The organism is Bradyrhizobium sp. USDA 3256, assembly GCF_054058275.1.
Map to the genome: position 1 here is coordinate 1,928,502 of NZ_JBSSAE010000002.1, position 228,379 is coordinate 2,156,880.

A 228,379-nucleotide genomic window follows, 5' to 3' on the forward strand; every position below is an offset into this window, starting at 1 on the left:
GAGATCCAGGTCGACTTCAACAAGCTGGTCGCCAACGGCCTGACGCTGCCGCAGGTGCTGCAGGCGGTTTCCAACGCCAACATCAATGTCGGCGGCAACACCGTGAACATCGGCTCGCAATCGGCGGTGGTGCGCGGCGTCGGCCTGATCCGCTCGATCGACGACCTCGCCAACACCATGGTCTCGCAGTCCGGCGGCAATCCGGTGCTGGTGCGCGACATCGCCCATGTCACGATCGGCGAGAAGCCGCGGCTCGGCATCGCCGGCCTCGACAATGACGACGACATCGTGCAGGGCATCGTCCTGATGCGCCGCGGCGAGCAGAGCTCGCCGACGATTTCCCGCGTCGAGCAGCTGGTCCACGACATCAACCATTCCTCGATCCTGCCGCCCGGCGTGAAGATCGAGCGGATCTACGACCGCAAGGACCTGATCGAGCTCACCACCCACACCGTGCTGCACAACATGGTGGTCGGCATCCTCCTGATCGTGTTGTTGCAGTGGATCTTCCTCGGCGACCTCCGCAGCGCGCTGATCGTCGGCGCGACGATCCCGTTCGCGCTGTTCTTTGCCGTGATCATTCTGGTGCTGCGCGGCGAATCCGCCAATCTGCTGTCGGTCGGTGCGATCGATTTCGGCCTGATCGTCGATGCCACCGTGATCATGGTGGAGGCGATCTTCCGCCGGCTGTCGCAAACCACCGCGCTGTCGGAAGACGAGCGAAGCCACATCTCCGAGGACACGGTGATGGGGATGAAGAGCCACGCGATCCTGTCGGCAGCCGCCGACGTGTCGCGCTCGATCTTCTTTGCCGCGGCGATCATCATCGCGGCGTTCCTGCCGCTGTTCACGCTGTCCGGCGTCGAGGGCAACATCTTCGGTCCGATGGCGCGCACCTATGCTTACGCGCTGGCCGGCGGGCTGCTGGCGACGTTCACGGTCACTCCGGCGTTCAGCGCGATCATCCTGCCGGCGCATATCCACGAGACCGAGACCTGGATCGTCAAGAAGCTCGACGCGATCTATCTGCCGGTGCTGAACTGGGCGATCGCCAACCGCAAGCTGGTGATGGCCGGCGCGGCCGGCCTCGTGGTCATGACCATCATCTTCGCGCGCTTCCTCGGCCTCGAATTCCTGCCCAAGCTGGAAGAGGGCAATCTGTGGATCCGCGCCACGCTGCCGCCGACGATCTCGCTGCAGGAGGGCAATGCCTATGTCAACGAGATGCGGAAGCTGATCCGCAGCCGCCCCGAGGTGGTGTCGGTGGTGTCGCAGCACGGCCGTCCCGACGACGGCACCGATGCGGCCGGCCTGTTCAACGCCGAATTCTTCGCGCCGCTGAAGCCGGCCAGCGAATGGCCAAATACTCACGACAAGGACGTGCTGACCGCGCAATTGCTGGCGCAGTTGCAGGAGAAATTCCCGGGCGTCGAATTCAATTTCTCGCAATATCTGCAGGACAACGTGTCGGAAGCGGTGTCCGGCGTGAAGGGCGAGAACTCGATCAAGCTCTACGGCAATGATCTGCAGGCGCTGACCGACACCGCCAACAAGATCAAGTCGGTGCTGTCGACGGTGCAGGGCGTCACCGACCTTGCGGTGTTCACCTCGCTCGGCCAGCCGACCATCCAGATCGACGTCGATCGCGCGCGTGCCGCGCGCTATGGCCTGTCACCGGGCGATATCAACGCCACGATCCGCGTTGCCGTCGGCGGCGACAGCGCCGGCGACCTCTATGAGCCGGGCAGCGACCGGCACTTCCCGATTATCGTCCGCCTTGCGCCGGAATATCGCAAGAGCGCGGAAGCGATCCAGAACTTGCGGATCGGGGTGGCGAACGCCAACGGCGGTATCACGCAGATCCCGCTCTCCGAAGTGGCCTCGATCAACCTGATCTCCGGCGCGGCCTATATCTACCGCGAGCAGCAGGAGCGCTATTTGCCGATCAAGTTCTCGGTGCGCGAGCGCGACCTCGGCAGCGCGATCCGGGAGGCGCAGCAGAAGATCGACGAGCAGGTGCAGCTACCGCCTGGATCGCGTGTCGAGTGGGTCGGCGAGTTCGGCAATCTGCAGGATGCGATCAGGCGGCTCTCGATCGTGGTGCCGATCAGCCTCGCGCTGATCGCGGTGCTGCTGTTCTTCAATTTCGGCTCGATGGTCGACACCATGCTCGCGATGAGTGTGATCCCGATGGCGATCTTCGGCGGCGTGCTCGGGCTTCTGATCTCGGGGATTCCGTTCAGCGTGTCGGCGGCTATCGGTTTCATCGCGCTGTTCGGCATCGCGGTGATGGACGGCATCATCATCCTGTCGCAGTTCAACCAGCTGATCGATGAAGGCTACGACCGGATGCGCGCGGTGATCCGCACCGGCGAGTTGCAGCTGCGTCCGGTGCTGATGACCTGCGTGGTGGCGGGCGTCGGCCTGTTGCCGGCGGCGGTGTCGGAGGGCATCGGCTCGCAGGTGCAGAAGCCGCTCGCCATCGTCGTCGTCACCGGCATGATGCTGGCGCCGCTGGTGATCCTGATCACGCTGCCGGTCTTGATCTCCTACTTCTCGCGCCGGCCGAAGGACAGCCTCAGGTGAAGCCGTAGAGCCGCGCCGGGTTGTCGACCAGGATCGCCTTGCGGACCGCGGCGTCCGGCGCCCAGACCGGAAGCTGGTTGAGGAGGCGGCCGTCGTCGATCTGAAACAGCGGCGTCACGTCGGTGACCTTCCTGCCTTGCGGCGTCACCGAATCCGGATGCGGCCAGTCGGTGCCCCAGACAATGCGCTCGGCATTGGCCGCGATCAGCGCCTGCGCCAGCGGCGTGGCGTCGGCATAATCGGGCGCGAGCTTGGAGGCGCGGTAGGCGCCGGAAATCTTGACATAGGCCTTGCCGGACTTGACCAATGCGAGCAGGTCGGCAAATCCCGGCTGGCCGGTGCCGAGCGCGGCTTCGGCGCCGCCGAAATGGTCGAACACGACCGGCACCGGCGCTGTGGCGACGAGGTCCTTGATCGCGGAGATCATCGCGAGGCTGGTGAACAGCTGCACATGCCAGCCGCGCGCCTTCATCCGCTCGATCGCAGCCGAGAAGCGCTGCCGGCCGACATTGGGATCGTTGACACCGCCGGTCGCGAGGTTGAGGCGGATACCGCGGAAGCCGGCCTTGTTCATGGCATCGAGATCGCTCTCGCTGGTCTTGTCGTCGATCACGGCGACGCCGCGTGCGGTCGGCCCGCGGGCCGTGATGCCGAACAGGGTCGACGAATTGTCGGGGCCATAGACGCTCGGCGTCACGATCACCACGCGCTCGACATGGAGCGCCTTGTGCAGCGCGCTCATCTGCTCCGGCGAGGCCGGTTCCGGCGTGTAGACGCGGCCGGCGAAGAACGGGAATTTCTCGGGGTCGCCATGGATGTGGGTGTGGCAGTCGCACGCCCCGGCAGGCACGTCGAAATTCACCGCGGTCGATGGTTGCGCTGCCTTGGAAAATGCGTTGCCGCTGGTCATGGTCACTCCCGCTGCGATGGAAGCCAGCATCATATCGCGTCGCGTCAGCATTGGACGTCTCCCTGTGTGCTCGGCTGTTATGCGCGTCATACGCGCGCCGGCATTATGGGTTGCCGGCGGGGGCGGAGGTTATCGGCGGAGAGAGCGGGCGGGAAGGGCCGTTCGCGGTGCGAACGGTTCCGCAATGCCTATTGTCCCGACGGCGTGCGCAGGCCGTGCCAGGCGTCGCGCACCTGATGGTAGTGCACCTCGGGCAGGTAGTCCGGCGTCTTCAGGTTCAGCGTCTTGACGTCGAGGCGCCCGGTCGCGCTGAGCAGCGTGTAGGAGGCGATCACGCGGTCGCGCTGCGCACCGATCAGCCGTGCTCGCGCGGTGATCAGATCCTGCTGCGCGTTGAGCACGTCGACCGTGGTGCGCTGGCCGCCCGCGGCTTCTTTCTGCACGCCAGCCAGCGCAACCTCCGCGGCCTTCATCTCGGACTCGGAGGCCGACACCGCGATCTTGGCGCCCTCATTGGCGACCCACGCGCTGACCACGGCGGTCTTGGCCTGATTGCGGACCTGATCCAGCACCAGCCGGCTCTGCGCCGCGACCTCCTTGGCCTGCCGGGTCTGCGATGCGGCGGTGCCGCCGTCATAGATCGGCTGCGTCACCTGACCGATCACCGAGGCTTGATCGGTGCCGAAGCTGCCGAGCGTGGTGTCGGTGTCGCGGCTGCGGCTGACGCTGCCCTGCACAGAGACGTTCGGCATCAGGCTGCTCTCGGCGACGCGAATCGAGGTCGAGGCGACGTCGACGTCGAAGCCTGCCGCGGTGACGGCGGGATGCTCGCGGAGCGAGAGCGCGATCGCATCCTCGCGGCTGCGCGGCAACAGCCGGTCGATGGTCTCGGCCGGGCGCAACTGGGATGGCGCGTTGCCGACCACCTGCGCATAGGTGGCCTGGCTGATCGCATAATTGACCTCGGCGGCGTTGAGATCGGCAAGGCCGCGGTTCAGTCGCGCCTCGGCCTGGGCGGTATCGGTCGGCGTCACGTCGCCGGCATTGAGGCGCCGTTCGGTGATTGCCCGGGTCTCCTTCAGGAAGGCGACGTTGGCGCGCTGCGCCTCGACCAGGGTCTGGTTGGCCAGCACATTGGTGTAGGCGGTGACGGCGTCGAGCAGCACACCCTGGCCGACATTGCGCAACGCCTCGCGGCCGGACTGCACCTGCAACTCGGCGACGCGGACGCTGTTGGCGGTCTTGAAGCCGTTGAACAGGGTCTGCGTCACCGTGACGCCGATCTGCCACGGCTTCAGCGTTGCGGTCTGGATCACATTGCCGGGCAGCTGATCGCGCACCGCCTGCAGGCCGACCGACAGGCCGGCAATGATCTGGGGACGGTAGCCGGCCAGCGCCTGCGGCACGTTCTCGTCGGTCGCACGCTGGCGCGCCCGCTCGGCGTTGAGTTGCGGATTGGTCTGATACGCCTTGACCAAGGCTTCCGGCAGGCTCTCGGCGCGGGCCGCGGTCTCCGTCAGCAGCGCACATGCCAGCACGCCAAGGCCGATGCCCGACAAAAGCACGCGCCTCGCTACGTCGCCGACCCTCGCGGCACGCTCAACCATGTGATCCCGCAAACCAAAACTCCGGCAGTGCGCCCCCGCCGACGCCGCCGACACATCTACCTGTTTACGGGGCGGTGCCGCCACAGACAAACCGCCGCGCGACATCTGCACATCATTTCAGTTCTTGTCTGTTGCCGGTTCGTCACAGGCGCACGTATCGGTCATATGAAGTATAAGTTTGAACCGCCGGCCGTCGATTCAACGATGCCGGTTATCCACCGTCTCGTCCGGGTCCATTGCTGATGCCGATATTCTTCTCCGACCCCGAGGCGATCGCGGAGCACATCATTCGTGACGTCGGAACCGAACTGGTGGTCGGGCTGCCGCTCGGCCTCGGCAAGGCCAACCACATCGTCAACGCGCTGTATGCGCGGGCGGTGGCCGACCGCTCCATCAACCTGACGCTGTTCTCCGCGTTGACGCTGGAAAAGCCGAAGCCGAAGAGCCTGCTCGAACGGCGTTTCATCGGACCTGTGATCGACCGCCTGTTCGGCGGCTATCCGGATCTAGCCTACGCGGATGCGCTGCATCATGGCGCACTTCCGCCCAACATCAAGGTGATCGAGTTCTTCTTCCTCGCGGGGCAGTGGTTGCACCAGCCATTCGCGCAACAGCACTACATTTCCGCCAACTACACCCATGCGGCGTCATATTTGTTGGCGCGCGGACTGAATGTCGTGCCTCAGCTCGTTGCCAAGCGCATGGTTGACGGCGTGCCGCGCTACAGCCTGAGCTGCAACACCGACACCACGCTCGACGTGCTGCGCGCCCGTGCGCAGGGGCGGGCGTCGTTCAAGCTGATCGGCCAGGTCAATTCCGAGCTGCCGTTCATGCCTGGCGCCGGCGACCTGCCGGCGGATCAATTCGCCGCGGTGCTCGACAGTCCCGAGACCGATTTCTCGCTGTTCGCGCCGCCGTCCGAGCCGATCAGCGACACCAAATATGCGATCGGCTTGCACGCCGCTGGTCTGGTCCGCGACGGCGGCACGTTGCAGATCGGCATCGGGCAGGTCGGCGACGCGCTGGCGCAGGGGCTCGTGGTCCGCCATCGCGACAACGCCCAATTCCACGGCATCATGCGGCGCCTTGCGCCCGGTACCGGGCAACTCGCCGCGGCCGAGACCGGGTCGTTCGAAAAGGGTCTCTACGGCGTCAGCGAGATGCTGTTCGAGGCGTTCCTCGGGTTGATCGACGCCGGCATCCTCAAGCGCGAGGTCGGCGGCGTGATCCTGCACGGCGCATTCTTCCTGGGCCCGCCATCATTCTACCGGGCGCTGCGTGAGATGGCACCGGAGCGGCTGGTGCGAATCCAGATGATGCCGGTTTCCTTCACCAACGAGATCTTCGGCGACGAGGACGGCAAGCGTCGCGCCCGGGTCGATGCGCGCTTCGTCAACAATGCGATGATGGCGACGCTGCTCGGCGCTGCGATCTCGGACGGTCTCGAGAACGGCCAGGTCGTGAGCGGGGTCGGCGGCCAGTATAATTTTGTGGCGCAGGCATTCGCGCTCGAGGGCGCACGTTCTGTGCTGGCGCTGGAGGCGACCCGTCAGTCCGGCAAGCAAGCGCAGTCGAACATCCGCTGGTCCTATGGACATGAGACCATCCCGCGGCATCTGCGCGATGTCTTTGTCACTGAATATGGCGTCGCCGACGTCAGGGGGAAATCCGATGCCGACGTGATCGCCGCGATGCTGCAGGTCTCGGACTCCCGCTTCCAGGGTGAATTGATGCGGCAGGCCAAGGATGCCGGCAAGCTGCCGCGCAGCTACGAGATTCCTGCGGCGCATCGCGAAAATTATCCCGAGCGCATCAGTGCTGCGCTGAGGCCCGCGCGCGACGCCGGGCTGCTGCCGTCATTCCCGTTCGGCAGCGACTTCACCGATGTCGAGCAGCGGCTGATTCCGGCTTTGCAGATCTTGCGGCAGGCGCAGCACACGCCGCTGCAACTCGCCGGCCTGCTGTGGCAGGGCATGCGGCATCCGCCCGATGCCGCCGACCGCGAATGCCTGGCGCGGCTCGGTCTCGACAAGCCGGCGCATTTCGCCGAGCGCGCCTATCGCGCGCTCGTCACCGCGGCCTTGCAACGGAGCCGAAAGGGTTAGCGATTCTTGTTGACCGGCTTGCGCTTCTCGATGAACGCCGCCATGCCCTCGGAGCGATCCTCGAGCGCGAAGGTCGAGTGGAACAGGTTGCGCTCGACATTCATGCCTTCCGCGAGCGGCGTCTCGAATGCGCGGTTGATGGCTTCCTTGGCCATCGCGGCGGCCGGGCGCGACATCGAGGCGATCTTCTCGGCTGCCGCGAGCGCCTCCTCGAGCAGCTTGTCGGCCGGCACGATCCGCGACACGAGGCCCGAGCGCTCGGCTTCCGCCGCATCCATCATCCGCCCGGTCAGGCAGAGGTCCATCGCCTTCGACTTGCCGATCGCGCGGGTCAGGCGCTGCGTGCCACCGATGCCGGGAATGGTGCCGAGGGTGATTTCCGGCTGGCCGAACTTGGCGGTGTCGGCGGCGATGATGATGTCGCACATCATCGCGAGCTCGCAGCCGCCGCCGAGCGCATAGCCCGCGACCGCGGCAATGGTCGGCTTGCGGCAACGGGCGACGCGGTCGCCGCCGATGGCGGTGAAGTCGCTGTTGAACATGTCGATGAAGCCCTTCGGCTGCATCTCCTTGATGTCGGCGCCGGCCGCGAACGCCTTCTCGCTGCCGGTGATCAGGATACAGCCGATCTTGTCGTCGGCCTCGAGATCGTCGACCGCCGCTGCGATCTCGCGGAATACGCCGAACGAGAGCGCATTCAGCATTTTCGGCCGGTTCAGCGTGATGACGCCGACCGGTCCCTTGCTTTCAACAATGATGAATTCGAACATAGCCATGGACGCAAACCCCGTGCCTGATTTGCCGGGCAATGTGCCCGCTGACGGGATGCGCTTCAAGTGGCTGAAGCGAGGCTTTGGGCTGCGGTGCGGCGCCCCCCGCGCCGCACCGCAGGCGCCTCCGCTAGGCCATGAACATGCGCGCGGCGGAGGCCACCGTGAGCAGGGCACCGAAGCCGATGAAGATCTTCCCGATCAGCGAGGTCTGGTCCCAGCTCGCGCTGTCGCTGCTCGCCAGAACCGGGGCCGGCTTGGGTGCAGCCACGGCAACCGTCGGCGGCGGCCCGGGCGGTGTCTCCTGTTGAGCGGTCTGCGGCTGGGCCGGCTGCGGCTGTTCCGCCGGCTGCTCCTGCTGCAGGGCGCGGTCGACCTCGTTGAGCTGGTCGGATGCGACCACATTACCGTCGGACTGGTCTGCCGGCTTGTCGGCCGCGGCAATCAACACATTGGCTTTCACCGGCGTCGCCGCCGCATTGTCGTCGCCGGAGGTCAGCTCCGCATTGGCGTTGGCGACGGTGGCGGGAATGCCTGCCGAGGTGACCCTGCCGGCGTCGTTATTGGTGGCCTTCTTGCTCTCGGACTTGTCGGCCGTCTTGGAGGACTGGCGACGCGCATGGCGCCGGCCATGCCGGGAGCTCTGTTGCGCGGACTTCTCGGTCGTTGCGCTGTCGGATTTCGATGCCGATGCGTCCGAACCGGCCGCATGCGCCGCCAGCGGACCGGCGAGACCTACGAAAAGGCCTGTCAGTCCTGTCGCAACCATCAATGCCAAGCGCCCGCCGGCTTTGATCTTCATTTTGATGATCTCCCCATGTCGCCCGCCCAAGGGCGAAAAGAGACCCCGCTGCGTGTCCACACCGGGGCAGAAAAAGGGAATCTTCGGGCATCCGGGGGCAAAAGCTGGGCAATTTCTTCCCAGCGGCCCATCGACGGCAGCAGCACCGATGCTTGTCGGACCGATCGGTGTTATGAGCCGTGACGTCTGGAAACCCGCCGGAGCGATTCTTTGAGGCCGATCCTCGGCGCGGTCTTGCCGGAGGATAGAGATCACGAATTCGTGATCGTTTGGCGTGCCGCGTAACGAACTGAAAGATCGGCCGAATTGCAATTCAGGAGCCTGCGTGCGCGAACGTGAGGATGAATGGACCGGCCTGATGCGGTCGGCCATTTCAGGCGATGATGCTGCGTATCATCGCCTGCTCAAGGCCATCACGCCGGTACTCCGTGCCGCAGCGCGCCGCGGCCTGGCGCGCGCGGGACAACCGGTCGATCAGTCCGAGGACATCGTGCAGGACATCTTGTTGGCGGTACATTTGAAGCGACAGACCTGGGACACCAGCGCGGCGTTCGCGCCCTGGCTGTTCGCGATCGCGCGCAACAAGCTGATCGACGCGCTGCGCCGCCGCGGCAAGCGGATCTTCGTCAACATCGATGATTTCGCCGAGACGCTGCCCGGGGAAACGCCGGAACCGACGGCCTCGCCGAGCGAGGTGAGCGCCCAATTGCAGGCTTTGCCCGCGCGGCAGCGCGAGGTGCTGCAATCGATCGCGGTCGACAGCGCCTCGATCAAGGACACCGCGGCGAAATTCTCGATGACCGAGGGCGCGGTGCGGGTCGCGCTGCATCGCGGGCTTGCGAGCCTCACTGCGAAATTACGGGATCGATGAGCATGGATACCGATCAACTCATTCGAACCCTTGCCGCCGACAATGCCTATCGCGCGCGTCCGATCGGTCTTGCGCTGATGCTGGCACTGCTGGCGGCGGCGCCGGTCTCGCTCCTGATCTTCTTCGCCGAACTCGGCGTGCGGCCCGACGTGATGAGCGCGATGCACAATCCGTTCTTCGACCTGAAATTCGCCGTGACGCTGGCGCTCGCCGCCTCGGCGATCGCGGTCAGCCTGCATCTGTCGCGCCCGGAGGCCTCGCTGCGCGGCTTCGGCTGGTGGCTGCTGATTCCTGCCGGCATCCTCGTCGCCGCCATCAGCGGCGAGATGATGATGCCGCAGCGTACGCCGATGATGACGCGGCTGATCGGCAAAAATTCGATGGCCTGCATGACCGCGATCCCCGCGATGTCGCTGCCGCTGCTGGTCGGCGCGCTGTACGGGCTGCGGCAGGGCGCGCCGGCGCGGCCGGCTGTCGCCGGCGCGATAGCCGGCCTGCTCTCGGCGGGGCTGGCGGCGACCGTCTACGCGTCGCACTGCACGGATGACTCGCCGCTGTTCGTTGCCACCTGGTACACGCTGGCGACCGCGATCGTCGCGAGCGTCGGCGCGCTGATGGGAAACCGGGCGCTACGATATTGAGCAATCGTAGTCGGGCTGGAGCCAACGGGTCGCGCGAACGCGCGCCCGATAACAGCTCCGCGAAATCCGGCTGCGACCCAACCTCCCCTTGAAAAGGGGCGGTTGCTTTGCTCATCAGAGCAAAGCGGGGTGGGGATCGGCTCTCTCCAAGAGCAGCGTCGCCTGCGGCTGACCCCCATCCCGACCTTCCCCCTTTCAGGGGGAAGGGGAAGAGAGCTTCGTAGCCCGGATGCTGCGGAGCGAAATCCGGACAGCTCCATCCGCGGATACAGGTCCCCGGATTGCGCTTCGCTGCATCCGGGCTGCGGGAAATCAGGCCGCGGGCGCGGACTGCTGCATGCGATGGAAGCGCAGCACCTGCTGCGCGGTGGACGGCCGCAGCCGCTCATAGGTGTCCTTGCAGGCCTGCAAATCGGTCGGCTCGCCGCCCGAGATGTCGTCGCGCAGGTTGATAATCGCCCGCACTGTCGACCATGACAGTCCCGAGACCTTGGCCAGGATCATGACGCCTTCGGCGCGGGTTTCGATCATCATGTTCTCGGCGACGCTGACCGAGACGTTGGCGAGCGCGGCGAGCGAGGCGTTGGTCTCGTCGAACTTGCCGGCCTCGGCGAAGGCTGCGAGCTGGAATTCGTCGAGCCGGCCGTCCTGGTAGAGCGACTTGACCAAGGCATGTGCGATCGTGGTGTCCGGCGTCACGGCGGCTGGCGCCGAGCGCGCGCGTCGCGTCGCTTCCTTCACCGCGATCGGAATCTCCTTGGCCTGCTGCGGATTGGCAGCCTCGAGCCGCTGCCTGACCGCGTCCGAGGCCTTGGCGACCAGCTTGAGATAGAGATGCCGCGGAATGTTCGGGCGCAGGCCGACGCAGGTCGACAGGTTGTCATCGCCCTCGGCGCGGCTGACCAGGCGGGTGAAGCCGCGCTCGGTGAACTCCGCGCCGGGATTGTTGACCGCGCTCTGGATCACCTCGTCATTGCCGCGCAGCACCAGCACGTCGGTGACGGCGCCGCTCAGCGTCTTGCGGTTCGAGATCGCGAGCAGATGCGCCTGGCTCTTGCTGCGCGCCGTTTCGATCAGGGTGTCGTCGTCGAGCCGCGGCGACAGAGTCAGCACGGGGCCCGCGACCTCGATCAGGTCGTCGAAGGCAAGGGTGCGGATGGTCTGCGGCGGTGCAGTGTCGATCGGAGCGAGGCGGTCGGCGAGCAACGCCTTGGCCGAGTTTTCGATGTGCTCGAGCAGGCATTGGAAAACGTCGTCGAACAGCACGATCTGCTCGTTGGAATAGTTCACCGAGCCGTTGATGAAGAGGTCGGTCACGCGGCGCAGCGTCTCGACGCGGCGTGCGACGGTGCCGTGCGCGAGCGTCGTCTGCAGCTCGTCGAGCAGACTTTCGGGGGCGGTCTCGGGCTTCAAGCTCATGACTCTGTCCTGGAGCAGTGGCGACGGCTTCTCCGGCGCCGAAGAGGAAATGGAGGATCTCAGGCGCTGGCGATGCGGTTGCGTCCCCTGGCCTTGGCTGCGTAAAGCGCGCCATCGGCGCGGGCGAGCAACGTATCGGAGTTTTCGCGCGGCTTGAGCGTCGTGACGCCTGCGGAGATCGTCACCCGCATGCCGGGCGAGAATGCGCTCCAGTCGAGATCGGCGATGATCGCGCGCAACCGCTCGAGCGCGCGCATCGCCTGATCCTGCGACAGGTCGGGCAGCACCAGCAAGAATTCCTCGCCGCCGTAGCGGCCGAAGCGATCGACGCTGCGGAGGTTGGCGAACATGCCGATGGCGAAGGTGCGCAGCGCCTCGTCGCCGATCGGATGGCCGTAGACGTCGTTGATGCGCTTGAAATGGTCGAGGTCGATCAGCGCAACCGCGCAGGAGCTGCCGTTGCGCGCGCAGCGCGCGATCTCCTCTTCGAGCGTGCGCATGATGCTGCGGCGATTGGAGGTGCCGGTCAGTTCATCGAGCTCCGCGAGCTCCTCGATGCGCCGATAGGCCTCCTTCAGCTTCAGTCCGCTCTGATACAGCGATTGCTGCATCGAACTGGAGAAGATGCCGAGGCACATGCAGCGCCCGATCGTCAGCGCGAACACCAGCATGGTGGCGAGGCGATCGATCCGGGTCGCGGTCGGCATCCCGATCGCCTTGTCGGTGCCGAGGAACAGCGCGGCGAGGCCCAGCACCATGACGGTCCAGACGATCGCGGTCTGCCGCGCCGAGGTGCGCAGCGCGCCGAAGCCGAACACCACGAACAGGTTGCAGAGGAACAGCACGCCGACTTCCGGCGCGATGTAGGTGAACACCAGCAGGTTCACCATGTTGATCGCCGATTGCGGCGCGACCAGATAGTGGTCGCGGAAGCGCTCGTGAAAGCCGCGCTCGGAGAGCACCACATAGACGGCGACCAAAGACAGGCCCGTCAGCGCGTAGCCCGCCGCCACCCAAACGGACGTGGTGCCGCCATGCGCGTAGATCAGCAGCACGACGGCGTCGAGCACGAAGCAGGCCGCAATCATCGACTGGATCTGGCGGCGCTGCTTGGCCCGGCGCGCCAGGCGCTCGGCCGTCAGCCTGGGACGGCCGCTTTCCGATGCGCCCGCGATCGGGCTGGGAAGTGACGACGCAGCGCTGCCCATGGTCCCGCCATTGGTGAAATCCGGCGAAAATCTACGTGGGAAAGCCTTTAGGTTTGGTATCTTTTGGAACCGAATCTACCCCGGTGTAACCCGGTCATCGCCCTTGTTTCGTAAGGGGAATCCGTTCGCGGAGGCGAGGCGGGAGCGATGTGCGGCAAGCGTGCGCTGTGGCGGACTTCGTGACGGTGCTGGCTTGCCGATAAAGCCTTGGTATGGTCGCGCCGGATGGTACCTGTCCGCGAGAGTTCTCACTATTATGATACCGTTTATCGAGTCTCGGTTGATTTTTCCTCATTGGAAGCGCCGACTGTGGCATAGATCACACATGCAGTACGGACATTGCCGTAATGTGAAGAATCTTGGCTCTCGCGTCGAACCACGCACCGCCCCCTTCAGACCAACTTTGCGAGACGGCCATTGAGCGCGACACAGGCGGCTTCAGACGACGTTCTGATCGCTCGGATCGCTCAAGGCGACCGGATTGCCATGCAGGTGCTGTACGGGCGGCACCATGTCAGGGTGTACCGCTTCGGGCTTCGGCTCGTGCGGGACGAACAGGTGGCGGAAGACCTCATCAGCGAGGTCTTCCTGGACGTGTGGCGTCAGGCGGGCAAGTTTGAGGGACGATCCGCCGTTTCGACCTGGCTTCTGGCAATTACCCGGTTCAAGGCGTTGTCTTCGCTGCGGCGAAGGAAGGACGCCGAACTGGACGATGAGGCCGCGAACGCGATCGAGGACACGTCCGACGATCCGGAAACGGTAGTGCAGAAGAAGGACACCGGTGACACGCTGCGTAGGTGCTTGACGGGACTATCGGCGGAACATCGGGAAATTGTCGATCTTGTCTACTATCACGAGAAATCCGTGGAAGATGTCGCTGAGATCGTGGGGATTCCGGAGAATACCGTGAAGACGCGCCTGTTCTATGCGCGCAAGAAACTTGCCGAGTTGCTGAAGGCAGCCGGTGTCGAGCGAGGTTGGCCATGATGGCTGCGAGAACAAAGGTGCAAGAGCCTGACGATATCGAGATGCTGCTGCCCTGGCACGCGGCCGGCACGCTGAACGCGCGTGACACGCGCCGCGTCGAGGACGCGCTCGCGAGCGATCCGGAGCTCGCCCGGCAATATGCCGTCATTCGCGAGGAATATACCGAGACCATCGGCCTCAACGAGAGCCTCGGTGCGCCCTCGGCGCGCGCGATGCAGAAGCTGTTCGCCGCGATCGATGCCGAGCCGGAGCACAAGCCGTCGATGGGCTCGCGCATGTCGGCCTCCGTCTCGGAGTTCTTTTCGAAATTGTCGCCGCGGACGCTGGCGTGGTCGTCCGGCCTCGGTGCGGTCGTGGTGTTGTTGCAGGCGGGCGTGATCGGCGCGGTGCTGATGCGCAGCCAGCCGGCCTTGTTCCAGACGGCGTCGCTCGATGTCGCCGAGCGCAGTGCGCCGGTCGCGCCCAGTGCGCCGATCACCCGCGACCTCGGCGCCAGCGTGGCGGCGACGCCGACCCGGCTGCTGGTGCGCTTCACACCCGATGCCAGGGTCGCCGACATCACGTCGCTGCTCGAGAATTACCAGGCCTCGATCCTCGACGGGAAGGGCGGGATGTTCCGGCTGCAGTTCCGCGCAATGGACAAGAGCAGCGTCGCTGCGCTGATTGCGCGTTTGCAGAAGGAGAAGATCGTCAGCCTCGCGGTGGAAACGCCGTAATCGGTGGCTGACGATTCTACGCCGAGTTGAGGTCACCATGGCCGCCAATGGCCGGACCAGATCGACGAACCACGCGATCGCCGCAGCCGCAGCATTGTTGCTGGTCTGTGTTGCCGGCTCCGCCTCCGCCCAGAATTTCATGCGATCGCCGACCGGTGGCGCGCCACAGGTCTCGCCCGGGTTGCGGGCCAATCCCGGCATCGGAAGGCTTGGTGGCAATCCCGCCGGCGGGTTCGGCAACCCAGTTGGCCGCATGCCGCCGCTATCGGTGGACCGCGGCCCGGCCACGTCGTGGACCGACGATGGGCCGCGACCGCGCATGCCGCCCCCAGTGCGCCCCGCGCCCCGTCTCTCCGCCAATTGCGATGACGGCGATCGCGGCCAATGTACCGACCGGCCGGTTGCCGGCAACGGCGGCGGGAAGGCCGCAGCGCGGAAGGGCAGGGCCGGCGGCGGCGGCAGTTTGCGTGCGCAGGACGCGTCGAGCTTGCGAACCGTGCCGAATGAGCTCGTGGCCGAAATCGACGGTGCATTGACGGCGGCGGAGGCAGATGCACTCGCGCGCCGTCATGGGTTGAGGCGGATCGCCTCGCAGAATGTCGCGCTGCTGGGTGCGACGATCGGCCGGTTCCGCATCCCGGGCAATCGTTCGGCCGAAATGGCGAGCCGCGAACTCGCAAGCGATGCCGGCGTCCGCTCCGTACAGCCCAACTACCGTTACGCGTTGCAGGACCAGGAGGCGGCGTCGGGCGGCAGCGATCCGGCGCAATATGCCCCGACACAGCTGCATCTGCCCGCGGCCCACAAGCTGGCGCGCGGGATGAATGTCACCATTGCCGTGATCGATTCCGGCGTCGATGTCGCTCATCCGGAGCTGGCGAACACGGTCGCCGATGCCTTCGATGCGCTCGGCAGCAAGGATGCTCCAAACGCCCACGGCACCGCCATTGCCGGCGCGATTGCGGCGCGTGTCAGGCTCACGGGGAGCGCGCCGGAAGTGCGGATCCTGGCGATCCGCGCCTTCGGTGCGGTCGCGGGCGGCGCCGGGAGCACGTCCTATGTGATCCTCAGGAGTCTCGACTACGCGGTGGCGCATGGCGCGCAGATCGTGAACATGAGCTTCGCCGGACCGAAGGACGCACTTGTCGAGCGTGCGGTGGCCGCCGCTGTGGCACGGGACGTCGTGCTGGTCGCCGCGGCCGGTAATGCCGGCGCGACATCGCCGCCGTTGTATCCGGCCGCCCATCCCGACGTGATCGCGGTCAGTGGCACCGATGCCGGCGAACGGCTGATGGCGGCCTCGAACCGCGGCAGCCATATCGCGTTGGCGGCCCCGGGCGCCGACCTTCTCGTGCCGGTGCCTGGCGGCAAGTACCAGCTGATGTCGGGCACCTCGTTTTCGGCTGCGTTCGTCAGCGGCATCGCGGCCTTGGTGCTGGAACGCAATCCGGCATTGAAGCCCGCCGAGGTGCGACGAGTCCTGACCAGCACGGCGCGCGATCTCGGGACACCTGGACGTGACGATCTGTTCGGTGCAGGGGAAGCGGATGCGCTTGCCGCGGTGATGGCGGCGACCAGTGCTCCCGTTGGCTCTGCCGCGGACAAACCGTCGCAGCCTGCACGGCAGGCCGACGGCAATAACACTTCCGTGAGCCGCACGTCGACTGAACCCGCGCCATCGATCGCATCGGAGGATTCCACTGCAAATCGCCGTGCTGCGCAGTGATTTTCGACGCCGAACGCCTGCAACGGTGCGATGGAACCGCGACGCGAGAAGGTTAAAAAAATCGCCGGCGATTTGAACGTCCGCCTTCCTCTCACGACTTATGTGTGTGGGAGCGGTTTAACCCTCCCCGGCTATATCAGGCGCGAGCGCCCATCCACCCCAAGCGCCCATATGGCTTTGACCCGTCCGGTTGTCCCCCCGGACGGGTCTTTCATTTTGGGGGCACCCTTGCATGACGGACTCGACGGTGCGCGGCACGATGGCGCCGACCGATCGCGGAGGGATGGGATGGGCATGCGCGCAACGGCGGCGGCGGTTTGCTGTGGATCATTCCGCCCCAGGAGCGGTGCGCATCGCCACCACGGCAAGTCGATGACTTGAGGCAGTTCGAGCGAGAAACTCCGTAGTAGAGCGGACTTCTTCGATCGCCCGTTCGCGATTAAGAATTTAGTTAGACTTTATTTACCTTTTCCACAGAATATCGGCGTCACGTCCAGTTGATTCGGTTCGGTTCGGTTCGGTTCGGTTGCGTCTGCGTCCGTTTCTTTTCCTGCGGGCAACTTGAATGACACATCGGACCGACGTGGCCAGAGGCCAGGAGATCGTTGCACGCTGGTGCAACCTCGCCGAGCAAAGGCTGGAGCACCTTACCGAACTGTTCGATACCGGGCGCTGGCGGCGCTATCACAGCGAGCAGGCCTTTCTCGAGAACATCAGGGAAGCCCGCGCCGCGGTCGACATCTGGCGCGAATTGCTGACCCGCGAAGCCTCGCTCGACAATTCGCCGATCGACCTGTCCTGGCTCGGCCGCGGCAGTTCGAAACTGCCGCCGCCTGACATCTCGCCGATGTCGGAGCGCCGGTCTGAGGCGGCAGTCCTGGCGGAGGCTGCGATGACCGCGGTCGCTGCCGCGCTGGAGACCGTCGCCGAGGTCCTCGAGGAGCCGCCCACCGTTGCCGACGCGCCGCCGCTGGAGATGCCCCCTCCGGCGATGCCCCCGCCGGTGCTCGATCTCGACACCATCCAGCGACGCTACCCGCTGCTGCGCAACGCGCTGTAGGCGGTCGCTTTAGCGCTTTTTTTGAGCATGATCTCCGCGCTTGTCGCGAGGAAAAGCCGCTTCGCATTTTCCGGATCTAGCGCCGCACCGCGTTCGCGCCGACCACGAGCTGCGCATATTGCTGGGCGCCGCCTGCCGACAGATCCGGCGTGATCGGGCGGGCATGGTCGAGCCCAACCACCGCGCCGCGCGGGGTTTCGGAGATCATGTTGTTGTTGATCAACGCGGTGCCGGCGCCCGGCACCAGCGAGACGCCGATGCCGACGAAGGCGTTGCGGACCACGTTGCCAGATATCGCGACGTCGCGCAGGTACTTGCCCCATCCGGCGACGATGCCGAAGGTCGGCGCATTCTCAATCACATTGCCGGTCACGGAGCTGTCGGCCTCGACATAGATGCCGATGCCGGCGCCGTCGTTCGGGTCGGTGCCTGCAGGGCGCTTCGGCAGCAGGTTGCGGATGATGTTGCCCTGGACCACCGCGATGCGGCCGCCCTCGTTGAAATTGCACACGGAGACGCCGATCGCGGCGCCGTCGACGGTGTTGTTGGCGATGACCGCGGCCTCGAAGGAGAACTCCGAATATAGCGCGACCTCGCGGACATTGCTGACGCTGTTGTCGGTGATGTGGATGTTGGAAGCCGAATTGCCGCGCACCGCCGAGAAGTCGCAGTTCTTGATGCGGTTGCCGCGCACGATCACGTTGCCGGCGCGGAAGGCGTTGATGGCGTTGCCGTACTGCCCGGAGCCGCCGGGGCCGGCCTTGATGTCCTCGATGCGGTTGTCGGCGACGATCGAGCCGTCGTCGCCGATCGCGGTGCGCAGGATCTCGATGCCGTTGTCGTTGGTGCCCTGGATGGTGTTGCGCGACACCATCAGGCCGAGCGCGTCGAACGACACCAGCGCCGTGGTCGCGATCTCGGTGAAGACGTTGTTGCTGACGTCGCCCGACATCTGCTCGAACCAGATGCCGTTGCCGCCGCTGCCGGTGAACCGGCAATCGGTGATGCGGATGTCTCTGCCGGACAGGCAGTGCACGAGGCCGCGCCGGTTCGGCAGCGGCACGTTGCCGCCGTCGAAGGTCAGGCCCATCAGGACGATGCCGCCGGCGCCTTCGCCCTCCAGCAGCGAGGCGCCGCCGTTGAGCACCAGTCGGCTGGCGCCGCGCACGCCGATCAGCTGGCTGCCGGGCGCAAGCCGCAACAGGCCGGTGCGGTAGACGCCGGGCGGGAACGCCAGCGGCACCTGCGCCCGTGCGGCATCATCGATCGCGCGCTGCAGATTGCGGGTCTGGTCGTCGGGGCCGCCGGGGCGCACGCCATATTGCGTGACGTCGCGGCCGAGCGAGCCGGTCGATGGCGCGGCGGCGCGCGCAGCGTCAGGCGACATCGCAAGCGCGCCGGCCGCGCCGGCGGCGGTTGCTCCGATCAGATGGCGGCGGTTGACGTCCATGGGCAAGGCCCTCGCAACATTCGCGAGCGGTGACGTTCGCGGGTCGAGTGGTAGCGCGAAAGGCGGCGCGGCATGGTGAACACGCCCTCGCAGCGGGCCGATTGTTGGCGGTAGGGTTAATCGCGGGTGCAACCGCTTCACGTTGTCAAAGAGGCGTTCCCCGGTGTCATCACGCGCGCATGCGCGTGATCCAGCATTCCAGAGACGCTTGTGTTTGAGCCGAGAAGCCGCGGCGTACTGGATGCCCCGCATTCGCTGGCCTGAAACCGGGGAGAATGCGGGCCCACGGTTCCTTCCCAGGCGTCGTCCGGGCGATGGCCGGGACGACACTGAATGGCCGCTGCAGACCTCGTCATTCGATCCAATTTTAGTATTTGCTGGGGGTCTACGGTTGACGCGTCTGGACTATTGCTCGCCCGCTGGCTTGAGAGGAGAGACCGGTGTTTGACGTGGGAGACCTGGTTGTCTGCATCGACAATGGCCCGAAGAAAGGAGCCATTGGGCCGGTAGTGGCGATCCATCATTTGCTGCACAAGGGGCGCATCTACCGCGTCAATTTCATCGGGACGACCTGGACGGGGAGTCTGACTGTCGGGCTGGCAGGCGTCGCGCTACCTCCTCCGATGATTGGGTTCGAACCTTACAGATTCCGCAAGATCGATCCTGCGGAGCCTGAATTCATTGAAATGATGCGCAGCTTGCGTACGCGTGAGTTGGAGGATGCCAACTAGGGGCGTGCACTTGCACCGCCCGATCCGCACGCTCACGCGCGCGAGGCCTGCCGGGTCAGTTTCACCAGCTCCATCAGCATGGCCTCGCCGGCATCGACGAGCGCTTCCAGCGTGATCGATGATTTGCCGGGTGCAGCCGTGCCGTCATGGGCGAGCGGCGGAACGTGGACGAATTGCGCGAGGCACAAGTCATTGTCGCCGTTCACGGCCTCGATCGCGCGCCAGCTCAGATAGTTGCAGAGATAGCTGCCGGCATCGCGCGAGGCTCGCGCGTCGATCCCGGTCGCCAGCGCGGCGCGCAGTAATTTGTCAGTATGCGGCCCGAACATGCGTGCATCGGCGTCGCCCTCGATCGATCCCTTGCGTGCATGCTGGCGGCCGGCGTCGGGGAAGCGCGTGGTCACCGCGTTGCGGGCGCGGCTTTCGATCCGCAGATAGCCGGTGCGGCCGGCGAGCCCGAACATCAAGAGCGCCTGCGGGCGGTGTTTTGCGATCAGCTCCGGCAATTCGCGGTCGACGGCCGCGTAGGTGACGTCGAAGATGTGGCTCGACAGCGCGACGTCGTCGAAGGCCGGGCGGCGCAGGGCGGTCAGCCGCTTCACCAACGGCATGGTCGGGTTGAACGGCGCACCCGGAAACGGCCCGAAGCCGGTGACGAGGATGCGCAGCCTGCCGCTCAACGCAGCATCTCCGCGATCTGTTCGGCCGCGACCGCGGGCGAGATGCGGCCGCCGGCGACCTCGGCCTCCATCTTCTTCACCTTGGCGCGGATCGCGGCATCAGAGCGCAGTCGCGCCATCATCCGGCTCTCCAGCATCGACCACATCCACTTCACCTGCTGCTCCCGGCGGCGGCCGGCGAACTCGCCCGAGGCGTTCATCGCGGTACGGTGGTCGAGGATCTTCTGCCAGAGCCGGTCGAGTCCGGCGCCGGTCAGGGCGGAATAGGTCTCCACCGGCGGATGCCAGTGCTCGGAGCGCGGCGCGAGGATGTGCAGCGCGCTGCGATAGTCGGCGGCGGCGAGGTTGGCGCGCTTGAGGTTGTCGCCGTCGGCCTTGTTGATCGCGATCATGTCGGCGAGTTCGACAAGGCCTTTCTTGATGCCCTGCAGCTCGTCACCGGCGCCCGGCAGCATCAAGGCCAGGAAGAAGTCGGTCATGTCGCAGACCGCGGTCTCGGACTGGCCGATGCCGACGGTCTCGACCAGCACGACGTCGAAGCCGGCGGCCTCGCACAGCAGCATCGCCTCGCGGGTCTTCGCCGCGACGCCGCCGAGCGTGCCCGATGAGGGCGAGGGGCGGATGAAGGCCTGGTCCGAGACGGCGAGCCGCGCCATCCGCGTCTTGTCGCCGAGGATCGAGCCGCCGGTGCGCGCCGAGGACGGATCGACCGCCAGCACCGCGACCTTGTGGCCGCGCTCGATCAGGAACATGCCGAGCGCATCGATGGTTGTCGACTTGCCGACGCCGGGCGAACCGGTGATGCCGACCCGTACCGCCTTCCCGGTGTCGGGCAAGAGCGCCTGCACCAACTCGCGCGCCGCCGCCTGGTGATCGCTGCGCCGGCTCTCGACCAGCGTGATCGCCCGTGCCAGCGCGGCGCGGTGGCCGTCACGGAGGTCCTTGGCGAGGGCGCTGATGTCGGGAGCGGCAGGCTTCGGTGAGGTCATGGTGTTGGTTTACAACGGCTGGCCATGGCAGGCGAGGGGAACGCGGATCGGCACCGGCGCGGCTTGTTGATGACGCCTCGGACATGAGGTGATGAGGTTGAATGGCCGCAAAGGCGGTGGTGCACTCTCTCTCGCGCTTGCGGGTCACTCGCGGGAGGGGGGAGGCGCGTTGCCAAAATATCGAAAACAACCCCATGCAAAGTAGCCTGCGGTGGCCGGCGTTCGACCCGGCTACTTGACACGTCGGGCAACTCACGGATATTTTTCCAATATTCCGAAATCGCGCAGACGCACGCTCGCCCTGGGGCATATGGCAGGTGCCGCGCCTTGCCTCGAGACCGGTTCAACCTGACTTCGTCATGTTCTAGTCTCGATCGTCTGCGTCGCCCTTCGGCCGCGCGCCGGCGAAGATTTTCGTGCCTTCCGCCGTCAGATACGGCTTCAGCGTCTCCCACGGCACGAAGATGACGTATTGGCCTTCGGCATAGGGGCCGACGGTGTAGGGCGGGTAGTGGAAGGTGAGGCCGGAGCTCTTGCCTGATACGGTCGACGGCGCCAGCGTCACGGCGCCGATCTTGAGCAGGGTGGGCTTCAGCTCCTTGTACCACCCGGCGGTCGCGGTCTCGCCGGCGCCGCGCCGCTTCTTCTCGGCGTTCAGCGCGCTGACGACGGCCTTGCGCATCGCCGTCAGGGTCGGGCTGTTGTCTGCGGTCTCGGTGAAGAAGGGGCGGATGCTGATGCGCTTCTTCGCCGTCGTATTCCACAGGATGGTGTTGACGTCGGAGTTCGGATGCGCGCCGTGGGTGTCCATGTAGTCATCGCGCAGCACGCTCACATAGCGGCCGTCGACGACGGAGCGTTCGGAGTATTTGCGTTCGAACGAGTAGCCGCCGCGATCCTTGAAGAGCTTGGGCTCATCCTTCCGCGCGGAAGCCGCCTCCGCCGCATTCTTCTCGATCCACTTCCGGCCTTCGGCGAGGCAATCGGCCGCCAGCGCACTATCTCCCTTGATCTTGTCGTCGAGATAGACGCTGGCCTCGATGCTTGCGTTCTTGATCGCGGCGTCGGGCTTCGGATCGGCCTTGGGATCGGCGGCGCGCGCGGGAAGGCAGAGGCAAGCGAGCACGCCGGCAAGACCCACGATGCGGACAGGCGTCATCGAGCGAGCGGCGCGCATGGAAAGCTCCTGAAAGGAGAGGGGATACGGCAGCGCTACTCCGCTGCAGCGCTATGGCCGAGCCGGGCGTTGAGCTTGTGGATCAGCTCCTCGGCGGCATCCGAGATCACAGTGCCCGGCGGGAAGATCGCCTCGGCGCCGGCCGCATACAGCGCGTCGTAATCCTGCGGCGGCACCACGCCGCCGATGATGATCATGATGTCGTCGCGGCCGTGCTTCTTCAGCGCGGCCTTCAATTCCGGCACCGCGGTGAGATGCGCCGCGGCAAGCGAGGAGACGCCGAGAATGTGGACGTCGTTCTCGACTGCCTGACGGGCGGCTTCGTCGGCGGTCGCGAACAACGGCCCGATATCGACGTCGAAGCCGACATCGGCGAACGCCGATGCGATCACCTTCTGGCCGCGGTCATGGCCGTCCTGGCCGATTTTCGCCACCAGGATGCGCGGGCGGCGGCCTTCGGCCTCCTCGAACGCATCGATCAGGGCCTGCACTTTTTCGACCTTGTTGGACATCGCCGCTGCCTCTCGCTTGTAGACGCCGGTGATGGACTTGATCTCGGCGCGGTGGCGGCCGAACACCTTTTCCATGGCGTCCGAAATCTCGCCGACGGTGGCTTTGGCGCGAGCGGCGTCGATCGCCAGCGCCAGCAAATTGCCGTTGCCTTCGCCCGCCGAGCGGGTGAGCGCGGCGAGCGCCGCATCGACGTCCTTCTGGTTGCGCTCCTTCTTGAGCCGCGCCAGCTTGTCGATCTGCAGCCGCCGCACGGTGGAGTTCTCCACCTTGAGCACGTCGATCGGCTTCTCGCTCTCGGGCTTGAACTTGTTGACGCCGATCACCGCCTGCCGGCCGGCATCGATCCGCGCCTGCGTCTTGGCGGAAGCTTCCTCGATCCTGAGCTTCGGCACGCCGGCCTCGATCGCCTTGGCCATGCCGCCGAGCGCCTCGACCTCCTGGATGTGCCCCCAGGCCTTCTGCGCGAGATCGCGGGTCAGCCGCTCGACATAATAGGAGCCGCCCCAGGGATCGATGATGCGGTTGGTGCCGCTCTCCTGCTGCAGGAACAGCTGGGTGTTGCGGGCGATGCGCGCGGAGAAGTCGGTCGGCAGCGCCAGGGCCTCGTCGAGCGCGTTGGTGTGCAGCGACTGGGTGTGGCCTTGGGTTGCCGCCATCGCCTCGATCGTGGTGCGCATCACGTTGTTGAAGACGTCCTGCGCGGTCAGCGACCAGCCCGAGGTCTGGCAATGGGTGCGCAGCGACAGCGAGCGCGGATCCTTCGGATTGAACTGCTTGAGCAGCTTGGCCCACAACAGCCGCGCGGCGCGCATCTTGGCGACTTCCATGAAGAAGTTCATGCCGATCGCCCAGAAGAACGACAGCCGCGGCGCAAAGCGGTCGACGTCGAGGCCCGCGGCCAGCCCGGCGCGCAGATATTCGACGCCGTCGGCCAAGGTATAGGCGAGCTCGAGGTCCTGCGTCGCGCCGGCTTCCTGCATGTGGTAGCCGGAAATGGAAATGGAATTGTATTTCGGCATCCGCTGCGAGGTGTAGGCGAAGATGTCCGAGATGATCCGCATCGAGGGGCCAGGTGGATAGATGTAGGTGTTGCGCACCATGAACTCTTTCAGAATGTCGTTCTGAATGGTGCCCGACAGTTTCTCCGGCGGCACGCCCTGTTCCTCGGCAGCCGCGACGAATAGCGCGAGGATCGGCAGCACCGCGCCGTTCATGGTCATCGACACGCTCATCTGGTCGAGCGGGATGCCGGCGAACAGCGTGCGCATGTCGTAGATGGAATCGATCGCGACGCCGGCCATGCCGACGTCGCCGGAGACGCGCGGATGATCCGAGTCATAGCCGCGGTGGGTGGCGAGGTCGAAGGCGACCGACAGGCCCTTCTGTCCGGACGCGAGGTTGCGGCGATAAAAGGCGTTGGAGTCCTCCGCCGTGGAGAAGCCGGCATATTGCCGGATGGTCCAGGGCTGGTTGACATACATGGTCGGGTAGGGGCCGCGCAGATAGGGCGCGATCCCCGGCCAGGTCTCGAGGAAGTCGATGCCTTCGAGATCGGCTTCACCGTAGACGGATTTCACCGGGATGCCCTCGGGCGTCAGCCAGGGCTCGGCGCTCGCAACCGGAGCCGTACTGGCCACGGGCTGGAAGGCGACATCGGCGAAATTGGGAATGCGGGTCATTCCTGGGCTTCCTCAAACTGGCGATTGCGTTCGATCAATCGCTGTAGCTTCTAACTCAATCATGGTCCGGATGCTGATGGCTGACGATCGTCGCCATCTTGTCCGGTCCGTAATTCTGCATCGTGGTCTGGCTCGGCAGGTTGGCAATGCCGACCACCCAGCCGTGGCGGGACTCGGTTCCGAATTGTTGCGTCGGTATCACCCGGTCGGGCCGGTCGAAGGCGCCGGTCATGATCTCGATCCGCGGCCCGTCGATGCGGCGGAAGCTCAGGGGCGTTCCGCAGGCGGCGCAGAAGTCGCGCTCGGCGATCGAGGAGGACCTGAACGCGGCGGGCTTGCCGCGGGTCCATTTGAAGTCGTTGCGATCGATGTCGGCGAAAGAGGCAAATGGCGCCCCGGACGCTTTCTGGCACATCCGGCAGTGGCAGATGCTGATCCGGGTCGGTGCCGCCGAGACGGCAAATCGGACGGCGCCGCACTGGCAGCCGCCGGTCAGAACGGGTGTCGATGGTGCCTCTGCGCTCATGTCTGCTCCATCTGCCGATAGGCGTCGCGCAATGTCGCCAGCGCATCACCGCCGGCGAAGACGAACTCGCCGATGCCGGCCGCCCGCAGCGCCGCTTCCTGGTCGGCGGGCCGCCCTGCCAGATAGATATGCCTTGCACCGGCGCCTTGAAGGGCCCTGGCGGCCTCAACGGCGCTGGCGGCATAGACCTTATCCGAGGAACAAATGCATGCCATCGTTGCGCCCGAGGCCTTGTAGGCCGCGGCCAGCGCCGCCGCGTCGGCAAAACCCTCGCTGTCGATAGCCTCGATCCCGCCGGTTTCGAAGAAACTCTTGGCGAAGGTCGCGCGGGCCGTGAAGTCCGCGGGGGTGCCGAGATTGGCCAGGAATATCTTCGGCCGTGCGCCATGCGCCTTCAGCGCGGCATCCGACTTGTCGCGCAGCGCCTCGAACGGTTCGGCGAGCCGCATCGGCGCGAGGGCGTCGAACTTCACCTTGGTGCCGGCGAGGGACGCCGACGCTGATGGTTTCACATCCAGCACCGCGGGGGCGGCCTCGCGCAGATCCGGAAATTCGCTGGCGCCGGTCAGCACGTCGCGGCGCTTCGCCACATTGGTCTCGCGCAGCAATCGCGTCGCGGCGACCTTGTTTTGCAGCAGCCCCTGCTCGAGCGCGGCGAAGATGCCGCCGGCCTTCTCGATCTCCTGGAACAGCGTCCACGCCGCCTCGCAGAGTTGCGAGGTCAGCGTCTCGATGCCGCCGGCGCCGGCCGCGGGATCGGACACCTTTGCCAGGTTGGATTCATCGAGCAGCACGAGTTGCGTGTTGCGCGCCACGCGCCGGGCGAAGTCGTCGGGCAGGCCGAGCGCCAGCGTGTGCGGCAGCACCGTGATCGCATTGGCGCCGCCGAGCCCGGCCGCAAAGGTCGCGATCGTCGCGCGCAGCATGTTCACATTGGGATCGCGCTGGGTCAGCATCCGCCAGGCGGTTTGCGCGTTGACGAAGATCGGCTTCGGCGCAAGCCCACAGGCCTGCTCGACCCGTGCCCAGAGCAGCCGCAGCGCGCGGAATTTCGCCATGGTCAGGAACTGGTCGGCATCGGCGCTGAGGCGGAACGAGATGCCCGCGCGCGCCGCATCGAGATCGATGCCGGCGCCTTCCAGCATGCGCAGATAGGCGAGGCCCAGCGCGAGCGTGAACGCGAGTTCCTGCACCTCGGAACCGCCGGCGTCATGGACCGGCCGGCCGTCGGCCAGCACGAACGGCCCCTTGAAGCCGCGCCTGATCAGGCCATTGACGACCTGGCCGAACGACTTTTCGTAGTTGGGCCAGGCGATGGCCGCGGCGCCGCGCACGGCCATGGTGCTGAGCGCCTGGTAATTGAAATGCAGATCGAGCTTGGCCGGGTCGAGCTTGCGGGCCTCGACCATGTCGGCAAAGGTCTCGCCGGCGTTCTCGCGGCCGATCACCGGATTGAGCGCGATCATGATGCCGGCATCGAGATGGATGCCGCCGCAGGCGCGCGCCAGCGTCTTCTTGCTGGCGTCGGCAAGACCGAAGCCGCGCGCACCGGGACCGCCGGCGAACTCGAATTCGAGGCCGGTCGCGCCGTTCTCGAGATCCTGCAGCGCTTGCGCATTAGCCTGTGCGGCATCGGGATGATCGACCCGCTGCAGGATCTGCCAGGGCGCAGCGGCGGCGCGGCCGGCAAGCGGGTTTGTGTTGGTGGCGCGGCGGTAGATCGGATCGATCTTCAGGCCGTCATAGGTCTTGCCGACCAGCTTCTCGAACGGGGCGCCCTTCAGCACGCCGTCGACCAGCTTGCGCCAGTCGTCATAGGTCGCAGGTCGAAAATCCGAAGCCAGAGCCAAATCGTCAGTCGAGGTCGTCATCCGCCCAAATCGTCCTTCACCGGCCCGCGCGGGGCCCCTTGATTTGGCCGGAAATTGCCACGGGCGGGCGGCCAAGCCAAACGGTTGTTTGCGATGGTTTGGCTTTAATCGAGGTCCGCTAGACGGAAAATACCGTCGGTAGAGACCTTGGCGAGCGCATCGGCGACGCGGCGCCCGGCGATGACGCGGTCGGGAACGATCTCGGCGAGCGGCACCAGCACGAAAGCGCGTTCGAACAGGCGCGGATGCGGCAGCGTCAGTTCCGGCTTGTTCAGTGTGACGTCGTCATAGGCGATCAGGTCGAGATCGAGGGTGCGCGGCCCCCAGCGCTGCTCATTGGCGCGGTCGCGGCCGAATTTGGCTTCGATCTTGTGCAGCGTGAACAGCAGCGCGTGCGGATCGAGACTGGTCTCGATCTCGATGCAGGCGTTGATGAAGCTGTCCTGCTGCTGCTCGCCCCAGGGCGGCGTCGAATAATCCGACGAGCGCGCGATAAGCGCGGCCTGGGTCATGCCGCAGATATTGGCGATCGCCTTGCGAAACGTCGTGCGGACGTCGCCGACATTGCCGCCGAGGGCGATCAGGACGTCAGCCATCTGCGTTCAACCCTGGGGCGGTTGATGGCGCGAGCGGGTCAGCACCACGCCGACATCGTCGAAGATCGCGGCGATCGGCGCGTGCGGCTTGTGCACCGTGACCTTGACCGCCCGGATCCGCGGGAAGCTCGCCAGGATGTCCTCGGCCACCGCGCCGGCGGCGCGCTCCAGCAGCTTGTAGTTGGTGTTCTTGAATGCCGATGTGGCGGTCGCCACCACGTTGGAATAGGAGACCGTATCGGAGAGGCGGTCGGTGCGCGAGGATTCCGAGAGGTCGGTATAGAGCTCGAGATCGATGACGAAACGCTGCCCGACTTCGGTCTCATGTTCCATCACGCCATGACGGGCATGGATGACGATCCCGGTGATGAAGATCGTATCGGTCATTGCTGTCCCTCGATTGTTGCGGCCACGCGCAGCGCCTGAACGGTTTCGGCGACGTCATGCGCGCGGATGATGCGGGCGCCATTCTGCGCGGCGATCAGATGCGCCGCGATCGAGCCGCCGATCCGCTGTTGCGGCTCCGACGGCACGACCGTGCTGATGAAGCGCTTGCGCGAGGCGCCGACCAGCAGCGGCAGTCGGAACGCGTCGAGCTCGGAGAGCCGCGCCAGCGCGGTCATGCTCTGCTCCGGGGTCTTGCCGAAGCCGATGCCGGGATCGAGCACGATCCGGTCGGGCGAAATGCCGACGCTCGCGGCGATCGCGAGCGAGCGGGTGAAGAACGCGGCGATGTCCTGCATGATGTCGATCGCCGGATCGGCCTGCTCGCGATTGTGCATGATGATCACGGGCACGCCGCGTGCGGCGACGAGCGGCGCCATGCCGGCATCGCGCTGCAGGCCCCAGACGTCATTGGCGATCGCCGCGCCGTGGTCGAGCGCCCAGGCCACGACCTCCGATTTCATGCTGTCGATCGAGACCGGCACGCCAAGCGCGATCACGTCGGCCAGCACCGGCTTCAGCCGCGCCATCTCGGCCTCGGCGGTGACCGGCTGCGAGCCGTAGGGACGGGTGGATTCCGCGCCGATGTCGATGATATCGGCGCCTTCGGCGACCAGCTTGCGGGCCTGCGCCAGCGCCTCTTCGGGTGCGGCGAACTGGCCGCCGTCGGAGAACGAGTCCGGCGTCACGTTCAGGATGCCCATCACGGCCGGATAAGGCCGCGACAACAGCGCCGGCAGCACCGCCGATACGGCCGGGCCGGTCACCGTCGATGCTATCGGCTTGCTCGCCATCATGCGGTGGCTTTGCGCTGACCGCAGCGGCAAGTCAAGGTGTGGCGATGACGTGTGACGCGGCCGGCGGCCGAATGCCGTTAAGACAGGCTAATAGGTGATCTTGGGAGGCAGCTTGCGTGCCTCTTCGATCAGCAGCTCGACCGACTTCTCCGACGGCATCACGCGGACGAGCTTACGACGCACATTGGCGTCCTTCATGCTCTGCGCGAGCCGCGACGGGTTGCGGTGCGCGAGCTCGCGCACGGTGGTGACGCCGGCGGCGCGGACCAGGCCGACCTTCGCCTTGCCCATGCCGGGAATCCGCATGTAGTCGGAGATGTTGGCCCATTCGAGCAATTGTTGTTCGCTGATCCCGGTCTTGGTGGCGAGCGCCTTGCGTCCCTTGACGGTGCGGGCGGCTTCAAGCAGTGCGTCGGTCGTGCGGATACCCTGCGATTTCAGTTTGGTGGCGCAATAGGCGGACAGGCCTTCGATCTCGGAGAGGGGGTATGTCATGATACTCGTATGCAGGTAGAAGGGAGCGCACGTGCAATGGCGTTTGGGAGAATGCTTCAGGCAAACTGGCTGAGGCCCGGCGTCCCCGAGATGATCTCGCCCATTTGATCCGCTCCGATTTTGTCGCGGCCGAACCTGAAAAGTTCACGCGCGACGTTCTGAATCTCACTCATGCTCAATCCAAGCGCCATCAGCCGGGTGCCGACAGCCATCAGACCGCCACCCATCAACCGCGATAGACCACCGCTGTTGTTGGAGGCGGCGATTGCCGCTTCGGCGCCGGGGATTTGGTCGATCAGAGCCTGAACTTTGTCGGAAGGTCCCTCGTTACGGAGGAAACCCAGAACGATGCCGATGGTTTTTTCAGCGACAGCACCGTCGATGCCGGCCTTCGCGGCCAGCTGCCCAACCAATTCGTCCATATTGCCCCGCCTCAACCGGTTTTTGCCGGATCATTCTTGAAGATTTATCTTGAGCGCCTGTGTCACGAAATACAAGCGATCCGCGCATTTCAGTTCGTTTTCTTTTTCAATCGCGTCGGGAGTGTTGCACCTCTGCAAGAGTGAGCGGCGGATTCACACCATCTTGTCGCAATGCGCAATGCCTTTCGTCACTTGGCCGGGAATAAAGTATGAGGAACTGGTGCAGCGACAATATACATCAGTGCGCGCCGATGGTTTCAATCGACCTGCAAGATGCAATATGATGTCATCGGTTCGAATGGATCGAGCCGATTTAAAATCGCGTTAAGAGGCGAAGCGATGGCGACGTCCGACAACAAGTTGGCCGACACCGATGAGAAAATCTTTATCGGCAAGGGCGAGGAAACGGCCTGGCTGACGCTTGCGCTGGCCAACCGCCACGGCCTTGTGACCGGTGCGACCGGAACCGGCAAGACCGTCACGCTACAGGTCATGGCTGAAGGATTTGCGCGCGCCGGCGTTCCGGTTTTCGCAGCCGACATCAAGGGCGATCTTTCCGGTATCTCCGAAGTCGGCGAGGCCAAGGACTTTATCCTGAAGCGTGCCAAGGAGATGGGTCTGACCTTTCAGCCGGATCAGTTCTCGACCGTATTCTGGGACGTGTTCGGCGAGCAGGGCCAGCCGGTGCGCGCCACCGTCACCGAGATGGGACCGCTGCTGCTCTCGCGGATGCTCGATCTGAACGACGTGCAGGAAGGCGTGCTCAATGTTGCCTTCCGCGTCGCCGACGAGAACGGTCTCACGCTGATCGACATGAAGGACCTGCGGGCGCTGCTGGATGCGATCGCCCCGGACGGCAGCAAGAAGGCCGCCGACGACGAGGAGGATCCGCTGGCGCCGATCCGTAAGGCCGCGCAAGGCTACGGCAATGTGTCCAAGGCGACCGTCGGAACGATCCAGCGTCAGCTCCTGGTGCTCGAGAATCAGGGCGGCGCCAAGTTCTTCGGCGAGCCGGCGCTGACGCTGAAGGATTTCATGCGCACCGACCGCGACGGCCGCGGCATGGTCAATATCCTGGTCGCCGACAAGCTGATGCAGAGCCCGCGGCTTTACGCCACCTTCCTGCTCTGGATGCTTTCGGAATTGTTCGAGGAATTGCCGGAGGCCGGCGACCTGCCGAAGCCGAAGCTGGTGTTCTTCTTCGACGAGGCGCATCTCTTGTTCACCGACGCGCCGAAGGCGCTGATGGACAAGATCGAGCAGGTGGTGCGGCTGATCCGCTCCAAGGGCGTCGGCGTCTATTTCGTCACGCAGAATCCGATCGACGTGCCGGACAAGGTGCTGGCGCAGCTCGGCAACCGCGTGCAGCACGCGCTGCGCGCCTTCACGCCGCGCGACCAGAAGGCGGTTGCCGCGGCCGCACAGACCTTCCGGCCCAATCCGAAGCTCGACACCGCGCGGGTGATCATGGAGCTCGGCAAGGGCGAGGCGCTGGTGTCGTTCCTCGAGGGCGGCGGCACGCCGTCGATGGTCGAGCGCGTCATGGTGCGCCCGCCGTCGGCGCGGATCGGGCCGATCACGCCGGAGGAGCGCAAGGCGATCATGGATGCGAGCCCGGTGAAGGGCAAATACGACACCGCGGTCGATGCCGAATCCGCCTACGAGATCATCCAGAAGCGGCTCGCCGGAACGGCGGCGCCGGCCGGCGGCAGCGCTGGCGGCGAGGGGGGCGGCATCTTCGGCCAGATCGGTTCGATCGCGTCCACGATCTTCGGCACCAACGTCAAGCGCGGCCGCATGTCGACCGGGCAGGTGATCGCGCGCAGTGTCACGCGCTCGGTGACCGACAAGGTGATCGGCGGCGTGGCCGCCGATCTCGGCAAATCGCTCGGTGGTTCGGTTGGCGGTTCGATCGGCCGGGCGCTGGTGCGCGGCGCACTCGGTGGATTGCTGCGCCGATAGCATCGCGCCGGTCGACCGAAACCGGAGACCGGCTTTGCCTCCCGCGGCCGGCGCGCTACAACCTGGCGCAACGTCCAACAAAAAGGATATCCGCGATGTCCAACGCCAAGCTGCAGCCCGTCCTCGATCGCATCGACGCCGATTTCGACAACAGCCTCGAGCGGCTGTTCACGCTGCTGCGGATCAAATCGATCTCGGCCGATCCGGCCTTCGCTGATGACTGCAAGGCGGCTGCCGATCATATCGCCAAGGACATCGCAACCCTCGGCTTCAAGACCGAAGTGCGGCCGACTGCCGGCCATCCGGCCGTGGTCGGCAAGCTGAACGGCTCGAGCGACGGACGCCCGCACGTGCTGTTCTACGGCCACTACGACGTGCAGCCGGTCGATCCCTTGAATCTCTGGCACCGTCCGCCGTTCGAACCTGTCGTGACCGACCATGCCGACGGGCGCAAGATCATCGTCGCGCGCGGCGCCGAGGACGACAAGGGACAGTTGATGACCTTCGTCGAGGCGTGCCGTGCCTGGAAGACGGTGACGGGATCGCTGCCGGTCGACATCACCATCGTCATCGAGGGTGAAGAGGAGATCGGTTCGAAGAATTTCGTGCCGTTCCTCGAGGCGAACAAGGACGATCTCAAGGCCGACTTCGCGCTGGTCTGCGACACCGGCATGTGGGACCCGAATACGCCGGCGATCACCACCTCCTTGCGCGGCCTGGTCTATGACGAGGTCAAGATCAAGGCCGCCAATCGCGACCTGCATTCCGGCGTGTTCGGCGGCGGCGCGCAGAACCCGATCCGTGTGCTGACGCGGATTCTCGGCGGCCTGCATGACGAGAACGGTCACATCACCATCCCGGGTTTCTATGACGGCGTGATGGATTTGCCGCCGGACATTCTGGCCCAGTGGAAGCAGCTCAATCTGACGCCGGAGAGCTTCCTCAAGCCGATCGGCCTCTCGGTGCCCGCCGGCGAAAAGGACCGGCTCCTGATCGAGCAGGTCTCCTCGCGCCCGACCTGCGACATCAACGGCATCGTCGGCGGCTATACCGGCGAGGGCTCCAAGACGGTGATCGCGGCCGAGGCGTCGGCGAAGGTCTCGTTCCGCCTGGTCGAGGGACAGGATCCCGAGAAGATCCGAAAGGCGTTCCGCGACTATGTGAAGGCGCGCCTGCCGGCCGACTGCAAGGCCGAGTTCACCGACCATTCCAGCGCCCCGGCGATCGCGCTCGACTGGAACATGAAGCCGCTGGCAGCCGCGCGCCGCGCGCTGACCGACGAATGGGGCAAGGAGGCGCTGCTGATCGGCTCCGGCGCCTCGATCCCGATCGTCGCCGATTTCAAGCACACGCTCGGCCTCGACAGCGTGCTGATCGGCTTCGGGCTCGACGACGACAACATCCATTCGCCGAACGAGAAGTACGACCTCAAGAGTTACCACAAGGGCATCCGCTCCTGGGCACGGATCCTGGCGGCGTTCGCCGACGCCAAATAGCGCAAGGGCAATTCACGTAAAAACGCCGCCCGGAATTGGGCGGCGTTTTGATTCCGATCGTGCAGAGGGTGTTGGCCGTTAGCCTACCCGAAGATTATGAAATTTCAATCACGGTAGCCGGGATTGACCCGGTCGAGCTTGCGCAGCAGCGGCGGCCAGACCAGCTGGGTCGAGCGCAGCTCGGCGCGATCCGGGTTGGAGAGCAGCTCGGTGTTCTTGTCGATCGCATGCTGGTCGACCGGATAGGCGATCGGTCCGAGCGCGCGGGTTGCCACCTGCATCGAGCAGGCGCGCTCCAGATGGTACATCCGCTCGAACGCGGAGGCGACCGAGCGGCCGACCGTCAGGGTGCCGTGATTGCGCAGCAGCATGTGGTTCTTGCTGCCGAGATCGCGCTGCAGGCGCGGGCGCTCGTCATGATCGAGCGCGATGCCTTCATAGTCGTGGTAGGCGAGGTCGTGGGTGACGAGCTGTGCGGTCTGGTTCAGCGGCAGCAGCCCGTCGGGGCCGCTCGACACCGCGGTGCCGTCGACGGTGTGCAGATGGAGCACGCAGCCGGCGTCCTCGCGCACCTCGTGGATCGCCGAATGGATGGTGAAGCCGGCCGGGTTGATGCTGTAGTCGCTCTTCGAGAGCTGGTTGCCGTCGAGGTCGACCTTGACGAGGCTCGACGCGGTGATCTCGTCGAACATCAGCCCGTAGGGGTTGATCAGGAAGTGATGCTCGGGCCCGGGCACGCGGGCGGAGATGTGGGTATCGACCAGATCGTCCCAGCCATAGAGCGCGACCAGCCGGTAGCAGGCAGCAAGATTGATCCGCTGCTCCCATTCCGCCGCACTCATATCCGACGGCACTTCCTTCAGGCGCGCTTCCGCTGGCGACATGGCCGATTGCTCCATTGATGGCGTTATTGCTTGGTCCAAGCGTAGCGCCGCCGCCGGACCGCAGCAAGACAGGGTAACGGCGTGACAGTCATGTCGGCATGCGGCCCACGATCGGAACGGCAATCGTCAGTGGGCAGCGTGATGCGTTACGGCGCCGGGATCGCCAGCAGGCTCGAGATGCTGCGGCCGCGGATGTCGTAGACGCGGGCGAACACGACGTCGTCGCGCTTGATCTCGACCATGACCGGCGCGGCCAGGCCCTTGCAGTAGAATTCGCCGAGCGTCATCGCGAAGTCGGCGGCATTGCTGTCCCAGCCGATCGTGAAATCGGGGCCGAGCGCGACCTGCGCGGGGCGCTGCGGTCCGCACACCGCGACCTTCCACTTGCGGTTCTGCGGCGGCACTTCCTGCCGCTCCGCCAGTTGCTCGCGCAGCCCGTCGGATGCCTGCTTCAGCGCCAGGCCCCAATAGTCCAGCATGAAGAAGTTGTCCGCGGTGCGCACCGTGCCGGCGATGTGGTTGAAGTGCGTGTACTGATACGGGTGCAGGCGGATCATTTCGCTGAGCGGCAGCAAGAGGCCGAACGCGAACATGGCGAGCGCCGCGGGCTGCCAGGCGCGGCGGTTCTCGCCGAGCCAGTCCATGCCGCGCGCGAATGCGACGCCGGCCAGCACCGTCATCGGCGGAATCACGAAGATGAAGTGACGGATGCCGTTATAGAGCGCCGGCCGCTTCACCATCGCGATCACCAGCGGCAGCGTCGCCGCCAGCGTCAGCATCAGCATGATCGACTTGCGCTTTGCGGTGACGTCGTAGCGCGACAGCGACATCAAGGTGATGACGACGGCGGCGGCCAGCAGCACCAGCAGCACTTCGGGAAGCTGCAGCGCGAACAAGGTGGGCAGATAGGACCACGGCATGTCGGGCACCGACACCAGCGCGCCGTCGAACATCTCCTTCCACGGTTTCTCGAAGAAGTGCGAGAAATAGGTCACCGCTTCGAGCGGGTGTCCGGGCTCCATGATCGACCACGGCCAGATCAGGCCCATCACGAGATAGCCCAGCACAAGTCCCGGCAGCAGCACATAGACGACATGGGCAAAGCGGTGGGTCGCCTCGCGCGGGCCCTGCTTGCGGAATTCCTCGATCAGGAGCGGGACGAAGCCGACCACGGCGTAGATCAATGCGAGCCCGCCAAGCACGCGGCAGCCGATCGACAGGCCGGCCCCCAGGCCGACGATCAGGATGGTGCGCGGCGAGGGCGCCGGATATTCCTCGATCAGGCGGACCAGGCCCATGATCAGGACCACCATCGCCACGGCGAACGGCGCATCCTTCGGATTCATGAACATGTGGCCGTAGAAAGTCGGGCACAGCGCCAGCAGCAGCAGCGCCGCCAGTCCCGCCAGCGGGCCGCCGACCCGGCGCGCCAGGCGCCAGGTTACGGCAAGGCCGATAACGCCGACGATCGCGCCGAGCAGGCGGCGCGTCTCGAACAGTTCGAGCGGAATGATCTTGTGCAGCAGGGCCGCAGCCATGTCGAAGCCGCCGCCGTACATATACAGATTGGCAAACGACAGCGCGCCGGTGTCCTTGAACCCGGACTCGTACATGCGCAGCAGGAGGTCGGCATATTCAGCGTGGGTGTAATCGTCCCAGCCCAGACCGTAATCGCGGAACGTCAAGCCGGCGACCACGGCGACCACGCCGAGGACGAGGACAGCGAGATCGTCGCAGGTCTTCTCCACCGAGCGCCGCGCAGGCGCCTCGAGGGCAGACGTCGTAATCGATGACATAGCTAGTGATACCGGCGTGCCTGTGGCCCAGATTGGCGCTTTAGGGCCTCATTCCCCGGCATCCATAGCGCAGTTCCGTTTCCGAGTAATTGGTAATTGTGGCGTAATTTCCCAGATGCGTTGCAATAAATTGGCAGCAATTCGTAGCCAGTAAATCTACGGGAGCTGGCTGGCTGACGGCCGCTGCGACCGCGGTGAAGCAACGCATCGCGGCTTGGTTAAGCCGGATTTTAGGGAACTCTGTCTACAATTGGCGGTTGGCGGTGTGGGCAATATGACGGTATCGTGGCGTTGGTGGCCCGCGCCGATTTTCGGTCGGGTCTCCCGGGGGTTAGTTCGATGAAGGTTGGTCTGTTGGTCGTCGGCGCGGGCCTGGTCGTGGCGGGCTTGGCGGCGGTCGGCCTCGGAATTCCCTACAAGGAATTCAGCGTCGGCGGCACGTTGATCGCAACAGGCGTGACCGGCGCATGTACCGGCGTGATTGTTCTGGCCCTTGCCGCCATCCTTCGCGAACTCCAGGCCATGGGCGACCGGCTTGATGCCGTCGTTGCCGTGGGTCTGCGGTCCGGCTCGCCATCTGCAACTTCCCCGCGCGGCACTCCCGACGATCCGGTGTTCCCGCCGCCTGAGCCGAAGGTCTCGGCGCCTCCGCCGCTGGCTCCAGCGTTCCCGCCATCCGCTCCCGCGGCGCCGCCGCCCTGGCACGACGAGATCGCCTCGCGCGGCGCATCAGGCGAGGTGCCGCCGCCTGCACCGGCCGCCGCGCCCGCAGATAGTGCTGCGCCGCCCAAGCGGCGCAATCTGCTGTTCTCCTCCTCGCGCAAGGAGCGTGAGCGGAACCAGGGGCGTGCCGCCGAGCCGCTCACGCCGGATCTGTTGTCGCCGGAACTACGCCCGAATCCGGGCGGTTCGGGCGAACCGGCGCCGGCAACCTTCGACGATGCCTGGCCGAAGGCCGACCGGCCGCGGTCGGTCGACGTCGCTCCGCGGCGCGGCCCCCGGACGCCATCGACTGTCGGCGAGGCTCAGTCGGCCGCCGCCGCCTCGCCGTCATCGGGCCATCCGCCGCCGCCCCAGGAGCAGCCGCCGGTAACCGTGCTCAAATCCGGCGTCGTCGACGGCATGGCCTATTCGCTCTATTCGGATGGATCGATCGAGGCGCAGATGCCCGAGGGCATGATGCGATTTGCCTCGATCGACGAGCTCAGGTCGCATCTGGAGCAACGGCCGTAAGATCCGCGCCAATACTTGCGACCGGCCGGCCCGAAGCCGGAAACGCGGCCGCTGTTGTCAGATTTGCTGCAATTCGTGCATATTCGCAAAGTAGTACGCGATTCCATTAATGTATTGCTGCGCATGGATACTGTCCGGTGGGCACCGGGCTGTCGATAGCACGGGGAAGATTGAGCCATGTCCGATACGTCAGGCAAAACGCCGGTCGAGCTGACCGCCAACATCGTTTCGGCCTATCTCAGCAACAATCCGACGCCGGCCTCGGACATTCCGAACCTGATCAGCCAGGTCCACTCCGCCTTGCTGCGGGTGTCGAGCGGACGCAGCGACACGCCGAGCGAGCCGGCCAAGCCCGCGGTGTCGATGAAGAAGTCGATCACGCCCGAATATCTGGTGTGCCTCGAGGACGGCAAGCGCTTCAAGTCGCTGAAGCGCCATCTGCGCACCCAGTACAACATGACCCCGGAGCAGTATCGCGACAAATGGGGCCTGCCGGCCGACTATCCGATGGTGGCGCCGAACTATGCGGTGGCGCGCTCGCAGCTCGCCAAGAAGATGGGCCTCGGTCAGCAGGCGCGGAAGCGGAAGTAAAGATCTACACGGCGGACGCCAGCGCCTCGCGCGCATCGTTGCGGATGCGATCGACCATCGAGCGCAGGCCGTTGGAGCGCTGCGGCGTCAGATGGTCGCGGAAGCCGAATTCGTCGAACAGCGCGAGCGCGTCGGTGCCGAGGATTTCCTTGGGCGTTTGCCCTGAAAACAGCGTCAGCACGATCGCGACCAGGCCGCGCACGATGTGGGCGTCGCTATCGCCGATGTAGATCAGGCGCGGTTCGCCGTTAGCATCGCGCTCGATCCGCTTCGACAGCCAGACCTGGCTGACGCAGCCCTGCACCTTGTTCTCGGCCGAGTGCTCCGCCTCCGACAATGGCTCGAGCGTGCGGCCGAGCTCGATGACATAGCGGTAACGGTCGTCCCACTCGTCCAGCAGCGAAAAATTGTCCCTGATTTCGTCGATCGTCGTCATCGTGGCCCGCGTCCTGTCCTTGACGGCTTATATAGGAAGGCGGGCCGCGAAAGCGATGAAAATGGAACCGGTTCCCGGCTGTTTTGACGCGTTTTCTTCACGCGAACCGGTGCCTGCCTCGCTCGACAGCGCTTTGGTTTCCGCTCACGGCGTCGGCGGCAGGCGGAATTCGATCGACTGATCCTCTGCGGTCAGCGTGTCGCGGGTCGCGGTGGCTGAATCGGTATCGTCCTTGCCGATCGAGCCGGTGTGGTCGGGTGGCTTCTTGTCGGTGATGATCTGGTAGAGCTTGCGCGCCCCGTCGGTCGCGCGCTGGCCGATCGCGGTCGCGGCCTGGCCGCCGACCTCGCAGGCGGACGGCTGGCGCTTGCAGAACTGACCCATGTCGTTGATCGTCGCGGTCGCGGCCGACACCGCATCCGACGCGCTGATCTGCGGCGTCTTGTCCGCCTCGGGTGTTTTGTCTCTCGGCAGCAGCACGAGCACAAGCCCGAGCCAGAATGCCAAACGCAGCAGGAAGAACATGGCGCGATCCCGGTCGTCTGTCTTGTCTTGCTTCTTGCGCGGTCGATGCCGCTATTGGCCTTGAGGGTTAGCATCGGTCGATAAATCGGAAGTATCTGCATTGAAGTAAATTCGCCGGAAAATCGCGGAAAATTCGCCTGAATTGATTCGCCGTAAATTTTCGATTGATGGCGGCCGACGCGCGCCGGATGCGCGAGATCCGCCGCGTCCACCATTTCGAAACCATAGATCGCCGCATCCGGAAACCAGCCGTTCACCATCCCCGACAAATGGCCGGTGAATAGCGGGTCAAACCCACTCCAATGCACGGTGTTTGGCGGCAGGCCGCCCAGCCTTAGCGTTCGCTTAAGTTCGCTCTGACACGTTGACCTGCAATCACGAAGGAGGCGTTCCGGCGCGTCTGTGTTGACGATTGAGCCGAAGCGCGAGTGCTGTGAGTAGTTTGAGTCTGATCCGCGATTGCCTGGATGCGCTGCTGCATCCGTCGGCGCAATATGATGCGCTTACGCGTGCGCGCCATCGTGCCTTCATGGCGCCGCGGCTGCTCGGCAGCCTGGCGGCGCTTGCCTCGTTCCCTGCCTTTCTTGCGATGCGCGGTGCGCCGACGGCGATCGAGGTCGCGGCATTCGCCTGGCTGATCGCGCCGATCCTGCTGTCGTGGTTCCTGTCGCGCACCGGCCGCTATGAAGGCGCGCACGTGCTGTCGTCGCTGGCGCTCGCCGGTCTCGTGATGATGATCGCGGCGACGACCGGCGGCATCGCCTCGTTCGCCGCCGTGTGGCTCGTCGTCGTTCCGATCGAGGCGGCGCTGTCGGCCTCGCGGCGCGTGGTGGCGTTTGCGTTCGCGCTGGCGATGATCTGCGCGGCGCTGCTGAGCGCGCTCGGCCATTATCATGTGCTGCCGGTCGTCGATCCCGCGGTTGCCTCGAACAGCACGCTGGTCGGTTTCGGCGTCGTGTCGGCGATCTTCTACGCGGCCGGGCTCGCCTTCGGCGCGGAGTCGCTGGCGCGCACCAGCGTGGCGCTGCTTTATGTCGAGGAGGAGCGCTACCGCCTGCTCGCGCATAACATGAGCGACGTGCTGTCGCGGCACAGCCGCAACGGCGCCGTGCGCTTCATTTCGCCCGCGGCCGAGAACATGCTCGGCGTGCCGGCATCGCGGCTGCTTGGCCACGGCCTGTTCGATCGCGTTCATGTCGCCGATCGCCCGGCCTATCTCACGGCGCTGTCGGACGCCGCGCGCGGTGACTCGCGCAGCGTCGAGTTCCGCGTGCGCCGTGACGGTGCGCGGGGCGATGTCGTGGCCGAATTCATCTGGGCCGAGATGCGCTGCCGCCCGCTCGATCAAGCCGCCGCCGATGCCGAGGTCGTCGCCGTGATCCGCGACGTGACCGATCGCAAGGTGCAGGAGCACGCGCTCGAACAGGCGCGCAACGTGGCCGAGCAGGCCGATGCGTCGAAGACGCGCTTCCTGGCCACCATGAGCCACGAACTGCGCACCCCGCTCAACGCCATCATCGGCTTTTCCGAGATGATCGCGCAGGAAGACGTGCTCGGCCTCGACGTGGCCCGCCGCAAGGAATACGCGCAGCTGATCAACGATTCCGGCCAGCATCTGTTGTCGGTCGTCAACGGCATCCTCGACATGTCGAAGATGGAGTCGGGTAATTTCGAGATTTCGCCGGAGCCGTTTGCGCCGCGGCCGGCGCTGCTCAATTGCTGCAATCTGGTGGCGTTGAAGGCGCGCGAGAGCGGCGTCGACCTCGTCACCCGCGTGCCGGACGATCTGCCGATCGTGAACGGCGATCCGCGTGCGTTCAAGCAGATCGTGCTCAATCTGGTCTCCAACGCCATCAAGTTCACCGAGCGCGGCGGCAAGGTCACCGTGTCGGCCGGCGTCGAGGGATCGCGGCTGGTGCTGCGTGTCTCGGACACCGGCGTCGGCATCGCCGCCGATGATCTCAAGCGGATCGGCGATCCGTTCTTCCAGGCCGGCAAGACCTATCAGCGCCGCCACGAAGGCACCGGCCTTGGTCTGTCCATCGTGAAGGGGCTGGTTGGCCTGCACCACGGCGAGATGAATGTGGAGAGCAAGGTGGGCGAGGGCACCACGGTGTCGGTGGCGCTGCCGCTGGCGTTCACCCCGCCCGCCGCCGTCGAGCCGTCCAGCAATGTCTCGACCCTGAAGCCCGCGCTGCGTTCCGGACTACAAGAGCAAACCCATCAGGTGAAGAAGAGTGCCTAGACAGACTTTGGATGACGATGAAACGCCGCGCCGTCGCCGCGGCGCCAAGGCAGTGGCCATCGCGGCCGAGGAGGAACGTGGCCTCGTCCTGCGCCTGCTGCTGCACAGTCCGAAGGATCTGGTTGCCGGCGTGCTGGCGACGTCTGCCATCGTTGCGATCCTGATCAATGCGCTGTTCCTGCAGGCCGGCCGTCATCCGTCGCCGATGTTCGGCGGTTCGGTGGTGACGCTGCCGCCGCCGGCCCCGGTTGCCGCGGCCACCAGCCCGATGCCGCGCCCGCGTCCGGCCGAGGCCGCTGCCCGATCGGCCGAGCCGGCCGCCATGGAGCCGAGCAAGCCCGTCGACGTGAAGCCGGTGGAGACCAAGCCGGTCGAGACGAGGTCCGTCGAAGCCAAGCCGGCAGAACCCAAGGCCGAGGCCAAGCCGGTCGATCCGATGGCCAATCTGGTGCTGAAATCGACCGCCGCGCCGTCGGCCGCCGCACCGTCCCCGGCCGCCGCACCGTCCAGCGTCGTTCGTCCGCCGGCACCGATCCCGACCGCGCATTTGAGCCCGGCCGGCAAACGTATCGCCGCGGTCCAGCGTACGCTGACCGAGTATGGCTACGGCCAGCTCAAGCCGACCGGCACGATCGGCGCCGACACCCAGCACGCGATCGCGAAGTTCGAGCGCGCCCGCAAGCTGCCGGTGACCGGACAGATGTCCGATCGCCTGGTGCGCGAGCTCAGCACGATGATCGGCCATTCGATCGAGTAGCCTCTCTGCGAAGGCATTGAATGCGTAGTCGTCATGCCCGGGCTTGTCCCGGGCATCCACGTCTTCGAGGCTTGTTGAAGCCAGGATGGCCGGGACAAGCTCGGCCCTGACGGGTCAGGACGCGTCGCCCAGCAGAACGTCCCTGACCTCGTCGGAGAACAGCTTCCTGCGGCCGGCCACCAGCACCCATTCCGGATCGTCGCGATCCGGAATGGCGCGCGGCATGCCGTGATCGAGCAGGGCCTGCGCGCAGCCCATCCAGTCGCCGTCGCTGACCGGCTCGTCGCAGGAGGCCCACGACAGGCTTCCGGCCGCGTTATCGCCGAAGCCGTGCTGCTCGGTCCATTCTGCGCCGTGCTCGAGCAGGAAGCGGGTCAGCGAGGCGTTGCCGCGGAACACCGCATGATTGAGCGCCGACGCATCCCAATCGCCGCCGCGCACCGTGATCGGCCAGCCGAGCTCGACCATCAGCCGCACCGCATCATCGCCGCCTGCCGCGGCGAGCTCCGGGAGCAACCGCAATTGCTGCGGTGAAAGTGAACCTGGAAGATCGGGCCGACCGGCCTGGATTCGCCGCGCCTCCCTCTCGTCCCCGCTGCTGCATGCCGCGACGAACCGCTCATCATCGGCAAGCGTCTCATCGCCGGTCCGCTCGCGCAGCAGCTCGGCGACCTCGGTCAGTCCGAATTGCAGTGCGTATCTGTAAGCGCTGAGCCCGCCTGGTGTCGCGATGTGCGGGTCTGCGCCGGCGTCGAGCAGTGTCGCGACGCACGTCCGCGACCGCCGGCGGCGGATCGCCCACATCAGCGGCGAGCCGCAATCGGTCAGCGGCGCGTTGCGGGCGGGTTCGTTCGGATCGCCGCCGTGCCGCAGCAGCAGTTCGAGCGCCGCCACGTTCTCGTCATCGAGCACCTTGTACATGGCGTTGGTGCCGGCGATCCGCGCGCCATGCTCGAGCAGCAGCCCTGTCGTTACCGAGCCTTCGAGCGAGTGGTAGAGCGATTCATTGTCGTTCGGATTGGCGCCCGCCTCGAGCAACAGTCTTGTCAGCTCGAGATCGTGGTTGCGGCCGGCGGCGCCATACAATGCCGACAGCGGATTGCTGTCATCGGGCGCGTCGAGCGTTCCGGGCGGCCAGCGGCTGCTGATGCGCTGGTCGGGATCGGCGCCGGCCTGCAGCAGCAGGCGCGTGCAACGATGCAGCCGCGCCTGAAATTCCGCGATCTGCAACAGGCTGGAATGCGTCACGGCGACCAGCGGCGGCAGTTTGAGGGGACCGCCGGGACGGTTGACCCATGTGGGATCACTCATTGCGGTACGCCGAACGATTTCTGCGTCGCCGATGGCACAGGCGAGATAGGGATCGTCGGCGACAAGGCCGGGATCCTCGGTGAGCATCCGCGCCGCAACGCGCGGGTTGGCGCGGTCGGTGGTGCCGGCGACGTCCGCGGCATAGACCAGCTGCAGCCATCGCCGCATGCGATCGGCCTTGCTTTTACCGGGCGGCAATTGTGCGTCGACATAGCGCCGCAGGTCCGGCCAGGAGGCGAAGCCGAGATCGCGCGCCACGCAGGACTGCGCATCGTGCAGCCGCAGATCAAGCGCGGCGATTTGAGCGTCGCTGCGTCCGGCCGCAGCCGGAAGCGCATGCCGGAAACGCGCGTAGGCCTCCGGCGCCTGCCGCCGATAAAGGCGAATGAGCTCCTTGGCCTGCTTCTTCAGATGTTCGAGATTCAATCGCGCGGGCGATCGGTCCATGGAAACCTCCGTGCATCATCGCCGATGGTCCACAAAACCGGCTGCACAAAGGCTTGGTTGGCCGCTCAATTGATGCAAGTGGGTTCAACCCTTCCCGTGGACCCGGGCGCGGCTTGCACCGCGGATGCAAGGATATGGGTGACGATTGGTTCGGTCAACCCGCCGCGGCGTGACGACATCTGTGACAATTGGACGTGATCGCGCCGCTGGCCTATAGGTCGGCGCATGCGATTGAAAACCAGCATTTGGGTCGCGGCGTATCTGCGCCGCTGCCAGACCGAGGGCGTGTTCGGCGCAGTCCGCAAGAAGGGCGCCGAGGAAGCCGGTGCCGTATTCGTCAAGGTGGCGCTGATGGACGGCAACGCGATGCTCTATGCGCCCGCGCCGCAGACGGTCTATGACGACAGCCGTCCGGTCGAGCGGCTGTTCGTGCCGACCGCACCACAGGCGGTATCCGAGCCGTCTGTCGAGGAGCGCTTGACCAAGGAGCTCCGCTTCGATCCCGACGCCTGGATCGTCGAAACGGAAGACCGCGCCGGGCGGCACTTCCTCGATCTGGCGAAAAACTAGCTTCCGGACTTCTGATTGCGAATGGCGGGCGCGCTGCCGGGCTGCAACGCGGGGCGCGTCTGCGAGGATGCCGCGCGCACGCGATGGCGCTCATCGTCATAGAGCGACGAGCGATACTTGGCGCGGGCCACCGCCATGGTCGAGCCGCGCCACGCCGCCAGCATCACCAGCGCCGAGCGCTCGCTCAGGCGATCGTAGAGCCGCGACAGCCGATAGACATAGTTGACCGAGGAGCCGGCTTCCGGATTGAGGAACATCAGGATCCGCTGGAACGCGGCGCTCGACACGTCGAGCGCCCGCATCGCGCAGGCGAGCGGCTCGCCGCCGGGATCGTTGACGACGTCCGCGGCGATCCGCGACGGCAGGATCAGCGCCTCGCCGAGTTCGAGCGTGAAGTTATCGAGGTCCTCGGCAAACGCTGCCATCTCCAGGATATGGATCGCGCGCGCGGCGCGCGCCGCCGGAATTCGCGCCGCGGCCTTCAGCGGCGTCTCCTGCAGATTGTGCAGGATCTGCGCGCGCTCCTTCGTGCTCGCGGCAAAGAACATGTCGGAGATTTCGGCGGCATCGTTCGGCCGCATGGCAAGGCTCGCTGCCATCCGCAGCTCGGCTTCGGTCGGGATCTTGGCCGGCAGCGCGGACGGTGCCGGCGCGGGAATTGCCGCGGCCGCCGGCATCGGCTGGTCGGGACCGACGCGGCGCAGCCCGAGCTTGTCCATGATCCGTGCGGGCGTGGCCGGATAGATCGCAAGCCGCGCGCGGACGGCGGCACGCGTCGCGTCGTCGACTTCGTCGATCAGGCGCGTCGTCAGCTCGACGAACTGGCGCTCTTCATCGGCGGAGTGGGCGCTCGCCTGCACATAGAGGTCGGTCAGGACGCGCAGCAGCGTCGGGCGGATGTCGACGCCCTCGCGACGGGAGAGCGTCATCAGCCCATCGAAACCAGGAAATAGCGGAGCTGCGCTCATCTCGGGCGTACGCGACTTGCCAGTGAACTTCGGTTTGAAAACCTTGTGGCAGCGAGCCTACGCAGGCTGTTTTAAGAGGCAGTTAAGGAAAACAAGCCGTGAAGGTGAATGCTCGAATTTGCGCGTGTCTATTAAGGCACAGCGCCATATCCGTAACCGTCCGTGCCGGCGGCTTAAGATGTCATTAACCATGCGCGTTCTTAACTCGGCGTGCGCGGGGCAAATCATGTCCGTGCGGGGCCAGAGAGAACGGAACATGGGCACCATCGTTGAGTTTCCGGCGGATGCGGCTGCACGGCGGCCGAGCATGGCCGGTGCTGCCGGCGAAGGCACGGGGACCGTACTGATCCTTCCCGTCGTCCGGATCGAGCGAACGACGGAGGAGACCGGCGGTGGTCGCGGACCGGAGCAGGGCACTGCGCAGGGCCGCCGTCGCCGACGCCGCTCCTGATCGCGGACATCGGGCAATGCCGGAGCTTGTGCAGCGGACCGTCGCGCGGCGGTCACTCCCGGCGCTGATCCTGCTGCTGGCGGGCTCGGCGCTCGCCGGCTGCAGCGGCGGCGATTTCGGCCGCACCCGCGCCGATTTCCGCAATGACGACATGCATCGCTGGATCGGTGCCGAGGCGACCGGCAGCATCGGCAAGAACGCCTCGCAATTCCAGCTCACCGAACACGAACGTCAGCTGCGCGACCTCGCCTATCAGTTCATCGAGCCGCCGCTGTCGCGTCCGGCGTGGAAAAGCGTATTCGGCGACTACCAGCCGCTGCCTTCGCCGTGGCGGCAGAGGGTCGTGTTCGATCGCACCGCCTATGGCCGCAATCTGATCGACGAGCCGCATCGCTCGTTCGCCTCGCGCTATTCGCTGCTGATCGACGAGGTGCGCGACGACATCACCCGCTTCGAGCCGTTCTTCGCCACCGCGATCCAGGTGATCGAGCTCGATCGCAAGCGCAATGCCAGCCTCCACATGATCGCCGACGTGTCGCCGCGCGAGCGGGCTGACGCGGTGGCGCGGATGGAAGAGAACACGCTGATCGTGCAATGGGTCCAGCAGGCGCTGGAGCGACGAATCTCGTCCTATCGCTGGGCGCTGGAGCGGCTGGTGATCCAGGCACCCGACGGCATGGCTGCCGATGCCGAACGCCAGATCAATGAACTCGCCCGGCTGACGGCCAATGTGCCGCTCATCTCCGCGCCGGTCACGGGCCAGGCCGTGGTGACGAAGGGCTAGTGTGCTGAATGCGAAGTTCGTGCGATTTCGCGGCAGCCACTTTCACGAACTTCGCATTCATAAAGCACACTAGAATCATAAGTTTGCTAAAGCATGATCCGGAAAAGTGCGAAGCGGTTTTCCGAAAAGATCATGCTCAAACAAAGAGCTAAGGCGCGATGACGATTCAACCTAATCTCATCGCGCTTTAGTGTCCTTATCGAATCCGAAGTTCGCTCCGAAGGTGCGGCAAATGATGCGAACTTCGGATTCGGGACACTAGCCGCGCTTCGCCTTCTTCGCTGTCGATTTGGCCCGGCGACTGTTGGCTTGCCGCGGCAGGCTCGCAATGAATTCCTTCAGCGCATCGGAGGGCGGGTGGGCCGACGGGTAGGCGAGGCCGACCTGGCGCGTCACGTCGATATCGATCGCGCGCATCGCGACATCAGGATTGCCGCGCGCCACACCCTCGGGGACGATCGCGACGCCAACCCCGGCTGCGACCAGCGCCATCGCCCACTCCTCGGATTCCGCGATCGCCACCGGCTTGCGCGGCGGAGAGGCTCGCTTGAAGAATTCCTGCTGCTCGCAATGGCAGCGATCGATCATCGGGACGCCGGCGAAGTCGGTGGTGCGTAGCGTCTCCTTCAGCGTCAGGGGATGCGAGGGCGGCAGTGCCGCGACATAGCGCTCGCTCCACAGCGGGATGAAGTGCTCGCCGGCGCCGACCATGGTCTTGGCGACGATCCGCGCGTCGGCCTTCTCGCTGGCGCCGACCAGCCGGAGCGCAAGCTCGGCGTTGCCGGTCAGCGGCTTCAGCAGCGCGATGGTCCGGGCCTGATCGAGCGTTCGCAACAGGCCGAGCGTCAGCGCCTGCCGCGTCGCCGGCTTGCGGAAGAGATTTCGCGCCGCGTCCGCCTCGTCGATGATCCTGCGGGCGATGCCGTGAAACTGCGCGGCTGAGGCGGTCGGGGCCATGCCTTTCTTGTGCCGGATGAACAGCGTGGTGCCGAGCTCGGCCTCGAGATTGGTGATCGCCGCCGAAATCGACGGCTGCGAGATGAAGCAGCGCTTTGCTGCGGCGGTCAGATTGCGCTCGCGGTAGACCGCGGCGAAGTAGCGGAGTTCGCGGATATCCATAGGTGTATCCTATCACATGGATAGAAAGACAATATTTTACCTATGGAACCGCGAGTGGCAAGTCTGCGCCCGTTACAGCGGAGGACCTGTCATGCGCATCCACCATCTCAACACCGGCACGATGTGCCCGATCGGAAAGCGGCTCGTGAACGGCAGCGGCAGCATCTTCCAGCGCGCGCGGATGGTCTGTCACTGCCTGCTGGTCGAGAGCAATGATGGCCTCGTGCTGGTCGACACCGGCATCGGGCTCGACGACATCGGCGACCCGCCGCGGCTCGGACGCAAATGGGTGCGGCAGACGACGCCGCGGCTCGATCCGGCCGAAACGGCGGTGCGGCAGGTCAAGGCGCTCGGCTTCTCGCCGGACGATGTGCGCCATGTGCTGCTGACGCATCTCGATCGCGATCACGCCGGCGGCGTACCGGACTTTCCGAAGGCCAGGGTGCACGTCCATCGCAAGGAGTACGACATGGCGGTGACGCATCAGGTCGCGCCGCCGCAGGGGCGCTACATCACGGCGCAGTGGCAGCACGGGCCGGACTGGACGTTCTATGGTGCCGGCGGCGAGGACTGGTTCGGCTTCAAGGGCGTGCGCGCGCTCGGCGACCGCGAGCCGGACATCCTGATGATCCCGTTGCCGGGCCACACGCTCGGCCATTGCGGGATCGCGGTGCGCGACAAGGACAGGTGGCTGCTGCACGCCGGCGACGCCTATTTCCACCACGCGCAGCTCGACGCCAGGCCGCGGATCCCGCTGGTGCTCGGCATGTTCCAGCGCCGGGCGGACATGGATCGCGCGCGGCGCATCCAGAACCAGGAGCGGCTGCGGCAATTGAAGGCGGCGCATGGCGCCGATGTGACGATCGTCAACAGCCACGATCCCGTCGACTACGAGACCTGCCGCTGCGGCCGGCACGCGCTTGCAGCCAACTAAAGCGCGATGAGATTAGGTTGAATCGTCATCGCGCCTTAGCTCTTTGTTTGAGCATGATCTTTTCGGAAAACCGCTTCGCTCTTTTCCGGATCATGCTTTAGCGCTTGCGGGCGGTGGGCGGCGGGGCCGGCATAGGCAGCGGCGGCGGCGCCTCCTGCTTGGCCGCGACCGGCTCGGTCTGCACCTTGCAGGAGGAGGCGGCGAGCGAGGCTTGCGCCTGCGGCATCAGGCCGGGCTCCGGCGCCAGCGCCTTCAGCAGGATCAGGCCGGTTGAGGTCGGCGAGTCGATGATCAGCCGGTCGGCGGCGGTGATCTCCTCGTCTTCCGGCAGCTCGTTGTGCTGCGCCTCCGTCATCAGGTCGAGCTCGATCACCTTCTTGCCGGCGGAGCGGTCGTTGATTGCGTAATAGGCGACCTCGTTGCGGGTATAGAACGACACCGACGTATAGGCCTGGCTGACCGGCACGGTGAGCTTGAGTGGACCGGTCGAGAGATCGTAGCGGCAGATCGCCACCGCGAAGGCCGGATCCATCAGCGGCATCGGCGAATGGCTCGGGTCGGCCAGCGGCAGCTGCGTCACCTCGTTGAGCTTGGTCATCGGCGTCAGCCGCGAATAGGCGTCCTGCGAGGCGATGCGCGGCAGCGCCAGCACGCTGACGAGATGCACCACGCCGCCGAGCAGCACGCCTGCGAGGATGGTGAGCAGCAGGCGGATCATGGGCAGCCCGTCGTCGTGATCGAGGGCATCGGCGCGTCGCGCTGGGTGCGGGTCGCGACCCCGACCGGTGTGTCGTAGAGGCGCAGCATCAGCGCGTAGCGCTCGATGCCGCCGGTCGGCAGCCAGTTGCCGGCGCGCGAGCGCGAGGCGATGTGGATCTCGAACGTGCCGTCGGAGGCGCGCATGATCTCCTGGCTGGTGAAGCCGTAGCGCTGCAGCGTATTGGCGACCAGGTGCCCCTTGCGGTCGAACAGCGTCAGCGTCCAGAACCGCGCCGCCGGCGTCACGCCGCTGACCACGATGTCGCAGCGGCCGTCGAGCGGCTTGTTCTTGTCGTCTGATGTCGCCGAGAACGCGATGCCGTCGCCGGTGCCGATCGGCAGCTCGCCGCTGCGCGCGATGGTGGCGCGCGAATAGGGATCGACATCGGAGGTGCCGCTCTTCGGCCGCGCGGTCCAGGCGCCGATCTTCAGCGTGCCGAGATCGGTGCCGCGGGTCGCCGTCGCGTAGGTCAGGCCGAGGCCAACGGCCGTGGCGATGACGAGTGCCAGCAAGGTGGTGAGGAGGAGCCGCACGTCAGTTCTTGCGTGGCGCTGCCGGTGTCGCGCCGTCCGGCCCGGCCGCGGCAACGTAGTTTTCGGGGAACGCCAGCGCGCTCGAGGACTCGGCCTTGCCGGTCTTCGAGGGCTCGTTCAGCGTGGTCTTGCCGGCGGTCCTGGCGGCGTCATCGAGCAGCTTCTCGACCCGCACCAGGATATCCGCGCCGCGCTTGGTCAAGACCGGCGGCGGGCCCGGCTTGGTTTCCAATACGCGCGGCGCCGCGTTGGTCTGGGCATTGGCCTGCGCCGGCTGCGGCGGCAGCTTCTGGCCCATGCCGACGCCGACGAGCTCCTTGACCTCCACGCCCTGATGCGCCGCGACCATGATGTCGTGCCAGGTTTGCGCCGGCAGCGAGCCGCCGGTCATGCGGTTGGTCGGCGAATAGTCGTCATTGCCGTACCAGACCGCGCAGGTGAAGTTGCCGGTGTAGCCGACGAACCAGGCGTCGCGATAGGCGTTGGTGGTGCCGGTCTTGCCCGCGGTCGGAATGCCGTCGAGCGCGGCGCGGCGCGCGGTGCCTTCGCTGACCACGTGGCTCATCATGCCGGCCATGTCGGCGGCGATGTTCGGCGGAATCGCCTGCCGCGGTTTCGGGCCGTCGCGATCCCAGCGCCAGACCAGGTCGCCGGCGCCGGTGCGCACCTCGAGCACGGAATGCGGCGTCACCGCCTTGCCGCGGTTCGGGAAGGTCGCATAGGCGACGGCGTGCTCCAGCACCGTGACTTCGTCGGAGCCGATCGGCAGCGACGGGGTATCGGGCAGCGGCGCCTTGAGGCCGAAGCGGCGCGCGACCTCGACGATCTTGGCGCGGCCCGCCTTCGGCCCTTCCTTGCCGCCCATCATGATCGAGAGCTTGACCGGCACCACGTTGATCGAGCGGGTGATCGCCTGCGTCAGCGTGACCTGACCCGAATAGGAATGGCCATAGTTCTGCGGGCACCAGTTGCCGATGCAGACCGGGCCGTCCACGATCTTCGAGTTCGGCGTGAAGCCGTTCAGCAGCGCCGTGGTGTAGACATAGGGTTTGAACGACGAGCCCGGCTGGCGATAGGCATCGGTGGCGCGGTTGAACTGGCTTGCACCATAGTCGCGTCCGCCGACCATGGCGCGGATGCCGCCGTCGAGATCGGACACCACGGTCGCGGCCTGCGTCGCGTGATAGTCGCGCCCGAACTGGCGCAGCTGGTTCTCGATCGCTTCCTCGGCTGCCTTCTGCACGTTCATGTCGATCGCGGTGCGGACCACGAAGACGCGCTCGGTGTAGGATTTCGGGAAGGTGTCGACCAGCTTGCGCATCTCGTCGAAGGCGTAGTCGAGATAGTAGTTCGGCGAGTTCTCGTCGCGCCGGTCGACCGCGACCGCGGGATTGCGACGGGCGCCGAACACCTGGCCCTCGGTCATGAAGCCGGCATCGACGAGGTTGTCGAGCACGACATTGGCGCGGGCGCGGGCCGCGGGCAGGTTGATGTGCGGGGCGTATTTGGTCGGCGCCTTGAACAGGCCGGCGAGCATCGCGGCCTCCGCGAGGTTCACGTCGCGCACCGACTTGTTGAAGTAGAAGTGCGCCGCGCCGTCGACGCCGAAGGTGCCGCCGCCCATATAGGCGCGGTCGAGATAGAGCTTCAGGATCTCGTTCTTGGTGAGCCGCGTCTCCAGCCAGATCGCGAGGAAGGCTTCCTTCACCTTGCGCTCGATGGTGCGCTCGTTGTTCAGGAACAGGTTCTTGGCGAGCTGCTGGGTGATCGACGAACCGCCCTGGCGGACGCCGCCGGCCTGCGCGTTGGTGACCAGCGCGCGGGCGAGGCCCGGCACGTCGATGCCGAAATGGTCGTAGAAGCGGCGGTCCTCGGTCGCGAGCGTCGCCTTGATCAGATTGTCCGGAAAATCTTCCAGCGGGATCGAGTCATTATGCTTGATGCCGCGGCTGCCGATCGGGTTGCCGTAACGGTCGAGGAAGGTCACGGCGAGGTCGGACTTCTTCAACCAATCCTCGTCGGCGGTCTCGCGGAAGGCGGGGATCGCGAGCGTCAGCATCAGGATCATGCCGCCGAGCCCGAGGGTCGCGGCCTCCGACAGCGGCTCGATGAACACCCAGCGCTTCCAGCGGCCAACATAGAAGCGGTCCATGAAGGTGGAATAGCGCTCATAGAGCTCGCGCAGGCCCTTGCCCGACGAGAACAGCGTCGAGTCGATACGCGCATCGAGGTCCAGGAAGAAGTTCCGGACCCTCTGTTTCCAATGCGACGGCATGATCTGAAAGGACCGGACCCTTGATCAGTTCGACAGCGCTGCGGGCGCCCAAACCGGGCACAGGGCAGCGTCTTGCTTCGATGTTGCGGCAATCCCAAGGCGCTTTTGCGTCGATGGGGACTCGTTCGTTGTTCTATCCGAGCGGCTGCCATAAACCAATGGCGCGGCTTGTGAATTTAATGGGAGCCCTAACGCTGCCCACCGGCTTTTTCGACTCCGCAATACCACCCCCTTGCGCAAGCGTTGCCGGCATCCCAAGAAGAGTTGCACCGCCATTCCAGGGATATCATGACCGCACCGCCCAAGCGCCCGTCGGACCAGGAGGGATTCTTCTGGAAAACCAAGACGTTGGAAGAGATGTCCAACGCCGAATGGGAGAGCCTGTGTGACGGCTGCGCACGGTGCTGCCTGGAGAAGCTCGAGGACGAGGACACCGGCAAGATCTATTTCACCCATATCTCCTGCAAGCTGCTCGATGCCGGCCTTTGCACCTGCAAGGACTACCCGAACCGTTCCGACCAGGTTCCGGATTGCGTCCGCCTGACGCCCGAAAACGTCCGGACGTTGAACTGGCTGCCGCCGAGCTGCGGCTACCGGCTGGTGGCCGAGGGGCGGGACCTTTATTGGTGGCACCCGCTGATCTCGGGCGATCCCAACACCGTCCATGAAGCCGGGGTCTCGGTGCGCGGGCGGGTGGAAGGCACCGAGCTCGACGTCAACGACGCCGATCTCGAGGATCATATCGTGCGATGGCCGGCGTTGCTGCCGAAACGGGCACAATTGAAGAAGCGGCCAAAAATGCTGGGCAAGACGACCAAAGCGTGACGTCGTCGCCGCGTCGGCGATCACGTCACCGCGAGAACATCGCGGCGGGATGCACCCATGCGCTGGGGTGCCTGCCTCAGCATTCAATTGCTGCATAAATTGCAAAGCAGAGAATGATTCCATCGCGGGACGCCCCCGCGCAGCAGCATTACGCCTCAAATGAACAAGTATGAACGGCAGAGCCGGATTCCTGCCGACCAAGCGACATTGCCTGACGACATTGCCGAAGAGCTGTCCCGCCTTCCGAGCGAGGTGATCGAACTCAGCGAAGCGCCGCCGCTGGCGCCGCCGGCACCGCTCAATCCGGACGAAGTCCGCACCATCGTCATCAGCCTGATGCTGACGATGTTCCTGGCCGCGCTCGACCAGACCATCGTCGCGACCGCGCTGCCGACGATCGGGCGCCAGTTTCACGACGTCACCAACCTGTCCTGGGTGATCACGGCCTATCTCTTGGCCTCCACCGCGGTGGCGCCGGTGTTCGGCACGCTGAGCGACATCTATGGCCGCCGGGTCATGATCATCACCTCGCTCAGCCTGTTCGTGGTCGGCTCGGTGCTGTGCGCGATCGCGCCCAGCATGACCATGCTGATCGTTGCCCGCGGCCTGCAGGGGCTCGGCGGCGGCGGCATCATGCCGGTGGTCCAGACCGTGATCTCCGACGTGGTGAGCCCGCGCGAGCGCGGCCGCTATCAGGCCTATTTCTCCAGCGTCTGGATGGCCGGCGGCATCCTCGGCCCGGTGGTCGGCGGCGTGTTCGCCGAGCATCTGCACTGGTCGATGATCTTCTGGATCAACCTGCCGCTCGCGGCGGCGGCGCTGGCGCTGCTGCTGCCGAAGATGGGCAAGATCCCGGTGTTCCACCGCAAGCGCAAGGTCGACTGGCTCGGCGGCATCCTGCTGATGGCCTCGGCCGTCGTGCTGATGCTGGTGCTGACCTGGGGCGGCACCCGTCTGTCCTGGCTGTCGCCGACCATCACCGCGATGGTGGGTGCCTCGATCGCGCTCGCCGGCGCCTTCGTCTGGCATGCGCGCCGCGCCGACGAGCCGTTCCTGCCGCTGTCGCTACTCGGCGGCTCGGTGGTGCCGTTCGCGATGGGGGCGGGCGGCTGCGCGCTCGGCGCCATGGTCGGCCTCACCGTCCACCTGCCGCTCTATTACGAGGTGGTCTATCACCTCACCGCCAGCGAGGCCGGCCTCGCGCTGATCCCGCTCGCGGCGATCTCGACCTTCGGTGCGGCGATCGCCGGCCGGACCATGGCGAAGGCCAAGCACTACAAGCGCGTCGCCATCGTCGGCACCTCGGTGGCCGCGATCTGTGCCGTCGGCATGTCGGTGACGACGCTGCCGCTGTGGGGATTGTTGCTGTTGATGAGCGTGTTCGCGCTCGGCCTCGGCACCACATTCCCGATCAGCGTGGTGTCGTTGCAGAACGCGGTGGCGCGGCCGCAGGTCGGCACCGTGACCGGCGCGATGAATTTCTTCCGCGCCATGATGGCCTCCTTCACGGTCGCCGCCTTCACCACCATCCTGCTGATGACGCTCGGGACCGACATCTCGCTCGCCGGCGAGCATCATGCCGGCTCCGCCAGCACCGTCAGCGCGATCCCGATGGCCGACATGATCCATGCGTTCCGCTACGTGTTCGGCGCCGCCGCCGTGCTGCTGACCACCGCCTCGATCTGCATGATCACGATGGAAGAGCGCCCGCTCGCCGGTCCCGCCGCCCACCCGCCGGCGGAGATGGCGGAGTAGGGGCGGCTTTATTTCCGGCGTCGTCCTGGCGAAAGCCAGGACCCATTACCCCAAATGCGAATTGTTGCGCGACGCTGAGGCAACGATCCTTCCGACAACCAAAGCCGGTGGTTATGGGTCCTGGCTTTCGCCAGGACGACAATGAGGATGGTTCTCGATTCAAGTTGCACACAACGCGGTGTCATCACCCGCGCATGCGGGTGATCCAGTATTCCAGAGACGCCGGTGCATGACCCGAGAGGCCGCGGTGCTGCGTGCGCCCTCAGGTGCGCAATTGCGCATCGGGGAATGACCTAGCGATCGGCGCACCACCACTTTATTCCCCCGCTGCCTCATGTTTGTTCATTTGGTGAGCGCCGACCCACTACTTTAGTCGCCGTCCATGCATGGCGATCTGCACGCAGTTTCACTTGCTGCGCATTTTGTCGCGGCTATAGTCGCGCCCCAAGAGCTCGAAGCAGCCGAAGAACAAGAGGAGAGAAACAGGGTGACAAGAACATCGCGACTCCCCGTGCATGCGATGCAGAAACTTGCAGGAGCGGCCGTGTTGGGCCTGTTGGCTGCGGCGCCCAGCGGAGCGCTGGCTGCCGACACCCTCAAGATCGGCGTGATCGCCGAAGCGCAGGCGATTGCCGGTGCATCGATCCCGCAGGCGGCGCAGCTGGCCGCCGACGAGATCAACGCCAAGGGCGGCATCGACGGCCGCAAGATCGAGATCGTCAGCTATGACAACCACTCGTCCTCGGCGGATTCGGTGCGTGCGTTCCAGCGCGCCGTCAACGAGGACAAGGTCAATGTCGTCATTTCGAGCTACATCAGCGAAGTGGTGCTGGCGCTCGAGCCCTGGGCTTCGCGCCTGAAGACACCGTTCGTCACGCCCGGCGCCGCCTCCAACGAGATCAGCAAGAGCGTCCACGCCGATTACGAGAAGAACAAGTACACCTTCCACGGCTACCTGACCTCGGCCGCGCTGGCGCTGTCGGTCTGCGACGCCGCCAAGGAGCTCTTGGTCGATCAGAAGCACATGAAGACCGCGGTCATCATGAGCGAGGATGCCGCGTGGACCAAGCCGCTCGATGTCGGCTACGAGGAGTGCCTGCCGAAAATCGGGCTCAAGGTCGTCGACCATATCCGTTTCTCGCCCGACACCACCGACTTCACTCCGATCTTCAACAAGGTCGAAGGCTCCAAGCCCGACGTGATCATCACCGGCATCTCGCATGTCGGCGTGCAGCCGACGGTGCAGTGGAAGAACCAGCAGGTGCCGATCCCGATGTTCGGCATTTCCTCGCAGGCGACCAACGAGACCTTCGGCAAGGACACCAACGACGCGGCGGAAGGCGTGCTGTATCAGGGCGTGTCCGGCCCGAACGTCGCGGTGACGCCGAAGTCGGTGCCGTTCGCGGAGGGCTTCAAGAAGCGCTACGGCAACTATCCGTCCTACGCGGGCTACACCGCCTATGACGAGGTCTACTACATCGCGGATGCGGTGAAGCGCGCCGGCTCGGTCGAGGCCGACAAGATGGTCGATGCGCTGGAGAAGACCGACTGGGAAGGCACCATCGGACGCGTCCAGTTCTACGGCAAGGACGATCCGTTCACCCATTCGATCAAGTACGGCAAGGGCCTGATCACCGGACTGATGCTGCAGTGGCAGGGCGGCAAGCAGGTCGCGGTCTGGCCGAAGGAGGTCGCCAAGAGCGACCTCAAGTTCCCGAGCTTCATCAAGCTCACCACCAACTAACTGATGGCAATGCTCCCGGGCTGTTCCCGGGAGCATCCCTATTCAGTTCCGCGTCCTCCACAACAGGCAGCCTTGCTGCCGCGGCCAATCTGAGATGCTTGCCCTACAAATCCTGATCGATGGCTTTGCCATCAGCGCGCTCTATGCGCTCGGCGCCACCGGTTTCACCCTGATCTTCGGTGTCTCCGGCGTCCTCAACCTCTCCCACGGTGCCATCATGGTGGCCGCAGCGGTCGCGGCCTGGGCCGCGGCCAGCGTGCTGCACCTCGACATCTACACCGGCGCGCTGTTCGGTGTCGGCGTCGCGCTGATCGTGTCGTTCGCGACCTATTTCGCGGTCGTCAAGCCGATCCAGAATTCGAGGCGGATCCCCAACGAGGAGAAGGAAATCTTCGTCCTCACCGGCACGTTGCTGTGGGGCATCATGATCCAGGAGCTGATCGCCTATTTCTTCACCAACAACGCCAAGACGGTGTTGCCGATCGTCGAGGGCGTCGTCGATATTTTCGGCAACCGCACGCCGCGCAACAATATCTTCACCGCGCTGGTCTGCTGCCTCGTGATCGGCCTGCTGTGGCTGCTGGTGAACCGCACCAGGACCGGCAAGGCGGTGCTGGCGGCCTCGATGAACCCGCGCGGCGTCACGCTGCTCGGGCTCGAGCTCACCCAGATCTACATCGTGGTGTGGGGCATCTACGGGATTCTCGCCGGCATCGCCGGCGTGCTGCTCGGCATGTTCCTCGGCGTCAGCTCCTACAGCGTCGGGCCGCTGACCGCGAGCGCGTTCTCGATCGTCGTGCTCGGCGGCCTCGGCAGCGTGTCGGGCTCGCTGATCGCAGCCTTCGTCGTCGGCTATCTCGAGACCATCACGGCCTACATGATCTCGCCGGCCTATCGCACCATTCCGGCGCTGCTGCTTCTGGTGTTCGTGATGTATATCCGGCCTCAAGGCCTGCTCGGGAGGCGCTGAGATGGCCAGCTTCTTTTCCTCGCGCCTGTTCTTCATTTCGCTGGTCTGCGTGGTGATCGCCGCGACGCTGCCGTTCTACGTCTCGGGCTACATCCTCGGGCTGCTGACCGTCGCGTTCTATTTCGGCGTGTTCGCGATGGCCTGGGACCTCTTGTTCGGCTTCGCCGGCGAGGTCAATTTCGGCCCGACCTTCCTGATCGGCACCGGCGCCTACACCGCCGGGATCCTCAACAATCAGTTCGGCTGGTCGGTCTATCTCTGCATCCTGCTCGGCGCGCTGGCCTCGGTCGTCGCAGGCTTCGTGCTGGCGCTGCCGGCGCTGCGGGTGAGGGGGCCGTATTTCGGCCTGACCACGCTGGTGGCGGTCTTGATGCTGCAGAACTTCGTCGTGGTGTTCGCCGATCTCACCGGCGGCGAGATCGGGCTCACCATCCCCGACGTCATCACCATCAATGCCGGTGCCAATTACTGGATCGCGCTCGGCTTCATGACCGTGAGCGCGGCCATCCTCTATGGCCTGTCGCAATCGCCTGTCGGTCTCGTGCTGCAGGCCAGCGGGCAGGACCCAGTGCAGGCCGGCGCGCTCGGCTTTAACATCGTCAAGCACAAGCTCGCAGCCTTCATCGTCAGCGCCTTCTTCTCGGGATTGTCGGGCGCGCTGCTCGTGTTCTACTTCGGCACCGCCTCGGTCGGCACAGTGGTCGACGTCGCGGTCGGCGTGAACGTGATCGTTTCCGCCGTGCTCGGCGGCCGGCGCACGGTGCTGGGGGCCGCGCTGGGCGCGATCTTCCTGATCGTCGCCGGCGAATTCCTGCGCCCGACCGGCGAGCTTGCGACCTTCATCGTCTCGGCGGTGGCGCTGCTCGTCGTCCTGTTCTTCCCCGGCGGTTTCCTCGGAGCGGCCCTGTCACGCGAGGCGCGCTCTTAAATGGATCAGACTGTGACCACAGCAACGCTCACCGTCCGCGGGCTCACCAAGCGATTCGGCGGGTTGACCGCGGTGAAGAACCTGTCGTTCGATCTGCATCCCGGCGAGATCCTCGGCCTGATCGGGCCGAACGGCTCGGGCAAGTCGACCGCGATGAAGAGCGTGATGGGCATCGAGCGCCCGACCGCGGGCGAGGTGCTGTTCGAAGGCGAGAACGTCGCCGGGCTGCCTGCGCACAAGATCGCGCGCAAGGGTTTTGGCATGGTGTTCCAGCACTCGCGGCCGCTGAATCGGCAGACCGTGCTGGAGAACATCATGGTCGCGCTGTTGCCCGACAGCCTGTTCATGCTGTTTCCCGACAAGGCGCTGACCGAGCGCGCCAAGTGGATCGCCGAGCGCGTCGGGTTGGGGGCAGTGATGGACCGCCGTCCGCCGACGCTGCCGTTCGCCGACCTGCGCCGGCTGGAGTTGGCGAAGGCGATCGCGCGCGACCCCAAGGTCGTGCTGGTCGACGAGCCCTTCGCCGGTCTCACCAGCGCCGAGGTCGGCACCTTCTCCGCATTGATCCGCAGCTTCCGCGACGAGGGCCGCGCGGTGATGCTGGTCGACCACAACGTCAAGAGCGTCGCGGCGCTGGTCGACCGCGTGCTCGCGATGTATCTCGGCGAGGAGATCACGACCGGCCGCGCCGAGGACGTGATGAAGAACGAGACCGTGCGGCGGGTCTATCTCGGCGGCGCGATCGAGACCCATGCGCGGCCCGAGACCTCGTTCAAGGACAAGGTGCCGCTGCTGCAGGTCGAGAATGTCAGCGTGCATTACGGCAAGGCGCAGGCGCTGGAGAACGTCTCGATCCACGTCCATGAGGGCGAGTTCGTCTCCGTCGTCGGCCTCAACGGTGCCGGCAAGACCACACTGTTCAACACCATCTCGGGTTTCCTGCCGTATACCGGCGAGATCCTGCGCGGCGGGCAGCCACTGCGCGGCACGGGACCGGCGAAGATCGCCCGCTCCGGCCTCGTGCAATGTCCGGAATCGCGCGAATTGTTCGGCGAGATGACGGTGCGGGAGAATCTCGACCTCGGCGGCCAGCATCTCGACGACGCGGCGAGGGCCAAGCAGCTCGCCTGGCTGTTCGAGCTGTTCCCGATCCTGAAGGAGCGCCAGGGCCAGATGGCGCAGACGCTGTCCGGCGGCGAGCAGCAGATGCTGGCGATCGGCCGCGCGCTGATGATGCAGCCGCAGATCCTGATCCTGGACGAGCCGACGCTGGGGCTTGCGCCCGTTATCCTCGAGCTGCTGTCGAAGGCGCTGGAGAAGCTGCGCCAGACCACCAAGATCACGGTGCTGCTCGGCGAGCAGAACGTGACGTTTGCGCTCCCGCATGCCGACCGCGTCTATGTGCTGGAGCACGCGCGGATCGTCTGGGAAGGCGATCCGGGCCGGTTCGCCGCGGAGGCCGGCAAGGACTTTCTGTGACGTTCGATCATTAACAACAAGAAAGCAAAGCAAGGGAGATCATGATGACAGCATATTCAACCGCGACCCGCGTCAGCCTGTTGGCCTCGGCGCTCGCGCTCTGCCTCGCGGCGCCGGCCTATGCGCAGTCCAAGGACCCGATCAAGATCGGCATCATTGCCGAAGTGCAGTCGATCGCGGGTGCGGCGACGCCGGGCGGCGCGCAGATTGCAGCCGACGAGATCAACGCCAAGGGCGGCGTAATGGGCCGCAAGATCGAGATCGTCACCTACGACAACAAGAGCTCGTCGGCCGATTCAGTGCGCGCCTTCCAGCGCGCGGTGAGCGAGGACAAGGTTTCGGCCGTGATCGCGAGCTATATCAGCGAGGTCGTGCTGGCGCTCGAGCCGTGGGCTGCGCGGCTGAAGATGCCGCTGATCACGCCCGGCGCCGCTTCGAACGAGATCACCAAGGCGATCCACAACGACTATGAGAAGAACAAGTACACCTTCCACGGCTACCTGACCTCGGCCGCGCAGGCGCAGCTGGTCTGCGACGCGGCCAAGGAGCTGTTGGTCGACCAGCTCAAGTTCAAGTCGGTCGCGATCATGAGCGAGGACGCGGCCTGGACCAAGCCGCTCGATGTCGGCTACGAGGCCTGCCTGCCGAAAGCAGGCCTGAAGGTGGTCGAGCACATTCGCTTCTCGCCCGACACCACCGACTTCACGCCGATCTTCAACAAGATGGAAGCCGCCAAGCCCGACGTGATCGTCACCGGCATCTCCCATGTCGGCGTGCAGCCGACCGTGCAGTGGAAGAACCAGCAGGTACCGATCCCGATGTTCGGCATCAGCGCGCAGGCGCTGAGCCCGACCTTCTGGGGCGACACCAATGGCGCGGCCGAGGGCGTGCCCTCGCTCGCGGTGGCAACGCCCGATGTTGCCGTCACGCCGAAGACCAAGCCGTTCGCGGCGGCGTTCAAGGCCAAGTTCGGCACGCCGCCGGCCTATACCGGCTACACCGCCTATGACGAGGTCTACATCATCGCCGAGGCGATCCAGCGCGCCGGCTCGACCGATCCGGACAAGATGGTGACCGAGCTCGAGAAGACCGACTTCGAGGGCACGATCGGCAAGATCCAGTTCTACGGCAAGAACGACGAGTTCACCCACGGCATCAAGTCCGGTCCGGGCGCGGTGACCGGCCTCGTGTTCCAGTGGCAGGGCGGCAAGCAGATCACGGTCTGGCCGAAGGCGATCGCCGAGGGCCAGATGAAGTTTCCGAACTTCGTGAAGCTGTCGCAGTAGCAGACGTACTCGCCGTCATTGCGAGCCACCCGGTAGGCGCGAAGCGCCGCCGGATGACAGGCTCCGCGAAGCAATCCATCATACCACTCGGGATGGATGGATTGCTTCGTCGCTTCAGCGCAAAATTGCTTTGCAATTTTGTCGCGAGCTCCTCGCAATGACGGCGTGGCTTCTCTTATGACTTCGTCGGCGGCGCCGTCTGGATCGTCGGTGCGGCCGCCGCGAGCAGCGCGGCGCGGTCGCCGTTGCGCGGCGGATAGATGCGCTGCTGGTTGATGGTCTGCTTCGTGAGCTTTGCGGCGGCACCTGTGGTGTGCACCTCGCGATCCCAGCCGGTGGTGTAGAGCGCGCCCCAGGCGCCGAGATCGAGCACCGTCACATACCAGTCGATATTGAGCGGCAGCAGCTTCTCGCCAAACAGGTCCGCGACCACATTGTGGCCGGCGAAGCGGCCCATCGGCCGCGCGAACTGACACGACATCACGGTCGGGTGCTCGCCGTCGATCAGGCAGGCGGCGACGTCGCCGGCGGCGAAGACGTCCGCAAGGCCTTCGACGTGCATGGTGTGGTCGACTTTGATCCGGCCGAGCGCGTCGCGCCTCGCCGGCAGCGAGGCGGCGAGGGGGCTGGCGCGCATGCCGGCGCACCAGACCACGGTTTTGGTCGGAATGATCTCGCCGCTATCGAGCGTGATGCTGTCGGCGCCGACGGCACGGACCCGGACATTCAGCCGCATCTCGACGCCGAGCGTGGCCAGCGCCTCGTTGATGACCGGGCGGCCATGCGCGCCGAAGGTCGCGCCGACCACGGGATTGGGATCGATCAGGATGACCCGATGATCGCCGGTGATGCCGGCGTGCGCCAGCTTGGCCGGCATCTCGGCCGCGACCTCGATCCCGGTGAACCCTGCACCGATGACCGCGACGCTCGCGCGCGCCTCTGACGGCGGTTGTTTGCCGAGCGCCGCCAGATGCGCGTCGAGCCGCATCGCTGCTTCATACGTGTCGACATCGAAGCCGTGGGCGGCAAGGCCCGAGATGGCGGGGCGGACCAACTCGCTGCCGGTGGTCAGCACCAGCCGGTCGTAGCTTAGAACCTCCGCGCCCGCGCCGGTCTTGATCGTGACCGCGCGCGTCGCCGGATCGATCGCCGCGACTTCGGCCACCCTATGCCTGACGTCGACCGGATCGAGCAGGTCCTTGAGCGGCAGCGCGACATCGCCGAGATCGACCTCGTAGTTGCGCACCCGGATGTTGTGATAGGCGTTGCGATCGACGACCAGGATTTCGGTGTCCACTGCCCGCGCACCGATTTCGTCGCGCTTGCGGGCTGCGCCGAGCGCGGCCCATAGCCCGGCAAAGCCGGCCCCCAGCACCAGGATGCGCGCCATCTCTCCCTCCGAAGTTGCACCGGAGGGAGCTTGCCTGCGCTGGCGCGGTCAAATCAAGTGGCAGAGCGGGCGTGTGAGGTGCCGTCACGTCCCCGGCCGCGACACCTCGGTCTCCTTGCTTGTGATAAATTCCAGCAGCACCGGCACGCCTTCCTTGGTCTTCTGGATGCCGCGCTTGATTGCGGGGATGATGTCCTCGGGCTTGGTTACCCGTTCGCCGTAGCCGCCGAAGGCGCGGGCCATCGCGGCGTAGTCGCCGGAGATGTCGGTCGAGCGGTATTTCTCGGTCGAGATCGGCATCACCTTCAGTTCGATCGCCATCGAGAAATTGTTGAGCAGGATCGACATGATCGGAATCCGCTCGCGCACCGCGGTCTCGAAGTCCATCCCCGTAAAGCCGATCGCGGCGTCGCCCCAGACATTGATGCAGAGCTTGTCCGGCTTGGCGAGCTTGGCACCCATCGCAAGGCCGAGGCCGTAGCCGAGCTGCGTGGTCTTGCCCCAGCCGATATAGGACAGCGGCTCGACCGACTTCCAGAACGGCGAGAGCTGGTCGCGCGGGCTGCCGGCGTCGTGGGTGATGATGGTGTTGTGGATGTCGACGGTGTGCTGCAGGTCCCACAGCACGCGGTAGGGATTGAGCGGCGCGTCGTTGTGCGTCAGCTTCGGCATCCACTTGGCGAGCCACTCCTTGTGGGAAGCGGCGATCTCCTCGGCGACCGCGCCTGCGTTGCGGTCCGACGTTACGGTCTTGCCGATCTCCTCCAGCAGCGCGTCGAGCACCAGGCCGGCGTCGCCGACCAGGCCGACCTTGGCCTCGACATCCTTGTTGATGTGGTTCGGATCGAGCGTCGAATGGATGATGGTCTTGCCGTTCGGCATCGCGATGCCGAACGACGTCTCGGTGAAGGAGCAGCCGATGCCGAAGATCACGTCGGCTTCGGAAAGAAATTTCGGCACCGCGCGCGGCACGGCGAGGCCGCCGGAGCCGAGCGAGAGCGGATGCGTCTCGGGGAAGGACGACTTGCCGCCAAGGCTGGTGGTGACCGGGATCGCGAGCCGTTCGGCGAGGCGCTTCAGCTGCGGCCAGGCCTTTGCATAGTGCACGCCCTGGCCGGCATAGATCACCGGACGCTTGGCGCCAACGAGCAGGGCGGCCGCTTCCTTCACATGGACGGGGTCGGCGCCGGAGCGGGTGCGCAGCACCGGCGTGTAGTTCAAGGGCTCCGGCACCTCCTCGTTCCACATGTCGGCGGGGATTTCGACGATGACCGGCCCGCCGCGGCCGTTCTTCAATTTTGTAAACGCCCGCCGAAAGATGTTGCAGACCTCGGCTGCGATGTTGATCGGCTCCGACGATTTTGAAAATGCCTTCATCGCCTGGCTGGAATTGAAGTTCGGGTCGATATTCGCCAGCCGGCGCGCATAGCCCATCGGCAGCACCAGGACGGGCACGGATTCGCCGTAGCACTGCGCCACGCCGCCCATCGCGTTCTCGGCGCCCGGGCCATGCTGCATGCAGAAGGCGCCGATCTTCTCGCCCGAGGTGACGCGGGAAATCGCGTCCGCCATGTGCACGCCGATGCGCTCCTGGCGCACCATCACCGGGCGGATGTCGGCATTGGCGGCGTATTCGATCAGGTGGTTGACCGGGTAGCCCGTGAGGATCTCGATGCCCTCACGCTTCATGATTTCCGCGATCGCGGTGCCGAGCTTCATGACGGTCACTCCCTTTGCATGCGGCCGGTTCGTTCCGGCCTCGTTGTCGCCTGTCCGATAAAGGAACAGGATTCCGCGGCACCGGTAAAGCGCGGCCGGGGCCGTATCAGGTAGTTCTGATATGCGTTTACGACTGGAGCTGTTCCCGGTCAGACAGGATCAGAACGGAGCTCTAGATTCTTGTTTTGACGCGTTTTCTTCGCGCGAGCCGGTGTCCACTTCGCCGGAAAGCGCTCCGGTCCCGGCCCGGTGTCTCGCCCGGCGGCACCCTGATGCAGGCAGAACTAGCATGGAAATTCCCTGCAACCTTTAAGCGATCGTTCATCCTTTCCCTCAATGGGCCGTCAACCAATGCGGCCTAGTTTGGCAGGCATATTACTACGGCGCGGGAGAAAAAGCCGCGAGCGTCGGACAGGAGCTTTTCATGCGCGCGTTGATGGCAAGGTTTCTGCGTGATGAGGTCGGGGCGACGGCCATTGAATACGCCATCATCGCCGGTGGCATCAGCATCGTGATCGTCGCCGGCGTCAGGGGCATCGGCACCAGTGTAAGCGGTCAATTCAATGCCGTCAGTTCGGCATTCAAGTAAACGCTGCCGGCAGTTCGGCATTTTCCAGATTCAGTCGTCCCCATTCAACGCGCGCAGCATCGCGATGCGCGCGAACATCAACCAGCCGGCACCTTGTTCCGCCGCATTGATCAGATGCTCGACCGCGATCTGCCAGCGCGTCTCCTGCTGAGTGTCTTCCGATAGCTTCATGATGTAGTCGGCAGCGTGCTGCAGCGTCACCAGTGTGCCGCCGCGATGCAGCGCGATCGGTTCGTCAAACGGCGTCGACCAGGGCATCTCGACCGGGACATCTCAGGCGCTGCGGACCGGGCTCATCTTGCGGTCGCGGTCGCTGCGCTAGCCTGCCTTCTTCCGCGCCGCGGTGCCCTGGGCGCGCGTTGTCTTCTCGGCCCTCTTCGGCTCGGGCTTGGCGGCCTCCTTGGGCTCGCGCTTGCCGCTGCCCGAGATCGGCAGCAGCATTTCGCGCTGGCCCTCGATGCCGCTTCTTCGGCTTCTTGCCCTTCGCGGCCTTTGCCTCGGCCTTGGCGGGCGCGGCCTGCTTCTCGTTGGCGAGGCTCTTCTTCAGCGCGTCCATCAGGTTGATGACGTTGCCGCTGGTCTTCGCCGCGGGCTTGGCGACCTTGATGCCGTTGCGCTTCTGGTTGATCAGGTCGATCAGCGCCTGCTCGTAACGGTCCTCGAACTCCTCCGGATCGAACTCGGCGGACTTCTGCTCGACGATATGCTTGGCGAGATCGAGCATGTCCTTGGTGATCTTCACATCCTGGATGTCGTCGAAATACTCCTTCTCGCTGCGCACCTCATACGGGTAGCGCAACAGCGTGCCCATCAGCCCGTTGTCGAGCGGCTCGAGCGCGATGATGTGCTCGCGATTGGTCAGCACCACGCGGCCGATCGCGACCTTGTTCAGGCTGCGGATGGTCTCACGGATCACCGCAAAGGCGTCGTGGCCGACCTTGCCGTCGGGAACGAGATAGTAGGGACGGATCAGATAGCGGCTGTCGATCTCGCTGCGCGGCACGAATTCGTCGATCTCGATGGTGCGGGTCGAATCCAGCGCGATGTCGTCGAGCTCTTCCTTGGTGACCTCGACATAGGTGTCGGTGTCGACCTTGTAGCCCTTCATGATGTCTTCGCCGGAGACTTCCTCGCCGGTCTCGGCGTCGACCTTGGCGTATTTGATCCGGTGGCCGGTCTTGCGGTTGATCTGGTTGAAGGAGACCTTTTCGGTATCCGATGTCGCCGGGTACAGGGCAACCGGGCAAGTCACGAGCGAAAGGCGCAAAAAGCCCTTCCAATTGGCGCGAGGGGCCATGGGGGAAACTCCAGGGAAACTCCAATTACGCAACCGACAGACCGGTCAAGGATAACACCGGGAACCCCAGTTTGAAACAACACGGCCCGGTGAATCTCGCAACGGCGTTAACCGTGTCCTCGCGCTGCGCCCGTTTGACGCGGCAGGCCGGACTGCCGTCGGCGCAGCCGTCGACGCGCTCGGAACATCGCTCCCGATCACGCGTTGGCTGTCGAAGGGGCGCGGCAAGCGCCGGAATTACAGGCACTTAAGCAAAGAGGTTGCCATGGCAACGGAACGACACGGCCAAATCGTCGAAACCCCGACCGAGGCGCGCCAGGCCGAGCCTGGACCTTCGGTTCTCGCGCTGCTCACGGCCTCGACAGGACTGGCCGTCCTGATCCTCGGCATTGTCTGGTTCGCCTTTTTCCGCGTGTGAGGCGATTATCATTGGTTGGTCGCCTGCGAGGACTTGATTGTTAAACTGAGAGGCGGGGCGAAGCGGGCAGATTGCTCCCGGGAAGAATCCGTTCGGTCGATCGCGCCGGCCTCCGGCGTGCGGCTATCCTGCATACCGGCTACATCGCATGGTCAAGCTGCACGACCGCCTTGATCGACGTAGGTGACGTCGATCGGACCGGGACCCGAAGTGGAAGTTCCGGCGCGCGGGCCGCCGCGATCGCCAACGTCGAATTCCTGATCGTGTCGAACGGAATTTTCACTGCGCGATGGCGTGCGGCTTGGCGGCGTTTTGCAGCGATGATCTGTGATGCGCAAGGCGAATGGCTGTGGCAACGCGTCACGAGATCATCGAAATTGACTGCTAGCTGATTTGAATCAGATACGTCTTGAGCCTGAGATGTTCTATTCGCAAGAAGAAAAAAACTCATTGCTGGCGCGCCTCAAGGAGAAAAGCGTTTCAGGTGCCTTCGTGGGACTGACGGTGCTGGCTATGGCAGGGTGGATTTATCTTCTCAGCTCGATGTTCCTGAAATTCATGCTCTGGTGGTTCTCCTGAGACGTTCTCTCGCGAGAACAATTATTGTCGACCCCTGATCATTGTTGCGTCGTTCGATTGCACAAAAATTCCAGCGGCTGAACAATCTTTCGGCGCGTCCAATCATGATGTCGTCACAACTTCGAATGTTAATAACATTGGGGCGAACGTGGACGGTTGTGATGGTTTCTCCTGCTCTCATTCTCGCGGCGGTGTTCGTCGCAGGCTTCTTCTCCGGTTTCGCTGCGCGCTCGTGGCGGTCGCACAAGCGTCGCGCGCAGTATCGGATCTATGCACCGTATGTGGCGCCATCAGCCGCGAAATCGTCGAGGCGGGAACAGCCGGTCAGTGCGTTCGGCCACATGCGTCGCGCGTTCTAGCGGAGTAGTTCGATCGAGGTAGCGCGACGGTGTGCGGTGAGTTGGGGTTGGCTGGCAACATGCAATCGGTCATCATATCTGTGTCCGTTGGTTTGGTTGCGTGCCAGCGTGCGCCTGATCTCGTCGCCGGCCCCGCGGATCGCAAGGGAACTTTCACGTCATGAGTGATCTCAGGGGGCATTCGCCAAGGCGGTATGTCGTCGATGTCAGCGGCCGGCGCGTGCTGGTCGGGCTGACGCTTGAGGAGACGTCGGAGTTCGAGGACCTGGACTCCTCGCTGCCGGTATTGGCGGACGGGGACGGTAGGGGAACGGGCTTGGTGCCGTCAGCCGGTGAGGGACGGTGGCTCGAACTCTATGACAAGCACGACAAGGCCTGGATCAAGTGGAAAGCCGACCTGAGGGCCGGGCACGAGGGCAATTCACCCTTTTTTAACTAAGACCGGGCGATTTTCGACCTGAGCTGCCTGAATGGGCCCGAACCGGATACTGACAGATGTTTCAGCTGTTTTTGCGGTCTCGCGCGCATGACCTGATCAAATCGCGGCGCGGCGAGGAAGGTTTCAAGGCACGCTCGGCCGAGCGCGATGCCGAGACCGATCGCGCCCGGATCGGATCGATCATGGCCGCGATCGAGGCCGCGTTGCAGGCGGCCGAAAGCGAGCAATCCGGTCTTGGCCGCCGTGTCGATGATGTTCTGGCCCGCGCCGCGGTGACCCTCGGCAACGGCACCGACGAATATCTGGAACGCGAGGCGCTTGACAACTATCATCAGGACCTGTTTGACGCCGAGATCTCCAACGGCCAGCGCCGGCTGAAGGAATTGGCGACCGAGATCGCGCACTTCAAGTTCATGAAGGCCGCCGTCCTGAGCCGCTTTCCGGACTACAAGCCTCCGGCCGCCAGCAACTGACGCCTAGCGGCGCGCAGAGCGAAGGCAGCCGCGGCTGCCGCGTGTAACGGCTTATTCGAATGGTCCGGCGCAAGGCGAAAGGCACAGGCAAGACGTGGTGATCGCAGGCAATCTACTGGTCACGGGCTGCGCCGGCTTCATCGGCTTCCATCTGGTGGAGCATCTGCTGCGGGCAGGGCAGCCGGTCATCGGCATCGACAATCTGAACGACTATTACGACCCGGCGCTCAAGCGCGCGCGCCTCGATCTGCTCAAGCAGCACCGTGGCTTCACCTTCGTGGAGCTCGACCTCGCCGACCGAGCCGGCATGAAGGCGCTGTTCGAGCGTTATCGCTTCGAGATCGTGGTACATCTCGCCGCGCAGGCCGGCGTGCGTTATTCCCTGCAGAACCCGCACGCCTATGCGGATTCCAATCTGGAGGGCTTCCTCAACGTCCTCGAGGGCTGCCGGCACACCGCGTGCAAGCACCTGTTGTTTGCGTCCTCATCGTCGGTCTATGGCGCCAACACCAAGCTGCCGTTTTCGGTCCACGACAATGTCGACCATCCCGTCAGCCTGTACGCCGCGACCAAGAAGGCCAACGAGCTGATCGCCCATTCCTATAGCCATCTCTATCGCGTACCGGCGACCGGGCTGCGGTTTTTCACCGTGTATGGGACGTGGTATCGGCCGGACATGGCGCTCTATGCGTTCGCCGACGCGATCACCACGGGCAAGCCGATCCAGCTGTTCAACAACGGCAACATGCGGCGCGACTTCACCTATGTCGACGACGTGGTCGAGGCGATGGTGCGGTTGATCGGCCGCGCGCCGGAGAGCGATGTCAACTGGTCGGGAGCGCATCCCGATCCGGGTTCGAGCCGGGCGCCGTGGCGGGTCTACAATATCGGCAACAGCAGGCCGGAAGAACTGATGCATGTGGTGGCGCTGCTCGAGCAGGGCTTGGGGCGGCAGGCCGAAAAGCAGTTGCTGCCGATGCAACCGGGAGATGTACTGGAGACGTCGGCCGACGTCTCCGACCTGGAGCGTGAAATCGGCTTCCGCCCGCAGACGCGGATCGAGGATGGCATTGCCAGGTTTGTCGCCTGGTATCGGGCCTATCACGACGTCGATCGGAACTAAGCGCCGCGAGAATCGTCGTCGCGTTCCAGCTCGCGGTCAGAGCTGATCTTCGCGCAAACGCGATCGGCGTTTGTCGCGACGGAAAACCGCTTCGCACTTTTCCGGATCATGCTTTAGTGCGCTCCTTGCGAATCCGGGCTCGAGAAAAAAAACTGATTCAGTTTGGAACGGAGTGTGGCAATGCGAGTTATCTCGGGTTTTGCGATCGCCTTAGCCGTGATCATGATCTCCGGCGCAATGGCTCCGGCGCATGCGATCGACGTGCAGGTGGCGCGCGCCTGCGATGCCTTGGTGGCGAAGGCATTTCCGCCGCTACAGCCCGGCAATCCCGCTTCCGGGAGCGCGCGGGGCGGTGCCAAAGCCCAGCGGGACTATTTCAACAAGTGCGTCGCCAATGGTGGCAGGATGGACGACGATACGCCTCCTAAATCGAAATAGCGCGCGATCGCGACGCGTGGCGAATTAGCAATGCTTATGGCGAATCTTCGCTGTCGCTGCTGTTCGTGGGGACTGTGCAAGCGCGTGCGAATGCAGCGACAGGCGCGCGAAAGGCGTTCGCTCCCTCTGTTCAAGCCGGACGCTTCGGTCCCGCTCATTTTAATTAGAATAGCGTTAGCGCGGCTGGGTCCGGCGGAGGCGAAATCGCGCTTGATCCGATGTCCAGCGTTGAATTCATTTCGCTGGATTGCTCGAGCGCTTCAGGACCCGTCAGTCGCTTCAATATTCGCAACCGGTCGAAACACTCTGCGATCCTTGATGGACGTAGCAGCAGCAGATTTTGCGTCTACGGAGCAGCTTTGGTGGAATATCTTGTGTGCACCTGAGCGCGTCCCTTGAAGCGCGATCGCTGTAACACGGCGACATTGTGATAGCCGGACAATGCGCGTTCGGTTGCACGACACGGCAGCCATCAACGATCACCAAGCAATATCATGCGCTTGGTAGAGCTTCTGACCCACATCGAGCCGCGTTGTCCAGCCGCGCGCCTTATCGCTGCCGCTGCCAACTCATCCGTACGACACATCAAAGGCCGCCGATCGAGCGCTTCGCGATCAGGTTGTGGAACCTGATTGAGAAAATTTAACTCGGAGCCATGTTGGTCGCAAACCTGCCCCATTAACCGCCTTCCATGTGCGCGGAATAACCCTGTCATCGAAACTTCAATCACATCGCTCATACCCTTAACCGCAGAGCGAGGGCGCGCCATGAAGCAGCACAAAGTTCAACATTTGCATCAGCCGATCGAAGAGGCGTTGCTCGCGACCAATCAATCGCTGCGCAACGAAGTCGTTGCGCTGATGCTTGATATCGCTGAGTTACGTGAAATCCAGGAACGCCCGGGCTCGTCGCGTTCGTTCGGCATGTCTCGTGAGCAGAATACCCCGCGCGTCGCGCTGCGCCGGGTTCACAGCTGAAGTCCGTCAGCCTCTTTCTCATCGGCAGAATATGCGGCCACATCCTCGCCAAGCCGGCGAGCATGCTGGCGCGTCTGCAGTTGCGGACATTTCAATTTTAAATTGAATGATGCGCTGGCCCAATGCTCGTTTAGGCGAGCTGGCGGACGTTGCTGCGGACGGTCGTGAGGGTGGGGGCGGTCAGTGCTCCAGCGGCACGGACTTGCGTGCCCCGACATCGGACAGACGCTCGCGCAGGATCCAGTTCTGCAAGACCAGTTCGACCGCGGTATGCCGGAGCTCGCAATTCTCTGCGACGAGGCGTTCCAGGATGTCGGCCGCCTCGCTTGACGCGGGTTGGTTCCCCTCGAAGACCTTGAGACGCGCCATGGTGTCGATCCTCGCAATAAAGTTGATCAGAGACTGGCTCTGACAAGCGTCAGCACAGAATGGTTCGCGGATTATCGGGCGGACGTGGTTCCGCCTGATGGCCTCGGGTGGGAAAGCGCTTAATTGATAATTCGTGGATCGAGATATGAGCGTTAGGTCTCGTGAAAATAATCCTCAAATATGTTGAAACCCTCATGACGCCTAACGTCCTAGTAACTACTGCTGGGCGTGTACGCCCGCAAGCGGCCGGACGCGAAAGTCGCGGGATTAATTTGTTAGAAATTTGTGAAAGTTGCGCTTGACCGATGGGGCGATTATCGCGGCGAGGCATGGCGCACTCACAATCTGTCGAGAGACCGATTGAATATTCTCATTTGCTTCCCGTTTGAGAATGCAAACAGTGCGCCAGTTATCCCGATCAAACTCTCATACACAGAAAGTCGTATAACTTTTTTTATCGGGCCCTTTCAGCGGAGGAATATTCCCCGTATATTCCAGTCAATACCTTGCAGCTTCGGCGTTTCTTCGCACTATGTGTTGCTGCCGACCGGCAAGTTCGAGGCTCCCGAAAGGCCCCCGGGAAACCCTCAATTTGAATTTCCTGTTGCATTTACATAGCTTATAGGCCATGCGATGATTGCTAATCTAGGGGGCAATGAGATGACCAATGAGGCGTCATTCTACTGAGGAGATCAGTTCCAAGGTCAAACAGGCCGAGGAACTCATGGCGCGGGGGCAGTCCCAGGCTCAAGCGTGCAAGGTGCTGGGCGTTAGCGTGATGACATTTCATCGCTGGCGCAAGCAGGAGGCCGCACGTGGCCACCAGGCGAATGGTACTGTTACCGAATTCGCCGCTCGCACCGATGATCGAGATGGGATCCCCCCTGTCCATAACCGTATTGATGAATTACGGCTGGAAAATGAACGGCTGCGCCGGATCGTGACCGACTTGCTGCTCGAGAAAATGAAGATCGAGGAAAAGCTTGCGCTCAGGTCCGGCGGCGGGAGCGGCTTGCCCCGCCGTGGTGAAGCCCAAAGCTGATGTAAGCTATCCGTTAGTGGATGCGTGAAGGCCTGGGAGCCAGCAGCAGCTGGTCGCTCAGATGTGCCTTCTCCGACCTTGCGCGCAGCTCTTCGAAGATCGGACGCAGTCTGGCCTGTGCAAGGTCCAGACCCCTGACGATGTCCTCATTCGGCATGTCGGCCGGGAAGCGGGCCGCGCGCAGCTTTGTCTCGATCGCCTTGACCAGCACCTCGACGTCGTCGCGGTGCTGGCCCGCGACGAGCTCGGCGCCCATCAGGCGGATGAGATGGAGGAGGGCCACCAGCGCGGCCTCGGTTTCGCCAGCCAATGAACTCATGTGCGCTCTCTATCCGATATCCGCAGCAGGTCTTGCGAGCTCACGACCCGCCTGATAATACACATATGAATTGTTAACACGAATGTTAATTCCCGATGACCGACCTTTCGGACGCTCGATTGGCGAAGGTACCGGTTAACTTCGGCGCCTTCTCGTTCGCTTTCGCCTCCCTCGAGGCGTTTGCCGTCGCGTTCGAGATGATAATCGTCGTGCTGTCCAGCATCGTTGGCGGCGCGGCTTATCACCTCTTTTACTACCACACGGTTTATAGCAACAGCTTCGAGGGTTTTCTAGGGATCGGGGTCCTCGCCGCCATCCTTCACATGTTCGTGGCGAAGTCGCAGGGCCTCTACAATGCGCAGGTGCTGGCCGGTCTAGACCGGCGCTGGAGCAGCCTGCTCGGCGGATGGCTGCTGGTCGTTCTGCTGATGACCCTGATCATCTTCCTCTTGAAGGTGGGTTCCGGCGTTTCGCGCGGATCGGTGCTGTCATTTGGCCTGATCGGCGGCCTCGGGCTGGTCGGCGGACGGATGCTGCTGCAGGCGCCGCTGCAACGCGCGATCGACCGCGGCATGCTGGCCACGCGCCGCGCGGTCGTGGTCGGGATGGCGGACGAATTGTCCCGGGTGCGGCAAGCGAGCCTGCTGCGCGATTTCGGCCTCAGCGAGGTGCGACGGGTCCAGCTACCCGGACCGTCCGACGACGCCGACGACCGGGCCGCCGTCGCGTCAGCCATTCGTGCAGCCCGCGAGTGCGGCGCCGACGAGATCGTCCTGGCCATGCCCTGGCAGCAGGAGCCGCGCATCCAGTTCGTGTGCGATCAGCTGCGGGCATCGCCGCTGCCGGTGCGGCTGCTGCCGGACCGGACCGCGGAGCGGTTTCTGGCGCTGCGGATGGTGGCGACTGGCCCGATCCCGACGCTGGAAATGCAGCGCGCGCCGCTTACTTCGCTCGAGCGCGCCGGCAAGCGGCTGTTCGACATCGTGGCGTCCAGCGGCCTCCTGGTGCTGTTCGCACCGCTGCTGATCGGAACGGCGATTGCGATCAAGCTCGACTCCAGGGGGCCGATCCTGTTCCGGCAGCGCCGCAACGGCTTCGACGGCAAGCAATTCACCATCCTCAAATTCCGCCTCGATGCACGTGCTCGAGGATGGCGATGTCATCACGCAGGCCCGCCCGAACGATCCGCGGCTGACCGGGATCGGCGCGACGCTGCGTCGCCGCAGCATCGACGAGTTGCCGCAGCTGGTGAACGTATTGCGCGGCGACATGTCGCTGGTCGGGCCGCGGCCGCACGCGCTGGCGCATGACGACAAATATTCGAAGCTGATCGCGAGCTATGCAGAGCGCCAGCACGTCAAGCCCGGCATCACCGGTCTCGCGCAGGTGCAGGGGCTGCGCGGCGCAACGCCGGCGATCGAGGACATGCAGCTGCGCGTGGCGCACGACCTCATCTACATCAAGAGCTGGAGCTTCGTGCTCGATCTGCGCATCCTGCTGCGCACGGTCGGCGCGGTGTTGCGCCACAAGGGTATCTGACGGCTGGGCACCTGGGCGCCAGGCGCGCGCGCCTTACTGCGGAATGCTCTGGTTGGCGTCCTTGAACTCCGCCTCGATGATGCGCCGGTTGGCGTCGCCAGCCACGCGATAGGCCTGCCCGATCGCGCCCTTCAGCTCCGGCGCCCGCGTGAGGATCAGGCGGATCTGCCGCTGCAGCAGGTCGACCAATTCGACATCGCGCGTGGTGTCGACCTGCGCCAGAAGGATCAGGCGCGGCGCGATCAGGTCGCTGCGGTTGAAGCCGGTATAGTAGGACATCTTGAGCGCCTTCGACGCGGTCGGGTTCAGCCAGTCGAACCGTCCGGTTGCCGAGGCGAGGCCGAACCAGGCGCCGGCGTCCATCGGCGACAGGCGAAGCGCGCGCGTGAACGCGGCTTCGGCCGCCTCCGGTGACGTCTGCAATTGGCTCCAGCCGTCGCGCAGCCACAGCTCGCCTCGGACCATGCCGACCTCTGCGGCGATCGCCGGTCTGCCGCGCAATGCATCGGCGGCAAGCCACCAGACCGACAAGGCCAGCGTCGCCGCGCCGATCGCAGCGGCCGCCGGCACGAAGGCCGGCGAGAGGCGCCTCGCATTCCGGCCGATCGCGTCAGTCATCGTGTTCGCCATCGCATTAGCCATGGCGCGCGGCCCGGTTGCCGGTCATCAGCAGGGTTCGCCGGGCTCCCTCGAGCTTGACGCAGGTCAGGCGGCCGGTCGCATAGGCGCCGGTGTCGACATTGATGCGGTTGCGCAGCAGCTCGGCCTCATGCACCGGCGTATGGCCATGGACGACGACCTTGCCGAAATCATCTTCCGAGATCAGGAAGTCGTCGCGGATCCAGAGCATATCCTCCTTGCGCTGTTGGTTGAGTGCGACGCCGGGCCTGACGCCGGCATGGACGAAGAAGTAGCGTTTGTGCACATAACAGAGCGGCAGCGAGCGCAGGAAGGCGAGATGGGCGGGCGGCATCTGGCGGATCAATTGCCGGGCGAGCGCCCTGCGTTCGGAAGCGTCGGGATTGGGCGAGGGCGTCAGTCCGTATGACATCAGCGTTTGCAAGCCGCCGAACTGCCGCCATTGCGCGAGCATGTCGGGATTGACGAGAAACTCCAGCAGGCAGGCCTCGTGATTGCCGAGCAGGCAGACCATGCTGCGGCTGCGGCGGCGTTGATCGAGCATGGCGATGACATCGCGCGAATCCGGTCCGCGATCGATATAGTCGCCGAGGAACACCTGGATCGGTCGCGCCGGCCGGAACCGACGGATGTCGGCATCGATGCGGGCGCAGATCTCGTGCAGCAGGTCGGCATGACCATGGATATCGCCGACGGCGTAGATGCAGGTCTCGTCGCCCTCATGTTCGAGATCGCCGGTCTGGCCGACAAGACGCTGGAGGAAGCTGCGCATCTGGCGTCTAGCCCGCCTGCAACCGAGAACGGCTGATCCGCTGTGCCAGTCCTGTTCCGATCACGGCTCCCAACACGATCACTCCGGGCAGCGCCGGCAATTCCGGCAAGGTGAAGCTGGCTAGCAGCAGCGTCAGCAGGACGGCTGCTGCCGATGCAGGGTAGGACCAGTCGCGGCCGCGATTGCGCGCACCGGCCGTGAACGCTGCGATGCCGACGATGATAGCCGCGACTAAAGTCCAGAACATGGCGGAACCGAACTGGGCGATCAAGGCCGCCGCGCTCGTCGCAACCACGGGGCGCGTGGTGGCGCCCTGCCAGTCCATATAGGTCGACGCCAGTGTTGCCGTGGTGCCGGCGCCGCTGCCGAGCGCGGGCAGGTCGGCGAGCAGATTGTGGGTCGATTGCACGAACTCGGACGGTGCATGAACAAAGGCGACCGCAAGCGGTACGTCGGGATGACGGTTGCCGATCGCCGTCGCCAGGGCGATCAGCGCGATCGCTGTCGCAGCAGCAGCGCTGCTCCAGCGGTGCAGATGAAGTTTCCGCGCGGCGAAGGTCATCAGGACGAGGGCGATGCCCGCGGCGATCGCGATCGCGGCGCCGCGCCGCCCAACCCAGCAGGCGCTGGCGGCGCAGAGCAGCGCGCCGGCGGCGAGCAGCCAGCGCAGCCGTGTCAATTGGGCTGCGGTGCGGCCATCGGCGTGTCCACCGACGTCGAGCGCGCGCGCAACACTGAGCGGAACGCCAACGAGAACGACGACCAGGAATCCGTTTGCCGTCTCATCGCGCGCAGCGCCAGGCCAGATTTTGACCGGATCGCTTGATAGCAGCAGGATCAGGGCTGCGACGGCCGCCGTTGCTGCAATGGTGCGGGCCACCATATCGGCGCGGCGGGCGTCGATCGCGATCGCGGCGGCGGTGATCATGACCGACATGAGTGACAGCCAGATCAGCAGCGCGCCGAGGCTTGCGCCGGTGTCGATCGTGATACTGCCGCTGAGCTGTGCTCCCAGCGTTTCGCCGGTGAACTTCCACACCGGATGCGCCAGGGCCGCCAGGGGAAGCATCTGCAGGACGATCCAGAGCACCGGCAGAAGCGCCGCCGCAACAGCGGGGCCGACGACCGACTTCAGGAACGACAGCTCGCCTGGACGGATCGCCACGAGGCTTGCGAGCAGCCCGAGCGACGTCGCCGCGCCGACGAGACCCTTCGCGAGCGATGCGTCGATGAGACCGAGCGGAAGCGACGTCCCGATCAAGATGCAGATGAAGGCCGTGACGTTCCACACGAGAGGGGGAGGTCCTGCAGAGGATGAGACGCAAGGCAGCGGGATGCCCCGGGCCTGCCGCGACGTCAACGGAAATCGGGCACGCCAAAAGGGGGCAGTGTTATGCCCTGCTATTGCGAACGGCGCAGGGCGAGACGTGGCGTCGAGGTGCGAGACCAGAACAGCGGCGCGAAGGTGCTTGCCAGATATCCGACTTGCAGCGCTACGATCGCAGCGATCATGAGCAGCGCGGTTTCCGACCACGACAGGCGCGCGACTCCGATGGCGGCCAGAAGCGCGAGTTCCGCGAGCGCCACCGGCGCCAGCACCAGACAGTGCTGGCGTAGCCCGAGAACGGTGCCGCCGATCAAATTGCCAAGGAAAACAAATAACATAACCAAACCCTGCGCCCCCAAGATATCGGGCCGGGCCTAAGCCGGGGTTAACCCGCACGTCGCAGAGCCGCCGGCGCGGTGCCGGCCGGCGCTCGAATGGCCTGTGGTTTTGTTAGTCGATTAACATTCAGAACGGGCGCAGATCGCCGTAACTATAGGCAGCCCAATAATCGCGGCCGCCATACGGTCCATAGGCGCCGTAGAGCGGCGCGCAAGAGTAGCGATCGGGACAGCCGTGCCAGCAGACCCGCTTCCACTGGCAGACGTCGCCACGACAATATTGCAGCCGCTGACAATTGCCGCTGACCCGTTGCACGGTGCGCGGCGCTGGGGAAACGCTTAGTTCTGCGGCAGAAACGGCGGAGCCGCCGAGGGCGTCTATCAGCGGCAAGGCGACCATTCCCAACGCGATCGCGGGTAGCTTCCTGCGGGCCATCGAACCCTCAATTGGTTAACTCAAACCATCTCATTCACAGATAACGGGGAGATTGGACGAAAGCAAAGCCGGAGTGACGGCGCGCGGGGCATTGTCTCACCGCGGTGCGCCGGTGTCGCCGAATTGCCTCACCTCGTTAACATTATTTATCAATTGCATCGCAATATATCGCGTAACCTTGTGATTGTGATAGTCGGCGTGTTACGGCACGGCCGGAGTATTTAAATGTCGCGTGCGAATTTCATTCGGGTAATGTTATTGCTTGCGGCCGCCTGTTGTGTCAGCGGTTGCCATTACATGCCGACCAACGGTCCGACGAGCTCCGATGTCGTGGCCGGGCAGCGCGATCCTGAAAGCCTGCCCTATGCGATGGTCAGGATCACACCGCAGATCGAGAATGTGCTGGCATCATTCGCGCCGCAGCTCGCCGGCGGCATCCAGGGCCCGCCGCCGAAGGACATCCGCTTCGGCATCGGCGACGTCGTCAGCGTCACGATCTTCGAGGCCGCCGCCGGCGGTCTGTTCATTCCGGTCGAGGCCGGCGTGCGTCCCGGCAACTACATCACGTTGCCGAACCAGAACGTCGATACCGACGGCAACATCTCGGTGCCCTATGCCGGCGCGATCCGCGCCAAGAACCGCACGCCGACCGAAGTGCAGCGCTCGATCGTCGATGCGCTGAAGAACCGCGCGATCGAGCCGCAGGCCGTGGTCGCCCTGATCGAGCAGCGCACCTCGCTGATCTCCGTGCTCGGCGAGGTCAATTCGCCGAACCGCTTCCCCGCCAACGCCGCGGGTGAGCACGTGCTCGACGCCATCACGCGCGCCGGCGGCCCGAAAGGGCAGGGTTTTGACACATGGGTCATGCTCGAGCGCGACGGCAAGCGCACCACGGTGCCGTTCGGCCAGCTGGTCTACGAGCCCAAGAGCAACATCTACGCTCATCCCGGTGACACCATTTATGTCTACCGCGAGCCGCAGACCTTCGTCGCCTTCGGCGCCTCGGGCGCGCAGGGCCAGTTCAATTTTGAGGCCTGGCGCATCTCGCTCGCCGAAGCCGTCGCCAAGGCGGGCGGCCTGAACGACTCCTCGGCCGATCCGGCCTCGGTGTTCGTCTATCGCGGCGAATTGCCGGAAGTGGCCGCCAAGCTTGGCGTCGACGTCAGCAAATATTCAGGGCCGATCATCCCGGTCGTCTACAACATCAATTTCCGCGATCCGGCCGGTTATTTCCTGGCTACGCGTTTCCAGTTGCGCAACAAGGACGTGCTCTATGCGTCGAACGCGGCATCCGTCGAGGACGCCAAGGTGATGCAGCAGATCCGCCTCGTGACCGCAACGGTGAACGATCCGATCGTGGCCGCCTACAACGCAACCTTACTTCGTAATTCGATCAAGCTTGCGCCCTGATACTGGGGCGTGAGCCGGCACGGCCGGCTTCATGACACGTTTGCGATCAGCTTCCGGCTCAAGCGAGGCGACGGCATTGCCGTGGCCGGTGCGCTGGTCATCGTGGCTGTTCTGCGCCGTCGTCGCTTTGGCGCCGCTGCCGCTCGGCTCGGTCGGTACGGTTGCGCCCGCGATCTGGTCGATCCTGCTCGGGATTGCACTGCTCGGGGTGTTGCCGATGCGCCTGCGCGGCAGTCAGCTCGCGATCCTCGCCGTGACCGTGCTGTTGACGGCGCTTGCCATGCTGGTGCTGCACGAACAGTCGGCCGTCCGGCCCTGGTCGGGTGTGGCGCCGAACGCGTTGTGGGCGCAGGCCGGCAAATTGCTGCCTGCCGAGCTGCCGCCGGCCGTGTCGATCGCGCGCGGTCAGCCGTTCTATTCGATCGGCGTCGGGATCGTTTGCCTGCTGAGCTTCGCCATCGGAGTCGTGCTCGGTGCCAACCGTAGACTGGCGCGCGGGTTGTTGCGGGCGGTGGCCGCGGCGGGCCTGGTCTATGCGATCTGCGGCATCATCACTTTCGCGATCGATCCCACCCGGATCTACCTGCTGCACGAGAAGCAGGCGCACCTGGCGTGGCTGACATCTCCCTTCGTCAATCGCAACACGGCCGGCATCTATTACGGTTGCTGCGCGCTGATCTGGCTGTTGTTCGGCTGCGAACTGATCGAGCGGCATTGGCCGCCGCGCCGTGCCGGCCTGTCACGGCTGATCGCGCGCCTCGATATGCCGGCGCGGCGCCGGCTCGCCGGCCATGCGTTCGGCTGGCTCACTTGCCTGCTGGCGATGTTTCTGACCGGCTCGCGCGGCGGCGTCGGGATCTCGCTGCTCGCTGCGGTCGCAGCTGCCGCGATCTTCTTTCGCAACCGCGTGCCGCACCGCTACGGCATGATCGTGGCGCTCGGCGTCGGCAGCCTGGTCGCGCTGGCACTGATGCAGCTTCTCGGCGGCGGTGTCGGCGCGCGCTTCAGCACGATGGGCCTGTCGGACGAGGGACGGTTCTCGACCTATCGCGCAACGTTGCGGATGATCTGGGATCACCCGTGGCTCGGCGACGGTTTCGGGACCTTCGAATGGGTCTATCCGGCCTATCGCACCGACGACACCTCGCTGCGCGGGACCTGGAACCGGGCGCACAACAGCTGGCTCGAACTGGCGTCCGACGGCGGAATGTTAATGGCCGGCGCCGCCATGATCGCGCTGCTCGCAGCGTTCGGCGTGCTCGCGCATGGCGTGCGGACACGTCGCCGCGACGTGATCGTGCCGCTCGCGGCGCTCTGCGCGTCGGCCGCCGGCGCTCTCCATTCGATGATCGATTTCTCGCTCCAGATCACTGGCTATGCCGTTGTAATCGCGGCCTTGCTCGGGGCAGGCCTGTCGCAATCCTTCCGCTCCGGCAGGGGCGGCGGCGGTGGCGGCTCCGACCGTGACGCCCGTGTTACGGTCGGGCGGCCGGGTTAACGCTGATTTCGCGCGCCAACGCCCGGCCGCGGCCGGCGAGGCTATTTAATTGGCGCGATAACTGTGACTGTGCTAACGAACTGTTAGTATTCGTTAGGGAGATAGCTGTGTTCACATTTGAGCGATCCGGCGGCTTTTCCGCTCCGCGCCTGACGATGTTGGTGGTGATGTTGGCGCTCGCGATGCCCGGTGGCGCGGCGCTGGCGGAAACTCCTGGCGGGCTGATCCAACTGTCCCAGGCGGTCGCCAATTTCAAGGCCAGCCCGGAGCAACTGCTGACCCAATATCCGAATGCGGGCGTAGAATTGACCTCGCGGGCGCGCGACTTCGCCCTCAACGATCCGACATCGCTCGATCCGTTGATTGCGCTGCTCGCCAAGGCAAGCAAGGACCAGAAGACGGCGATCGCCGCCGGCCTCGCCCAGGCCGCGCGCATCGTGGTCCGCAGCAACCAGCCCTACGCGACGCGCATCCAGCAGGCGATTGCCGACACCAAGGATCTCGACACCGTGATGGCGTTTGCCGCTGCGTCGGGTGACAGCGGCACCGCCGCAACCGGCGCCGGCGGCGCGGGCAGCGCCGGTGCATCCGGCGGCCAGACCAGCGCGCTGGTCGCCAGCGGCGCCGGCGGCGGCACGCTCGAGGCCATCGACGGCAACAGCGTGAACACCGGCATCTTCAGCTTCACCTCGTCGGTCAGCAGTTCTGGCAGCACGACGACCGGTACGGCCACGGGCACCGGCACCACCCTCATTTCGACAGTCACCCCCTGAGCGGACGTCCGATCGCCAATGGAGAACTTTCTGCAGCAACGCGCTTCGGTGTCGGCGGCGGGACGCTTCCCAGGATCATTGGAGGGCGCGAGGGCAGGATCCATCCTGCCGGCGCGGCGATAGGACGAAATGCTTCAGCGCAACCAGATTTCGCCGTCTGTCGATCTGAGAAATCGTCCGGCCGAACTGCCGTCGCTGGCGGAAACCTTCGACGCCTTCGTCACCTATCTGCTCCGGCAATACTGGGTCATCCTCGGGACCGCCGGGCTCTGCCTGTTCGGCGGCATCTGCTATCTGATGACGGCGGCGCCGAGCTATACGGCGCTTGCCACGATGATCATCGACACGCGCAAATTCCAGGCCTTCCAGCAGCAATCGCCGGTGAGCGAGGCCCCGGTCGATTCCGCCGCGGTCGAGAGCCAGGTCGAAATCCTGAAGTCGGAGAATGTGGCGCTCGCGGTGATCCGCGACCTCAAGCTCAACGAGGATCCGGAATTCGTCGGCTCGCGGGCCGGCGCGGTAGGAGCCGTGCTCGATTTCGTGTCCGGCCTGCTCGCCGGCGGTGCGCCGCCCACCGAGTTCGACCGGACCCGGCGCGCGGTCCGCACGTTCCAGAAGCAGCTCGATGTCCGCCGCCGCGGCATGACCTATGTGATCGAGGTCAGCTTCCGCTCGCTCGATCCCGAGCGCGCGGCGCAGATCGCCAACGCCGTCGCCGACGCCTACATCGTCGACCAGCTCGATTCCAAGTATCAGGCGACGCGTCGCGCCAGCGTCTGGCTGCAGGACCGCATCCAGGAGCTGCGCACGCAGGCATCCAACGCCGAGCGCGCGGTGCTCGACTACAAGAAGACCAACAACATCGTCACCTCCAGCGGCAAGCTGCTCAACGAGCAGCAGCTCGGCGAGCTCAACACCCAGCTGCTCCACGTGAAGTCGCAGGTCACCGACGCCAAGGCCAAGCTCGACCGCATCGAGGCGGTGGTGAAGGGGGGCGTCCCCGATGCGACGGTGGCCGATACCCTGAACAATCAGGTCATCACCAAGCTGCGCTCGCAATATCTCGAGCTGGCCAACCGCGAGGCCGACTGGTCGTCGCGCTACGGCTACAATCACTTGGCCGCCGTCAACCTGCGCAACCAGATGCGCGAGATCCAGTCGTCGATTGTGGACGAGCTGAAGCGGCTCGCCGAAAGCTACAAGAGCGACTATGCGATCGCCCTGCAGCGCCAAAACGAGATCGAGCGCGCCGTGAATGACTCGGTGTCGCAGTCGCAGTCGACCAACCAGGCGCAGGTCACGCTGCGCGAGCTCGAGAGCTCGGCGCAGACCTATCGCTCGCTCTACGACAATTTCCTGCAGCGCTACATGGAAAACGTGCAGCAGCAGTCGTTCCCGGTCAGCGAGGCGCGGGTGATCACCCGTGCCTCGCGTCCGCTCAGCAAGAGCCATCCGCAAACCTTGGTCGTGCTCGCGCTCTCGGCGCTCGGCGGCCTGATCGCCGGGCTCGGGCTCGGCGTGTTGCGCGACCTCTATGACCGGGTGTTCCGCACCGCTGAAATGGTCGAGACGATCCTCGAGGCCGACTGCGTCGCCATCGTTCCCCGCGTCTCGCCGGGCCAGATCAAGGCGCCGGTCGCCGGTCGTCCCAATCTGCCGATCGGTCCGCGCACGATCCGGCGCGGCGACGAGCCGGTGCTGTGGGCGGCGATCGATTCGCCATTCTCACGGTTCTCGGAAGCGATCCGCTCGATCAAGGTCAATGCCGACCTCAACGTCACCAAGCCGTCAAAGATCCTCGGCCTGACCTCGGCGCTGCCCAACGAGGGCAAGTCGACGCTGGCCTTCGTATTTGCGCAACTGGTTGCCCAGAGCGGGGCCCGCGTGCTCCTGATCGATTGCGATCTGCGCAATCCCTCGCTCAGCCGCAAGGTCGCCGCGACTGCCGAGCGCGGCATCCTCGACGTGCTGTCGAACAATGCGACATTGCAGGACACGCTATGGCGCGATCCCGAGACGGGCCTCGCCTTCCTGCCTGGCGCCACGCGATCGCGCATCGCCCATTCGCACGACGTGCTGGCCTCCGACCAGATGAGAGATTTCATCGACGGGGCCCGCAGCCATTATGACTATGTGATCGTCGATTTCCCGCCGCTCACGCCGGTGGTCGATGTCCGCATCACCGCCCACTTCGTCGATTCCTTCGTCTTCATCGTGGAATGGGGCAAGACCCAGGTGCAGGTGGTCGAGCGCGCGTTGCGCAGTGCGCGAGCGGTCAACGAGAACCTGCTCGGCGTCGTGCTCAACAAGGCCGATATCGCCGCGATGAGCCGCTATAGTGGCTATGGCGGCAAGAACTATTATTACAACTCGCACTATGGGCGATATGGCTACACCGAGTGAGACGCACGGCGGGATGCCCGGGCGCGCAGCCGCCTGGCTTGCGCGCGGCGTGCTGGTCGCGGTCGCGTGCTCGTCCGTCGCCTGGGGCACGACCACCTTGCCGGCCTTTGTCGACCAGACCCGGCTCGACGGCGCAAAGGACCTGATCCTTCGCAACGTACCGGTCAGCGACGCCGAGCTCGACGACCTCGGTCTGCTGCTGTCGCGCGCCGGGGCAGAGAAGGATTGCATGCCGGCCATCGATCGCAGCGTGGCGGTGATCCGGCTGCGGCTCGCCGAGAACGCGCTTGCATCCGGCGCGCAGGTCGACGCCCGGATGGGCGAGCTTGACGAAGCGCTCCGCAAATCGCTCGGCTGCGCGCCGGCCGATCCCTATCTTTGGCTCGTGCTGTTCTGGCTTCGCAATATACGGCAGGGCTTGAGCGACGCCAATTTCGACCTGCTGCGGATGTCGTACCGGCTCGGACCCAATGAGGGCTGGATCGTGGTCAAGCGCAGCGCGATGGCGCTCGCAATGTTCGACGCGCTGCCGCCTGACCTTTCGTCCGACGTGGTCGCCGAGTTCGCGCGTCTCGTGAAGACCGAACTGTACACCGAGGCAATCGATCTCCTGAAGGGACCGGGCTGGGCGCACCGTGACAAGCTGCTGGCCGGCCTCGCAGCTGTCCCGCAACGGAACGTCGACATCCTGACCCGCACCATGGCCGACATTGGATACGATCTCGATCGCCGCTCGCCGGCGGAACGGCGCATTTGGCAGCACAAATCGAACGACCGCCTCGACGAGCCTGCCCGAATGCCGCCGGAGGCGAGTGCTAGGCCATGACGATGGAATTCAGCGTCGGACAGCACAACGCGCACTACAAGGGCCTCTATTCGGCGCAGGAACGCGACTGGCGCCGCGTCTGCGCGGTCGACAAGGCCGATCATATCGCCGGCTTGCTCGGCGCAGCCGTCGCGAAGGTCGGCAATGTGCTCGAGGTCGGCTGCGGCACCGGCGCCGTGCTGGCGCGGCTGTCGGCGATCGGCATCGGCCGTGACTTCACCGGCATCGACGTGATCGATCCCGCGACCAACCTGGAGATCGACGGCGCCGCTTCAGCCCCGTTTCGCTGGTCCAGCTATGACGGCGCGACGATCCCGTTCGCCGACGGATCGTTCGACCTCGTCTATGCCAGCCACGTCCTGGAGCACGTGCCCGAACCGCGCGCATTCCTGCACGAGCTCGCCCGGGTCGCGCGGACCTTCGTCTATGTCGAGGTGCCGTGCGAGCTGCATGTGCGGACCAATCGCCGGGCGTTGCAATCGACGCTCGACATCGGCCATATCAATTTCTACACGCCCGACACGTTCCGCCTGGTGCTGGAGACGACGGGGCTCCATGTCACGGGCTTCGGCACCTATGACCACAGCCTGCCGGTTCACGCGTTCCATTCGTCGCGGGTGAGGGGGCTTGCCAAAAGCATTGTGCGGAAGTCGCTGTTGTCGGTCGGCCCGGCGTTCGCGACCCGGCTTGCGACCTATCATTGCGGGGCGCTCTGCCGGCGTGACGAGGCGCCGGCGCTGCCGCGGGACCGGTAAGCCATGGCGCCGCGCGTGGTCGTCTTCAACAACATGATCACACCGTACACCAACCGTCTCTACAACGAGCTGGCCAGCCGCGGGCTGGATCTTGCCGTGCTGTCCTGTACACCGCAGGAGGCCGATCGCTCCTGGGCCGGCTCGTTCACGCCGCGCTACGTCACGCGCACGGTGCCGGGTGTATCGATCCCGCTGTCGCGGTCGCGTCACACCCATGTCAATATCGGGATCGGGCGCGCCTTGAATGCGCTCGCGCCCGACCTGCTGTTCGTCAACGGTCTCTACCCCTCGATGCTGGCGGGCGCGGCATGGGCGCGCGCCAACGGCAAGGCGCTCGCGCTGACGATCGACGGCTGGCGCGAGACGATGCCCAACACCGCCTATCACCGTCTGGCGCGGCCCTGGCTGCTGCGCCAGTGCGGCGCGGTGGTGTGTTGCAGCGACAAGGGCAGGGCGTATTTCCGCGGCGAGGGCGTGCGCGCCGACGATCTGTTCGTGGTGCCGTTGGTGCCGGCATGGGATCCGCCGGCGGTCGTGCCGGCATTCGACGACCGTCCATTTCATCTGCTCTGGTGCGCCCGCCTCAATGACGACGCCAAGAACGCCATCTTCTTCGAGAACGTCGCGATCGCGCTTGGTGGGATCGTGCCCGGGCTGAAGGTGCGTGTGGTCGGGTCCGGCGCCGCCGAACGGCGCATGCTGGCGCGGCTCGGCGGTGCCGGCATCGACGTCTGCCATGACAGCTACCTGCCGTGGCAGGCGATATCGGACGCTTTTCTGCAGTCGCGGTTGCTGCTGCTGCCCTCATTGCTGGAACCGTGGGGCCTGGTGTGCAACGAGGCCCTGCAGTGCGGTGTTCCCTGCCTGGTGTCGCCCCATGTCGGGGCAGGCGGCGAGTTGGTCCGTGACCAGGATAACGGCTATGTTTGCGCGCTCGATGAACAGATTTGGGTGGAGGCGGCGCGCGGCTTGCTCGAACATCCCGCGCGCTGGGAGGCGATGTCGCGACAGGCCCGGCAGAGCGTGCGACGCGACGCGCTTGCCGACGCCGCGGCGCGCTTCACGGCCGCGGTCGATCATCTCTTGAGGGCGCCGGCCCGGCAGGAGGCCGTGCAATGATCGGCAGATGGTGGCTGCGAACCGATGTCTTTCTGCACGCCTATCTGGTGATGGTGCTCGGCTGCATCTATTTCCTGTTCAATTTCATCGAGGGCATCTCGTTCGCGGAAAGGGCCGGGGAATCCACGCTGTTCCGCGGCGCATGGCTGCTGCTCTACATCCTCCTGATGCTGCACATTGCGATCGATCGGAATCGCTTCGGCCTGCTGATGCTGCAGTCGCATCTCTATCTGACGTTCATCGCCTTCGCTCTGGTATCACTGGCGCTGAGCGCCGACCCCGCCGGCTCGTCGATCAAGTTCGCGATGTATGTCCTGACCACGATGTTCTCGGCATGGGTCGTGATCAGCTGCCCGGTCGATCGTCTCGTCGATACGCTGTTCCGGATCGGGATCGTGGTGCTGATCGTTCACGTCCTGCTGTTTCCGGTGATCGGCTCGCAATGGGATTACGACCCGCTGCACCGGCCGACGGTGCTCGGAACCCAGGCCTATGCCGGTGTGTTCGGCCACAAGAACCTCGCGGGCGCTTTCTTCGGTCTCATGGTGCTGATCTGCTTCGTGCGCATGCTGGAAGGACCGCGGCGCCAGTTCGGCTGGACGCTGCTGCTGATGGGATGTCATCTTTTTGCGCTTGCCGCGGCCGGCGCCGCAGGTCCGCTGATCAGCATGTTGACGGCGCTTGCCGTGACCTTCGGGCTCGTGCTCGTGGTGCTCGGGCACAGGGGGGCTGCCTCGATCTACTGGCTTGGCCTTGCTCTTGTTGCGCTCGTCGTGTTCGCCCTGCCGAGCGACGAGTTGTATGGGCTGGTCGGCCGCAGCGGAAACCTGACCGGCCGCTCGTTCCTCTGGTCGGTCTGGCCGCACTTCTTCTGGCAGCACCCCTGGCTCGGCTACGGGTTTTCGGGATTCTTCAACGAACTGCCGAACTCGCCGGTGAACGAGCTGACGAGCATGGCTCCGTGGAACACCGAGTTCGGCTCGTTCGAGAACTCCTATCTCGACGCCTTTCTCCAGTTCGGCCTGCTCGGCGGCGCGCTCTATATGCTGCTGCTGGCGCGCGCGTTGTGGAACACGATCGTCTTTGCGTTCGAGCGGACAGGGATGTACTGGCTGGCACCATTCGCGATGCTGCTGTTCGTCGTGATCGCGTCGGCCAATGACTCCAGCCAGCTGCTGCACAACTATTTCGGCTGCGTGCTGGTGTTCTGGTGCTATTTCGGCCCGGAGGCCAGGCTGCAAATGGCGCCGCGGCGGACTTTCAACAGATTGCGGGTGAGTGAGGCGTGAGTGCGTTGACCGACAGGCTGGACCGGGTGGCGGCTCAGACCCGGGTCGCCGGTGCCGTGAGCGGATTGCTCCGCCGGCTGCGGCGCGCCGGGGGCAATGTCGCGCTCGGCCTGATCGATCAGGCGCTGCTGAGCGGCTCCGCCTTCGTGCTGACGATCGTGCTCGCCAATGTGCTCGATATCAATTCCTTCGGCAGGTTCAGCGTCGCCTGGTCGCTCTCGATCCTGATCGAGGCGGTGTTTCTGCGCGGTCTGTTCGACGACGGCTTGCCGGCGACTGCGCACCGGATCCCGAAATCCCTATGGCCGCAACTGCGGCTCGGCCTCTATCTGTCGTCGCTGCTCGTCGCGGGTGCGCTCGGCCTGCTGCTGGTGAGTGCGGGCCTTATGGTCGTCGCCGTCGGAGGGGACGCCGGCGGGCTCGTGATCGCAACCGGGCTTGCGATCCCGGCGGTTCGGCTGCAGAGCATGTTCCGTCGGATCTGCTATCTCGACGGTAGACTGCCGCGCGCGCTGGTGTCCTCGCTGACCTATTGCGTGGCGCTGGTCGTCTCGGCCGGGCTGGTGATCGCCCTCAAGCTCACCGGCGCCGCCGCGGCGATGGCGTGCATCGCGATCTCGGCCGCGCTCGCCGGCAGCCTGCTGCTGGCCCACACCAGCGAGCTGGCCTGGCCGCAAGCCAGAATCTTCCGCGGCTCGCTGCGGCGGCTGTTTCGGAACGGGCGCTGGTTCGTCGCGACCTCGCTCACCTACTGGATCGGCAGCATCGGGCTGATCCCGGTGTGCGGCTTCCTGATCGGGCTGGACGCGAGCGCGTCGCTGCGGATCCTGCTGTTGGTGTTCGCACCGCTCAGCCAGTTCTGCGCGACGATGTTCTCGGTTCGCCTGCCGGAAATCGCGGCCGAACTGCGCGTCGGCCGGCGCAGCGCTGTCGCCGCTGCCGCGCGCGAAAATGCCCTGCTGCTCGGGTCGATCGCCGCCGCCTATGGCGCGGTGGTCGTGCTGCTCGGGCAGCGCATTCTCGCGCTTGTCATCCACGGACAGAGCTATGAGATCGGCACCGGCAGCCTCACCTTGATGGGAGCTGCGATGGCGCTCGACGCGGTGTGGCTCGGCCTCGCGCTGCCGCTGTTTGCGACCGGCAAGCCGCAGCGATTCATGCTGAGCCGGATTGCCGGCCTCGTCGCGTTGTGCTGCGTCCTGCCATTCGCGGCCGAGGCCTGGCAGGTGATGGGCGCGATCGCGGCGATGGTGGCCTCCAGCGCGGCGTCGGTGATCACGGTTGTGTTGACCAATTCGGCGCGGGAGCGGACATGACCGGCGACGCGCGCGGCGGCTCGCTCGAAAAGCTGCATATCGGCGCCTTCAATTGCGGCATCGCGGGCTGGATCAATACCGACATCACGATGCACCTGTGGATCGCGCGGATTCCGTTCGCGGCGAAATCGCTGCATCTCGCTGGCCTCCTCAGCGATGCCCGCTATGCCGAGCATCGCCAGGGCAAGTTTGCCGGGCTCCGCCACATGAACCTGACCAGGCCGCTGCCGTTCACGGACGGCAGCCTCTCGGCGGTGTTCAGCGCGCACGTCTTCGAGCACCTGTTTCCCGACGAGATCGAGCGGCTGGCGCGCGAGATCGCGCGGGTGCTGGCGCCTGGCGGGGTATGTCGCATCGTCGTCCCCGACATGGAGCGGATCGTCGCGCTCTACGATCCGGCGGCGCCGCAGGCTTTCCTCAAGGGCGTATTCGAGATCGATCGCCGCAAGGAGGCCGCCTTCGCGCATCACTGGGGCTTTACCCGCGCCTCGCTCGCCGCGCTGTTCCGCGACGCCGGCTGTTCGCAAACCCACACCCGTGCCTATCGCGAGGGCGTCTGTCCCGACATCGACCGGCTCGACAACCGGCCGGACGAGTCGATCTTCTTCGAGGCCATCAAGTGAGCGCGACAGGAAAATCGATGCATCGTAGCGTGAGGGATCGCGCATGCCGTGCTAGAGCGAACCGACCGGTAGCAGGAGACTGACCTTGCTGGGTGCGATTCAAGCCCGATTTTCCAATGCAGCGCGCCAGCGGCGCGGCGAATTCCTCGTCCGCACCGTGAACCTGCCGCTCGATGCGAAAATCCTCGATCTTGGCGGCGGCACCGGCCGGCATATTCGCGCGATCCTGCCGCGCCATACCGACATCACGGTCTGCGACATCTCGACCGACGATCTCAAGGCCGCGCGCGAGCGCTTCGGCTTCAAGACGGTCCTGCTGCGGGAGACCGAGCGCTTGCCGTTCGACGATCAGGCGTTCGACTTCTGCTTCTGCTCGTCGGTGATCGAGCATGTCACCGGGCCGAAGCAGGATGTCGTCACGATCGAGGACGGAGCGGCGTTTCAGAGCATCGCGCGCGAGCATCAGAACCGTTTTGCGGGCGAGATCTCGCGGGTCGCAAAGTCCTTCTACGTGCAGACGCCGTACCGGTACTTTCCGATCGAAAGCCATACCTGGCTGCCGGGCATCATCGTCCTGCTGCCGAGGCGGCTGCAGATCGCGCTGATCGAGCGGTTCAATCGCTTCTGGTTCAAGCGCACCGCGCCCGACTGGCATCTGTTCGACTGGCGCGAGATGACCGAAACGTTTCCGGACGCGAAGATCTATCGCGAACGCTATCTCGGCATGACCAAATCGCTGATGGCGATCAAGGCGTGAGACAGCTATCCGCCTGCACGTCAGTCGTCGCGCCGGGCCAGGATGTTGATCAGCGTGCCCACTGCGGGCTGGCGATCGAGTGCCGGCGGCAGCGGGGAGCCGGCAAAGCTGCTCCCCAGCATCGTGAGGCCATGTTGTCGGAGCAGACCCTGCATGGCCGCCGGCGAGGTGTCGAATCTGGAGAATGCGAGATAGCGAAACAGCGGCCGCGCCGACACGCGTGAAGAGGCCGCATGCGCGAGCTTGTAGCTCCGTCGCAGCAGCGATCCGCGGTTGGGGATCGAGAGCAGCAACCGCCCCCCGGGCATGAGCACGCGATGCATCTCGGCGAGGCACTGCGCCACGTCGGGAACATATTCCAGCACGCTCGCGCACAGCGCGCCGTCGAAGGATCGATCGGGAAACGGCAGGCTTGCGATGGTCGGGATCTGCTGGAATGTGAGCCGCCCGGCGAGCGTGCCGTCCGCGCTGTGGCCGCGAGCCGCCGCAATCATCTCCGATGATGCGTCGACGCCGGTGACGTCGCAGCCGCGTGCGGCGAGCAGGCGGGACAGCGTTCCGGTGCCGCAACCGGCGTCGAGCCAGCGCTGTCCGTTGAGGTCCGCGTTCCCGAGCAGGCCGAACATCGCGGCCGTCCGTGCCTGGAAGGTGCGGCTCTGATGCAGCATCTCCCACCCCGACGAAATCTCGTCGTGAAAGCGGATTTCGGGTCGCTCGCGGGTCTGGCCCATGGTGGCCATGATATTCCCTACCAGTGAAAACCGCTCACTTTGGCGCGCACCTGCTCGGGCAATCCGATCTCCGACAGTTCGAGCACGACCTGGTCGGGGCGGGTCGCCGTCAGCGCCGCAACGAAGCGCGGATCGGCCGTCGTCAGCACGATAATGTCGGCCCATTCGATGGTTGCCGTCACGTCGTCGTTCAACAGGCCGACCAGCTCCGGATTGCGCATCAGGAAATCCCGGTTGGCGCCGATCAGTTGCGACAGCTGCACATTGGGGTCGTAGATCCGGATGTCGCGCCGCTCGCCGCGCAGGCTCTTCACCAGCCTCACGAAGGGACTGTCGCGGACATCGTCGGTGCCGGCCTTGAAGCTGATGCCGAGGAACGCGATGCGGCGGCCCTCATGCGACAGGATCCAGTCGGCGCCGCGCGACATGATCATGTCATTGCTCGGCAGGATGCTCTCGAGCACCGGCGTCGACAGCCCGCGGCTGTGCGCAAGGTGTTTCAGCGCCTTGACGTCCTTGGGCAGGCACGAGCCGCCGAAGGCAAAGCCCGGCCGCAAATAGGCCGGCGAGATGTTGAGCCTCGTGTCCTGCATGAAGATGTTCATGACGTCGCGCCCGTCGATGCCGAGCGTCTTCGCGATCGTGCCGATCTCGTTGGCAAAGCTGACCTTGAGCGCATGCCAACTGTTGTCGACATATTTTACCAGTTCCGCGGTCTCGACCGGCGGCGTGATCTTGGCGCCGGGCAGATCCTTGTAGAGCGCCATGACGCGGTCGGCGGTTTCCTGGTTGAAAGCGCCGACTACGGTCTTGGACGGCGCGTTGAAATCCGCAATGGCGCTGCCCTCGCGCAGGAACTCGGGATTGAAGGCGAGGTCGAAATCGCGTCCGATCCTGTTGCCGGAGGCTTCCTCGATCAGGGGGCCGACGGTGCCGCGGGTGGTGCCAGGCAGCACGGTGGAGCGGATCGTCACGGTATGCGGCGCGTTCTTGGCGCGCAGTCCGCGGCCGATCTCGATCGCGACCTGTCGGATCGCGGTCAGGTCGAGGTTGCCGTTGCCGGACGAGGGCGTGCCGACGCAGACCATCGATATGTCGCTGTTGACGATCGCTTCGGTGGCGTCGGTGGTCGCGGTCAGCTGACCGGTTGCCACCGCGCGCGCCACCTTGTCCGAGATGCCCGGCTCGACGACCGGCGATCTGCCTCCGCGGATCAGGTCGACCTTCGCAACGCTCTTGTCGACGCCGATGATCTGGTGGCCGAGCTCGGTGAAGCAGGCGGCGCAAACGGTTCCGACATAGCCGAGGCCGAAAATGCTGACGTTCATGCTTCGACCTTCAACAATCCAGGACGTGCGCGTGGCCGCGGCCGCGTCGCGTTTGACTTGAGTGAGGCGGCTGCGCGTTCAAGACGATGCCCGCCCGGCGGCTGCGTTCGCGCTGGAAGGTTGCGAGGTCGGCCGCTCGGCGGGGGCATGCGCGCGCGGTGCGCGGCTTTGCGCGGGGACCTTCCCGGCGAACAACGCCTCATAGGCCGCGAGCAGCTTCGGCTCCTCATGCGTCCACGAAAGGGCCCGCTCGACGCGGTTGCGGCCAAATGCCCCCATCGTCTGCCGCAATGACGGATCGTCGATCAACGCGATGATCTTGCTGGCGAAATCCTTCGGGTCGTTCTTCGCGGCATAGAGCGAGGCGTCGAGCGCCGAGCGGCGGCCTTCGCGAACGTCGAACTGAACGATCGGCCGTCCGAGCGCCATGTACTCCATGATCTTGTTCATGGTGGAGATGTCGTTCATCGGCGTGACGCGGTCCGGATTGACGCAGACGTCAGCGGTAGAGAGCATCGTGAACAGCGCCTCATCCGCGATGGCGCCGGTGAAGTTCACGTAGTCGGAGAGCTGCATCTCCTCGCAGAGCTTGACCACCGCATTCCACTGCGGCCCGGTGCCGGCGATGTTGAACTGGATGTCGGTGCGGCCGAGATCGTGCACGATGTGGCCGATCGACTGCAGCAAGAGATCGATGCCTTCCGACTGGCCGATCACGCCGACATAGCCGACGCTGTAGCGCCGGCCACGGCGCCAGGCCGGATCGGCCGGCCGCGAGCGCACCCGGTCGAGATTGGGGCCGGATCGCACCACGAAAACCCGGTTGGCCGGCATGCCGCCGCGCGTGATCGCGATCTCGCGGTAGGATTCGTTGGTCGCGACCGAGATGCTCGCCGTCTTGAAGGTGAGATATTCGACCAGCCGCAGCAGCTGCCAGAAGAAGTCCCTGCGGCCGAATTTTGCTTCGTAGAGCTCGGGATTGACGTCGTGATGATCGAACACGAAGCGCTTGCCGCCGAGCTTGAACAACAGGCCGATCAGGAAGATCAGGTCGGGCGGATTGCAGCCCTGGATCACGTCGAAGCCGTGCTTCCACGCCACCTTGATCGCGAGCAGCGTCTCCCAGAACAGCGCGACCGGATATTCGATCAGGTAGGCGGCGATCCCACGCGCTTCCACCGGCATCGGATGGCGATAAATGTGAATGCCCTCGAGGCATTCGTAGGATTCGTCATGGCCGCGCCCCTTCGGGCAGATCACGGAAACTTCATAGCCCGCCTTGCGCAGCGACGTTGCTTCGCACCACACCCTGCGATCGAAAGGAACCGGAAGGTTCTCGACGATGATCAGGATCCGCCGCGGTGATGGTTCAGCTCTCGACATCTGAGATGATCTATACCATTGACCTAACAACATCACAATCCGACTAACATCGGCATTAACATGCGCGGCTTCCACTATGCAATCCCGGCACCGATGTGACGGCGACGAGACAGGGACATGGCAGGCAGAGTGAGGGATTTGGGCCAAAGGGCATTGATTGCGCTGGTTTTGAGCGCGCTGCTGCCGCTGGCCTACAAATGGCCGCTGCAGTGGAATAGTTCGACGTCAAACAATGCGCTGACTGCGAGCCGCGTGAACGCGGTGATCCCTCCGACGCTTTTCGGCATGACGATCAACGCGATCGGGCAGTCACCGCCAAAGTCGCAGCCCTGGCCCGAGCTCAAATTCGACGGCGTTCGGCTGTGGGGTGCGATCTACTGGGCGCAGATCAATCCGGCGCCCGGCATCTACAATTGGGCGCGCTTCGACGCCATCCTTGCCGCGGCGGAGCGCGAGCACGTCGAGATCGTTCTCAATCTCGCCTATACGCCGCGCTGGGCCGCGTCGGTGAAGGATGCGCCGCCGGCGTTCACGCCCGGCGCAAGCTCACCGCCGGCCGACCTGGCGTCATGGGATGACTGGGTGCGCGCGGCCGTGGCGCGCGCCGCCGGCCGCATCAAATACTGGGAAATCTGGAACGAGCCCGAGGATCCCAAATATTACTCGGGCAACATCGCGACCATGGTCCAGCTGCAGAAGCGGGCCTACGAGATCATCAAAGCCAGCGATCCCACCCTGACCGTGCTGACACCGCCGTCCAACGGCACGCCGGACGGATATCGCTGGCAACAGGCCTTCATGGCGCAAGGCGGCGGACAATATGCCGATGTGTTCGCCTTTCACGGCTATACGAGCGAGCCCGAGGCGGTGATTGGAATCATTGCGCGCTTCAAGAAAATCCTTGCCGCGCACGACCTGTCCGCGAGGCCGATCTGGGACACCGAGGCCGGCTGGTCGTCCTATGAGGACAATCCGGACGGGTGTCTGGCACGCGCCTACATCCTGAAATGGATCAGCGGCGTCGACCGGTTCTATTGGTACGAGTTTGCCGGAGGCGGCAGCGACTTTGGAAAATTATGGGACCCGGCGCGCGGGCTGCTGCCGAGCGGAATTGCCTACCGCACGATCCAGTCCTGGCTGGTCGGTGCAAGCGTCGTGGCAGCAGGCAGGACGTCGCCGACGACCTGGCGCGTCGAGCTTCGCATGCCGGATGGCCGTAACGGCTTGATCCTCTGGACCACCAAAGGCCGGTCCGTTTATCGGGCCGACCCGCGTTTTAGCCTTTACGAGGGCCTCGACGGCGGCGAAGGGCCTGTCGCCAACGGCGAAGTCGAGATCTCGCCAAAACCGGTCCTATTGCTGGAATGATAACAATGTTAAGTCTCCGGCAATAAGATAATTATGACGATGTTCTTAGCTTCATTGCGGGCGTTGGGCGCGATACAAGGAGCGCTGTTAACTTGAGGCGATTGACCGACTGTGAAGCAGATCGCGCAAAACTATAAGAGCGGCGAGCTCAAGCTGATCGATGTGCCGGCGCCGCGCTGCCGTCCCGGCGGGGTTTTGGTGCGCACGGCGTTCTCGGCGGTGTCGACCGGCACCGAGATGATGAAGTTCACCGAAGGCCGCCTGTCGCTGCTCGGCAAGGCGCGCGCGCGACCTGACCAGGTTGCCAAGGTGATGCGCTCGGTCCGTCAGCAGGGGTTGGCTGCGACCTATCAGAAGGTGATGAACCGCCTCGATTCCTACACGCCGCTCGGCTACTCGCTGTCAGGCACCGTCGTGGAAGTGGGCGAGGGCGTCGGCGGCTTCTCGGTCGGACAGCGCGTCTGCTGCGGCGGCAATCAATATGCAACCCACGCCGAATATAATTGGGTACCGGTGAACCTCTGCGTGCCGCTGCCGGACAGCGCTGCGCTAGACCAGGCCGCATTCACCACGATCGCCTCGATCGCCCTGCAGGCGATGCGCCAGTCGGAGATCCGTTTCGGCGAGACCGCCTGCGTGATCGGGCTTGGCCTGATCGGCCAGATCATGGTGCGGCTGCTGCGCAGCGCCGGTGTCGTGGTCGCCGGGCTCGACCGGCTGGAGGCGCGATGCCGCCAGGCGGAGGCTGCGGGCGCCGCGGTCTGCGCCGTCGCATCGGATGATGCCGCGGCCGAATTCCGCGCCCGGATCGACCAGCTGACCGCAGGGAACGGCGTCGATTGCGTGTTCATCACCGCAGGCAGCGACGATCCCGATCTCGCATCGCGATCGGCGGCGCTGCTGCGCGACCGCGGGCGCATTGTCGATATCGGCAAATGCACGCTGAACCTGCCGTGGAACGAATTCTACGACAAGGAGCTCGATGTGCGCTTCTCGCGCTCCTACGGCCCCGGCCGCTACGATCCGCTCTATGAGGAGGGCGGCATCGACTATCCGATCGGTCATGTGCGCTGGACCGAGAAGCGCAATATGGAAGCGATCGTCGCGCTGCTCGCCGACGGGCGGCTCGATTTTTCCTCGCTGATTTCCGAAACGGTGCCGCTGGAGCAGGCGACGTCGGCGTTCGAGCGCATGAGCCGCGGCGAGGTCGGTCTCGGCATGGTGTTCGCCTATCCGTACGCCGCTCCCCGCGCGATGCAGATGATCTATCGTCCGGCGGTTGCCCTGCGCAGCGGCCGGGTGCGGCTCGGCGTCATCGGCGCCGGCAACTATGCCTCCAGCATGCTGTTGCCGCAGCTTGCGAGCAACCCGCGCGTCGATCTTGTCGAGGTCGCCACCAATACTGGCCTCAGCGGCGCCACGGCGGTCCGCAAATTCGGCTTCGCGCGTGCCTCGACGGATGCGGCCTCGGTGCTCGGCGCCGACGACATCGACGCCGTGCTGATCGCAACGCGCCATGCCTCCCATGCCGACCTCGCGACGCAGGTGCTGCGCGCGGGCAAGGCGGTGTTTGTCGAAAAGCCCTTGGCGATCGATACAAACTCGCTCGATCGATTGGAGCAGGTGATCCGGGAAACCGGCAACAACCGGCTGATGGTCGGCTTCAACCGCCGCTTTTCGCCGCTGCTGCAGGGCATGCGCGCGGCGTTCGCGCCGGCAGGACCGCAGACCCTGCAATATCGCGTCATCGCCGGGCCGCTGGAGAAATCGTCCTGGTATCTGCAGGCCGAGAGCGAAGGCAGCCGCTTCGTCGGCGAGGGCGGCCATTTCATCGACGTGTTGTGCTGGTGGCTCGGCGCCGGGCCGGTGCGTGTCTCCGCGAGCACGGCGGGCAGGGACGTCGACAATCTCGTGGCCACCTTCGATTTTGCCGACGGTTCGGTCGCAAGCCTCAGCTATCTCACCGGCGGCGATCCGCGGGTGCCGAAGGAAGCGCTCGAGATATCGGCAAGCACGGGTTTTGCGGCCTTCGACAATTTCTCGGCCTTCGAAGTCTGGCACGCCGGACAGCGGACGGCGAAGACAGCGCGGCTCGACAAGGGCCAGCGGCCGATGCTGGATGCCTTCATCGCAGCGGTCGCATCGGGAGCTGCGATGCCGATCGCGCTCGATTCGCTGCTGGCGACCACGCGCGCAACGTTTGCCGTCCAGGAAAGCGCGGCCGCCGGGATGCCAATCGATCTGACGGCCGACGCAGCAGAGCAGGGCGTCGCGCGCGCCTCGACGGCGTGAGATGAATCCGGCCTGGTATCTGCGCAGGCTGCAGCGCATGGAGCCGTCCGAGCTTGCGGGACGGGTGAATGACCAGGTGCTGCATTTGCTCTGGCGGATCACTCCGCCCGACATCGCACGGCGTGCCGGCGCCAGGCTCGCTGCCGGCCCGCGGCAGCCGCGCCTGAAGCCGCTGCCTTCGCGGGCCAGCGCTCCGCAACAGGCCGCCGAACGGCTGATCCAGAGCGCCGACCGGATTCTCGCCGGGCACTGGCGGATTTTCGCCAGGGATCATGGGGCCCTCGGCGAACGGCCCGACTGGTTCGTCGATATCAGAAGCGGCAAGCGGGCGCCGGCCGGCGTGCACGCATTCGCCGTTCCCTATCGCGACGAAGCCGCGGTCGGAAACATCAAATACATCTGGGAGCCGTCGCGTCACCACCATCTCACGGTGCTCGCGGCCGCGTACTACCTGACCTCCGACGAGCGCTATGCCAGGCGCGCGGCCGAGCATCTGGTGAGCTGGTGGCGGGAAAATCCGTTCCCGCGCGGCCCGCACTGGATCAGCGGCATCGAGCTTGGCGTCCGGCTGATCTCGTGGGCCTGGGTGCGCCAGCTGCTGCAGACCTGGCCGGGCGCTGCTGCGCTGTTCGAGGACAACGATCTGTTCCTGACGCAGCTCTATGCACACCAATACTGGCTGTCGCAGTTCCCAAGCCGTGGCTCCTCGGCCAACAACCACCTCATCGCGGAGGCTGCCGGGCAGTTCGTGGCGGCTTGCGCGTTTCCGTTCTTCCAGGACAGTGCGCGATGGCGCGAGCAATCGGCCGCCACGCTGGCACACGAAGCCGTTGCGCAGACGCTTGCCTGCGGCAGCAACAGCGAGCTCGCGACCGACTATCATGGCTTTGTTCTCGAACTGCTGCTGGCGGCGGCAGTGCAGGGTGAAGCGTCGGCACATCCGCTTGGCGATGCGGTCTGGACTACGATGTGCCGCATGAGCGACGTCATTGCCGCGATGCTGGACGATCGCGGTCATCCGCCGCGGCAGGGCGATGGCGACGACGGCATCGGCCTGCTGCTCGACGATCACGACGGCAATCGCTGGCTCGGCTTGCTCAGCAGCGGCGCGCGCTTGTTCGGCGCTCTGCCATGGTGGCCCAAATCGCCGAAGCCCGATCTACGTAGCTTTTTGCTCACCGACGGCATCGGGGCCCGTGCGATCGCCGGGCGGCCCAAGCGCCGCCCGCATTTGCTTGAGGGGGCGGGACAGACCTTTCTGATCGATTCCGAGCGCGCGGTGTGGTGCCGTTGCGACCACGGCCCGCATGGCTTCGGCCGCATTGCCGCCCACGCCCATGCGGACGCGCTGTCGCTCGAATGCAGGATCGGCGGTGTGGAGATCTTGGCCGACCCCGGCACCTATTGCTACCATGGCGATCCGCGATGGCGGGCCTACTTCCGCTCCACGCTGGCGCACAACACGCTGTGCCTGTTCGCGCGCGACCAGTCGGTGTCGGGCGGGCCGTTTCTCTGGACACGGCATGCGCAGAGCCGGCTTGTCGCAGCAAGCGGCCTGGACGATCGCGATGCGGATGCGAGCTGGGTCGCGGAGCATTCGGGATATCGCGACGAAGCAGGTGTCGTGCATCGCCGCTCGGCGCAATTGCAGCGTCAGATGGCGCGGCTCGTCGTCACCGATGTCGTGCTTGCTGATGAAGGGCTCGCGGTGCCGGCGAGCCTCAGCTGGCATCTCGGTCCCGACGTCGAATGCAAGCTCGAAGGGCACAAGGCGCAGCTCGCTTGGCCGGGCGGGCGCGGCGAGCTCGATCTGCCGGCGGCCCTCAGCTGGATTGCGTATCGGGGCGACGAGGCCATGCCGGCCGGGTGGTATTCGCCGTCCTTCGATCTCAAAGTGCCGGCGACGACCTTGATCGGCTGCGGTACGCTCGCGGGCGGCCAAAGCCTGGTGACCGAGCTGCGCTGGTTTTCAGACCCGGCCGGATCATGAAGATCCTGGTCGCTCACAACAGGTATCAGGGACGCGGCGGCGAGGACGTCGTGTTTGAAGCGGAAGTCGACCTGCTGCGCGCCGCTGGACACGGCGTTGAAACGCTCACGGTCAGCAACGCGGCGATCAATTCGCTCGCCGCGCGCATCACGACCACGTTGTCGATCGCCGATAATCCGGAGGGAAAGCGGGTTGTGGCTGAGGCGATCGATCGCTTTCGCCCTGACGTCGTCCACGTCCACAATTTCTTCCCGCTGCTGTCGCCCGCGATATTCGATCTCTGTCGGCAAAAATGCGTACCCGCGGTGGTGACGCTGCACAATTATCGCAGCATCTGCACCGGCGGCATGCTGCTGCGCGATGGCCGCATTTGCCACAAGTGTCTGGACCGCGGACATCTCTGGGGCGTCGTGCACCGCTGCTACCGCGGATCGCTTCCGGGCTCGATCGCCTCGGCCTACATGATCGCGCGGCATCAGCGCCGTGGCACCTGGACGCGTCCTGGCCTGCGCCTGATTGCGCTGACGCAGTTTGCCAAAACCCTGTTCACGCAGGCCGGCTTCGACGCGGACCGGATCGACGTGAAGCCGAACTTCATGGCCGATCCGGGGGCGCCCGATCCGGCGGCGCCGCGCAGCGGGCTGCTCTATGTTGGACGGCTGAGCCGCGAGAAAGGCGTCGGCGTGCTGCTCGAGGCCGTTGCGGGGACCGGTGTGCCCTTGCGCGTCGTGGGTGAGGGACCGGAGCGTGCTGCGTTGGAGGCTCGGGCGCCCGATCATGTCACCTTCCTGGGCGGGCTCTCGCGCGATGAGGTGCTGCGGGAAATGGCGAATGCGAGGGCATTGGTGGTACCGTCGCTATGGTACGAAGGATTTCCGATGGTCGTGGTCGAGGCCTTCGCGCGCGGCACGCCTGTCGTCGCCTCCGAGATCGGCGGACTTGCCGAGGTGGTGAGCGACGGCAAGACCGGCGCGCTGGTGCCGCCGGGCGACGCGGCCGCGCTCCGAAAGCGGATCAGTGAGGTTCTCGGCGCCGCCGAACTGACCGCCGCATGGGGACGGGCCGCACGAGCCGCCTATCTCGAGCGCTACGCGCCGGACGAGAACTGCCGGCTGCTCGAGGCTATCTACGCGCGCGCCGCCGGTGGATGATCGCCGCAGGTCGGAGCTCTGCGCGCGATCGGGCATCGTCCCGCCGGTTCCAAGGCGGCGTCGCTAACATATTGCGGCAAATCTGGTGTTAATTTGTTACATCAGGGTGTCTGATCGGCATCGCGCCAGGTTTTGATTCCCGCGGTCGAACGGCGCTGATTCTGCGGGTGATTCCATGATCTCGCTTGATCGAGCCCGCAAACTGCCGCCAGGCGGCGTTATAACACTGGTCGGTGGGGCGCCGGCAGCGAAGTTTGACGCTTTTTTGCAAAACGTCTCATGCGATGCAGAAATATTTTTTTCAGATCGGAAAATCGCGTCGAAGCGCTCACGGCATCAGTGAAATTCCACGCTCCCGCGGTATCCCGGGCCCCCGTGAAACCCCGTATAATCGCTACCCTTTTTTGCGTCGCGGCTAACATTGGCGATTGACCTGCGCTAAATGTTATAGTGCATTCGAAGTAGTGCTAAGTCTCACATAAATCTCAGGGAACCGGGTGTTAACAGCGCATTGCTGATTGACACTCCGGCCTAGCGGACTTAACAATGGACTTAACAAGTTCGTAACCTGGGTCCACATTTGGGTTGCATCGCAACAAACCAGTTGTGAATCAACAGCTTAAGTGTGGGCGAGCGGCTTGAATCCTCGTATCCCAAGCAGGGGCTACATCGATGGCGACTTACAATCTAGACCAGACCGACCTCAAAGCGGCGATCAACTCCACGATCGATCATTCGACCCAGCAACAGATTCTTGACTATCTGATCAACGCGGGGATCGGATACACCAGCCCGGACAACGGCGCGACGATTCCGGTGCAGGAGGGGGCTGGGATCACCAACCCGGATCCGAACGCCAATGTTCTGATCGAAACCAACCCCGTTAACACTGTTAACACCGACGCCAACCTGAAGGCGATCATTGAGGACACCAACCAGGACGTCACGCTGACGGTGAACGGCAGCACCCCGGTGCTGGTCGCGACCGGCCACGGCAACGATCAGGTGTTCATCAACAACACCGGCGACACGACGGTTCTCACCGGCACCGGCAACGACACCATCTTCGGCGGTGCCGGTCACGACTCGATCGATGCAGGCTCCGGCAACGACGTGCTGGTTGACAACGTCTCCGGCCACAGCACGCTGGATGGCGGCAAGGGCAACGATCTGCTGTTCGGCTCCGGTGCCGACACGCTGAACGGTGGCTCCGGCAACGACACGCTTTACGGCGGCAGCTCGTCGCAGCTGAGCGGCGGCAACGGCAACGATGTGCTGGCGTCCGGCAGCACCGCCGGCAATTCCAGCACGCTGGATGGCGGCAAGGGCAACGATGCGCTGTACGCTGGTGCGGGCAACGACAGCCTGGACGGCGGCGCCGGCAACGACTCGCTGTATGGCGGTTCCGGTATCGACACGCTGCATGGCGGCAACGGCAACGATCTCCTTGTCGGCGGTGCCCAGACTGCTGCTGAGTCCGGCGGCAACGGCAAGGACGTGCTCTACTCGGGCAGCGATGCGTCGCACGCGACCTCGCTCGATGGCGGTGCCGGCAACGACTCGCTCTATGGCGGTGCCGGCAACGACACGCTCCATGGCGGTTCCGGCAACGATACGCTGGTTGCCGGCTCCGGCACGCAGACCCTGATCGGCGGCGACGGCAAGGACTCGTTCGTCGGCTCCGACACCGGTACGGCCTCGATGGTTGGCGGCTCCGGTCAGGACTACTTCTACCTGAACAACGCCACCAGCAGCGACACCATCGATGGCGGTGGCGGCAACAAGGACTCCCTGACCTTCCTGGATCACGCTTCGACCGACGTGAGCGACATCAGCTCTGGATCGAACGGTTCTATGGACATCACCTTCAGCAATGGTCAGGTGACCCAGATCAGCAACATCGAATACCTGATCTTCAACGATGGTAACTCGACCAAGCTGTAAGATCCTAGGTCCGCACTAAGCGAAAGCGCCGCCCCAACAGAGGTTGAGGCGGCGCTTTTTCTTTGATCGTCGGCATGGCCCGTCAGGAATGGTTGATTGAATGATCGAATACGCTGCGGTTGATGATCATGAGCACCTGCGATGAGTTCGACGGGTCGCGTCAGGAGAAGCGCATGCGCACATCCCGATTGGAACCTTGTCGACCGATCCGCGTCAGATGTATCAAATCGATCACAAGTTCCGCCCCGGGCATTTCCGCCAATGGATGTTAGAAGTTAGTCCGTCACATTCGGACCACGTAGCTTTTGTAAAGCCGTGCCGCTCGCTTGACACAACGGAGTTGTGGCCGATGGCTATCTGCGGCCCTGGCACCTTTGGTCAAGACGAACGATCGCTGCAGAACTCAGCCGCTTAACGAACCCGCGGAGCTCTCGAATTGGCCAAGAAAAAAATGCTGAATGCCGGCGCTGGATCGACGGTTACCAAGCGCATCCAGCCGCTCCTGACATCGCATGAATGGGACGAGATTCGATTAGACGTCGACGGCGGCGTGAACCCCGACGTTGTCGGGTCGATTACCGATCTTGCCCGATTGTTCCCGGCGGCCTCGTTCGACGCGATCTGGTGTTCCCATGTCATGGAGCATCTCTATGCCCATGAGGTTCACCCCACATTCGTCCAGTTCCGCCAAGTCCTCAAGCCGGACGGATTCGCACTGATCATGTCTCCTGACCTCGAGGCGGTCGCTCAGCACATGTTGACGCGCGGCCTCGGCGCGATCGCTTATGTCTCGCCGGCAGGTCCGATCCGGCCGTTGGACATGATCTACGGGCATTCCGGCGCGATCGAGCAAGGGCGCCACTACATGGCGCACAAGACCGGCTTTTCGACCGAGCGGATGGGGAACCTGTTGCTCAGCGCCGGCTTCCCGACGGTGTCCGTTCGGAGCGGGAATTTTGAGATCTGCGCATTGGCGCTCATGCCGGAGGCCAGGGACGAGCGGATCAGGCCACAGCTGGAGGCCTGCGGATTCGACTTCCAGGAGACGGTGACCGCCGACTCGTGACTTGTCGATGTTAAACAATGTTATAAGGTTCCCTGGTTAAGTCGCACGAGAACGTGCTCGAAACTGGCTTCGCGGCCTGCCGTGAAACATATCTTTTTCGGGTGACGCGCTGAAAATGCTGCGTTAGCGAACTAACAGTGATAAGTTATATCTCGCTGGGGACCGAACCTTGCGCAGTCGAAACTTCGAGGCATCCATGACCAAACACCTCTCGCTCGTCGGCGCACCTTCGGTGGAGGCGCTGCCACCTTCGGGCCTCGCTTGTCTCGTCATCGTGGCAAGACAGCATGGTTTGCATCTGACCCCGTCCCAGCTGATCCACGACAACCTCCTGGGCGATCAGGAAGTCACGCTGGCCGAGCTTTTGAAGTGCGCGAATTCCTCGGGCATGACGGCAAAGGCCGTCACGCTGGACTGGAAGGGCCTGAGCCATCTCAAGAGGGCGCTGCCGGCCATTGTTCGGCTGCGCGACGGCAGCCACATGGTGCTGCTGCGCCTCGAAGGCGACGAGAACAGCTCCCGGGTGGTCCTGCAGGATCCGAATGCGAGCGAGGACGCGCTGCTCGTCATCGATCAACCGCGCTTTGAGGACATCTGGTCGGGCGACGTCGTCATGGCCAAGCGCGACTATGAGATTTCGGACGAGACGCAGCCGTTCAGCTTCGGTTTTGTCGTCGCCCTGGTGTTCCGCGAACGGCGCATCATGCGCGACGTCGCGATCGCGGCGCTGGTCCTGGGCTTCATGGGGCTGGCACCGATCATGTTCTGGAGGCTGCTGTCCGACAAGGTCATTTTCTACAAGGCGTACAATACGTTCTACGTGCTGTGCGTTGCGATGCTGGTGATCATCCTGTTCGAGACGGCGTTCTCGTTCCTGCGGCAATACCTCGTTCAGAGCTTGACGGCACGCCTCGACGTCAAATTGTCGACCTACGTGTTCGAAAAGGTGCTCAATCTGCCGATCGATTATTTCGAGCAGAATCCCGTCGGCCTGATTTCCCGGGACATCCGCGAAGTGTTCCGGATCCGCGGCTTCCTGACCGGGCAGTTGTTCGGGACGGTCCTCGATTCGACGACGCTGATCTTCTTCCTGCCCGTCATGTTCTTCTTCAGCCCGATCATGACGCTGATGGTCCTGGGCTTTGCCGCAATGATCGTGGTCTGGCTCATCCTGATGCTGCCCGTGTACCGGAGGAGCTCCTCGGCGGTTCTTGCCGCCGAAGGCGCGCAGGGGGCGTTTCTGATCCAGAGCCTGAACGGCATGAGGACCATCAAATCGCTGGCGCTCGACACGCGCCAGCGGCACATGTGGGATGTGCTCGTTGCGCGCGCCGCCAAGGCGCGTCTTGCCGAAGGCATGACTGGAAACGCGATCCAGACGCTGGTCCGTCCGCTGGAACGGTTGGCGGTCAGCGCTCCCTATGCGCTCGGCGTCTACCTCGCCGTATCGAGCGGCGATCCGGTCTATGTCGGGGCGCTGTTTGCCTTTCTGATGCTGTCGCAGCGTGTTGCCGGCCCGCTGATGAAGATGGCCCAGCTCATCAACCAGTATGACGAGGCGCGCACCGCGGTCACCATCGTCGGCAATCTGGTGAATCAGCCGCCGGAGGAGGGGCGCTCCGGCCATGGCGTGCGGGTTCCGCTGAAGGGTCTGATCGAGTTCTCCGGCGTCACGTTCAAGTACAAGGGCGCGGTGTCGCCGGCGCTGAACAATATCTCCTTCGAGATTCCGCTCGGCACGACGCTCGGCGTGATGGGCAAGAGCGGCTCGGGCAAGACCACGATCACGCGGCTGTTGCAGCGCCTGCACTCCGACTATGGCGGGTTGATCAAGGTCGACGGTATCGATGTTCGCGAATACGATGTCGACCATCTGCGGCGCAACGTCGGCGTCGTGCTGCAGGAGAACTTCCTGTTCAGCGGCACGATCCGCGAGAATATTGCTGCGGCAAAGCCGGACGCGACCTTCGACGACGTCGTCAGGGCGGCGCGATTGGCCGGCGCCGAGGAATTCATCGACAAGCTGCCGCGGGGCTACGAGACCTACGTCTACGAGGGGCTCCACCAACCTCTCCGGCGGGCAGCGCCAGCGCCTCGCGATCGCGCGCGCGCTGATCGTCAATCCGCCCATCCTGATCCTGGACGAAGCGACCAGCGCGCTCGATGCCGAGAGCGAGACGATCGTGAATGCGAACATTTCGCGGATCGCGCATGGCCGCACGCTGATCATCATCTCGCATCGCCTGTCGTCGCTGACGAAGGCCGACGCGATCCTCGTGCTCAATCGCGGCGTGGTCAACGATATCGGTCGCCACGAGGAACTTCTGGAGCGAAACGACATCTACAGCTCGCTCTGGTACCAGCAGAACACGCATCTTGTTCCGACGGGCCGCAACGACAAGCCTAACTTCAGGAGTCCGACCCTTGTCTCCTAATCAAGCTTCGCTCGCGACCGTTCGCCAGTTCCAGTCCGAAACCGACGCCATCCGCGAGGCGCCCGAGCCGATGATGGCCCGCGCGACCCTGTTCGTGCTGTCGGCGCTGCTGGTATCCATCGTGGCGATCATGTGCCTGACGCGCCTCGATCGTGTGATCACCAGCGTCCGCGGCAAGATCGTTCCGGTCGATCAGATCAACGTGCTGCAGGCCCTGGACCCCTCGATCATCAAGACGATCGATGTCCGGGAAGGCGAGCAGGTCGACACGGGGCAATTGCTTGCGACCCTCGACTCGACCTTCACCGCGGCCGATGTCACCCAGTACAAGCTGCAGATCGCGAGCCTTGAGGCGCAGGTTGCCCGTGACGAGGCCGAATTGTCCGGAAAGCCGCTGTCGTATGGCGACGCCAAGGATGCCGATGCCGCCCGGTACAACGCCTTGCAGAAGGCGCTCTACGACCAGCGCATCGCCCAGTACGGCGCGCAGGTGACCAGCTACGATTCCAAGATCAGCCAGACCGAGGCGACGATCCTGAAGGCGAAGAAGGACGACGAGCGATATGGTCAACGCGCCGAGATCGCCGGCAAGATCGAGGACATGCGCTCGACCCTTGCCGAAAGCGGCAGCGGCTCCAAGCTGAACCTGTATCTGTCGCAGGATACGCGCCTGGAGTTACTGCGTCAGATCGACAACACACACAACACGCTGCTGGAGGCGCAACACCAGCTCGACTCGCTGAGGGCCGATCGCAAGGCCTTCATCGAGCAATGGAACGCGCAGCTGAGCCAGGATCTGGTCACGACGCGCAACAATTTGGATACGTCCCGGGCATCCTACGACAAGGCCATCAAGCATCAGGACCTGGTCCGGTGGACGGCTGCCGAGCCCTCGGTCGTCCTCACCCTCGCCAAGCTCTCGGTCGGATCCGTGCTGAAGCCGGGTGATCCCTTCATCACGCTGATGCCGCTCAAGACGCGGCTCGAGGCGGAGATCCAGGTGTTGTCCCGCGACGTCGGCTTTATCCGGCCGAATGACCCCTGCACGTTGAAGGTCGATGCCTTCAACGCGGCGGAGCACGGCACGGCGCAGGGCAAGATACGCTGGATCAGCGAAGGCGCCTTCACCACCGACGACGACGGAAAGCCCGTCGACGCCTATTACAAGGCGCGATGCTCGGTCGACCAGACCAACTTCACCAATGTTCCGAAGAATTTCCGCCTCATCCCCGGCATGACGCTGCAGGGTGACGTCAATGTCGGCACCCGTTCGGTGGCGATGTATCTGCTCAGCGACATGCTGCGCGGCATGACGGAAGCGATGCGCGAGCCATGATGGAGTCTGCGAGGTCCCTGCTCGAGTTGTTCCGTCCCGACTCCTCCCGTTCAGACTCAAAGCAGTTTGAACGGGGACTGGAGGCTTACGAGAACGGGCGATACCTTGAAGCCTTGCGCTCTTGGCGGCTTGCCTCGGGGGCGGGCAACCCGGAGGCGGATTACCGGATCGGGCTGCTCTATGCGAGGAACGAGGGCGTCATCGGCAGCATTCCGGACGCGGTCGCGTGGTATGAACGCGCCGCGCTGAAAGGACATCTGGATGCGCAATTCCAGCTTGGCCTGATCTATCTCAACGGGGTCAAGGCCACGCTCGGACCGAACAGGCCCGAGATGTGGCGGCAATCCACTGCGGCCCGTCTCGGCGACAAGGCGATCAACCTCCACGATCTGGTTTTCCCGAACGGGATCGGCGTGGCCAAGGACGTCGATGCCGCATTCCTCTGGATGTCGGTGGCGGCGGAAGCCGGCAAGGCGGAGGCGCAATCGATTCTCGGCAACATGTACGCCAACGGGCAAGGGTGCGCGCGGGATCACGCTGCTGCCCTGCGCTGGTATCAGGCCGCGGCCGAGCAGAAAGCGGCGTCCGGCGAATTCGCGCTCGGCGATGTGTATTATCAGGGCCGCGGCGTTCCCGTCGATTTCGCACAGGCCGCGATCTGGTATCACAAGGCCGCCGAGCAGGGCCATGTTCGCGCACAAGTTGCGCTGGCTTTCATGTGCCTCAAGGGTACCGGGCTTCCCGAAAATGTCGAAGAGGCCGCACGGCTGTTCCAGAGCGCCGCTGCCCATGACGATACGATCGCGCTCTACAACATTGCGCTGTTGCGGTTGAGCGGCAAAGGGGCTGTCAAGGATCTCGACAGGGCCGAGACCGCATTGCGCAAGGCGGCGCGGAAGGACTACCTGCCGGCGGTCCAGGCGCTCGCCGAGTTCTATGCGCTCGGGACTGCCGCCGAGCCGGATCTGCGCGAGGCGGCGTATTGGTACGAGAAGGCGGCCGAGCGCGGCGATACGCAGGCGCAGTTCTTGACCGGACGCTTCTATGCCACCGGCACCGGCGTTCCGCCCAGCATCCGCCAGGCTGCGAAATGGTTCGAGCGTGCGGCGGAGGGCGGCCATGCCACGGCGGCCCACAACATTGCGGTGTTCTATCTCAATGGCAGGGGCGTGGCGCGCGATGTCGCGACTGCGATCAAGTGGTTCGAGCGCGCGTCCGAGGGAGGCATTAGCGCCGCAGGCGTGCAGCTCGGTCGGCTCTACTCGGCGGGCAACGGCGTGCCGCGCGATCAAGCGCGCGCGGCGGAGTGGCTCAGCAAGGCGGCCGACGGCGGCGATGCCGATGCGAAGATGGCCTATGCGATGTTTCTTATCCAGGATGAACCGTCTGCGGAGCGTCTTGCGCAGGCACGTGCGCTGCTGACCGACGCTGCCGAGGCCGGCCATCCGTCCGCGGCATTTCAGCTGGGCGGGCTTCACATGGGAAGATCCGGCGGCGCCGTCGATGTTCCGGCCGCAGCCCAATGGTTCAAACGTGCGGCAGGCGCCGGTCACGTCGAAGCCCAGCACACTTTGGCGCTCCTGTATTCCGATCCCAAGAGCGGCCTCAAGGATCCGCAGGCCGCCGCCAGCTGGATCGTCAAGGCTGCGGACGGCGGCAATGCCGCGGCGCAGTTCAAGCTTGCGGTGATGTATTGCACCGGGCAGGGCGTCGAGCAGGACCTGGCCAAGGGCGTCACGTGGTACGAGGCGGCGGCGCGCCAGGGGCACACGACGGCGCAATACAACCTTGCCGTGATGCTCGGCCGGGGACAGGGGCGCGATGCCGATCCGGCGAAGGCGGCCGAATGGTTCGAGGCTGCGGCGAAGCAGGGCATGGTCGAAGCCCAACTCGCGATTGGCGATGCACTGCGCGCCGGCGACGGCGTCGCGCAGGATCGCGATCAGGCGTTGCACTGGTATCGACAAGCGGCACAGCAGAACAACGAAGGCGCGCGACGTCGTCTGCAGGCAATGGGCGAGAGCGTTGGCTGAGATTGTTGGAGGCGGGCTTCGTACGCGGTCGCAGATGCTGAGCCGCGGCTTTGTTTTTAGGCGCGAAGGCGGCGAAGCAGGCAGCTTCGCGTGACAATCTGGGCAGAACTAACGATGGCTTTCATATCGACGACAGAGAGATTGCGTTAATGTGGCCATCGCCAACAAATACTCATTGTGGTTGTGTGAAGTTGACTGATAAGCATCAGGTCACGATCCGGGGCAGGCTCGAACGGCAACGCGATCTCGGGATATCGATCTTCCGCACGGCTGATAAAGAAACTGGAACCAGCGTTAGACGTTGGTAGGAGATTGAGAAGCGATGAACAAGATGGTGGAACGGAGCGTCAGGGATACGAAGGATATGTTGCCCGTTGCCAGTCCGGTTCAGCAGGACGATCAATCGCAGAGCGTATTCCTGGATCCCGATGTCAGCGATCTCCAGTCGGGACCGAGACTGCGTGGTGCGATCCTGGAGCAGTCCGGGCGAGTGATCTCCGGCTGGATCGTGGATGCGCAGTCGCCTGCATCGACCGTTGCGATATCGCTCTTTGTTGCTTCCCACTGTGTCGAAGAGGGACGGACGGGCCGATCGGTGCCGGCCAGCGTCGGTCCGCACACAGTGATCGGGCGTCCCGGATTTCGCGTCAACCTGTCCACGCCAGGCATGCGCCGTCGTCTGGCTCGCGCCCTGAAAAATACGCTGCTGGAAGGCAAGCCTGTGCAGATCTACCTGCGCATCAGCCTCAACGACGGCGAATATTACGAAATACCGCTGTTCGAGAAACTCGAGTCGAACGAGGTGGTCGTCGCGCTCGGCTTCTCCACCGACGATTACGACGATCTGTTGTTTCCGAACAACGACAAGAAATTTGTTGCCGCCATGGCAGGCGCCGCCTCCGTGAAGGAGGTGCGCTACGTTTGCTTCTACCTGCCGCAATTCCATTCATTCGCGGAGAACGACCGTTGGTGGGGTCCTGGCTTCACCGAATGGACCAACGTCTCCCAGATGCGTCCGCAGTTTCCCACGCACCAGTCTCCGTGGTTGCCCGCGGATCTCGGCTTCTATGACATGAGATTGGTCGAGACTCGCCAGCAACAGGCAGACCTGGCTCGCCGTTACGGCGTCCACGGCTTTTGCTATTACGCCTACTGGTTTCAAGGGCGAAGATTGCTGGAGCGACCGCTGCGGCTTTTGCTGGAGGACGGAGAGCCGAACATTCCGTTCTGCATCTGCTGGGCCAACGAAAACTGGTCACGCCGATGGGATGGTTCTGATACCGAACTCCTGCTCGGTCAGAACCACTCCCTCGAGGATGATGTCCGCTTCATCGACGATATGGCCGATATCTTGCTGGATGATCGCTACATCACGGTCGACGGTCGCAAGATCCTTCTCGTCTACCGTCCCTCGCTGATCCCGGACAAGGAGCGCCTGTTCCAGACCTGGCGTGTGCGTGCAAGGCAACTCGGCATCGGCGAGCTGCTGATTTGCAATGCGATGACTTTCGGCGAGTTCGATCCACGAGAATTCCATTGCGATGCCGCCGTGGAATTCCCGCCTCATACCGTCAATGCGCGGGAGCTGAGCCGGGCGGAGGTCGAGACGCCGCCGGATTTCTCCGGCAAGCTCTACGACTATCTCGAAGCCATGCGCTCGACGCTTGGCAAGGTCTATGAGTTTCCGTTCTTTCCAACCGTGATGCCGCGCTGGGACAACACGCCGCGCAAGGGCTCGCGTGGACATGTGTTCGTCAGATCAAGCCCTGAGGCATTCGAAGTCTGGCTTCGTGAGGCGACCGAGCGGGCGCGCCGGAGTTCTTTCGAACAGCCGATCGTGTTCATCAACTCGTGGAACGAGTGGGCCGAGGGAGCCCATTTGGAGCCGGACTCGCGTTTCGGCCGTGCCTATCTCGACGTCGTCAGACGGGTGTCTGCCGGCGAGTCGATCTCGGCAGAACTGCGCGCGAATTCTGCCCTGCTGGACTGCTTGAGCAGGTCGGAGCTCGAGCAGACGATCAAGAGTGCTGCAGTTCATGTCGAAGTACTCGCCAATCTGCAGCGCAATGAAGTCGCGCTCACCGGATTCCAGAGCATTCGCGAGGGCTTGCCGGTCGAAATCGAGGGAGCCATCGCAAGTCCGGATGGCTCGATGTTCGTGATCGAGAACATCAATTCGCAAACGGAGGAGCGCGTGGTGGTGGACCCGCGCTACAGAGTGCTGGTCCGAGGATGGGTTTTTGCCAAGGATGGCTTCGAGCCCTTGAGAAACCGCATCTCGTTTCTGGTGTTGTCTCCGGAAGGAGAGGCGAACGCCGGCAAGAGCGGGTACTGCCTCGTCATCGATTGGCACGAGCGAATGGACGTCACGGAGTATATGAAGGCGACCGCTCGCGAGTGCTGCTTCGGCTTCGAGGTCAGCTTCATGCTCAAGGGACTGCCGGACGGAGAGTACAGGCTTTCGATGCTTGAGGTTGGCGAAGGAGAAAACCTGCTGGTTGGATCAAGCCATTCCCTGGTCGTTCGGCATTGAGTTGAGAGTCCTATGTTAGCCAGCGTGGTGATTGCTTGTTACAAGCACGAGGCCTATCTCGAGCATTGTCTCGAGACGGTCTTCGACCAGACCTATCCCAAACTCGAGCTGATCATCGTCGACGACAATTCGCCGGACAACAGCTTCCAGCTGGCCGAAAGGCTTCTGAAGCGGAAGTCGTTCGCAAAGCGTTTTGCATCATGCAAATTGCTCAAGAATCCCACCAACATGGGAGCGCACTTTACCTGGAATCGCGCGCTGTCCCTTGCAACGGGCGAGATGCTCTTCCTGCTCAATTCGGACGACGCCTTTTCGAAGGAGCGGGTCGAGACATTTGTCGGCCGCCATGGCGCTGAAAAGCTGTTCTTCGGCTTCTCCGCGATCGAACCCATCGACGAGAACGGGAAGTCCATCAAGAGCTTTCAGTTTCCGGCGCGTCTCAGATACGCAACGAGTCAAGCGGTAAGCTCCGATCGCCCACTGTCGTGGTCCTTCCTGGAGTCGCAGATAGCCGCCTCGACGGGAAATTTTGTGTTGAGCGCCGAACTATTGCGGCAGGCTGGGTGGTTCGCGGACCTCAAATATTGTCACGATTGGGAATTCGCGCTGCGAGCGATCACGATCGTCGAGCCGAAATACGTGGAATCCGATCAGTACATGTATCGATTGCATGCGACCAACAGCTTCCGCGGACTAAGTTCGGTGGCCGAAAGCGAAACGCGGGCTTGCATGCAAAGTTATTCGCTGCGCGCGATGACGTCCAAGCCACAGAACGGGACCTGTCTCAGTCCGCTGAACATGGGGGACGCCTTCTACAAGCTGATCAGGAATTATCCGAACTTCCGCTTCTGGATGCGGCAGCTCTACGCGCCTTATCTTGCCGAGCACAGGACCGTGGAGCTGAACCAATGGACGGTCCCGGCTGAATGGCGCTAGCACAACGCGGCTGACGCCAGATCACGGCTGACGCCAGGCCGCAGCTGAACAAGCTCACGGGCGTCAGCCTCACAACATCGGAGCTAGCAAAGGTTTGGCCTTTGCGTGGATTGGGTGTCTTTCAGGACCTTGCGCAAGGCCTCCAGGCGCTCGGTCTTGCAGGGCAAGGTGGGGACAAGCCATCCGCCTTCGTCGTTTTCGTTCCAGGCATAAATCAGGATCGCAGGAGACTTCATCTCACCCGGCTGGGCAGCTCTCCATTCGATCGAGCGACGCAGATGATCCGACAACTCCAGCCCGGTCGGCGCAATGAAGAAGTTTTCCATTCCCACGCCCGGGCGCTGCTTGGCTTCCCAGGGCACTGGGCGTTCGATGCGTGGACGGCGGTCCCAGCCGGTCATCACGGTGGGGATGACGGGAAGGCGGCTTTTGGCTAGTTCATTCCAGTCGCGCTCTGCGCCGCGCGTGAGGTCGGCATACGAACCACGGACGCTGCCGTAAACGCCGGCATAGGAGCTGACCGCATCGGCAGTTAGAAAGGCGCCCTGTTCATTGAGCAGTTTCTTGTCGCCGGTGAGCACCAGGTACGGATCTCCGTGTCCCGCGGCCTTTACCCGCGCTCTGAATTGGTCGATCTGGGCTCGAAGGTTCTCGATCCCGCCCCATCGCTTCTCAACGTCGGCAACATGTATGAAGCCGAGAAAATACAGCGGTCTTCCGCCCGCTACTTTCAGGTAGTTGCTGTCGCCCATGAGCTTGACGTGTTCGTCAATCAGCGGGCTTACCTTGTCGTGGGAGCCCCATCGAGGGAACTCGGTAAAGATGCAGTACGAGATCTCGTTCTTGATCGGGCTTTCCCTGAAGACTTTCAGAGCCCTCGACATCGGATCGGCGGAGCCGTAGGCGACAAAGGCCCAGTAGTCGATGCCCGCGAAAACGGCCTGCTTGATTTCCTTGTCGATCGTTTGTTGCGTGATCTCTGGAAAGGCAACCTCACTGCGGCTCTTTCCGGTGGTTTCCTTCGCAAAGAATGGAACTCGCCAATGGTACTGCTGGGGAGAGAGCGATGTTTCAACCGCCTTGGTTGGCGTTGATCCGGGAGCATACCAGGCGTCCCACCGCAGCGCGCCCACCAGAGGCCGGTCGGTGCGCGCAGCTACCTGCTTGGCGGCGAGGGCGCGCGTAACCGTATAGCTAAGGGCTCCAGCTGAGCCCAGGGCCAGGAACAATCGTCGTGTCAGCATCTTCGAGCGCTCGCCGTTGTTTTCCCAAACATCCTGTTGATTCTCTTCAAAAACGCCCTAATGATCAACTGACAGTGCGGCTAATGATGGGCCAAACTTTTTCTGCGCGATGAGCTTAGATTGGCTAAAACCAGTCGATGTTGATTGCAACGCACAGGGACCGTGTTTGATGCAGCTGGTTGCATGGGAAAATGAATCTACGGCGATTTGCGATCGCATCCGGAGCAGCCGTGGAGCGCTCAAGATCGTCCTCAAGACCAAGGATGATCCGTTTTTCCTTGCGGATTGGGTGGACCATCACAGGAAGATCGTGGGCGACGCGAACCTGATCATTTTCGACAATGGATCTGCCGACAGCAAGGTCTTGTCGGTTTACGAAGAGCTGGGGCCGGACTTGCTGATCGCGAGCTTCGGCGGATTTCACAACAATCTGCACAATCCCAAAAACTTCGAGGAACTGTACGCCAGCCTGTCGGCTTCTTCCGATTTCCATTGCTTCCTGGATACGGACGAGTTTCTGGCGTTCTATGATGGCGAGCGCTTCACGAGCGACGCTTCGATATTGCGTCACCTGAACGACAATGAAGGTGGTGCGTTTATCCCATCGACCTGGCTGTACAACGCGCCTTCCTATCGCGACAGGATGTTGTGCGGTACCGATTTGGGCACGCTCCGCAATGGCCTCACCTGGGGCAAGCCTTTGATCCGCTCGGCTGCCGCGCCTTTCTCGGGAGAGGTGAATCACAACTGCCAGATCGCCAAGGGAAAGAAGGCGCCGGCGCCGTTGTTTGGATTTTTCCTGCTGCATATGGCGACCTTGTCGCCCGCGCAGAGGATCCGCGCCAATCTGAACAAGCTGATTGCCCGCGGATTCATGCAACGCGGGGACTCCGTCGAGAAAGTGTTGGAGCGGGATATATCGCGAGCGACAGAGAACGAGAAGCTGTACGTGACCGAGATCAAGCGGATGCTCTCTCTTCGGGAAGACCGCGGTCCCGAGACGGCTCCCTTGGGAACGGGGTCGATGCGAATTGACCAGTCGGGCAAAGTTGAATTTGCGTCGCCCGCCGAGGAGCGCGTCTTTGCCGAGTTCGCTGCATCCTTCGACGCGCTATGCGCGCAAACGCTGCCTTCCTGAGGTTGGATCCGGCTGCTTTGTCGGGGCATTGCCGCCCTGAACGCTCAGGCGGCAAGCCATGGTGCAACGTCGCCTTCGACGTCGGTCGGGAGAGCTCGCCGGTTAGGACGGCTCTCCGCTGAACGACTGCAATATGGCTTCGGCAGCATCTCTTTTCGCAAGCGGCATGAAGAACGACATGTCGCCGGCCGTCGCAATTTCGCGAGCGATCTCCCTTACGCAGTGATAGGCGGGGCGAGAGCTGAAGTCGTGCATGCCGATGATTGCAGTCGGGCTGCAGTGCAGGACGATCTGGGCGAAGCATGCGACCCTGAAACGACCGTCGACGAGATACAGGTCAGCATCGGCGCTTTGCGGCGTTTTCCAGATGGTCGAGTGATAGTCCGGCCAACGCGGCTTTGTTGACGGGTCAACCGGGAAACCCCAATCGCCGGTCCGTCCGATGTCGATGAACGTCAGATGAGGTTTCGTACGAGCCGAGGCGCAAGCACGATCGACCTGATCCAGCCAGTCCTGTGAGGAATCGATGGACAGTATCGAGTTCGTGACATGCTTTGATGCGATGACCGTACTTCCGCCGGTTCCGAATTCGACGTAATCGCGGCTATTTCTCACAAACGACAAGAACAGTTCCGCTTCTTCCCGCGACATTCTTGGTAGCAATTGAGGTCTCCTCCATGTTGCAGCCCCTGGGACAATTTCTCCTCACCGGGGGCGTTGGACGTGTCTGATGCCAGCACGTCCTTGCATCTTCAGGCCGCGTTGCAGTTCATCAACGCCAACTCATGATCGCCGAGGCCTGCATCCCTGCACCCGATCGGCCGGACATCTTCCGGCCGAGGGATATTCCGCAAGTCCCACGATGATCGGCGCTGTCACCGTTGCTGATGATCCGCGGTGATCGGCGGCTACTGGTTCAGGCCGACGCGCTCCACCTTGTAGCCGCCCTCCAGGATGGCGCGCCACCAGGGTTGCTCGTCGACATACCAGCGCACGGTCTTGGCGATGCCGGTCTCGAAATTCTCCTCGGCGCGCCAGCCGAGCTCGGTCTCGAGCTTGGTGGCGTCGATGGCGTAGCGGCGGTCGTGGCCGGGGCGGTCGGCGACGAAATTGATCAGCCGGCGGCGCGGGCCTGCTGCGGCCGGCACGACTTCGTCGAGCAGGTCGCAGATGCTCTCGACCACGTGCAGGTTGGTGCGCTCGTTGCGGCCGCCGACATTGTAGGTCTCGCCGACCTCGCCGCGCTCCAGCACCAGCGTCAGCGCCTTGGCGTGATCCTCGACGAACAGCCAGTCGCGAATGTTCTTGCCGTCGCCATAGACCGGCAGCGGCTCGCCGGCGAGCCCCTTGATGATCATGTGCGGGATCAGCTTTTCCGGGAAGTGATAGGGGCCGTAATTGTTGGAGCAGTTGGTCACCAGGGTCGGCAGCTCGTAGGTCTCACGCCAGGCCCGCACCAAATGATCGGACGATGCCTTGCTGGCCGAATAGGGCGAGTTCGGCGCGTACGCCGTGGTCTCGGTGAACAGCCCTTCGTCGCCGAGTGAACCGAACACCTCGTCGGTCGAGATATGCAGGAAGCGGAAGCGGTCGCGCTTCTCGGGCGAGAGCGAACGCCAGTGGCGCAGCGTCTCCTGCAGGATCGTGAAGGTGCCGACGATGTTGGTCTGGATGAATTCGCCGGGGCCGTCGATCGAGCGGTCGACATGGCTTTCCGCGGCAAGGTTCATCACCGCATCGGGCTGATATTTCTCGAACAGCCGACGCAGGTTCTGCGCCTCGCAGATGCATGCCTTCTCGAAAGTGTAGTTCAGGCTTTCGGCGGCGCGGGGCAGCGAGGCCAGGTTTGCCGCATAGGTCAGCTTGTCGATGTTGACGACGCGGGCGTGGGTGTCGCGCAGCAGGTGGCGGACCACGGCGGAGCCGATGAAGCCGGCGCCGCCGGTGACGAAGATCGTCGATCCCTTAAACCGCATGTTTGAATACCTCCGCCGCGCGCGGCTCGCCGTGGAATGAGCGGTAGACCGACAGCAGGTACTCGCCGTAGCTGCTCTTGGCGGTCTTCTGTGCAACCCTCGCGAAGGCTTCGAGCGAGATGTAGCCCTGGCGCAGCGCGATCTCCTCGGGGCAGGCGATGCGCAGGCCCTGACGCTGCTCCAGGATCTGGACGAAATGGCTGGCTTCGACCAGCGAGGAATGGGTGCCGGTGTCGAGCCAGGCAAAGCCGCGGCCGAGCACCTCGACATAGAGGTCGCCGCGTTCGAGATAGGCCTTGTTGACGTCGGTGATCTCGATCTCGCCGCGCGGCGATGGCCTGATGCCCGCCGCGATGTCGACCACATCATTGTCGTAGAAGTAGAGGCCGGTGACCGCGACGTTGGATTTCGGCCGCTTCGGCTTCTCTTCGATCGACAATGCCCGGCCGGTGCCGTCCAGCTCGATCACGCCGTACTGTTCAGGCGCGTTCACGACGTAGCCGAACACGGTGGCGCCTTTCTTGCGGATCGAGGCGGACGACAGCATGCTCGGCAGGCCGTGGCCGTAGAAAATGTTATCCCCTAACACAAGGGCAACAGAGTCATCACCGATGAAGTCGCGTCCGACGATGAAGGCGTCGGCAAGGCCCCGCGGGGTCTCCTGCGTCGCATAGGCGAACCGGACACCCATCTCGCTGCCATCGCCGAGCAAGCGCTGGAACAGCGGCTTGTCCTGCGGCGTGGAAATGATCAGGATATCGCGGATTCCGCCCAGCATCAGCGTCGACAGCGGATAGTAGATCATCGGCTTGTCGAACACGGGCAGCAGTTGCTTGGAGACGACTGTCGTCACCGGATAGAGGCGCGAGCCGGTGCCACCGGCAAGGATAATGCCTTTCATGGTCCCTCACAATTTGACTATCAGAACATAACATATAGCGTGCGCTGCACAAGTTTGTTATGAGAGGGGAATTAACATTTCAAGCGCGTCAAACTGGAACAAATGTTAGATGAACGTCATCAAGACCGAGCTTCCTGAAGTCCTGATCGTCGAGCCGAAGCTGTTCGGCGACCAGCGCGGCTTCTTCCTCGAGACCTACCAGTCTCCGCGTTATGTCGAGCACGGCATCACGCGTCCGTTCGTGCAGGACAACATGTCCCGCTCGGCCTATGGCGTGCTGCGCGGGCTGCATCTGCAAAACCCGGTCACCCAGGGCAAGCTCGTCTCCGTGCTGCGCGGCAAGGTGCTGGACGTTGCCGTCGACGTGCGCGTCGGCAGTCCGAATTTCGGCAAGCATGTCGCGGTCGAATTGAGCGAGGAGAACCGCCGACAATTGTGGGTGCCGCGCGGCTTCGCCCACGGCTTCGTGGTGCTCTCGGAGACCGCCGACTTCTTCTACAAATGCGATGATTTCTACAGCCCCAAGGACGAGCTCTCGATCCGGTGGAATGATCCCGCGATCGGGATCAAATGGGGCGTCGACAAGCCACAGCTGTCGGCCAAGGATGCGGACGCGCCGCTCCTCGCCGACGCCAGCAACCTTCCGACCTATGGACAAATCTGATGCGGATCTTGTTGACGGGAACACGCGGCCAGGTTGGCAGTGCGCTCAAGCCTTTGCTGGAAAGCCACGGCACGATCATCGCGCCACCCACCGCGGAGTTCGATCTGTCGAAGCCGGAGATGCTGACGAGCCAGCTTGAGAGTCTGAAGCCCGATCTCATCATCAATCCGGCTGCCTATACCGCCGTCGATCGCGCCGAGGACGAACGCGAGCTGGCGTTCCTGGTCAACGCGAAGGGACCTGAAGCGATCGCCAAATGGGCTGCGGCGAACCGCGTGCCGCTGGTGCATTTCTCCACGGACTACGTCTTCAATGGTTCGGGCGACAGGCCGTGGCGCGAGGACAGCCCGACCGAACCGCTGTCGGCCTATGGCGCCAGCAAGCTCGCCGGCGATGTCGCGATCCAGGCGGCGGGCGGGGCGCATCTGATCGCGCGCACCTCATGGGTTTATGCCGCAAAGGGCACGAATTTCCTGCGCACGATCGCGCGGCTCGCCGGCGAGCGCAAGGAATTGCGGATCGTGGCCGATCAGATCGGTGCGCCGACCACGGCATCAGCGATCGCCGGAGCGGTCGCCGGCATCGTCCTGCCGAACCTCACCACGTTGCACGATCAGCTCGTGCGCAGGGGCGGTGTCGTCAATCTCGTCTGCGCCGGCGAAACCAGCTGGCACGGCTTCGCAACCGCCATTGTCGGCGGGCTGAGATCTCGCGGCGTCACGCTGGCGGTCGAGAACATCGCTCCGATCGCAGCCGCCGATTTTCCGACCAAGGCGGTGCGTCCGGGTAATTCGCGGCTGGATCTGTCGCGGCTGAAGGCGCAGTTCGGCGTGGCGATGCCGACCTGGCAGGAAGCGCTGGCGCGCGAACTGGATGCATTTGTCCAGCTTGGCGCGCCCGCCCACGCTTAAGGCGCCTTCGGAAGCGGATGCCGGTGCGCGTGCAGAAAACGCGTCAGACAAGAAGAGAGCCTTGGTCCTGATTTGATCAGAACCAAGGCTCCAGGATTGAACCGACCGGCGGCTATCGCCGCCGGGCGCGAGCGCTCAACGCGGCCGACCGATACTGTCGTAGGTGAAGCCGTGTGCGGCCATCTCGTCCGGACGGTAGATGTTGCGCAGGTCGACGACGACCGGATGCTTCATCTCCTGCTTGATGCGCTTGAGATCGAGCGCGCGGAACTGGCGCCACTCGGTCACGATCACCAGCGCATCGGCCTGGCGCGCGCATTCATAGGCATCCTTGCAGTACTCGATTTCAGGCAATTCCTTGCGCGCCTGCTCCATGCCGATGGGATCGTAGGCACGAACCTTGGCGCCGAAGTCGATCAGGCCGTTGATCAGCGGGATCGAAGGGGCCTCGCGCATGTCGTCCGTATCGGGTTTGAAGGTCAGGCCGAGCACGCCGATGGTCTTGCCGCGCAGCTCGCCGCCGAGCACGTTGGCGACCTTGCGCGCCATCGCGCGCTTGCGGTTGTCGTTCGCGGTCAGCGTGGCCTCGACGATTTTCAGCTGGACGTCGTGGTCGAGCGCCGTCTTGAACAGCGCGCGGGTGTCCTTCGGGAAGCAGGAGCCGCCATAGCCGGCGCCGGCATGCAGGAACTTGGTTCCAATCCGGTTGTCGAGCCCGATGCCGCGCGCCACCTCCTGCACGTTCGCCCCGACTCTTTCGGAGAGATCGGCGATCTCGTTGATGAAGGTGATCTTGGTGGCAAGGAAGGCATTCGCGGCGTATTTGATCAATTCGGCCGTGCGTCGCGCGGTATAGAGGATCGGCGCCTGGTTCAGGTAGAGCGGGCGATAGACTTCGCCCATCACCCTCTTGGCCCGATCGTCCTCGGTGCCGACGACGATGCGGTCGGGATGGCGAAAATCCTGGATCGCGGCGCCTTCGCGGAGGAATTCGGGGTTCGACGCAACGGCGAAATCGGCGTCGGGATTGGTTTCGCGGATCAGGCGTTCAACCTCGTCGCCGGTGCCCACGGGCACGGTCGACTTGGTCACCACCACGGTGAACTTCTTGAGCGCCGCGCCGATCTCCTTGGCGGCAGCATAGACGTAGCTCAGGTCCGCATGGCCGTCGCCGCGCCGCGAGGGCGTTCCGACCGCGATGAACACGGCATCGGCATCCGCGACGGCGCCCGCAAGCTCCGTCGTGAAGGTCAGCCGTCCGGCGGCGGCGTTGGTCTCGACGAGCTTATCGAGGTCAGTTTCGTAGATCGGGATCTTGCCGCGCTTCAGGGCTTCGATCTTGCCGGCGTCCTTGTCGACGCAAACGACCTGGTGGCCGAAATCGGCAAAACACGCTCCGGATACGAGACCTACATATCCCGTTCCAACCATTGCAATCTTCATGAATCCGCTCGTCGATCAGTGTGGAGAGGAGGAGTTAGCACTAGCACAATTGGCGCCGATAACGCCAAGTTTTATAGCGTATAGTTTGTGTTGGAGGTCGGCGGCTTTTTGTGCAAACGGTGATCGCTCGGTGCAGCTGAGCGCCCGCTAGTCACCTCGGGCGCACCATGGACACATTCTCAACTTGAAATCGACCGACAATCGAGCTGCCGTTTGAGGGTGGACATGAGCATGAAGACGATTGGCAAGCAGAAGCCCTCAGGAGCTGAATACGCGTCGTTGCAAACGCAGTTCTCCAGATCCGATCGCACGACGTTTTCCGGGTTTGTCTATGATCGCGCCGATCTCGGCCGACGCTACACCGTCGACCTGCTCGTCGACGGCGAGCCATACATGTCATCATTGTGTGACGAGTTCGTAACAGAGCTTGCCGACGCCGGGATCGGTGACGCTCGATTTGGCTTTACCTTCAACGTGCAGGATCAGGTCAGCGCGAACGCCGGGATCATTGAGGCAAGGCTGGCAAATATCGGCACTCCCGTCGGTGCTCCAATTCGCTGCGATGTCGCTGCGCCGGAAGCGCGATGGCACCGGATCGGTGATATCGAGTGGGTCGGAGGTCTGCGCTTCGAAGGCTGGCTTGCTCAGGACATCGACGAGGACATCGAAATCCTGATCGCGCAACGTCCGGTGATGACCGTGAAGCCGACCGGGTGGACCAACGTTGCGCGGGGCGGCGAGTTCGGCGTCGGCCGCCGGATCGATTTTCATCTGCCCGAGCATTTTGCGGACGGTCGCATGCGTGGACTATCCGCGCGGACGATTTCGGGACGGAGCCTGATCTCGGAGCCGATTTCCTTCGTCGCTTTCGATCGCGGATTGGAGCAGACGCTCGCGGATCTCGGGCGCTGGGAGAGCGAGCGGCTTCGTGGAGAGCTGTTCGACCGGGTGCTGCCGGCCTCGCTGCCGTTTTACGCCTATCGCGGCTGGAAGGAGCGCTTCTCGCCGACGACTCAATCCGAACAGTCTGATCTTGCATCCGAGGCGGCAGTGGTCCTGATCGGCGATGTCAGGGTGGACGAGAGCATCGAAAGCCTCGAAGCGCAACGGCACTCCGCCTGGTCGGCGGTGTCCCTGCCGGCGCGGGCGTTCAGTCAATTCGATCCAAAAGCAGCGCGCGAATTTGTCGAGGGCGATGCCGCCGGCAGCGCGTTCTTTGTGTTTTGTCTGAGCGGAACGATCCTCGCGGACGACACCTTGCAGCGTTTCGCCGATCTATTCGCGTCCGAACCCGGCTGCGATCTCGTCTATGGCGACGTCGAAGTTGCTGCGGGCGCCGGCACTGTCTGGCCGCTGGCGTTTTCGGCATTCGATCTCGAGCGCGCGCTCGAGCAGGGCTATGGGGCGTATTGTTTTGCGGTGCGCCGGGAACGTGCCCTGGAAGCGCTGCGATCGGCGACGTCGCTCTACGACATCTTCCTCTGCTGCGCGGAGCCGGATCGAACCTATCATCTTCCGGGATCGGTTGCGGCATTGCCGCGGATCGATGCATCGGCCGCCACCGCCGAACTGGTCGCCGCAAGCAAGGCGTATTTTGCCAGGGCCGGCATCGAGGCCAATGTCGAGCCGCGAAAAGCAGGTCTTCTTCCGGCCGTTCAGGTCAAGCGCGCCGTCGATTGGAACGAGCGCACCACCATCATCATCCCGACCAGAAATCGCGCCGAGCTGCTCAAGCGATGCATCGAGACCGTCATGCCGGCGGCAAATGAGACGAACGCCCGGATCCTCGTCGTCGACAACAGCTCGACCGAGCCGGAAACGCTGGACTATCTGGAGAGCCTCTCGCAGGAAATCGACGTCATCTCGGTCGAGGGGCCCTTCAACTTCGCATTCATCAACAACGCCGCCGTCGCTTGCGTCGATACCGAGAACATCTGCTTTCTCAACAATGACGTCGAGGCGCTCGACGACAGCTGGCTGGCGGAGATGCTGTGGCGGCTCGCCGCTCCCGATGTCGGAGCCGTCGGTGCAAAGCTGCTCTGGCCGAGCAGCGTCGTGCAGCACGGTGGAGTGGTGCTGGGGGCCAATTTCTCGGCCGCGCACGCCTTCAACGACCGGATGGATGGTGATCCCGGCTATGGCGATCTGCTTCAGGTGGCGCACGAATGCTCGGCGGTGACGGGCGCGTGCCTCTTGATGCGCAAGCGCGATTTCGTGGCCGTCGGCGGCATGGACGAGATCCGCTTTCCGATCAGCTTCAACGATATCGATTTGTGCCTGAAGCTGCGCCAGCTCGGAAAGCGGATCGTGTTCACGCCGGACGCGAAACTCGTTCATCTGGAGTCGGCAAGCCGCGGTCGCGATTCCGCGCCGGATCGCAGGGCACGCTTCAGGCGCGAGTTGTCGATCCTGCGCGCGAAATGGGGAGATGTGCTGCTCGACGATCCCTATTACAGCCCGCTGCTGGGGCTGGATTCGACGCCGTTCTCCTCGCTCGCATGGCCGCCGCGATCATGGAAGCCGCGTGCCAACCTGCCGCCGGTGTCGACCGCTCCTCCGATCGGGTTGTAGCAGGACGTCCTCGACCGCCCAGTCGCGTACGGCAGCAATCGTTGCATCGGCATCAAAGCCTGGCTGCAGCTTCAGGTCCGTGCTGCGGCCACGCCCCGGAGGCGTCGGGCTCCATTCCGTCGCGGCGATCGGCAGCCCGGTTGCCAGTAGCGCTTCCACCAATGGATGACCAAATGCTGGTTCGCCGATGTCGAGAACCAATTTCGTGATGCCGTGACCTTCGATGAGCGTGGCGACGTCGTCGACGGCAATATCGCCGGTGACGATCACATTCGTGCGCTGCATCAGCTTGAGATCGTCGAGCGTACTCCCCAGCACGACGATCTCGATGTCTTCGTCGGCGTCGGCCAGTTGATCGCTCAACGCTCGTATGAAGCGAAATTCCGCGGCGCTGGTGTGCAGGACCAGCAGGCCGAGACGCGCGGGGCCGCTCACCTCGGGATACAGCGCCGGCGGCACGGGCGGGTCGCTCAGCCTCACGACTTGCAGGCCGAGAACGGCTTCCGAAAAGGCTGCGCCGTCGTCATCGATCGCAGTCACGCGCCGCGCTTCGGCGACCAGGCTTGTCCAAGCCGGATGAACGCCCGATCCGACCGCCGTGCGCATTGCAAGCGCGGTGTCTGTGATCAGGAGGTCGTAGGCAAAGTGTTGCGTGAGCTGCGCCAGACATGCGCCGGGAATGCGGTTCGGCTCCGCAATCTCGAGCGACCGGGTTCCGAGATCGGCGAGAAACCTCAGAAGAGCTTCGCGATCCTCGGGCGTCGCAACGTCGAGTGCGATCGACTGCGGCGCTCCGCCATCCGGATCAAACATCGCAGCCAGCTGGCGTTGTCCCTCGGAGCGGATCTGCACGACCAGGCCGTGCTGGCCCTCTGCAGCCAGCTGCCGGCAGCGCCTGATGGCAATTGCGCGGCCGGCGGACGAGCCGCAGAGGATGACAGATGGGCCGGCGGCGACCTGCTGGCTCGCGAGCAGCTTGAGCTCAAGTGCTGCGCGGTAATCGCGGAGCGGATCGGCAAGCAGGAATGCGGCGCAGTCCGTCGCATAGCGCCGGTAACGGTGTTCGAGAACGCGAAGATTTCGCATCACGAGCGAACGCTTCTCGCCCAGAAACGAGCGAGAACCCTCGTGCCCGACAAAAACCGAAGGAATGCAGACGTTGCGGAAGCCGGCCTCCGCCGCGCGTAGGCAGAAGTCGACGTCTTCGAGATAGCCGCGATAGAAGTCATCGGAGAGCTCGCGCACGGCGTCGAGGCATTCGCGGGTAATGTAGAGGCAGAACCCGATGCCGTTGGGGATGTCGATCGCAATCCCGGAATTGGTTCTGCCTGCAAGTTCGTCCAGCAATTCGATTTCGCCGGCCGCGGGCAGGGGATTTGACCGGTTCGGGATTGGAAAACTGGTGTATTCGCCGTTGTTCGACAGCGGGGTCGCCGTGCCCACCCTCGGCGTCGATTGCACCGCGCTGCGCAGGCGTTGCAGCGCGTATTTCGGCACGATCGTGTCCGAGTTCAGCAGCACGACGTCGCCGGCGCCGGTCTCGCCGAGCGCCCGGTTGACCGCACCGACAAAGCCGAGATTGTGCTCGTTGGTCAGGAGCCGGATGCGGAACTCGGCGGCGAGCTCGCTGAGCAAGCGCTTGATGTCGGGCTCGGGCGACGCATCGTCCACGACGACGATGGTCGAGCCCGGCGTGCAGGCGAGCGCATTCAACGCGCTGTCGATGCAGGCTCGCGTTGCGGCCAGATCCCCATATACCGGGATGATGATGGTGAGCGGAGAAGGTTCGCCGTTTCGAAGGCGAGCCGGCCGGCGTGGTGCGGCCCGGTGATCCGGAACGCGGTTGGCCGGGAGTTGAACACTTGCGATCACCCGGTCCGCCTGCGTGATCTGCAGGCGCTGCGAGGTCGCGGACGCGGGCCGGATCAGACGGAAGCTCGCAGCCTGTCGCCCGTCACGCGCGAATCTGTGGCGTGGATCGGCGGGAAGCTGGATCGTGCTGGATTGATCCGCCTGCGCCAGCGAAAGGTGCGGGTCGCCCGGCCCGCGCCACGTCACCCATCCCTTCACCTCTTCGTCCAGAAAGTCGATGCGGGCGCAGCTGTCCTGGCCGCTCTGTTCGAGCAGCAGCAGGGCGGCCCTGACCGAATCCGGATCGTCGTCACGCCGCGTGACGCTTCGCGCCGCCTCGATCTGCTGAAGGTCGTCGCCCCAAGCCATCATTCGCCGGGCAGCGACCAGATCGTCCGGCTCGAGCTCGAGCGCCCTCGCGACGCCGGCGATGGCCGCATCCCTGAGGTCGAGATGAAACAGCGCTTCCGCGCGCAGCAGATGGGCGCGGGCGCCCGGATGCGGCAGGATCCGGCAGCGGCGGTCGGCGAGCGCGAACGCCAGGCGGAAATCACGCGCCTCGAGCGCCCCGACAGCGGCCCGCTCGAGATCGACGTGGTGGAGCGTTTTGGACGTAAAGGCGATCCTGCGCGCGTCGGCGGTCAAGTGGCGCCCTTATCTGCCCGCATGGTCAGCCTGCCGTCTTGACGGCGCCCTGCCGGCTCCGGAACACGCGCACCCGTCCCTCGAGGCGCGGTCCGTCCTGGTGCGGCATCGGAGTGGCGGGTTCGACCCGCCTCGGCTGCTGGGGCGCGAGAGGGGCCGCCTGCACCCGGCGCTCCTCGAGATTGAGCTTGAGGCCCACCAGCGGTTCCCGTCCGGAAGGACCCGACACCACAATACGGTTCCCGGTGACCCGCAGGGTCGGAGCTCCCAGGAAGATGGTTTCAGCCGCGATGGCGTAGCGATCCGCGCCGGGACCCGAGGCCTCCAGCGAGAACCCCGTGATGGCCAATGCGCGTCCCCGGGTTCCGGCAAAGGTTCCGAGAGGAACGAACTGGTTGTCGCCCCGCTGCGGCCTGGCGAACTTGACGGCGTATTGCAGGTGGAGATCGTGCGGCTTGTTGGGCCATTCGAGGGAAATTCCCTCGATCCGGGCCGGCGCGGACGGTCCGGCAATCCAGACATTCGAGCCGACGGTCACGTCGCCCAGACCCGCGACATGCGCGAGCAGCTTGAGGTCGCTCAACTTGCCGGGTCCAGCCTCCGGCTCGAACATGTCGAATGGCTGGCCGGCCGGCTGCTCAGCCGGCTGTCCCTGGGTCAGCGGCTCGATCTTGATATTGGCGGCGGTCGACCCGCCGACGCGCCCTGCCGTGACCTCGACGATCAGGCGGCTCGGTCGGGCGACCGACACGACCAGCGCGGTCTCGGGCGCGAACAGGGTTCCATTGACCACGTCCGGTCCGGCAATGATATTACAATTGTTAAGACTGGCGCGATCCGCGTATACGCGCACCACCGGAGGTGACACCTTATCATCTGCGCCATTGTATCGAACCAGGAAGAGACCCCGTGCCAGATCAATGGTTTTCTGCTGAATCTGTTCGTTCATTGTCGCCTGCGAGCCTAACGGAATGGATTGATAAGTCTCCCGCAGTGTGCCCCAAAAATCTGTGTGATAGAAGGGGGCTTAATGTTAATCCGGTAAGATAGTTTTGCCCGCCAATCGATGACATACCCGCCGGTGATGATGCAGACCCTGACCCCAATCGAAGACCGCGCGGCCGGGGGGCGCGCTCGCCCGCCAATGAACGTCCTGTTCGTCCACAATAACTTTCCGGCCCAGTACCGCCACATTGCGCGTGCGCTCGCAGAGCAGCCCGGCAACAGGGTCGTTGCGGTCGGTTCATCGACCGCGAGCACGACGCCGGATATCCGGCTGCTCAAATATTCGACGACCAAGACGGATTCCGCGGTCGTCCATCCGTTTGCCCGGCGCTTCGATGTCGAATCGCGGCGTGCCGAAGAGGTTCTGTACGCGCTGTCGTCGCTGTCGGGGCAGGGCTTCGTGCCCGACCTGATCTTCGCGCATCCCGGTTGGGGCGAGACGCTGCCGCTGCGCACGATGTTTCCGCGCGCGCGGATCATCCTCTATTGCGAATTCTACTACGGTGCCGAGGGCAGGGACGTCGGCTTCGATCCCGAATTTCCCATGACCGGCCTTGATGGCAATGTCGCGCTCCATCTGAAGAATGCGACCACGCTGCTGGCGCTCACGGAATGCGACACGGGCGTCTCGCCGACGCCATGGCAGAGGTCGACCTTTCCCGCCGAGTTTCAGAGCAAGATCGAGGTGATCCACGAGGGCGTCGACACCGACGAGGTGAAGCCCAACCCGGTCGCGCGGTTTCAGCTTCCGAACGGTGCGACGCTGTCGGCGGACGACGAAGTGATCACCTACGTCTCGCGCAACCTCGAGCCGGTGCGCGGATTCCATATCTTCATGCGGTCCCTGCCGAGGATCCTCGCCGCGCGGCCGAATGCGCAGGTTGTGATCGTCGGCGGCAGCGGGACATCCTACGGCGCGAACCCACCCAAGGGTTCGAGCTGGAAGTCGATGTTCCTCGACGAGATCAAGTCGGACATCGACCTGCGCCGGGTGCATTTCCTCGGCCGGATTCCTCGGAAACCGTATCTCGAGCTGCTGCAGATCTCCTCGGTGCACGTCTATCTGACCTATCCCTTCGTGCTGTCCTGGTCGCTGCTGGAGGCGATGAGCGCGGGATGTGCGGTGGTGGCATCCGACACCGCCCCGCTTCGCGATATCGTCTCGGACGGCAACGGCCTGCTGGTGCCGTTTTTTGATATTGATGCGCTGTCGGATCAGGTAGTCTCGGTGCTGTCACGGCCCAAGGCCTTCAAGAAGATGCGGATGAAGGCGCGCAGCTTCGTGCGGGACAATTACGACGCAAAGCGGGTCTGTCTGCCGCGGATGCTGACGCTCGTTGATGAAGGTGTCCTCCCGCGTACGTACGGGGGATAACGCCAGGAGTTTGCGATGCCGCTTGTCATCTCGGTTGCCCAGCGCAAGGGCGGGGTCGGAAAGACGACCCTTGCGGTTTTGCTCGCCGCAGAACTGGATCGGCGCACGGGCGTGGTGGGACTGGTCGACGCCGACTCGCAGGCGTCCGCGTGTCACTGGGCCGAGCCCGGCAATCTGTCGTTCCCCGTCTACCAGCTTGATCCGGAAACCCGCCCCGTGGCCGAATGGGCCAAGCTGATGCGTCAGATTCCGCATCAGATCATCGTGGTGGACTCCGCGCCGAACGATCGGGTGCTGGGCGCGGTGCTCGCGGTCGCCAATATCGTGCTGATGCCGTGCACGCCGTCCGGCCTTGACATCGAGGCCACCGCGCGGACGCTCGACATTGTGCGGGAAGTGCGTGCCACGCGGCGAACGGCGCTCCGTGCCATGATCGTGCCGAACCGCGTCGACCAGCGCACGCTCGAAGGCCAGCAGCTGATCGAGGAGCTGGATACGCTCGACGAGGAGATCGGGCCGATGATCGGCAGTCGCTCGGCCTATGTTCGCGCCGTCGCCTTGGGGCAATCGGTCGCCGATTTCGCCGGCGGCACCCCCGCGGATCTCGAGATCAAGATGCTTGCCGATCTCGTCATGAGCTGGTGCGGGATCGCACCCAGGCAACGGGTGACGATTTAACAGAGCGCGCCGGCCGCTTCACGTCAGGCTAACCACGCCGGCATGGAAGCAAGCAGTTCCACGCCGCAACCAGCCCCTTGATTTGATGACGGCGTCTGATGGCGGCATCCGCGGAAACCGCGGGAAAGAGCCAAAAAAGCACAAACAACGCTGCGATCTGTTGATCTTCGCGCGCGTTATCACTTGACAGCCTAGAGCTGGTCGGCGCGGGAACCTGCCCTGGTTAACAAACTGCGTACGCGCACCCTCGCATTTGAAGCAAATGCCGCCGCGCGCTTGAGCCCAAGGTCAAGACATTTCCCGTACATGCTTCCCGTCACTGTGGGGAGTGAAGAATGTACAACGTCAAGAGAGTGATGGCCCTGGTTCTGGCCGTCCTTGCGCTCGGGACAAGCGCACAGAACACCCAGGCTGGAATGGTCGGCTTCCCGCTGCCGCTGCGCGGCGTGATCGGGAAGATCCGCTTCAGCGAGCCGACGCTGGCGCCGATGGCCTACACCATGTTCTGCATGCGCTATGCCGACGAGTGCAAGCCGAAAGCCCGCGCCCGGATGGTGTTCCGCGGCGGCGCCACACGGCTGACCAAGCAGCGCATCGCCGACCTGATCGAGGTCAACGCGTCGGTCAATCGCAGCATCGCGCCGCAGCGCAACGAGCGCGGCCTTGCCGGCGAGGAATGGTTGATCAATCCGGCGCGCGGCGATTGCAACGACTATGCCGTCAGCAAGCGCCACGAACTGCTGGCGCGCGGCTGGCCGATGCGCGACCTTCTGCTGAGCGAGGTCGTGACCTCCTCCGGCGAGCACCACCTCGTGCTGGTGGTCCGCGCCAAGGGTGGAGACATCGTGCTCGACAATCTGAATGTGCAGATCCGCAGCTGGTCGCAGGCGCGTTATCGTTGGGTCAGGATGCAGACCCCGGCGAACCCCGACCACTGGGCCGGCGTTGCGCAGGCCGGCGCCTGAATTTCTGAACGAGCCCCATCGATCGAACGTGTCGCGGCGAGACATTTCGCCGCGCCATTTTTCGTATCCGAGACGATCGCCAAAGCGCTGCGGCGATATTACCGGAACGATTGGAGGCATCGACGGTTGATCCCGGTCCAACCCATCGAGGCATCGACATGAAGCTGGCCGGCCTTGTCACAACAGCGGCGCTGGTCGTCGCCACCGCCCCGGCGCTTGCACAGGGCACCGGACAGACCACGCAGGGCGCAACGCGCTATTCGATCGATGGACCGGGCGGTGGTGTTCCGACATCGCGGCCGCAGGCGACCCGGCCGGTCCCGCCGGCAACACCGGCTTACCCTTACGTGAGACCGTCGCGGCACGGGCCGCCGGTCGGTCAACGGACCAACGTGCCGCTCGGGTCGCGCTAACCGTCGCTTCGGCTGCAAATCCGTTCGGTCTTAACGCTATTCCTATCGTCATTTTGCCGCCTCGGACGGAATGTCGTACCCATGCGGCCGTTGCGTCAGTTGAGACGCAGGATTTGTCGCGCGAGGACGACAGTTTCAAATGGCAAGCAGGGGTTCGATCCTCATCACGGGTGGCGCGGGATATATCGGATCCCATTGCGCTAAGGCGGTTGCCGAGGCCGGGTTTCTGCCGGTCGTCTACGACAATTTGTCCACCGGTCACCGTGATTTCGTGCGATGGGGGCCGCTCGTGATCGGCGACGTCGCCGACCACGACAAGATCGCCGCCATTATCGGCGAGCACAATGCGCTCGCGGTGATGCATTTCGCTGCGTTCAGTGCGGTCGGCGAGTCCGTGGCGGATCCGCAGAAATACTTCAGCAATAACGTTGCCGGCACGCTCGGCCTGCTGCGCGGCATGCGGGAGGCGGGCGGCGACCGCCTGGTGTTTTCCAGCACCGGCGCGGTCTATGGCAACGCCGGCCGCGATCCAATTCCCGAGAGTGCCGCGGGTCCGACCGTCAATCCCTACGGCCGTTCCAAGTTCATGATCGAGCAGATCCTGGCCGACTACCGCGCGGCCTATCGGTTCAACTCGGTCTGCCTGCGCTATTCAACGCCTGCGGCGCCGACGCCTCCGTCACCATCGGCGAACTTCGCGATCCCGAGACGCATTTGATTCCGCGCGCGCTGATGGCGCTGCTGGGGCACGTGCCGGACTTTGCGATCTTCGGCGAAGACTATGAGACGCCTGATGGCACCGCGGTGCGCGACTACATCCATGTCGACGATCTCGCGAGCGCCCATATCGCGGCGCTCGAGCTGCTGCTGAAGGGCGACGCCGGCGGCGTGTTCAATCTCGGCACCGGCACCGGCTATTCGGTGCGCCAGGTGCTCGATGCGATCCGCGCCGAGACCGGTGAAGCGGTGCCGAGCGTCGTGCGCGAGCGCCGGGCCGGCGATCCGCCGATCCTGGTGGCCGATCCCTCCAGGTCGGAGCGCGGCCTCGGCTTCAAGGCCAGCCGGTCCGATCTCGGCTACATCATTCGCTCGGCCTGGGCCTGGCATCAGAAGGCGCATCCGCGCCGGCGGTAGAGCATGATCCGGAAAAGTGCGAAGCGGTTTTCCCTCGCGACAAACGCGGAACGCGTTTGCGCGGAGATCATGCTCAAATATCGATCAAGCCGCGAGAGGCTCAATTCAATGTGATGTAGTGCTGTTCGGCCAATCGCGCGAGGAACGGCATGTCGACAAGGCTTGCTACCAGGAAGACGGCAACCAGCGCCAGCACGAGCAGCATCAGGCCGCGCTCGCCATAGAGCTTCTCGGGTTTCTGCGCCGACGAACCCGGCGACGTCGACATCGAGAAGTAGGTGGTAAACAGCATCACCACCAGCGGCATCGCGAGGACATACTCGATGCGGTACTTCACCAGGAACACCGAGAGGAAGAACACCGAGAACAGCGAATAGCTGAGGCACGAGGCCGTCAGCGACACTTCGGTATAGTGCGCGAAGCTCGCGCGGTAGCGCGCCAGCAGCTCCCTGCCGTGGGACGCGGCAATCTCGCGATATTCGGACAGCCGCTTGGCCGCCATCAGGAACGCGCCGCCAAACCAGTAGCACAGGATCACCGAGCCCGGCGGCAACGAGGTCGGGTCGATCATCGCCCAGCCGATCAACAGCCGCAGCGGATTGTTGACGGATTCCGAGATGACGTCGAAATAGGCCTTGTCCTTGCTGCGGAGCGGCGGGACATTGTAGACGACGCCCTGCAGGGCGAAGATGCCGGTTGCGAACAGCATCAGGCGGCTGCTCGCAGATGCGCAGACGAGGCCTAGCGCGACCAGCAGCAGCCACTCTAGCCCGATGATCTTGCCGTCCATCGCGCTCTGCACCGCGGAGCGTTGCGATTTGGTCGGGTGATGCCGGTCGAAGTCGCGGTCGAACCATTCATTGATCACATAATTGGCCGACGCGATGCAGATCGCGGCCACGAGGCCGAGGACGATCGCGCTTGCGATATGCTCGCCTCTCGGGCCGCGCAACAGCCAGGCGAGGACAATCCCGGGAACGATGAAGATGTGCTTGGTGCTGTGATCGAGCCGCAGGATGGCGAGATACTGCCGGATGCTTGCGGCCGGCGGCTTGCCGGCTTCGACCTTGCTGTCCATCAGCGCCATCGCGCGGTCCTTTTTCTGTCGTCGTTGATCGATCGCCTAGTTGAGGAGGTAGACGTCGAAACTCTCGTCGGTCTTGGCGGGGCCGAAGCGGCGGAGCATCGTGGTCGCTTCGCGGAAATCGCGGATCTGCGCCGCTGAGGCACGGAACGTCCGCCAATCCTTGCCTTCGTCGTAGATCCGGTCGGGCGTGATCTCGTCGAGCCGGTAGGCCAGCAGGATGATGACGGGCGCGCTGGTCGTGTCGCGAAGCTCGCGGGCAAGGCGCAGGGTCTCGCCGAGATCGCTGTCCATCTTGCCCTTGCGCGAGAAGATCACGACGCTGCCGAATTTGTGGTCGCGCGCCAGATAAGTCCGGTTCTTGACGTAGTAGGGCAGCGCCTCGACCAGCCATTCCGGCTCGCCGAGGATCAGTGCATTGGTGAGATCGGCGCGCGAGGCGATCAGGCGGCCGAGATCGGCGCTGCGGCTCGCAACCATGCCGGTCACCGCGTTGCGCAAATCGTTGATGCCGGCGGCGGTCTGGATCGCGAGCACCAGCAGGAGCGACACGCGTCCGATCGCCGGCAAGCGCCGGTCGAGCCACGCCCGAGAGCCGGTTGGCGCGGTGACCCGGCTCCAGCCGATCCAGTAAAGCGCGATCAGGAAGCTGAGCCAGACCGCGGCATGTCGGTAGGCACCGTTGGCGGCGACGGCGAAGAACAACGACGTCAGCAACACGGCGGCGATGGCGGCGAGGAAGGCCGGTCGCCGCGGCAAGAGCCCGAGCGTCGCGCCGAACAGCAGCACCGATCCCGCGACCCCCGGCAGCAGATTGGCAAACAGCGCGCCCAGCGACGTCGCGCCGGGGTTCACCAGGGACAGGATTGCCGCCGCCAGCGGTGACTCGTGCGACCAGTCCCGGGCCGCGGCGTCATTATAGGTCGGCAGCATCGTCGCCGCGCAGATGACGACGCCTATCGTCGCGATCGTTGCATTGATCGCGAAATTGGTGAGTGGCGGCGACCAGCGCCAGCCATCGGTCTCGAGCAGGTCGAGCAGCCAGAACAGCAGGAATGCGCCGGCCATGATCGCGCCGACGACGTTGGTGTTGGCGAGCAGGAATAGCAGCGCACCGAGCAGCAAACCACGGTCGCGGTGGGCCCGATAGCAGGCCGCGATCGCGAACAGGAACAGGGCCGAGATGCCGTAATTCCTGGCCATCACGACATATTCAAACAACAGCGCATGGCCCGTGATCAGCAGCAGGACCAACGGTCGTGGGAATGGTGACCGGAAGATCAGCAGTGCGACCGTGATGAGCCCGACCACGAAGGCGACGGCGGGCAGCACCTCGACCCGATCGAACACGGCATGCGCGCCGCGCAGCAGAAGGTACCAGAGGGCAGGGTGGCCCTCGCCATGCAACCCTCTCAGCATGGCGACCGGATCGTCGCCGTTCAGGGCAATGGTGAGCGCGCGGACCTCGTCGCGCCACATCACGTGACGGCCGATCTGGAAGCCGACCGGCGCAACCCATCCCGCGAGGAGCAGAACGTCCGGCCAGGATCGGCGGTCCCGCTTGGGCGCGAACAACCACTGGTCCATGATGTGCAGAGAACGGGTCAAAGAATCCTGCTGCTGCTCGGATCGGGACGGTCAAACCGTGGCGTCATCTGCCGGCTTGGTGGTTTGTGTTAACAGTAAAATCCACATAGAATGTTGTAACATTATGGGCAAGCCAGACTAACATTTATGACGCCGACGCCGGCCCAGAGAACGGTCAGGGACATCGGTCCTGCGCATCCCGAGGTGGAGTTCGCGCTGGTGCTGGCGCGAACCATCGATTCCGTGAGCGCCGACCCGCAGCAGCTGCGCAGCGCGGTCTACGAGCTCGCGCGGCAGAAGCTGCAGCAGCTCGCGCACGAGGATCCGACGGAAAAGCAGCGTCTGATGCAGGCGCTGGAAGTGGCGATCGAAGGCGTCGAAGCGCACACCAAGAGCAATGTGATCGAGAAATTCGCGGTGCCGCCGGCACGGGCGCTGCCCGCATTCCTCGAGGCGGCGGGCGCCGCGCGGCGGATCGAGGCACCGCCGCGGATCGATGCCGAGGCGGCATGTGTCACGACCCTCGATCGCGTCGAGCCTGCGGTGGCGCGCGGTCCGCGATGGTCGTCGTCGGCGCCGCTTCGTTACGTTGTCATGCTGGCGTTCTTCGGGCTGATCGCGGCCGTTGTCCTGCTGCAGCAACGCGGCGTGTCATTGGCCGCGGCCCGCGCAATGATTGCCGGCACGCTGGCATCGGCGCCGCCTGAAACCCAAAGGCCGGCGGTGGTCGCGGCCGTCCCGGCGCCGGTCGCTGTGGCCGAGCCGCCGGCGCCAAGACGGCCATTGCCGACCGCCTACGGCGTCTACGCCGAGAGCGGCGGCAAGCTCTACGAGCTGCAGCTGATCCAGGGGCGTGCGCCGGATCCGCGGGTGGCGATCTCGGCGGCGATCACCAGGCCGAGCGAGACCACGCTGCCGGACGGACATCTCCGCTTCATCGTGTTCCGGCGCGAGGGTGCCGGCGGCGCCTCCGACCTGATCGATGTGCGTCTGATCGCGCATGTGAGCCAGCAGACCACGTTCGACGCGACCGGCAAGCCGGTGGTCTCGCCGGGCGACGATACCTGGGTGATCCGCAACATCTCGATCCCGTTCCGCGCGGCGCCGCTCAAGGACGATCCGCAGATGTTCGAGGTCCTGCCGCGCGACGACGCGCCGCTGCCGCCGGGACGTTACGCGTTGATCCTGAAGGCGCAGGCCTACGATTTCACGGTCGAGGGCGCGGTCACCGACAAGCGGCATTGCCTGCAGCGGCTGGCGGCTGCGAACGGCGTGTTCTACTCGGAATGCGAGAAACCGTGAGCGGGGTGTCCGTCCGGTTCAGTGTCGTGCTGGCGCTCCTGCTGGCATCGCGTGCCGCCGTCGCCGCACCGGCCGCCGAGACCGCAAAGCGCTGCCTGCGCGCGGCCTACATGGTCTACCCCTACAAGCGACCGGGGGCCGTGCCGATGAATGGCGATCGGCTGCATTTCTTTCAGCAATGCATGGCGCAAGACGACACGAAGTCGGCGGAAGCGCCGAAGCGCGATTGAGCGCAATGCGCCGGCCGCTCAGTTCGCGGACTGTTCCACGTCCGACCTCAGCCGGCCGAGCTGGTAGCGCAGCGCGAGCAGCATGAAGCGACCGACGCCGATGCCGACGAGACCTCCCGCCACCTTGACGATCGCGTCGATCAGGCGGCCGTGACGGTCCGGTGTCAGGAATTGCATTGCTTCGAGCGTGAACGCGCTGAAGATGACAAGGAGCACGATCAGCGCAGTGCGCCGCGGGTAGCCCAGCACGAAGGCCAGCGCCATCACGGCGAACGCAGCGAAATGCTCGATCTGTGGATGGAACAGCGAGGGACGGTCCTGGATCGGGGACAGTGTCACGAAGGCGATGAACGCAAGCGCAAGCCAGCCTGCAATCACGCCGAACCTCCGTATCTTTGAAACAAGCAACGCGTTCTTCCCGGTCCATGTGCGCTGGGCGCGCCGGGGTTGAATTAGCGCATCGCCGGTGTCAGCGACATGGAAATGGTCGTCGAAGGTTAACTTGCCGGTCGACTGCAAATGACCCGACATGTTGCCCGTGCTCTGTCCGCTTGAAGGTTGCCAGCAACAATTGGTTTCAAGTTTTGGGTATTTAAATACCTTAGACTGAAACCCAATCTCACTTCGCGCGCATCTCATGGAGGGAACCAGGGGTGCTTGCGCGGGTTCCCGGGATGGTGCACCTGACGAAAAAATAAGCGGCGCCTTGCGGGTCCATTCATAAGCCGTTCACGGCCGGAAGCCTCATTTGGTGCCGGAATGTCGTAATGCTCACTCTCGGAGGCCAAAGTGCGTCTGCTCGTCGTTGAGGATGACCCGGATCTGAACCGCCAGCTCACCACCGCCCTGACGGACGCCGGCTATGTGGTCGATCGCGCGTTCGACGGCGAGGAGGGGCATTTCCTTGGCGACAGCGAGCCCTATGACGCGGTCGTGCTGGATATCGGGCTGCCGAAAATGGACGGTATCTCGGTGCTCGAAGCCTGGCGGCGGAACAAGCGGGTGATGCCGGTGCTGATTCTCACCGCGCGAGATCGCTGGAGCGACAAGGTTCAGGGCTTCGACGCCGGCGCCGACGACTATGTCGCCAAGCCCTTCCACCTCGAGGAGGTGCTGGCGCGGATCCGCGCGCTGCTGCGCCGCGCGACCGGGCATGCCCAGGTCGAACTGAACTGCGGGCCGGTGGCGCTGAATACCCGCACCAAGCGGGTCACCGTCAACGGCAATCCGATCAAGCTGACCTCGCACGAGTACAATCTGCTCGACTATCTGATGCACCACACCGGGCGGGTGGTCTCGCGCACCGAACTGGTCGAGCATCTCTACGACCAGGACTTCGACCGCGACTCCAACACGATCGAGGTGTTCGTCGGGCGCATTCGCAAGAAGCTGGACGTCGATATCATCCAGACCGTTCGCGGCCTCGGCTACATGCTGTCGCCGCCGACCTAAACCATTTTCGAGCGAAGTGGATGCCGGTTCGTTCGCGTGAAGAAAGCGCGGACCAAACAACGGGATAAGAGCATGTCCTATTCAATCGGATCATGCTCTTAAGGTGCTTGATCGCGATGCGGGCATTGGCATGATCCGCGCCAGGAGGACTGGATTCGCCATGTCTGAACTCGCCTTGTCGCGGCCCGCTGACGCGATGTTCGAGCTCGTGCCCTGATGGGCGGCAGCTCGCTTGCGACACGCCTGTTCGTCTCGGCGACCGCCTGGGTGGTGGTGATCCTGGCGATCACGGGCGTCATCCTGTCGTCGGTCTATCGCGACGCGACCGAGCGCGCCTTCGACCGCCGGCTCAATCTCTATCTGCGCACCCTGATCGCCGAAGTGGCGACGCCGGACGAGCCGGCGGACCGCCAGTTCCAGTCGCTCGGCGAGCCGCTGTTCGACCTGCCATTGTCGGGCTGGTACTGGCAGATCACCCGGACCGATACCGAAAAGGGCGAAACCCGCGCCTCGCGCTCGCTGTGGGACAAGAAGCTGCCCAAGCTCGAGGAGCACGGCGCCGAGCTGACCGCCGCCGGGGTCCGCCTCGGCTATGTCGACGGGCCCGAAGGCCAGAGCCTGCGCGTGGTGGAGCGGCCGGTCGATCTCGGCGCCGACGGCAAGTTCCTGGTCAGCGTCGCCGGCGATGCCACCGAGATCTTCGATGAGACGCGCAGCTTCGACTATTATCTCGGCGGCACCTTCGCCGCGCTCGGCGTCGTGCTGCTGCTGACCACGGTCTTCCAGGTGCGCTACGGCCTCGCGCCGCTCAAGCGGATCTCGGATGCGATTGCCGATATCCGGTCCGGCCGCGCCGAGCGGCTGGAAGGCCGGTTTCCGGTCGAGATCGCGCCGCTGGCGCGCGAGACCAATGCGCTGATCGATGCCAACCGGGAGATCGTCGAGCGTTCGCGCACCCATGTCGGCAATCTCGCCCATGCGATCAAGACGCCGCTCTCGGTGATCGTGAACGAGGCGGCCGCCCATGCCGCCGATCCTTTCGCCAGCAAGGTGCTGGAGCAGGCCGATTTGATGCGGGACCAGGTCGCGCACCATCTCGAGCGCGCGCGGATCGCCGCCCGTGCCACCATCGTCAGCACCATCACCGACGTCGCACCTGTGATCGAGGCGCTGCGCCGGACCATGGAGAAGATCCATCGCGATCGCGACCTCTCGATCGAGGCGAAAGCCGATCCGGCGGCACGGTTTCGCGGCGAGCGGCAGGATCTGGAGGAGATGGTCGGCAATCTCGTCGACAACGCCTGCAAATGGGCGGCTTCGCAAGTGGTCGTCGAGGTGACCGTGGTGCCGCCCGAGGCCTCGGGCGCCGGGCCGAGGCTGCGCATTGTGGTCGACGACGACGGGCGCGGCCTGTCGGAAGCCGAGCGTGCCCAGGTGTCGCGGCGCGGCCAGCGGCTGGACGAGTCGAAACCAGGCTCGGGGCTCGGCCTGTCGATCGTGACCGATCTCGCCGGCCTCTATGGCGGCAATCTCGCTCTGAACAACGCGCCGATCGGCGGCCTGCGGGCCGAGCTGATGCTGCCGGCGGTGTAGTATTGTATCTCCGATAGTCTGTCATTCCGGGGCGCGACGAAGTCGCGAACCCGGAATCCAGAGGTTGTGGATCGAGATTCCGGGTTCTCGCTTCGCGAGCCCCGAAATGACGCTGGGTGAATCACACATCAAAAGACACAACACTAAAGCATGATCCGGAAAAGTGCGAAGCGGTTTTCCGAAAAGATCATGCTCAAACAAAGAGCTAAGGCGCGATGACGATTCAACCTAATCTCATCGCGCTTTAGCGTCAGAAGCGGACAAAAGAGGTGCGCTTAGTCGTGTCGGTCAAGCGCCGACAACGGACCATATCGTTTACGATTGCTTAACTGACGTGCCCTTTGTAATGATTTATCGAGGGGCTGCCCCAAGACGGGAGGTCGAGATGCCAACGTCATCTCACCTTTTGCGGTGGTCGACCGAGATGCTTCCGGAGCGCACGCGGTTCTCGACGTTTCGTGAGGAGTTTGCGCGGCTGAACCTCGCGTTGGACGTGATAGACCACAGCGGTGGCCGCCCACGTATCGAAGTCACCTACTTGTCGCTCGGTGCGGTTGGCGTTTGTCGCCTTGTCACGACGCCGGTGGAGTTTATTCGTCACAAACACCACCTCAAGGATAGCCGTGAACAATTCGGACTGAACCTCGTCGAGGCCGGACCGGTCCAATTTGCAAATGCTGGCCAAGAGCATGCCTATGACGTCGGCTCCGCTTGTTTGGTCGATCGGGGAAGGACGCTGCGAGTATTTGGGCCGCGTGGGGGGAGCGTCAAATTCGTAACCGTGCAGGCTGCCGCCCTTAGGTCTCTGGTTGCCAACCCGGAAGATCTATCAGGTCGGCCAGTGCGTTCCGGACCGGCGCTGAGCCTCGTCAACCGCTACCTTCGGTCGCTCGCATCCTTTAAAGAACCTCCGTCATCACAACTGGCCGCCACCGTCAGCGTCCATCTCCTCGATCTTGTAGCTGCGACGCTCGGGCCGACCAACCAAGCAGCAGACATCGTTAGGGAGCGCGGTGTGAAGGCAGCAAAGCTGCAGGCGATCCTGGCGGAGGTCGCGCGACGCTCCAGCGATCCCAATTTCGATTTGAACAAGGTCGCTGGAGCGATCGGCATGTCGCGGCGATACGTGCAAAAATTGCTCGACGAGGGGACCGGAAAGACGTTCACCGAGCACCTTGCAGGATGCCGGCTTCAGCGTGCCTTCGCGATGTTGACTGACCCACACCATCTGCATTTGGCCATCATAGATATCGCGTATGCAGCCGGCTTTGGTGACGTTTCTTATTTCAATCGCACGTTCCGCCGGCACTTCGGCGAGACGCCCTCAGGTGTGCGCGCCGCATCGACCATACGAGAGCAGAAGCGATCCTCCGCCCCCTCACAGTAAGCAATGCATGGGCAGAAGAACCAAACCTGAAAAACACCCGGGTTAAATATCCTCAAGGGGGACAGTCCCGCGTACCCGCTTTCCGAGGCAGGCGCTAAAGTACCTACGCCATCGTCGCCGACCCGGTTCACAGTGCTAGAATTTATAGGCCCATCAATTTTTTTGGACCTCGTTTATCGATCGACCACCAATTTCTGCCATTATCCCACCATTGCAGGTAGGTCGCGATCAGCGGCAGCGAATTCCGAAATTCTCTTGGACCCTTCTTTTCCGAAGGAGAGGCCATGCTCAAAGGCTTCGCAATTGCAATCATCGCGCTGTCTAGCGCATCGCAAGTCGATCAGTACTTCACCAATGGCAGGTACACCGACGCCGTCATGGCGATGCTGAGGCAGATGAGGCACTCGTTCGGCATTTGAACCGCGCGGATCAACCGGGCTTCCCAAGCGCGTCTGCTTGCAGCCCGAAATCGGACGTGAGGGTGACTTCCGCGTGGGACCACAAGCGGAAGAACCTGATCGTATCGTCTCGGGTCCGTCGCCTACCTTGATCCAAGCCACATCATTCTGCGCCAGCGCGAGGTGTTTCTTCTGCGCGTGACAGGGCGATGTCAGAATGCCTTTGAGTGGACCCTGCGCGTTCACTATTTTGCCGACAATGCAGGCTTGACCGAAGCGCAACTGCGCGCATCGGTCCACGGCACTGCCGATGACACCTGTTGGGAATCCGGTGACCGCATCCTCATCCGCCTTGCTGATGAACTGCATGACACGGCCACGATCGGCGATGCACTTTGGGACGACATGCGCCCCGTCATCACCGATGAAGCGATCCTGCAGCTGATATTGCTGGCGGGTCACTATCGAACCAATGCTTACATCTCGAAGGGGCTGCGGGTTCCCGTGGAATCTCGGATCAACCGCCCATTTCCGGTCGCAAAAGTGGAAGTCTGAACCACGTAACCAAATTTCGACGCGCAGGGAGCGCCAGGCGAGCCCATGCGACCTGCGAGGAACGTTCGACGAGGTCCGCCTTGGGACAAGGCGATATCGCTGACGTCCGGTCCGCGTGTCTGCTTCGCCCCTGAAGGCGGGCGTCCCTGTTCTCGCTTCGGCGCCGCTATTATTCCTAAACGGCTTCTTAACGGGCCCGCCGCTATCATTGCGGGCGGACGGGCTGCGGCTTTTGCCGGGTACCAAGCTTTCACGACCGGGCGCATGAGCCAGAAATCGACCGAGCGGCTGAGGGATTATCTCGCACAGCTTCCGCCGCAATCGCAGGCGCTGCTGATGCGCGAGCTGGAGCGCGCCGTCGAACGTGGCGACGACGTCGCGGTCGCCAATCTGGTCCTCGAACAGCTGCGCAAGATCGTGCGCGGGGCCGAGGAGGACGAGCAGATCCAGCCGCGCAGCGATGATCCGGCGCGGCTCCTGTTCCGGCCGCTCGAGCCATTCCTCGCCGAGACCAATTTCCCGACCCGGCCGGGCCAGCTCCGGCGCGCCTCGCTGCTGCCGATCTGGCAATGGCTGGCCCGCGAGGGCGCGCCCGAGGCGGCTCGCGCGTTCGAGGCGGCGCTCGCCGCGGCCACGGAGAGCGGTCCGATGGAAACTGCCGCGCGCAAGTTCCAGCTTGCGGCCGCGGACGCCATCCTCAAGATCGCGGGGCCAAGTCAGGACGATCGCCAACGCGCGCTGTCGCGGGTCGGTCCGCCAAACGTGGTCGAGGACCTGCTGCCGATCGGCCTCGTCCTGCAGGCCCGCGAGGCGCTGGAAACCCTGGGCAGCCGGCTGCCGAGCCAGATCCGCGTGTTCGCCGATTCCCAGATCGCCTCCGCCACGGAAGCGCTCAAGCTGCCGTCGCTGCAGACGCCGCAAATGCTGCCGTTTGCGCTGTCATTGATTGCGCAGCGGCTCGCCGCGCCCTGGCAGATCGTCCGCCTCGCCATCAAGATGGCGGCCTCCGACGACGAACTGCGGGTTGCGGCGACGCCGTACGGTATCGCCGTCACCATCGCGCTGCACGACCTGTCGTTCGTCGCGGCCTGCCTGCGCACCGACATCAGGCGCGGGCATTTCGATTATGTCGGCGAGCAGCTCAAGACCCTGCATGACGGCGTCCGCGGCCTGCGCACCGAGCTCGATCTGCGCAACGATTCCACCTGGGGCCGCCAGCTCACCTCGGTCCGCGCCGATACCTCCAATGCGCTGCAATCGGAGATCGACAGCGTGCCCGGCCGGGTCCGCCGCATCCTGCGCCAGCGCGCCGACAAGGACATCACGGCCGGCGCCAAGATCGACCAGTCCGAAGTCGAGGACGCCGCCGCGCTGATCGATTTCGTCGCGGTGTGCCGCACCTATGCCAGCGAGCTCGCCATCAACGAGGTGACCCTGCGGACCTTCTCCGACCTGCAACATTATGTCGAGCAGTCGACCGAGGGGCTGGTGCAGTCGCTGCGCGGCGGCGACGCGCGGGTCCGGGCCTTCCGCCAGCAGCAGGTCAAGGCCGCGATCCGCTTCTGCGAGGTGCTGTTCGGCCACGACTACGCCTCGTTGATGAACCGGGCGGCCGAAAACGCCGTGACCGGCGAGCGGAAGTCGACGCGCGCGGGGTAGCGAGACCGCGGATAATTACGGGCGAAAAAGAACCAGGGGTGCAGTCCAGCACTGTCACCGTAATTACTGCGTTTGAATTGACGAGAGTCAAACCGCGAGTGCAAGAGCCCTTTCCGCATTCGGGATGGATCACCAATCAAGCGTCCAAGCAGTCCCATCAGCCGCCCTCCGTCCGGATACATAACGCCCATTGTTCATTAGATAGCCAACGAACCGGACGTCGGCGGACGGTTTGCTCTCAACGACTTCATCAGATTTTCGCGAATTGTATAGGGACGCAAATTCCTCGTCAGAGATTTCGCAGTCCGGATAGCATTCGCGATCGAAGAATACCCATCCACCTTCGATGAATTGGGCGGCGTAGTCGCCCTCATCTTCAAGTGACAATGCGCGGGAGTCAAAATGGATGGGAAATACGAGGTGTCTTTTCATTCCGTCTAGACTGTGGCGCATGCTGTACCTGTGGTACTGATTTTATATACTCAACCTCAGATTTTGACAGAAAAGTTGACAGCGAGCGTGAGGGGAAAAACTCGTGTTTTCGCGACGAACGATCCAAGTACTGTTTGACGGTGTAAGCAGCTTAATTCCGGACAAAGACCTTATTCGCGAATGCAAGAGCCTCGCTCCACAGAACGGAGTAAAGCTCATGGATCGACAAAACAGGGAGAGGGACCTTCATAACGCCATCTGCCTTAAGACGGAGCAGCCGGGGATTACGGTGCATTTAATGGTAAAGTCGCGCCCTGACGGGAAATTCCGGTGCCAGCACTGGACTGCAATTCTGCGTTATTCAAAAGCGAGTCTGTTCGGGGCCGATGGCTCCGTGCTCCTGATCGATGACGACGGCGTCTGCACCTGCCTGCGCCAAGGCTTGTGCGACGACTGCTGAAGGGATTGTGCAGATGAACGTCGTACGGATTCTGGGCGCAGGTTCTGACATCTCAGGTCCCCCTGTGTTTCCACGTTGAGTGACGGCTCAGCCTTCTCCAGTTCCGTGGAGCTTGCCATTGACCGAACCGTTCGGTCAATGAGAGATTTCTGTTCAGCTAGGGTCATTTTGGATGGTTTCAGCGGAGATTATCGGCCGGTCGGGGGAGGTCGGATTGCACTCGGCGATGCGAAGCGTCGTCCAGCGCAATCCGGGTGAGGGCTCTTGCTCTCTCGATCGACCGTAACACCTCACCCGATTTGCTGCGCAAATCGACCTCTCCCAAGGGAGAGGTGAACTTTCGACGCCGCTGCAACTCGACCTGACGGGGACGACGAGCGTGTGCGCAATTTCGGAATAATGGAATTGTGCCGCTGAGTTGCCCGACATGTCAAGTCGTCATTCGCGTGCCGGCGGCCGCCGGCTCCTTTGCATGGGGTTGTTTTCGATATTTTGGTCGAGCACGCGTTCGCGGGCGGGTATTGGAGCTTCGGCTTCGAACCGGTGCTCGCTTCGCCCGAATACGCTCGTGCAATTTCGCCGCAGCGGCCACCGGAAGCCGCCTGTTCCGGCGGTCCGCCGATCCAGTAATTGTCAATTGCCGGGCTCGCCGCCGGTAGTGTAAAGCGATTCTAAGGCGGCTTGCCGGAAGCCGCCGTTCCATCCGGGAACCGCTTGATGACGCTGTGGTTTGTGTTCGCGCTGATGACGGTCGCGGCGATCTTTGCCGTGCTGTGGCCGCTCAGCCGCCGCGGGCGCGCGGATACCAGCGGCAGCGAGGTCGTGGTCTACCGCGACCAGCTCGCCGAAATCGACCGCGACATGGCCGCCGGCATCATCGGTGCCGCCGAGGCCGATGCCGCACGGGTCGAGATCAGCCGCCGGCTGCTGGCCGCCGCCGATCAGGGCGGACGTGAGACCCCGGTGCAGGGCAGCCTCAATCTGCGGCGCACTGCCGCGATCGTCGGCCTGGTCGGATTGCCGGTGATTGCCTCGAGCTTCTATCTTGCGCTCGGCTCGCCGCGCCTTGGTGACTTTCCGCTCGCCGAGCGCAGCCGGGTGGCGGACGCCAACCAGCCGCTCGCCAATCTGGTCGCGCAGGTCGAGGCGCATCTGGAAAAGAACCCGACCGACGGCCGCGGCTGGACGGTGCTGGCGCCGGTGCTGTCGCGCCTCGGCCGCTACGATGACGCCGTCCGCGCCTATCGCAACGCCATCACCTATGCCGGCGACAGCGCCGATCGCCGCGCCGATCTCGGCGAGGCGCTGATGGGGACTGCCGGCGGCGTCGTCACCGCGGACGCCAAGGCGGAATTCGAGCGCGCGGTCGCGCTGAATGGCGACGATGCCAAGGCGAACTATTTCCTCGGCCTCGCCGCCGAGCAGGACGGCCGCAAGGCCGATGCCGCGTCGCTGTGGCAGAAGATGCTGGCGAAGGCGCCGGCGGACGCGCCGTGGCGGCCGCTGGTGCAGGCCGCGCTCGTGAGGGTCGGCGGCAGCTCGCCCGGCGGCGTCAGCGCACCGGCGCTGCCGGACAGTGCGGTGGCCGCGGCCCGGGACATGAGCGAGGCCGATCGCGGCACCATGATCAAAGGCATGGTCGATCGGCTGGCGACGCGGCTGAAGGCCAATGGCGACGACGTCGAGGGCTGGTTGCGGCTGGTCCGCGCCTATCTCGTGATGGGCGAGCGCGACAAGGCGATGAGCGCGCTCGCGGATGCACGTCAGGCGGTCGCCAACGATGCGGACCGGTTGCGTCAGCTCAATGAGGGGCTGAAGAATCTCGGGCTGGATGGATAACGCATGACGCCGAAAAGTGCGCAGCGGTTTTCGGAGGATGTTATGCGCAAGGATGGAACATGACCAGGAAGCAACGGCGTTTGACACTGATCGGCTGCGCGCTTGTCGTGCTCGCGATCGCCGCGGGCCTGGTGCTGAACGCGCTGCGCGATTCCATCGTGTTCTTCTCGACGCCGTCGATGGTCGCCGAAAAGCACCTTGGTCCGGGCAAGCGTTTCCGCCTCGGCGGCCTGGTGGAGCAGGGCTCGCTGAAGCGCGGCGACAATCTCGCCGTGACCTTCACCGTTGGCGACGGCGGCGCGACGCTGCCGGTCGCCTACAAGGGCATCCTGCCGGATCTGTTCCGCGAGGGGCAGGGCGTGGTCGCCGAAGGCGCGCTCGACGCGAGCGGCGTGTTCCGCGCCGACACCGTGCTCGCCAAGCATGACGAGACCTACATGCCGAAGGACGTCGCCGACGCCTTGAAGAAGCAGGGCCACTGGAAGGACGACTACGGTGCGAAGCCGAGCGCCTCCGCGGCGCCGACACAGGGAGCCGTGCGGTGATTGCCGAAAGTGGACATTACGCCCTGGTGCTCGCGCTCGCCCTGGCGCTGATCCAGTCCATCGTGCCGATCGTCGGCGCGCGCTGGCGCGATGCGGCGCTGATGAACGTCGCGCGCTCGACGGCGCTAGCCCAGTTGCTGTTCGTCGCGGCGTCGTTCGCGGCGCTGGTCACGCTGCACGTCACCTCGGATTTCTCGGTCGCCAATGTCTACGAGAATTCGCATTCGCTGAAGCCGCTGCTCTACAAGATCACCGGCGTGTGGGGAAACCATGAAGGATCGATGCTGCTGTGGGTGTCGATCCTGGCGCTGTTCGGCGGCCTCGTCGCGGCCTTCGGCAACAATCTGCCGCTGTCGCTGCGTGCGCATGTGCTGGCGGTGCAGGCCTGGGTCGCCAGCGCGTTCTACTTGTTCATCCTGATCACCTCGAACCCGTTCCTGCGCATCGTCAATCCGCCGCTCGAGGGCCGCGACCTCAATCCGGTGCTGCAGGATATCGGCCTCGCGGTGCATCCGCCGATGCTCTATCTCGGCTATGTCGGCTTCTCGATCTCGTTCTCGTTCGCGGTGGCGGCGCTGCTCGAGGGACGGATCGACGCCGCCTGGGCGCGCTGGGTGCGGCCGTGGACGCTGATGGCGTGGATATTCCTGACGCTCGGCATCGCGATGGGCTCCTACTGGGCCTATTACGAGCTCGGCTGGGGCGGCTGGTGGTTCTGGGATCCGGTCGAGAACGCCTCGCTGATGCCGTGGCTTGCCGGCACCGCGCTGTTGCATTCGGCGCTGGTGATGGAGAAGCGCAACGCGCTGAAGGTCTGGACCGTCCTGTTGTCGATCCTGACCTTCTCGCTGTCGCTGCTCGGCACCTTCCTGGTGCGCTCCGGCGTGCTGACCTCGGTCCATGCCTTCGCCACCGATCCGACGCGCGGCGTGTTCATCCTGCTGATCCTGTTCGTCTTCATCGGCGGCAGCCTGTCGCTGTACGCCTGGCGCGCGCCGGCGCTGAAGCAGGGCGGGCTGTTCGCACCGATCTCGCGCGAGGGCGCGCTGGTGCTCAATAATCTGCTGCTCACCACCGCCTGCGCGACCGTGTTCATTGGTACGCTGTACCCGCTGGCGCTCGAGGTGCTGACCGGTGAGAAGATCTCGGTCGGCGCGCCGTTCTTCAATTTCACCTTCGCGCCGCTGTTCGTGCCGCTGCTGCTCGCGGTGCCGTTCGGGCCGCTGCTGGCCTGGAAGCGCGGCGACCTGCTCGGCGCGGCGCAGCGGCTGATGGTGGCCGGCATCGTCGCGCTGGTTGCGATGGCGCTGGTGTTGGCATGGACCTATGGCGGCGCGACCTTGGCGCCGCTCGCGATCGGGCTTGCGGTGTTCGTGATCATGGGCGCGCTGTGCGATCTCGCCGAGCGCATCGCGCTGTTCCGGATTCCGCTGTCGCTCTCGCTGCGCCGTGCGCGCGGGTTGCCGCGCGCGACCTGGGGCACCGCCTTCGCGCATGCCGGTCTCGGCGTCGCGCTGATCGGGATCGTCTGCGAGACCACCTGGAACAGCGAATATATCGGCGCGATGAAGCCCGACGACGTCGCCCGCGTCGCCGGCTATCAGTTGCGGCTCGACGGCCTGAACCCGCGGCAGGGTCCGAACTTCCGCGAGATGGTCGCGCAATTCACCGTGACGCGTGACGGCGAGAAGGTCAGCGTGATGACGCCGTCGAAGCGCAACTTCACAACGCGCGGCGCCTCGACGACCGAGGCCGCGCTGATGACGCGCGGCGCCAGCCAGCTCTACATCTCGCTCGGCGATACCTCGGCCGACGGCGCGATCGCGGTGCGCATCTATCACAAGCCGCTGGTGCTGATGATCTGGTGGGGACCGGTGCTGATGGCGTTCGGCGGCATGCTGTCGCTGTCCGACCGCCGCTTGCGGGTCGGCGCGCCGAAGCCGGCCAAGGCAGCAGCACGCGCATTGCAGGCGGCCGAGTGATGCGGTCGCGCGCGCTTGCAGCCGTCGTGCTTGCGGCGGCCCTGATGCTCGGCGCGATGCCCGCCCGGGCGGTGCTGCCCGACGAGGTCATGGCGGATCCGGCCAAGGAGGCGAGGGCGCGCGAACTCTCCAAGGAGCTGCGCTGCATGGTTTGCCAGAACCAGTCGATCGACGATTCGGAGGCGCCGCTGGCGCGCGATCTCCGTCTTTTGGTGCGTGAACGCATCTCGGCCGGCGACAGCGACGCCCAGGTGATCGATTTCCTGGTGGCCCGCTACGGCGAATTCGTGCTGCTGAAGCCGCGCCTCAACGAGCACACGCTGCTGCTGTGGCTGACCCCGCCGCTGGCGCTGCTGCTGGGCGGTTTTGCGCTTTGGCGGCTCGGCCGGCGCAAGGCAAATCCGGCTGCCGGCGGGGGCGATTCCGCCCCCGGACTGACGTCCGACGAGCGTGCGCGCCTGGAACGCCTGCTGGCGGCGGAATCCGCGCCGGACAAGTCGCTTTAGTTCCCTTTTAAGTCCTTTATTTACCTGCGCTATTCTGCCGCAGCGGTGGCCGCCTCAATTACAAAAGTTTAATTCCGCAGCCAGCGCGCCGTAAGGCTGATGACCCCATGTTCAGACCCATCAGGTGCTTGCCCCGGCACCAATGATTCTGGCCCTGGAGATTTCAAGACATGACCGACCGTCCCGACCTCTCGACCCTTCCGTCCTACAAGGCGCCGAAGCGCTCGCTGTTCTCTGCCCGCAAACTCGCGCTGATGGCGTCGGTCGTGGCCGGCCTCGGTGCCGCCACCTATGGCTTCAGCCCCTCGCACAACCCCGCCGACCTGTTCACGACGCCCGCGCATGCGCAGGTCAATAACGAGGTCAAGAAGGTTCAGCAGCCGGTCGGATTTGCCGACATCGTCGAGCGCGTGAAGCCGTCGGTGATCTCGGTCAAGGTCAACATTCGCGAGAAGGTCGCGAAGGACGACAGCGGCAATGACGATTCGCCGTTCCAGCCGGGTTCGCCGATGGAGCGCTTCTTCCGCCGCTTCGGCGGTCCGGATGGCTTGCCCCCGGGCCTGCGCGGTGGACCGCGTGGCGGTGGCGTGGTGACGGGCCAGGGCTCCGGCTTCTTCATCTCGGCTGACGGCTTTGCCGTGACCAACAATCACGTCGTTGACGGCGCCGACAAGGTCGAAGTCACCACCGACGACGGCAAGACCTATTCCGCCAAGGTGATCGGCACCGATCCGCGCACCGACCTCGCGCTGATCAAGGTCGAGGGCGGCTCCAATTTCCAGTTCGCCAAGCTGTCCGACTCCAAGCCGCGCATCGGCGATTGGGTGCTGGCGGTCGGCAATCCGTTCGGCCTCGGCGGCACCGTGACCGCTGGCATCGTCTCGGCCTCCGGCCGCGACATCGGCAACGGTCCGTATGACGATTTCATCCAGATCGATGCGCCCGTGAACAAGGGCAATTCGGGTGGCCCGGCGTTCGACGTGTCCGGTGAGGTGATGGGCGTCAATACGGCGATCTACTCGCCGTCCGGCGGCAGCGTCGGCATCGCGTTCTCGATCCCGGCCCAGACCGTCAAGAGCGTCGTCGCCCAGCTGAAGGACAAGGGCGCGGTCAGCCGTGGCTGGATCGGCGTCCAGATCCAACCGGTGACCTCCGACATCGCCGACAGCCTCGGCATGAAGAAGGCCGAAGGCGCGCTGGTTGCCGAACCGCAGGCCAACGGCCCCGCGGCCAAGGCCGGCATCGAGTCCGGTGACGTCATCACCGCCGTCAATGGCGAGCCGGTGAAGGATGCGCGCGAGCTCGCCCGCACCATCGGTGGCCTCGCGCCCGGCAACGCCGTGAAGCTGAACGTGCTGCACAAGGGACAGGACAAGACCGTCAACCTCACGCTCGGCCAGCTGCCGAACAACCTGGAAGCCAAGGCTGACACCGACAAGAGCGACAAGGGCAATTCGTCCCGCGGCACCGACGTGCCGAAGCTCGGCCTCACCGTGGCGCCCGCCAACAGCGTGGCCGGCGCCGGCAAGGAAGGCGTGGTCGTGACCGAAGTCGATCCCAAGAGTGCTGCCGCTGAGCGGGGCTTCAAGGAAGGCGACGTGATCCTCGAGGTCGCCGGCAAGTCCGTCGGCACCGCCGGTGAAGTGCGGGATGCGATCACGGCGGCGCGCAATGACAGCAAGAACAGCGTTCTCATGCGCGTGAAGAGCGGCGGTTCGTCGCGCTTTGTGGCAGTGCCGCTGGCGAAGGGATAACTATCTATGAGTTGGAAGGCGTCGCCGGCATCAGTCGCCCCCGCCGACGGCGCTTTCCGGGGGGCGGGCCCCTTGCTCGCTCCCTACGTTGCCTTTCGATGGAATATGCCCCCCTCTGTCGGAAGGTCTCAGGGCGGTGAGGTCCCCCAGCTTCACCGCCCACTTTTTTCAAGCAATCGAGAATATGCGCGGTCGTCTTGCATGTGCAGGCCGGCCGCGTCATGCTGACAGAGGGCCAATTCCCGTGACCGCAATCGCTCCGCAAATGCGCATCCTGATCATCGAAGACGACCGTGAGTCAGCCGACTATCTGGTCAAGGCATTCCGCGAAGTCGGCTATATCGCCGATCTCGCCTCCGATGGCGAGGAAGGGCTGTCAATGGCCGAGTCCGGCGACTACGACGTGCTGGTTGTGGATCGCATGCTGCCGAAGCGTGACGGCCTGTCGCTGATCGGCAGCCTGCGCGACAAGGGCAACCGGACGCCGGTGCTGATCCTCTCGGCGCTTGGCCAGGTCGATGACCGCATCAAGGGCCTGCGTGCCGGCGGCGACGACTACCTGCCGAAACCCTATTCCTTCGCCGAGCTGCTCGCGCGCGTCGAGGTGCTCTCCCGGCGCAATGTCGGCCCGGCCGAGGAGACGACCTACCGGGTCGGCGACCTCGAGCTCGATCGGCTGTCGCACCGCGTCGCCCGCGGCAAGGACGAGCTGACCTTGCAGCCGCGCGAGTTCCGCCTGCTCGAATATCTCATGAAGCATGCCGGGCAGGTGGTGACGCGCACCATGCTGCTCGAGAATGTCTGGGATTATCATTTCGATCCGCAGACCAACGTCATCGACGTCCACATCTCACGGCTGCGCTCCAAGATCGACAAGGGTTTTGAGCGGCCGCTGCTGCATACCATCCGCGGTGCGGGGTATATGATCCGTGACGGCATTCGGTAAACTGATCCGGACCACGGCGTTTCGACTGACGCTGGTCTACCTGTTCCTGTTCGCGCTGTTCGCCGCCTCGCTGCTGGCTTACTTCGCCTGGAACACGCGGCGGCTGATCACCGAGCAGATCACGACGACGGTCAATGTCGAGATCAGCGAGATCACCGACATCTACAACCGCCGCGGCCTGCGCGGCCTGCTGGGCACCATGGGCAATCGTGCGCTGCGGCCGGGCGCCAACCTCTATCTGGTGACGGCGCCGAACGGACAGATGCTCGCCGGCAATGTCGGCGCGCTGGCCCCGGGCGTGATGAGCACGCAGGGCTGGACCGAGACCGCCTATCGCCGGCTCGACGACCAGGACAAGACCGATCACCGCGCGCTGGTGCGGGTCACCCAGATGGACAACGGTTTCCGCCTGCTGGTCGGGCGCGACCTTGAGGAGCGGCGGCGGCTGTTCGGCATCGTCGCCAAGGCCGCGCAATGGTCGATCCTCGTCGTCGTCGTGCTCGGCATCGGCGGCGGCATCTTCGTCGCCCGCCGCGTGCTGCACCGGATCGACGCCATGACCGGCACCACCAAGCGCATCATGGCGGGCGATCTGTCCGGCCGGCTGCCGGTCGGCCGCAGCGGCGACGAGCTCGATCGCCTGGCGGAAAATCTCAATGCCATGCTCGAGCGCATCGAGGCGCTGATGACGGGGCTGAAGGAGGTCTCCGACAACATCGCCCATGACCTCAAGACGCCGCTGACGCGGCTGCGCAACCGCGCCGAGGAGGCGCTGGCGCGGTCGGGCTGCGAGGCCGACTATCGCGCGGCGCTGGAGCGGACCATCGAGGAATCCGACGGGCTGATCCGCACGTTCAACGCCCTGTTGATGATCGCGCGTGCCGAGTCCGGCCAGGCGCGCGGCAACATGGACGATTTCGACGGCGCCGATGTCGCCAACGGCATCCACGAGCTGTACGAGCCGCTGGCCGAGGACGATGGCATGACGCTGCAGGTGAAGACCGTGCCGGCGCCGATTCACGGCAACCGCGAATTGATCAGCCAGGCGGTCGCCAACCTGGTCGAGAATGCCATCAAATACGGCAAGCCCGACGTGAGCGTGCAGCCGCTCAATGCGGATGCACGGGAGATCCTGATCGAGGCGCGGCGCGAGGGCGACCAGGTCCTGCTCAGCGTCACCGACCACGGTCCGGGCATTCCCGAGGCCGACCGCAAGCACGCTGTCGAGCGCTTCGTCCGGCTCGAGGCGAGCCGGACCTTACCCGGTTCCGGTCTCGGCCTCAGCCTGGCCTCGGCGGTCGCCACGCTTCATGGCGGCGAGCTCAGGCTCGGCGATGCCCATCCGGGGCTGATCGCCACCCTGGTGCTGCCGGCGCGGGCGGGCGGCAGTGACAGGCTTGCGGCTCAAACGCAGGATGTGCCACAGAAGGCGGCATGAATGCCGCCGCGCCGGGAAACGCGGATCGACATCGTCTGGCCGCGCGGTTCGCGGACGGACCGCGTGTCGCCGCGCCCGTATCCGCCGATCAGCGCCTGACCGACTGGTTCGCCGAGCTCGAGCCGGCGCAATCGGGCGCGCTCAATGCATTGCTCGAACATCCGTTCGCACGGGACATCCTGCGCGGCATCGCCGAGTTCTCGCCCTACCTGTTCGAGCTCGCGCGTGCCGACGCCGCGCGGCTGATCCGGATCCTGTCATGCGACCCGGAACAGCATCTGGCCAACCTGATCGAGACGACGTCGCGCGATGTGCTCGCCGCCGGCAGCGAGGCCGACGTGATGGTTCTGCTTCGCCGCATGAAGGCGGAGGCCGCGCTGATGATCGCGCTGTGCGACATTGGCGGCGTCTGGCCGGTGATGCGGGTGACGGCGGCGCTGACCGACATCGCGGTGAATTCGGTGCAATCGGCGCTGCGATATTTGTTCCGGCAGGAAGTGGCTCGCGGCCGGATGACCGCCGCCGATCCCGATCACCCCGAAGCAGGTTCAGGCCTGATCGTGCTCGCGATGGGCAAGATGGGGGCCGGCGAGCTGAACTATTCCAGCGACATCGACCTGATCGTGTTCTTCGATCGCGCGGCCACCTCGCTCGCCGAGGACATCGAGCCGCAGCCGTTCTTCGTGCGCGTCACCCAGGCGATGGCGCGGATGCTGCAGCAGCGCTCGGGCGACGGCTATGTGTTCCGGGTCGATCTCAGGCTGCGTCCGGACCCGGCCTCGACCCAGGTCGCGATCTCGACCGACGCGGCGTTGCATTATTACGAGCGCGAGGGACGCACCTGGGAGCGCGCCGCGATGATCAAGGCGCGGCCCTGCGCCGGCGATCCGAAGGCCGGCGAGGCGCTGATCGCCGAGCTCGCGCCCTTCGTCTGGCGCAAGCATCTGGATTTTGCCGCGCTTGCCGATGTCCACGACATGAAGCGGCAGATGCAGACCTATCGCGGCCAGAGCGAGATCTCGGTCGAGGGCCATAACGTCAAGGTCGGCCGCGGCGGCATCCGCGAGATCGAGTTCTTCGCCCAGACCCAGCAGCTGATCGCCGGCGGCCGCCATCCGGAGTTGCGGGTGCGGCCGACGCTGGAGGCGCTCAATGTGCTCGCCAACAGCAACTGGATCACCTATGAGGCGCGCGACGAACTGACGACGGCCTATGAATTCCTGCGCCGGGTCGAGCACCGGCTGCAGATGATCGCCGACGAGCAGACCCATTCGCTGCCCGAAGCGCCCGAGGACGTCGAGCGTTTTGCGCATTTCTTCGGCTACGAAAATCGCGAGGCCTTCGCCAGGGACCTGCTCGGCCAGCTCAAGATCGTGCAGAACCACTACGGCAAGCTGTTCGAGGGCGACGATCCGACCGGCACCGCGAAGCTGCCGGACATCGACTACGGCGCCGGGCCCGAGGACGCCCGCCTGATCGAGCATCTCGCCAATCTCGGCTTCAAGAAGCCCATTGCGGTTGCCGGCACCGTGCAGCAATGGATCGAGGGCGACTATCGCGCGCTACGCGTCGAGGCGACGCGCGCCGCGTTCCTCGAATTCATTCCCGGCCTGATCGACGGCCTCGTGAATGCCGAGGAGCCGGACGATGCGGTGGCGGCGTTCGACCGTTTCCTCGGCGCGCTGCAGCGGGGCGGGCGGCTGATCTCGCTGCTCAGCCAGAACCGCGATTTCGTCGCGCTGGTAGCGCTGATCCTCGGCGCGGCACCGCGGCTCGGCGACATGCTCGCGCGGCAGCCGCAGATCATGGACGGCCTGGTCGACCCGCGCTTCTTCGGCGCGATGCCGGACAAGAAGGAACTGTCGGAGCGGCTCGCCGCCACGCTGCAGGATGCGTCGTCCTACGAGGATTTTCTCGATCGTCTGAGATTGTTCGGCCAGGAGAGCCTGTTCCTGATCGGCACGCGGATCCTGTCCGGCACGGTGTCAGCGCAGCACGCCAGCACCGCCTTTGCCGATGTGGCCGAGGGGATCGTGCACACCGTGCACGGCCTCGTCACCGACCAGTTCGCCGCGCAATATGGCCGGATCAAGGGGCAGGAGACCGCGATCATCGCGATGGGGCGGCTCGGCAGCCGCGAGATGACGGCGTCCTCCGACCTCGATCTGATCCTGCTGTACGATTTCGACAGCGAGGCGCCGGATTCCGACGGCGAGCGCTCGCTGCATGGCGCGCAGTATTTTGCCCGCTTCACCCAGCGCCTGATCAGCGCCTTCACGACCCGGACCAATTACGGCGTGCTCTATGAGGTCGACATGCGGCTGCGCCCGTCGGGGCGCGCCGGCCCGGTCGCCTCGCGAATCGATTCATTCTCCGACTATCAGGAGCGCGAGGCCTGGACCTGGGAGCACATGGCGCTGACGCGCGCCCGCGTGATCTCGTCGTCGCCTGAGTTCCGCGAGAAGATCGAGACGATCATCCGCAGCGTGCTGACCCGGCCGCGCGATGCGGCATCGGCCGCGGCCGACGTCGCCGACATGCGGCGCGCGATCGCGCTGGAGAAGGGCGAGGACGACGTCTGGGATCTCAAGCTCGCCGCCGGCGGGCTCGTCGACATCGATTTCATCGCGCAGTATCTCCAGCTCGCGCATGCCGCGGTGAAGCCGGAAATCCTCAGCGTCTCCACGCTGCAGGTGCTCGACAATGCCGCCAGGCTCGGCCTGCTCGGCCAGTCCGAGGCCGAGATCCTGCGCTCGGCGGCGCGGCTCTATCATGACCTGACGCAGATCCTGCGGCTCTGCGTCACCGGCAAGTTCAATCCGGAGACCGCGGGCGAGGACCTGCTGCGCGTGATGGCGCGGGCCGGGGACACGCCGGATTTCTCCGCACTGGAAGCCCGCCTGCGCGAGACCCAGAGCGAGGTGCGCCGCGTCTTCAACGCGATCGTGGGCGGGGCCTGATCCGACTGCGATGCTCGACCCGTCATCCTGAGCCGCGAGCGCGGCGAGCCTCGAAGGATGACGGGACTGAAGGCGGGACAACATGTCCGACGTCGTCCCTGCGAAAGCAGGGACCCATAACCACAGGGTTTAATTGTTGAGGAAGGCTGTGGCCCCAGCCCTGCGCAACAATGGCCTTCGGTGGTTATGGGTCCCGGCTTTCGCCGGGACGACATTGAATGTTTGGCGCCGCTCCTCCGCCATATATTCACATTCGCTGAGGTGCGAGCTCTTGCGAGCCTCGAAGGATGCACGGCCACAGTCGGGCCGCCGACCCTTCGAGACGGCCGCTTTGCGGCCTCCTCCAGCGACAATGGCAAAGCCATTGTGCGGGCGTGACGGTGCGAGAGCTGAGCCTGCAAAAGCGCCCTACGCCTGCTGCTTCAGCTTCTGCAGGGCATCGCGGACGTCGGGATCGAGGCCGGTGCCGCCGGCGTCGAGATGGGCGAAGATCTGCTTGCGCATCCGCGGATCCCAGAACTTCCAGATGTGCTCGGAAATGCCCTGCACGGCGCGGTCGCGCCCCTGGCTCTGGAAGAACTTTCCGATCTGGTTCGCCATATAGACCAGTTTGTCAGGCGACGACGACATAAGCGGACTCCTTGCCGGCCACCGCGCCTGTGACGCGTTCCGGATGCGTAAAGATTTCAAATCCATCGGCGCGAGCGATCGCGGCGAGCGTGATGCCGGCGGCATCCGCCATCCGTACCGCAAGCGCGGTCGGCGCCGACACCGCGGCGATCAGCGGCGCGCCGATCGCGGCGGTCTTCTGCACCATTTCGACCGAAACGCGGCTGGTGAGCAGCACCATGCCTTCGCTGGCATTGACCTTGTCGCGGGCCAGCGCGCCGGCGAGCTTGTCGAGCGCATTGTGGCGACCGACATCCTCGCGCAGCGCCACGATGCCGCGCGCGCCCGTCCAGAATGCCGCGGCGTGCACGGCGCGGGTCTGGTGGTTGATCTCCTGCAGCGGCGCGACCGCCGCCATCGCCGCCATGATCTCGCGCGGCGAGAATACGCGGCCGGCGCGCACCACCGCGGCCGGCCGGACCGCCTCGCTGATGGAATCGAGGCCGCACAGGCCGCAGCCGGTCGGTCCGGCGATGTTGCGCCGCCGCTCGGCGATCCGCTCGGCCCTGTCAGGCCTGAGCCACATCCGAAGCTCGATGCCGTCATCGAGCTCGACGATGTCGAGGGTCTCGATCTCGTCGGCCGCTCGCACGATGCCTTCGCTCAGGCTGAATCCAACGGCGAAGTCGCCGAGGTCCTCGGGCGAGCCCATCATCACGGCGTAGGTGCCGCCATTATAGGTCAGCGCGAGCGGCGTCTCTTCCGGGATCAGGCGCGCGCCGTCGCTGAAGACGCCGTCACGCCAGACTTTCCGCCTCGATTGGTGGACGGGCTCGCGCATCGTTACTCCGCGGCTTCCACCACCGGCGCGATGCGGCGGGAGTGGCGTGCCTGCTCGTCATAGGCCTTCTGCCAGTCGGACGGACCGTTCGACGGCGAGATCTGCACCGCGGTGACCTTGTACTCCGGACAGTTGGTGGCCCAGTCCGAGAAGTCGGTCGTGATGACGTTGGCCTGGGTGTCAGGGTGGTGGAACGTGGTGTAGACCACGCCCGGCGCTACGCGGTCGGTGATCTCGGCGCGCAACGTGGTCTCGCCGGCGCGGCTTGCCAGCCGCACCCAGTCGCCGTCGCGCACGCCGCGCTGCTCGGCGTCATGCGGATGGATCTCCAGCCGGTCCTCGGCGTGCCACACCACGTTCTCGGTGCGGCGGGTCTGCGCGCCGACATTGTACTGGCTGAGGATGCGGCCGGTGGTGAGCAGCAGCGGATAGCGCGGGCCGGTGCGTTCGTCGGTCGCGATATATTCGGTGAGGATGAACTTGCCCTTGCCGCGCACGAAGCCGCCGATATGCATCACCGGGGTGCCTTCCGGCGCCTTCTCGTTGCAGGGCCACTGCACCGAGCCGAGCTCGTCGAGCCGGGCATAGGAGACGCCAGCGAAGGTCGGCGTCAGCGAGGCGATCTCGTCCATGATCTCGGATGGATGGGCGTAGTTCATCTCAAAGCCCATCGCCTTGCCGAGCATGATCGTCACTTCCCAGTCGGCGTAGCCGTTGAGCGGCGTCATCACCTTGCGGACGCGCTGGATGCGGCGTTCGGCATTGGTGAAGGTGCCGTCCTTCTCGAGGAAGGTCGAGCCGGGCAGGAAGACGTGGGCGTAGTTCGCGGTCTCGTTCAGGAAGAGATCGTGGACGATGACGCATTCCATCGCCGACAGCGCCGCCACCACATGCTTGGTGTTGGGGTCGGACTGCAGGATGTCCTCGCCCTGCACGTAGAGCCCCATGAAGCTGCCTTCGATGGCGGCGTCGAACATGTTCGGGATGCGCAGGCCCGGCTCGTTGTTGAGCTTGACGTTCCACATCGCCTCGAACTGCTCGCGCACCGCATCGCCGGCGATGTGGCGGTAGCCCGGCAGCTCGTGCGGGAACGAGCCCATGTCGCAGGAGCCCTGCACGTTGTTCTGGCCGCGCAGCGGGTTCACGCCGACGCCGGGCCGGCCGATATTGCCGGTCGCCATCGCGAGGTTGGCGATCGCGATCACCGTGGTCGAGCCCTGGCTGTGCTCGGTGACGCCGAGCCCGTAATAGATCGCGCCGTTGCCGCCGGTGGCATAGACCCGGGCCGCCTCGCGCAGCACCTTCGGATCGAGGCCGGTCATGATCGCGGTGGCTTCCGGGCTGTGCTTGGGATCGGCGACGAAAGCCGCCCAGTCCTGGAACTCGCTCCAGTCGCAGCGCTCGCGCACGAAGGTCTCATCGACGAGCCCTTCGGTCACGATGACATGGGCGAGCGCGGTGAGCACGGCGACGTTGGTGCCGGGCATCAGCGGCAGATGCAGCGCCTTCACATGCGGCGACTCCACCATCTCGGTGCGGCGCGGATCGATCACGATCAACCTGGCGCCCTGGCGCAGCCGCTTCTTCAGCCGCGAAGCGAACACCGGATGGGCGGAAGCCGGATTGGCGCCGATGATCAGCACGACGTCGGTGTCCTCCACCGAATCGAAATCCTGCGTGCCGGCCGAAGTCCCGAAGGTTTGCGACAGGCCGTAGCCGGTCGGCGAATGGCAGACGCGGGCGCAGGTGTCGACATTGTTGTTGCCGAAGCCGGCGCGGATCAGCTTCTGCACCAGGTAGGTTTCTTCGTTGGTGCAGCGTGACGAGGTGATGCCGCCGACCGCGTCGCGGCCGTATTTCTGCTGGATGCCCTTGAACTTCGCGGCGGCGAAGTTCAGGGCCTCGTCCCACGACACTTCCTGCCAGGGGTCCTCGATCCGTTCGCGGATCATCGGCTTCAGGATACGCTCCTTGTGGGTGGTGTAACCCCAGGCGAAGCGGCCCTTGACGCAGGAATGGCCGCGATTGGCCTTGCCGTCCTTCCAGGGCACCATGCGCACCACTTCCTCGCCGCGCATCTCGGCCTTGAAGGCGCAGCCGACGCCGCAATAGGCGCAGGTGGTGACGACCGAATGCTCGGGCTGGCCGATCTCGATCACGGATTTCTCGGTCAGCGTCGCGGTCGGGCAGGCCTGCACGCAGGCGCCGCAGGATACGCATTCGGAGCCGAGGAAGCTCTCGTTCATGCCGGGCGAGACGCGGCTGTCGAAGCCGCGGCCGGAGATCGTCAGCGCGAAGGTGCCTTGCACTTCCTCGCAGGCGCGGACGCAGCGCGAGCAGACGATGCACTTCGAGGGGTCGTAGGTGAAGTACGGATTCGACTCGTCCTTCGGCATCCAGTTGTCGTTTTCGCAGCCGTGCGATTTGGCGAAGACGTGGTTCTCGCCTTCATAACCGTAGCGCACGTCGCGCAGGCCGACCGCACCCGCCATGTCCTGCAATTCGCAGTCGCCGTTCGCGGCGCAGGTCAGGCAGTCCAGCGGGTGGTCGGAGATGTAGAGCTCCATCACGCCCTTGCGCAGCTGCTTCAGCCGCCCGCTCTGGGTGTGCACGACGAGGCCGGGCATCACCGGCGTCGTGCAGGAGGCCGGCGTGCCGGCGCGGCCCTCGATCTCGACGAGGCAGAGCCGGCAGGAGCCGAAGGCGTCCACCATGTCGGTCGCGCAGAGCTTCGGAATCTGGGTGCCGGCTTCCATCGCCGCGCGCATGATCGAGGTGCCCTCGGGCACCGTGATCTGATTGCCGTCGATGGTCAGCGTGACCATCGTCTCGGATTTGGATTTGGGCGTGCCGAAATCGGTTTCCTGGATCAGCGACATCGTGATTTCCTTGCTATTCCGCGGCCTGCAGCCGGGCCGGTGCGGGACCTAGATCTCCGCCAAAATCTTCCCGGAAGTGTTTCAATGCGCTCATCACGGGGTAGGGCGTGAAGCCGCCGAGTGCGCACAGCGAGCCGAATTTCATGGTGTTGCAGAGGTCTTCGACAACCGCGAGGTTTTCCGCCACGCGCTCGCCATTGATGATCTTGTTGATGGTCTCGACGCCGCGGGTCGAGCCGATCCGGCACGGCGTGCACTTGCCGCAGGATTCGACCGCGCAGAATTCCATCGCAAAGCGGGCCTGCTTCGCCATGTCGACGCTGTCGTCGAACACCACGATCCCGCCATGGCCGATCAGGCCGTCGCGCGCGGCGAACGCTTCATAGTCGAACGGCGTGTCGAACAGCGCGCGGGGGAAGTAGGCCCCGAGCGGGCCGCCGACCTGGACCGCGCGCACCTCGCGCCCGGTGAAGGTGCCGCCGCCGATCTCGTCGACGAGTTCGCCGAGGGTGACGCCGAAGGCGGTCTCGAACAGCCCGCCATATCTGATGTTGCCGGCGAGCTGGATCGGCATCGTGCCGCGCGAGCGGCCCATGCCGAAATCGGCGTAGGCCCTGGCGCCGTTGTCGAGGATGAAGGGAATCGCCGCGAACGACAGCACGTTGTTGATCACGCTCGGGCGGCCGAACAGGCCCTTATGCGCCGGCAGCGGCGGCTTGGCCCGCACGATGCCGCGGCGGCCCTCGAGGCTTTCCAGCAGCGAGGTCTCTTCGCCGCAGACATAGGCGCCGGCGCCGACCCGCACCTCGAGATCGAACTCATGGGCGGAGCCGCCGATGCGCTTGCCGAGCAAACCGGCGCGGCGGGCGGCCACGATCGCCGCGTTCATCGCGTCGACCGCGTGCGGATATTCCGAGCGGATGTAGATGTAGCCCTTGGTGGCGCCTACCGTGATACCTGCGATCGTCATGCCCTCGATCACGACGAAGGGGTCGCCTTCCATGATCATGCGGTCGGCGAAGGTACCGCTGTCGCCTTCGTCGGCGTTGCAGACGATGTATTTGCGGTCGGCGCTGGCCTGCGCCACGGTCTTCCACTTGATGCCGGTGGGGAAGCCGGCGCCGCCGCGGCCGCGCAGACCGGACGTCGTGACGTCGGCGAGGATCTGGTCGGAGGTCAGCGTCAGCGCCCGCTCCAGGCCCTTGTAGCCGCCATGGGCGCGGTAGTCGTCGACCGAGCGCGGATCGATCACGCCGCAGCGGGCGAAGGTCAGCCGGGTCTGGCGCTTCAGCCAGGGAATCTCGTCCGTGACACCAAGCCGCAGCGCGTGCTGACCAGTGCCGGCCATCGCGTCGAGCAGGGATGGAACGTCCGCCGGCGTCGCCGGGCCGAATCCGACGCGGCCCTGGGCGGTCGCCAGTTCGACCATCGGCTCCAGCCAGTAGAGGCCGCGCGAACCGGTCCTGACGATCTCAACCGGCATGCCGCGCGCTGCCGCGGCCTGCTCGAAGGCGAGGGCGACGTCGTCGGCGCCGACGGCAACCGCGCCGGCGTCGCGGGGAATGAAGATCCGCATCGTCATCGCTGTGCCTCCGCGACCAGCGCGTCGATGCGCGCTTCATCGAGCCGGCCGACCACGCGGCCATCCAGCATCGCCGAGGGCGCGGTGGCGCACAGCCCGAGGCAGTAGATCGGCTCCAGCGTCACGCGGTCATCCGCCGTGGTGTTGCCGAGGGCAACGCCGAGCTTGGCTTCCGCGCGCGCCGCGAGCGCATCGCCGCCGGCGGCCTGGCAGGCCTCGGCGCGGCACAGCTTGAGGACGTGGCGTCCGGCAGGTTGCTTCCGGAAATCATGGTAGAAGGTGAAGACGCCGTGCACTTCGGCGCGCGACAGGTTGAGCGCCTCCGCCACCATCGGGATCGCCGGCTCCGGCACGTAGCCGAAGGCCTCCTGCAGCGCGTGCAGGATCACCAGCGTGGCGCCTTCAAGCCCGGCATGCTCGGCGATGATTTCAGCGCCGCGCGCCTTGTCCCAAGGTTCGTATCCCACCGTCATCAGCGCTTCTCACGATCAGTTTTTTGCTTCGCACATGAGAGTTGGAATCCTTCGAAACATCAATAAAGCTGTCTCATGCGGCGATTGCGAAACGCGATTAATAGCGTCGCCGAATGGATCGATGCGGTTTCGTAATAATGTTCTGGAATCACGCACTTCCGCGGCGCTTTGGATTTCGGGATCGCACCCCGATCGTGCTACCTATGGACGTGTTGGGCTGCCGCTTGGGGCACCGTTTTCCGAGGGGGTTTGAACCTTGATCGACAAGCTGGAACTTCTGCTGGCGCTGGCCAAGGAACGGCATTTCGGCCGGGCTGCGGAGGCCTGCGGCGTCACCCAGCCGACGATGTCGACCAGCCTCAAGCAGCTCGAGGAGATCCTCGGCGTCATGCTGGTGCAGCGCGGATCCCGCTTCCAGGGCTTTACGCCGGAAGGGGAGCGGACGCTGGACTGGGCGCGGCGCATCGTCGGCGATGCGCGCGCGATGAAGCAGGAGATCAACAGCCTCAAGGACAAGCTGTCGGGCGAGATCCGGATCGCGGCGATCCCGACCGCGCTCGGCATGGTGGCCTCGCTCACCACACCGTTCCGGGCGCGCCATCCCGACGTGCGGTTCCGCATCCAGTCGTGCACGTCGGCCGACGTGCTCGGCCTGCTCGAGAATCTCGAGGTCGATGCCGGGCTGACCTATATCGAGAACGAGCCGATCGGCAAGGTCCGCACCATCCCGCTCTACAATGAGAGCTATCGCTTGCTGACGGCGCCGGATGCGATGTTCGGCGACCGCAAGCAGGTGACGTGGAAGGAAGTTGGCACCGTGCCGCTCTGTCTGCTCACGCCCGACATGCAGAACCGCCGCATCATCGATCGCGCGTTGACCTCGGTCGGCGCTGAGGCGACGCCAACGCTGACGTCGAACTCACTGCTCGTGCTCTACACCCATGTGAAGACCGGCCGCTGGGCCAGCGTGATGCCGGCCAAGCTCGCCGAGACGCTCGGCCTTGCGGATGCGGTGCGCAGCATTCCGATCGTCGATCCGGTCGTGGACTACAGCATCGGCCTCGTGATCCCGCAGCGCGATCCGATGACGCCGTTGATCGCAGCCTTGGTGCAGGTCGCACGCGAGGTCGCGCCGACGCTCGAGAGCGCGTAGCTTTCGGCATTCTCTCGCAGCCTTTCCGCCACGGTTCCGGCACGGCAGCAACCGACCACGCGTTGTGTGGTTGCGTTGAAGCAAGTCCTGGTGTTCAGCCGGCGGACAATCTTCGCTTGCTCGCAGCAAAGATGGAACTCAGCGCCGGCTCGGCGGTTGCATTGCGGCGTCCCGGTCAGCGAGCAGGAGCTGCTTTGAATCGTCGCCAGTTACTCCACGGATCGGCCGTGTTGCCGACACTCATGTTCTTGCCACAGCGCCAAGCCGCCGCCGCAGGGAGCGCGACGGACGCACCCTTCAACCCAGGCATGGTCAGGGAGCTTGCGCGCAATCTCGCCAGCAAGTCGTTCGAGGCGCCGGACGAGAAGTTGCCGAACGGCCTGACGGACCTCAACTACGACCAGTACCGATCGATCCGCTTCACGCCCGAGCGCGCGCTGTGGCGCGGTTCGAAGCTGTCGTTCGAAGCGCAGTTCTTCCACCGCGGTTTCTTCTACAAGAACAAGGTCAAGATCTTCGAGATCGCCGACGGCAAGGTCAGCGAAGTCAAGTACAGCAAGGACATGTTCTCGTTCGGCGAGACCGTGCCTGACTTCACCGAGACCGACCTCGGCTTTGCCGGATTTCGCATCCACGCGCCGATCAACAAGCCGGACTACTATGACGAGGTCTGCGTCTTCCTCGGCGCGAGCTATTTCCGCGCGGTCGCCAAGGACGAGACCTACGGCCTGTCGGCGCGCGGCCTGTCGATCGATACCGGCGAGGCCAAGGGCGAGGAGTTTCCGTTCTTCAAGGCGTTCTGGCTCGAGCGCCCGGTGCCGAACGCGACCTCGCTGGTCATTCACGCCTTGCTCGACAGCAAGAGCTGCGCGGCAAGCTACCGCTTCACGATCAGGCCTGGAGCGACCACGGTGTTCGATGTCGAGGCATCGCTCTATCCGCGCGCCGATCTCGAGCATGCCGGCCTTGCGCCGATGACGAGCATGTTCTTCTTCGGGCCCAACGATCGCAACGAGGTCGACGACTTCAGGCCGTCGGTGCACGATTCGGACGGGCTTGCGATCTACAACGGCAAGGGCGAGAGCCTGTGGCGCCCGCTGAGCAATCCGCGCGACCTCCAGATCAGCACGTTCCAGGACGTCAATCCGCATGGGTTCGGTCTGATGCAGCGCGAGAAGAACTTCTTCGCCTATCAGGACATCGAATCGCGCTTCGAGAAGCGTCCGAGCCTGTGGGTCGAGCCGATCGGCGACTGGGGCGAGGGCGCGGTCATCCTGTTCGAGATCCCGACCAAGGAAGAGATCCACGACAACATCGCCGCATTCTGGCGGCCGAAGGCGCCGCCCAAGGCCAAGAGCGAGACCAATTTCACCTATCGCCTGCATTGGGGGCCGGATGCGCCGAAGCCGCATTCGCTCGCGCGCTTCACGCGCAGCGGCATCGGCGCGCATGGCGAGAACAGCAAGCTGTTCGTGCTCGACCTGTTCGGGGACAATCTGAAGGGGATCGATCCCGGCAGCGTCAAGGGCGTCGTGACGGCCGAGAAGTCCGAGATCACGAATGTCGTCACGCAGCCAAATCCGAATACCGGCGGATGGCGGCTCAGCTTCCAATGCGCCGTCAAGAAGGACCCGATCGAGCTGCGTGCGCATCTGGCGCAGAATGACAAGCCGCTCTCCGAGATCTGGGTCTATCGATGGGCGCCATAGTCACGTCGCCTCAGTCCGACGTCGCCGCGGCGGCCGAAGGCTTCCTGCCACAAGAGAGCCCGCTTGCGATGTCGGCGGCCGATCTCGGCCGGCCGCCGCATGCGGTGAGCACGCCGGTGTCGGTCGGTGCGGGCATGTTGATGCGCCGCGCGTTCGTCCTGATGTTGACGGCGGCGCTGACCGGTGCCGGCGCCTACGAGATGTACATGGTGGTCCAGGTCGGCGGCGTGACGATCATGGAAGGCATGGTGCTGGTGCTGTTCGTCGCGCTGCTCGCCTGGATCGCGTTTTCGTTCGCTTCGGCGCTCGCCGGCTTCTTCGTTCTGCTTCGCCGCAACGGCAATGCCTTGCCGATCCGCGACGATGGTCCCTTGCCGCAGCTCGCGAGCCGGACCGCGGTCCTGCTCCCGACCTACAACGAGAATCCGCATCAATTGATGGCGCGCCTGCGCGCCATCTACGAGTCCGTCGAGGCGACCGGGCAGGGCGACAGCTTCGACTGGTTCGTGCTCAGCGACACCCGCGATCCGGATATCTGGATCGCCGAGGAACGGGCGTTCCTCGAACTGTGCGAGGCCTGCGGCGCGCAACGGCTGTTCTACCGGCATCGCGCCGACAATACGGCGCGGAAGTCCGGCAATGTCGGCGAGTGGATCACGCGGTTCGGCGGCGCCTATCGGTTCATGATCGTGCTCGACGCCGACAGCCTGATGTCGGGCGACACCATGGTGCGGATGGCGCACGCCATGGAGACCAATCCGCAGGCGGCGCTGCTGCAGACGCTGCCGGTCATCGTCAACGCGCGCAGCCTGTTCAGCCGCCTGCAGCAGTTTGCCGGCCGGCTCTACGGACCGATGGTCGCCGCCGGCGTTGCGTGGTGGCACGGCTCCGAGGGCAATTATTGGGGGCACAACGCCATCATCAGGATCGAGGCATTTGCGCAGCAGGCGGGGCTGCCCGAACTCTCCGGACGCAAGCCGTTCGGCGGACATATCCTGAGCCACGACTTCGTCGAGGCGGCGCTGATGCGGCGCGCCGGCTGGGGCATCTACATGGCCCCGATGCTCGGCGGCAGTTTCGAGGAGGTCCCGCCGTCGCTCTTGGATTTTGCCGCGCGCGACCGCCGCTGGTGCCAGGGCAATCTGCAGCATCTCGCCGTGCTGAGGACGCGCCGGCTGCACTGGATCTCGCGGCTGCATTTCATGACCGGGATCGGCTCCTACATCACCGCGCCGCTCTGGCTGTCGTTCCTGCTGCTCGGAATCCTGATCTCGTTGCAGGCGCGCTTCATTCGGCCCGAATATTTTCCGAAGGGCTTTTCGCTGTTCCCGAACTGGCCGGCGCAGGACCCGGTGCTCGCCGCCTGGGTGTTTGGCCTCACCATGGCGCTGCTGATCGTGCCGAAGCTGCTCGGCTTCCTCCTGTTGCTGACACGGTCGGACGTGCGCCGGCAATTCGGCGGCGGTTTCCGGGCGCTGACGGGCGTGATCGCCGAGGTGCTGATCTCGGCGATGATCGCACCGGTCATGATGGTGTTCCAGTCGATTGCCGTCGTCGAGATCCTGCTCGGCCGGGATGCCGGCTGGCAGACGCAGCGGCGCGATGACGGCGCGGTCGAGCGGCGGGAGCTCTATCGGAAGTACGGCGTTCCCACCGCCTGCGGTGTTGCGATGGCGATAAGCGCCTGGGCGGTGTCGCTGCCGCTGCTGCTGTGGATGTCGCCGGTGATCGTCGGCCTGCTGTTTGCGATCCCGATCGGGGCCTGGACCGCCAGGCCGGCGATGCGCGCGCTGTTCGTGACGCCGGAGGAAGCGAAGCCGCCACGCGTGCTGGTCCGCGCCAATGAGCTGGCATCGTCGCCGGCACTCGCATCGGCCCCCGCGCTCGCGACGTTGCGGCAGGATTCCGGGCTGCTGCATCGCCATCTCTCGTCGCTGCCGCCGGCGCGGCGCGGCGGTCCGGGCGAGATCGATCTTCACCTCGCGGTGGCGCGTGCACGGATCGAGGCAAGCGACAGCTTCGACCAGGCAGTCCGGCATCTCACGCCTCGCGAGACGCTGGCCGTGCTCGGTGATTCCGCGCTGCTGGAAGGGGTGCTTGCGAAGTAGTGTGGGAGGCTCAGGCCGCTTCCGGCAGCTTCGTCTGCAGGGACCGCGGATCGCGCGGCAGCGTGACGCGCACGACGGTGCCGACGCCGAGCTTGGAGCGCAGCCGCATCGAGCCGCCGTGCAGGTTGGTGAGCGAGCGCGCGATCGCAAGTCCGAGGCCTGAGCCCTGGTAGCTCTTGGTGAGCTGGCTCTCGACCTGCTCGAACGGCTTGCCGAGCCGCCGCAGCGATTCCGGCGCGATGCCGATGCCGCTGTCGGCGATCAACAGCACGATCGAGTCATCCAGCATCTGACCGCGCACCAGCACACGACCGTGGTCGGGCGTGAACTTCACCGCATTGGAGAGCAGGTTGACGATGATCTGCTTGACCGCGCGGCGGTCGGCGACGACCGAGATCGTGCTTTCGATATCCGACTCCAGCGACAATCCCTTGTGCTCGGCGCGGCCGGAGACCACCCGCAGCGACTCCGCGAGGATGCCGGAGAGATCGAGCGGCTCCATGTCGAACTTCATGCGGCCGGCCTCGATCTTCGACATGTCGAGAATGTCGTTGATGACCTCGAGCAGGTATTTCCCCGACGTCAGGATGTCGTGGCAGTACTCCGCATATTTGTCCGAGCCGAGCGTGCCGAACAGGCCGCTGCCCATGATCTCGGAGAAGCCGATGATGGCGTTGAGCGGGGTGCGCAGCTCATGGCTCATATTGGCGAGGAACTTCGACTTCGCGGCGTTGGCGTCCTCGGCGCGGGTCTTCTCCTGCGAATATTTTTCGGCGAGGTCGGCAAGCTCGACGGCCTGCCGCTCCAGTTCGGCTTGCGAGCGCTGCAGGTCGATCACGGTGGCGCGCAGGCGCAGGTCGTTGTCGACCAGCTTCTGCTCGTGCGCCTTGATGCGGGTGATGTCGGTGCCGACCGAGACGTAGCCGCCGTCCTTGGTGCGGCGCTCGCTGATGTGCAGCCAGCTGCCGTCGTCGAGCTGGGCCTCGAAGGTGCGGGCGCCGGGCGCCGGCACGCCGCTCTCGTGCAGGCGGGTGCGCACTTCCGGCATGCTGCCGACCTCGATCACGGTCTCGTAGGAGGTACCGGGGCTGACGGCGGAATCGGGCAGCTTGTGCAGCCGCTGGAAGTGCGAGTTGCAGAGCACGAGACGATCGTCGGCATCCCAGAGCACGAAGGCCTCCGGAATGGTCTCGATCGCGTCGCGCAGCCTGAGATCGGCTTCCACCGACTTCTCGGCGAGGCTCTTCTGCTCAGTGATGTCGACCGCGATGCCGATCAGATGCAGGCCGCCGTCGGCCGCGGCGTGGCTGAGCTCGCAGCGCACCCGCAGCCAGATCCAGTGGCCGCCGACATGGCGCATGCGGAAGCTCTGGTCGATGTGATCGATCTTGCCCGCGATCAGCTGGTCGGCGATGTCGAACAGGTTGATGTCGTCCGAATTCACCAGCGCATTGACCTCGCCGAAGGTGAGGAGGTCGTTGCGGGTGTCGAGGCCGAGCAGCGTGAACATCGACTGCGACCAGAAGATCCTGCCGCGCGACAGGTCCCAGTCCCACAATCCGCAGCGGCCGCGGTTGAGCGCGGTGTCGATCCGGCCGCGCACGGCGTCGTTGATCAGGTCGCCCTCGCGGGCGCGGGTCGATTGCCAGTGGAAGGCGAAGCCGAGGATCAGCACCACGAAGCTCGTGGTCGCCGACAGCGTCACCGAGAGCGCCGCGTCCGATCCCCAGATCGGCTCGTTCATCTCCTGGATGACGACGACCTGGCCGGGCAGCGACTTGACGAGCTGCGAGATCGCCAGCGCGCCCGTGCCGCCGGGCAGCGTCATGTCGCTGACCGTGCCCTGCTGGCCGGGCGCGACCAGCAGCTGCGCGGTGGAGACGATGTCGAGGATGCGGTCGTTCTCGCCGGCGCCATCGACCGGCACGCGCGCCAGCACACGGTGATCGGCGCTGGTGATGATGACGTGGCGGCCATAGGCGATGCCCCAGGACGGGATCAGGTCCGGCAGCAGTTCCTGCATCCGCTCGATGTTGGCGAGCCGGTCGCGCCGCACCGAGGTCAGGCGATCGAGACGTTCGGCTAGGATGTCGGACAGCGCGGCAAGGTCGCGCTTCATCGCGCCGCGCTTCTGCCGGTTCTGGTCGATCACCTGGACGAAGGCGCCGAGGCAGATCGTGATGAGGAAGGCGATGATGAGGGTAGGGACAGCGCGGCGCAGTGCAGGCTCGGCGGTCAGGAGCCTGTGATAGGCCGGTTTCGCGATCGACTGCGCCAATCCCTTGATCGAATCGGATTGGACGCACGCGTTCGCTGCATGCGCGCGCGCCATGCCTGAGACCCCCGCTCTAAGCTGATTTTTTACCCGGTTCGGATGCTCCCCACGATGCATCCGAATCATGATCATTTGAATCCAGATTTCCGGGACTGTCGAGAGTCAACGATTCGTTAATGCGAAAAAATTCTTGTCCCGGAGAGAATCATGCGGCGCAAAGTGAGTCCGAAACAGGAACGGCTCCGTAGAATTACGCGCGCGTCGGCTCTGCGTGACTGATCACACGCTTCACGGTGGGGAACGCACGACGCAGTTTGCGTTCGATCTCGTCGACGCTTTCGTGCACCTTGATCACACTCATCGAAGGCCGCGCGCGGCAATGGAAGTTGACGACCTCGCCGGCGTCGGTGTTGCGGACCCGCACATTGTGGATGTCATGGATCGCACCGCCATCGGCAAAGCCGGTCAGCGCCGCCTTGATGGCTTCCACGCGGTCGGGCGCGGCGTCGGTTCCCCACGGCAGTTCCGGCTCGAGTGGCTCGATATGGGTGTCGACCTCGACATCCTCGCCGAAATCCTCGCGGATCGCGCGCTCGAGCTCGTGGGCGATGCCGTGCGCCGCGTCGAGCGCCATGTCGCCGTCGACCTCGAGGTCGATGCCGACGATCAGCTTGCCGCCGATGTCGTGCACCGTGACGTGGTGGATGGCGAGGCCGGAATTGCGCGCGATCACCATGATGCGCTCGCGCACGCTCTCATTGTCGCGCGCCACCGGCACCGCGGTGAAGGTGAGGTCGGCGTCGCCGAACGTCTTGGTCACCGCCGCCTGTGCCCTGCGCTTGATGTCCTCGACGCGGTCGATCGGGTAGGTGCGCGGCACCTTGGCGATGGCATCGATGAAATGCGTCGCGCCGACCATGCGGACCCGCAACCGGTCGACATCGACCACCCCCGGCACGGCCTTGATGGCGGCGGTGGCCTTTTCCAGCGCGCCTTGGGGCGCGCGGTCGAGCAGGGTCTCGACCGTCTCCCGCGCCATGCGCAGGCCGAGCAGGGCGATCATCACCGCGACCGCGATCGCCGCCGCGGCATCGCCCCACCAGAAGCCGAAGCCGGCCAGCACCAGGCCGACAATGACGGCGGTCGAGCCCATCACGTCGGAGGCGAAATGCAGCGCGTCGGCGGCCAGCGCCTGGCTCTTGGTGTCGCGCGCGGCGCGGTGCAGCGCGCGGGCCCGCCACAGATTGACGCCGATATCGATGACCAGAACGACAAAGGGAATGGCCGAGATCGACGGCGGCGGCGTTCCTTCGCGCAGATGGCTATAGGCCTGCACCAGGATGCCGCCGGCCAGCACATAGAGCAAAGCGATGATGCCGAGCGCCGAGACGCTCTCGAACTTGCCGTGGCCGTAATGATGCTCGGCGTCGGCCGGCTGGTCCGACACCCGCACCACCGCCCAGGTGATGATGGTGGCGACCAGGTCGATCGACGAGTGTAGCGCCTCGGAGATCAGCGCCAGCGATCCGATCGCGATACCGACGACGAACTTCGCCACCGCCATGCTGCCGCTGGCGAGGATCGAGATCGCTGCGACCGATGTCTTGGTGGAGGGTGCGCTGGTGTTCGAAGAGCTCATGAGCGGCGGTTTAGCAGGCCAACGGTGAACATCAAGTGTCGTTCGCCACGCGTAATCGCCACTCAGTTGCAATTGCAGCTTTGTGTTAATCACATCGTCGTCCTGGCGAAAGCCAGGACCCATAACCACAGGGTTGCGTGGTTGAAGTGAGCTGTGGCAACCGCATCGCGTCATGACTTGCATTCGGGGTAACGGGTCCCCCAGAGTTCACAAACGAAGTGCAACACTTCCTTGAGGAGGTGTTGCCATGGGCGGAGTTACAAGTAGCTCTCTCTGGAAGACCGATGCGGGCTGCTCGCGGCGCCGCGCCCCTGCGTTGAAGCGCCGGGAATGCCAGCCTTTGGTGACCCAGAATGGAATACATCTGCGGGTTGCGGACTGGCGCAATCTGCATAAGACGCGCTTTGAGTAGTTGGTTATTGTGTTCCGCAAAAGTCCGGTCGAGGGAGCAAAGTATGAAAGCAGCAGCCGCAGTCGTCCAATTCGCTTGTGCGTCTCTCTCCCTGTGCAGCTTGGTGCTGACCACACCGGCAGGCGCACAGGCTGTCTCCAATGATCAAGCCTACGAGATCGCACGCGATGCGTATGTCTACGCGTATCCACTTGTACTCGAGTACGTGACGACGATACAGGCGGCGAACTATGCCGAGCCAACCGGCATTCCGGCGCAAGCGCCATTCAATCAATTTGGTCACGCCAAGGCCTTCCCGTCGGCGGACTTCAAAGCAGTCGTGCGGCCGAACGTCGATACGTTGTATTCCGTCGCCAGCCTTGACCTCGGTCGCGAGCCAATCGTCCTTTCGGTCCCTGCGACGGATCGTTATTTCATGTTGCCGATGCTGAGCTTGTGGACCGATGTGTTCGCTGCTCCGGGAACGCGCACGACCGGTCGCAACACAGCGCGCAATTTTCTCGTCGTTGGCCCTCGCTGGCAGGGCAGCGCCCCGCGCGGTCTAGAGATAATCCGCAGCCCGACCCGTTATGTTGCCATTGCGGGACGTACGCAGACCAACGGTCCGTCGGACTACGACAATGTTCATAAGATACAACTGAGTTATAAACTGACGCCACTCTCCGCGTGGGGAAAAGGAAACTACGTTCCACCCAAAGGCAAAGTGGATCCAAAGATCGACATGAAAACGCCGTCACCGGAGCAAGTCGAGAAGATGGACGCTGCCACGTTTTTCGGCCGCTTTGCCGAAATCCTAAAGGACAATCCGCCGAACCCTCTGGATTATCCAATGATCCATCGTTTGGAGCGGGTTGGTTTTAAGGTCGGTCAAAATTTCAACCTGAACGCATCGGCGCCCGCAATCAAACAAGCTTTCGAGCGAGCAACGTCCGACGGTAAGGCGTCCGTCGCCAAGCTTGGCAAACAGGCGGCTGGCATGGGCAGCAAGGGGTGGGCGTACAACATACGCAGCGCAGACTTCGGCGTCGACTACCCATACCGCGCCTCCGTCGCATCCTATGGTCTTGGCATGAACTTGCCGCAAGATGCCGTCTATCCGTCCACCACTACCGACGCTGATGGTCGGCCGCTCGACGGCAATTCGAACTACGTCCTGCATTTCGAAAAGGGCAAGTTCCCTCCGGTCGAAGGCTTCTGGTCACTGACGGCTTATGATGGTGAGGGCTATTTCATTCCTAATTCGCTAAACCGTCAGGCCATTGGCGATCGTAGCAATCTTGTCTCCAACGCGGACGGGTCGCTCGACCTTTACGTCCAATCCACGTCGCCCGGTACAGATAAGGAAGCGAACTGGTTGCCGGTCGCCAAAGCACCCTTCACGTTGATGCTGCGCCTCTATGCGCCAAAGAGCGAAGTCCTGGACCGCACCTGGACGCCGCCGCCTATTGCACGCGCGCCGTAGGAAGCCCACTGAGCAGCTATGACCGTTCGTCAGCCCTCGGTCGCATTCGGGCCGGCATGTTCTTGGTCAGCCAATGCCGTCGAGGCCTTTGAGACTCGTCATCTCTCCGCGCGGCGCTATCAATGGCTATCGCTTCCGTCTTCGCTCTTCGAGCTATCGCGGACAGGTCATTCAGCCGCGTCCCGCGGACTGCCCGCCGACTGCACTCGATCAGAAGTGACCCGAAGCGGTACTTGCCATTTAAAGACCGATTGGTCTATATATCTGCCATGAGACACCAGACCGCCATGCAGTCGCCCCGCGGGCGCCCGCGAAGCTTCGACGTGGACGCCGCCATCGAACGCGCGATGAATGTGTTCTGGTCGCGCGGCTATCACGCCACGGCGCTGCCGGACCTGCTGCGTGCGACGAAGCTGTCGCGCGGCAGTCTTTACGCCGCGTTCGGCGACAAGCACTCGCTGTTCCTGCGCGCGCTCGATCGCTACATCGCCGATGCCGTGACGCGGATGGATGACGAACTCGATCCCCGCAGAGATCCGGTCGACGGCCTGCGAGCCTACCTTGCCGGCTACGTTGAACGCGCGTGCGGTGCCAATGGCCGGCGCGGCTGCCTGTTGGTGGCGACGGCGATGGAGCTGGCTGGCCAGGATGCCGAGGTTGGTCGTCGCTTCGCGAGCTTCTTCAAAACCATGGAGGCAAGGGTGGCGGACGCAATTTCCCGTGCGGAGACGGTGGGCAGATTGGCCGATGGCGTCGAGCCTTCGAGTGCCGCCCGAATTCTGATCTGTTTCCTTTGGGGGCTGCGCGTGGTCGCCAAGACGGCTCCGGCGCGTACCACGTCGCAAGCCACCGCTGACGCGCTCCTCGCTCGCTTCATCAAATAAGCAACTGTTGGAATGACCCTTGATGTCCACTTACGTCCGCGGGATCAGCGTGCCGATATATGGACCGATCGGTCTTGAAAGGAAAGATGCCATGTCTGCCATCCAGATCATCTGCGCGGTGGCCGTTCCCTTGCTCTGGGGTTATCAGTTCGTGGTCATCAAGGTCGGCGTCACCGAGTTTCCGCCGCTGTTCTTCCTCGGACTGCGCTTCCTGGCCATCGCGCTGCTGCTTGTTCCGTTCGTCAGAAGGCCGACACGCCGACAACTCGGCCCTGTCGCGGCTATTTCGGTTTTCTTCGGCGGACTGAACTTCGGGCTGTTCTATGTCGGCCTCGGGCTCGGCTCGGGAAGCATGTCGGCCGTCGCCTATCAACTCGCCCCGCCGTTCACCGTGCTGCTCGCCTGGCCGCTGCTCGAGGAGCGGCCGTCGCTCATCACATCCGCCGGCGTGGTGCTGGCGTTCGTCGGCGTGGTGGTGCTGGCGGCGGGGCCGGAGCTGTCGGCAAACGTGCTTCCGCTGCTGCTTGTGGTCGGGGCAGCCTTCGCATTCGCGGTGTCCACCGTCCTGACGAAACGCTACGGCCCCTTCGATCCGCTGATGCTGATGGGATGGTCATCGCTGCTCACGGTGCCGCAGGTGATGTTGATGTCGCTGCTGCTGGAATATGGACAACTGGCGAGCCTCGGCACGGCGGATCAACGTGGCTGGCTGGCGCTCGCCTACACCGTCTTCATCGGCGGCATTGTCGGGTTCGGCCTGTGGTTCTGGCTGATCGGGCGCTGCTCGATGGGCCGTGTCGCCCCCTTCGGTCTGCTGCTTCCGGTGTTCGCCTTGATCTCGAGCGTGCTGTTCCTTGGCGACAGCGTGACCCCGAAACTGGTTGTCGGCGGACTGCTCGCGATCTCCGGCGTCGCCATCACACAAGTCAGACCGGGTGTGTAGGCGGACCAGCCGTAGCGCTCGCAGGGACGGAATTCGGCGGTAGCCGATGGCTCCGCTTCCACAACAGGGAACCGCCTTCGGGCGATCGTCCATTCGCGTAAAATGCGAACCGTTCGCCATCGCCAGGACGCGATCACTGTGCGGCAAAACAGCGCTCTTGCGACATGACCGGTGCACCGCGCCTCACCGTCAAACCCGCCGGTCGTGGCGCGCACGCCTGCTCATGCGCGTGAATTCGCCAGAGGTTTTCTGGCGGCTCGGCCTGCTGTGTTGGTATGCAGTTTGTGCCAGAGAGCGCACAGCCATGCGGACAGATGCTGCCGGACAGGTTTCGACGCAGCAACTACGGGAGGAACGATTCCCCCGCGAGATGTTTGGCGACGATGCTCTCGGTGCTCAGGGAGTGGACCAATATCCAATGCAAAGGGAGAGGCCACATGAGGAGCGTTTTCGCGAAGGCGTCAATCCTCGGGGTTGTCAGCGCGGGGTTGATCGGTACGGCCGCGGCACAGACTCAAGATTTGCGCAAGGGCGCGGCCGATGCGACCAAGCAGGCCAATTCGGTCTTGCTGAAACAGCTGCCGTTTAGCGACACCTCTGATTTCGACGCGGCGAACAAAGGCTTCATGGCCGCGCTGCCTTCCGAGGCAATCAAGGGAAGCGCGGGTAACGCGATCTGGAACCCGCAGCAATACGGCTTCATCAGCGACGCGACAGCTCCCGATACGGTCAACCCAAGCCTGTGGCGACAATCCCGGCTGATCAACATCTCCGGCTTGTTCGAGGTGACCGAGGGCATCTATCAGGTCCGCAATCAGGACCTGTCGAACATGACGATCATCGAGGGCAGCGAGGGCATTACAATCGTCGATCCCCTCGTCTCGGCAGAGACGGCAAAGGTGGCGCTCGACCTGTACCGCTCGAAGCGCGGAAACAAACCGGTCAAGGCCGTGATCTACACCCACAGCCATGTCGACCACTATGGTGGTGTGCGGGGCGTCACCAGCGAGGACGACGTCCAGTCCGGCAAGGTCAAGATCTATGCGCCGGATGGATTCCTGGAGGCCGCGGTCGCCGAGAACGTCATGGCCGGCACCGCGATGAGCCGGCGCGCCAGCTACATGTACGGCAACCTGCTCAAGGCGGATCCGAAAGGTCAGGTCGGCGCGGGTCTCGGCACCACGACCTCGGCAGGCACGGTGACCCTCATCGCGCCGACCAACATCATCAAGGAAACCGGACAGAAAGAGAAGATCGACGGCTTGACCTACGAGTTTCTGATGGCACCCGGTTCGGAAGCGCCTTCGGAGATGATGTGGTTCATCGAGGAAAAGAAGGCGATGGAATCCGCCGAGGACGCGACCCACACGCTGCACAATACGTATTCGCTTCGCGGCGCCAAAATTCGCGAGCCGCTTCCCTGGTCGAAGTACCTCAACCAGGCGCTGGTGATGTGGGGCGACAAGGTCGATGTGGTGTTTGCGCAGCACCACTGGCCGACATGGGGCAATGACAAGGTGGTCTCGCTTCTGGAGAGCCAGCGCGACCTTTACCGCTTCATCAACGACCAGACCTTGCGCATGGTCAACCACGGCATGACGATGCGCGAGATCGCCGACGGATTCAAAATGCCTGACAGCCTCGCCAATGTCTGGGCAAACCGCGGTTACTACGGCTCGATCTATCACGACGTGGCCGCCACCTATGTTCTTTATCTTGGCTGGTTCGACGGCAACCCGGCGACCCTGCACGAACTGCCGCCGGTCGAGGCGAGCAAGAAGTACGTCGAGTTCATGGGCGGCAGCGACGAGGTTCTGAAAAAGGCCAAGGCTTCCTACGACAAGGGCGAATATCGCTGGGTGGCTCAAGCCGTCCACCACGTCGTGTTCGCCGATCCCGACAATCAGGCCGCCAAGAATCTCGAAGCCGACGCGCTCGAGCAACTCGGCTATCAGGCCGAGTCCGGGCCGTGGCGCAACTTTTACCTGACCGGCGCCCAGGAGCTGCGCAACGGTGTCGCGAAGCTGCCGACGCCGAACACCGCGAGCCCCGATACGGTGCGCGCGATGTCCGCGGACTTGTTCTTCGACTATCTCGGAGTTCGCCTCAACGCCGAGAAGGCCGGCAACGCGCATGCGAAGCTCAACTTCGAGTTCGGCAAGGACGGCAACTACTTCGTCGAGCTGAAGAACGGAGTGCTGAACCACACGGCGAACATGAAGTCCAACAATGCCGATGCGACGGTCGCGTTGTCGCGCGATACGCTGAACAGCATCATCCTGCAGCAGACCAGGTTTGATGATGCCGTTTCGTCCGGCGCGGTGAAGGTGAGCGGAGACCAGACCAAGCTGCGCGATCTCGTGTCGTATCTCGACACGTTCGACTTCTGGTTCAATATAGTGACGCCGAACCAGACGGCCCAATCCGCCACGACGGGGCGAGGGGGAACGTCGCGATAATCATACGATAATCATACGGTCAAGCGGCGCGGAGCACTTGCTTCGCGCCGCTTCGCTATGCGCACCTTCGCCGAAGATCGCGCGGATCTGCTCGATCGAGCGGGCGCGGAAGATAACGCCGACACTCTTCACGCGCTGTCGAAGACAGCTCCATTCAGTCATTTTGCTGACGCAATCTCTGTTTTAGTCGGGTGAGAAACTGAAGACACGGTGTGAGAACCACCCCGGTTCTCATAGTGGTTCCGCCGCCGGAACTGGCACGAATCCGCAAAGAATTGGCACGAGTTAACGCCATCGCGTTCGCTCGACGATGTTTTGCGCGGGCATCGGGAACCGGACGATCGAAGAAAATCAATCAAGGAGTTATGATGCTGTTCGGCTCGAGCGCCGCAATCTGCGGCGCCCTGGTTGCGCTCGCCATTTCTGGCACCGCTGCGCGAAGTGAAAACGCTGCGGTTCATTCAAGTGCCGTCGTCAACGCCGCGTGTGGGGATGCAATCGTTGGCGCGGCATCCATGTACAATCCGTTCAAGCCCGGCAGGGAGGAGGGCGGTCCAAGCACAGCCTCCGGCGAGCGCTATGATCTCTCGGTCTGGGCGGCTGCCATCAAGACGAGTCTGCGCCGGAAGTTTGGTGGGGTCCAATTTGGCGTGCGGCCGAAATATGCCCTCGTCGAGGCGGTAGGCAAGAAGGTCATCGTCAAGATAAATGACGTGGGGCCACTAAGGCCCGGCCGCATCATCGACCTCAACGAGCGGACGATGCGCTATTTCGATCCAAGCCTGGAGCTCGGAGTCATCAGTGGCGTCAAGGTCAGCCCGCTTGCGGGGGACTATTGGATTCCCGGACCGGTCGGCTGAACACCGTACGCGAAAAGAGCCAGGGCAGAGCACGTGGCAAGCGCGGATGAGAAGGCACACTTGCGCTTCGCTCATCCGCCGTTCGCTCGCAATGACGATGACGCTTGCCGAAGTCTGCTGCTACAGCGTCACCACGATCTTGCCGAGGTGCTTGTTGGCTTCCATGTGTTCGAACGCCTTGCCGATATCGGCGAATTTGTAGACCTGGTCGATCGGCAGCTGCAGCTTGCGTGCCTCGACCGCGGGCCAGATGTCCTTGCGCACCTCGTCGAAGATCGCGCGGATCTCCTCGATCGAGCGGGTGCGGAAGGTGACGCCGATATACTGGATGCGGCGCGCCGCATGCAGGTCGAAGTTGAAGTCGCCGTGGGTGCCGCCGAGCCGGCCGACATTGACGATGCGGCCCTTGACCTTGGTCGCCTTGAGGTTCTGGTTGGCGACCGGTCCGGAGATTTGGTCGACGATCAGGTCGACGCCTTCGCCTGAGGTCGCCTGCAGCACCTGATCGACCCAGCCGGGATCCTTCGAGTCCACCGCGAGATCGGCGCCGAACTCCTTCAGCCGGCCGCGGCGCATCGCGTCGGTCGATGAGCCCACCACGAGCTTGGCGCCCTTCAGCTTGGCGATCTGCATCGCCATCAGGCCGACGCCGGAGCTTGCGCCCTGGATCAACACGGTCTGGCCCGGCTGCAGCGCGCCATTGGTGACGACGGCGTTGTGCATGGTGGCGAGCGCGACGGGCAGGGTTGCGGCCTCGTCGAAATTCATGTTGGAGGGCGCGCGGAACAGCCGGCCGTGATCGGCCAGCGTGTATTCGGCGAATGCCGCGCCGCCGGAGCCCATGATCTTGTCGCCGATCTTGACGCCCTTGGCATCGGGGCCGAGCTCGGCGACCTCGCCGGCCCATTCCATGCCGAGCACGGTGCCGACGCCGCCGGCCGCGCCGTGGACATGGCCCTTGGTCATGCCGAGATCGGCGCGGTTCAGCCCGCAGGCATGAACCTTGACCAGCACCTGGGTGCCCTTCGGCACGGGCTTGGCGACGTCGGTAATTTCAGGGCCGTTAGGGCCGTAGACATAGGCTTTCATGGGGGCATTCCCTTCGGTCTGAATCCTCATGGTGAGGAGCGCGCCTTCGCGCGTCTCGAACCATGAGGCCCGACTGTGGCCTCATCCTTCGAGACGCTTGCTTCGCAAGCTCCTCAGGATGAGGAGATAGAGCCGCGCGATAAAACGCTTATTCAGCGGCCTGACGCTTGGCACCAGCTGTCATGCGCTCCAGCCGCTCGCGGATGATCGCTTCCGCTTCGTGGACGATGCGCGACACCAGCTCGGCGCAGGACGGAATGTCGTGGATCAGGCCCTGCACCTGGCCGGCCGACCAGATGCCTTCGTCGGCATCGCCTGACGCGTAGACCATCTTGCCGCGCGCGCCGGCGACCAGCTCGCGCACATCCTCGAACTTGGCGCCTTCCTTCTCCATCTGCACGACCTTGGTCGAGATCGCGTTCTTGGCGACGCGCGAGGTGTTGCGCATGGTGCGGAAGATCAGCTCGGTCTCGCGCTCGTCATTGGCGACGATGCGTTCCTTCACGAGCTGATGGATCGGGCTCTCCTTGGTGCACATGAAGCGCGTGCCCATGTTGATGCCTTCGGCGCCCAGCGCCAGCGCTGCGACCAGGCCGCGCGCATCGCCGAAGCCGCCCGAGGCGATCATCGGGATCTTCACCTTGTCGGCGGCGGCGGGGATCAGGATCAGGCCGGGTGTGTCGTCCTCGCCGGGATGGCCGGCGCATTCAAAGCCGTCGATCGAGATCGCGTCGGCGCCCATCCGCTCGGCGGACAGCGCGTGGCGAACGCTGGTGCACTTGTGCAGCACCTTGATGCCGTGCTTCTTGAACTCGTCGACATGCTCCTGCGGCTTGTTGCCGGCGGTCTCGACGATCTTGATGCCGCTCTCGATGATGGCCTGGCGATATTCGGCGTAGGGCGGCGGCTTGATCGCGGGCAGGATGGTCAGGTTGACGCCGAACGGCTTGTCGGTCAGCTCGCGGCAGCGCGCGATTTCCTTGCGCAGATCGTCCGGCGTCGGCTGCGTCAGCGCGGTGATCATGCCGAGCGCGCCGGCATTGGCGACGGCGGCAACCAGCTCGGCGCGCCCGACCCATTGCATGCCGCCCTGCACGATCGGGTGGTCGACGCCGAACATTTCGGTGAAACGTGTCTTGATCATTCTGCCCTCGTTTCCATCAGGATTTTCCGCGGCGCGGACGGCGGCGCACGGTGTTGTTATGGATGTCGGGCGGAAGGATGCAGTCCTGTCCGGCAATTGTCTACCGGCGACCTGCGGCGCGCCCATGCGGAAATGACGGGCCGCGGCGGTCAGGCGAGGGCGGGACAGAAATCTTTCGTCATCTGTTCAGGCGCTCGTGATCGAACACGCAGCGCCCGGCTCAGAGCAAGGCAAAGCAGGCGTTTGTTACGCCGGCACGGCGTCTTTCTTCGACGCGGCGGTCTCCTCGTCGAACGCGGCGGCGATATCGCGCATGCTGACGACGCCGATCAGGCTGTAGTTGTCGATGACGGGCACGTGGCGAATGTGGTGCTTGGTCATGAGATGACGAATGTGCTCGAGCGTGTCGCTCGATGTGCAGGAGACCAGCTGCTGCACTGAGACGAATTGCGACACCTTCATGCTCGCGCCGGCCGCACCGTGCTCGGCGATCGCGCGGACCACGTCGCGCTCGGTGAACATGCCGACGGCGGTGTTGCCCTCGGTACGAACGACATCCTTGACCACGAGCGCGCTGATATTGCTGGCGCGCATCAGTTGCGCGGCAATCGCGACGGTCTCGTTCATGCGCACCGTGGCGACGCGGGGGGTCTTCTTGCGCAGGATATCTCCGACTTGCATGGCAACCTCCTTGGTTATCGTTGACCGGAGTCTGGTGTACAAAATGCCAATTGTCAACGCGACTGTCACGGAATCTACCATCAGGAAACAGCTTAAATAGGCAGGTTTACTGACATTTTCGACGATTGTGTGCGACCGTGGGCGGCGCAGGCGATCCGCCGCACCAGGCGCGGTGGTATCTGGCATCCCTGTCTTTGGCAAAAAGAAAAGAGGCGCACCGAAATGCGCCTCTGTCCGTTCAGCAGGAAAATTGAGAGTTCAGGCCGTCCTGATTCAAGCCGTTTTGGCGCTCGTCGCGGTCTCTTCCGCGGCGGCAGCCTCGTTGCCGTTGATGAAGGCGCGGCGCATCGGCTTGATCACGAACAGCGCCATCAGCGCTGCGGTGGCGTTGAGCGCGACCGCGATCACGAACACCGCCTGCCAGCCATAGCTGGCGGCAACGATGCTTGCGGCAGGCACCAGGAGCGCTGCGGTCCCCTTCGCGGTGTAGAGCATGCCGTTGTTGGTGGTCGCGAACTTCGAGCCGAAGGTGTCGCCGCAGGTCGCCGGGAACAGCGAGTAGATCTCGCCGAATACGCCGAAATAGACCGCGGTCGCCAGCACGAACACCACCGGGTTGTGACCCCAGGTGGATAGCGTGAGCAGCATCAGCGCGCCGGTACCGAACGCGATGAACATGGTGTGCTCGCGGCCGATGTTGTCGGACACCCAGCCGAAGAACGGCCGTCCGAAACCGTCGAAGATGCGGTCGAGCGAGATCGCGAAGGTCAGCGCGGCCATCTGGAAGCCGGCGAGCGTGACCGGCGTGTTCGCGATCTTGTAGTCGTGCGCGATCGGTGCGATCTGCGCCGCCGCCATCAGGCCGCCGGCCGCAACCATCACGAACACCAGATACATCACCCAGAAGATCGGGCTGCGCAGCACCTGCGGCGGCGTGAAGTCGACCTTGGTCTGCGGCAGATTGAGCTGCTTCTTCTTCGGCGGGATCGAGACCGCGGGCGGCTGGATGAAGAAGGCGAGCAGGAAGACGATCAATCCCTGTCCGATGCCGAAATCGAAGAACGCAGTCTGATAGCCGCTCGCGGCGATCATCTTTGCAATCGGCACCACCGTGAGCGCGGCGCCGGCGCCGAAGCCGGCCGCGGTTGCGCCGGCGGCGAGGCCGCGGCGATCGGGAAACCACTTCAGCGCGTTGCCGACGCAGGTGCCGTACACCGCGCCGGCGCCGATGCCGCCGAATACCGCGGCGGTGTAGAGCAAGGCGAGCGAGTCGGCATAGGAGTTCAACACCCAGGCGAGCGCGATCATGATGCCGCCGAACATGATGACGAGCCGCGGGCCGTATTTGTCGACGAACCAGGCCTCGACCGGCACCAGCCAGGTCTCGGTCACCACGAAGATCGTGAAGGCGAACTGGATCGCCGCGCGGCCCCAGTGGTGCGCGCCGTCGATCGGGTCGACGAACAGCGTCCAGCCATATTGCAGGTTCGCGATCATCGCCATGCAGACGATGCCCATGACGAGCTGCAGCCAGCGGAAGCCGCTGGACGAAGGTTGAGCTTGTGTGACGGCAGTATTGCTGGAAACCATCAAGTCCTCCCGAGCGCGCTGGTCTTGTGACCGAGTGTCGCAATTATTGTGGCGTATCGTCGCAAGCGCTCGGCGGAAGTTGGTATACTATATTCCAGAAAGCAAGCCCTTCATTCTGCTGCAACGCAGCAAATCTGCCCTCCGACGTGCCGGTCCCGACGGCGTCTCGCGGCCGGCAAAAATGAAAAGCGCCCGGCTTTTGGCCAGGCGCTTCGCAGGTTGTGATGGAGGGCGGTTGCTTAAGCCGTAGCCGATTTCGCGACCACGACTTTTCGCCAGGGCTTGAGGAGGGCGATCGCGAGCAGCGAGGCGAGGATGTTGGCGCCTGCCGCGATGATGAACACCTTGTCCCAGTTGCCCGATGATTGCTGCATGTAGTTGGCGATCGGCACCAAGAGCGCCGCGGTGCCTTTCGCGGTGTAGAGCAGGCCCGCATTCGTGGTGGCGAACTTGGCGCCGAACGTATCGGTGCAGGTCGAGGGGAACAGCGAGTAGATCTCGCCCCAGGCAAAGAACACGAAGCCCGAGAGCAGCACGAACCAAACCGGGTCGTGTCCCCAGAGGTAGAGCATCCAGATGCCGATCCCTTCCATGCCGAAGGCGATGAACATCGTGTTCTCGCGGCCGATCATGTCGGAGATCCAGCCGAAGAACGGACGCGTCAGGCCGTTGAGGACGCGGTCGATGGTTGCCGCGAAGGTCACCGCCGTCATCGTCACCGCCATCAGCGTGACCGGCACGCTGTCGACCTTCCAGTCGACCGCGATCGGCTTCAGGTTCGCCGTCACCATCAGGCCGCCCGCGCCGACGATCACGAACATGAAGTACATCAGCCAGAAAATCGGCTGCCGCAGCACTTCGGTCGGCTGATAGTTGCGCCGGGTCTGGATGATGTTGGCGTTCGCCACGACGGCCGGCACCTGTCCGGCCTTCGGCGCCAGCAGGAAGAAGGAGAGCAGGACGATGATGATGCCCTGGCCGAGACCGAAATAGAGGAAGGTGGTCTGGAAGCCGGAGTCCTTGATCATCGCCTGGATCGGCGCGACCGTGAGCGCCGAGCCTGCGCCGAAGCCGGCAGCGGTGATGCCCGCGGCAAGTCCGCGCTTGTCCGGAAACCATTTCAGCGCATTGCCGACGCAGGTGCCGTAGACGCCGCCGGCGCCGATGCCGGCGATGATCATGCCGAGATAGTAGCCGTTCAGTGTCGTCGCCTGCGCGTTGATCGCCCAGCCGAGCGCGCAGAGGATGCCGCCGACCAGCACGACGATGCGCGGACCGTATTTGTCGACGAACCAGCCTTCGACCGGCACCAGCCAGGTCTCGAACAGCACGAACAGCGTGAAGGCCCATTGGATCGATGCGCGATCCCATCCGAATTTCTTCTGGATGTCGGGGACGAAGAACGTCCACCCGTATTGATAATTTGCGATCATCACCATCGCGGCGACGCCGATCGCGAGTTGCGTCCAGCGATAGGTGTCGCTGACACGCGCGGCCGCAGGGGCCGCAGTTGCCTGAACCATGTCCGACATAGATCCTCCCAGTGCGCCCCTTGTCGTTGCTTATGAGCGCGCGACAGCCATCTTGGTATCCGATATGCCAAGGTTCAAGCTGTCGCAGGGGCAGCGCGCGCTTATGCCGCACAGGACTCAGCCCGGGCACCCCGGGAGACTAGTTCAGCGCGCAAGGAAATGGCCCCGAAAATCGGGGCCATTGGTCGAAGGTTCAATGTCAGGTCGCATCTTGCGACGAAAGCTGCATCCGGCGGAGAGCGCCGGAAATCCCTTGGCTTAGAGGCCAAAGCGCGGCAGGTCGCCGTTCCGATTCGAGATCTCCGCGCTCTTCATCAGCAGGCGGTCGATCGAGGCCAGCAGGCGGCCGAACAGGGTGGAGGAGGGCGCGAGCGTCAGTACAGTGGTCTTGGACATTGGTGTCCCCTTTCATTGGAGGCCAGCAATGGGCCGGCTCATCATCTGCAGCCAAACTATGTATACCAGATGCCAGAAACAACGGGTTTGTTTGCATAGCAGCATGCATGACTGTGCAATGCAGCAAAATCGGCAGATCGGCATTCCGGATTGGCGTGGAAGGAAGGGAGCCCGGTGGCGCCGCCGGGGCAGAATTTCCAGCTAAAACTGGCCTTTACCGAGTGATCCTGGACCCGGTCGGCGAGCTGGCCGACATAGGCGATGCCGATGCTGGCCTGCGGCGTAACCCGCTGGTCGAGCCCGCCTTCGACCAGCGCCGCGTTGCGCGCCAGCGGCACGCCGGCCACGGTGAATCCGGTTCCCAGGTTCTGGAACGCGAGTGCCGCCAGTCGGGATAACGTCGCCGAAGGCGTGCTGCCAGGCCACCGAGGCGCGCGGCGTCAGCTGCATGCCGCTGGTGAGGGCGAAGCTGGTGGCGATGCGGGCGCCGAGCGAGGAGTAGCCGACATCCTGGTTGCTGCCGGCGCCGACCAACGCGGCGGCGCCGATTCCGCCGGTCTCGGCAAAACTGTCGGTGCTAAGGTGGGCCCAGGCGAGGCCGGCGAACGGCTCGTGCGCGATGGGAGCGATAGCCCGTAGCCGATCTCGCCGAACACCTGCGCGGTGGTCGCGTCATAGCGGGCGCGCGTCGCGTCGAAGAAGCCGGGGAACACGATCGAACGGCTGGTGCGCCGCGATCGTGATCGCCCACACCACGCCGCCCTTCGCCGGCCTGCCGCCGCGGTGGAAGCTCGGCCTCGAAGGTTCACCGCGGGCGGCGGTGCCGAGGGCGGTGAGCGGGGCCGACGCGCCATCGATTGCGGAGCATCATCGTGCTGCCGGCCCGGGATATGTCCGCTGCGCGAGGTCATTGTGCAGTTTGTTGATCTGAATCAACGTCGGGCGCCGCGCCGCCCTCTAGATTGACGTCCAAGGCAGCGGCCCGGATGCCGTCCCCCCAACGTCCCAAGTGAGAGACACGATCATGGCGGTCGCAGACGGCGACGCAGCAGATGTACGGCGTCGCCGAACGCGAATGGAAATCTTCGCCTTCCTGTTCCTGACCGCCATCCTGATGCCGGGGCTCGCGGTCGCGACGGTGGGGTCATACGGACTTGCGGTCTGGATCTACCAAATGGTGGCCGGCCCTCCCGGTCCGCCCCCGCCGCATTGAGGAGGGGCACCGTGCGCGACACCGCAATCAATCGCCGTACGCTGATCACCGGCCGCGCCTTGACGGCGGAGCGCGTCGTGGCGCCACCCGGCGGCGAGATCGCCAGCATCCTGGTGCAGGCCCGGCCCGAGCGCCTTGATGCGGTCGAAGCCGATATCCTCGCCCTTTCCGGTTGCGAGATTTTTGGCCGCGACCCCAGGGGCAAGCTCGTCGTCGTGGTCGATGCACCCGATGCCGGCGCGCTGGGCGCGACATTGAACACGATCGCTCTGCTACCGCACGTCCATTCCGCCTCGCTGGTGTTTCACGCCATCGACGTCTGCTGAAGTGCCGGGAGGCAAGCCATGACCGAAACCAAGCTCGATCGCCGCCAGATGCTGAAGCTGGAGGCCGCCGCGATCGCCGCAGCGGCCGGTGGAATGCCGGTTGCGTCGGTCGCGGCAAACCTCGTCACCGAACGCGATGCCAGCGAACTCGACTGGAACAAGGCTCCTTGCCGCTTCTGCGGCACCGGTTGCAGCGTCATGGTGGCAACCAAGGACAATCGCGTCGTTGCTACCCATGGCGATATCAAGGCCGAGGTCAATCGCGGCCTCAACTGCGTGAAGGGCTACTTCCTCTCCAAGATCATGTACGGCCACGATCGCCTGACGCAGCCGATGCTGCGCAAGACCAACGGCAAGTACGACAAGAACGGAGACTTCACCCCGGTCTCGTGGGACGAGGCGTTCGACATCATGGCCGAGAAGTTCAAGGCGGCGCTCAAGCAGCGCGGGCCGAGCGGAATCGGCATGTTCGGCTCCGGCCAATGGACGATCTGGGAGGGCTATGCGGCGTCAAAGCTGTTCAAGGCTGGCTTCCGCTCCAACAACATCGATCCTAACGCGCGCCACTGCATGGCCTCCGCGGTGGTCGGCATGATGCGCACCTTCGGCATCGACGAGCCGGCCGGCTGCTACGACGACATCGAGGCCACCGACGCCTTCGTACTGTGGGGCTCCAACATGGCGGAGATGCACCCGATCCTGTGGACGCGGGTGACCGACCGCCGGCTATCGGCGGCGCATGTGCGGGTCGCCGTGCTCTCGACCTTCGAACATCGCTCGTTCGACCTCGCGGACATCGGGATCGTGTTCACGCCGCACTCCGATCTCTACATCCTCAATGCGATCGCCAATCACATCATCAAGACTGGGCGTGTGAACAAGGATTTCGTCACGGCGCATACCGTGTTCAAGCGCGGCCAGACCGACATCGGTTACGGCCTGAGGCCCGATCATCCGCTGCAGAAGAAGGCGACGGGCGCGGCCAAGGCAAACGACGCCACCGATATGAGCTACGACGACTACGTCAAATTCCTCGCCGACTACACGCTGGAGAAGGCGGCGAAGATGTCGGGCGTTCCGCTCAATCGCCTGGAGGCGCTGGCCGAGCTCTACGCCGACCCGAAGACCAAGATCGTCAGCTTCTGGACCATGGGTTTCAACCAGCACACCCGCGGCGTCTGGTGCAACAATCTGGTCTACAATCTTCACCTTCTGACCGGGAAGATCGCGGAGCCCGGCAACAGCCCGTTTTCGCTGACCGGCCAGCCCTCGGCCTGCGGCACCGCACGCGAGGTGGGGACCTTCTCGCACCGCCTCCCGGCAGACATGGTCGTCACCAACAAGGCGCATCGCGACAAGGCGGAGGAGATCTGGAAGCTGCCGGAAGGCACGATTCCGGACAAGCCGGGCTATCACGCGGTGTTGCAAAGCCGGATGCTGAAGGACGGTCTGCTCAACGCCTACTGGGTGCAGGTCAACAACAATTTGCAGGCCGGTCCCAACATCAACGAGGAAACCTATCCCGGTTTCCGCAACCCCGACAATTTCATTGTCGTTTCGGAAGTCTATCCGACGGTCACCGCGCTCGGCGCCGACCTCATCTTGCCGACCGCGATGTGGGTGGAAAAGGAAGGCGCCTATGGCAATGCCGAGCGGCGCACCCAGTTCTGGCACCAGCTCGTCCCCGCGCCGGGCGAGTCGCGTTCTGACCTTTGGCAATTGATGGAATTTTCCAAGCGTTTCAAGATCGAGGAGGTCTGGCCGGAAGAGTTGCTGGCGAAGAAGCCGGAGTATCGTGGCAAGACGCTGTTCGACGTGCTGTATCGCAACGGCCAGGTCGACAAGTTTCCGGTCTCCGACATCGCGTCGGGCTACGCCAACGACGAATCCAAGGCGCTCGGCTTCTATGTCCAGAAAGGGCTATTTGAGGAGTACGCCAGCTTCGGCCGCGGCCACGGCCACGATCTCGCGCCGTTCGATGCCTATCACGGCGAGCGCGGGCTGCGCTGGCCGGTCGTGAACGGCAAGGAGACGAAGTGGCGCTTCCGCGAGGGCTCGGATCCGTATGTCGGGCAGGGCAGAGGCGTGCAGTTCTACGGTTTTGCCGATGGCAAGGCGCGCATCTTTGCGCTTCCCTACGAACCGCCGGCGGAATCGCCCGATAGCGAATACCCCTTGTGGCTCTCCACCGGCCGGGTGCTGGAGCATTGGCACTCCGGCACCATGACCCGCCGCGTGCCCGAACTCTATCGCGCGTTTCCCGAGGCGGTCTGCTTCATGCATCCGGATGATGCGCAGGAGGCCAAGCTGCGACGTGGCGACGAGGTCAAGGTCATCTCTCGCCGCGGGTTTATCCGGGCGCGGCTGGAGACCCGCGGCCGCGACCGGCCGCCGCGAGGTTTGGTGTTCGTTCCCTGGTTCGACGAGTCGAAGCTGATCAACAAGGTGACGCTCGACGCCACCGATCCGCTTTCGCTGCAGACCGACTTCAAGAAATGCGCCCGTGCGCATCGAGAAGGTGCTGCCGTCATGATCAGGAATCTGCGCGTCATTCTGCTCGTCCTGGCGATAGGGGCCGGCACCGGCACATTGGCGGCGCAATCGCTCAATTCCGGGCTGCGCGGGCCGACGCCGCTCGATAGTGAAGGCCCGGCTCCGCCGATGATGCCGACGCGCAACACGTCCGAGCGTGAGGTCAGAAACTATCCCGAGCAACCGCCGGTAATTCCGCATTCGATCGACGGCTACCAGATCGATCTGAACAGCAACAAATGCCTGTCCTGTCACGCGCGTGCGCGCACCGGCGAGTCGCAGGCGCCGATGGTCTCGATTACTCATTTCATGGATCGCGACGGCCAGTTCCTTGCGTCGATCTCGCCGCGCCGTTTTTTCTGCACTGAATGTCACGTACCGCAGAGCGTGAGCAATCCGCCCGTCAGCAACGACTTCGTCGACATCGACACCATGTTGAGCCGCGCGGCTCCGGGCGGCCGTCGATGAAGGCGGCCGACCCGCAAACCTCAAAAGAGGGGCTCTTCCGACGCGCATGGGCCTTCGCGCGCGAGTTGTGGGAAGTGCTAGTGCGGCCGAGCACGGTGTTCGGGCTCGGCGTATTGGTGATCGCAGGCTTCGTCGCCGGCGTTGTTTTCTGGGGCGGCTTCAATACCGCACTCGAGTTGACCAACACCGAAAAATTCTGCACCGGCTGCCATGAGATGCGCGAAAATCTGTTTACGGAGCTGAAGTCGACCATCCATTTCACCAATCGCTCCGGCGTCCGCGCCACCTGCCCGGATTGTCACGTTCCGCACAACTGGACCGACAAGATCGCGCGCAAGATGCAGGCCTCCAAGGAGGTGTGGGGCCACCTGTTCGGCGTCATCGACACCCGCGACAAGTTTGTCGACAAGCGGCTCGAACTCGCGCTGCATGAGTGGGCGCGTTTCAAGGCCAACGATTCACTCGAGTGCCGCAACTGTCACAGCGCGGAATCGATGGATATCACCAAACAGTCGCCGCGCGCGTCGGTGGCGCACCAGCGCTTCCTGTTTTCCGGCGAGAAGACCTGCATCGATTGCCACAAGGGCATTGCACATCACTTGCCCGACATGCGCGGGGTTCCGGGCTGGCAATGAGCACCGGCTCTTGCCGGGCCTCGATCAACGTCCGTGTCGGGAGAGAAGCACACGACCAGCCGACGCAAGCAAAAATGGCCGCGGTTTCCCGCGGCCATCAACGACGTTGAAACGTCGGAACTCACGTGCTTGTTTATCCGATCAGAAGGGGAGCTTCTCATGTTCGCGAGAGCTGTCGCCGTTGCAGGTGCCCTGATGCTGGGCGTTTTTGCCGTAACTACCGATGTCTCTGCACAAGGTGTCGGCAGTCATTATCGTTATGCAGTAGCCCCCTCCGGCAACCTTGCGGTTCGGGGAGCACCAACGACCGGCGGAGCAAGAGCTAATCCGGCGACCGGCCCGCAGTATTTTAATGCCAGCCCGCCGCCCTCCAGCACCCTGAACAACGGGTCGAGCCTTGGTCTAGGTGGTCCTTATACTGGGACCAGGGTCATCAATCGTTAGATGAGACGCCTGCTTGCCGGGTCACCGGACCGAGCGCCAGCGGACCGCGCAAGTCGCCAACGCCGCTATCTCTCCGCATCGACTTGACCTCGGACAAGGCAAGTCGAACGAGGGGATCGCGGGCATCCTCGGCGTCGGGTTCGACGCGGTGTAGGCGCACGTCGAGGCGATCAACAGCAAGATCGATCCCGACGGCCACCGCGCCGCGATCGTCATCGCACACACCACGCCGCCGTTTGCCGACCTGCCGCCGCTGTGGAAGTTGGGGCTGGAAGGGTCAGCGGGCTGACATGTCAGGTCGCTCGCGGCCGATAGCGGCTCGCGCTGACGATGTCGCCACTGATCCAGGACCGGACGCTGATATCGCTGCCAAATCGCATGATGTTCGCCGTTGAGTTGAGGCGCGATGCCCGCCCGGGTTGTATGGCACAAACTGCACATCCGTAACCTCGCTCGTTGCCCTAAGCTGGTCTCACTGCCCCCCGCAACTCGCGTGTGAGATCGGAGCAAGATAATGAGCACTGAGGACAAACCGTCGCCGAAAGCCGTATCCGTAGGCGACCTTGATCGCCGACGTTTGCTGTTGGGGACGTCAACATTGGTCGCGGCGGCCGCGCTCACGTCGGAAGCACTCGGCCAAGCCCAGCAGGCGTCGCCCGCCAGCCCGGCCTCCGGAGCTGCAAGAAAGCCCAACATTCTCTTCATCATGGGGGACGACATCGGCTGGTTTAATGTGAGCGCCTACAATATGGGTGTCATGGGCTATCGCACGCCAAATATCGATCGCATTGGTCGGGAGGGAGCGACCTTCACAGATTGGTACGGGCAGCAGAGTTGCACTGCGGGACGCGCCGCTTTCATCACCGGCCAGACGCCGATCCGGACCGGCCTTACCAAGGTAGGACTGCCTGGTGCCGAACTCGGACTTGGGCCACTCGATCCGAGCGTCGCCGACGTGCTCAAGACGTATGGTTACGCCACCGGACAATTCGGCAAGAACCATCTTGGTGACCGCGACGAACATCTGCCGACCGCGCACGGCTTCGACGAGTTCTTCGGCAACCTCTATCACCTCAACGCCGAAGAGGAGCCGGAGAACCCAGACTATCCAAAAGATCCCGAGTTCCGCAAGAAATTCGGTCCACGGGGTGTGTTGAAGTCAACGGCCGACGGCAAGATCGAAAACACCGGCCCGTTAAATTCCAAACGCATGGAAACGATCGACGAGGAATTCCTCGCGGCTGCCAAGGATTTCATTAACCGACAACATCGGGCCAACAAACCGTGGTTTTGCTATTTCAATTCAACGCGAATGCACATCTTCACGCACCTGAAGGCAGCGTCGCAGGGCAAGACGGGACTCGGCGTCTATCCCGATGGCATGGTGGAGCATGACGGCATGGTCGGCGAGTTGTTGAAGCTCGTGGACGATCTCGGTGTCGCCGACAACACCATCGTGGTCTATACAACGGACAACGGGGCTGAAGTCTTCACGTGGCCCGACGGCGGCACAACGCCATTCAGAGGCGAGAAAGCCACCAACTGGGAAGGCGGCTTCCGCGTCCCTTGCCTGATCAAGTGGCCCGGCGTCATCAAGCCTGGAACGATCGTCAATGATCTCTGCGCCCACGAGGATTTCATTCCGACCTTCGCGGCCGCCAACGGCGATACCGATCTCGTCGAACGGACGAAGAAGGGGACGGCTCTCAACGGCAAGCAATTCAAGGTTCACCTCGACGGATTCAATCTGCTTCCCTTCCTGAAGGGCGACGCCAAGGAATCGCCGCGCAAGGAGTTCCTCTATTGGAGCGACGATGGCGATCTGATGGCTCTGCGGGTGGGGCACTGGAAGGCGACGTTCATGGAGCAACACACCGAAGTAAGTCCACAAGCTCCTCTCGGCGTCTGGCAGGGTCAGTTCACAAAGCTGCGTGCGCCTATGTTGTACAATCTGCGTGCTGACCCGTTCGAGCGGGGCCCGACCAGCATGCTGTATGGCGACTGGCACGCCCACCGGGCGTTTCTGCTAGTGCCTGCGCAAGCGATTGTCGCCAGGTACGTCGAGAGCTTCAAAGAATTTCCACCGCGTGCCAAGGCGGCGAGCTTCACCGTTGGCGATGTGATGGAGAAGCTCACGACAGCGGGACCGGCAAAGAATTGAGGTTCTGAGGACCTGCCGGGACGGCAGTGCCGTCCCAATCTGGCTATGAGGGCCACGTAGCAAACCCGGACAGGACAATTCCTGAAGGTCTGCTCCAAGCAAAAATGGCCGCGGTTCCCGCGGCCATTCGTGTCTTGCTTGAGTGCGAGCCTTTACTCGGCCGCCTGCTTGCGCGGCGGGTCGAGCGCGCCGGAGTCGTGGATCTCGGCGACCTGGTGATCCGAGAAGCCGAGCACCTCGCGCAGGATCTCGTCGGTGTGCTCGCCGAGCAGCGGCGAGCGCTGAACGTCGCTCGGCGAATCCGACAGCTTGATCGGGTTGCCGACCGAGACGTACTTGCCACGGGTCGGGTGATCGACCTCGACCACGGTGCCGGTCGCGCGCAGCGACTGGTCTTCCGCGATCTCCTTCATCGACAGGATCGGACCGCAGGGGATGTCGTCCTTGTTGAGGATCTCCATCGCCTCGAACTTGGTCTTGGTCATCGTCCACTGTTCGATGCGGGCGAAGATCTCGTTGAGGCGCGGCAGGCGGGCCGGCGGCTTGGCGTAGTTCGGATCGGTCTTCCAGGTCGGCTCGCCGATCACGTCGCAGATCTTCTCCCAGACCGGGGCCTGGGTGATGAAGTAGATGTAGGCGTTCGGGTCGGTCTGCCAGCCCTTGCACTTCAGGATGCGGCCGGGCTGGCCGCCGCCGGAATCGTTGCCGGCGCGCGGCACGGCATCGCCGAACGGAATGCCTTCGCCGAACTGGCTGTATTCCTTCAGCGGACCGTGGGCGAGGCGCTGCTGGTCGCGCAGCTTGACGCGGGCGAGGTTGAGCACGCCGTCCTGCATCGCGGCGGTGACGCGCTGGCCCTTGCCGGAGTGGGTGCGCTGGTACAGCGCGGTGACGATGCCGAGCGCGAGATGCAACCCGGTGCCGCTGTCGCCGATCTGCGCGCCGGTGACCAGCGGCAGGCCGTCGCGGAAGCCGGTGGTCGAGGCGGCGCCGCCGGTGCACTGCGCGACGTTCTCGTAGACCTTGCAGTCTTCATACGGGCCCGGGCCGAAGCCCTTGATCGAGGCGACGATCATCTTCGGGTTGATGGCCTGGATCTTCTCCCAAGGGAAGCCCATGCGATCGAGCACGCCGGGGCCGAAGTTTTCGACCAGTACGTCGCACTGCTTGATCAGCGCGGTCAACACTTCCTTGCCCTTCGGGTTCTTGGTGTCGAGCGTGATCGAGCGCTTATTGTGATTCAGCATGGTGAAATACAGGCTGTCCACGTTCGGGATGTCCTGCAGCTGGCCGCGCGTGATGTCGCCGACGCCGGGACGCTCGACCTTGATCACGTCGGCGCCGAACCAGGCCAGCAATTGCGTGCAGGTCGGACCCGACTGGACGTGGGTGAAATCGAGAATGCGAACGCCCTTCAGCGCCTTGGTCATAATGTTTGCTCCGTACTCTGTCTGCCCCTGCACCCGCAGGGAGTGATGGGTTAGGGGGACCTGTTACTTCTTCTTCTGCAGAACGCTCTGCGGATTGAGGTTGCCGATGCGGCCGCTCTCCGAGCCCGCCGCCGGATCGATCACCGCGTTGATCAGCGTCGGCTTGCCGGAATCCAGCGCCGCATTGACCGCGCGCTTCAACTCGTCCGGCGAGGTGGCGTTGACGCCGACGCCGCCGAAGGCTTCCATCATCTTGTCGTAGCGCGAGCCCTTGACGAACACGGTGGTCGCCGGATCGTCGCCGGCGCCGTTGACGTCGGTGCCGCGATAGATGCCGTCATTGTTGAAGATCACGACGCAGATCGGCAGCTTGTAGCGGCAGATGGTCTCGACCTCCATGCCCGAGAACCCGAATGCGCTGTCGCCCTCGACCGCGAGCACGGGCAGGCCGGTCTCGACCGCAGCGGCGATCGAATAGCCCATGCCGATGCCCATCACGCCCCAGGTGCCGACGTCGAGCCGCTTGCGCGGCTTGTGCATGTCGACGACGCCGCGGGCGAGGTCGAGCGTGTTGGCGCCCTCGTTGACGAAGATGGTGTCCGGACGTTCCGCGATGATGGCGCGCAGCGCGCCGAGCGCACCGTGATAGTCCATCGGCGAAGCGTTGCTCATCAGCTTCGGCGCCATCTTGGCGACGTTGTCGTCGCGCTTCTTGCTGACGGTCGAGAGCCAGTCGGACGGCGCCGCGGTCCAGTTCGCGCCCATAGCGTCGAGGAATGCCGACACGCAGGAGCCGATATCGCCGACCACGGGGGCGACGATCTCGACGTTGGAATCCATTTCCTTCGGCTCGATGTCGACCTGGATGAATTTCTTCGGGGCTTCGCCCCAGGTCTTGCCCTTGCCATGCGAGAGCAGCCAGTTGAGGCGGGCGCCGATCAGCATCACGACGTCGGCTTCCTTCAGCACCGTCGAGCGCGCCGCACCCGCGCATTGCGGATGCAGATCGGGCAGCAGGCCCTTGGCCATGCTCATCGGCAGGAACGGCACGCCGCTCTTCTCGACGAAATTCTTGATCGCCTCGTCGGCCTGCGCGTAGGCCGCGCCCTTGCCGAGGATGATGAGCGGGCGTTTTGCGCTCTTCAGCACGTCCAGCGCGCGCTTGACCGAAGACGGGGAGGGGATCTGCTCGGGCGCGGCGTCGATCACCTTGACCAGCGACTTCTGACCGACGTCGGCGTTCATCACCTGCGAGAACAGCTTTGCGGGCAGGTCGAGATAGACGCCGCCCGGACGGCCCGACACCGCGGCGCGGATCGCGCGCGCGAGGCCGATGCCGATGTCCTGGGCGTGCAGCACGCGGAACGCGGCCTTGCACAGCGGCTTGGCGATCGCGAGCTGATCCATCTCTTCATAGTCGCCCTGCTGCAGGTCGACGATCTCGCGCTCGGACGAGCCCGAGACCAGGATCATCGGGAAGCAGTTGGTGGTGGCATGCGCGAGCGCGGTGAGGCCGTTGAGGAAGCCGGGCGCCGACACCGTGAGGCAGACGCCGGGCCGCTTGGTCAGGAAGCCGGCGATCGAAGCCGCATAGCCGGCATTCTGCTCGTGGCGGAACGAGAGCACGCGAATGCCCGCCGCCTGGGCCATGCGGCCCAGGTCCGTGATCGGGATACCCGGCACACCATAGATGGTGTCGATGCCGTTGAGCTTGAGCGCATCGATGACGAGATGGAAGCCATCGGTCAGTTCTTGCTCGGTGCCCGGTGCCTCGGACTTCGTAGCGGTATTCAGCATCGGCATCGTCTCCCTGGTCGTTCTTGTTCGGACGATCTGATTGTCGTCTGAAGCGTGTGAACTTGAGTGGTTAAGTGAAAAGTTCCTGGCCGTGCGCCTCGACATAGGCGGCAAGCCCAAGCGTGTGGTCGCGCGCGCGTTTCTCGGCAAGCTCGGTGTCGCGCGCTTCCAGCGCCTCGATGATCCCGAGATGCTCGGGCAGCGAGGTCGCGGTGCGGTCCTTGCGACCGATCGTGAGCTGGCGATAGCCGCGCACATGCAGCAGCAGGTCATTGGTGAGGTCGACCAGAACAGGCGATTCCGACAGCGAGATCAGCGCCTGGTGGAAGGCGATGTTGGCCTTGGAATATTCCTCGACGTGATCCTGCGGCAGGCGATCGTCGCTGAAGTCCTTGAAGAAGTCGCGCAGCGCCGAAATGTCCTTCTTGCGCGCGGTGGTCGTGATCAGGCGCGCCGCCATGCTCTCCAGCGCCGCCCAGGCGCGGATCATGTCGACGATCTCCGCCTTGGTGCGGCGGACCACGACGATGCCGCGGCGCGGCACGGTCTTCACGAATCCGTCCTGCTCGAGCATCGCGATCGCTTCGCGGATCGGTGTGCGGCTGACGCCGAGGCGCTCGGACAGTGCGCGCTCGTCGAGCATCACCGGCTCCGGCGTCGCGTAGATGTCCATCTTCAGGATCGCTTCCTTCAAGGCTTCATAGGCCTTGTTCTTGAAGCTCGTCTCCGGCGCGATCCGGACGATGGCGATATCTGTGTCAGCCATGGTGGGCGACGCCTTGGTCTGTTTCGGTTCTGGCACGACTCGTCTCCTCCTCTTGGAGACGTCTTCTTAGCAGAAGAAATTACCTTAGATTTTTGGCATGCCAAATACCAGAATGTCAAGCTGCCTATATTTTTCGATCTTTTTGGACCTCGACCGACCTTGACAATTGCGTTTTTGGCATACCAAATGCCACGAAATCTGTCCCAGGAGGAAGCCAATGTCAAATTCGAAGGATGCGGTCCGCAAAATTCTCGATGCGGTCAAGGCCGACAAGCGCACGAGCCTCACCGCGCCCGAAGGCAAGGTGGTGTGCGACGCCTACGGCATTCCGGTGCCGAAAGAAGGCGTCGCTAAGTCGGCGGCCGAGGCCGCCCGCATCGCCTCCGACATGGGCTTCCCGGTCGTGATGAAGATCGTCTCGCCCGACATCCTCCACAAGACCGAGGCCGGCGGCGTGGTGGTCGGCGTCAAGAGCGCCGCCGAGGCCGAGAAGAGCTATGAGACGATTCTGGCCAACGCCAAGAAGTACAAGGCCGACGCCAAGATCGAGGGCATCCAGGTCCAGCAGATGCTGGGCGGCGGCACCGAGGTGATCGTCGGCTCGATCACCGACGGCTCGTTCGGCAAGCTGGTCGCCTTCGGTCTCGGCGGCGTGCTGGTCGAAATTCTCAAGGACATCACCTTCCGCCTCGCGCCCGCGACCAAGGACGATGCCCTGTCGATGCTCGACGGCATCCAGGCGCATGAGATGCTGAAGGGCGTGCGCGGCGGCGAGGCGGTCAATCGCGAGGCGCTCGCCGACGTCATCGTCAAGGTGTCGCAGCTGGTCAGCGATTTCCCCGAGATCGTCGAGCTCGACCTCAACCCGGTGTTCGCCACCAGCAAGAACGCGATCGCCGCCGACGTCCGCATCGTCGTCGACTTCAACTACAAGCCGCGCCCGGCGCCGCGTCCGACCGAAGAGATCGTCGCCGCGATGAACCGCATCATGCAGCCGAAGGGCGTTGCGGTGATCGGCGCCTCCGCCGAGGACGGCAAGATCGGCAACTCCGTGATGAAGAACCTCATCAACGGCGGCTACAAGGGCGAGATCTATCCGATCCACCCCAAGGCCGACGAGATCCTCGGCTACAAGGCCTACAAGAGCGTCAAGGACGTGCCCGGCGTGATCGACACGGCGGTGTTTGCGATCCCGGCGAAATTCGTCGCCGGCGCGCTCGCCGAATGCGGCGAGAAGAAAATCCCCGGCGCGGTGCTGATTCCCTCGGGCTTTGCCGAGGCCGGCGCGCCGGAATTGCAGGCCGAGATCGTCGAGGTCGGCAAGAAGTACAATATCCGCCTGATGGGGCCGAACATCTACGGCTTCTACTATACCCCGGCCAACCTCTGCGCCACGTTCTGCACCGCCTATGACGTCAAGGGCCACGCCGCGCTGTCGTCGCAGTCGGGCGGCATCGGCATGGCGATCATCGGCTTCTCGCGCTCGGCCAAGATGGGCGTGTCGGCGATCGTCGGCCTCGGCAACAAGTCCGACATCGACGAGGACGATCTGCTCGCCTTCTTCGAGCAGGACCCCAACACCAACCTGATCGCGCAGCACTGCGAGGATCTGAAGGACGGCCGCGCCTTCGCGGAGGCCGCCAAGCGCGTCTCCAAGAAGAAGCCGGTGGTCGTGCTCAAGGCCGGCCGCACCTCGGCCGGTGCGAAGGCGGCCTCGTCGCACACCGGCGCGCTCGCCGGCAACGACAAGATCTACGAGGACGTGTTCAAGCAGTCCGGCGTGATCCGCGCCCGCAGCCTGCGGCAGCTGCTCGAATTCGCCCGCGGCGTGCCGGTGCTGCCGACGCCGAAGGGCGAGAACGTCCTGATCATCACCGGCGCCGGCGGCTCCGGCGTGCTGCTCTCCGACTCCGTGGTCGACAACGGCCTGTCGCTGATGCAGATGCCGCCGGATCTCGATGCGGCGTTCCGCAAGTTCATCCCGCCGTTCGGCGCGGCCGGAAATCCTGTGGATATCACCGGCGGCGAGCCGCCGATCACCTATGTCAACACCGTCAAGCTCGGCCTGTCGGACGAGCGCATCCACGCGCTGATCCTCGGCTACTGGCACACCATCGTGACGCCGCCGATGGTGTTCGCGCGCAACATGGTCGAGGTGAAGAAGGAGATGGAGGCCAAGGGCTTCGTCAAGCCGATCGTCGCCTCGCTCGCCGGCGACGTCGAGGTCGAGGAAGCCGCCGAGTATCTCTACCAGCACGGCATTCCGGCCTACGCCTATTCGACCGAGCTCCCGGTCGAGGTGCTCGGCGCCAAGTACAAGTGGGCCCGCGGCGCGGGCCTGCTCTGATCTTCTGAATCTGTCGAATACTACAGGCCGCCCCGGACACCGTCCGGGGCGGTTTTTTGTTATTGGCCGTTCTCGAGACCACCCCAGGCTTTCCCTGATCGGTCCTGAGCGGGTTCCGCGCAGCATCTTCTTTTCCGGACCCGCGCGCGGCTGACGAAGCTTGCCTTCCGCACCTGATGTGCTACTGATATATCAGATCAGAATGACGGAGGACCCCGCGATGGAGTTGGCTGCAACAGGGATGACCGACCGCCAGCGCAAATATCGCGCGACCTACCGCGAGCGCGTGGTGGGCTGGTATAATGGCTGGCTGCATGTCGTGCTGATCTACACGATCGGTTTCACGGCGCTGTACGTCTATCTGGCCAATGTGCATGACGTGAAATGGTGGGAATACCTCACCATTCCCGTGGTCTTCTTGATCGCAAACTTCTTCGAATGGGCGGTGCATCGCTTCGTCATGCACCGGCCCTCGAATGTGCCCCTGCTGCGCGCGATCTACAGCCGCCACACGCTGATGCACCATCAGTTCTTCACCGAGGAGGAGATGCGCTTCGCCGATCATCACGACTGGCGTGTCACCTTCTTCCCGCCCTATGCGCTCGTGGTGTTCACCCTGATGTCGATCCCACCGGCGATCATCGCCGGCCTTGTGATCTCGGCCAACACCGGCTGGCTGCTGATCACCACGACGACCTCGATGTACCTGATCTACGAGTTCATGCACTTCTGCTGCCACGTCGAGGAAAATGCCTTCGTGCGCAACATGCCCTTCGTCAACACCATCCGCCGGCATCATACCGCCCATCACAACCAGTCGATCATGATGGAGCGGAACATGAACCTGACCTTCCCGGTGATGGACTATGTGTTCGGCACCTCCGATCTCAATCGCGGCCTGCTTGGCCACATCTTCAACGGCTACAGCACGCGCTATGTGAAGACCGACATGCGCCGGACGGCGCGGACGCCGCGGGTCGTAGCGAAGGGGCAATCGGTGCCGCATGCCGCAGCTTGAACCCAATCTCGCCGGCCTCGCCTGGTTCGGCCTGCTGTGGAGCGTGTGCTGCATTGGCTTCCTGCAGCTGGCCGGCATGTATCCGCTGCGCGGGCGCGCCGTTCTGCCGGTGACGATGACGACCATAGTTTGGGTGATGTTGCTCGCCGGCACGCTGGCATTCGCGCTGGCCGAATTGCGCTGGACCACAATCGTTGTCGTCGGCGGCGTGCTGTTCTTGTTCTTGCCCGGGCTGTTTCAGGCGCTGCCGGAATGGTGGCGCGACGGACGCGCGGGATTGCGGCTGTCCTGTTGCGCCATGATCGTAGCGCTTGCGCTGCTGGTCCGCGTGGCGGCACCGTCGTTTCACAACTGGATGACCTGAAGGGAGGTCTCGATGCCAAGCCACATCAAGCTCATGCTGTCGCTGGCGTGCCTCGCCACGGCAGCCTGCGGGTATTTTTTCATGGTCTATCTGGGACAGCAGGGACCGAGCTATGCGGTCGCCTTCCTCGGCGTGTTCGCAACCGTCGCGATGTGGATCTTCCCCGAGGTCGTCAAGAAGGACCTCAAGATGCGCCCGCCAGGATCCTGACCGAGCTCCTGATATGATGCTGCAGCACAGGGAGGATCCGATGGCGAGCTATACCGGGGACCGCACCATCGACGGCATTTCGGTGCTGGTCGATGGCAAGCCGCTGTCACCGCATTACGACCAGCTTCGTCTCACCGAACACGGTTTTGAATGGAGCTACGAGGGGCCGGAGCCGGCACAACTGGCCTTCGCGCTGCTCTATGACCATCTGCACGATGCCGCTGTTGCGAAAGCGTTGCACGAGAGCTTCATGCGGCGCGTCGTCGCCAATTTCGACAATGAATGGGAACTCTCCTCGGCCGATCTCGACGAGGCGGTCGCGGCGCTGCGCTCCGGACAGACGGCCTGAGCCCGTGCTGATGCCCCCGGCAGAGAACTCTTGAGATGACCCTGACCTGTCGCGCGGCGGTGCTGCATCAGGGCGGAACGCCGCTTTCCGTCGAGCGCGTATCGCTTGCGCCGCCCATGCCGACCGATGTCGTGGTGAAAGTGCGTGCCGCGGGGCTCTGTCACACCGATCTCGAAGTCATCGACGGATCGTTGCGCTATCCCTTGCCGATGATCCTCGGGCACGAGGCGGCAGGCGTGGTCGAGGAAATCGGCAGTGCGGTGCGCGACATCAGCGTCGGCGATCACGTCATCCTGTCCTGGAATCCGCATTGCGGGCACTGCTTTCACTGCGACCGCGCGCAGCCGATCCTGTGCGAGACCTACCTCGTGCGAGGCGCCGAAGGCGTGCATTTCGACGGCGCGTCGAAGGCGCGGCTCGCGGACGACCGCAACCTGGCGCACCTGATGTTCCTCGGCGCGTTCTCGGAATATGTCGTGCTGCCGGCCCAGCAGGCGATCGTCGTGCCGAACGACATCCCGTTCGACCGCGCGTGCCTGATCGGCTGCGGCGTCATGACCGGCGTCGGCGCCGCGCTGAACGTCGCCGCCATCGGTCACGGTGATACCGTGATGGTCACCGGCTGCGGCGCGGTCGGGCTGGCAGCGGTGCAGGGCGCCCGGCTTGCCGGCGCCGGTGCTGTTATCGCGGTCGACCTCGACGATGCAAAGCTTGGCCTCGCGCGGCAGCTCGGCGCCACGCACGTCGTCAACGCGGCCCGCGAGGATCCGGTCCAGTTCGCAAAGCAGGCGACGTGCGGCCGGGGAGCCGACGTCATCCTTGAGGCGGCGGGCCATCCGCAGGCGTTCCGGCAGACCGCGGAGGCGGTGCGGCCGGGCGGTGAGGTGATCTGGCTCGGCAAGATCGACGTCACGCAGGACGTGAGTTTTCGCTGGGGCGCGTTAATGGGCGAGAAGCGATTTCGCCGCTCGAGCTATGGCGGCGCGCGGCCCCGGCGCGACTTTCCCTTGCTGGCGCAGGCCTATCTCGACGGCCGGCTCAAGCTCGACGAACTGATCACCGGCCGTTGCAGCCTCGACGGCATCAATGACGGTTTCGAGGCGCTGCGGCGCGGACGGTCGATCCGCACGGTCGTTGAGTTCTGATCGCTCTCACAGCGTCGAACGTGCAAAACTCTCGATATAGTCGATCAGGCTGTCGGACGCCGCGCCCGCGGCGTCGACCCGGCGCTCGGCGACGGCTTCGGCGACGTCGGCATGCAGCCGCGCCGCCAGCGGCAGATCGGCCGCTTCCTTGTAATGCTGGTACCAGAACCGGCGCGACAGGCCATGCATCAGGCCCATGGCACGGGAGGCGAACTCGTTGCGCGACGCCGCGGAGATCAGCGTGTTGAACTGGTGATCCAGCCGCATGAACAGCAGGTCGTCGGATTTCTCCGCCGCGCGCCGCATGCCGGCGGCGATCTCGGAGAACTGCGTGCGCTGCTCGCTGGTAGCGCGCTCGGCGGCGCCGCGCGCCATCAGCCGCTCCAGCTCGCGCCGCACTTCCAGCAGGCGCAGCTGGGCCCTGAGGTCGATCTCGGACACCAGCACGCCGCGGCGGGCCAGGATGTTGACGAGGCCGTCGCGCGACAGGCGCTGCAAGGCTTCGCGGATCGGGGTTCGGCCGATGTTGAGCCGCTTGGCGAGCACGAGCTCGGAGAGCGCGGTGCCCGGCGGCAGTTGCAGCGTCACGATCAGCTCTTCCAGCTCGGCATAGGCGCGATCGGTGAGCGTGACGTCGCTTTGCGGAAGAGGGGCCGGCGCGGAACCGCGCGGCTTGTCGCCGGCGGCGGAGGATGGCCGTGCCGGCCGGCGGCTCCCTGCTGTGCGCGCGCGCACCGTGCTGGATCGTTTGCTCGAATTTACCATCAGGATCGTGAGTGCTGCTGTACAGCAGATATCTCACACGCCCGATGGCAATGACAAGGGCGGTCGATCGGCGCCGCGCCGAATCGGACGGCGCGCCGCGCGCCCATCAGTGCGAAATGCTTTCCAGCGTCCGGCCGCGGGTTTCCTCGCCGAGCAACAGCACCGCAAGCGCCGCCACCACGAATGCGCCGGCGCCGAGCGCAAACACGCCGCCTTGTCCGGCCGCCGGCAGGATCACGCCGATCACATAGGGGCCGATCAGCGAACCGATTCGGCCGACCGCGGAAGCAAAGCCCGTTCCGGTCGCACGGACATGGGTCGGGTACAGTTCAGGCGTATAGGCGTAGAGCGCCGACCACATGCCGAACAGGAAGAACTGCATGCAGAGGCCGGCAATGATGAGCTGGGTCTGGTCCGCCGCCGAGCCGTAGAAATGGCAGGCGATCGCGCCACAGAGCAGGTTCATCACCAGCGTCGCCTTGCGGCCCCAGGATTCGACGAGCCACGCCGAGACCAGGAAGCCGGGGATCCCCGCGAGCGAGATCAGGATGGTGTAGAACACCGATTTGGTGATCGGGAAGCCCTTGGCCTGCAGCAGCGCGCCGAGCCACGTGGTCAGGCCGTAGAAGCCGAGCAGGGCGAAGAACCACAGGGTCCACAACATCGTGGTCCGCTTGGCGTAGATGCCCGAAAACAGCGTTCTCAGGCCCGTCACTTCGGAGACGGGGGCAGCCGCCTGGCGCAGCACCGGCGGCAGGTCCTTGCCGCCGAGACGGTCGCGGACCCTGCTTTCGATATTGCGCACGGTCGCTTCGGCCCGCTCGGAATAGCCGTGCGAGGCGAGCCAGCGCGGCGATTCCGGGACGTAGCGGCGCACGACCAGCACGAACACGGCCGGGATCGCCTGCAGGATGAAAACCCAGCGCCAGTCGGCGACCTGCAGCACGAAGTAGGTCAGCAGGCCCGACGCGATGAAGCCGAGCGGCCAGAATCCTTCGAGGAACGCGATGTAGCGGCCGCGGTTGCGCGCCGGCATGATCTCCGAGACCATCGACTGCGCGACCGGAAACTCCATGCCCATTCCGAAGCCGAGCAGCAGGCGGGATGCGCCGAGCGCGGTCGCCGTGGTGGACAGACCGCAGCACAGGCTGCCCAGTCCCCAGAAGATCATGCTGACCTGGAAGACGCGGGCACGGCCGAAGCGGTCGGCGAGCAGGCCGGCGGAGGCGGCGCCCGCGAACATGCCGAGGAAGCTCATGCTGGACAGCAGCCCGGCTTCCGCCGTCGACAGGCCGAAGGTCTGACGGATCGAGCCGAGCACGAAGGTGAGCGCGGCCAGATCCATGCTGTCGAAGAACCACGCTGTCGCGATGATACCGAAGATCCAGCGCTGATAGGAGGTCAGCGGCAGGCGTTCGAGCCGTGCCGCGATATCGGCGACCTGCTGCGCCTGCGCGGTTCGCGTAACGGCGGCCGGAGCCCGGCTTCCGGCTGCTGCGGTGACGTCGGAAATGGTCATTGCTGCCTCCCCAAGTGGACATTGATGGGCTCTTGTCGGCCCCTTTTAATAAAATGTCACACGGATAGCAGTGATATGTCAATTGCTGATCAGGTGCGAATTGGCGGCGCGGGCAGGGCTGCGGCACCGGACGGGGCCGCGGACACATCGGCACGTAGCGCGGTCCTTCCGTGATCCGGCCGACCATCCTTGCCGCGTCGGGCATCCTGCGAAGCGGCATCAAGAGCCGGTTAACGGCGTCCGAGAAATCGGGGGCTAACGGATAATCCGGCTTTAATGGGGAGCCGACTAAACGTCACGTGGTTGCAAGGTGCCGGATGCCTGGAGGTATCCGATGTTGCGTCGGGCGGAGGCGTTTTCCCCATATGTCAGTTCAGGCCGATCTGGATTTTGCGAGCGACGATCGCGCGAGAGCGCAGATCGGCGCGGCGGTGAGCTATCTGCTCAGGGACGCGACCGGCGTCGCGCGTGAGCATGCCGTCGAGACAATTGTCGAGATGGTGCGCGACATCGCAAGCCGGCCGCTCACTGTCGAAGCGGCATCGATTCAGCCGCTGATGAGCGGCGTCACCTATCGGGATTTTGTGATCGACGCCTACCGGCGCGATGTCGATCGCTGGCGCGCGACTATCCGCCGTTCGAACGGCAAGAAGATCCGGATCGCTTCGCCGCCGTCGGTGCGCGACGAGGCGACGACCACAGCGGACGCGATCACCGCCGAGAAGGCCATCGAGTTCGCCAGGCGGGCGATCGACTTGGGCGAGGTGATCTGACCTCGCCGCCTCAAGGCTGGCATCGCCGCGACGTCTTGGCGATGCCGCCTATGCTTGGGACGCGCGATGTGCTCCGATACGACGGCCGCGCCGGTTCCGCGGCTGTCTGCGGAATTGTCCATTCGTCCTGTCCCAACCGAGAAATGCCATGCCTTCCGAACTCCGTTCGCCTCGTCTGGCCGTCCTGATCGACGCCGACAACGCATCTGCAAAGATCGCCGATGGGCTGTTCGAGGAGATCGCCAAGATCGGCGAGGCCAGTGTGCGCCGCATCTACGGCGACTTCTCCAATCCCAGGTCCAAGGGCTGGGCCGACGTCCTGTCGAAGCACGCCATTATTCCACAACAGCAATTCGCCTATACGACCGGGAAGAATGCATCCGACATCACCTTGGTGATCGACGCCATGGACCTGCTGCACAGCGGCCGGTTCGACGGCTTCTGCCTGGTGTCGTCGGACAGCGATTTCACCCGGCTTGCCGCCCGCATCCGCGAGCACGGCATCGACGTGTTCGGGTTCGGCGAGCAGAAGACGCCGGAGAGTTTTCGGCAGGCCTGCCGCCGGTTCGTCTACACCGAGAATCTGCGCGGCGGCGCGCCGAGCAATCAGGATGCCGCCGTGCGGGCCCAGCCGTTGCAGCCGCCCGAGGCCGCCACGCCGATCATCAAGAAGGTCATCAGCCAGATGGCGAGCGAGGACGGCTGGGTCACGCTTGGCGAGGTCGGACGGCAGCTGGCCAATTTCGCGTCGGATTTCGATCAGAGGACCTACGGCTTCCGCACCCTCGGCGAGCTGGTGCGCAGGACCAACGCGTTCGAGATCGAGTCCAAGGGCGGGACGATGCGAATCCGCATCAAGCCAGCGGCTGCACCGCCGCCAAGACGGCGAGCTCCGAGACGGCGAGCCGATCAAAAGCTGCCGGAATGAACGGCGCGCCGCGCGGTCTGTTCTGCACGATTTCTGAATCTGAACCCAGGATGAATGCTGCTTCGGACATTGTCCGGAGCGGCATTTTCGTTCGTGCCGGAATCAAGCGAATTGCGCGCGGAACTGGAGTTGCGCGAGTTGCAGCGTTGGAACCGGAACGTTCTCGTCGCTTGCGATGTTGAGGGGGCATCGATCAATTCGGAGGAGGAGAATCATGAACAAGCGTTTTGCTGTGTCCCTTGTCGCTGCAGCGTCGCTGCTCGCATCCGGTTCGGCCTTCGCGCAGTCCACGACTGCGGCGGGCGCCGCGAACGGTGCGCGGGCCGGCGGCGAAATCGCGGGGCCTGTCGGCGAGATCGTCGGCGGCACGGTGGGTGCCGCGGTCGGCGCCGGCCTCGAGATCCCGAATGCGGTAATCACCTCGATCCCGCGCAACGAGCCGTCGGTGGTGGTGCGTGAACGCGTCGTGGTCGGCGAGCCGCTGCCCGACACCGTCGTGCTGCGTCCGGTGCCGCGCTACACCGAGTATCGCTACGCGGTCGTCAATGATCGCCGCGTGATCGTGGAGCCGCGCACCCGCCGGATCGTCAAGATCATCGACTGATCGCGTCGAGACTTCTGACTACGAACATCCTCGCGGGCCCATCGTCCGCGGGGATTTTCGCGGGTCCCATGATTACCGGCATGGCACCGCCCAGCTTTTTTCATGAAAGGACCGGTTGGCCTGACGCCGCGATCCCCTAGACTGGTCCGCAACGGATGGACGCAGCCAGCGTTCGTCTCAATCAAGAGCAGGGGATGGAAGCATGGGTCGGAAGATCGCGATCGTCGGCGCGGGTGCTGTCGGCGGCTACGCCGGTGCGCATATGGTGCAGGCGGGGGAGGACGTCACCTTCATCGACCCCTGGCCCGCGCATGTCGAGCACATGCGCAAGCACGGCCTGCGCGTCACGCATGCGATGGACGTCGCGGAATTCTCGGTGCCAGTGCGCGCACTCGATGTCACCGACGCGCAGCAATTGGCAAAGGAAAAACCGGTCGATATCGCCTTCGTCTGCATGAAGTCCTACGACACCGCCTGGGCCACCATGCTGATCCGGCAATATCTGGCGGCGGACGGTTATGTGGTGTCGCTGCAGAACTGCATGAACGAGGAAACCATCGCCGGCATCGTCGGCTGGGGCAAGACGCTCGGCTGCATCGCGAGCAGCATCACCGTCAATCTGCCGGAGCCGGGCCATATCCACCGCGGAGCCGGCAAGGGCGGCGCAGCGCACACCGTGTTTCGCGCCGGCGAGGTGCACGGCCGCATCACGGCGCGGGCGGAGGAAGTCTGCCGCCTGGTCGGTTATTCCGACAGCGCCAAGGTCACCTCCAATCTCTGGGGCGAGCGCTGGTCCAAGCTCGTCGCCAACGTGATGGGCAACGGGCTCTCGGCCTGTACTGGTCTGGCGGGTGGCGAGGTGCTGCAAAGCGAGCCGCTGCGCCGCTTCTCGACGCGTCTCGGCAGCGAGGCGATCCGCGTCGGCCAGGCGCAGGGCTATCAGCTGGAAGAGATCCTGCACCTGCCGCCGGAGACCATCGCCCGCGCCGGCGAGGGGGATGAGGCCGCAGCGCGCGTTTGCGACGAGCAGCGCTTCAAGGATGCCAAGCGCACTTCATCCGCACAGCGTCCCTCGATGGGCCAGGACATGCAAAAGGGCCGCCGCACCGAGATCGAATTCCTCAACGGCCTCGTGGTCCGCGAAGGCGGGAAGCTTGGCATCGCGTGTAACGCCAATGCCGCGCTGACCGACATCGTCAAGCGCGTCGAACGCGGCGAGCTCGCGCCGGATCCGCGGCACATCACCGAGTTGAGGTTGAATTGAGCGGCCACAGCCGTCATTTGCGAGCGCAGCGAAGCAATCCATCTCTCCGCATGTGTGGAATGATGGATTGCTTCGCCGCTTCAGCGCAAAATTGCTCTGCAATTTTGTCGCGAGCATCTCGCAGTGACGGATGCGTAGGTTGCAGGCGCCTTCTTATCTAGAGCAGCTGCCGTACCCCCATCCCGTTCATGAACCGCTCGCGGATCTGCACGGGATCGCGCCGCGTCGTCCCGGTGCCGGGCTTGTCGTCGATGCGCACCCCGATCAGGGTCGGGCCGGGGGCCTGTTTCGACTGTTCGATCAGCCGCTCGAAATCGTCCTCGTCGGCGGCCCAGGAGCTGTTCGCGATCCCGCTGGCGAGAGCGATCGCGACGAGGTCGGTATGGCCGGCGGCCGGCGTCGGCTGCGCGCCCGTGATCTGATAGATGCCGTTGTCCATCACTACCATGGTGAGATTCTTCGGCGCCAGCGTTGCGATGGTCGAGAGGCAGCCGAGCTGCATCAGCAGCGAGCCGTCGCCTTCGAGCGCGAACACGCGGCGGTTCGGCTGCGCCAGCGCGACGCCGAGCGCGATCGGGAAGGCGAGGCCCATGCTGCCCAGCATGTAAAAATTCTGCGGGCGATGGCCGGCGGCCCACAGGTCGAAATTGGTGTTGCCGATGCCGCCGATCACGGCTTCGTCCTTCAGGCCGGCGACGAGGCGCTGGGTGAGCTCGAAGCGGTTCATCACCTTGGTGTTGCGCGTGTGGGTGCTGGTCATGGCTGATCTCACTTGTCGAAGGTCTTGCCGCCGGTCAACAGCGGCGAGAGGATCAGCGCCACCGGCGCCTGGGTGGTGACGGCCTGCTTGATCGAGCGGTCGGCGATGAATTCGAGCTCGTCGAGCCGGGTGATGGTGTGATGTTCCATCGCCAGCGAATCCAGCACCGGGCGCATGGTGCGGCAGACCAGCGCCTGGCCGTAATTGAACTCGCCGAGCGTGCCGCGCTCGGAGACGAACATGATCAGCGGGATCTGGTAGGGCACCGCAAGCGAGGCCAGCACATTGGCCAGCGTGGCAAAGCCCGAGGTTTGCATCAGCACCGCGCCGCGCATTCCCGCCATCCAGGCACCGGAGACGATGCCCACCGCTTCTTCCTCGCGCGCGGTCGGAAACGTGTTGAAATAGGGATCGGCGTGCAGATCCTTGATCAGCGTGGTCAGCACCCGATCGGGCACATAGGGCACGAGCTTGATCTCGTTCCGCTTCAGCGTCTGCAGCACGATGCCGTGCCAGCTGGTCGCCGACTGGCCTTTATCTTTGGACGAGGCTTGTTCCGCGGCCGCCATCCTGTTCTCCCTGCTCGCGCGACGCTGATGGCCGCTTGCCGCACGAAACTTGACGCGGTGCCTGCGATTGTCAACATGTCGCGGCCGCAACGCGATCTGCGGAATTCGGCCATCGCCGCGCCGAGCCAACGTGCGATACAGGCGTAACGAAAAAGGGACGGTAGCGATCAAGGGACGGGAGGCGTCGATGGCCGGATGGGTCTGGCGGACCGCCATTGCAGCGGCGGCCATGGTTGTGGCTGGCCTTGCGTCCGCGCAGCCGTTCCCGGCCAAGGCGGTTCACATTCTCGTTCCATATCCGCCCGGCGGCGGCGTCGATGTGCTGACGCGGACGCTCGCCGAAGCGGTGTCGAAGACCTGGACGCAATCGATCGTGGTCGAGAACCGGCCAGGCGCCGGCGGGGTGATCGCCTCGCAGGCGATCGCGACCTCCGCGCCCGACGGTTACAATCTGATCATGGTGGCGAGCGGCCATGCCACCAATCCGTTCCTTTATCCAAAGCCGCCCTACGACACGTTCAGGGATTTCTCGCCGATCTCGCTCTTGGCGTCGTCGCCGAACGTGCTGCTGGTGCGCGCGGATTCGCCGTTCAAATCGGTCGCCGACGTCATCGCCGCGGCGAAGGCAAAGCCCGGCAGCCTGTCCTTCGCCCATGCCGGCAACGGCACCTCGACCCATCTGGCCGGCGAGCTGCTCAAGAGCCTCGCCAGGATTGATCTCGACGCGATTCCCTACAAGGGCGGTGCGCCCGCGATCAACGATCTGCTCGGCGGGCAAATTCCGCTGTCGTTCAACAACGGACCGGAATCGGTCGGGCAGCTGCAGGCCGGCACGGTTCGCGCGCTCGCGGTGACGACGGGCTCGCGTGCGCCGTTCCTGCCTGACGTGCCCAGCATGTCGGAGACCGTGCCGGGCTACGACACCGAGGTGTGGTGGGGGCTGCTCGGACCCGGCAACATGCCGGCCGACCTCGTCGCCAAGATCTCGCATGATTTCGTCGCGGCGGTGAACACCGATGCCGTGAAGGAGCGTCTCGGCAAGCTCGGTGCGATCCCGATCGGCTCCACGCCGGACAAGTTCGCCGCCAAGATCAAGGCCGACTACGACAAATGGGGGCCGATCATCAAGGCCGCCGGCATGAAGGCGGAATAGAACATGGCTGCGTCAGAGATTCCCGCCTGCCTGCCGCCGCGTCCAGTGACGCCGCCCAGAGACAAGCTACCGCCGAAGGCCTGCGATACGCATGCGCATGTATTCGGTCCGGCCGATCGCTTCCCCTATGCCGGCGATCGCAGCTACACGCCGCCGGACGCGCCGCTCGCGACCTATCTCGGCATGCTCGACGCGCTCGGTTTCGCCCGCGGCGTGCTGGTGCAGGGTAGCGCGCACGGCCACGACAATTCGGCGATGCTGGATGCGTTGCAGCGCGAGCCCGCGCGGCTGCGCGGCGTCGCGGTGGCCGATGCCGATGTGGCGGCAGGCACGCTGCGGCAATGGCATGTGCTCGGCGTCCGCGGCCTGCGCTTCAACCATTTCTTCCGCGGCGGACAGCTGCACTATCGCGGCGGCATTCCCTTGAGCGTTGCCGAGACGCACGCGGGCGTGATGACCGAGCTCGGCTGGCATCTGCAACTCTGGATCGACGTGAAGGATTTGCCTGACACTATCCCGACGCTGAAGGCGCTTGGGTTGCCGGTCGTGGTCGATCACATGGGCCGCACCGATGCTGCCGCCGGCATCAACACCGCGGGCTTTCAGAGCCTTTTGCGTGCGGTGGACGAAGGCTGGTGCTGGGCCAAACTGTCGGGCGCGCATCGCCTGAGCCAGCGGGCGCCCGATTATCCGGATGCGCGGCCGTTCCACCAGGCACTGGTCGCAGCCAATCCTGAACGGCTGGTGTGGGGCGGCGACTGGCCGCATCCGCGGGTCGAGGGCGAAATGCCCGACGCCGGCCATCTGCTGACGCTGTTCCAGGAATGGACGCCGGATGCGGCGGCCCGGCACCGCATCCTCGTCGACAATCCCGCACGACTCTATGGCTTCCCAAACTGAAAGCTGTCCGAAGATATGACCGTCAACAACAAGCGCGTATTCTACGTCAAATACCTCGCCCACGAGATCTATGTCGACATCCTGAAGAAGCGGCCGGACGTCCGGCTCGATCGTCTGGAGAACGAGACTCCGGAGGCGACGTTCGCGCCCGTCCTTGCCGACGCGCATGCCTATCAGATCGGCGCGGCCCGCGATGAGCTGGCGCCGCATTTCCATGCCCATGCCGAGTTGTTGAAGCGCGCGCCGAATCTTCTGATCGTGTCGTCGAATGGCGCCGGCTTCGATCCCGTCGATGTCGATGCCTGCACCGCGGCGGGCGTGCTTGTCGTCAACCAGTCCGGCGGCAACGCCAATTCGGTCGCCGAACACGCGCTCGGCATGATGCTGACGCTGTCGAAGCGGATCATCCAGTCCGACCGCAGGCTGCGGCGCGAGGCCAACGTCAACCGCAACGACCTGATCGGCAACGAGCTGAAGGATAAGACCGTCGGCATCGTCGGTCTCGGCAATGTCGGCCGCCGCATCGCCGAGCTGTGCAGGGGCCTCCTGCACATGAAGGTGATCGCCTACGATCCCTATCTCACGGCGGATGAGATGGCGAAGCGGGGCGGAGAGAAGGTCGAACTCGACGATCTCCTGCGTCGCGCGGACTTTGTTTCGATCTCGTGTCCGCTGGACAAGAACAGCCGCGGCATGATCGGCGCGCGCCAGTTCGCGCTGATGCAGCCGCACGCCTATTTCGTCACCACTGCGCGCGGCTTCATCCACGACGAGGAGGCGCTGGAGGAAGCGCTGCGTGACAAACGCATCGCCGGCGCCGGGCTCGACGTCTGGGACAAGGAGCCGCCGCCGCCGGATCATCCATTGCTGCAGTTCGACAATGTGCTGGCGAGCCCGCACACCGCCGGCGTCACCCGCGAGGCGCGCATCAACATGGGCCGGATCGCGGCCGAGCAGATCCTCGACGCCCTCGACGGCAAGCGCCCGCCGCGCATCATCAATCCCGAGGTCTGGCCGGTCTACGCAAGACGGTTCGAGAAGGCGTTCGGGTTCATGCCGGGGTAGGGTCAGGCCTGCCCTTGCGGGGGCCGCGGCTGCGCGCGGCCAAAAATATCGAAAACAACCCCATGCAAAGGAGCTGGCGGCTGCCGGCGTTCGAGCAGGCAACTTGACGCGTCGGGCAACTCAGGGGTACATTTCCAATATCCAGAAATCGTGCAGGCGCCGGCCTTGCGGGAGAGATATACCGCGGGGCTGAGGGAACTATTCCGCGGGTGCGTCCCTCACGCAAGCGGCCAGCCGTGCGAGCGTTGTTGCGCGGGCAAAAACACCGGAGAAAATCTCCTTCGTTGCAGCCTCGATCGAGGCAATAAACCCACTGCCGAACGACCGCCTCGCAACACGTCCGTTGTTATTTTCCCTGAGATATCGACGGCTTAGCCCGAAATCGCCATTTTCCGTCTGTGCCCGACCATTCCGGGCACGGAAGGAAGATTTTCATGCGACAGGTCCAGTCATTGCTCCGCAACGCGCCCGCCAAAATCGGCCGCCGTCTTGCACAGATCGTCGCGATCGCTGCCGCCAGCCTGCCGCAGGCCGGCGCGTAGTCTTCCCCGCTGCGAACAGTCGCACACGTACCAGCCGAATTAACTCACCACCCTTTCGTGTTAGTGCTAGCGTGGTACCCCGGGCTCTGCCGGTGCAGCAGGGAGGGTTCCATGTCACGCTTCGTCGTTCATTTCATGAAAGACGTGCTCGGCGGCAATGGCCGCGAGCGCGAGGTTTGCCAGGGTGCGCTTGAGATCGACGCCTCGAGCGAGGGCCAGGCCACCGAGATGGCCAAGGTCAAGTTTTGCCAGGAACAATCGCTGTGCGACTGGTCACTGCATGCCGACCGCATCCGGATCGAGGCGGCCGACTTGCACGTGAGCTGACGTCGGCGCCTCGTCACCACCGCGGGTAAGCCGAGCCGAATCGGCATCGGAAGTTCACCTCTCCCGTGGGAGAGGTGAAGCGGCCGTGGCCGAACGGTTGCCGATCACTCCGGCAGGATGCGAACCGCACCCTTGGCCGCGCTGCTGGCGAACGCCGCATAGGCCTTCAGCGCGGTCGAGACGGCGCGCTTGCGCGGCGCCGCCGGCTTCCAGGCCGCATTGCCCTTGGCTTCCATCGCTGCGCGCCGGCGCTTCAACTCGGCATCGTCGACCGCGAGGTTGACCTTGCGGTTCGGGATATCGAACTCGATGATATCGCCTTCCTCGACGAGGCCGATCAGGCCGCCTTCGGCGGCTTCCGGCGAGACGTGGCCGATCGACAGGCCAGACGATCCACCGGAGAAGCGGCCGTCGGTGATCAGCGCGCAGGCCTTTCCGAGGCCTTTCGACTTCAGATAGCTGGTCGGGTACAGCATCTCCTGCATGCCCGGGCCGCCGCGCGGACCCTCATAGCGGATCAGCACCACATCGCCGGCCTTCACTTTGTTGCCAAGGATGGCTTCGACCGATGCGTCCTGGCTCTCGAAGATGCGGGCCGGGCCCGAGAACTTCAGAATGCTCTCGTCGACGCCGGCGGTCTTCACGATGCAGCCGTCCTCGGCAAGGTTGCCGAACAGCACGGCGAGGCCGCCGTCCCTGGAATAGGCGTGCGCGGCGTCGCGGATGCAGCCCTTGGCGCGGTCGAGATCGACCTCGTCGAAGCGGCGGTCCTGGCTGAAGGCTTCCTGGGTCGGCACGCCCCCCGGCGCGGCGCAATAGAAGTTGCGTACCTTGTCGCTTGTGGTCCGCACCACGTCCCAGCGGTTCAGCGCATCGTCCAGCGTTGCGGCATGCACGGTCGGCCCGTCGGTCGTGAGCAGCTTGGCGCGGTCGAGCTCCCCGAGGATCGCCATGATGCCGCCGGCGTGATGCACGTCCTCCATGTGGACGTCCTGCACCGAGGGCGCGACCTTGCAGAGCACCGGCACCTTGCGCGACAGGCGGTCGATATCGGTCATCGTGAACGGCACTTCGCCCTCGCGCGCGGCGGCGAGCAGATGCAGCACGGTATTGGTCGAGCCGCCCATCGCGATATCGAGCGTCATCGCGTTCTCGAACGACTTGAAGTTCGCGATGTTGCGCGGCAGCACCTTGGCGTCGTCCTGCTCGTAGTAGCGGCGGGCGAGGTCGACGATCAGGTGGCCGGCTTCGACGAACAGGCTCTTGCGATCGGCGTGGGTCGCCAGCACCGAGCCGTTGCCGGGCAGCGCGAGGCCGAGCGCCTCGGTCAGGCAGTTCATCGAGTTCGCGGTGAACATGCCGGAGCAGGAGCCGCAGGTCGGGCAGGCCGAACGCTCGATCACCTCGACCTCCTCGTCCGACACGTTGGAGTCGGCGGCCGCGACCATCGCGTCGATCAGATCGACCGCGCGCTTCTTGCCCTTGAGCACGATCTTGCCGGACTCCATCGGTCCGCCCGAGACGAACACGGTCGGGATGTTGAGCCGCAGCGTCGCCATCAGCATGCCGGGCGTGATCTTGTCGCAGTTGGAGATGCAGACCATCGCGTCGGCGCAATGCGCGTTGACCATGTATTCGACGCTGTCGGCGATCAGCTCGCGCGAGGGCAGGCTGTACAGCATGCCGTCATGGCCCATCGCGATGCCGTCATCGACCGCAATGGTGTTGAACTCCTTGGCGACGCCGCCGGCCTTCTCGATCTCGCGGGCCACGAGCTGGCCGAGATTCTGCAGATGGACGTGGCCGGGCACGAACTGGGTGAAGGAGTTGACCACCGCGATGATCGGCTTGCCGAAGTCCTCGTTCTTCATGCCGGTGGCGCGCCAGAGGCCGCGTGCACCCGCCATGTTGCGGCCGTGGGTGGTGGTGCGGGAGCGATAGGCGGGCATCGTAAATCCTTCTCAAATCCTTGGGCCAAGGCGATTTTTTAAGGGAGTTGTCGCTCCTTATGCCTGCCCGTGGACGCGGATTCAAGCGCGGAACCGCATGGCTGAACCCCGCAATTCGGGCAATGTCGAGCGGGTCGGCTTGATCTCGGCCGGCCCGGTGCATTAGCTGGTCGAGCGACGGCAAGAACAACGAACAAGCGAAAAATGGGAGAGACGCGTGGCAAGGCTGCCCCTGATTGATCCGGACACGACGGGCGGCGATATCCGCGCCGCGTTCGACCGCATGCCGGTCAAGCTCAACATCTTCCGCATGCTCGCCCATGCCGAGGCCAATGCGATTCCGCTGATGCGGCTCGGCAATTCGATCCTGCACAAACAAAAGCTCTCCGCGGTCAATCGCGAGCTCCTGATCCTGCAGGCCGCGCAGCTCGAGGGCGGCGCCTATGAATGGCGCCAGCACGTGCCGATCGCACTCGGCGTCGGCGTCACCCAGGCGCAGATCGATGCCGTCGAGCGCGGTGGCTACGACGATGCTGCGCTGAGCGCGGCCGAACGTGCGCTGCTCGGCTTCGGCCGCGAGGTGGTCGAGAAGGTGCGCGTCGGCGAGGCCGCCTTCGCCGGCATGCGCGAGCATTTCAGCGATCAGGAGATCGTCGAGGCGATCGTCGCGCTCGGCTTCTACATGATGATGGCGCGGCTGACGGAGGCAACCGAGACCGATCTCGATCCGGCCGCCGGCATGGCGGTCTATGAGGGTGGCAAGAAGCGGGGCTGATGGGATGTCGGAGATTTCGCAAGAGGCCAAGCAAGACACGAAGCCGGAGCGCTATGTCCGTCCGCCGAGCGCGGAATCCTCGGGTACCGCGCCGGGCAGGGGACGTCTCAACGGCCGCCGCATCCTCGCGGTCGGCGGCGGCCAGCGCGTGTTCGATGCCGCGACCGATCCAATCGGCAACGGCCGCGCCATGAGCCTGCTGTTCGCACGCGAGGGCGCGCATGTCGCGGTCGCCGACCTCAACCGCGCCTCGGCCGAGGACACGGTTGCGCGCATCGCTGCTGATGGCGGCCGCGCCTTCGCGATCGCCGCAGATGTCACCAAGGAGGCCGACGTCATCAGGATGATTGATGAAGCTCATCGCACGATGGGCGGACTCGACGGCATGGTGCTGAACATCGGCACCTTCGGCAAGACCGGGCTCGACAATGTCAGCGCGGAGGAATGGAACAAAATCTACGACGTCAATGTGCGTGGCCCGATGCTGTGCTGCCGCGCGGCCTTGCCGAAATTCGAAGACGGCGGCTCGATCGTGTTCATCTCCTCGATCGCGGCGCTGAAGGCGGGATCGCAGATGGCGGTCTATGATTCCTCCAAGGCCGCGCTCGGCGGCCTGATGCGGAACATCGCACATGCGGGCGCGCGGCGCGGCATCCGCGCCAATCTGGTCTATCCCGGGCTGGTCGACACTCCGAACGGCCGCGAGGCCGGCGCGGGCCGTCCGTCACGCGGCAAGGGGCATATCCCGTTCGGCCGTCAGGCCACGGCCTGGGAGATCGCCTATGCCGTGCTGTTCTTCATGTCGGATGAAAGCGTCTATGTCACCGCGCAGACGCTCGCGGTCGACAGCGGGCTCAGCGGTTTGTGAGCGGCGGGGAGGGCGCATGAGTGCATTGTTCGGCAAGGTCTGTCAGAACGGCTACGTCGTTCGCGACATCGATGCGGCGCTGAAGTTCTGGACCGAGACACTGCGGGTCGGGCCATTCTTCCTGATCCCCTCGGTCAAGGTCGATTGGTTCCGCTATCGCGGCGTGGACTCCGCCGTCGAGATGTCGATCGCGCTGGCCAATTCCGGCGATCTGCAGATCGAACTGATCCAACAGCGCAACGACGCGCCGTCGATGTATCTGGATTTTCTGGCGCGCCACGGCGAGGGCCTGCAGCACATGTCGTACTGGAGCGCGGACTACCAGTCGCTCTACGACCGCGCCGTCGCGGCAGGCTTCACGGTCGGTCATGAAGGCCAGATCGGCGGCCCCAAGGGACGCTTCGCCTATTTCGACACCGCCGGCCATGCCGGCACCGTGATCGAGATCTCAGACATCTCGGGATCGAAGGGGCGGTTCTTCGAGAAGATCAGGACCGTGGCCGCGACTTGGGACGGCTCGGACCCGATCCGCGTGGTGGGCTGACGCGGCTATTCGGCGGCGATGCTGGCCGGCGCCGGATATCCCACGCGGGGTCGCATCTTCGCGCGCCCGTTCCTGCGGCCGAACTGGCTGCCGGCCAGCAGAGCCGCCGCGGCGCGCAACTGCTCGCGCAGCCATTGATTGGTGGTGTCGTCCTCGGCGGTGGCGTGCCAGTAGAGATAATTGACGTGCGGACTGATCGGGAACGGGCAGGGGAAGCACTGCAGCAGCCCGGGATCTTCCAGCACGGAGGCGGCGCTCTCCGAGGCGGTCAGCAGCATGTTGCTGCGGCTCACGACGTGGCAGGCGGTTGCGAAATTCTGACAGGTCAGGCGAACAGTGCGGGTCAGGCCGAGGCGCTGAAGCTGAAAATCCTCGAACGACAGACCGCTGCGCCGCGACGTCACGCAGACATGCTCCATGCGCAAATAAGCCTTCTTGTCGAGCCGGGTGCCGAGCTCGGGGTGGCCGCGCCGCGCGAACACCGCGATATGCTCGGTCAGGATCTGCTCGCGCCGCACCTCCGCCGACAGCGGCAACAGCGTATCGATCGCGACGTCGAGGGTGCCGGCGGCAAGCTCGCGCTCGAGATTGTTGCGCTCGCTGCGCACGGTGGCGATCTCGACCAGCGGCGCCACCGTACTGATCCGGTTGACCAGCGCGCTCAGCATCGGCGCCTCCAGATTGTTGCGCAGCCCGATCACGAACCGCTTCGGCGTCTGCGCCGGATCGAACCGGTGGGTGTGGGTCAGCGTCGTCTCGAGGCCGTTGAGCGCCTGGCGCACCGTAGTGATGATCTGCCGCGCCAGCGGGGTCGGCGTCATCACGTGGTTGCGGCGCACGAACAGCGGATCGTTGAACATCGCGCGCAGCCGGCTCAGCGCATGGCTTACCGCGGGTTGCGACAGGTTGAGGCGGAAGCAGGCGCGGCTGACGCCGCCCTCGGAATAGATCGCGTCGAACACGACGAACAGGTTCAGATCGACGTCGCGTACATGCATGGAAATGATCAATCCGTATCCGTCGAATGCATTTGACGAATACTAATCGGCACTCTTAAAGTCTCAAGCAAAATAATACCTGGAGGAAACGATGAGCGTGCAATCGCCATCGCGCGGCGTTGCTGTCCCTGCGGCATCATCTCGCCTGGGCGCAATGTTTGCAAAGCCGAGCCAGGAGCAGATCGTGCTCCTGATCACCATCGCGCTCCTGATCGTGTTCGGCCTGACGCTGAACGGCTTCGCCACCGTCTCCAATCTCCTGAATCTGTTGCGGAGTATTTCCATCCTCGGCGTGCTCGGCCTCGGCATGGGATTGATCGTGATCAGCCGCGGCATCGACCTCTCCGAGGTCGCGATCATGGCGGGTTCCTGGGCGATCGCGCTGATCTACATGCAGAACGGCATGCCTGTTTTCACGGCAGTGCTGCTGGCGCTGGCGGTCGCGGTGCTGATCGGCGTCGTCAACGGCGTGATGGTCGCCTTCGTCGAGGCGCCGGCGCTGTTCGTGACGCTGGCTGCCGGCTTCGTGATCTATGGCCTCGCCTTCTGGATCGCGCCGGCCTGGGTGGTCTATGCGCCGAAGGATGCGCCGGGCCTGATGTATCTCGGCGCCGGGCGGCTGTTTGGCATCCCGGTTCCGATCCTGGTGTTCGCGGCCTGTGCAATCGCGATGCATTTGTTCCTGTCGCGCACCTCGATCGGCCGCTTCATCTATTCGCAGGGCGACAATCCGGAGGCCGCGCGGCTGACCGGCGTCGCGCTGCGGCCGCTGATCGTGCTCGAGCACGTGCTGGTTGCACTGCTCGCCTGGATTGCGGGCCTGGTCTGGGTCGGCACCACGGGCAGCATGCAGATGGCGATCACCCAGGGCACCATGATCTTCGATGTCGTGCTCGTCGTCGTGATCGGCGGCATCAGCCTGATCGGCGGCCGCGGCAGCGTGTTCAGCGTCGTGGTCGGCTGCATCCTGATCGGCACGCTGCTCAACGCCTTCACCATCATGGACGTCAACAGCGAGGTGCAGAACATCATCAAGGGCGTGGTGCTGCTGGCCGCCATCGTGCTCGACAACTGGCTGCATCCCCGCGACGAGGAGACCGCGCGGCAAGGCGACTGAAACAGGGCGACTGAGCCGGCCGCCGCGCCAAATGAATCAATCAAAAGAAATTGCTTTGTGGAGGGAGACGATGAAGACGACGACAAAATTCTGGACGATCCTGCTGGCTGGCGTGACGCTGGCCGCGATGCCGTTTGCGGCATCGGCGCAGGAGGAAGGCACCAAGACCGCCCGCGAGCTGCGTGCCGTCTACGACAAGGCGCTGCAGGGCAAGACGATCGCCTATCTGCCGATCGCGCTCGGCGTGCCGCTGTCCGACGAATGGGGCCGGGTGGTGCAGGAAGAGGCCGAGTGGCGCGGCATGAAATATGTCGTGCGCGATCCCAACAACAATCCGTCGGCGATGCAGCAGGCCTTGACCGCGCTGGTCGATCAGAAGCCCGACGTGCTGATCGTGCAGAATCCGAGCGTCACGCTGTTGATGAAGGATCTGAAGCGCGCCGAAAGCCAGGGCACGCATGTGATCCAGATCAACATGTCCTCGAACTACAAGTCCGGCGCCTTTGTCGGCGCCGACTGGCGCGAGATCGGCAGGATGCTGGCGAACGAAGCCGTCAAGGCTTGCGGCACCGGCTCCGGCAAGTCGGGCAAGGTCCAGATCGTGCAGGGCGAACTGACCGCGGCCGCCAGTGTCGATCAGGTCGGCGGCATCATGGAGGTCTTGAACAAGGATCCGAACATCAAGGTGGTCTCGAACCAGGCCGCGAACTGGGACGCCAACACCGCGCTCAACGTCACCGCGACGGTGATCCAGCAGCATCCCGACCTCTGCGCCTCGATCGGGTTCTGGGGCATCATGGAATCGGGCGCCGCGCAGGCGATCCGCAATGCCGGCAAGATCGACGATGTGAAGGTGTTCGCCTCGGGTGAAGGCTCGCAGCTGGATTGCGATCAGGTCAATTCGGGCAATTTCTACAAGTTCCTGAGCTACAAGGCGACCGAGCAGGGCCACGACCTGATGTTCGCCGCCGAAACCCTGCTGGTATCAGGCGAGAAGCCGGGCAGCCGCAATCTCGTCTATTACACGCGTCCGATCTGGCTCGATAAGTCGAACGCCTCGGGCGCCAACTGCTTCGCGCTACCCAAGAAAAATTAACAAGGCGCGGACAGCCGGCGCGGGGGGCATTCCCGCGCCGGCTGTATCAAAGAGCACGCTCCGGCATGGTGGAGCCGGTTTTTCTCCGACCGACGCGCAGCGTTCAAGGAGAGCGTGTTCATGAAGGGACGAGGTCGCGATGCGATGGCCGATCGCGTCATGACCATGAGCATGATCCGGGACGTGCAGGCCGGCTCTTCGCAAGATCACGCTCGATCACGAGCATGATCCGGAAAAGTGGAAGCGGGTGTTCCGCAAGATCGTGCTCAATCAAAGGGGTGTTTTGGCGATGTCGATGGCCGTTGATTCCTTTGCCGCGTCGGTGCGGCGGTTCTCACCCCGGCTCCTGCTGTCGGAGCTGTTGCTGAAACAGTGGTTCGAGCCGGTGGTTCCCTTCACCGTGATGGTCGGGCTGTGGGCCTATTTCGCGCTCACCATTCCCGACTACGCCTCGGTGCAGAACTCGGTGTCGCTGCTGCGGCTGTTCGCCGAATTCGGCTTCGTCGCGCTCGCGATGGGCTTCTGCCTCGTCACCGGCGGCATCGACCTGTCGGTCGGCGCGATCTTCGCGCTGTGCAATTTCGCGGCGCTGTACTTCCTTTTGGTGCGCGAATGGCCGGTCGGCCTCGCGGTGCCGGCGACGCTTCTGGTCGGCGCGTTGCTCGGCAGCATCAACGGCTTCCTGATCGGCTTCCTGAAGACGCGGCCGTTCCTGACCACGCTGGTGACGCTGATCATCCTGCGCGCCTCGGTCAACCTGCTCAACACCAGCTACGCCCAGGTGTTCGCCACCAACTCGGTCGAGAGCGACGCCTGGGATTTCATCGGCGGCGGCAGCGTGCTCGGCATTCCCGTCAATGCGGCGACGCTGTTCGTGGTGCTGTTGATCTGCCACATCTTCCTGTCGCGCTCGCGCTATGGCTGGCATCTCACCGCGATCGGCGCCAGCCGCAAGGCGGCGCGCCACGCCGGCATCCGCGTCCGCGTGATGCTGTTCATGACCTATGTGCTGTCGGGAACGCTGTGCGCGGCGAGCGGCATTTTCTACGCCGCGCGGCAAGCCTCGACGGATTCCACCACCGGTGTGGGGTGGGAATTCCAGGCGCTCACCGCCGTCGTGCTCGGCGGCGTGTCGCTGGCCGGCGGCAAGGGCACGGTGTGGCGGGCGATGATCGGCGCGCTGATCATCTTCCTTTTGATCAACGGCCTCGTGCGGATGGGCATCCCGGGCTACGTCACCTCGGCGGTGACGGGCATGATCCTGCTCGCCGCCGTCGGCATCGACGTCAAATGGTCGAAGAACCGCGGCAAGGCGATCCAGAAGATCTATGTCAATCCGGCCTTCGTGCCGCTCGCCTCGGCGCCGGCGGTGCAGCCCGGCGCGACCTCGCCCTACGCGCAGAACGACCGGCTGATCAATGCGCAGGCGATCGGCGTCGATCAGGTCGAGGGGCCCGAGGACGTCATCCTCGATCGCCAGGGCCGGCTCTACGGCTCGACCCGCGACGGCAATGTGATCCGTTTCTCCGGGCCGAACTTCGAGACCCGCGAAGTGTTCGCCCATATCGGCGGCCGGCCGCTCGGCATGCAGTTCGATCGCGACGAGAACTTGATCGTCGCGGTCGCCGGCATGGGCGTCTACGGCGTCGCGCCCGACGGCCGCATCTTCAAGGTCACCGACGAGACCAACCGCACCTGGTACAAGCTGAACGACGATTCCCGCCTGCGCATGGCCGACGACCTCGACATCGCGCCCGACGGCAAGATCTATTTCAGCGACTGCACCACGCGCTACGAGATGACCACCAACACCCTCGACATCCTCGAGGGCCGGCCGAACGGCCGCGTGGTCTGCTACGACCCCGCGACCAGGACCACGCGCACGGTGATCAACCACTTCTATTTCCCGAACGGGATCTGCGTCTCGCATGACGGCAAATCGATCCTGATCGCGTCGACCTCGCTGTGCAAGGTGTTCCGGCACTGGATCGACGGGCCGAACAAGGGCAAGACCGAGGTGCTGATGGACGAGCTGCCGGGTAATCCCGACAACATCAACCGCGCCTCCGACGGCACCTACTGGCTGGCGCTGGTCGGCATCCGCACGCCGACATTCGACCTTGCCGCGCGAAAGCCCGGCTTCCGCCTGCGCATGGTGAAGCAGGTGCCGACCGACGAGTGGCTGGCGCCGGCGCTCAACCATGGCTGCGTGCTGAAATTCAACGAGCAGGGCGAGGCGCTGGAATCCTGGTGGGACCCGACCGGCATCTCGCATTCGACGTTGACCTCGATGCGCGAGCACCAGGGCTATCTCTATCTCGGCGGGCTCGAGAACAACCGGATCGGCCGCATCAAGCTCGACGGCGTCGACGACAGCTGGACCGGCTACGATGCCTATTGGGGCGCAAAGAGCAGGGTGGCGACGTAATGGGATTTTTCGATCATCTGCTGCGCGACATCCGCAGCGTCATCGACCGCGACGGCGGCCAGAACGCGATCCCGCCGCTCGACGGCGCGCTGAGCCCGAACGACCGGCTCGACACCGCCACCCCGATCGGCGAGCCGCTGCCCGGCGTCGACGACGTGATCGCCGCCGCCGACGGCGCGGTCTATGTCTCGGCCGGACGTCGAGTGCTGAAGCTCGGCGGCAATGGCTTGTCGATACGTACGGTCGTCGCCGAGTTCGAGGATGATGCCGGCGGGCTCGCGCTGCATCCGGACGGCCGCCTCCTGGTCTGCGTCGCGAGCAGGGGCCTTGCGGCGATCGATCCGGCGAAGCCCGATCCGCGCTGGCTGGAGGCTGCCGGCGGCAGCGCGCTCACGGGGCTGTTGTCGGTGACGGCGGCGCCCGATGGCCGCATCTATGCCGTCGAAGGCAGCGCCGGCCGACGCCCGGGCGAATGGCGGCACGACCTGATGGAGAAGCGCGCCAATGGCCGGCTTATCGGCTGCGGCGCCGGCCTCGACAATCCGCAGGTGCTGCTGCGCGATCTGCCCTATCCCTATGGCGTGAGTGTTTCGGCCGACGGCAACAGCCTGTGGCTCACCGAGAGCTGGGCGCATCGCCTCAGCCGGTTCGCGCTCGGCGGCAACGGGCTTGGTCCGCGCGAGACCGTCGCCGCCAACATGCCGGGCTATCCGGCGCGGCTGCATCCGGACGGCCATGGCGGCATGCTGCTCGGCATCTTCGCCCGCCGCACCCACCTGATCGAGTTCGTGCTCAAGGAAGACGATTTCCGCGAGGAGATGATGGCGACGATGCCGCCGGATTACTGGGTCGCGCCGGCGCTCGCCGGCGGCAGCGATTGCCTCGAGCCGATGCAGATCGGCAGCGTCAAGGCGCTCGGCATCCAGAAGCCGTGGGCGCCGCCGCGCTCCTACGGTCTGCTGGTGCATCTCGACGCCGAGGGCGATGCGACCGACAGCCTGCACAGCCGCGCCGGCGGCCGCTTCCATGGCATCACCGCCGCCTGCGCCACGCCATCGGGCGTCGTGGTCGCGGCGCGCGGCGCCGGACGCCTGCTGCGCACTACGGGAGAGCTGCGATGAATGACGGTGTGATGCAGGCGGCCCCCGGCGCCAAGACGGCAGAGACCTCCGCAGCCCGCGAGCCGGTGCTGCGGATCACCAACGGCTCGAAAATCTATGGCGGCGTCCACGCCATCGAGGGCGTCAATTTCGACCTCTATCCCGGCGAGGTGCATGCGCTGGTCGGCGAGAACGGCGCCGGCAAATCGACGCTGTGCAAGGCGATCGCGGGCGCGATCCAGCTCACCTCCGGCGACTATCTGCTCGACGGCAAGCCGACCGGTTTCGAGCAGCCGCGCGACGCGCTCAATGCCGGCATCTGCATGGTCTATCAGGAGACCAGCCTGGTGCCGACCATGACCGCCGCGCAGAATATCGAGCTCGGCAACGAAAAGCTGCTGACCCGGTTCCGCACCCTGAACATCCAGGCCCAGCAGCTGTTGCAGTCGCTCAACTTCCACGTCGATCCGGCGACGCCAGTGGCGCTGCTCGGCACCGCCAAGAAGCAGATGGTGGAGATCGCGCGCGCGATCTACAACAAGGCGCGCATCATCATCTTCGACGAACCGACCGCGTCGCTGACGCCGGAGGAGATCGTCCACTTCTTCCATCTGGTGCGTGACCTGCGCGCCCGCGGCGTCTCGATCATCTACATCTCGCATGCGCTGGAGGAGTCGCTGCAAATCGCCGACCGCATCACCGTGCTGCGCGACGGCAAGCTGGTGATCACGGCGCCGGCCAGGCAGCTCACCCGCGACGCGCTGGTGCAGCACATGGTCGGGCGCGAGGTGGCGCAGGCGGTCTATGGCGGCAAGGCGAAAACCCATCAGCGCCGCGAGAAGGTGCTGACGGTCGAGAACGTCACCATGGGCATGGCGGTCAAGAACATGTCGTTCTCGGTCTATGCCGGCGAGGTGGTCGGCATCGCCGGCCTGATCGGCTCCGGCCGCACCGAGATCGCCAAGATCATCTACGGCGCGCTGAAGCGCAATCTGGTCAATGGCGGCACCATCCGGCTGCGCGGCAAGCCGATCCGCTACCGCGTGCCGCGGCAGGCGATCAATGACGGCATCGCCTACATCACCGAGGACCGGAAGGCCAACGGCTTCTTCGAGACCATGGTGGTCGACGACAACGTCTATATCGGCAGCCTCGCCACCGGAAAGGGCTGGAGCTTCCTGCTGTCGCGCGCGCGGCGCAGCAAGCTCGCCAGCTACTGGGTCGATCGGCTCAAGATCAGCGCATTGCAGCGCAAGGCCAGGATCATCGAGCTCTCCGGCGGCAACCAGCAGAAGGTGGTGCTGGCCAAGACGCTGGTGCAGGACCCCTCGATCATCATCTTCGACGAGCCGACGCGCGGCGTCGACGTCGGCACCATCCCGCACATCCACGGCGAAATCCGCCGTCTCGCCGACGAGGGCAAGGCGGTGGTGGTGATCTCGTCCTACCTGCCGGAGATCCTCGCCGTCTCCGACCGCATCCTGGTCGCCCGCACCGGCCGCATCGTCGCCGAGTTCGACGCGGCGGACGCGACGCAGGACAAGATCCTGTACGCCGCAGTGCATTGAGGGCGCGTGCAGTGGGTACGTCCTCGGCGTAGGGCGGATCAGCGCAACGCGATCCGCCACCTTGCCACGCCTTCGACGGGCAAATCAGCAGCAACAAGTACAGTGTCGTCCCGGCGCAGGCCGGGACCCATAACCACAGATTGTCATTGTTGTACGTTGCTGGAACGACGAGTCCCGTCGACAACATCTGCTGCGGCGTATGGGTCCCGGCCTGCGCCGGGACGACAGCGTAGGGTGCGGCGCCAACTCCCTTGACAATTATTTTAAGTATAAAATATTATCCCTTGTCGGCTCCAGGGGGAACGCGCCTCGTCCGCACCCCCAACCCGCCGAAGCCAACGGGAGAACGCCATGCGTATCGTTTGCATTGGAGGCGGGCCGGCCGGGCTTTATTTCGGCATCCTGATGAAGATGCTGGATCCCGCGAACGTCATTTCGGTGGTCGAGCGCAACCGGCCTTACGACACCTTCGGCTTCGGCGTGGTGTTTTCAGATGCGACCATGGACAACATGCGCAAATGGGATCCGGTCACCGCTGACACGATCGAGCAGGCCTTCAACCACTGGGATGACATCGAGGTCCTGATCAAGGGCCGGCGCATGCGCACCACCGGTCACGGCTTCGTCGGCATCGGCCGCAAGCGGCTGCTCAACATCCTGCAGGCGCGCGCCGAGGAACTCGGCGTCGAATTGATCTTCGAGCGCGAGGTGAATTCCGATCTCGAATTTCCCGACGCCGATCTGATCGTGGCGTGCGACGGCGTCAATTCGAAGGTGCGCGTCAAATATGCCGAGACGTTCCAGCCCGACATGCTGATGCGGCCGAACCGCTATATCTGGCTCGGCACCGTCAGGCCGTTCGACGCCTTCACCTTCGACTTCCGCAAGACCGAGCACGGCTGGTTCCAGGCGCACATCTACAAGTTCGAGGAGGGCGCGGCGACCTTCATCGTCGAGACCACCGAGGAGGCCTATCTCGCCCACGGTCTCGACAAGATGGAGCAGGGCGACTCCATCGCGTTCTGCGAGAATGTGTTCGCGGAAATCCTCGAGGGACATCATCTGGTCTCCAACGCGCGGCATCTGCGCGGTTCGGCCTGGCTGTCATTCCCCAGGCTGATCTGCGACAAATGGACCGCGTTCAACGGCAACAGCCATGTCGTGCTGATGGGCGATGCCGCCCACACCGCGCATTTCGCGATCGGCTCGGGAACCAAGCTCGCGCTGGAGGATGCGATCGAGCTCACCAACCAGTTCAAGATCCACGGCGCGACGCGGGACAGCATTCCCGCGGTGCTCAAGGCCTACGAGGAGCTGCGCCGGGTCGACGTGGCGCGGATCCAGAACGCCGCGCGCAACGCGATGGAATGGTTCGAGGTGGTCGGCTCGCGCTATGCCGACACGCTGGAGCCGGAGCAGTTCATGTATTCGCTGCTGACTCGCTCGCAGCGCATCAGCCACGAGAACCTGCGGCTGCGCGACAAGACCTGGCTCGAGGGCTATGAGCGCTGGTTCGCGGAGCGCAGCGGCGTGGCCGCGACCAACGACCGCGTCACGCCGCCGATGCTGACGCCGTTCCAGATCCGCGGCCTGTCGCTTCACAACCGGATCATCGTCTCGCCGATGGCGATGTATTCGGCGGAGGAGGGCGTGCCGACCGACTTCCATTTGGTGCATTTCGGCTCCCGCGCGCTCGGCGGCGCCGGCCTTCTCTTTACCGAGATGACCTGCGTCTCGCCGGAGGCGCGGATCACGCCCGGCTGCTGCGGTCTCTGGAACGACGCGCAGGCGGCGGCCTACAAGCGCATCGTCGACTTCGTGCACCAGAATTCGCAAGCCAGGATCGGCATCCAGCTCGGCCATGCCGGCCGCAAGGGCTCAACGCGCGTCGCCTGGGAAGGCATGGACGAAGCGCTGCCGGACCATAACTGGCCGCTGGTGTCGGCTTCGTCAGTGCCTTATCTGCCCGACGGCCAGATCCCGGAGCCGATGAGCCGCGCCGAGATGGACGAGGTGCGCGACCAGTTCGTCGCGGCGGCACGGCGCGCTGCGGCCGCCGGCTTCGATATCCTGGAGCTGCACTGCGCGCACGGCTATCTGCTGTCGAGCTTCCTGTCGCCGCTGACCAACCGCCGCACCGACGACTATGGCGGATCGATCGAGAACCGCGCGCGTTATCCGCTGGAGGTGTTCCGCGCCGTCCGCGCGGTGTGGCCGGAGGACAAGCCGATGTCAGTCCGTCTGTCGTGTCACGACTGGGCCGAGGGCGGCAACACGCCCGAGGATGCGCTGGCCTTCGCCAAGCTGTTCAAGGATGCCGGTGCCGACCTGATCGACTGCTCTTCGGGGCAGGTCTGGGCCGACGACCATCCGGTCTATGGCCGGCTTTACCAGACCCCATTCGCCGACAAGATCCGCAACGAGGTCGGCATCGCCACCATCGCGGTCGGTGCGATCTCGGAGGCCGATCACGCCAACTCGATCATCGCCGCCGGCCGCGCCGATCTCTGCGCCATCGCGCGGCCGCATCTCGCCGATCCGGCTTGGACGCTGCATGAGGCTGCGAAGATCGGCGTCAAGCAGATCGCCTGGCCGAAGCAGTATCTGTCGGGCAAATCGCAATATGAGGCCAATCTGGAGCGCGCCGCGGCGGGAGGGAAGGCATGACACGCTTCTGGCCCAACGCCCATGCGCTGGTGACCGGCGCCGGTTCAGGCATCGGTGCCGCGACGGCGATCGCACTCGCGGAGGCCGGGGTGCGCGTCAGCATCGCCGGACGCCGGATCGATGCGTTGAAGGCGACCGCGGCATCGCTCGGCAAGCACTCGGGCGCCGTGGTTTCGATCGACGTGACCGATGAGGCTGCGGTGACCAAAGGCGTCGCGCAGATTGAGGCCGAGGCGGGTCCGATCGATATCCTCGTCAACAATGCCGGCAAGGCCGGCAGCGCGCCGTTCGACAAGACGAACGCCGTGCTGTGGGCGGATATGCTGGCAAGCAATCTCTCCAGCGTATTCCTCGTCACGCACGCGGTGCTGCCCGGCATGGCGCAACGCGGCCGCGGGCGGGTGATCAACGTCGCCTCGACCGCGGGCCTTAC

At 64.5% G+C, this 228,379-nt stretch carries 193 protein-coding genes and 5 pseudogenes (2 of these 198 only partly in view); 122 read left to right on the plus strand and 76 right to left on the minus strand.

From position 1 onward, the window contains the following. Positions 1-2,586, plus strand: the 3' portion of a protein-coding gene (locus ACVWY5_RS10650; protein WP_028331669.1) for an efflux RND transporter permease subunit. It extends 549 nt beyond the left edge of the window; 2,586 of the gene's 3,135 nt are visible here — the last part of the coding sequence; its start codon lies beyond the left edge, outside the window; it ends in the stop codon at positions 2,584-2,586. Here ACVWY5_RS10650 and ACVWY5_RS10655 read toward each other — a convergent pair. Further along, positions 2,579-3,547, minus strand: coding sequence for an amidohydrolase family protein (locus tag ACVWY5_RS10655; protein ID WP_028331668.1), 969 nt, complete (start codon positions 3,545-3,547; stop codon positions 2,579-2,581). The two genes, ACVWY5_RS10650 and ACVWY5_RS10655, sit on opposite strands and share 8 nt — an antisense overlap. Before the next feature lie 137 nt (positions 3,548-3,684). Further along, entirely contained in the window at positions 3,685-5,103 is a 1,419-nt protein-coding gene (locus ACVWY5_RS10660) for a TolC family outer membrane protein (protein ID WP_028331667.1), read from the minus strand. Positions 5,104-5,345: 242 nt separating this feature from the next. On the opposite strand from ACVWY5_RS10660, the gene ACVWY5_RS10665 reads away from it, so the two are divergent. Further along, complete coding sequence (locus ACVWY5_RS10665) at positions 5,346-7,208, plus strand: acetyl-CoA hydrolase/transferase C-terminal domain-containing protein (protein ID WP_028331666.1); 1,863 nt, start codon at positions 5,346-5,348, stop codon at positions 7,206-7,208. On the opposite strand, the gene ACVWY5_RS10670 is transcribed toward ACVWY5_RS10665, so the two are convergent. Both ACVWY5_RS10670 and ACVWY5_RS10675 read right to left on the minus strand, forming a co-directional pair. After that, entirely contained in the window at positions 7,205-7,984 is a 780-nt protein-coding gene (locus ACVWY5_RS10670) for an enoyl-CoA hydratase (RefSeq protein ID WP_028331665.1), read from the minus strand. The two genes, ACVWY5_RS10665 and ACVWY5_RS10670, sit on opposite strands and share 4 nt — an antisense overlap. A 124-nt stretch (positions 7,985-8,108) precedes the next feature. Then, positions 8,109-8,780, minus strand: a complete 672-nt coding sequence (locus tag ACVWY5_RS10675; protein ID WP_038377096.1) for a hypothetical protein — start codon at positions 8,778-8,780, stop codon at positions 8,109-8,111. Between the two features lie 325 nt (positions 8,781-9,105). Here ACVWY5_RS10675 and ACVWY5_RS10680 point away from each other — a divergent pair, with 325 nt between their 5' ends. Further along, on the plus strand, positions 9,106-9,651 hold the full coding sequence (locus ACVWY5_RS10680; protein WP_028331663.1) for a sigma-70 family RNA polymerase sigma factor: 546 nt from the start codon (positions 9,106-9,108) through the stop codon (positions 9,649-9,651). 2 nt (positions 9,652-9,653) lie between these two features. Beyond that, positions 9,654-10,292 carry an NrsF family protein gene (locus ACVWY5_RS10685; RefSeq protein ID WP_028331662.1) on the plus strand — a complete coding sequence of 213 codons (639 nt, stop codon included), beginning with the start codon at positions 9,654-9,656 and terminating at the stop codon, positions 10,290-10,292. Positions 10,293-10,604: 312 nt separating this feature from the next. Here ACVWY5_RS10685 and ACVWY5_RS10690 read toward each other — a convergent pair whose 3' ends face one another. Together ACVWY5_RS10690 and ACVWY5_RS10695 are read right to left on the minus strand one after the other, a co-directional pair. Beyond that, positions 10,605-11,711 carry a DUF2336 domain-containing protein gene (locus ACVWY5_RS10690; RefSeq protein ID WP_028331661.1) on the minus strand — a complete coding sequence of 369 codons (1,107 nt, stop codon included), beginning with the start codon at positions 11,709-11,711 and terminating at the stop codon, positions 10,605-10,607. Between the two features lie 59 nt (positions 11,712-11,770). Next, complete coding sequence (locus ACVWY5_RS10695; protein ID WP_028331660.1) at positions 11,771-12,919, minus strand: GGDEF domain-containing protein; 1,149 nt, start codon at positions 12,917-12,919, stop codon at positions 11,771-11,773. Positions 12,920-13,336: 417 nt separating this feature from the next. On the opposite strand from ACVWY5_RS10695, the gene ACVWY5_RS10700 reads away from it, so the two are divergent. The 4 genes from ACVWY5_RS10700 (at position 13,337) to ACVWY5_RS10715 (ending at position 17,408) form a co-directional block, all read left to right on the plus strand. After that, on the plus strand, positions 13,337-13,906 hold the full coding sequence (locus tag ACVWY5_RS10700) for a sigma-70 family RNA polymerase sigma factor (protein ID WP_028331659.1): 570 nt from the start codon (positions 13,337-13,339) through the stop codon (positions 13,904-13,906). Then, on the plus strand, positions 13,903-14,622 hold the full coding sequence (locus tag ACVWY5_RS10705; protein ID WP_028331658.1) for a hypothetical protein: 720 nt from the start codon (positions 13,903-13,905) through the stop codon (positions 14,620-14,622). The genes ACVWY5_RS10700 and ACVWY5_RS10705 overlap by 4 nt, the downstream gene beginning before the upstream one ends. 37 nt (positions 14,623-14,659) lie before the next feature. After that, positions 14,660-16,348, plus strand: a complete 1,689-nt coding sequence (locus tag ACVWY5_RS10710; protein WP_028331657.1) for a S8 family serine peptidase — start codon at positions 14,660-14,662, stop codon at positions 16,346-16,348. 565 nt (positions 16,349-16,913) lie between these two features. Further along, positions 16,914-17,408, plus strand: a complete 495-nt coding sequence (locus tag ACVWY5_RS10715) for a TIGR03809 family protein (RefSeq protein WP_028331656.1) — start codon at positions 16,914-16,916, stop codon at positions 17,406-17,408. A gap of 76 nt (positions 17,409-17,484) precedes the next feature. On the opposite strand, the gene ACVWY5_RS10720 is transcribed toward ACVWY5_RS10715, so the two are convergent. Then, positions 17,485-18,858: a TIGR03808 family TAT-translocated repetitive protein gene (locus tag ACVWY5_RS10720; RefSeq protein ID WP_028331655.1), complete on the minus strand. Its 1,374-nt coding sequence runs from the start codon at positions 18,856-18,858 to the stop codon at positions 17,485-17,487. A 440-nt stretch (positions 18,859-19,298) separates the two neighbouring features. On the opposite strand from ACVWY5_RS10720, the gene ACVWY5_RS10725 reads away from it, so the two are divergent. Further along, on the plus strand, positions 19,299-19,589 hold the full coding sequence (locus ACVWY5_RS10725; protein WP_028331654.1) for a hypothetical protein: 291 nt from the start codon (positions 19,299-19,301) through the stop codon (positions 19,587-19,589). A gap of 32 nt (positions 19,590-19,621) precedes the next feature. Here the strand turns inward: ACVWY5_RS10725 and ACVWY5_RS10730 are convergent, their stop codons facing one another. From ACVWY5_RS10730 to ACVWY5_RS10780, 11 genes are all read right to left on the minus strand, one after another. Continuing rightward, the gene (locus ACVWY5_RS10730; RefSeq protein WP_028331653.1) at positions 19,622-20,269 is read right to left on the minus strand and encodes a pyroglutamyl-peptidase I; all 648 of its coding nucleotides are present in this window, start codon (positions 20,267-20,269) and stop codon (positions 19,622-19,624) included. Beyond that, on the minus strand, positions 20,266-21,258 hold the full coding sequence (gene meaB / locus ACVWY5_RS10735; RefSeq protein WP_028331652.1) for a methylmalonyl Co-A mutase-associated GTPase MeaB: 993 nt from the start codon (positions 21,256-21,258) through the stop codon (positions 20,266-20,268). Before meaB ends, ACVWY5_RS10730 begins: the two co-directional genes overlap by 4 nt. A 364-nt stretch (positions 21,259-21,622) precedes the next feature. Next, positions 21,623-22,435 carry a DUF3298 and DUF4163 domain-containing protein gene (locus ACVWY5_RS10740; protein ID WP_080666917.1) on the minus strand — a complete coding sequence of 271 codons (813 nt, stop codon included), beginning with the start codon at positions 22,433-22,435 and terminating at the stop codon, positions 21,623-21,625. A gap of 35 nt (positions 22,436-22,470) precedes the next feature. After that, positions 22,471-24,627, minus strand: a complete 2,157-nt coding sequence (scpA, locus tag ACVWY5_RS10745; RefSeq protein WP_028331650.1) for a methylmalonyl-CoA mutase — start codon at positions 24,625-24,627, stop codon at positions 22,471-22,473. 55 nt (positions 24,628-24,682) lie between these two features. Beyond that, positions 24,683-25,153 (minus strand): GFA family protein, encoded by a 471-nt coding sequence (locus ACVWY5_RS10750; protein WP_028331649.1) that lies wholly within the window; start codon positions 25,151-25,153, stop codon positions 24,683-24,685. Continuing rightward, positions 25,150-27,024, minus strand: a complete 1,875-nt coding sequence (locus ACVWY5_RS10755; protein WP_028331648.1) for a methylmalonyl-CoA mutase family protein — start codon at positions 27,022-27,024, stop codon at positions 25,150-25,152. The genes ACVWY5_RS10750 and ACVWY5_RS10755 overlap by 4 nt, the downstream gene beginning before the upstream one ends. Before the next feature lie 104 nt (positions 27,025-27,128). Further along, positions 27,129-27,620, minus strand: a complete 492-nt coding sequence (gene folK, locus ACVWY5_RS10760) for a 2-amino-4-hydroxy-6-hydroxymethyldihydropteridine diphosphokinase (RefSeq protein ID WP_028331647.1) — start codon at positions 27,618-27,620, stop codon at positions 27,129-27,131. A 6-nt stretch (positions 27,621-27,626) separates the two neighbouring features. Next, a complete protein-coding gene (gene folB / locus ACVWY5_RS10765; protein ID WP_016842351.1) occupies positions 27,627-28,007 on the minus strand; it encodes a dihydroneopterin aldolase in 381 nt (126 codons plus the stop codon). Next, on the minus strand, positions 28,004-28,861 hold the full coding sequence (gene folP / locus ACVWY5_RS10770) for a dihydropteroate synthase (protein WP_050387176.1): 858 nt from the start codon (positions 28,859-28,861) through the stop codon (positions 28,004-28,006). The genes folB and folP overlap by 4 nt, the downstream gene beginning before the upstream one ends. An 87-nt stretch (positions 28,862-28,948) precedes the next feature. Further along, on the minus strand, positions 28,949-29,356 hold the full coding sequence (locus ACVWY5_RS10775; RefSeq protein WP_028331645.1) for a DUF4332 domain-containing protein: 408 nt from the start codon (positions 29,354-29,356) through the stop codon (positions 28,949-28,951). Positions 29,357-29,412: 56 nt separating this feature from the next. Next, positions 29,413-29,778, minus strand: a complete 366-nt coding sequence (locus ACVWY5_RS10780) for a hypothetical protein (protein ID WP_016841849.1) — start codon at positions 29,776-29,778, stop codon at positions 29,413-29,415. 339 nt (positions 29,779-30,117) lie between these two features. Between ACVWY5_RS10780 and ACVWY5_RS10785 the strand changes: the two genes are divergently transcribed. Continuing rightward, positions 30,118-31,740, plus strand: coding sequence for a helicase HerA-like domain-containing protein (locus tag ACVWY5_RS10785; protein WP_028331644.1), 1,623 nt, complete (start codon positions 30,118-30,120; stop codon positions 31,738-31,740). A gap of 95 nt (positions 31,741-31,835) precedes the next feature. Further along, positions 31,836-33,236, plus strand: a complete 1,401-nt coding sequence (locus tag ACVWY5_RS10790) for a M20/M25/M40 family metallo-hydrolase (protein ID WP_028331643.1) — start codon at positions 31,836-31,838, stop codon at positions 33,234-33,236. Positions 33,237-33,340: 104 nt separating this feature from the next. On the opposite strand, the gene ACVWY5_RS10795 is transcribed toward ACVWY5_RS10790, so the two are convergent. Further along, a complete protein-coding gene (locus ACVWY5_RS10795) occupies positions 33,341-34,120 on the minus strand; it encodes a class II aldolase/adducin family protein (RefSeq protein WP_028331642.1) in 780 nt (259 codons plus the stop codon). A 146-nt stretch (positions 34,121-34,266) separates the two neighbouring features. Next, positions 34,267-35,916, minus strand: a complete 1,650-nt coding sequence (locus ACVWY5_RS10800) for a glycosyltransferase family 39 protein (protein WP_028331641.1) — start codon at positions 35,914-35,916, stop codon at positions 34,267-34,269. 339 nt (positions 35,917-36,255) lie between these two features. Between ACVWY5_RS10800 and ACVWY5_RS10805 the strand changes: the two genes are divergently transcribed. Next, positions 36,256-37,149 (plus strand): hypothetical protein, encoded by an 894-nt coding sequence (locus ACVWY5_RS10805; RefSeq protein ID WP_028331640.1) that lies wholly within the window; start codon positions 36,256-36,258, stop codon positions 37,147-37,149. A 177-nt stretch (positions 37,150-37,326) separates the two neighbouring features. Further along, positions 37,327-37,740 (plus strand): MucR family transcriptional regulator, encoded by a 414-nt coding sequence (locus ACVWY5_RS10810; RefSeq protein ID WP_018270656.1) that lies wholly within the window; start codon positions 37,327-37,329, stop codon positions 37,738-37,740. Positions 37,741-37,744: 4 nt separating this feature from the next. Here the strand turns inward: ACVWY5_RS10810 and ACVWY5_RS10815 are convergent, their stop codons facing one another. Beyond that, entirely contained in the window at positions 37,745-38,176 is a 432-nt protein-coding gene (locus tag ACVWY5_RS10815) for a SufE family protein (RefSeq protein WP_028331639.1), read from the minus strand. A 144-nt stretch (positions 38,177-38,320) separates the two neighbouring features. Further along, positions 38,321-38,701 (minus strand): DUF5330 domain-containing protein, encoded by a 381-nt coding sequence (locus ACVWY5_RS10820; RefSeq protein ID WP_028331638.1) that lies wholly within the window; start codon positions 38,699-38,701, stop codon positions 38,321-38,323. A 433-nt stretch (positions 38,702-39,134) separates the two neighbouring features. On the opposite strand from ACVWY5_RS10820, the gene ACVWY5_RS10825 reads away from it, so the two are divergent. Both ACVWY5_RS10825 and ACVWY5_RS10830 read left to right on the plus strand, forming a co-directional pair. Further along, positions 39,135-40,946 carry a PAS domain-containing sensor histidine kinase gene (locus ACVWY5_RS10825; RefSeq protein WP_038377095.1) on the plus strand — a complete coding sequence of 604 codons (1,812 nt, stop codon included), beginning with the start codon at positions 39,135-39,137 and terminating at the stop codon, positions 40,944-40,946. Further along, positions 40,939-41,703, plus strand: a complete 765-nt coding sequence (locus tag ACVWY5_RS10830) for a peptidoglycan-binding domain-containing protein (RefSeq protein ID WP_028331636.1) — start codon at positions 40,939-40,941, stop codon at positions 41,701-41,703. Before ACVWY5_RS10825 ends, ACVWY5_RS10830 begins: the two co-directional genes overlap by 8 nt. A gap of 114 nt (positions 41,704-41,817) precedes the next feature. Here ACVWY5_RS10830 and ACVWY5_RS10835 read toward each other — a convergent pair whose 3' ends face one another. Beyond that, a complete protein-coding gene (locus ACVWY5_RS10835) occupies positions 41,818-43,461 on the minus strand; it encodes an ankyrin repeat domain-containing protein (protein WP_028331635.1) in 1,644 nt (547 codons plus the stop codon). Positions 43,462-43,686: 225 nt separating this feature from the next. Here ACVWY5_RS10835 and ACVWY5_RS10840 point away from each other — a divergent pair, with 225 nt between their 5' ends. Further along, positions 43,687-44,031 carry a DUF1491 family protein gene (locus ACVWY5_RS10840; RefSeq protein ID WP_028331634.1) on the plus strand — a complete coding sequence of 115 codons (345 nt, stop codon included), beginning with the start codon at positions 43,687-43,689 and terminating at the stop codon, positions 44,029-44,031. On the opposite strand, the gene ACVWY5_RS10845 is transcribed toward ACVWY5_RS10840, so the two are convergent. Then, positions 44,028-44,960, minus strand: coding sequence for a DUF2336 domain-containing protein (locus tag ACVWY5_RS10845; protein ID WP_283090197.1), 933 nt, complete (start codon positions 44,958-44,960; stop codon positions 44,028-44,030). The genes ACVWY5_RS10840 and ACVWY5_RS10845 overlap by 4 nt on opposite strands. A gap of 295 nt (positions 44,961-45,255) precedes the next feature. Between ACVWY5_RS10845 and ACVWY5_RS10850 the strand changes: the two genes are divergently transcribed. Both ACVWY5_RS10850 and ACVWY5_RS10855 read left to right on the plus strand, forming a co-directional pair. Next, entirely contained in the window at positions 45,256-45,450 is a 195-nt protein-coding gene (locus ACVWY5_RS10850; RefSeq protein WP_028331632.1) for a hypothetical protein, read from the plus strand. Between the two features lie 16 nt (positions 45,451-45,466). Then, on the plus strand, positions 45,467-46,234 hold the full coding sequence (locus ACVWY5_RS10855; protein WP_028331631.1) for a hypothetical protein: 768 nt from the start codon (positions 45,467-45,469) through the stop codon (positions 46,232-46,234). 258 nt (positions 46,235-46,492) lie between these two features. On the opposite strand, the gene ACVWY5_RS10860 is transcribed toward ACVWY5_RS10855, so the two are convergent. Next, positions 46,493-47,353: a LysR family transcriptional regulator gene (locus ACVWY5_RS10860; RefSeq protein WP_028331630.1), complete on the minus strand. Its 861-nt coding sequence runs from the start codon at positions 47,351-47,353 to the stop codon at positions 46,493-46,495. Positions 47,354-47,444: 91 nt separating this feature from the next. Here ACVWY5_RS10860 and ACVWY5_RS10865 point away from each other — a divergent pair, with 91 nt between their 5' ends. Beyond that, positions 47,445-48,287 (plus strand): MBL fold metallo-hydrolase, encoded by an 843-nt coding sequence (locus ACVWY5_RS10865; protein WP_028331629.1) that lies wholly within the window; start codon positions 47,445-47,447, stop codon positions 48,285-48,287. 97 nt (positions 48,288-48,384) lie between these two features. On the opposite strand, the gene ACVWY5_RS10870 is transcribed toward ACVWY5_RS10865, so the two are convergent. Genes ACVWY5_RS10870 through ACVWY5_RS10880 form a run of 3 tightly spaced genes read right to left on the minus strand, consistent with a single transcriptional unit; the run spans position 48,385 to position 51,855 of the window. Next, positions 48,385-49,005 (minus strand): DUF1254 domain-containing protein, encoded by a 621-nt coding sequence (locus tag ACVWY5_RS10870; RefSeq protein ID WP_028331628.1) that lies wholly within the window; start codon positions 49,003-49,005, stop codon positions 48,385-48,387. Then, positions 49,002-49,580, minus strand: coding sequence for a DUF1214 domain-containing protein (locus ACVWY5_RS10875; RefSeq protein WP_028331627.1), 579 nt, complete (start codon positions 49,578-49,580; stop codon positions 49,002-49,004). The genes ACVWY5_RS10870 and ACVWY5_RS10875 overlap by 4 nt, the downstream gene beginning before the upstream one ends. A 1-nt stretch (position 49,581) precedes the next feature. Then, entirely contained in the window at positions 49,582-51,855 is a 2,274-nt protein-coding gene (locus tag ACVWY5_RS10880; RefSeq protein WP_028331626.1) for a PBP1A family penicillin-binding protein, read from the minus strand. A gap of 288 nt (positions 51,856-52,143) precedes the next feature. On the opposite strand from ACVWY5_RS10880, the gene ACVWY5_RS10885 reads away from it, so the two are divergent. From ACVWY5_RS10885 to ACVWY5_RS10915, 7 genes are all read left to right on the plus strand, one after another. After that, positions 52,144-52,680, plus strand: coding sequence for a YcgN family cysteine cluster protein (locus ACVWY5_RS10885; protein ID WP_028331625.1), 537 nt, complete (start codon positions 52,144-52,146; stop codon positions 52,678-52,680). 159 nt (positions 52,681-52,839) lie between these two features. Then, positions 52,840-54,435 (plus strand): MDR family MFS transporter, encoded by a 1,596-nt coding sequence (locus tag ACVWY5_RS10890; RefSeq protein ID WP_028331624.1) that lies wholly within the window; start codon positions 52,840-52,842, stop codon positions 54,433-54,435. 520 nt (positions 54,436-54,955) lie between these two features. Then, positions 54,956-56,179, plus strand: a complete 1,224-nt coding sequence (locus ACVWY5_RS10895) for an ABC transporter substrate-binding protein (RefSeq protein ID WP_028331623.1) — start codon at positions 54,956-54,958, stop codon at positions 56,177-56,179. A gap of 94 nt (positions 56,180-56,273) precedes the next feature. After that, a complete protein-coding gene (locus ACVWY5_RS10900; RefSeq protein WP_018270667.1) occupies positions 56,274-57,149 on the plus strand; it encodes a branched-chain amino acid ABC transporter permease in 876 nt (291 codons plus the stop codon). 1 nt (position 57,150) lies between these two features. After that, a complete protein-coding gene (locus ACVWY5_RS10905) occupies positions 57,151-58,077 on the plus strand; it encodes a branched-chain amino acid ABC transporter permease (RefSeq protein WP_028331622.1) in 927 nt (308 codons plus the stop codon). Then, positions 58,078-59,556, plus strand: a complete 1,479-nt coding sequence (locus ACVWY5_RS10910) for an ATP-binding cassette domain-containing protein (RefSeq protein ID WP_028331621.1) — start codon at positions 58,078-58,080, stop codon at positions 59,554-59,556. A gap of 41 nt (positions 59,557-59,597) precedes the next feature. After that, the gene (locus ACVWY5_RS10915; protein WP_028331620.1) at positions 59,598-60,842 is read left to right on the plus strand and encodes an ABC transporter substrate-binding protein; all 1,245 of its coding nucleotides are present in this window, start codon (positions 59,598-59,600) and stop codon (positions 60,840-60,842) included. Between the two features lie 175 nt (positions 60,843-61,017). Here the strand turns inward: ACVWY5_RS10915 and ACVWY5_RS10920 are convergent, their stop codons facing one another. Both ACVWY5_RS10920 and ACVWY5_RS10925 read right to left on the minus strand, forming a co-directional pair. Further along, positions 61,018-62,232, minus strand: coding sequence for an FAD-dependent oxidoreductase (locus ACVWY5_RS10920; RefSeq protein ID WP_028331619.1), 1,215 nt, complete (start codon positions 62,230-62,232; stop codon positions 61,018-61,020). Between the two features lie 84 nt (positions 62,233-62,316). Beyond that, positions 62,317-63,951: a thiamine pyrophosphate-requiring protein gene (locus ACVWY5_RS10925; RefSeq protein WP_028331618.1), complete on the minus strand. Its 1,635-nt coding sequence runs from the start codon at positions 63,949-63,951 to the stop codon at positions 62,317-62,319. Positions 63,952-64,375: 424 nt separating this feature from the next. On the opposite strand from ACVWY5_RS10925, the gene ACVWY5_RS10930 reads away from it, so the two are divergent. After that, entirely contained in the window at positions 64,376-64,540 is a 165-nt protein-coding gene (locus ACVWY5_RS10930; RefSeq protein WP_016841801.1) for a Flp family type IVb pilin, read from the plus strand. A gap of 30 nt (positions 64,541-64,570) precedes the next feature. On the opposite strand, the gene ACVWY5_RS10935 is transcribed toward ACVWY5_RS10930, so the two are convergent. Beyond that, positions 64,571-64,798, minus strand: coding sequence for a hypothetical protein (locus ACVWY5_RS10935; RefSeq protein ID WP_016841800.1), 228 nt, complete (start codon positions 64,796-64,798; stop codon positions 64,571-64,573). Positions 64,799-64,858: 60 nt separating this feature from the next. Next, positions 64,859-65,837: pseudogene (gene ku / locus ACVWY5_RS10940) on the minus strand (non-homologous end joining protein Ku). Positions 65,838-66,102: 265 nt separating this feature from the next. Between ku and ACVWY5_RS10945 the strand changes: the two are divergent. From ACVWY5_RS10945 to ACVWY5_RS10975, 7 genes are all read left to right on the plus strand, one after another. Further along, a complete protein-coding gene (locus ACVWY5_RS10945; RefSeq protein WP_016841798.1) occupies positions 66,103-66,255 on the plus strand; it encodes a hypothetical protein in 153 nt (50 codons plus the stop codon). A gap of 420 nt (positions 66,256-66,675) precedes the next feature. Further along, positions 66,676-66,834: a hypothetical protein gene (locus tag ACVWY5_RS10950; protein ID WP_167350445.1), complete on the plus strand. Its 159-nt coding sequence runs from the start codon at positions 66,676-66,678 to the stop codon at positions 66,832-66,834. Between the two features lie 519 nt (positions 66,835-67,353). Further along, a complete protein-coding gene (locus ACVWY5_RS10955; RefSeq protein ID WP_028331615.1) occupies positions 67,354-67,632 on the plus strand; it encodes a hypothetical protein in 279 nt (92 codons plus the stop codon). Between the two features lie 56 nt (positions 67,633-67,688). After that, on the plus strand, positions 67,689-68,105 hold the full coding sequence (locus ACVWY5_RS10960) for a hypothetical protein (protein ID WP_028331614.1): 417 nt from the start codon (positions 67,689-67,691) through the stop codon (positions 68,103-68,105). A gap of 94 nt (positions 68,106-68,199) precedes the next feature. Then, positions 68,200-69,228 carry an NAD-dependent epimerase gene (locus tag ACVWY5_RS10965; protein WP_410712161.1) on the plus strand — a complete coding sequence of 343 codons (1,029 nt, stop codon included), beginning with the start codon at positions 68,200-68,202 and terminating at the stop codon, positions 69,226-69,228. 180 nt (positions 69,229-69,408) lie between these two features. Next, positions 69,409-69,666, plus strand: coding sequence for a hypothetical protein (locus ACVWY5_RS10970; RefSeq protein WP_321176778.1), 258 nt, complete (start codon positions 69,409-69,411; stop codon positions 69,664-69,666). A 767-nt stretch (positions 69,667-70,433) separates the two neighbouring features. Next, entirely contained in the window at positions 70,434-70,643 is a 210-nt protein-coding gene (locus ACVWY5_RS10975; protein ID WP_016841790.1) for a hypothetical protein, read from the plus strand. 180 nt (positions 70,644-70,823) lie between these two features. On the opposite strand, the gene ACVWY5_RS10980 is transcribed toward ACVWY5_RS10975, so the two are convergent. After that, a complete protein-coding gene (locus tag ACVWY5_RS10980; RefSeq protein WP_028331611.1) occupies positions 70,824-71,012 on the minus strand; it encodes a hypothetical protein in 189 nt (62 codons plus the stop codon). A 667-nt stretch (positions 71,013-71,679) separates the two neighbouring features. Here ACVWY5_RS10980 and ACVWY5_RS10985 point away from each other — a divergent pair. Then, positions 71,680-72,054 carry a helix-turn-helix domain-containing protein gene (locus ACVWY5_RS10985; RefSeq protein WP_018270679.1) on the plus strand — a complete coding sequence of 125 codons (375 nt, stop codon included), beginning with the start codon at positions 71,680-71,682 and terminating at the stop codon, positions 72,052-72,054. Positions 72,055-72,067: 13 nt separating this feature from the next. Here the strand turns inward: ACVWY5_RS10985 and ACVWY5_RS10990 are convergent, their stop codons facing one another. Beyond that, complete coding sequence (locus tag ACVWY5_RS10990) at positions 72,068-72,373, minus strand: hypothetical protein (RefSeq protein WP_028331610.1); 306 nt, start codon at positions 72,371-72,373, stop codon at positions 72,068-72,070. Between the two features lie 95 nt (positions 72,374-72,468). Here ACVWY5_RS10990 and ACVWY5_RS10995 point away from each other — a divergent pair, with 95 nt between their 5' ends. Both ACVWY5_RS10995 and ACVWY5_RS11000 read left to right on the plus strand, forming a co-directional pair. Beyond that, entirely contained in the window at positions 72,469-73,683 is a 1,215-nt protein-coding gene (locus ACVWY5_RS10995) for a sugar transferase (protein WP_456671670.1), read from the plus strand. Then, complete coding sequence (locus ACVWY5_RS11000) at positions 73,565-73,912, plus strand: sugar transferase (protein ID WP_456671772.1); 348 nt, start codon at positions 73,565-73,567, stop codon at positions 73,910-73,912. The genes ACVWY5_RS10995 and ACVWY5_RS11000 overlap by 119 nt, the downstream gene beginning before the upstream one ends. A gap of 33 nt (positions 73,913-73,945) precedes the next feature. Here ACVWY5_RS11000 and ACVWY5_RS11005 read toward each other — a convergent pair whose 3' ends face one another. From ACVWY5_RS11005 to ACVWY5_RS11025, 5 genes are all read right to left on the minus strand, one after another. Then, positions 73,946-74,530 carry a hypothetical protein gene (locus tag ACVWY5_RS11005; RefSeq protein ID WP_157347381.1) on the minus strand — a complete coding sequence of 195 codons (585 nt, stop codon included), beginning with the start codon at positions 74,528-74,530 and terminating at the stop codon, positions 73,946-73,948. Between the two features lie 16 nt (positions 74,531-74,546). Then, positions 74,547-75,323, minus strand: coding sequence for a metallophosphoesterase family protein (locus ACVWY5_RS11010; protein ID WP_028331607.1), 777 nt, complete (start codon positions 75,321-75,323; stop codon positions 74,547-74,549). A gap of 7 nt (positions 75,324-75,330) precedes the next feature. Further along, a complete protein-coding gene (locus ACVWY5_RS11015) occupies positions 75,331-76,614 on the minus strand; it encodes a hypothetical protein (RefSeq protein WP_028331606.1) in 1,284 nt (427 codons plus the stop codon). A gap of 110 nt (positions 76,615-76,724) precedes the next feature. After that, positions 76,725-77,009, minus strand: coding sequence for a hypothetical protein (locus tag ACVWY5_RS11020; RefSeq protein ID WP_160321813.1), 285 nt, complete (start codon positions 77,007-77,009; stop codon positions 76,725-76,727). A 106-nt stretch (positions 77,010-77,115) separates the two neighbouring features. Further along, positions 77,116-77,424, minus strand: coding sequence for a hypothetical protein (locus tag ACVWY5_RS11025; protein ID WP_152977856.1), 309 nt, complete (start codon positions 77,422-77,424; stop codon positions 77,116-77,118). Positions 77,425-77,721: 297 nt separating this feature from the next. Between ACVWY5_RS11025 and ACVWY5_RS11030 the strand changes: the two genes are divergently transcribed. The 11 genes from ACVWY5_RS11030 (at position 77,722) to ACVWY5_RS11080 (ending at position 90,193) form a co-directional block, all read left to right on the plus strand. Continuing rightward, a complete protein-coding gene (locus ACVWY5_RS11030; protein WP_080666916.1) occupies positions 77,722-78,834 on the plus strand; it encodes a polysaccharide biosynthesis/export family protein in 1,113 nt (370 codons plus the stop codon). A gap of 31 nt (positions 78,835-78,865) precedes the next feature. Beyond that, a complete protein-coding gene (locus tag ACVWY5_RS11035; protein WP_080666915.1) occupies positions 78,866-80,332 on the plus strand; it encodes an O-antigen ligase family protein in 1,467 nt (488 codons plus the stop codon). Between the two features lie 107 nt (positions 80,333-80,439). Then, on the plus strand, positions 80,440-81,105 hold the full coding sequence (locus ACVWY5_RS11040; protein ID WP_244482553.1) for a hypothetical protein: 666 nt from the start codon (positions 80,440-80,442) through the stop codon (positions 81,103-81,105). 129 nt (positions 81,106-81,234) lie between these two features. Beyond that, positions 81,235-83,508, plus strand: coding sequence for a polysaccharide biosynthesis tyrosine autokinase (locus ACVWY5_RS11045; protein ID WP_028331602.1), 2,274 nt, complete (start codon positions 81,235-81,237; stop codon positions 83,506-83,508). A gap of 13 nt (positions 83,509-83,521) precedes the next feature. Then, positions 83,522-84,334 (plus strand): hypothetical protein, encoded by an 813-nt coding sequence (locus ACVWY5_RS11050; RefSeq protein WP_028331601.1) that lies wholly within the window; start codon positions 83,522-83,524, stop codon positions 84,332-84,334. After that, positions 84,331-85,089, plus strand: coding sequence for a class I SAM-dependent methyltransferase (locus ACVWY5_RS11055; RefSeq protein WP_028331600.1), 759 nt, complete (start codon positions 84,331-84,333; stop codon positions 85,087-85,089). The genes ACVWY5_RS11050 and ACVWY5_RS11055 overlap by 4 nt, the downstream gene beginning before the upstream one ends. A 3-nt stretch (positions 85,090-85,092) precedes the next feature. Continuing rightward, positions 85,093-86,208 carry a glycosyltransferase family 4 protein gene (locus tag ACVWY5_RS11060; protein WP_028331599.1) on the plus strand — a complete coding sequence of 372 codons (1,116 nt, stop codon included), beginning with the start codon at positions 85,093-85,095 and terminating at the stop codon, positions 86,206-86,208. Further along, positions 86,205-87,497 (plus strand): O-antigen ligase family protein, encoded by a 1,293-nt coding sequence (locus ACVWY5_RS11065; protein ID WP_028331598.1) that lies wholly within the window; start codon positions 86,205-86,207, stop codon positions 87,495-87,497. Before ACVWY5_RS11060 ends, ACVWY5_RS11065 begins: the two co-directional genes overlap by 4 nt. Beyond that, positions 87,494-88,813 (plus strand): MATE family efflux transporter, encoded by a 1,320-nt coding sequence (locus tag ACVWY5_RS11070; RefSeq protein WP_028331597.1) that lies wholly within the window; start codon positions 87,494-87,496, stop codon positions 88,811-88,813. Before ACVWY5_RS11065 ends, ACVWY5_RS11070 begins: the two co-directional genes overlap by 4 nt. Continuing rightward, positions 88,810-89,436 (plus strand): class I SAM-dependent methyltransferase, encoded by a 627-nt coding sequence (locus tag ACVWY5_RS11075; protein WP_028331596.1) that lies wholly within the window; start codon positions 88,810-88,812, stop codon positions 89,434-89,436. Before ACVWY5_RS11070 ends, ACVWY5_RS11075 begins: the two co-directional genes overlap by 4 nt. A gap of 85 nt (positions 89,437-89,521) precedes the next feature. Further along, a complete protein-coding gene (locus ACVWY5_RS11080; RefSeq protein ID WP_028331595.1) occupies positions 89,522-90,193 on the plus strand; it encodes a class I SAM-dependent methyltransferase in 672 nt (223 codons plus the stop codon). Between the two features lie 20 nt (positions 90,194-90,213). Here ACVWY5_RS11080 and ACVWY5_RS11085 read toward each other — a convergent pair whose 3' ends face one another. The 3 genes from ACVWY5_RS11085 to ACVWY5_RS11095 form a co-directional block, all read right to left on the minus strand. Beyond that, positions 90,214-90,933, minus strand: a complete 720-nt coding sequence (locus ACVWY5_RS11085) for a class I SAM-dependent methyltransferase (RefSeq protein ID WP_028331594.1) — start codon at positions 90,931-90,933, stop codon at positions 90,214-90,216. Between the two features lie 8 nt (positions 90,934-90,941). Continuing rightward, on the minus strand, positions 90,942-92,252 hold the full coding sequence (locus ACVWY5_RS11090) for a nucleotide sugar dehydrogenase (RefSeq protein ID WP_028331593.1): 1,311 nt from the start codon (positions 92,250-92,252) through the stop codon (positions 90,942-90,944). Positions 92,253-92,330: 78 nt separating this feature from the next. After that, a complete protein-coding gene (locus ACVWY5_RS11095; protein ID WP_028331592.1) occupies positions 92,331-93,635 on the minus strand; it encodes a glycosyltransferase family 4 protein in 1,305 nt (434 codons plus the stop codon). 117 nt (positions 93,636-93,752) lie between these two features. Between ACVWY5_RS11095 and ACVWY5_RS11100 the strand changes: the two genes are divergently transcribed. The 11 genes and pseudogenes from ACVWY5_RS11100 to ACVWY5_RS11150 all read left to right on the plus strand — a co-directional run bounded on the left by ACVWY5_RS11100 (position 93,753) and on the right by ACVWY5_RS11150 (position 112,719). Next, the gene (locus tag ACVWY5_RS11100; RefSeq protein WP_244978716.1) at positions 93,753-95,003 is read left to right on the plus strand and encodes a glycosyl hydrolase; all 1,251 of its coding nucleotides are present in this window, start codon (positions 93,753-93,755) and stop codon (positions 95,001-95,003) included. Positions 95,004-95,114: 111 nt separating this feature from the next. After that, positions 95,115-97,295, plus strand: a complete 2,181-nt coding sequence (locus tag ACVWY5_RS11105) for a bi-domain-containing oxidoreductase (RefSeq protein WP_028331590.1) — start codon at positions 95,115-95,117, stop codon at positions 97,293-97,295. Between the two features lies 1 nt (position 97,296). Next, positions 97,297-99,285 (plus strand): alginate lyase family protein, encoded by a 1,989-nt coding sequence (locus tag ACVWY5_RS11110; RefSeq protein ID WP_028331589.1) that lies wholly within the window; start codon positions 97,297-97,299, stop codon positions 99,283-99,285. Next, the gene (locus ACVWY5_RS11115) at positions 99,282-100,436 is read left to right on the plus strand and encodes a glycosyltransferase (RefSeq protein WP_028331588.1); all 1,155 of its coding nucleotides are present in this window, start codon (positions 99,282-99,284) and stop codon (positions 100,434-100,436) included. Before ACVWY5_RS11110 ends, ACVWY5_RS11115 begins: the two co-directional genes overlap by 4 nt. A gap of 672 nt (positions 100,437-101,108) precedes the next feature. Further along, positions 101,109-102,380 carry a calcium-binding protein gene (locus tag ACVWY5_RS11120; protein ID WP_028331587.1) on the plus strand — a complete coding sequence of 424 codons (1,272 nt, stop codon included), beginning with the start codon at positions 101,109-101,111 and terminating at the stop codon, positions 102,378-102,380. 451 nt (positions 102,381-102,831) lie between these two features. Further along, positions 102,832-103,446, plus strand: a complete 615-nt coding sequence (locus tag ACVWY5_RS11125; RefSeq protein ID WP_028331586.1) for a class I SAM-dependent methyltransferase — start codon at positions 102,832-102,834, stop codon at positions 103,444-103,446. A 196-nt stretch (positions 103,447-103,642) separates the two neighbouring features. Next, positions 103,643-105,881, plus strand: a pseudogene (locus tag ACVWY5_RS11130) (peptidase domain-containing ABC transporter). Beyond that, positions 105,871-107,217 carry an HlyD family type I secretion periplasmic adaptor subunit gene (locus ACVWY5_RS11135; RefSeq protein ID WP_028331584.1) on the plus strand — a complete coding sequence of 449 codons (1,347 nt, stop codon included), beginning with the start codon at positions 105,871-105,873 and terminating at the stop codon, positions 107,215-107,217. Before ACVWY5_RS11130 ends, ACVWY5_RS11135 begins: the two are co-directional and overlap by 11 nt. Continuing rightward, a complete protein-coding gene (locus tag ACVWY5_RS11140; RefSeq protein ID WP_028331583.1) occupies positions 107,217-109,250 on the plus strand; it encodes a tetratricopeptide repeat protein in 2,034 nt (677 codons plus the stop codon). The genes ACVWY5_RS11135 and ACVWY5_RS11140 overlap by 1 nt, the downstream gene beginning before the upstream one ends. Positions 109,251-109,572: 322 nt before the next feature. Beyond that, entirely contained in the window at positions 109,573-111,783 is a 2,211-nt protein-coding gene (locus ACVWY5_RS11145; RefSeq protein ID WP_028331582.1) for a glycosyltransferase WbsX family protein, read from the plus strand. 12 nt (positions 111,784-111,795) lie between these two features. Continuing rightward, on the plus strand, positions 111,796-112,719 hold the full coding sequence (locus ACVWY5_RS11150; RefSeq protein WP_028331581.1) for a glycosyltransferase family 2 protein: 924 nt from the start codon (positions 111,796-111,798) through the stop codon (positions 112,717-112,719). A gap of 83 nt (positions 112,720-112,802) precedes the next feature. Here the strand turns inward: ACVWY5_RS11150 and ACVWY5_RS11155 are convergent, their stop codons facing one another. After that, positions 112,803-113,963 carry a glycoside hydrolase family 71/99 protein gene (locus ACVWY5_RS11155; RefSeq protein ID WP_028331580.1) on the minus strand — a complete coding sequence of 387 codons (1,161 nt, stop codon included), beginning with the start codon at positions 113,961-113,963 and terminating at the stop codon, positions 112,803-112,805. Between the two features lie 169 nt (positions 113,964-114,132). Here ACVWY5_RS11155 and ACVWY5_RS11160 point away from each other — a divergent pair, with 169 nt between their 5' ends. Next, the gene (locus tag ACVWY5_RS11160) at positions 114,133-115,101 is read left to right on the plus strand and encodes a hypothetical protein (protein WP_028331579.1); all 969 of its coding nucleotides are present in this window, start codon (positions 114,133-114,135) and stop codon (positions 115,099-115,101) included. Positions 115,102-115,203: 102 nt separating this feature from the next. Here ACVWY5_RS11160 and ACVWY5_RS11165 read toward each other — a convergent pair whose 3' ends face one another. The 3 genes from ACVWY5_RS11165 to rfbA all read right to left on the minus strand — a co-directional run bounded on the left by ACVWY5_RS11165 (position 115,204) and on the right by rfbA (position 117,978). Then, the gene (locus tag ACVWY5_RS11165; protein ID WP_050387058.1) at positions 115,204-115,752 is read right to left on the minus strand and encodes a hypothetical protein; all 549 of its coding nucleotides are present in this window, start codon (positions 115,750-115,752) and stop codon (positions 115,204-115,206) included. A 257-nt stretch (positions 115,753-116,009) separates the two neighbouring features. Then, positions 116,010-117,077, minus strand: coding sequence for a dTDP-glucose 4,6-dehydratase (gene rfbB / locus ACVWY5_RS11170; protein ID WP_028331577.1), 1,068 nt, complete (start codon positions 117,075-117,077; stop codon positions 116,010-116,012). After that, the gene (gene rfbA / locus ACVWY5_RS11175) at positions 117,067-117,978 is read right to left on the minus strand and encodes a glucose-1-phosphate thymidylyltransferase RfbA (RefSeq protein WP_018270712.1); all 912 of its coding nucleotides are present in this window, start codon (positions 117,976-117,978) and stop codon (positions 117,067-117,069) included. The genes rfbB and rfbA overlap by 11 nt, the downstream gene beginning before the upstream one ends. Positions 117,979-118,087: 109 nt before the next feature. On the opposite strand from rfbA, the gene rfbC reads away from it, so the two are divergent. Both rfbC and rfbD read left to right on the plus strand, forming a co-directional pair. Then, positions 118,088-118,642 (plus strand): dTDP-4-dehydrorhamnose 3,5-epimerase, encoded by a 555-nt coding sequence (gene rfbC / locus ACVWY5_RS11180; protein ID WP_028331576.1) that lies wholly within the window; start codon positions 118,088-118,090, stop codon positions 118,640-118,642. Further along, positions 118,642-119,553 (plus strand): dTDP-4-dehydrorhamnose reductase, encoded by a 912-nt coding sequence (rfbD, locus tag ACVWY5_RS11185; protein ID WP_028331575.1) that lies wholly within the window; start codon positions 118,642-118,644, stop codon positions 119,551-119,553. The genes rfbC and rfbD overlap by 1 nt, the downstream gene beginning before the upstream one ends. 135 nt (positions 119,554-119,688) lie before the next feature. On the opposite strand, the gene ACVWY5_RS11190 is transcribed toward rfbD, so the two are convergent. After that, positions 119,689-120,996 (minus strand): UDP-glucose dehydrogenase family protein, encoded by a 1,308-nt coding sequence (locus ACVWY5_RS11190; protein WP_028331574.1) that lies wholly within the window; start codon positions 120,994-120,996, stop codon positions 119,689-119,691. Positions 120,997-121,227: 231 nt separating this feature from the next. Between ACVWY5_RS11190 and ACVWY5_RS11195 the strand changes: the two genes are divergently transcribed. Continuing rightward, on the plus strand, positions 121,228-123,567 hold the full coding sequence (locus ACVWY5_RS11195; protein ID WP_321176776.1) for a glycosyltransferase family 2 protein: 2,340 nt from the start codon (positions 121,228-121,230) through the stop codon (positions 123,565-123,567). Here ACVWY5_RS11195 and ACVWY5_RS11200 read toward each other — a convergent pair. Together ACVWY5_RS11200 and ACVWY5_RS11205 are read right to left on the minus strand one after the other, a co-directional pair. After that, the gene (locus ACVWY5_RS11200; protein WP_456671773.1) at positions 123,508-125,790 is read right to left on the minus strand and encodes a glycosyltransferase family 2 protein; all 2,283 of its coding nucleotides are present in this window, start codon (positions 125,788-125,790) and stop codon (positions 123,508-123,510) included. The genes ACVWY5_RS11195 and ACVWY5_RS11200 overlap by 60 nt on opposite strands. A 298-nt stretch (positions 125,791-126,088) precedes the next feature. Next, complete coding sequence (locus tag ACVWY5_RS11205) at positions 126,089-127,012, minus strand: hypothetical protein (RefSeq protein ID WP_038377087.1); 924 nt, start codon at positions 127,010-127,012, stop codon at positions 126,089-126,091. 195 nt (positions 127,013-127,207) lie between these two features. Between ACVWY5_RS11205 and ACVWY5_RS11210 the strand changes: the two genes are divergently transcribed. The 5 genes and pseudogenes from ACVWY5_RS11210 (at position 127,208) to galE (ending at position 131,633) form a co-directional block, all read left to right on the plus strand. After that, entirely contained in the window at positions 127,208-128,443 is a 1,236-nt protein-coding gene (locus ACVWY5_RS11210) for a glycosyltransferase family 4 protein (RefSeq protein ID WP_028331571.1), read from the plus strand. Positions 128,444-128,458: 15 nt separating this feature from the next. After that, positions 128,459-129,121 (plus strand): ParA family protein, encoded by a 663-nt coding sequence (locus ACVWY5_RS11215; RefSeq protein ID WP_028331570.1) that lies wholly within the window; start codon positions 128,459-128,461, stop codon positions 129,119-129,121. Between the two features lie 335 nt (positions 129,122-129,456). Next, complete coding sequence (locus ACVWY5_RS11220) at positions 129,457-130,086, plus strand: transglutaminase-like cysteine peptidase (protein WP_028331569.1); 630 nt, start codon at positions 129,457-129,459, stop codon at positions 130,084-130,086. A 158-nt stretch (positions 130,087-130,244) separates the two neighbouring features. Further along, on the plus strand, positions 130,245-130,499 hold the full coding sequence (locus ACVWY5_RS11225) for a hypothetical protein (RefSeq protein ID WP_028331568.1): 255 nt from the start codon (positions 130,245-130,247) through the stop codon (positions 130,497-130,499). 139 nt (positions 130,500-130,638) lie between these two features. Further along, positions 130,639-131,633: pseudogene (gene galE / locus ACVWY5_RS11230) on the plus strand (UDP-glucose 4-epimerase GalE). 100 nt (positions 131,634-131,733) lie between these two features. Here galE and ACVWY5_RS11235 read toward each other — a convergent pair. Both ACVWY5_RS11235 and ACVWY5_RS11240 read right to left on the minus strand, forming a co-directional pair. Further along, complete coding sequence (locus ACVWY5_RS11235) at positions 131,734-132,720, minus strand: UbiA family prenyltransferase (protein WP_028331567.1); 987 nt, start codon at positions 132,718-132,720, stop codon at positions 131,734-131,736. 36 nt (positions 132,721-132,756) lie between these two features. After that, positions 132,757-134,325 carry a hypothetical protein gene (locus ACVWY5_RS11240; protein ID WP_028331566.1) on the minus strand — a complete coding sequence of 523 codons (1,569 nt, stop codon included), beginning with the start codon at positions 134,323-134,325 and terminating at the stop codon, positions 132,757-132,759. A gap of 126 nt (positions 134,326-134,451) precedes the next feature. Here ACVWY5_RS11240 and ACVWY5_RS11245 point away from each other — a divergent pair, with 126 nt between their 5' ends. Further along, a complete protein-coding gene (locus tag ACVWY5_RS11245) occupies positions 134,452-135,606 on the plus strand; it encodes a hypothetical protein (RefSeq protein ID WP_028331565.1) in 1,155 nt (384 codons plus the stop codon). Continuing rightward, the gene (locus ACVWY5_RS11250) at positions 135,603-135,836 is read left to right on the plus strand and encodes a hypothetical protein (RefSeq protein ID WP_244482546.1); all 234 of its coding nucleotides are present in this window, start codon (positions 135,603-135,605) and stop codon (positions 135,834-135,836) included. Before ACVWY5_RS11245 ends, ACVWY5_RS11250 begins: the two co-directional genes overlap by 4 nt. An 18-nt stretch (positions 135,837-135,854) precedes the next feature. Here ACVWY5_RS11250 and ACVWY5_RS11255 read toward each other — a convergent pair whose 3' ends face one another. After that, positions 135,855-136,214 carry a VanZ family protein gene (locus ACVWY5_RS11255; RefSeq protein ID WP_321176775.1) on the minus strand — a complete coding sequence of 120 codons (360 nt, stop codon included), beginning with the start codon at positions 136,212-136,214 and terminating at the stop codon, positions 135,855-135,857. A gap of 411 nt (positions 136,215-136,625) precedes the next feature. On the opposite strand from ACVWY5_RS11255, the gene ACVWY5_RS11260 reads away from it, so the two are divergent. The 14 genes from ACVWY5_RS11260 to ACVWY5_RS11325 all read left to right on the plus strand — a co-directional run bounded on the left by ACVWY5_RS11260 (position 136,626) and on the right by ACVWY5_RS11325 (position 155,742). Beyond that, complete coding sequence (locus ACVWY5_RS11260; RefSeq protein ID WP_028331562.1) at positions 136,626-137,288, plus strand: response regulator transcription factor; 663 nt, start codon at positions 136,626-136,628, stop codon at positions 137,286-137,288. Between the two features lie 216 nt (positions 137,289-137,504). Further along, positions 137,505-138,881 (plus strand): sensor histidine kinase, encoded by a 1,377-nt coding sequence (locus ACVWY5_RS11265; protein ID WP_028331561.1) that lies wholly within the window; start codon positions 137,505-137,507, stop codon positions 138,879-138,881. 385 nt (positions 138,882-139,266) lie between these two features. Continuing rightward, positions 139,267-140,268 carry a helix-turn-helix transcriptional regulator gene (locus ACVWY5_RS11270; RefSeq protein WP_198400265.1) on the plus strand — a complete coding sequence of 334 codons (1,002 nt, stop codon included), beginning with the start codon at positions 139,267-139,269 and terminating at the stop codon, positions 140,266-140,268. Between the two features lie 284 nt (positions 140,269-140,552). Beyond that, complete coding sequence (locus ACVWY5_RS11275) at positions 140,553-140,687, plus strand: hypothetical protein (protein ID WP_283090226.1); 135 nt, start codon at positions 140,553-140,555, stop codon at positions 140,685-140,687. A gap of 162 nt (positions 140,688-140,849) precedes the next feature. Beyond that, positions 140,850-141,221, plus strand: a complete 372-nt coding sequence (locus ACVWY5_RS11280) for a hypothetical protein (protein WP_051375973.1) — start codon at positions 140,850-140,852, stop codon at positions 141,219-141,221. A 264-nt stretch (positions 141,222-141,485) separates the two neighbouring features. Further along, positions 141,486-142,880 (plus strand): hypothetical protein, encoded by a 1,395-nt coding sequence (locus ACVWY5_RS11285; protein WP_028331559.1) that lies wholly within the window; start codon positions 141,486-141,488, stop codon positions 142,878-142,880. A gap of 1,609 nt (positions 142,881-144,489) precedes the next feature. Beyond that, the gene (gene ccmI, locus ACVWY5_RS11290; protein ID WP_028331557.1) at positions 144,490-145,611 is read left to right on the plus strand and encodes a c-type cytochrome biogenesis protein CcmI; all 1,122 of its coding nucleotides are present in this window, start codon (positions 144,490-144,492) and stop codon (positions 145,609-145,611) included. A gap of 59 nt (positions 145,612-145,670) precedes the next feature. Next, on the plus strand, positions 145,671-146,156 hold the full coding sequence (gene ccmE, locus ACVWY5_RS11295) for a cytochrome c maturation protein CcmE (RefSeq protein WP_028331556.1): 486 nt from the start codon (positions 145,671-145,673) through the stop codon (positions 146,154-146,156). Further along, positions 146,153-148,138 (plus strand): heme lyase CcmF/NrfE family subunit, encoded by a 1,986-nt coding sequence (locus ACVWY5_RS11300; RefSeq protein WP_028331555.1) that lies wholly within the window; start codon positions 146,153-146,155, stop codon positions 148,136-148,138. The genes ccmE and ACVWY5_RS11300 overlap by 4 nt, the downstream gene beginning before the upstream one ends. Further along, entirely contained in the window at positions 148,138-148,644 is a 507-nt protein-coding gene (locus tag ACVWY5_RS11305) for a cytochrome c-type biogenesis protein (protein ID WP_028331554.1), read from the plus strand. Before ACVWY5_RS11300 ends, ACVWY5_RS11305 begins: the two co-directional genes overlap by 1 nt. A gap of 170 nt (positions 148,645-148,814) precedes the next feature. After that, a complete protein-coding gene (locus ACVWY5_RS11310) occupies positions 148,815-150,398 on the plus strand; it encodes a Do family serine endopeptidase (protein ID WP_028331553.1) in 1,584 nt (527 codons plus the stop codon). A gap of 265 nt (positions 150,399-150,663) precedes the next feature. Then, positions 150,664-151,344, plus strand: a complete 681-nt coding sequence (locus ACVWY5_RS11315) for a response regulator transcription factor (RefSeq protein ID WP_028331552.1) — start codon at positions 150,664-150,666, stop codon at positions 151,342-151,344. Then, the gene (locus ACVWY5_RS11320; protein WP_028331551.1) at positions 151,328-152,782 is read left to right on the plus strand and encodes an ATP-binding protein; all 1,455 of its coding nucleotides are present in this window, start codon (positions 151,328-151,330) and stop codon (positions 152,780-152,782) included. The genes ACVWY5_RS11315 and ACVWY5_RS11320 overlap by 17 nt, the downstream gene beginning before the upstream one ends. Next, the gene (locus ACVWY5_RS11325) at positions 152,779-155,742 is read left to right on the plus strand and encodes a bifunctional [glutamine synthetase] adenylyltransferase/[glutamine synthetase]-adenylyl-L-tyrosine phosphorylase (protein ID WP_028331550.1); all 2,964 of its coding nucleotides are present in this window, start codon (positions 152,779-152,781) and stop codon (positions 155,740-155,742) included. The genes ACVWY5_RS11320 and ACVWY5_RS11325 overlap by 4 nt, the downstream gene beginning before the upstream one ends. A gap of 408 nt (positions 155,743-156,150) precedes the next feature. Here ACVWY5_RS11325 and ACVWY5_RS11330 read toward each other — a convergent pair whose 3' ends face one another. From ACVWY5_RS11330 to ACVWY5_RS11350, 5 genes are read right to left on the minus strand one after another with little or no spacing between them, the layout of a single operon-like run. Continuing rightward, complete coding sequence (locus tag ACVWY5_RS11330; RefSeq protein ID WP_028331549.1) at positions 156,151-156,372, minus strand: formate dehydrogenase subunit delta; 222 nt, start codon at positions 156,370-156,372, stop codon at positions 156,151-156,153. Next, positions 156,356-157,192, minus strand: coding sequence for a formate dehydrogenase accessory sulfurtransferase FdhD (gene fdhD, locus ACVWY5_RS11335; RefSeq protein WP_028331548.1), 837 nt, complete (start codon positions 157,190-157,192; stop codon positions 156,356-156,358). The genes ACVWY5_RS11330 and fdhD overlap by 17 nt, the downstream gene beginning before the upstream one ends. A gap of 2 nt (positions 157,193-157,194) precedes the next feature. Further along, a complete protein-coding gene (gene fdhF / locus ACVWY5_RS11340) occupies positions 157,195-160,071 on the minus strand; it encodes a formate dehydrogenase subunit alpha (RefSeq protein ID WP_028331547.1) in 2,877 nt (958 codons plus the stop codon). A gap of 13 nt (positions 160,072-160,084) precedes the next feature. Beyond that, positions 160,085-161,653, minus strand: coding sequence for a formate dehydrogenase beta subunit (locus ACVWY5_RS11345; protein WP_028331546.1), 1,569 nt, complete (start codon positions 161,651-161,653; stop codon positions 160,085-160,087). Continuing rightward, positions 161,650-162,126 carry a formate dehydrogenase subunit gamma gene (locus ACVWY5_RS11350; protein WP_028331545.1) on the minus strand — a complete coding sequence of 159 codons (477 nt, stop codon included), beginning with the start codon at positions 162,124-162,126 and terminating at the stop codon, positions 161,650-161,652. The genes ACVWY5_RS11345 and ACVWY5_RS11350 overlap by 4 nt, the downstream gene beginning before the upstream one ends. Positions 162,127-162,382: 256 nt before the next feature. Here ACVWY5_RS11350 and ACVWY5_RS11355 point away from each other — a divergent pair, with 256 nt between their 5' ends. From ACVWY5_RS11355 to mdoH, 3 genes are all read left to right on the plus strand, one after another. Beyond that, positions 162,383-163,279 carry a LysR family transcriptional regulator gene (locus tag ACVWY5_RS11355; protein ID WP_018270739.1) on the plus strand — a complete coding sequence of 299 codons (897 nt, stop codon included), beginning with the start codon at positions 162,383-162,385 and terminating at the stop codon, positions 163,277-163,279. A gap of 242 nt (positions 163,280-163,521) precedes the next feature. Continuing rightward, the gene (locus tag ACVWY5_RS11360; protein WP_038377085.1) at positions 163,522-164,988 is read left to right on the plus strand and encodes a glucan biosynthesis protein G; all 1,467 of its coding nucleotides are present in this window, start codon (positions 163,522-163,524) and stop codon (positions 164,986-164,988) included. Further along, complete coding sequence (gene mdoH, locus ACVWY5_RS11365) at positions 164,976-167,096, plus strand: glucans biosynthesis glucosyltransferase MdoH (protein WP_028331543.1); 2,121 nt, start codon at positions 164,976-164,978, stop codon at positions 167,094-167,096. Before ACVWY5_RS11360 ends, mdoH begins: the two co-directional genes overlap by 13 nt. A 10-nt stretch (positions 167,097-167,106) precedes the next feature. On the opposite strand, the gene ACVWY5_RS11370 is transcribed toward mdoH, so the two are convergent. Further along, complete coding sequence (locus tag ACVWY5_RS11370) at positions 167,107-169,428, minus strand: ATP-binding protein (protein WP_028331542.1); 2,322 nt, start codon at positions 169,426-169,428, stop codon at positions 167,107-167,109. Positions 169,429-169,621: 193 nt separating this feature from the next. Further along, positions 169,622-171,010, minus strand: a complete 1,389-nt coding sequence (locus ACVWY5_RS11375; protein ID WP_028331541.1) for a cation-efflux pump — start codon at positions 171,008-171,010, stop codon at positions 169,622-169,624. A gap of 455 nt (positions 171,011-171,465) precedes the next feature. On the opposite strand from ACVWY5_RS11375, the gene ACVWY5_RS11380 reads away from it, so the two are divergent. From ACVWY5_RS11380 to ACVWY5_RS11400, 5 genes are all read left to right on the plus strand, one after another. Further along, complete coding sequence (locus ACVWY5_RS11380) at positions 171,466-172,884, plus strand: DUF1254 domain-containing protein (protein WP_063616561.1); 1,419 nt, start codon at positions 171,466-171,468, stop codon at positions 172,882-172,884. 287 nt (positions 172,885-173,171) lie between these two features. After that, positions 173,172-173,768: a TetR/AcrR family transcriptional regulator gene (locus tag ACVWY5_RS11385; protein WP_028331539.1), complete on the plus strand. Its 597-nt coding sequence runs from the start codon at positions 173,172-173,174 to the stop codon at positions 173,766-173,768. Between the two features lie 91 nt (positions 173,769-173,859). Beyond that, complete coding sequence (locus tag ACVWY5_RS11390; protein WP_028331538.1) at positions 173,860-174,711, plus strand: EamA family transporter; 852 nt, start codon at positions 173,860-173,862, stop codon at positions 174,709-174,711. A 437-nt stretch (positions 174,712-175,148) separates the two neighbouring features. Further along, positions 175,149-177,170, plus strand: a complete 2,022-nt coding sequence (locus ACVWY5_RS11395) for an alkyl/aryl-sulfatase (protein ID WP_050387026.1) — start codon at positions 175,149-175,151, stop codon at positions 177,168-177,170. Positions 177,171-177,382: 212 nt separating this feature from the next. Next, the gene (locus ACVWY5_RS11400) at positions 177,383-178,030 is read left to right on the plus strand and encodes a septal ring lytic transglycosylase RlpA family protein (protein WP_321176774.1); all 648 of its coding nucleotides are present in this window, start codon (positions 177,383-177,385) and stop codon (positions 178,028-178,030) included. A gap of 120 nt (positions 178,031-178,150) precedes the next feature. On the opposite strand, the gene ACVWY5_RS11405 is transcribed toward ACVWY5_RS11400, so the two are convergent. The 8 genes and pseudogenes from ACVWY5_RS11405 to ACVWY5_RS11440 all read right to left on the minus strand — a co-directional run. Beyond that, positions 178,151-179,119: a zinc-binding dehydrogenase gene (locus tag ACVWY5_RS11405; protein ID WP_028331536.1), complete on the minus strand. Its 969-nt coding sequence runs from the start codon at positions 179,117-179,119 to the stop codon at positions 178,151-178,153. 148 nt (positions 179,120-179,267) lie between these two features. Continuing rightward, on the minus strand, positions 179,268-180,263 hold the full coding sequence (locus ACVWY5_RS11410) for an NAD(P)H-dependent flavin oxidoreductase (RefSeq protein ID WP_028331535.1): 996 nt from the start codon (positions 180,261-180,263) through the stop codon (positions 179,268-179,270). A gap of 246 nt (positions 180,264-180,509) precedes the next feature. Beyond that, on the minus strand, positions 180,510-180,944 hold the full coding sequence (locus ACVWY5_RS11415) for a CBS domain-containing protein (RefSeq protein WP_028331534.1): 435 nt from the start codon (positions 180,942-180,944) through the stop codon (positions 180,510-180,512). A gap of 273 nt (positions 180,945-181,217) precedes the next feature. Further along, positions 181,218-182,534, minus strand: coding sequence for an oxalate/formate MFS antiporter (gene oxlT, locus ACVWY5_RS11420; protein ID WP_028331533.1), 1,317 nt, complete (start codon positions 182,532-182,534; stop codon positions 181,218-181,220). A 239-nt stretch (positions 182,535-182,773) separates the two neighbouring features. After that, entirely contained in the window at positions 182,774-184,066 is a 1,293-nt protein-coding gene (gene oxlT / locus ACVWY5_RS11425) for an oxalate/formate MFS antiporter (protein ID WP_028331532.1), read from the minus strand. Between the two features lie 258 nt (positions 184,067-184,324). Further along, positions 184,325-184,462 (minus strand): hypothetical protein, encoded by a 138-nt coding sequence (locus ACVWY5_RS11430; RefSeq protein ID WP_167350443.1) that lies wholly within the window; start codon positions 184,460-184,462, stop codon positions 184,325-184,327. Positions 184,463-184,518: 56 nt separating this feature from the next. Beyond that, positions 184,519-184,809, minus strand: coding sequence for a hypothetical protein (locus tag ACVWY5_RS11435; RefSeq protein ID WP_028331531.1), 291 nt, complete (start codon positions 184,807-184,809; stop codon positions 184,519-184,521). A gap of 58 nt (positions 184,810-184,867) precedes the next feature. Then, positions 184,868-185,092 (minus strand): annotated as a pseudogene (locus tag ACVWY5_RS11440) (autotransporter outer membrane beta-barrel domain-containing protein); the annotation flags it as partial. Positions 185,093-185,486: 394 nt separating this feature from the next. On the opposite strand from ACVWY5_RS11440, the gene napE reads away from it, so the two are divergent. The 6 genes and pseudogenes from napE (at position 185,487) to ACVWY5_RS11470 (ending at position 192,241) form a co-directional block, all read left to right on the plus strand. Continuing rightward, entirely contained in the window at positions 185,487-185,675 is a 189-nt protein-coding gene (gene napE / locus ACVWY5_RS11445) for a periplasmic nitrate reductase, NapE protein (RefSeq protein WP_028331530.1), read from the plus strand. Between the two features lie 11 nt (positions 185,676-185,686). Then, positions 185,687-186,001, plus strand: a complete 315-nt coding sequence (locus ACVWY5_RS11450; RefSeq protein ID WP_028331529.1) for a chaperone NapD — start codon at positions 185,687-185,689, stop codon at positions 185,999-186,001. An 18-nt stretch (positions 186,002-186,019) separates the two neighbouring features. Then, a pseudogene (gene napA / locus ACVWY5_RS11455) lies at positions 186,020-188,534 on the plus strand (nitrate reductase catalytic subunit NapA). After that, the gene (locus tag ACVWY5_RS11460) at positions 188,531-189,001 is read left to right on the plus strand and encodes a nitrate reductase cytochrome c-type subunit (protein ID WP_028331527.1); all 471 of its coding nucleotides are present in this window, start codon (positions 188,531-188,533) and stop codon (positions 188,999-189,001) included. The pseudogene napA and the gene ACVWY5_RS11460 overlap by 4 nt, the downstream one beginning before the upstream one ends. Further along, complete coding sequence (locus ACVWY5_RS11465) at positions 188,998-189,636, plus strand: NapC/NirT family cytochrome c (RefSeq protein WP_028331526.1); 639 nt, start codon at positions 188,998-189,000, stop codon at positions 189,634-189,636. The genes ACVWY5_RS11460 and ACVWY5_RS11465 overlap by 4 nt, the downstream gene beginning before the upstream one ends. Before the next feature lie 958 nt (positions 189,637-190,594). Beyond that, positions 190,595-192,241: an arylsulfatase gene (locus ACVWY5_RS11470; protein ID WP_028331524.1), complete on the plus strand. Its 1,647-nt coding sequence runs from the start codon at positions 190,595-190,597 to the stop codon at positions 192,239-192,241. 152 nt (positions 192,242-192,393) lie between these two features. Here ACVWY5_RS11470 and frc read toward each other — a convergent pair whose 3' ends face one another. From frc to ACVWY5_RS11485, 3 genes are all read right to left on the minus strand, one after another. Then, on the minus strand, positions 192,394-193,671 hold the full coding sequence (gene frc, locus ACVWY5_RS11475; protein WP_028331523.1) for a formyl-CoA transferase: 1,278 nt from the start codon (positions 193,669-193,671) through the stop codon (positions 192,394-192,396). 63 nt (positions 193,672-193,734) lie between these two features. Then, positions 193,735-195,468 (minus strand): oxalyl-CoA decarboxylase, encoded by a 1,734-nt coding sequence (oxc, locus tag ACVWY5_RS11480; protein WP_028331522.1) that lies wholly within the window; start codon positions 195,466-195,468, stop codon positions 193,735-193,737. 70 nt (positions 195,469-195,538) lie between these two features. Further along, positions 195,539-196,234 carry a GntR family transcriptional regulator gene (locus ACVWY5_RS11485; RefSeq protein ID WP_050387017.1) on the minus strand — a complete coding sequence of 232 codons (696 nt, stop codon included), beginning with the start codon at positions 196,232-196,234 and terminating at the stop codon, positions 195,539-195,541. Positions 196,235-196,451: 217 nt separating this feature from the next. Between ACVWY5_RS11485 and ACVWY5_RS11490 the strand changes: the two genes are divergently transcribed. The 6 genes from ACVWY5_RS11490 to ACVWY5_RS11515 all read left to right on the plus strand — a co-directional run bounded on the left by ACVWY5_RS11490 (position 196,452) and on the right by ACVWY5_RS11515 (position 201,667). Next, entirely contained in the window at positions 196,452-198,581 is a 2,130-nt protein-coding gene (locus ACVWY5_RS11490) for an acetate--CoA ligase family protein (protein WP_028331520.1), read from the plus strand. A 220-nt stretch (positions 198,582-198,801) separates the two neighbouring features. Next, a complete protein-coding gene (locus tag ACVWY5_RS11495; RefSeq protein ID WP_028331519.1) occupies positions 198,802-199,599 on the plus strand; it encodes a sterol desaturase family protein in 798 nt (265 codons plus the stop codon). Then, complete coding sequence (locus ACVWY5_RS11500; RefSeq protein WP_028331518.1) at positions 199,586-199,963, plus strand: hypothetical protein; 378 nt, start codon at positions 199,586-199,588, stop codon at positions 199,961-199,963. Before ACVWY5_RS11495 ends, ACVWY5_RS11500 begins: the two co-directional genes overlap by 14 nt. A gap of 12 nt (positions 199,964-199,975) precedes the next feature. After that, positions 199,976-200,173 carry a hypothetical protein gene (locus ACVWY5_RS11505; protein WP_024579640.1) on the plus strand — a complete coding sequence of 66 codons (198 nt, stop codon included), beginning with the start codon at positions 199,976-199,978 and terminating at the stop codon, positions 200,171-200,173. Positions 200,174-200,213: 40 nt separating this feature from the next. Then, positions 200,214-200,522: a DUF6166 domain-containing protein gene (locus tag ACVWY5_RS11510; protein ID WP_028331517.1), complete on the plus strand. Its 309-nt coding sequence runs from the start codon at positions 200,214-200,216 to the stop codon at positions 200,520-200,522. Positions 200,523-200,557: 35 nt separating this feature from the next. Further along, entirely contained in the window at positions 200,558-201,667 is a 1,110-nt protein-coding gene (locus ACVWY5_RS11515; protein WP_028331516.1) for a Zn-dependent alcohol dehydrogenase, read from the plus strand. A gap of 6 nt (positions 201,668-201,673) precedes the next feature. Here the strand turns inward: ACVWY5_RS11515 and ACVWY5_RS11520 are convergent, their stop codons facing one another. Next, positions 201,674-202,432 (minus strand): GntR family transcriptional regulator, encoded by a 759-nt coding sequence (locus ACVWY5_RS11520; protein ID WP_028331515.1) that lies wholly within the window; start codon positions 202,430-202,432, stop codon positions 201,674-201,676. Positions 202,433-202,538: 106 nt separating this feature from the next. Then, entirely contained in the window at positions 202,539-203,951 is a 1,413-nt protein-coding gene (locus ACVWY5_RS11525) for an MFS transporter (RefSeq protein WP_028331514.1), read from the minus strand. 365 nt (positions 203,952-204,316) lie between these two features. Here ACVWY5_RS11525 and ACVWY5_RS11530 point away from each other — a divergent pair, with 365 nt between their 5' ends. From ACVWY5_RS11530 to ACVWY5_RS11545, 4 genes are all read left to right on the plus strand, one after another. Beyond that, positions 204,317-204,724, plus strand: a complete 408-nt coding sequence (locus ACVWY5_RS11530) for a hypothetical protein (RefSeq protein WP_028331513.1) — start codon at positions 204,317-204,319, stop codon at positions 204,722-204,724. A 148-nt stretch (positions 204,725-204,872) separates the two neighbouring features. After that, positions 204,873-205,652 carry an NYN domain-containing protein gene (locus ACVWY5_RS11535; RefSeq protein WP_028331512.1) on the plus strand — a complete coding sequence of 260 codons (780 nt, stop codon included), beginning with the start codon at positions 204,873-204,875 and terminating at the stop codon, positions 205,650-205,652. 214 nt (positions 205,653-205,866) lie between these two features. Continuing rightward, on the plus strand, positions 205,867-206,256 hold the full coding sequence (locus ACVWY5_RS11540) for a DUF1236 domain-containing protein (RefSeq protein ID WP_016842369.1): 390 nt from the start codon (positions 205,867-205,869) through the stop codon (positions 206,254-206,256). A 202-nt stretch (positions 206,257-206,458) separates the two neighbouring features. Beyond that, complete coding sequence (locus tag ACVWY5_RS11545) at positions 206,459-207,520, plus strand: ketopantoate reductase family protein (protein WP_028331511.1); 1,062 nt, start codon at positions 206,459-206,461, stop codon at positions 207,518-207,520. Between the two features lie 157 nt (positions 207,521-207,677). Here the strand turns inward: ACVWY5_RS11545 and ACVWY5_RS11550 are convergent, their stop codons facing one another. Together ACVWY5_RS11550 and ACVWY5_RS11555 are read right to left on the minus strand one after the other, a co-directional pair. Then, on the minus strand, positions 207,678-208,280 hold the full coding sequence (locus tag ACVWY5_RS11550; RefSeq protein WP_028331510.1) for a thiamine pyrophosphate-dependent enzyme: 603 nt from the start codon (positions 208,278-208,280) through the stop codon (positions 207,678-207,680). A gap of 8 nt (positions 208,281-208,288) precedes the next feature. Then, positions 208,289-208,849, minus strand: a complete 561-nt coding sequence (locus ACVWY5_RS11555) for a thiamine pyrophosphate-binding protein (RefSeq protein ID WP_028331509.1) — start codon at positions 208,847-208,849, stop codon at positions 208,289-208,291. A 187-nt stretch (positions 208,850-209,036) separates the two neighbouring features. Here ACVWY5_RS11555 and ACVWY5_RS11560 point away from each other — a divergent pair, with 187 nt between their 5' ends. From ACVWY5_RS11560 to ACVWY5_RS11575, 4 genes are all read left to right on the plus strand, one after another. Beyond that, positions 209,037-210,002 (plus strand): tripartite tricarboxylate transporter substrate binding protein, encoded by a 966-nt coding sequence (locus ACVWY5_RS11560; protein ID WP_028331508.1) that lies wholly within the window; start codon positions 209,037-209,039, stop codon positions 210,000-210,002. 3 nt (positions 210,003-210,005) lie between these two features. Continuing rightward, entirely contained in the window at positions 210,006-210,902 is an 897-nt protein-coding gene (locus ACVWY5_RS11565) for an amidohydrolase family protein (protein ID WP_051375971.1), read from the plus strand. Positions 210,903-210,917: 15 nt separating this feature from the next. After that, positions 210,918-211,967, plus strand: coding sequence for a hydroxyacid dehydrogenase (locus ACVWY5_RS11570; RefSeq protein WP_028331506.1), 1,050 nt, complete (start codon positions 210,918-210,920; stop codon positions 211,965-211,967). A gap of 653 nt (positions 211,968-212,620) precedes the next feature. Next, a complete protein-coding gene (locus ACVWY5_RS11575; protein WP_028331505.1) occupies positions 212,621-212,836 on the plus strand; it encodes a hypothetical protein in 216 nt (71 codons plus the stop codon). 104 nt (positions 212,837-212,940) lie between these two features. Here the strand turns inward: ACVWY5_RS11575 and ilvD are convergent, their stop codons facing one another. Continuing rightward, positions 212,941-214,785, minus strand: a complete 1,845-nt coding sequence (ilvD, locus tag ACVWY5_RS11580) for a dihydroxy-acid dehydratase (RefSeq protein ID WP_028331504.1) — start codon at positions 214,783-214,785, stop codon at positions 212,941-212,943. 217 nt (positions 214,786-215,002) lie between these two features. Between ilvD and ACVWY5_RS11585 the strand changes: the two genes are divergently transcribed. From ACVWY5_RS11585 to ACVWY5_RS11595, 3 genes are read left to right on the plus strand one after another with little or no spacing between them, the layout of a single operon-like run. Next, entirely contained in the window at positions 215,003-215,560 is a 558-nt protein-coding gene (locus ACVWY5_RS11585) for a carboxymuconolactone decarboxylase family protein (RefSeq protein ID WP_028331503.1), read from the plus strand. A gap of 4 nt (positions 215,561-215,564) precedes the next feature. Further along, positions 215,565-216,428, plus strand: a complete 864-nt coding sequence (locus ACVWY5_RS11590) for an SDR family oxidoreductase (protein ID WP_038377081.1) — start codon at positions 215,565-215,567, stop codon at positions 216,426-216,428. Between the two features lie 16 nt (positions 216,429-216,444). After that, positions 216,445-216,972 (plus strand): VOC family protein, encoded by a 528-nt coding sequence (locus ACVWY5_RS11595; protein WP_028331501.1) that lies wholly within the window; start codon positions 216,445-216,447, stop codon positions 216,970-216,972. Between the two features lie 5 nt (positions 216,973-216,977). On the opposite strand, the gene ACVWY5_RS11600 is transcribed toward ACVWY5_RS11595, so the two are convergent. Next, a complete protein-coding gene (locus ACVWY5_RS11600; RefSeq protein WP_038377122.1) occupies positions 216,978-217,970 on the minus strand; it encodes a LysR family transcriptional regulator in 993 nt (330 codons plus the stop codon). Positions 217,971-218,154: 184 nt separating this feature from the next. Here ACVWY5_RS11600 and ACVWY5_RS11605 point away from each other — a divergent pair, with 184 nt between their 5' ends. The 7 genes from ACVWY5_RS11605 to ACVWY5_RS11635 all read left to right on the plus strand — a co-directional run. Continuing rightward, complete coding sequence (locus ACVWY5_RS11605; RefSeq protein WP_229191388.1) at positions 218,155-219,087, plus strand: ABC transporter permease; 933 nt, start codon at positions 218,155-218,157, stop codon at positions 219,085-219,087. A 70-nt stretch (positions 219,088-219,157) separates the two neighbouring features. Further along, positions 219,158-220,183, plus strand: coding sequence for a sugar ABC transporter substrate-binding protein (locus ACVWY5_RS11610; RefSeq protein ID WP_028331499.1), 1,026 nt, complete (start codon positions 219,158-219,160; stop codon positions 220,181-220,183). Between the two features lie 289 nt (positions 220,184-220,472). Continuing rightward, complete coding sequence (locus tag ACVWY5_RS11615) at positions 220,473-222,611, plus strand: ABC transporter permease subunit (protein WP_028331498.1); 2,139 nt, start codon at positions 220,473-220,475, stop codon at positions 222,609-222,611. Next, the gene (locus ACVWY5_RS11620) at positions 222,611-223,732 is read left to right on the plus strand and encodes an NHL repeat-containing protein (protein ID WP_051375970.1); all 1,122 of its coding nucleotides are present in this window, start codon (positions 222,611-222,613) and stop codon (positions 223,730-223,732) included. The genes ACVWY5_RS11615 and ACVWY5_RS11620 overlap by 1 nt, the downstream gene beginning before the upstream one ends. 11 nt (positions 223,733-223,743) lie before the next feature. Then, entirely contained in the window at positions 223,744-225,279 is a 1,536-nt protein-coding gene (locus ACVWY5_RS11625) for a sugar ABC transporter ATP-binding protein (protein WP_028331496.1), read from the plus strand. A gap of 351 nt (positions 225,280-225,630) precedes the next feature. Then, complete coding sequence (locus ACVWY5_RS11630; RefSeq protein ID WP_028331495.1) at positions 225,631-227,946, plus strand: bifunctional salicylyl-CoA 5-hydroxylase/oxidoreductase; 2,316 nt, start codon at positions 225,631-225,633, stop codon at positions 227,944-227,946. After that, positions 227,943-228,379 carry the 5' portion of an SDR family NAD(P)-dependent oxidoreductase gene (locus tag ACVWY5_RS11635; RefSeq protein WP_028331494.1) on the plus strand. 343 nt of this gene lie beyond the right edge of the window, so only the first 437 of its 780 coding nucleotides appear in the window; it begins with the start codon at positions 227,943-227,945; its stop codon lies off the right edge, out of view. Before ACVWY5_RS11630 ends, ACVWY5_RS11635 begins: the two co-directional genes overlap by 4 nt.

What these genes read in the sequence shown, in the direction of transcription:
- ACVWY5_RS10655 (WP_028331668.1), bottom strand. Translation starts at nt 3,547, where the DNA reads ATGCTGACGCGACGCGATATGATGCTGGCTTCCATCGCAGCGGGAGTG.
- ACVWY5_RS10660 (WP_028331667.1), bottom strand. Translation starts at nt 5,103, where the DNA reads ATGGTTGAGCGTGCCGCGAGGGTCGGCGACGTAGCGAGGCGCGTGCTT.
- ACVWY5_RS10665 (WP_028331666.1), top strand. Translation starts at nt 5,346, where the DNA reads ATGCCGATATTCTTCTCCGACCCCGAGGCGATCGCGGAGCACATCATT.
- ACVWY5_RS10670 (WP_028331665.1), bottom strand. Translation starts at nt 7,984, where the DNA reads ATGGCTATGTTCGAATTCATCATTGTTGAAAGCAAGGGACCGGTCGGC.
- ACVWY5_RS10675 (WP_038377096.1), bottom strand. Translation starts at nt 8,780, where the DNA reads ATGAAGATCAAAGCCGGCGGGCGCTTGGCATTGATGGTTGCGACAGGA.
- ACVWY5_RS10685 (WP_028331662.1), top strand. Translation starts at nt 9,654, where the DNA reads ATGGATACCGATCAACTCATTCGAACCCTTGCCGCCGACAATGCCTAT.
- ACVWY5_RS10690 (WP_028331661.1), bottom strand. Translation starts at nt 11,711, where the DNA reads ATGAGCTTGAAGCCCGAGACCGCCCCCGAAAGTCTGCTCGACGAGCTG.
- ACVWY5_RS10695 (WP_028331660.1), bottom strand. Translation starts at nt 12,919, where the DNA reads ATGGGCAGCGCTGCGTCGTCACTTCCCAGCCCGATCGCGGGCGCATCG.
- ACVWY5_RS10705 (WP_028331658.1), top strand. Translation starts at nt 13,903, where the DNA reads ATGATGGCTGCGAGAACAAAGGTGCAAGAGCCTGACGATATCGAGATG.
- ACVWY5_RS10710 (WP_028331657.1), top strand. Translation starts at nt 14,660, where the DNA reads ATGGCCGCCAATGGCCGGACCAGATCGACGAACCACGCGATCGCCGCA.
- ACVWY5_RS10715 (WP_028331656.1), top strand. Translation starts at nt 16,914, where the DNA reads ATGACACATCGGACCGACGTGGCCAGAGGCCAGGAGATCGTTGCACGC.
- ACVWY5_RS10720 (WP_028331655.1), bottom strand. Translation starts at nt 18,858, where the DNA reads ATGGACGTCAACCGCCGCCATCTGATCGGAGCAACCGCCGCCGGCGCG.
- meaB (WP_028331652.1), bottom strand. Translation starts at nt 21,258, where the DNA reads ATGACCTCACCGAAGCCTGCCGCTCCCGACATCAGCGCCCTCGCCAAG.
- ACVWY5_RS10740 (WP_080666917.1), bottom strand. Translation starts at nt 22,435, where the DNA reads ATGCGCGCCGCTCGCTCGATGACGCCTGTCCGCATCGTGGGTCTTGCC.
- scpA (WP_028331650.1), bottom strand. Translation starts at nt 24,627, where the DNA reads ATGACCCGCATTCCCAATTTCGCCGATGTCGCCTTCCAGCCCGTGGCC.
- ACVWY5_RS10750 (WP_028331649.1), bottom strand. Translation starts at nt 25,153, where the DNA reads ATGAGCGCAGAGGCACCATCGACACCCGTTCTGACCGGCGGCTGCCAG.
- ACVWY5_RS10755 (WP_028331648.1), bottom strand. Translation starts at nt 27,024, where the DNA reads ATGACGACCTCGACTGACGATTTGGCTCTGGCTTCGGATTTTCGACCT.
- folK (WP_028331647.1), bottom strand. Translation starts at nt 27,620, where the DNA reads ATGGCTGACGTCCTGATCGCCCTCGGCGGCAATGTCGGCGACGTCCGC.
- folB (WP_016842351.1), bottom strand. Translation starts at nt 28,007, where the DNA reads ATGACCGATACGATCTTCATCACCGGGATCGTCATCCATGCCCGTCAT.
- folP (WP_050387176.1), bottom strand. Translation starts at nt 28,861, where the DNA reads ATGATGGCGAGCAAGCCGATAGCATCGACGGTGACCGGCCCGGCCGTA.
- ACVWY5_RS10775 (WP_028331645.1), bottom strand. Translation starts at nt 29,356, where the DNA reads ATGACATACCCCCTCTCCGAGATCGAAGGCCTGTCCGCCTATTGCGCC.
- ACVWY5_RS10780 (WP_016841849.1), bottom strand. Translation starts at nt 29,778, where the DNA reads ATGGACGAATTGGTTGGGCAGCTGGCCGCGAAGGCCGGCATCGACGGT.
- ACVWY5_RS10785 (WP_028331644.1), top strand. Translation starts at nt 30,118, where the DNA reads ATGGCGACGTCCGACAACAAGTTGGCCGACACCGATGAGAAAATCTTT.
- ACVWY5_RS10790 (WP_028331643.1), top strand. Translation starts at nt 31,836, where the DNA reads ATGTCCAACGCCAAGCTGCAGCCCGTCCTCGATCGCATCGACGCCGAT.
- ACVWY5_RS10795 (WP_028331642.1), bottom strand. Translation starts at nt 34,120, where the DNA reads ATGTCGCCAGCGGAAGCGCGCCTGAAGGAAGTGCCGTCGGATATGAGT.
- ACVWY5_RS10800 (WP_028331641.1), bottom strand. Translation starts at nt 35,916, where the DNA reads ATGTCATCGATTACGACGTCTGCCCTCGAGGCGCCTGCGCGGCGCTCG.
- ACVWY5_RS10805 (WP_028331640.1), top strand. Translation starts at nt 36,256, where the DNA reads ATGAAGGTTGGTCTGTTGGTCGTCGGCGCGGGCCTGGTCGTGGCGGGC.
- ACVWY5_RS10810 (WP_018270656.1), top strand. Translation starts at nt 37,327, where the DNA reads ATGTCCGATACGTCAGGCAAAACGCCGGTCGAGCTGACCGCCAACATC.
- ACVWY5_RS10815 (WP_028331639.1), bottom strand. Translation starts at nt 38,176, where the DNA reads ATGACGACGATCGACGAAATCAGGGACAATTTTTCGCTGCTGGACGAG.
- ACVWY5_RS10820 (WP_028331638.1), bottom strand. Translation starts at nt 38,701, where the DNA reads ATGTTCTTCCTGCTGCGTTTGGCATTCTGGCTCGGGCTTGTGCTCGTG.
- ACVWY5_RS10835 (WP_028331635.1), bottom strand. Translation starts at nt 43,461, where the DNA reads ATGGACCGATCGCCCGCGCGATTGAATCTCGAACATCTGAAGAAGCAG.
- ACVWY5_RS10840 (WP_028331634.1), top strand. Translation starts at nt 43,687, where the DNA reads ATGCGATTGAAAACCAGCATTTGGGTCGCGGCGTATCTGCGCCGCTGC.
- ACVWY5_RS10845 (WP_283090197.1), bottom strand. Translation starts at nt 44,960, where the DNA reads ATGACGCTCTCCCGTCGCGAGGGCGTCGACATCCGCCCGACGCTGCTG.
- ACVWY5_RS10850 (WP_028331632.1), top strand. Translation starts at nt 45,256, where the DNA reads ATGGGCACCATCGTTGAGTTTCCGGCGGATGCGGCTGCACGGCGGCCG.
- ACVWY5_RS10855 (WP_028331631.1), top strand. Translation starts at nt 45,467, where the DNA reads ATGCCGGAGCTTGTGCAGCGGACCGTCGCGCGGCGGTCACTCCCGGCG.
- ACVWY5_RS10860 (WP_028331630.1), bottom strand. Translation starts at nt 47,353, where the DNA reads ATGGATATCCGCGAACTCCGCTACTTCGCCGCGGTCTACCGCGAGCGC.
- ACVWY5_RS10865 (WP_028331629.1), top strand. Translation starts at nt 47,445, where the DNA reads ATGCGCATCCACCATCTCAACACCGGCACGATGTGCCCGATCGGAAAG.
- ACVWY5_RS10870 (WP_028331628.1), bottom strand. Translation starts at nt 49,005, where the DNA reads ATGATCCGCCTGCTGCTCACCATCCTCGCAGGCGTGCTGCTCGGCGGC.
- ACVWY5_RS10880 (WP_028331626.1), bottom strand. Translation starts at nt 51,855, where the DNA reads ATGCCGTCGCATTGGAAACAGAGGGTCCGGAACTTCTTCCTGGACCTC.
- ACVWY5_RS10885 (WP_028331625.1), top strand. Translation starts at nt 52,144, where the DNA reads ATGACCGCACCGCCCAAGCGCCCGTCGGACCAGGAGGGATTCTTCTGG.
- ACVWY5_RS10890 (WP_028331624.1), top strand. Translation starts at nt 52,840, where the DNA reads ATGAACAAGTATGAACGGCAGAGCCGGATTCCTGCCGACCAAGCGACA.
- ACVWY5_RS10895 (WP_028331623.1), top strand. Translation starts at nt 54,956, where the DNA reads ATGCAGAAACTTGCAGGAGCGGCCGTGTTGGGCCTGTTGGCTGCGGCG.
- ACVWY5_RS10900 (WP_018270667.1), top strand. Translation starts at nt 56,274, where the DNA reads ATGCTTGCCCTACAAATCCTGATCGATGGCTTTGCCATCAGCGCGCTC.
- ACVWY5_RS10905 (WP_028331622.1), top strand. Translation starts at nt 57,151, where the DNA reads ATGGCCAGCTTCTTTTCCTCGCGCCTGTTCTTCATTTCGCTGGTCTGC.
- ACVWY5_RS10910 (WP_028331621.1), top strand. Translation starts at nt 58,078, where the DNA reads ATGGATCAGACTGTGACCACAGCAACGCTCACCGTCCGCGGGCTCACC.
- ACVWY5_RS10915 (WP_028331620.1), top strand. Translation starts at nt 59,598, where the DNA reads ATGATGACAGCATATTCAACCGCGACCCGCGTCAGCCTGTTGGCCTCG.
- ACVWY5_RS10920 (WP_028331619.1), bottom strand. Translation starts at nt 62,232, where the DNA reads ATGGCGCGCATCCTGGTGCTGGGGGCCGGCTTTGCCGGGCTATGGGCC.
- ACVWY5_RS10925 (WP_028331618.1), bottom strand. Translation starts at nt 63,951, where the DNA reads ATGAAGCTCGGCACCGCGATCGCGGAAATCATGAAGCGTGAGGGCATC.
- ACVWY5_RS10930 (WP_016841801.1), top strand. Translation starts at nt 64,376, where the DNA reads ATGCGCGCGTTGATGGCAAGGTTTCTGCGTGATGAGGTCGGGGCGACG.
- ACVWY5_RS10935 (WP_016841800.1), bottom strand. Translation starts at nt 64,798, where the DNA reads ATGCCCTGGTCGACGCCGTTTGACGAACCGATCGCGCTGCATCGCGGC.
- ACVWY5_RS10945 (WP_016841798.1), top strand. Translation starts at nt 66,103, where the DNA reads ATGGCAACGGAACGACACGGCCAAATCGTCGAAACCCCGACCGAGGCG.
- ACVWY5_RS10950 (WP_167350445.1), top strand. Translation starts at nt 66,676, where the DNA reads ATGTTCTATTCGCAAGAAGAAAAAAACTCATTGCTGGCGCGCCTCAAG.
- ACVWY5_RS10955 (WP_028331615.1), top strand. Translation starts at nt 67,354, where the DNA reads ATGAGTGATCTCAGGGGGCATTCGCCAAGGCGGTATGTCGTCGATGTC.
- ACVWY5_RS10960 (WP_028331614.1), top strand. Translation starts at nt 67,689, where the DNA reads ATGTTTCAGCTGTTTTTGCGGTCTCGCGCGCATGACCTGATCAAATCG.
- ACVWY5_RS10970 (WP_321176778.1), top strand. Translation starts at nt 69,409, where the DNA reads ATGCGAGTTATCTCGGGTTTTGCGATCGCCTTAGCCGTGATCATGATC.
- ACVWY5_RS10975 (WP_016841790.1), top strand. Translation starts at nt 70,434, where the DNA reads ATGAAGCAGCACAAAGTTCAACATTTGCATCAGCCGATCGAAGAGGCG.
- ACVWY5_RS10980 (WP_028331611.1), bottom strand. Translation starts at nt 71,012, where the DNA reads ATGGCGCGTCTCAAGGTCTTCGAGGGGAACCAACCCGCGTCAAGCGAG.
- ACVWY5_RS10985 (WP_018270679.1), top strand. Translation starts at nt 71,680, where the DNA reads ATGAGGCGTCATTCTACTGAGGAGATCAGTTCCAAGGTCAAACAGGCC.
- ACVWY5_RS10990 (WP_028331610.1), bottom strand. Translation starts at nt 72,373, where the DNA reads ATGAGTTCATTGGCTGGCGAAACCGAGGCCGCGCTGGTGGCCCTCCTC.
- ACVWY5_RS10995 (WP_456671670.1), top strand. Translation starts at nt 72,469, where the DNA reads ATGACCGACCTTTCGGACGCTCGATTGGCGAAGGTACCGGTTAACTTC.
- ACVWY5_RS11005 (WP_157347381.1), bottom strand. Translation starts at nt 74,530, where the DNA reads ATGACTGACGCGATCGGCCGGAATGCGAGGCGCCTCTCGCCGGCCTTC.
- ACVWY5_RS11010 (WP_028331607.1), bottom strand. Translation starts at nt 75,323, where the DNA reads ATGCGCAGCTTCCTCCAGCGTCTTGTCGGCCAGACCGGCGATCTCGAA.
- ACVWY5_RS11025 (WP_152977856.1), bottom strand. Translation starts at nt 77,424, where the DNA reads ATGGCCCGCAGGAAGCTACCCGCGATCGCGTTGGGAATGGTCGCCTTG.
- ACVWY5_RS11030 (WP_080666916.1), top strand. Translation starts at nt 77,722, where the DNA reads ATGCCGACCAACGGTCCGACGAGCTCCGATGTCGTGGCCGGGCAGCGC.
- ACVWY5_RS11035 (WP_080666915.1), top strand. Translation starts at nt 78,866, where the DNA reads ATGACACGTTTGCGATCAGCTTCCGGCTCAAGCGAGGCGACGGCATTG.
- ACVWY5_RS11045 (WP_028331602.1), top strand. Translation starts at nt 81,235, where the DNA reads ATGCTTCAGCGCAACCAGATTTCGCCGTCTGTCGATCTGAGAAATCGT.
- ACVWY5_RS11050 (WP_028331601.1), top strand. Translation starts at nt 83,522, where the DNA reads ATGCCCGGGCGCGCAGCCGCCTGGCTTGCGCGCGGCGTGCTGGTCGCG.
- ACVWY5_RS11055 (WP_028331600.1), top strand. Translation starts at nt 84,331, where the DNA reads ATGACGATGGAATTCAGCGTCGGACAGCACAACGCGCACTACAAGGGC.
- ACVWY5_RS11060 (WP_028331599.1), top strand. Translation starts at nt 85,093, where the DNA reads ATGGCGCCGCGCGTGGTCGTCTTCAACAACATGATCACACCGTACACC.
- ACVWY5_RS11065 (WP_028331598.1), top strand. Translation starts at nt 86,205, where the DNA reads ATGATCGGCAGATGGTGGCTGCGAACCGATGTCTTTCTGCACGCCTAT.
- ACVWY5_RS11075 (WP_028331596.1), top strand. Translation starts at nt 88,810, where the DNA reads ATGACCGGCGACGCGCGCGGCGGCTCGCTCGAAAAGCTGCATATCGGC.
- ACVWY5_RS11085 (WP_028331594.1), bottom strand. Translation starts at nt 90,933, where the DNA reads ATGGCCACCATGGGCCAGACCCGCGAGCGACCCGAAATCCGCTTTCAC.
- ACVWY5_RS11090 (WP_028331593.1), bottom strand. Translation starts at nt 92,252, where the DNA reads ATGAACGTCAGCATTTTCGGCCTCGGCTATGTCGGAACCGTTTGCGCC.
- ACVWY5_RS11095 (WP_028331592.1), bottom strand. Translation starts at nt 93,635, where the DNA reads ATGTCGAGAGCTGAACCATCACCGCGGCGGATCCTGATCATCGTCGAG.
- ACVWY5_RS11100 (WP_244978716.1), top strand. Translation starts at nt 93,753, where the DNA reads ATGGCAGGCAGAGTGAGGGATTTGGGCCAAAGGGCATTGATTGCGCTG.
- ACVWY5_RS11110 (WP_028331589.1), top strand. Translation starts at nt 97,297, where the DNA reads ATGAATCCGGCCTGGTATCTGCGCAGGCTGCAGCGCATGGAGCCGTCC.
- ACVWY5_RS11115 (WP_028331588.1), top strand. Translation starts at nt 99,282, where the DNA reads ATGAAGATCCTGGTCGCTCACAACAGGTATCAGGGACGCGGCGGCGAG.
- ACVWY5_RS11120 (WP_028331587.1), top strand. Translation starts at nt 101,109, where the DNA reads ATGGCGACTTACAATCTAGACCAGACCGACCTCAAAGCGGCGATCAAC.
- ACVWY5_RS11125 (WP_028331586.1), top strand. Translation starts at nt 102,832, where the DNA reads ATGCTGAATGCCGGCGCTGGATCGACGGTTACCAAGCGCATCCAGCCG.
- ACVWY5_RS11140 (WP_028331583.1), top strand. Translation starts at nt 107,217, where the DNA reads ATGGAGTCTGCGAGGTCCCTGCTCGAGTTGTTCCGTCCCGACTCCTCC.
- ACVWY5_RS11145 (WP_028331582.1), top strand. Translation starts at nt 109,573, where the DNA reads ATGAACAAGATGGTGGAACGGAGCGTCAGGGATACGAAGGATATGTTG.
- ACVWY5_RS11150 (WP_028331581.1), top strand. Translation starts at nt 111,796, where the DNA reads ATGTTAGCCAGCGTGGTGATTGCTTGTTACAAGCACGAGGCCTATCTC.
- ACVWY5_RS11155 (WP_028331580.1), bottom strand. Translation starts at nt 113,963, where the DNA reads ATGCTGACACGACGATTGTTCCTGGCCCTGGGCTCAGCTGGAGCCCTT.
- ACVWY5_RS11160 (WP_028331579.1), top strand. Translation starts at nt 114,133, where the DNA reads ATGCAGCTGGTTGCATGGGAAAATGAATCTACGGCGATTTGCGATCGC.
- ACVWY5_RS11165 (WP_050387058.1), bottom strand. Translation starts at nt 115,752, where the DNA reads ATGTCGCGGGAAGAAGCGGAACTGTTCTTGTCGTTTGTGAGAAATAGC.
- rfbB (WP_028331577.1), bottom strand. Translation starts at nt 117,077, where the DNA reads ATGCGGTTTAAGGGATCGACGATCTTCGTCACCGGCGGCGCCGGCTTC.
- rfbA (WP_018270712.1), bottom strand. Translation starts at nt 117,978, where the DNA reads ATGAAAGGCATTATCCTTGCCGGTGGCACCGGCTCGCGCCTCTATCCG.
- rfbC (WP_028331576.1), top strand. Translation starts at nt 118,088, where the DNA reads ATGAACGTCATCAAGACCGAGCTTCCTGAAGTCCTGATCGTCGAGCCG.
- rfbD (WP_028331575.1), top strand. Translation starts at nt 118,642, where the DNA reads ATGCGGATCTTGTTGACGGGAACACGCGGCCAGGTTGGCAGTGCGCTC.
- ACVWY5_RS11190 (WP_028331574.1), bottom strand. Translation starts at nt 120,996, where the DNA reads ATGAAGATTGCAATGGTTGGAACGGGATATGTAGGTCTCGTATCCGGA.
- ACVWY5_RS11195 (WP_321176776.1), top strand. Translation starts at nt 121,228, where the DNA reads ATGAAGACGATTGGCAAGCAGAAGCCCTCAGGAGCTGAATACGCGTCG.
- ACVWY5_RS11200 (WP_456671773.1), bottom strand. Translation starts at nt 125,790, where the DNA reads ATGATGGCTTGGGGCGACGACCTTCAGCAGATCGAGGCGGCGCGAAGC.
- ACVWY5_RS11205 (WP_038377087.1), bottom strand. Translation starts at nt 127,012, where the DNA reads ATGAACGAACAGATTCAGCAGAAAACCATTGATCTGGCACGGGGTCTC.
- ACVWY5_RS11210 (WP_028331571.1), top strand. Translation starts at nt 127,208, where the DNA reads ATGAACGTCCTGTTCGTCCACAATAACTTTCCGGCCCAGTACCGCCAC.
- ACVWY5_RS11215 (WP_028331570.1), top strand. Translation starts at nt 128,459, where the DNA reads ATGCCGCTTGTCATCTCGGTTGCCCAGCGCAAGGGCGGGGTCGGAAAG.
- ACVWY5_RS11220 (WP_028331569.1), top strand. Translation starts at nt 129,457, where the DNA reads ATGTACAACGTCAAGAGAGTGATGGCCCTGGTTCTGGCCGTCCTTGCG.
- ACVWY5_RS11225 (WP_028331568.1), top strand. Translation starts at nt 130,245, where the DNA reads ATGAAGCTGGCCGGCCTTGTCACAACAGCGGCGCTGGTCGTCGCCACC.
- ACVWY5_RS11235 (WP_028331567.1), bottom strand. Translation starts at nt 132,720, where the DNA reads ATGGCGCTGATGGACAGCAAGGTCGAAGCCGGCAAGCCGCCGGCCGCA.
- ACVWY5_RS11245 (WP_028331565.1), top strand. Translation starts at nt 134,452, where the DNA reads ATGACGCCGACGCCGGCCCAGAGAACGGTCAGGGACATCGGTCCTGCG.
- ACVWY5_RS11265 (WP_028331561.1), top strand. Translation starts at nt 137,505, where the DNA reads ATGGGCGGCAGCTCGCTTGCGACACGCCTGTTCGTCTCGGCGACCGCC.
- ACVWY5_RS11270 (WP_198400265.1), top strand. Translation starts at nt 139,267, where the DNA reads ATGCCAACGTCATCTCACCTTTTGCGGTGGTCGACCGAGATGCTTCCG.
- ACVWY5_RS11275 (WP_283090226.1), top strand. Translation starts at nt 140,553, where the DNA reads ATGCTCAAAGGCTTCGCAATTGCAATCATCGCGCTGTCTAGCGCATCG.
- ACVWY5_RS11285 (WP_028331559.1), top strand. Translation starts at nt 141,486, where the DNA reads ATGAGCCAGAAATCGACCGAGCGGCTGAGGGATTATCTCGCACAGCTT.
- ccmI (WP_028331557.1), top strand. Translation starts at nt 144,490, where the DNA reads ATGACGCTGTGGTTTGTGTTCGCGCTGATGACGGTCGCGGCGATCTTT.
- ccmE (WP_028331556.1), top strand. Translation starts at nt 145,671, where the DNA reads ATGACCAGGAAGCAACGGCGTTTGACACTGATCGGCTGCGCGCTTGTC.
- ACVWY5_RS11305 (WP_028331554.1), top strand. Translation starts at nt 148,138, where the DNA reads ATGCGGTCGCGCGCGCTTGCAGCCGTCGTGCTTGCGGCGGCCCTGATG.
- ACVWY5_RS11310 (WP_028331553.1), top strand. Translation starts at nt 148,815, where the DNA reads ATGACCGACCGTCCCGACCTCTCGACCCTTCCGTCCTACAAGGCGCCG.
- ACVWY5_RS11315 (WP_028331552.1), top strand. Translation starts at nt 150,664, where the DNA reads ATGCGCATCCTGATCATCGAAGACGACCGTGAGTCAGCCGACTATCTG.
- ACVWY5_RS11325 (WP_028331550.1), top strand. Translation starts at nt 152,779, where the DNA reads ATGAATGCCGCCGCGCCGGGAAACGCGGATCGACATCGTCTGGCCGCG.
- ACVWY5_RS11330 (WP_028331549.1), bottom strand. Translation starts at nt 156,372, where the DNA reads ATGTCGTCGTCGCCTGACAAACTGGTCTATATGGCGAACCAGATCGGA.
- fdhD (WP_028331548.1), bottom strand. Translation starts at nt 157,192, where the DNA reads ATGCGCGAGCCCGTCCACCAATCGAGGCGGAAAGTCTGGCGTGACGGC.
- fdhF (WP_028331547.1), bottom strand. Translation starts at nt 160,071, where the DNA reads ATGTCGCTGATCCAGGAAACCGATTTCGGCACGCCCAAATCCAAATCC.
- ACVWY5_RS11345 (WP_028331546.1), bottom strand. Translation starts at nt 161,653, where the DNA reads ATGACGATGCGGATCTTCATTCCCCGCGACGCCGGCGCGGTTGCCGTC.
- ACVWY5_RS11350 (WP_028331545.1), bottom strand. Translation starts at nt 162,126, where the DNA reads ATGACGGTGGGATACGAACCTTGGGACAAGGCGCGCGGCGCTGAAATC.
- ACVWY5_RS11360 (WP_038377085.1), top strand. Translation starts at nt 163,522, where the DNA reads ATGTTCTTGCCACAGCGCCAAGCCGCCGCCGCAGGGAGCGCGACGGAC.
- mdoH (WP_028331543.1), top strand. Translation starts at nt 164,976, where the DNA reads ATGGGCGCCATAGTCACGTCGCCTCAGTCCGACGTCGCCGCGGCGGCC.
- ACVWY5_RS11370 (WP_028331542.1), bottom strand. Translation starts at nt 169,428, where the DNA reads ATGGCGCGCGCGCATGCAGCGAACGCGTGCGTCCAATCCGATTCGATC.
- ACVWY5_RS11375 (WP_028331541.1), bottom strand. Translation starts at nt 171,010, where the DNA reads ATGAGCTCTTCGAACACCAGCGCACCCTCCACCAAGACATCGGTCGCA.
- ACVWY5_RS11380 (WP_063616561.1), top strand. Translation starts at nt 171,466, where the DNA reads ATGAAAGCAGCAGCCGCAGTCGTCCAATTCGCTTGTGCGTCTCTCTCC.
- ACVWY5_RS11385 (WP_028331539.1), top strand. Translation starts at nt 173,172, where the DNA reads ATGCAGTCGCCCCGCGGGCGCCCGCGAAGCTTCGACGTGGACGCCGCC.
- ACVWY5_RS11390 (WP_028331538.1), top strand. Translation starts at nt 173,860, where the DNA reads ATGTCTGCCATCCAGATCATCTGCGCGGTGGCCGTTCCCTTGCTCTGG.
- ACVWY5_RS11395 (WP_050387026.1), top strand. Translation starts at nt 175,149, where the DNA reads ATGAGGAGCGTTTTCGCGAAGGCGTCAATCCTCGGGGTTGTCAGCGCG.
- ACVWY5_RS11405 (WP_028331536.1), bottom strand. Translation starts at nt 179,119, where the DNA reads ATGAAAGCCTATGTCTACGGCCCTAACGGCCCTGAAATTACCGACGTC.
- ACVWY5_RS11410 (WP_028331535.1), bottom strand. Translation starts at nt 180,263, where the DNA reads ATGATCAAGACACGTTTCACCGAAATGTTCGGCGTCGACCACCCGATC.
- ACVWY5_RS11415 (WP_028331534.1), bottom strand. Translation starts at nt 180,944, where the DNA reads ATGCAAGTCGGAGATATCCTGCGCAAGAAGACCCCCCGCGTCGCCACG.
- oxlT (WP_028331533.1), bottom strand. Translation starts at nt 182,534, where the DNA reads ATGGTTTCCAGCAATACTGCCGTCACACAAGCTCAACCTTCGTCCAGC.
- oxlT (WP_028331532.1), bottom strand. Translation starts at nt 184,066, where the DNA reads ATGTCGGACATGGTTCAGGCAACTGCGGCCCCTGCGGCCGCGCGTGTC.
- ACVWY5_RS11430 (WP_167350443.1), bottom strand. Translation starts at nt 184,462, where the DNA reads ATGTCCAAGACCACTGTACTGACGCTCGCGCCCTCCTCCACCCTGTTC.
- napE (WP_028331530.1), top strand. Translation starts at nt 185,487, where the DNA reads ATGGCGGTCGCAGACGGCGACGCAGCAGATGTACGGCGTCGCCGAACG.
- ACVWY5_RS11460 (WP_028331527.1), top strand. Translation starts at nt 188,531, where the DNA reads ATGATCAGGAATCTGCGCGTCATTCTGCTCGTCCTGGCGATAGGGGCC.
- ACVWY5_RS11465 (WP_028331526.1), top strand. Translation starts at nt 188,998, where the DNA reads ATGAAGGCGGCCGACCCGCAAACCTCAAAAGAGGGGCTCTTCCGACGC.
- ACVWY5_RS11470 (WP_028331524.1), top strand. Translation starts at nt 190,595, where the DNA reads ATGAGCACTGAGGACAAACCGTCGCCGAAAGCCGTATCCGTAGGCGAC.
- frc (WP_028331523.1), bottom strand. Translation starts at nt 193,671, where the DNA reads ATGACCAAGGCGCTGAAGGGCGTTCGCATTCTCGATTTCACCCACGTC.
- oxc (WP_028331522.1), bottom strand. Translation starts at nt 195,468, where the DNA reads ATGCTGAATACCGCTACGAAGTCCGAGGCACCGGGCACCGAGCAAGAA.
- ACVWY5_RS11485 (WP_050387017.1), bottom strand. Translation starts at nt 196,234, where the DNA reads ATGGCTGACACAGATATCGCCATCGTCCGGATCGCGCCGGAGACGAGC.
- ACVWY5_RS11490 (WP_028331520.1), top strand. Translation starts at nt 196,452, where the DNA reads ATGTCAAATTCGAAGGATGCGGTCCGCAAAATTCTCGATGCGGTCAAG.
- ACVWY5_RS11495 (WP_028331519.1), top strand. Translation starts at nt 198,802, where the DNA reads ATGGAGTTGGCTGCAACAGGGATGACCGACCGCCAGCGCAAATATCGC.
- ACVWY5_RS11500 (WP_028331518.1), top strand. Translation starts at nt 199,586, where the DNA reads ATGCCGCAGCTTGAACCCAATCTCGCCGGCCTCGCCTGGTTCGGCCTG.
- ACVWY5_RS11505 (WP_024579640.1), top strand. Translation starts at nt 199,976, where the DNA reads ATGCCAAGCCACATCAAGCTCATGCTGTCGCTGGCGTGCCTCGCCACG.
- ACVWY5_RS11510 (WP_028331517.1), top strand. Translation starts at nt 200,214, where the DNA reads ATGGCGAGCTATACCGGGGACCGCACCATCGACGGCATTTCGGTGCTG.
- ACVWY5_RS11515 (WP_028331516.1), top strand. Translation starts at nt 200,558, where the DNA reads ATGACCCTGACCTGTCGCGCGGCGGTGCTGCATCAGGGCGGAACGCCG.
- ACVWY5_RS11520 (WP_028331515.1), bottom strand. Translation starts at nt 202,432, where the DNA reads ATGGTAAATTCGAGCAAACGATCCAGCACGGTGCGCGCGCGCACAGCA.
- ACVWY5_RS11525 (WP_028331514.1), bottom strand. Translation starts at nt 203,951, where the DNA reads ATGACCATTTCCGACGTCACCGCAGCAGCCGGAAGCCGGGCTCCGGCC.
- ACVWY5_RS11530 (WP_028331513.1), top strand. Translation starts at nt 204,317, where the DNA reads ATGTCAGTTCAGGCCGATCTGGATTTTGCGAGCGACGATCGCGCGAGA.
- ACVWY5_RS11535 (WP_028331512.1), top strand. Translation starts at nt 204,873, where the DNA reads ATGCCTTCCGAACTCCGTTCGCCTCGTCTGGCCGTCCTGATCGACGCC.
- ACVWY5_RS11540 (WP_016842369.1), top strand. Translation starts at nt 205,867, where the DNA reads ATGAACAAGCGTTTTGCTGTGTCCCTTGTCGCTGCAGCGTCGCTGCTC.
- ACVWY5_RS11545 (WP_028331511.1), top strand. Translation starts at nt 206,459, where the DNA reads ATGGGTCGGAAGATCGCGATCGTCGGCGCGGGTGCTGTCGGCGGCTAC.
- ACVWY5_RS11550 (WP_028331510.1), bottom strand. Translation starts at nt 208,280, where the DNA reads ATGACCAGCACCCACACGCGCAACACCAAGGTGATGAACCGCTTCGAG.
- ACVWY5_RS11555 (WP_028331509.1), bottom strand. Translation starts at nt 208,849, where the DNA reads ATGGCGGCCGCGGAACAAGCCTCGTCCAAAGATAAAGGCCAGTCGGCG.
- ACVWY5_RS11560 (WP_028331508.1), top strand. Translation starts at nt 209,037, where the DNA reads ATGGCCGGATGGGTCTGGCGGACCGCCATTGCAGCGGCGGCCATGGTT.
- ACVWY5_RS11565 (WP_051375971.1), top strand. Translation starts at nt 210,006, where the DNA reads ATGGCTGCGTCAGAGATTCCCGCCTGCCTGCCGCCGCGTCCAGTGACG.
- ACVWY5_RS11570 (WP_028331506.1), top strand. Translation starts at nt 210,918, where the DNA reads ATGACCGTCAACAACAAGCGCGTATTCTACGTCAAATACCTCGCCCAC.
- ACVWY5_RS11575 (WP_028331505.1), top strand. Translation starts at nt 212,621, where the DNA reads ATGTCACGCTTCGTCGTTCATTTCATGAAAGACGTGCTCGGCGGCAAT.
- ilvD (WP_028331504.1), bottom strand. Translation starts at nt 214,785, where the DNA reads ATGCCCGCCTATCGCTCCCGCACCACCACCCACGGCCGCAACATGGCG.
- ACVWY5_RS11590 (WP_038377081.1), top strand. Translation starts at nt 215,565, where the DNA reads ATGTCGGAGATTTCGCAAGAGGCCAAGCAAGACACGAAGCCGGAGCGC.
- ACVWY5_RS11595 (WP_028331501.1), top strand. Translation starts at nt 216,445, where the DNA reads ATGAGTGCATTGTTCGGCAAGGTCTGTCAGAACGGCTACGTCGTTCGC.
- ACVWY5_RS11600 (WP_038377122.1), bottom strand. Translation starts at nt 217,970, where the DNA reads ATGCATGTACGCGACGTCGATCTGAACCTGTTCGTCGTGTTCGACGCG.
- ACVWY5_RS11610 (WP_028331499.1), top strand. Translation starts at nt 219,158, where the DNA reads ATGAAGACGACGACAAAATTCTGGACGATCCTGCTGGCTGGCGTGACG.
- ACVWY5_RS11615 (WP_028331498.1), top strand. Translation starts at nt 220,473, where the DNA reads ATGTCGATGGCCGTTGATTCCTTTGCCGCGTCGGTGCGGCGGTTCTCA.
- ACVWY5_RS11620 (WP_051375970.1), top strand. Translation starts at nt 222,611, where the DNA reads ATGGGATTTTTCGATCATCTGCTGCGCGACATCCGCAGCGTCATCGAC.
- ACVWY5_RS11625 (WP_028331496.1), top strand. Translation starts at nt 223,744, where the DNA reads ATGCAGGCGGCCCCCGGCGCCAAGACGGCAGAGACCTCCGCAGCCCGC.
- ACVWY5_RS11630 (WP_028331495.1), top strand. Translation starts at nt 225,631, where the DNA reads ATGCGTATCGTTTGCATTGGAGGCGGGCCGGCCGGGCTTTATTTCGGC.